The 211073-nt window shown below is 63.5% G+C and carries 193 protein-coding genes, 1 tRNA gene, 2 pseudogenes and 1 riboswitch; of the genes and pseudogenes, 116 read left to right on the top strand and 80 right to left on the bottom strand.

Features of this window, described 5'->3' with window-relative positions:
• Window positions 1-879 precede the first annotated feature (879 nt).
• The 8 genes from xylB to ACX80O_RS04630 form a co-directional block, all read right to left on the bottom strand.
• Window positions 880-2280, bottom strand: coding sequence for a xylulokinase (gene xylB, locus ACX80O_RS04665; protein WP_459332693.1), 1401 nt, complete (start codon window positions 2278-2280; stop codon window positions 880-882).
• A gap of 46 nt (window positions 2281-2326) precedes the next feature.
• On the bottom strand, window positions 2327-3823 hold the full coding sequence (locus ACX80O_RS04660; protein WP_459332692.1) for a mannitol dehydrogenase family protein: 1497 nt from the start codon (window positions 3821-3823) through the stop codon (window positions 2327-2329).
• Window positions 3824-3863: 40 nt separating this feature from the next.
• Window positions 3864-4553 carry a nucleoside/nucleotide kinase family protein gene (locus tag ACX80O_RS04655; protein ID WP_459307433.1) on the bottom strand — a complete coding sequence of 230 codons (690 nt, stop codon included), beginning with the start codon at window positions 4551-4553 and terminating at the stop codon, window positions 3864-3866.
• A complete protein-coding gene (locus ACX80O_RS04650; RefSeq protein WP_459332691.1) occupies window positions 4550-5500 on the bottom strand; it encodes a carbohydrate kinase family protein in 951 nt (316 codons plus the stop codon). The genes ACX80O_RS04655 and ACX80O_RS04650 overlap by 4 nt, the downstream gene beginning before the upstream one ends.
• 11 nt (window positions 5501-5511) lie before the next feature.
• On the bottom strand, window positions 5512-6516 hold the full coding sequence (locus tag ACX80O_RS04645; protein WP_459307442.1) for an NAD(P)-dependent alcohol dehydrogenase: 1005 nt from the start codon (window positions 6514-6516) through the stop codon (window positions 5512-5514).
• Window positions 6517-6588: 72 nt separating this feature from the next.
• Window positions 6589-7488 carry a carbohydrate ABC transporter permease gene (locus ACX80O_RS04640; protein ID WP_459307431.1) on the bottom strand — a complete coding sequence of 300 codons (900 nt, stop codon included), beginning with the start codon at window positions 7486-7488 and terminating at the stop codon, window positions 6589-6591.
• On the bottom strand, window positions 7485-8459 hold the full coding sequence (locus tag ACX80O_RS04635; protein ID WP_459307430.1) for a carbohydrate ABC transporter permease: 975 nt from the start codon (window positions 8457-8459) through the stop codon (window positions 7485-7487). Before ACX80O_RS04635 ends, ACX80O_RS04640 begins: the two co-directional genes overlap by 4 nt.
• Window positions 8460-8525: 66 nt before the next feature.
• The gene (locus ACX80O_RS04630) at window positions 8526-9890 is read right to left on the bottom strand and encodes an ABC transporter substrate-binding protein (RefSeq protein ID WP_459332690.1); all 1365 of its coding nucleotides are present in this window, start codon (window positions 9888-9890) and stop codon (window positions 8526-8528) included.
• Window positions 9891-10158: 268 nt separating this feature from the next.
• Here ACX80O_RS04630 and ACX80O_RS04625 point away from each other — a divergent pair, with 268 nt between their 5' ends.
• The gene (locus tag ACX80O_RS04625) at window positions 10159-11073 is read left to right on the top strand and encodes a helix-turn-helix domain-containing protein (RefSeq protein WP_459307428.1); all 915 of its coding nucleotides are present in this window, start codon (window positions 10159-10161) and stop codon (window positions 11071-11073) included.
• A gap of 637 nt (window positions 11074-11710) precedes the next feature.
• Here ACX80O_RS04625 and ACX80O_RS04620 read toward each other — a convergent pair.
• From ACX80O_RS04620 to ACX80O_RS04610, 3 genes are all read right to left on the bottom strand, one after another.
• Window positions 11711-12991: an RNA polymerase sigma factor gene (locus tag ACX80O_RS04620; RefSeq protein WP_459332689.1), complete on the bottom strand. Its 1281-nt coding sequence runs from the start codon at window positions 12989-12991 to the stop codon at window positions 11711-11713.
• A gap of 32 nt (window positions 12992-13023) precedes the next feature.
• On the bottom strand, window positions 13024-13380 hold the full coding sequence (locus tag ACX80O_RS04615) for a YciI family protein (RefSeq protein WP_459307426.1): 357 nt from the start codon (window positions 13378-13380) through the stop codon (window positions 13024-13026).
• Window positions 13381-14347: 967 nt separating this feature from the next.
• Window positions 14348-14740, bottom strand: a complete 393-nt coding sequence (locus ACX80O_RS04610) for an MFS transporter (RefSeq protein WP_459332703.1) — start codon at window positions 14738-14740, stop codon at window positions 14348-14350.
• On the opposite strand from ACX80O_RS04610, the pseudogene ACX80O_RS04605 reads away from it, so the two are divergent.
• Together ACX80O_RS04605 and ACX80O_RS04600 are read left to right on the top strand one after the other, a co-directional pair.
• Window positions 14704-14787: pseudogene (locus ACX80O_RS04605) on the top strand (hypothetical protein); the annotation flags it as partial. The gene ACX80O_RS04610 and the pseudogene ACX80O_RS04605 sit on opposite strands and share 37 nt — an antisense overlap.
• Window positions 14788-14808: 21 nt before the next feature.
• Window positions 14809-15198: a hypothetical protein gene (locus ACX80O_RS04600; RefSeq protein ID WP_459332702.1), complete on the top strand. Its 390-nt coding sequence runs from the start codon at window positions 14809-14811 to the stop codon at window positions 15196-15198.
• A gap of 73 nt (window positions 15199-15271) precedes the next feature.
• Here the strand turns inward: ACX80O_RS04600 and ACX80O_RS04595 are convergent, their stop codons facing one another.
• On the bottom strand, window positions 15272-16288 hold the full coding sequence (locus tag ACX80O_RS04595) for a DMT family transporter (RefSeq protein WP_459332688.1): 1017 nt from the start codon (window positions 16286-16288) through the stop codon (window positions 15272-15274).
• Window positions 16289-16360: 72 nt separating this feature from the next.
• Here ACX80O_RS04595 and ACX80O_RS04590 point away from each other — a divergent pair, with 72 nt between their 5' ends.
• On the top strand, window positions 16361-17260 hold the full coding sequence (locus tag ACX80O_RS04590; protein WP_459332687.1) for a LysR family transcriptional regulator: 900 nt from the start codon (window positions 16361-16363) through the stop codon (window positions 17258-17260).
• Between the two features lie 442 nt (window positions 17261-17702).
• Here the strand turns inward: ACX80O_RS04590 and ACX80O_RS04585 are convergent, their stop codons facing one another.
• Window positions 17703-19211, bottom strand: coding sequence for an amidase (locus ACX80O_RS04585; protein WP_459332686.1), 1509 nt, complete (start codon window positions 19209-19211; stop codon window positions 17703-17705).
• 194 nt (window positions 19212-19405) lie between these two features.
• Between ACX80O_RS04585 and ACX80O_RS04580 the strand changes: the two genes are divergently transcribed.
• From ACX80O_RS04580 to ACX80O_RS04540, 9 genes are all read left to right on the top strand, one after another.
• A complete protein-coding gene (locus tag ACX80O_RS04580; protein WP_459332685.1) occupies window positions 19406-19777 on the top strand; it encodes a hypothetical protein in 372 nt (123 codons plus the stop codon).
• A 1083-nt stretch (window positions 19778-20860) separates the two neighbouring features.
• Window positions 20861-21211 (top strand): heavy-metal-associated domain-containing protein, encoded by a 351-nt coding sequence (locus ACX80O_RS04575; protein WP_459332684.1) that lies wholly within the window; start codon window positions 20861-20863, stop codon window positions 21209-21211.
• Between the two features lie 51 nt (window positions 21212-21262).
• The gene (locus ACX80O_RS04570; protein WP_459332683.1) at window positions 21263-23419 is read left to right on the top strand and encodes a copper-translocating P-type ATPase; all 2157 of its coding nucleotides are present in this window, start codon (window positions 21263-21265) and stop codon (window positions 23417-23419) included.
• A gap of 90 nt (window positions 23420-23509) precedes the next feature.
• The gene (locus tag ACX80O_RS04565; protein WP_459332682.1) at window positions 23510-24019 is read left to right on the top strand and encodes a hypothetical protein; all 510 of its coding nucleotides are present in this window, start codon (window positions 23510-23512) and stop codon (window positions 24017-24019) included.
• Window positions 24020-24142: 123 nt separating this feature from the next.
• Window positions 24143-24781 (top strand): DUF305 domain-containing protein, encoded by a 639-nt coding sequence (locus ACX80O_RS04560; RefSeq protein WP_459332681.1) that lies wholly within the window; start codon window positions 24143-24145, stop codon window positions 24779-24781.
• 89 nt (window positions 24782-24870) lie between these two features.
• Window positions 24871-25791 (top strand): F510_1955 family glycosylhydrolase, encoded by a 921-nt coding sequence (locus tag ACX80O_RS04555; protein WP_459332680.1) that lies wholly within the window; start codon window positions 24871-24873, stop codon window positions 25789-25791.
• 142 nt (window positions 25792-25933) lie between these two features.
• Window positions 25934-26146: riboswitch (cyclic di-AMP (ydaO/yuaA leader) on the top strand.
• Between the two features lie 3 nt (window positions 26147-26149).
• The gene (locus ACX80O_RS04550; RefSeq protein WP_459307416.1) at window positions 26150-27025 is read left to right on the top strand and encodes a LysM peptidoglycan-binding domain-containing protein; all 876 of its coding nucleotides are present in this window, start codon (window positions 26150-26152) and stop codon (window positions 27023-27025) included.
• Between the two features lie 403 nt (window positions 27026-27428).
• Complete coding sequence (locus ACX80O_RS04545) at window positions 27429-28205, top strand: tetratricopeptide repeat protein (protein WP_459332679.1); 777 nt, start codon at window positions 27429-27431, stop codon at window positions 28203-28205.
• Window positions 28206-28475: 270 nt separating this feature from the next.
• Window positions 28476-29501, top strand: a complete 1026-nt coding sequence (locus tag ACX80O_RS04540) for an isopenicillin N synthase family dioxygenase (protein WP_459332678.1) — start codon at window positions 28476-28478, stop codon at window positions 29499-29501.
• Between the two features lie 51 nt (window positions 29502-29552).
• Here ACX80O_RS04540 and ACX80O_RS04535 read toward each other — a convergent pair whose 3' ends face one another.
• The 5 genes from ACX80O_RS04535 to ACX80O_RS04515 form a co-directional block, all read right to left on the bottom strand.
• Window positions 29553-30878, bottom strand: a complete 1326-nt coding sequence (locus ACX80O_RS04535) for an MFS transporter (protein ID WP_459332677.1) — start codon at window positions 30876-30878, stop codon at window positions 29553-29555.
• Between the two features lie 3 nt (window positions 30879-30881).
• Window positions 30882-31361, bottom strand: a complete 480-nt coding sequence (locus tag ACX80O_RS04530) for a zinc-binding dehydrogenase (protein ID WP_459332701.1) — start codon at window positions 31359-31361, stop codon at window positions 30882-30884.
• Between the two features lie 66 nt (window positions 31362-31427).
• Window positions 31428-31919, bottom strand: coding sequence for an alcohol dehydrogenase catalytic domain-containing protein (locus tag ACX80O_RS04525; RefSeq protein WP_459332676.1), 492 nt, complete (start codon window positions 31917-31919; stop codon window positions 31428-31430).
• 116 nt (window positions 31920-32035) lie between these two features.
• The gene (locus ACX80O_RS04520) at window positions 32036-32437 is read right to left on the bottom strand and encodes a VOC family protein (RefSeq protein ID WP_459332675.1); all 402 of its coding nucleotides are present in this window, start codon (window positions 32435-32437) and stop codon (window positions 32036-32038) included.
• A 63-nt stretch (window positions 32438-32500) separates the two neighbouring features.
• Window positions 32501-32989 carry an Lrp/AsnC family transcriptional regulator gene (locus ACX80O_RS04515; protein WP_459307409.1) on the bottom strand — a complete coding sequence of 163 codons (489 nt, stop codon included), beginning with the start codon at window positions 32987-32989 and terminating at the stop codon, window positions 32501-32503.
• Window positions 32990-33376: 387 nt separating this feature from the next.
• On the opposite strand from ACX80O_RS04515, the gene ACX80O_RS04510 reads away from it, so the two are divergent.
• From ACX80O_RS04510 to ACX80O_RS04495, 4 genes are all read left to right on the top strand, one after another.
• Window positions 33377-34114 (top strand): flavodoxin family protein, encoded by a 738-nt coding sequence (locus ACX80O_RS04510; RefSeq protein WP_459332674.1) that lies wholly within the window; start codon window positions 33377-33379, stop codon window positions 34112-34114.
• Window positions 34115-34195: 81 nt separating this feature from the next.
• On the top strand, window positions 34196-35059 hold the full coding sequence (locus ACX80O_RS04505) for a 3' terminal RNA ribose 2'-O-methyltransferase Hen1 (protein WP_459332673.1): 864 nt from the start codon (window positions 34196-34198) through the stop codon (window positions 35057-35059).
• Entirely contained in the window at window positions 35053-35514 is a 462-nt protein-coding gene (locus ACX80O_RS04500; protein WP_459332672.1) for a class I SAM-dependent methyltransferase, read from the top strand. Before ACX80O_RS04505 ends, ACX80O_RS04500 begins: the two co-directional genes overlap by 7 nt.
• Window positions 35515-35516: 2 nt before the next feature.
• Entirely contained in the window at window positions 35517-35747 is a 231-nt protein-coding gene (locus tag ACX80O_RS04495; RefSeq protein WP_459332671.1) for a hypothetical protein, read from the top strand.
• A 68-nt stretch (window positions 35748-35815) separates the two neighbouring features.
• On the opposite strand, the gene ACX80O_RS04490 is transcribed toward ACX80O_RS04495, so the two are convergent.
• A complete protein-coding gene (locus tag ACX80O_RS04490) occupies window positions 35816-36889 on the bottom strand; it encodes a DNA polymerase IV (protein ID WP_459332670.1) in 1074 nt (357 codons plus the stop codon).
• Window positions 36890-36941: 52 nt separating this feature from the next.
• A complete protein-coding gene (locus tag ACX80O_RS04485) occupies window positions 36942-37697 on the bottom strand; it encodes a ZIP family metal transporter (protein ID WP_459332669.1) in 756 nt (251 codons plus the stop codon).
• A 570-nt stretch (window positions 37698-38267) separates the two neighbouring features.
• On the opposite strand from ACX80O_RS04485, the gene ACX80O_RS04480 reads away from it, so the two are divergent.
• Window positions 38268-38453, top strand: a complete 186-nt coding sequence (locus ACX80O_RS04480) for a hypothetical protein (RefSeq protein ID WP_459307403.1) — start codon at window positions 38268-38270, stop codon at window positions 38451-38453.
• Window positions 38450-38989, top strand: coding sequence for a GNAT family N-acetyltransferase (locus ACX80O_RS04475; RefSeq protein ID WP_459332668.1), 540 nt, complete (start codon window positions 38450-38452; stop codon window positions 38987-38989). The genes ACX80O_RS04480 and ACX80O_RS04475 overlap by 4 nt, the downstream gene beginning before the upstream one ends.
• Window positions 38990-39579: 590 nt before the next feature.
• On the opposite strand, the gene nhaA is transcribed toward ACX80O_RS04475, so the two are convergent.
• The 5 genes from nhaA to ACX80O_RS04450 all read right to left on the bottom strand — a co-directional run bounded on the left by nhaA (window position 39580) and on the right by ACX80O_RS04450 (window position 43615).
• On the bottom strand, window positions 39580-41004 hold the full coding sequence (gene nhaA / locus ACX80O_RS04470; protein ID WP_459307401.1) for a Na+/H+ antiporter NhaA: 1425 nt from the start codon (window positions 41002-41004) through the stop codon (window positions 39580-39582).
• Between the two features lie 132 nt (window positions 41005-41136).
• A complete protein-coding gene (locus ACX80O_RS04465; protein WP_459332667.1) occupies window positions 41137-41478 on the bottom strand; it encodes a hypothetical protein in 342 nt (113 codons plus the stop codon).
• A 76-nt stretch (window positions 41479-41554) separates the two neighbouring features.
• Window positions 41555-42547: a DUF4153 domain-containing protein gene (locus ACX80O_RS04460; RefSeq protein ID WP_459332666.1), complete on the bottom strand. Its 993-nt coding sequence runs from the start codon at window positions 42545-42547 to the stop codon at window positions 41555-41557.
• Window positions 42462-43085 (bottom strand): hypothetical protein, encoded by a 624-nt coding sequence (locus ACX80O_RS04455; RefSeq protein ID WP_459332665.1) that lies wholly within the window; start codon window positions 43083-43085, stop codon window positions 42462-42464. Before ACX80O_RS04455 ends, ACX80O_RS04460 begins: the two co-directional genes overlap by 86 nt.
• Window positions 43082-43615, bottom strand: coding sequence for a sensor histidine kinase (locus tag ACX80O_RS04450; protein ID WP_459332664.1), 534 nt, complete (start codon window positions 43613-43615; stop codon window positions 43082-43084). Before ACX80O_RS04450 ends, ACX80O_RS04455 begins: the two co-directional genes overlap by 4 nt.
• Window positions 43616-43701: 86 nt before the next feature.
• Here ACX80O_RS04450 and ACX80O_RS04445 point away from each other — a divergent pair, with 86 nt between their 5' ends.
• Window positions 43702-43863, top strand: coding sequence for a hypothetical protein (locus ACX80O_RS04445; protein WP_459332700.1), 162 nt, complete (start codon window positions 43702-43704; stop codon window positions 43861-43863).
• 32 nt (window positions 43864-43895) lie between these two features.
• Window positions 43896-45306 (top strand): annotated as a pseudogene (locus ACX80O_RS04440) (amino acid permease).
• Window positions 45307-45759: 453 nt separating this feature from the next.
• Here the strand turns inward: ACX80O_RS04440 and ACX80O_RS04435 are convergent.
• The 5 genes from ACX80O_RS04435 to ACX80O_RS04415 all read right to left on the bottom strand — a co-directional run bounded on the left by ACX80O_RS04435 (window position 45760) and on the right by ACX80O_RS04415 (window position 50887).
• Window positions 45760-47289: a CYTH and CHAD domain-containing protein gene (locus tag ACX80O_RS04435; RefSeq protein WP_459332663.1), complete on the bottom strand. Its 1530-nt coding sequence runs from the start codon at window positions 47287-47289 to the stop codon at window positions 45760-45762.
• A 31-nt stretch (window positions 47290-47320) separates the two neighbouring features.
• A complete protein-coding gene (locus ACX80O_RS04430; RefSeq protein WP_459332662.1) occupies window positions 47321-47536 on the bottom strand; it encodes a hypothetical protein in 216 nt (71 codons plus the stop codon).
• A 318-nt stretch (window positions 47537-47854) separates the two neighbouring features.
• A complete protein-coding gene (locus ACX80O_RS04425; protein ID WP_459307395.1) occupies window positions 47855-48475 on the bottom strand; it encodes an L-threonylcarbamoyladenylate synthase in 621 nt (206 codons plus the stop codon).
• Window positions 48476-48503: 28 nt separating this feature from the next.
• Window positions 48504-50411 (bottom strand): M64 family metallopeptidase, encoded by a 1908-nt coding sequence (locus ACX80O_RS04420; protein ID WP_459332661.1) that lies wholly within the window; start codon window positions 50409-50411, stop codon window positions 48504-48506.
• The gene (locus ACX80O_RS04415; RefSeq protein WP_459332660.1) at window positions 50408-50887 is read right to left on the bottom strand and encodes a hypothetical protein; all 480 of its coding nucleotides are present in this window, start codon (window positions 50885-50887) and stop codon (window positions 50408-50410) included. The genes ACX80O_RS04420 and ACX80O_RS04415 overlap by 4 nt, the downstream gene beginning before the upstream one ends.
• 161 nt (window positions 50888-51048) lie before the next feature.
• On the opposite strand from ACX80O_RS04415, the gene ACX80O_RS04410 reads away from it, so the two are divergent.
• Together ACX80O_RS04410 and ACX80O_RS04405 are read left to right on the top strand one after the other, a co-directional pair.
• The gene (locus ACX80O_RS04410) at window positions 51049-52263 is read left to right on the top strand and encodes a S8 family serine peptidase (RefSeq protein WP_459307393.1); all 1215 of its coding nucleotides are present in this window, start codon (window positions 51049-51051) and stop codon (window positions 52261-52263) included.
• Between the two features lie 6 nt (window positions 52264-52269).
• Window positions 52270-52500 (top strand): hypothetical protein, encoded by a 231-nt coding sequence (locus ACX80O_RS04405; RefSeq protein WP_459332659.1) that lies wholly within the window; start codon window positions 52270-52272, stop codon window positions 52498-52500.
• Window positions 52501-52526: 26 nt separating this feature from the next.
• Here the strand turns inward: ACX80O_RS04405 and ACX80O_RS04400 are convergent, their stop codons facing one another.
• From ACX80O_RS04400 to ACX80O_RS04390, 3 genes are all read right to left on the bottom strand, one after another.
• A complete protein-coding gene (locus tag ACX80O_RS04400) occupies window positions 52527-53579 on the bottom strand; it encodes a hypothetical protein (protein ID WP_459307391.1) in 1053 nt (350 codons plus the stop codon).
• 8 nt (window positions 53580-53587) lie between these two features.
• The gene (locus ACX80O_RS04395; protein ID WP_459332658.1) at window positions 53588-54361 is read right to left on the bottom strand and encodes an AfsR/SARP family transcriptional regulator; all 774 of its coding nucleotides are present in this window, start codon (window positions 54359-54361) and stop codon (window positions 53588-53590) included.
• Between the two features lie 193 nt (window positions 54362-54554).
• The gene (locus ACX80O_RS04390) at window positions 54555-55043 is read right to left on the bottom strand and encodes a PaaI family thioesterase (protein WP_459307389.1); all 489 of its coding nucleotides are present in this window, start codon (window positions 55041-55043) and stop codon (window positions 54555-54557) included.
• Here ACX80O_RS04390 and polA point away from each other — a divergent pair.
• The 3 genes from polA to rpsA all read left to right on the top strand — a co-directional run bounded on the left by polA (window position 55042) and on the right by rpsA (window position 61037).
• A complete protein-coding gene (gene polA / locus ACX80O_RS04385) occupies window positions 55042-57819 on the top strand; it encodes a DNA polymerase I (protein ID WP_459332657.1) in 2778 nt (925 codons plus the stop codon). The two genes, ACX80O_RS04390 and polA, sit on opposite strands and share 2 nt — an antisense overlap.
• 44 nt (window positions 57820-57863) lie before the next feature.
• On the top strand, window positions 57864-59189 hold the full coding sequence (locus tag ACX80O_RS04380; RefSeq protein WP_459332656.1) for a GNAT family N-acetyltransferase: 1326 nt from the start codon (window positions 57864-57866) through the stop codon (window positions 59187-59189).
• A gap of 339 nt (window positions 59190-59528) precedes the next feature.
• On the top strand, window positions 59529-61037 hold the full coding sequence (gene rpsA, locus ACX80O_RS04375; RefSeq protein ID WP_459307386.1) for a 30S ribosomal protein S1: 1509 nt from the start codon (window positions 59529-59531) through the stop codon (window positions 61035-61037).
• Between the two features lie 203 nt (window positions 61038-61240).
• Here the strand turns inward: rpsA and ACX80O_RS04370 are convergent, their stop codons facing one another.
• The 4 genes from ACX80O_RS04370 to ACX80O_RS04355 form a co-directional block, all read right to left on the bottom strand.
• Window positions 61241-61984, bottom strand: a complete 744-nt coding sequence (locus tag ACX80O_RS04370) for a hypothetical protein (protein WP_459307385.1) — start codon at window positions 61982-61984, stop codon at window positions 61241-61243.
• Window positions 61985-61987: 3 nt separating this feature from the next.
• Window positions 61988-63325, bottom strand: coding sequence for an APC family permease (locus tag ACX80O_RS04365; protein WP_459332655.1), 1338 nt, complete (start codon window positions 63323-63325; stop codon window positions 61988-61990).
• 72 nt (window positions 63326-63397) lie between these two features.
• The gene (locus ACX80O_RS04360; protein WP_459332654.1) at window positions 63398-64525 is read right to left on the bottom strand and encodes a class I SAM-dependent methyltransferase; all 1128 of its coding nucleotides are present in this window, start codon (window positions 64523-64525) and stop codon (window positions 63398-63400) included.
• Complete coding sequence (locus ACX80O_RS04355) at window positions 64522-65196, bottom strand: IMPACT family protein (RefSeq protein ID WP_459332653.1); 675 nt, start codon at window positions 65194-65196, stop codon at window positions 64522-64524. The genes ACX80O_RS04360 and ACX80O_RS04355 overlap by 4 nt, the downstream gene beginning before the upstream one ends.
• 62 nt (window positions 65197-65258) lie before the next feature.
• Here ACX80O_RS04355 and coaE point away from each other — a divergent pair, with 62 nt between their 5' ends.
• The 3 genes from coaE (at window position 65259) to ACX80O_RS04340 (ending at window position 69903) form a co-directional block, all read left to right on the top strand.
• Window positions 65259-66485, top strand: coding sequence for a dephospho-CoA kinase (gene coaE / locus ACX80O_RS04350; RefSeq protein ID WP_459332652.1), 1227 nt, complete (start codon window positions 65259-65261; stop codon window positions 66483-66485).
• Between the two features lie 51 nt (window positions 66486-66536).
• Complete coding sequence (uvrB, locus tag ACX80O_RS04345; protein WP_459332651.1) at window positions 66537-68615, top strand: excinuclease ABC subunit UvrB; 2079 nt, start codon at window positions 66537-66539, stop codon at window positions 68613-68615.
• Between the two features lie 238 nt (window positions 68616-68853).
• Window positions 68854-69903: a TerC family protein gene (locus ACX80O_RS04340; protein ID WP_459307379.1), complete on the top strand. Its 1050-nt coding sequence runs from the start codon at window positions 68854-68856 to the stop codon at window positions 69901-69903.
• 97 nt (window positions 69904-70000) lie between these two features.
• Here the strand turns inward: ACX80O_RS04340 and ACX80O_RS04335 are convergent, their stop codons facing one another.
• From ACX80O_RS04335 to ACX80O_RS04325, 3 genes are all read right to left on the bottom strand, one after another.
• Window positions 70001-71272 (bottom strand): alpha/beta fold hydrolase, encoded by a 1272-nt coding sequence (locus ACX80O_RS04335; RefSeq protein WP_459332699.1) that lies wholly within the window; start codon window positions 71270-71272, stop codon window positions 70001-70003.
• 53 nt (window positions 71273-71325) lie between these two features.
• Complete coding sequence (locus ACX80O_RS04330) at window positions 71326-71808, bottom strand: GNAT family N-acetyltransferase (protein ID WP_459307378.1); 483 nt, start codon at window positions 71806-71808, stop codon at window positions 71326-71328.
• Between the two features lie 122 nt (window positions 71809-71930).
• Entirely contained in the window at window positions 71931-74453 is a 2523-nt protein-coding gene (locus ACX80O_RS04325; protein ID WP_459332650.1) for a DEAD/DEAH box helicase, read from the bottom strand.
• A 49-nt stretch (window positions 74454-74502) separates the two neighbouring features.
• On the opposite strand from ACX80O_RS04325, the gene ACX80O_RS04320 reads away from it, so the two are divergent.
• Entirely contained in the window at window positions 74503-75288 is a 786-nt protein-coding gene (locus ACX80O_RS04320) for a trans-aconitate 2-methyltransferase (RefSeq protein ID WP_459332649.1), read from the top strand.
• A gap of 219 nt (window positions 75289-75507) precedes the next feature.
• On the opposite strand, the gene ACX80O_RS04315 is transcribed toward ACX80O_RS04320, so the two are convergent.
• A complete protein-coding gene (locus tag ACX80O_RS04315) occupies window positions 75508-76152 on the bottom strand; it encodes an MBL fold metallo-hydrolase (protein WP_459332648.1) in 645 nt (214 codons plus the stop codon).
• A gap of 439 nt (window positions 76153-76591) precedes the next feature.
• On the opposite strand from ACX80O_RS04315, the gene ACX80O_RS04310 reads away from it, so the two are divergent.
• Window positions 76592-77800 carry a hypothetical protein gene (locus ACX80O_RS04310; protein WP_459332647.1) on the top strand — a complete coding sequence of 403 codons (1209 nt, stop codon included), beginning with the start codon at window positions 76592-76594 and terminating at the stop codon, window positions 77798-77800.
• Window positions 77801-77809: 9 nt separating this feature from the next.
• Window positions 77810-78982, top strand: a complete 1173-nt coding sequence (locus ACX80O_RS04305) for a hypothetical protein (RefSeq protein ID WP_459332646.1) — start codon at window positions 77810-77812, stop codon at window positions 78980-78982.
• Window positions 78983-79101: 119 nt separating this feature from the next.
• Here the strand turns inward: ACX80O_RS04305 and ACX80O_RS04300 are convergent, their stop codons facing one another.
• Both ACX80O_RS04300 and ACX80O_RS04295 read right to left on the bottom strand, forming a co-directional pair.
• Window positions 79102-79674 (bottom strand): phage major capsid family protein, encoded by a 573-nt coding sequence (locus ACX80O_RS04300; protein ID WP_459332645.1) that lies wholly within the window; start codon window positions 79672-79674, stop codon window positions 79102-79104.
• Between the two features lie 586 nt (window positions 79675-80260).
• The gene (locus tag ACX80O_RS04295) at window positions 80261-80878 is read right to left on the bottom strand and encodes a helicase associated domain-containing protein (RefSeq protein ID WP_459332698.1); all 618 of its coding nucleotides are present in this window, start codon (window positions 80876-80878) and stop codon (window positions 80261-80263) included.
• A 347-nt stretch (window positions 80879-81225) separates the two neighbouring features.
• On the opposite strand from ACX80O_RS04295, the gene ACX80O_RS04290 reads away from it, so the two are divergent.
• The 6 genes from ACX80O_RS04290 (at window position 81226) to ACX80O_RS04265 (ending at window position 90081) form a co-directional block, all read left to right on the top strand.
• The gene (locus tag ACX80O_RS04290) at window positions 81226-84732 is read left to right on the top strand and encodes an HsdM family class I SAM-dependent methyltransferase (protein ID WP_459332644.1); all 3507 of its coding nucleotides are present in this window, start codon (window positions 81226-81228) and stop codon (window positions 84730-84732) included.
• Window positions 84733-84906: 174 nt separating this feature from the next.
• Window positions 84907-85863, top strand: a complete 957-nt coding sequence (locus tag ACX80O_RS04285; protein WP_459332643.1) for an HIRAN domain-containing protein — start codon at window positions 84907-84909, stop codon at window positions 85861-85863.
• 225 nt (window positions 85864-86088) lie between these two features.
• Window positions 86089-86847: a hypothetical protein gene (locus tag ACX80O_RS04280; protein ID WP_459332642.1), complete on the top strand. Its 759-nt coding sequence runs from the start codon at window positions 86089-86091 to the stop codon at window positions 86845-86847.
• Window positions 86848-86962: 115 nt separating this feature from the next.
• A complete protein-coding gene (locus ACX80O_RS04275) occupies window positions 86963-87901 on the top strand; it encodes a reverse transcriptase family protein (RefSeq protein WP_459332641.1) in 939 nt (312 codons plus the stop codon).
• 405 nt (window positions 87902-88306) lie between these two features.
• Window positions 88307-89308 carry an RES domain-containing protein gene (locus tag ACX80O_RS04270; protein WP_459332640.1) on the top strand — a complete coding sequence of 334 codons (1002 nt, stop codon included), beginning with the start codon at window positions 88307-88309 and terminating at the stop codon, window positions 89306-89308.
• A gap of 215 nt (window positions 89309-89523) precedes the next feature.
• The gene (locus ACX80O_RS04265) at window positions 89524-90081 is read left to right on the top strand and encodes a recombinase family protein (RefSeq protein ID WP_459332697.1); all 558 of its coding nucleotides are present in this window, start codon (window positions 89524-89526) and stop codon (window positions 90079-90081) included.
• Between the two features lie 887 nt (window positions 90082-90968).
• Here ACX80O_RS04265 and ACX80O_RS04260 read toward each other — a convergent pair.
• The 4 genes from ACX80O_RS04260 to ACX80O_RS04245 form a co-directional block, all read right to left on the bottom strand.
• Window positions 90969-91136: a hypothetical protein gene (locus ACX80O_RS04260; RefSeq protein ID WP_459332639.1), complete on the bottom strand. Its 168-nt coding sequence runs from the start codon at window positions 91134-91136 to the stop codon at window positions 90969-90971.
• Window positions 91137-91400: 264 nt separating this feature from the next.
• Window positions 91401-93119, bottom strand: coding sequence for a DUF5906 domain-containing protein (locus ACX80O_RS04255; protein WP_459332638.1), 1719 nt, complete (start codon window positions 93117-93119; stop codon window positions 91401-91403).
• A 640-nt stretch (window positions 93120-93759) separates the two neighbouring features.
• Window positions 93760-95244: a recombinase family protein gene (locus ACX80O_RS04250; RefSeq protein ID WP_459332637.1), complete on the bottom strand. Its 1485-nt coding sequence runs from the start codon at window positions 95242-95244 to the stop codon at window positions 93760-93762.
• A gap of 825 nt (window positions 95245-96069) precedes the next feature.
• Complete coding sequence (locus ACX80O_RS04245) at window positions 96070-96915, bottom strand: helix-turn-helix domain-containing protein (protein WP_459332636.1); 846 nt, start codon at window positions 96913-96915, stop codon at window positions 96070-96072.
• Window positions 96916-96952: 37 nt separating this feature from the next.
• Between ACX80O_RS04245 and ACX80O_RS04240 the strand changes: the two genes are divergently transcribed.
• The 15 genes from ACX80O_RS04240 to ACX80O_RS04170 all read left to right on the top strand — a co-directional run bounded on the left by ACX80O_RS04240 (window position 96953) and on the right by ACX80O_RS04170 (window position 112591).
• Window positions 96953-97501, top strand: coding sequence for a maleylpyruvate isomerase family mycothiol-dependent enzyme (locus tag ACX80O_RS04240; protein ID WP_459332635.1), 549 nt, complete (start codon window positions 96953-96955; stop codon window positions 97499-97501).
• A 526-nt stretch (window positions 97502-98027) separates the two neighbouring features.
• Entirely contained in the window at window positions 98028-98423 is a 396-nt protein-coding gene (locus tag ACX80O_RS04235) for a GntR family transcriptional regulator (protein ID WP_459307372.1), read from the top strand.
• Window positions 98424-98508: 85 nt separating this feature from the next.
• Window positions 98509-101409 carry an excinuclease ABC subunit UvrA gene (uvrA, locus tag ACX80O_RS04230; protein WP_459307371.1) on the top strand — a complete coding sequence of 967 codons (2901 nt, stop codon included), beginning with the start codon at window positions 98509-98511 and terminating at the stop codon, window positions 101407-101409.
• Between the two features lie 72 nt (window positions 101410-101481).
• Entirely contained in the window at window positions 101482-102174 is a 693-nt protein-coding gene (locus tag ACX80O_RS04225) for an HAD hydrolase-like protein (RefSeq protein WP_459332696.1), read from the top strand.
• Window positions 102161-102829, top strand: coding sequence for a lysophospholipid acyltransferase family protein (locus tag ACX80O_RS04220; RefSeq protein WP_459332634.1), 669 nt, complete (start codon window positions 102161-102163; stop codon window positions 102827-102829). The genes ACX80O_RS04225 and ACX80O_RS04220 overlap by 14 nt, the downstream gene beginning before the upstream one ends.
• On the top strand, window positions 102829-104844 hold the full coding sequence (gene uvrC / locus ACX80O_RS04215; RefSeq protein WP_459332633.1) for an excinuclease ABC subunit UvrC: 2016 nt from the start codon (window positions 102829-102831) through the stop codon (window positions 104842-104844). The genes ACX80O_RS04220 and uvrC overlap by 1 nt, the downstream gene beginning before the upstream one ends.
• A gap of 63 nt (window positions 104845-104907) precedes the next feature.
• Window positions 104908-105810 carry an RNase adapter RapZ gene (gene rapZ / locus ACX80O_RS04210; RefSeq protein WP_459307367.1) on the top strand — a complete coding sequence of 301 codons (903 nt, stop codon included), beginning with the start codon at window positions 104908-104910 and terminating at the stop codon, window positions 105808-105810.
• The gene (locus ACX80O_RS04205; RefSeq protein ID WP_459332632.1) at window positions 105810-106841 is read left to right on the top strand and encodes a gluconeogenesis factor YvcK family protein; all 1032 of its coding nucleotides are present in this window, start codon (window positions 105810-105812) and stop codon (window positions 106839-106841) included. Before rapZ ends, ACX80O_RS04205 begins: the two co-directional genes overlap by 1 nt.
• A 19-nt stretch (window positions 106842-106860) precedes the next feature.
• A complete protein-coding gene (gene whiA / locus ACX80O_RS04200; RefSeq protein ID WP_459307365.1) occupies window positions 106861-107841 on the top strand; it encodes a DNA-binding protein WhiA in 981 nt (326 codons plus the stop codon).
• 136 nt (window positions 107842-107977) lie between these two features.
• Window positions 107978-108604: a superoxide dismutase gene (locus ACX80O_RS04195; protein WP_459332631.1), complete on the top strand. Its 627-nt coding sequence runs from the start codon at window positions 107978-107980 to the stop codon at window positions 108602-108604.
• Between the two features lie 97 nt (window positions 108605-108701).
• Complete coding sequence (gap, locus tag ACX80O_RS04190; protein ID WP_459332630.1) at window positions 108702-109712, top strand: type I glyceraldehyde-3-phosphate dehydrogenase; 1011 nt, start codon at window positions 108702-108704, stop codon at window positions 109710-109712.
• A gap of 13 nt (window positions 109713-109725) precedes the next feature.
• Complete coding sequence (locus tag ACX80O_RS04185) at window positions 109726-110973, top strand: phosphoglycerate kinase (RefSeq protein WP_459332695.1); 1248 nt, start codon at window positions 109726-109728, stop codon at window positions 110971-110973.
• Window positions 110974-110982: 9 nt separating this feature from the next.
• Complete coding sequence (gene tpiA, locus ACX80O_RS04180) at window positions 110983-111798, top strand: triose-phosphate isomerase (protein WP_459307362.1); 816 nt, start codon at window positions 110983-110985, stop codon at window positions 111796-111798.
• 54 nt (window positions 111799-111852) lie between these two features.
• On the top strand, window positions 111853-112098 hold the full coding sequence (secG, locus tag ACX80O_RS04175) for a preprotein translocase subunit SecG (RefSeq protein WP_459307361.1): 246 nt from the start codon (window positions 111853-111855) through the stop codon (window positions 112096-112098).
• 97 nt (window positions 112099-112195) lie between these two features.
• Window positions 112196-112591, top strand: coding sequence for an RNA polymerase-binding protein RbpA (locus ACX80O_RS04170; RefSeq protein WP_459307360.1), 396 nt, complete (start codon window positions 112196-112198; stop codon window positions 112589-112591).
• Between the two features lie 20 nt (window positions 112592-112611).
• Here ACX80O_RS04170 and pgl read toward each other — a convergent pair whose 3' ends face one another.
• The 6 genes from pgl to tkt are packed head-to-tail and all read right to left on the bottom strand — an operon-like array spanning window position 112612 to window position 120937.
• The gene (gene pgl, locus ACX80O_RS04165) at window positions 112612-113487 is read right to left on the bottom strand and encodes a 6-phosphogluconolactonase (RefSeq protein ID WP_459332629.1); all 876 of its coding nucleotides are present in this window, start codon (window positions 113485-113487) and stop codon (window positions 112612-112614) included.
• On the bottom strand, window positions 113477-114418 hold the full coding sequence (locus ACX80O_RS04160) for a glucose-6-phosphate dehydrogenase assembly protein OpcA (protein ID WP_459332628.1): 942 nt from the start codon (window positions 114416-114418) through the stop codon (window positions 113477-113479). Before ACX80O_RS04160 ends, pgl begins: the two co-directional genes overlap by 11 nt.
• Window positions 114415-115959, bottom strand: coding sequence for a glucose-6-phosphate dehydrogenase (zwf, locus tag ACX80O_RS04155; protein ID WP_459307357.1), 1545 nt, complete (start codon window positions 115957-115959; stop codon window positions 114415-114417). Before zwf ends, ACX80O_RS04160 begins: the two co-directional genes overlap by 4 nt.
• The gene (locus ACX80O_RS04150; protein ID WP_459332627.1) at window positions 115959-117614 is read right to left on the bottom strand and encodes a glucose-6-phosphate isomerase; all 1656 of its coding nucleotides are present in this window, start codon (window positions 117612-117614) and stop codon (window positions 115959-115961) included. Before ACX80O_RS04150 ends, zwf begins: the two co-directional genes overlap by 1 nt.
• 3 nt (window positions 117615-117617) lie before the next feature.
• Window positions 117618-118730 (bottom strand): transaldolase, encoded by a 1113-nt coding sequence (tal, locus tag ACX80O_RS04145; RefSeq protein ID WP_459332626.1) that lies wholly within the window; start codon window positions 118728-118730, stop codon window positions 117618-117620.
• A gap of 26 nt (window positions 118731-118756) precedes the next feature.
• Window positions 118757-120937: a transketolase gene (gene tkt / locus ACX80O_RS04140; RefSeq protein ID WP_459307354.1), complete on the bottom strand. Its 2181-nt coding sequence runs from the start codon at window positions 120935-120937 to the stop codon at window positions 118757-118759.
• Window positions 120938-121283: 346 nt separating this feature from the next.
• Here tkt and ACX80O_RS04135 point away from each other — a divergent pair, with 346 nt between their 5' ends.
• Both ACX80O_RS04135 and ACX80O_RS04130 read left to right on the top strand, forming a co-directional pair.
• Window positions 121284-122228, top strand: a complete 945-nt coding sequence (locus ACX80O_RS04135; RefSeq protein WP_459307353.1) for a heme o synthase — start codon at window positions 121284-121286, stop codon at window positions 122226-122228.
• Between the two features lie 244 nt (window positions 122229-122472).
• Window positions 122473-123378 (top strand): dihydrodipicolinate synthase family protein, encoded by a 906-nt coding sequence (locus ACX80O_RS04130; protein ID WP_459307352.1) that lies wholly within the window; start codon window positions 122473-122475, stop codon window positions 123376-123378.
• Here ACX80O_RS04130 and ACX80O_RS04125 read toward each other — a convergent pair.
• From ACX80O_RS04125 to ACX80O_RS04115, 3 genes are read right to left on the bottom strand one after another with little or no spacing between them, the layout of a single operon-like run.
• The gene (locus tag ACX80O_RS04125; protein WP_459307351.1) at window positions 123362-124363 is read right to left on the bottom strand and encodes a COX15/CtaA family protein; all 1002 of its coding nucleotides are present in this window, start codon (window positions 124361-124363) and stop codon (window positions 123362-123364) included. The genes ACX80O_RS04130 and ACX80O_RS04125 overlap by 17 nt on opposite strands.
• A 5-nt stretch (window positions 124364-124368) precedes the next feature.
• Window positions 124369-125112: an ABC transporter permease gene (locus tag ACX80O_RS04120; RefSeq protein WP_459332625.1), complete on the bottom strand. Its 744-nt coding sequence runs from the start codon at window positions 125110-125112 to the stop codon at window positions 124369-124371.
• Window positions 125109-126059, bottom strand: coding sequence for an ABC transporter ATP-binding protein (locus ACX80O_RS04115; protein ID WP_459332624.1), 951 nt, complete (start codon window positions 126057-126059; stop codon window positions 125109-125111). Before ACX80O_RS04115 ends, ACX80O_RS04120 begins: the two co-directional genes overlap by 4 nt.
• A gap of 183 nt (window positions 126060-126242) precedes the next feature.
• On the opposite strand from ACX80O_RS04115, the gene ACX80O_RS04110 reads away from it, so the two are divergent.
• From ACX80O_RS04110 to ACX80O_RS04085, 6 genes are all read left to right on the top strand, one after another.
• A complete protein-coding gene (locus tag ACX80O_RS04110; protein WP_459307348.1) occupies window positions 126243-127061 on the top strand; it encodes a helix-turn-helix transcriptional regulator in 819 nt (272 codons plus the stop codon).
• Window positions 127061-128536 (top strand): Fe-S cluster assembly protein SufB, encoded by a 1476-nt coding sequence (gene sufB / locus ACX80O_RS04105; protein ID WP_459307347.1) that lies wholly within the window; start codon window positions 127061-127063, stop codon window positions 128534-128536. Before ACX80O_RS04110 ends, sufB begins: the two co-directional genes overlap by 1 nt.
• A 2-nt stretch (window positions 128537-128538) precedes the next feature.
• The gene (gene sufD / locus ACX80O_RS04100; protein WP_459307346.1) at window positions 128539-129804 is read left to right on the top strand and encodes a Fe-S cluster assembly protein SufD; all 1266 of its coding nucleotides are present in this window, start codon (window positions 128539-128541) and stop codon (window positions 129802-129804) included.
• Window positions 129804-130163: a non-heme iron oxygenase ferredoxin subunit gene (locus ACX80O_RS04095; RefSeq protein WP_459307345.1), complete on the top strand. Its 360-nt coding sequence runs from the start codon at window positions 129804-129806 to the stop codon at window positions 130161-130163. Before sufD ends, ACX80O_RS04095 begins: the two co-directional genes overlap by 1 nt.
• A 79-nt stretch (window positions 130164-130242) precedes the next feature.
• On the top strand, window positions 130243-131031 hold the full coding sequence (gene sufC / locus ACX80O_RS04090) for a Fe-S cluster assembly ATPase SufC (protein WP_459307344.1): 789 nt from the start codon (window positions 130243-130245) through the stop codon (window positions 131029-131031).
• Between the two features lie 47 nt (window positions 131032-131078).
• Window positions 131079-131408: a metal-sulfur cluster assembly factor gene (locus ACX80O_RS04085; RefSeq protein ID WP_196841456.1), complete on the top strand. Its 330-nt coding sequence runs from the start codon at window positions 131079-131081 to the stop codon at window positions 131406-131408.
• Between the two features lie 143 nt (window positions 131409-131551).
• On the opposite strand, the gene ACX80O_RS04080 is transcribed toward ACX80O_RS04085, so the two are convergent.
• The 3 genes from ACX80O_RS04080 to ACX80O_RS04070 are packed head-to-tail and all read right to left on the bottom strand — an operon-like array spanning window position 131552 to window position 133561.
• Window positions 131552-132169, bottom strand: a complete 618-nt coding sequence (locus tag ACX80O_RS04080) for an energy-coupling factor transporter transmembrane component T family protein (protein ID WP_459307343.1) — start codon at window positions 132167-132169, stop codon at window positions 131552-131554.
• Complete coding sequence (locus ACX80O_RS04075) at window positions 132166-132879, bottom strand: energy-coupling factor ABC transporter ATP-binding protein (protein WP_459332623.1); 714 nt, start codon at window positions 132877-132879, stop codon at window positions 132166-132168. The genes ACX80O_RS04080 and ACX80O_RS04075 overlap by 4 nt, the downstream gene beginning before the upstream one ends.
• Window positions 132880-132901: 22 nt before the next feature.
• Window positions 132902-133561, bottom strand: coding sequence for a biotin transporter BioY (locus ACX80O_RS04070; RefSeq protein WP_459332622.1), 660 nt, complete (start codon window positions 133559-133561; stop codon window positions 132902-132904).
• A gap of 152 nt (window positions 133562-133713) precedes the next feature.
• Here ACX80O_RS04070 and ACX80O_RS04065 point away from each other — a divergent pair, with 152 nt between their 5' ends.
• The gene (locus tag ACX80O_RS04065) at window positions 133714-135312 is read left to right on the top strand and encodes an ABC-F family ATP-binding cassette domain-containing protein (RefSeq protein ID WP_116777768.1); all 1599 of its coding nucleotides are present in this window, start codon (window positions 133714-133716) and stop codon (window positions 135310-135312) included.
• On the opposite strand, the gene ACX80O_RS04060 is transcribed toward ACX80O_RS04065, so the two are convergent.
• The 3 genes from ACX80O_RS04060 to ACX80O_RS04050 are packed head-to-tail and all read right to left on the bottom strand — an operon-like array spanning window position 135309 to window position 136888.
• Entirely contained in the window at window positions 135309-136145 is an 837-nt protein-coding gene (locus tag ACX80O_RS04060) for an SURF1 family cytochrome oxidase biogenesis protein (RefSeq protein WP_459332621.1), read from the bottom strand. The two genes, ACX80O_RS04065 and ACX80O_RS04060, sit on opposite strands and share 4 nt — an antisense overlap.
• Complete coding sequence (locus ACX80O_RS04055; protein ID WP_459307339.1) at window positions 136146-136418, bottom strand: hypothetical protein; 273 nt, start codon at window positions 136416-136418, stop codon at window positions 136146-136148.
• The gene (locus ACX80O_RS04050; RefSeq protein ID WP_459332620.1) at window positions 136415-136888 is read right to left on the bottom strand and encodes a DUF3099 domain-containing protein; all 474 of its coding nucleotides are present in this window, start codon (window positions 136886-136888) and stop codon (window positions 136415-136417) included. The genes ACX80O_RS04055 and ACX80O_RS04050 overlap by 4 nt, the downstream gene beginning before the upstream one ends.
• Before the next feature lie 134 nt (window positions 136889-137022).
• Between ACX80O_RS04050 and ACX80O_RS04045 the strand changes: the two genes are divergently transcribed.
• On the top strand, window positions 137023-137760 hold the full coding sequence (locus ACX80O_RS04045; RefSeq protein WP_459307337.1) for a beta-ketoacyl-ACP reductase: 738 nt from the start codon (window positions 137023-137025) through the stop codon (window positions 137758-137760).
• A gap of 65 nt (window positions 137761-137825) precedes the next feature.
• Window positions 137826-138569: an SDR family oxidoreductase gene (locus ACX80O_RS04040; protein ID WP_459332619.1), complete on the top strand. Its 744-nt coding sequence runs from the start codon at window positions 137826-137828 to the stop codon at window positions 138567-138569.
• Between the two features lie 40 nt (window positions 138570-138609).
• On the opposite strand, the gene serB is transcribed toward ACX80O_RS04040, so the two are convergent.
• Window positions 138610-139491, bottom strand: a complete 882-nt coding sequence (gene serB, locus ACX80O_RS04035; protein WP_459307335.1) for a phosphoserine phosphatase SerB — start codon at window positions 139489-139491, stop codon at window positions 138610-138612.
• A 206-nt stretch (window positions 139492-139697) separates the two neighbouring features.
• On the opposite strand from serB, the gene ACX80O_RS04030 reads away from it, so the two are divergent.
• The 5 genes from ACX80O_RS04030 to lplAB all read left to right on the top strand — a co-directional run bounded on the left by ACX80O_RS04030 (window position 139698) and on the right by lplAB (window position 143661).
• Window positions 139698-140489, top strand: coding sequence for an ABC transporter ATP-binding protein (locus tag ACX80O_RS04030; RefSeq protein ID WP_459332618.1), 792 nt, complete (start codon window positions 139698-139700; stop codon window positions 140487-140489).
• An 18-nt stretch (window positions 140490-140507) separates the two neighbouring features.
• Window positions 140508-141287: a sulfite exporter TauE/SafE family protein gene (locus ACX80O_RS04025; protein WP_459307333.1), complete on the top strand. Its 780-nt coding sequence runs from the start codon at window positions 140508-140510 to the stop codon at window positions 141285-141287.
• Window positions 141284-142090, top strand: coding sequence for a TrmH family RNA methyltransferase (locus ACX80O_RS04020; protein ID WP_459307332.1), 807 nt, complete (start codon window positions 141284-141286; stop codon window positions 142088-142090). The genes ACX80O_RS04025 and ACX80O_RS04020 overlap by 4 nt, the downstream gene beginning before the upstream one ends.
• 137 nt (window positions 142091-142227) lie before the next feature.
• Window positions 142228-142482 (top strand): type B 50S ribosomal protein L31, encoded by a 255-nt coding sequence (locus ACX80O_RS04015; protein ID WP_459307331.1) that lies wholly within the window; start codon window positions 142228-142230, stop codon window positions 142480-142482.
• Window positions 142483-142584: 102 nt separating this feature from the next.
• Window positions 142585-143661, top strand: a complete 1077-nt coding sequence (lplAB, locus tag ACX80O_RS04010) for a lipoate-protein ligase LplAB (protein ID WP_459332617.1) — start codon at window positions 142585-142587, stop codon at window positions 143659-143661.
• A gap of 18 nt (window positions 143662-143679) precedes the next feature.
• On the opposite strand, the gene pepN is transcribed toward lplAB, so the two are convergent.
• A complete protein-coding gene (gene pepN, locus ACX80O_RS04005) occupies window positions 143680-146283 on the bottom strand; it encodes an aminopeptidase N (protein ID WP_459332616.1) in 2604 nt (867 codons plus the stop codon).
• 227 nt (window positions 146284-146510) lie between these two features.
• On the opposite strand from pepN, the gene ACX80O_RS04000 reads away from it, so the two are divergent.
• From ACX80O_RS04000 to ACX80O_RS03975, 6 genes are all read left to right on the top strand, one after another.
• A complete protein-coding gene (locus ACX80O_RS04000) occupies window positions 146511-148136 on the top strand; it encodes a circularly permuted type 2 ATP-grasp protein (RefSeq protein ID WP_459332615.1) in 1626 nt (541 codons plus the stop codon).
• Complete coding sequence (locus tag ACX80O_RS03995; RefSeq protein WP_459307327.1) at window positions 148129-149055, top strand: alpha-E domain-containing protein; 927 nt, start codon at window positions 148129-148131, stop codon at window positions 149053-149055. Before ACX80O_RS04000 ends, ACX80O_RS03995 begins: the two co-directional genes overlap by 8 nt.
• Window positions 149052-149903, top strand: a complete 852-nt coding sequence (locus ACX80O_RS03990) for a transglutaminase family protein (RefSeq protein ID WP_459307326.1) — start codon at window positions 149052-149054, stop codon at window positions 149901-149903. Before ACX80O_RS03995 ends, ACX80O_RS03990 begins: the two co-directional genes overlap by 4 nt.
• A 74-nt stretch (window positions 149904-149977) precedes the next feature.
• A complete protein-coding gene (locus ACX80O_RS03985) occupies window positions 149978-151549 on the top strand; it encodes an IS1182 family transposase (RefSeq protein WP_459332614.1) in 1572 nt (523 codons plus the stop codon).
• Between the two features lie 108 nt (window positions 151550-151657).
• A complete protein-coding gene (locus tag ACX80O_RS03980) occupies window positions 151658-151843 on the top strand; it encodes a hypothetical protein (protein WP_459332613.1) in 186 nt (61 codons plus the stop codon).
• 45 nt (window positions 151844-151888) lie between these two features.
• On the top strand, window positions 151889-153091 hold the full coding sequence (locus ACX80O_RS03975; RefSeq protein WP_459332612.1) for an HNH endonuclease: 1203 nt from the start codon (window positions 151889-151891) through the stop codon (window positions 153089-153091).
• 151 nt (window positions 153092-153242) lie between these two features.
• On the opposite strand, the gene glgC is transcribed toward ACX80O_RS03975, so the two are convergent.
• A complete protein-coding gene (glgC, locus tag ACX80O_RS03970) occupies window positions 153243-154481 on the bottom strand; it encodes a glucose-1-phosphate adenylyltransferase (RefSeq protein ID WP_459332611.1) in 1239 nt (412 codons plus the stop codon).
• Window positions 154482-154578: 97 nt separating this feature from the next.
• On the opposite strand from glgC, the gene glgA reads away from it, so the two are divergent.
• Entirely contained in the window at window positions 154579-155781 is a 1203-nt protein-coding gene (glgA, locus tag ACX80O_RS03965) for a glycogen synthase (protein ID WP_459332610.1), read from the top strand.
• Between the two features lie 52 nt (window positions 155782-155833).
• Window positions 155834-156064, top strand: a complete 231-nt coding sequence (locus tag ACX80O_RS03960) for a hypothetical protein (RefSeq protein ID WP_459332609.1) — start codon at window positions 155834-155836, stop codon at window positions 156062-156064.
• On the opposite strand, the gene ACX80O_RS03955 is transcribed toward ACX80O_RS03960, so the two are convergent.
• Window positions 156061-158163 (bottom strand): acyl-CoA dehydrogenase family protein, encoded by a 2103-nt coding sequence (locus ACX80O_RS03955; RefSeq protein ID WP_459332608.1) that lies wholly within the window; start codon window positions 158161-158163, stop codon window positions 156061-156063. The two genes, ACX80O_RS03960 and ACX80O_RS03955, sit on opposite strands and share 4 nt — an antisense overlap.
• The gene (locus tag ACX80O_RS03950; RefSeq protein ID WP_459307320.1) at window positions 158160-158900 is read right to left on the bottom strand and encodes a TetR/AcrR family transcriptional regulator; all 741 of its coding nucleotides are present in this window, start codon (window positions 158898-158900) and stop codon (window positions 158160-158162) included. The genes ACX80O_RS03955 and ACX80O_RS03950 overlap by 4 nt, the downstream gene beginning before the upstream one ends.
• Window positions 158901-158965: 65 nt before the next feature.
• Between ACX80O_RS03950 and ACX80O_RS03945 the strand changes: the two genes are divergently transcribed.
• From ACX80O_RS03945 to ACX80O_RS03930, 4 genes are all read left to right on the top strand, one after another.
• Complete coding sequence (locus ACX80O_RS03945; protein WP_459307319.1) at window positions 158966-160297, top strand: acetyl-CoA C-acetyltransferase; 1332 nt, start codon at window positions 158966-158968, stop codon at window positions 160295-160297.
• Window positions 160294-161625, top strand: coding sequence for a 3-oxoacyl-ACP reductase (locus ACX80O_RS03940; protein WP_459332607.1), 1332 nt, complete (start codon window positions 160294-160296; stop codon window positions 161623-161625). The genes ACX80O_RS03945 and ACX80O_RS03940 overlap by 4 nt, the downstream gene beginning before the upstream one ends.
• On the top strand, window positions 161622-162557 hold the full coding sequence (locus ACX80O_RS03935) for a MaoC family dehydratase (RefSeq protein WP_459332606.1): 936 nt from the start codon (window positions 161622-161624) through the stop codon (window positions 162555-162557). The genes ACX80O_RS03940 and ACX80O_RS03935 overlap by 4 nt, the downstream gene beginning before the upstream one ends.
• 87 nt (window positions 162558-162644) lie before the next feature.
• Complete coding sequence (locus ACX80O_RS03930; RefSeq protein ID WP_459307316.1) at window positions 162645-163877, top strand: kynureninase; 1233 nt, start codon at window positions 162645-162647, stop codon at window positions 163875-163877.
• 251 nt (window positions 163878-164128) lie between these two features.
• On the opposite strand, the gene ACX80O_RS03925 is transcribed toward ACX80O_RS03930, so the two are convergent.
• A complete protein-coding gene (locus tag ACX80O_RS03925; RefSeq protein ID WP_196841484.1) occupies window positions 164129-164431 on the bottom strand; it encodes a DUF4193 domain-containing protein in 303 nt (100 codons plus the stop codon).
• A 475-nt stretch (window positions 164432-164906) separates the two neighbouring features.
• Here ACX80O_RS03925 and ACX80O_RS03920 point away from each other — a divergent pair, with 475 nt between their 5' ends.
• From ACX80O_RS03920 to ACX80O_RS03900, 5 genes are all read left to right on the top strand, one after another.
• Window positions 164907-165611, top strand: a complete 705-nt coding sequence (locus ACX80O_RS03920; protein ID WP_459307315.1) for an Rv2135c family putative phosphatase — start codon at window positions 164907-164909, stop codon at window positions 165609-165611.
• Window positions 165612-165629: 18 nt separating this feature from the next.
• Window positions 165630-166193 (top strand): Rv2134c family protein, encoded by a 564-nt coding sequence (locus tag ACX80O_RS03915; protein ID WP_459307314.1) that lies wholly within the window; start codon window positions 165630-165632, stop codon window positions 166191-166193.
• Window positions 166193-166960, top strand: a complete 768-nt coding sequence (locus tag ACX80O_RS03910; protein ID WP_459307313.1) for an Rv2133c family protein — start codon at window positions 166193-166195, stop codon at window positions 166958-166960. The genes ACX80O_RS03915 and ACX80O_RS03910 overlap by 1 nt, the downstream gene beginning before the upstream one ends.
• A gap of 58 nt (window positions 166961-167018) precedes the next feature.
• Window positions 167019-167441 carry an alternative ribosome rescue aminoacyl-tRNA hydrolase ArfB gene (gene arfB, locus ACX80O_RS03905; protein WP_459332605.1) on the top strand — a complete coding sequence of 141 codons (423 nt, stop codon included), beginning with the start codon at window positions 167019-167021 and terminating at the stop codon, window positions 167439-167441.
• Window positions 167442-167894: 453 nt separating this feature from the next.
• The gene (locus ACX80O_RS03900) at window positions 167895-168551 is read left to right on the top strand and encodes an HNH endonuclease family protein (RefSeq protein ID WP_459307311.1); all 657 of its coding nucleotides are present in this window, start codon (window positions 167895-167897) and stop codon (window positions 168549-168551) included.
• A 320-nt stretch (window positions 168552-168871) separates the two neighbouring features.
• Here the strand turns inward: ACX80O_RS03900 and ACX80O_RS03895 are convergent, their stop codons facing one another.
• The gene (locus ACX80O_RS03895) at window positions 168872-169318 is read right to left on the bottom strand and encodes a DUF5956 family protein (protein WP_459332604.1); all 447 of its coding nucleotides are present in this window, start codon (window positions 169316-169318) and stop codon (window positions 168872-168874) included.
• Window positions 169319-169382: 64 nt separating this feature from the next.
• Window positions 169383-170012 carry a hypothetical protein gene (locus ACX80O_RS03890; RefSeq protein WP_459332603.1) on the bottom strand — a complete coding sequence of 210 codons (630 nt, stop codon included), beginning with the start codon at window positions 170010-170012 and terminating at the stop codon, window positions 169383-169385.
• Between the two features lie 280 nt (window positions 170013-170292).
• Here ACX80O_RS03890 and ACX80O_RS03885 point away from each other — a divergent pair, with 280 nt between their 5' ends.
• Together ACX80O_RS03885 and ACX80O_RS03880 are read left to right on the top strand one after the other, a co-directional pair.
• Entirely contained in the window at window positions 170293-170514 is a 222-nt protein-coding gene (locus tag ACX80O_RS03885; protein WP_459332602.1) for a hypothetical protein, read from the top strand.
• Window positions 170493-170744: a hypothetical protein gene (locus tag ACX80O_RS03880; protein WP_459332601.1), complete on the top strand. Its 252-nt coding sequence runs from the start codon at window positions 170493-170495 to the stop codon at window positions 170742-170744. The genes ACX80O_RS03885 and ACX80O_RS03880 overlap by 22 nt, the downstream gene beginning before the upstream one ends.
• 326 nt (window positions 170745-171070) lie before the next feature.
• Here ACX80O_RS03880 and ACX80O_RS03875 read toward each other — a convergent pair whose 3' ends face one another.
• Both ACX80O_RS03875 and ACX80O_RS03870 read right to left on the bottom strand, forming a co-directional pair.
• The gene (locus tag ACX80O_RS03875; RefSeq protein ID WP_459307308.1) at window positions 171071-171361 is read right to left on the bottom strand and encodes a hypothetical protein; all 291 of its coding nucleotides are present in this window, start codon (window positions 171359-171361) and stop codon (window positions 171071-171073) included.
• 87 nt (window positions 171362-171448) lie between these two features.
• A tRNA-Leu gene (locus ACX80O_RS03870) sits at window positions 171449-171531 on the bottom strand.
• Between the two features lie 151 nt (window positions 171532-171682).
• Between ACX80O_RS03870 and ACX80O_RS03865 the strand changes: the two genes are divergently transcribed.
• Window positions 171683-172984 (top strand): M20/M25/M40 family metallo-hydrolase, encoded by a 1302-nt coding sequence (locus ACX80O_RS03865; protein WP_459332600.1) that lies wholly within the window; start codon window positions 171683-171685, stop codon window positions 172982-172984.
• A gap of 11 nt (window positions 172985-172995) precedes the next feature.
• A complete protein-coding gene (locus tag ACX80O_RS03860; protein ID WP_459307306.1) occupies window positions 172996-174156 on the top strand; it encodes an acyl-CoA dehydrogenase family protein in 1161 nt (386 codons plus the stop codon).
• A gap of 13 nt (window positions 174157-174169) precedes the next feature.
• Here ACX80O_RS03860 and ACX80O_RS03855 read toward each other — a convergent pair whose 3' ends face one another.
• Window positions 174170-174403 carry a DUF5703 family protein gene (locus ACX80O_RS03855; protein WP_459307305.1) on the bottom strand — a complete coding sequence of 78 codons (234 nt, stop codon included), beginning with the start codon at window positions 174401-174403 and terminating at the stop codon, window positions 174170-174172.
• 40 nt (window positions 174404-174443) lie between these two features.
• On the opposite strand from ACX80O_RS03855, the gene ACX80O_RS03850 reads away from it, so the two are divergent.
• Window positions 174444-174668, top strand: coding sequence for a hypothetical protein (locus tag ACX80O_RS03850; RefSeq protein ID WP_459332599.1), 225 nt, complete (start codon window positions 174444-174446; stop codon window positions 174666-174668).
• Here ACX80O_RS03850 and ACX80O_RS03845 read toward each other — a convergent pair.
• Window positions 174665-175603 carry an aldo/keto reductase gene (locus ACX80O_RS03845; RefSeq protein WP_459332598.1) on the bottom strand — a complete coding sequence of 313 codons (939 nt, stop codon included), beginning with the start codon at window positions 175601-175603 and terminating at the stop codon, window positions 174665-174667. The two genes, ACX80O_RS03850 and ACX80O_RS03845, sit on opposite strands and share 4 nt — an antisense overlap.
• Window positions 175604-175677: 74 nt before the next feature.
• Between ACX80O_RS03845 and ACX80O_RS03840 the strand changes: the two genes are divergently transcribed.
• A complete protein-coding gene (locus ACX80O_RS03840; protein ID WP_459307302.1) occupies window positions 175678-176502 on the top strand; it encodes an undecaprenyl-diphosphate phosphatase in 825 nt (274 codons plus the stop codon).
• Window positions 176503-176574: 72 nt separating this feature from the next.
• Window positions 176575-177852: a cysteine--1-D-myo-inosityl 2-amino-2-deoxy-alpha-D-glucopyranoside ligase gene (gene mshC / locus ACX80O_RS03835; protein WP_459332597.1), complete on the top strand. Its 1278-nt coding sequence runs from the start codon at window positions 176575-176577 to the stop codon at window positions 177850-177852.
• 17 nt (window positions 177853-177869) lie between these two features.
• Here the strand turns inward: mshC and ACX80O_RS03830 are convergent, their stop codons facing one another.
• Entirely contained in the window at window positions 177870-178757 is an 888-nt protein-coding gene (locus tag ACX80O_RS03830) for a PAC2 family protein (RefSeq protein ID WP_459307300.1), read from the bottom strand.
• Between the two features lie 106 nt (window positions 178758-178863).
• On the opposite strand from ACX80O_RS03830, the gene ACX80O_RS03825 reads away from it, so the two are divergent.
• The 18 genes from ACX80O_RS03825 (at window position 178864) to ACX80O_RS03740 (ending at window position 199663) form a co-directional block, all read left to right on the top strand.
• Window positions 178864-179622, top strand: coding sequence for an HAD family hydrolase (locus ACX80O_RS03825; RefSeq protein ID WP_459332596.1), 759 nt, complete (start codon window positions 178864-178866; stop codon window positions 179620-179622).
• On the top strand, window positions 179619-180776 hold the full coding sequence (locus ACX80O_RS03820) for a site-2 protease family protein (RefSeq protein ID WP_459307298.1): 1158 nt from the start codon (window positions 179619-179621) through the stop codon (window positions 180774-180776). Before ACX80O_RS03825 ends, ACX80O_RS03820 begins: the two co-directional genes overlap by 4 nt.
• A gap of 71 nt (window positions 180777-180847) precedes the next feature.
• Window positions 180848-181939 (top strand): tRNA (adenine-N1)-methyltransferase, encoded by a 1092-nt coding sequence (locus ACX80O_RS03815; protein ID WP_459332595.1) that lies wholly within the window; start codon window positions 180848-180850, stop codon window positions 181937-181939.
• A gap of 121 nt (window positions 181940-182060) precedes the next feature.
• Window positions 182061-183830 carry a proteasome ATPase gene (arc, locus tag ACX80O_RS03810; RefSeq protein WP_459332594.1) on the top strand — a complete coding sequence of 590 codons (1770 nt, stop codon included), beginning with the start codon at window positions 182061-182063 and terminating at the stop codon, window positions 183828-183830.
• 65 nt (window positions 183831-183895) lie between these two features.
• Entirely contained in the window at window positions 183896-185482 is a 1587-nt protein-coding gene (gene dop, locus ACX80O_RS03805; RefSeq protein WP_459332694.1) for a depupylase/deamidase Dop, read from the top strand.
• 50 nt (window positions 185483-185532) lie between these two features.
• Complete coding sequence (locus tag ACX80O_RS03800) at window positions 185533-185748, top strand: ubiquitin-like protein Pup (protein WP_459307295.1); 216 nt, start codon at window positions 185533-185535, stop codon at window positions 185746-185748.
• A gap of 5 nt (window positions 185749-185753) precedes the next feature.
• Complete coding sequence (gene prcB, locus ACX80O_RS03795; protein WP_459332593.1) at window positions 185754-186578, top strand: proteasome subunit beta; 825 nt, start codon at window positions 185754-185756, stop codon at window positions 186576-186578.
• Window positions 186579-186580: 2 nt separating this feature from the next.
• Entirely contained in the window at window positions 186581-187312 is a 732-nt protein-coding gene (gene prcA / locus ACX80O_RS03790; RefSeq protein ID WP_459307293.1) for a proteasome subunit alpha, read from the top strand.
• Window positions 187312-188673, top strand: a complete 1362-nt coding sequence (pafA, locus tag ACX80O_RS03785) for a Pup--protein ligase (RefSeq protein ID WP_459307292.1) — start codon at window positions 187312-187314, stop codon at window positions 188671-188673. The genes prcA and pafA overlap by 1 nt, the downstream gene beginning before the upstream one ends.
• 183 nt (window positions 188674-188856) lie before the next feature.
• Window positions 188857-189792: an FKBP-type peptidyl-prolyl cis-trans isomerase gene (locus ACX80O_RS03780; protein WP_459307291.1), complete on the top strand. Its 936-nt coding sequence runs from the start codon at window positions 188857-188859 to the stop codon at window positions 189790-189792.
• A 42-nt stretch (window positions 189793-189834) separates the two neighbouring features.
• Window positions 189835-190230: an FKBP-type peptidyl-prolyl cis-trans isomerase gene (locus ACX80O_RS03775; protein WP_459332592.1), complete on the top strand. Its 396-nt coding sequence runs from the start codon at window positions 189835-189837 to the stop codon at window positions 190228-190230.
• An 89-nt stretch (window positions 190231-190319) separates the two neighbouring features.
• A complete protein-coding gene (locus ACX80O_RS03770) occupies window positions 190320-192284 on the top strand; it encodes a helix-turn-helix transcriptional regulator (protein ID WP_459332591.1) in 1965 nt (654 codons plus the stop codon).
• Between the two features lie 54 nt (window positions 192285-192338).
• On the top strand, window positions 192339-192677 hold the full coding sequence (locus tag ACX80O_RS03765) for a hypothetical protein (RefSeq protein WP_459332590.1): 339 nt from the start codon (window positions 192339-192341) through the stop codon (window positions 192675-192677).
• A gap of 60 nt (window positions 192678-192737) precedes the next feature.
• Complete coding sequence (tatA, locus tag ACX80O_RS03760; protein WP_459307287.1) at window positions 192738-193037, top strand: Sec-independent protein translocase subunit TatA; 300 nt, start codon at window positions 192738-192740, stop codon at window positions 193035-193037.
• Between the two features lie 60 nt (window positions 193038-193097).
• On the top strand, window positions 193098-193883 hold the full coding sequence (gene tatC, locus ACX80O_RS03755; RefSeq protein WP_459307436.1) for a twin-arginine translocase subunit TatC: 786 nt from the start codon (window positions 193098-193100) through the stop codon (window positions 193881-193883).
• A gap of 51 nt (window positions 193884-193934) precedes the next feature.
• The gene (locus ACX80O_RS03750; RefSeq protein ID WP_459332589.1) at window positions 193935-196757 is read left to right on the top strand and encodes a DEAD/DEAH box helicase; all 2823 of its coding nucleotides are present in this window, start codon (window positions 193935-193937) and stop codon (window positions 196755-196757) included.
• A gap of 54 nt (window positions 196758-196811) precedes the next feature.
• On the top strand, window positions 196812-198473 hold the full coding sequence (locus ACX80O_RS03745; RefSeq protein WP_459332588.1) for an amidohydrolase: 1662 nt from the start codon (window positions 196812-196814) through the stop codon (window positions 198471-198473).
• Window positions 198474-198904: 431 nt separating this feature from the next.
• Window positions 198905-199663: a polyprenol monophosphomannose synthase gene (locus tag ACX80O_RS03740; protein WP_459332587.1), complete on the top strand. Its 759-nt coding sequence runs from the start codon at window positions 198905-198907 to the stop codon at window positions 199661-199663.
• A 103-nt stretch (window positions 199664-199766) separates the two neighbouring features.
• On the opposite strand, the gene ACX80O_RS03735 is transcribed toward ACX80O_RS03740, so the two are convergent.
• From ACX80O_RS03735 to ACX80O_RS03720, 4 genes are all read right to left on the bottom strand, one after another.
• A complete protein-coding gene (locus ACX80O_RS03735; RefSeq protein ID WP_196840475.1) occupies window positions 199767-200114 on the bottom strand; it encodes an RNA polymerase-binding protein RbpA in 348 nt (115 codons plus the stop codon).
• Between the two features lie 177 nt (window positions 200115-200291).
• The gene (locus tag ACX80O_RS03730) at window positions 200292-201212 is read right to left on the bottom strand and encodes an SPFH domain-containing protein (protein ID WP_459307283.1); all 921 of its coding nucleotides are present in this window, start codon (window positions 201210-201212) and stop codon (window positions 200292-200294) included.
• Window positions 201213-201238: 26 nt separating this feature from the next.
• Complete coding sequence (locus tag ACX80O_RS03725; protein WP_459332586.1) at window positions 201239-201715, bottom strand: NfeD family protein; 477 nt, start codon at window positions 201713-201715, stop codon at window positions 201239-201241.
• Window positions 201716-201821: 106 nt separating this feature from the next.
• Window positions 201822-202691, bottom strand: coding sequence for a putative RNA methyltransferase (locus tag ACX80O_RS03720; RefSeq protein ID WP_459332585.1), 870 nt, complete (start codon window positions 202689-202691; stop codon window positions 201822-201824).
• Window positions 202692-202748: 57 nt separating this feature from the next.
• Here ACX80O_RS03720 and ACX80O_RS03715 point away from each other — a divergent pair, with 57 nt between their 5' ends.
• A complete protein-coding gene (locus tag ACX80O_RS03715; RefSeq protein WP_459332584.1) occupies window positions 202749-204803 on the top strand; it encodes a S9 family peptidase in 2055 nt (684 codons plus the stop codon).
• Between the two features lie 4 nt (window positions 204804-204807).
• Here the strand turns inward: ACX80O_RS03715 and ACX80O_RS03710 are convergent, their stop codons facing one another.
• Window positions 204808-206250: a sensor histidine kinase gene (locus ACX80O_RS03710; protein ID WP_459332583.1), complete on the bottom strand. Its 1443-nt coding sequence runs from the start codon at window positions 206248-206250 to the stop codon at window positions 204808-204810.
• A 304-nt stretch (window positions 206251-206554) separates the two neighbouring features.
• On the opposite strand from ACX80O_RS03710, the gene ACX80O_RS03705 reads away from it, so the two are divergent.
• The 4 genes from ACX80O_RS03705 to ACX80O_RS03690 form a co-directional block, all read left to right on the top strand.
• Window positions 206555-208948, top strand: a complete 2394-nt coding sequence (locus tag ACX80O_RS03705; RefSeq protein ID WP_459332582.1) for an ATP-binding cassette domain-containing protein — start codon at window positions 206555-206557, stop codon at window positions 208946-208948.
• A 421-nt stretch (window positions 208949-209369) separates the two neighbouring features.
• Window positions 209370-209846, top strand: coding sequence for a DUF421 domain-containing protein (locus tag ACX80O_RS03700; protein WP_459307277.1), 477 nt, complete (start codon window positions 209370-209372; stop codon window positions 209844-209846).
• Window positions 209847-209917: 71 nt separating this feature from the next.
• Window positions 209918-210595: a hypothetical protein gene (locus ACX80O_RS03695; protein ID WP_459332581.1), complete on the top strand. Its 678-nt coding sequence runs from the start codon at window positions 209918-209920 to the stop codon at window positions 210593-210595.
• Between the two features lie 262 nt (window positions 210596-210857).
• On the top strand, window positions 210858-211073 hold a 216-nt coding region (locus tag ACX80O_RS03690; protein ID WP_459332580.1), incomplete at its 3' end, for a hypothetical protein.

Genomic DNA, 211073 nt, shown 5'->3' with positions numbered 1-211073 from the left:
CTTGAACTCCTGGGTAAATCGTCTGCGTGATGCGGTCATGCTGATCTCTACTTTCGGTAGACCCTCATTTTAAGAGGGCCCACTGTCCGAGATCTCCACAGCAGCTCAGCTTTTTTGCTCTCTGATTGTGCACAAACCGGCGCAATGTGTGCGCAGGGTGTGCCTGGTTCGGTTGGTGGGTTGCGGTTTTCCTGTGGTGGGTTGTCTCCTTTCTCTTCCTGAAGCCCTTGGTGGCCTTCTTACTACTTCATGGGGAGTGGTGGTAAAGGTACATGACTTCGGCTTGATCTTTCCCGAAAGCCAATTCGTCGGGGGAGCCACTCAGGCGAAGCGGCAATTTAAGGGTTCAGGTCCCACCGTCCATCGTGCGTGGAGACGGCGAAGAGCACACCTTCAGCGCTGGTCGTGGCCGGGGTAGCGTGCCACCATTTTTGCGTAGGTGATCTCGGTGCGTGGCCTATTTGGGTGCGTGGCTTCGGCAGTTCGACATGGAGGGTTGGCTCTACGTGGTTGTCGACGACGATGATGCAGACCAGGCTTTCTGGGGCCAAACCCTGAGGTGTGGCCATTGAAACTGAGGACGTCGGCGGGGTTTTAATGGTTAGTGGTTCCATTCTCCTTCAGCGACTGGCTGGCACCGGGCGTGTTGTCCGCCGACGTTATATCGTTCGTCGCCGACTCGGCCACTAGGCTACGCATCCAAGACAGGGGCGTAGCCCCGAACCCTAGGCGATGAGGGGAACTTTTCGGTAGTTCCGATGGAAATCGTGCCCTGTCTGTAGTCCCTGGTTCGCCAATAGTGATTAACGTTGGGTAGGTAGAATTTTGAAGTCGTATAGGCCCATTGGTGTTGAGGGTGCCTGCTTGTCGGCCATTGGTTCAGATTCCATAAGCGTTCTCGCGGGCATCGATGTAACGTGCTCGTATCTCTGCGGCCCAGTCTCCTTCGGGCTCGTAGGCGGCCTCGATACTTCGCTTCCAGTCGGGACAACCCCCGGAGGCTGCCCACGCGGCTTGCTTCGCAGCTCCTAGGGCCACATATTCTTTCGTTGTCGGGACTTCGACGGGCACTCCGAAGATGCTGGCTGCGGCTTGGCGTAGTGCTTTTGATTTCGAGCCTCCCCCGATTAGCAGTACTTTATTTGGCGTTACCCCGGATTTTTTCAGAAGGTCGATGGCATCAGCTAGTGAATTAAGTACACCTAGCACTGAGGCGCGCGCGAGGTTTTGCGGGGTCATGTTGCTTCTGCTGAGTCCGGTCAGGGATCCGGTTGCGTGGGGAAGGTTGGGGCTTCGTTCCCCGTCCAGGTAGGGAATAAAGGTAAGCCCTCCTGCATCCCGGCTGGCTTCAAGGGCGAGCGAGTCCAGTGTTGAGAGATCGGTGCCGAGCATGGAGGCCGTGGCTGTCAGGACCCTGGCGGAGTTGAGCATGGCCAGCAAGGGGAGATGGTTGCCTGTGGCGTCCGCGAACCCGGCAATCGCGCCCTCAGGGTCACGGATAGCGGAAGGTGAGGTGGTGAACACGGTACCGGAGGTGCCGATCGATACGACGATTTCGCCGGGCTGAAGGCCTAGTCCAAGGGCGGCCGCAGCGTTGTCACCTGCACCGGCGCCGAGCACGGTTCCGTCGATGCCCCATCCTTTTCTCACACGCCCGGCCGGCTCATGGGAGGGCACAACGCGGGGAAGCTTAGGGACGCGCCCAAAGAAACGTTCCAAGATGTCCATACGGTATCTGTCGGTTACGGCGGAAAAATACCCGGTGCCCGATGCGTCACTTCGGTCAGTGGTGAATTCGCCGCTCATGGCGCCGTTGAGCCAGTCATGAGGGAGCACTACCTGGTCGACCCGATTCGCTGCGTCCGGTTCATTGCGCTCCAGCCATGCCAGTTTTGTGATGGTGAACGAAGCAACCGGAACAAGGCCGACGGCGTCAATCCACGCCACGGTTCCCATTTCATCCCAAAGGCGTGCGGCGTCATCCGCGCTGCGGGTGTCGTTCCACAGCAGTGCGTCGTACACGGGTGTTCCGGAACTGTCCAGTGCGACCAGTCCGTGCTGTTGAGCGGCAATGCTTACACCGGTAACAGATCCCCCCATACTGTCTGCGCCTGCTGCGTGCAATGCCTCGTGGAGAGCTGATATCCAGACCTTGGGGTTCACCGACGTGTGGTCGGGGTGAGCTACGGCAGCCGAGGAAATGACCGCACCGCTTTGCGCGTCGACAGCCAGAACCTTGCAGGACTGGGTGGAGGAGTCCACCCCGATGACTACGCTCATTGATTCTTTTCCTCATTGTCTAAGTCACAGCTTTTCAACCGTGAAACTACTTTGCCGGTTCAGTTCTTCTACCGTGCCCAAGTTCAGCGACGAGTGCGGCCGCACCCGGCCCATGGAGCGTACCGAGTGCCTCGAGGTACGCGTCAACGAAGGCCGGGTGGTCTGCGAGGTCGAGGAACAACTCCCGTTGGCGCAGGAACGCTAGCGAGTCGGAACCGGTCTGTGCTGCGGCAGCCATAACGGGCTCCTTGAGTCGGTCGACGACCTCGATGGGGGCCCCGGCCTCGTCGGTCCCCTCGGCGTAGCGCGCCCAGGTAGCGATGATCGCCGCTCCGTAGCGCACGCTACGGCCCGCGCTAAGGTTCTCACGGATGACGGGGACGAGCCACTTCGGAATGCGGTCCGAACTCTCGGCGCATAGGCGGGCCACCGTGTCGCGGACGGCTGCGTTGGAGAACCGGGAGATGAGTTTGTGCCGGTAGGCTTCGAGGTCCACCCCAGGTACGGGCTGTAGGGTGGGTGTGGCCTCCTGTTCCATGTAGGTGAGGAGGTACCGTGCGAAGGCGGGGTCTTGAAAGACGTCGTGGACGAGCCGGTAGCCAGCGAGGTAGCCGGGGTAACAAAGAGCTTGATGGCTTGCATTGAGCAACCGCAGCTTCATGAGCTCGTAGGGTTCCACGACGCCGACGAGTTGCACGCCCGCGTCTTCCCAGGCGGGGCGACCGTGTGCGAAGTGGTCCTCAAGGACCCACTGTTCGAAGTCTTCGCATACCACCGGCCACGCGTCCTCGACGCCAAAGTCTTTCGCCACTTGCTCCCGGTCCTGGTCCGTCGTCGCCGGCGTGATCCGGTCCACCATGGAATTGGGGAACGTGACGTTGTCCGCGATCCACGTTGCAAGGTTCGTGTCGCGGCGTTCTGCGAAGGCGGTGAAGACGGCACGCGCCGTGTCGCCGTTGCCTTGGATGTTGTCGCAGGACATGACGGTCAGACCAGGAATTCCTCGTTCCCGCCGTCGGGCTAGGGCCTCGGTGACGAGACCGAAGACCGATGCGGGCACCGCACCCGGTGCAAGATCGGCGCGCAGGGCGGGATGGTCGGTGTCGACGTCTCCAGTCACCGGATTGATGCAGTACCCGCCCTCGGTAATGGTCATCGATACGATGCGGACATCAGGAGCGGCGATGGTTTCGATGACGGCCTCGGGGTCATCGGGCGCGAAGAGGTAGTCGACGATCGATCCGACGATGCGGGCGTTCTGCGTCCCGTCAGGAGCCTTTTCAACGAGCGTGTACAGACCGTTCTGGTCGTCCATGACCTGCTTCATAGCCAGGTCGTGGGGTAGGACGCCGACACCGCAGATCGCCCAGTCGAAGTCCTGTCCTCGGGACATCAACCGGTCTAAATACATCGCCTGGTGGGCGCGGTGGAACCCGCCTACGCCGAAATGCACGATGCCCACGCTGAGCACCGAGCGGTCATACGTCGGCACAGGAAGGTTGGATGGGAGGGAAGACAGGGTCGTGGCTGAGAGCTGGGTCATTGCGCGCCTTTGCGTAGTAGTCAGGGATGAAGGGTGCGGATCAAGTGAGGTTCCACTGGGACATGTCAAGGATGCGGTCCGCCCGGTTCCGGGTAGCGGAAACGAGCTCGGCATTCGGCTCGTCCACGCGCCGAACCCATTCCTCGGCAGCCGCGGGCTGCTTGCCGAACAAGATGTGCCGGGCGATAAGCCGACTTCGGCGAACGTCCGGGTCGACGTCAATGAACCAGACCTCGTCGAGCTGCTGCCGCGCTTCTCGCCAACCTGGTTTGTCGAGAAGGAGGTAATTGCCCTCGGTTATCAGGAGTGAGGCTGCTGGCGGAACGGGCAGCGCGTTGGCCAGTGGTTGCTCGAGATCCCGTTCGAAGGCCGGTGCATAGACAACATGGTCGGTCCTGTCCCTGAGGCGGGACAACAGGGCCGCGTAGCCGTGGGGATCGAAGGTCTCGGGGGCTCCCTTGCGGTTCAGCAACCCGAGTCGAATTAGCACCTGGTCCGCGAGATGGAAGCCATCCATGGGCACCTGCGCGGAGACCGTGGGATTCAGCGCCTTGAGGGCGGCTGCGATGGTTGACTTGCCCGCGCCGGGGGCCCCGACAATCCCCAGCATGGTTCGACCGCCGGCACTGGATTGGGGGAGTATCCGTTGGAGCTCCCCGGCGTGCCTGTACCGGTTGACGACGGGCGTGCTGCCTCCGCCTCCATCAGAATTACTTGTTGCCCAGATCATGCCAGCAGTTCCCAGGGAACGCCTTCGACGAGCGCTATCTCAGACAGTGACGGCGGGTCAGCGCCCGCTCGTGAGCAGGTGATTGAGGCCGCTGTAGCCGCGAACGCCAGAAGCTGCTGCAACGTCAAATGGTCAAGTGCCGCGAACCTCGATCGGTCGTCCGTCCCCAGGACGCCACACCACCGCAATCCGGCTAGGAGCGCTGCCGTGAACGAATCTCCCGCGCCGACGGTGTCAATGACATCAACAGGAGTGGCTTCTTCGCTCACCTTCGCTGATGCGGTTGCGGCGAGGGACCCCTGCCCACCACGAGTGACGACGACGAGGCTGGTCCCAAGGGTCAACCACCTATCCATCACGTCGTTCAGTCCGGTTCCCGGGTACAGCCAGGAGAGGTCCTCGTCACGCTCCTTCACGATGTCGCTGAGGGCTACGAAACGTTCGACCTCGTCGCGTGCCTCAACATGATTTGGCGTGACGGTGGGCGTGCAGTTGGGGTCGAAACTGATGGTGCTCGTGTTTCGGACCCGTTCGAGGAGGCTTAATACGTCATGGCGGCCCGGTGTAAGCGCGGTTGCCAATGATCCCGTATGGAAGTGCGTTGGTGTCGTGTAGCGTGCAACGTCAACCGGCCCAGAGATGTCCCAAGAGATGTCGAAGGAGTAGGAGGCGGCCCCGTTGGTGCCTATGCAGGCACTAGCAGTGCTGGTGCGTGCGGCTCCGGCGTTGACTGTTTTGACCCCATTGGCCACGAGATGCCGCGAGATGGCCTGACCTTGGCGGTCATCGCCGAACGAAGTCACAAGAGTCGTGGGCATGCCGAGCCGGGCCGTCCCAACTGCCACGTTCATCGGGCTTCCTCCGGGATGTTCAACCATTGCCTGCCGGGTGTCATGAACGACGTCGATCAACGATTCGCCGATGATCTCGATGTCGGGGAGTTCCACGTTTCGCTCCATCAGCGGCCCGGGTAGACGATGGCCTTGAGCTGGCCCGCTTGGTTGCCTGCCTGAAGGGCAGCTTCCGCCTCAGATAGGCCAAACCGTCCGGTGACCAGGACATCGAGGTCCACTTTTCCATCCGCGACGAGCTGGATGCCCAACGGCCAGGTGTTGGCGTACCGGAAGACGCCGGAGAGCCAGATTTCTCGATTCTGGATGAAGGAAACAGGCAGTTCGACGTCATCCGCGCCGAGGCCGACAAGGATCACTCGGCCGGCAGGACGTACCGCAAGAATGCCCGACTTAACCGCCTGCGGCGCCCCGGAGGCGTCGATGAAGGCATCAACGTCCAGGCCGTCTACTGAATCGGTGCGTGCATTGAGGGCATGGGTGGCCCCATGATTGAGAGCGAAGGCGAGGCGATCGGGGGATATGTCGCTGATGTAGACCTCGGTAGCACCGAAGGCACGCGCCGTCTGGGCCGCGATGATCCCGATCGGGCCTGCCCCGGCGATCAGGACGCGGCTGCCGGGGACGATCGCCGCCCGTTGGCACGCCCAGATGCCCACCGAGAGCGGTTCGATGAGGGCTGCGGCCTCATCGCTCACACTGTCCGGGATGGGAAACGCGAAGTCCGCCTGAATTGCGACGTATTCGGTGAAAGCGCCGTCGATGGGTGGCGTCGCGTAGAACTCGATTGTCGGGCACAGGTTGTAGCGGCCGTGCTTGCATTGGTCACAAACACGGCATGGACGCTGGGGTTCAACAGCGACCCGCTCGCCCATCCGGGAGGAGTCGACCTTCGCGCCCACGGCAGCAATCCGTCCGGAAAGTTCGTGTCCGAGGATCAGGGGATGATCGACCACGTAGGGGCCGATCCGACCGTGTTCGTAGTAGTGGACGTCGCTGCCGCACACGCCGACCGCTGCGACCTGCACGAGGACCTGATCGTCGTCGAGTCTGGGAACCTCAATGGTTTCAAGGGCGACACTGCGCTGGCGGCGCAGCACGGAAGCGCGCATGGTGGTGGGGACGTCGATGGCTGTTGCTTCGGATGTCACTGTCACGGAATGGACCTTTCGGAAGATGAGTCGCTACTTCACGGCGCCAAGGGACAAGCCCTGGACAAGTTTGTCTTGGGCTGCGAAGCCGGCAAGAAGGACGGGGAGGGAAATGACCACGGCCGCGGTGCAGACCTTTGCGAGGAAGAGTCCCTGGCTGGAGACGAAGCTGGTGAGGAAGACCGGAGCGGTACCGGCGACGACGCCGGTCAGGACGCGGGCCAAGAGGAGCTCGTTCCAGCTGAAGATGAAGCAAATCAACGCTGTTGCTGCAATGCCGGGCATCGCTACGGGCGCGACAACTTTGCGCAGCGTCAGGAGGAGTCCGGCTCCGTCGATCTGGGCGGCTTCGAGCATTTCCACGGGCACTTCGGCGAGGAAGGAGCGCATCATCCACACCGCGATCGGCAGGTTCATCGAGGTATAGAGGAGAACCAGGAACCAGATGTTGTCGAGGACTCCGAAGTTCCGGGCGAACAGGAACAGCGGCAGCAGGGCCGCGACGATGGGGAGCATCTTGGTGGATAGGAAGAAGAACATCACGTCGGTCCATTTGCGGATCGGCCGGATCGACAGGGCGTAGGCGGCGGGGATGGCCAGGACCAGAACCAGGATGGTCGAGGTGATGGACGCGGTCGCGGAGTTGATTAGGGGTGGCCATGGGCTTAGCCCGGACGCGCCGGAGAAGAAGTTCTGGTACGACTCGAGTGTAAGGTCTGCGGCGATCGAGGGAGGGTTCGTGGCGGCGTCGACCTCGGAATGGAAGGAGGTGAGGACCATCCAGAAAATGGGGATCGCGAAGATCAGAGCGGCGACCCAAGCGACCAGACCGGCGACGGTGTTGTTGCGAGTCGGGTCCAGGCGAGACTTCTGTTTGCGGCCCAAAAAGGCGGGGCCTGCCGTTCTTTTCCGGACGGGGGTAAGGGTGGTCATCGGGATTCCTCCTTCTGGAAGAGCGTGAGGACAGAGCGCAGGGCGAAGGTCGCGACGATAATCGTGCCGATGACGGCGATAACACCGGTGGCCGAGGCAAGCCCGTATTCGTTCGCGAAATAAAAGGTCTGGTAAATGGAGAAAGGGAGATTTGCTGTGCCCAGCCCACCGGAGGTGAGGGTGAATACGGCGTCGAAGTTTTGGACGATGTAGATGGTGCCCAATAGTCCGCCCAGTTCCAGGTACTGGCGCAGGTGCGGCAGGGTCAGGTAGCGGAAGATCTGGAAACCTGAGGCACCGTCGATCTGAGCGGCCTCTACGACGTCCATGGGCCGTGACTGCAGCCCGGCCAGGAGGATCAGCATCATGAACGGGGTCCACTGCCAGATCAGCGAAGCTTCAACAGCCAACAGTGGGGCCTGTGAAAGGAGCTCGGGCTGGGGTGGGTTGTCACTGCCGAAACGGGACCAAATCCAGGTCAGGGTGCCGTTAATCAGGCCGTAGGACGGATTAAGCAGGGCGTGCTTCCAGACCAGAGCAGCAGCCACCGGCACTACCAGGAACGGGGCGATCAACATGGTCCGGACGATTCCCCGGCCGACGAACTTCTTGTCCAGCAGGATTGCGAGTCCGAGGCCGAGGGCGAGGCTGACCAGCACCACGGTAGCGGTCATGATAATTGTCGTGAGAATCGCTTGGCGCAGGTCCGCGTCGGTGAGGACACTGACGTAGTTGTCGAAACCAGCGAAGCTCGTCTCGTTCGGCCGCAGGCTGTTCCAGTTCATGAAGGAGATCACCAGCGTTGCCAGGAATGGCAGCTGGGTCACCACGATCATGAAGATCAGCGCCGGGAGAAGGGGCCCGCGACGGGACCATCCGTCCCTCCGTTGGCGGCGTTTCTCTTGGGGGCTTTGCGGCACTCGGGTGCGTTTTCCCGCAGGGCTGGGTGTGGTTGCTGTAGTGGTAGCCATGGACGTCTCCTGCCGTCCGTTGCCACTCTCCTCCAGAGGAGAGTGGCAACGGACGGATGCTAGGTATTACTTGGATTTGTAGTTTTCGCTGACCGTTTCGGCGGCTTCCTGCCCTTTGGTAAGCGCTTCCTCGACCGTCTGCTGCCCGGCGATGACGGCGCTGACGTCTTGAGACACGGTGGTCCCCAGATCGGCGAACTCAGGGATACCCACGAACTGGATCCCGATGTAGGGCCGTTCCTGCACTCCTGGGTCCCGCGGGTCGGCGCTTTCGATGGCTGCGCGCTCGGCTTCGAACTGCGGTGCCGACGCTTGGTACTCGGGGTTCTCGTAGGTGGAGATACGCTTGCCTGAGGGCACCTTCGCCCAGCCGAGTTCCTCAGCTACGAGTTCCTCGTATTCCTGTGAACTGGCCCAGGAGATGAACTCCCAGGCGGCGTCCTGCTTCTGGGATGCGGCCTGAATGCCCCACGACCAGGTCCAGAGCCATCCAGAGGAGTCGGTTTCCTTCACCGGAGCAGGGGCGTATCCGATCTTGCCGGCCACGGGGGATCCTTCGGCTTCCAGGCTTCCGGCCGCCGAGGTGGCGTCGTACCACATCGCGGTGTTGCTCTGCGTCATGTTGGTCAGGCACTCGGTGAAGCCGGCCTGGGCAGCTCCGGCTTCGCCATGCTCCTTCACCAGGTCCGTATAGAACTGCACTGCTTCGGTGAACTCGGGGGAATCCACCTGGGCATTCCACTCGCTGTCGAACCACGTTCCGCCGAACGTGTTGACTACGGTCGTCAGTGGCGCGAAAACCTGTCCCCAACCGGGCTGACCACGCAGGCAGATGCCCTTCATATCTTCCCGGGCCTCATCGACCTGGGCAGCCAGGTCGGCCACCTCATCCCAGGTCGGTTCCTCAGGCATGGTTAGGCCCAGTTCGTCGAACACATCGGTGCGGTACATGAGGAAGGAGGATTCCCCGTAGAACGGCTCGCCGTACAACTTGCCGTCCTCCCCGGTCAGTGACTCCGTATAGGCAGGGAGAATATCGTCCTGGTTGAAGTCTTCGTCCGCCGCCACGAACTCATCCAGTGGTGCAAGCCACCCGTTCGCTGAATAAAACGGGATCTCATAGTTGGACAGGGATGCGACGTCGTACTGCCCGGCTTGTGCCGAGAACTCCTGGCTGATGTTCGCCCGAACGTCATTCTCGGGAAGTGAAGTGTAGTTGACTGTAATCCCGGTCTCGGCCGTAAAATTATCGGCCGTCAACCGCTGCAGATCCTCCATCTGCGGGTTGTTGACCATCAGCACGTTGATGCTCTGGGCTCCGCCTGAGGCATCAGAGCTGGCGCCCCCACCGGCACCGGAACACGCGGACAAGGTCAGGGCGAGACATGCAACCCCGACGGTAAAAGTGGCTCGCGTCTTATTGCTGCGCATAAAAACTCCTTTGTTCCTAACGGTTTTCCGCACGCCGAAATAGCACGGTGCACGCGGGTGGTGGTTTGGGGGTAGCGGTTTCTGTGGTTTCCGCTTGTCCCAGTGCATCAAGGGTAATGGTGTGACAAAGTGCACAACTAGCACGTCAGTTGCCTTAAACTGATACTTATTTTCCAAAGCTCTGCAGATCAGGTGCATGAATTCCGCTGCGCAGGGTCGAGGGAGCAGAGCTGGCGGATAATTCTTATGAACTGGGAGGAGGCGCGTGATGGCCCAAGAACTATCGGAAGTGGCGGTCCGTCTTGCTGAACGCCTGACCGGCCTTCATGCGAATCGTGAGGTAATTCCCCACGATCCCAAGCACTCCGTGCGCTGGCATGAACATGACTATCCCAGCCCTCTTGCGAGATGGAACTACCATCCCGAGTACGAAATCCACCTGATTCGCAAAGGCACGGGTCGCTTCATCGTGGGTGACTACCTCGGCACCTTCGAGGCCGGGCAGGTAACTCTTATTGGCTCAGACCTCCCACATGACTGGGTCAGCGACCTCGAGCCGGGGGAGGTGATCGAGAAGCGTGATGCAGTGCTGCAGTTCGACGGCGGGTGGTTGCTTCAATGTGCCGAACTGATGCCGGAGCTTCTGGAGACAGGAGAAGTGCTCCAGCAATCGGCACGAGGTATTCATTTCACCGGTGAAACTGCGATCGAGGCCGCCAACGCCATCGAGGCGGTAGGAAAGACTACCGGAATGAAGCGCCTGCACTATGTGCTGAAAGTTCTCACAATCTTCGCGAGATCACCAGAAGCCGATCGACGCTTCCTCGCCCGTGACTGGTTCGAACCCCAACTCGACGGTGAAGCAGCTGCGGTGGTAGATATCGCCCTCGAATACATCTTCGCGAACCATGCAGCCACGGTGCGGATGGCCGACGTAGCGGGATTGGTGGGCATGACCGAGCCCACCTTCTCCAAGTACTTCCGGAAGGCCACGGGACAGAATTTCAGTGACATGGTGCGTAAGCTGCGTCTCGCACACGCTTGCCGCCTGCTTGAGCAGACGGACACCCCAGTGTCAGCGATCTGCTACGAGGTGGGATTCTCCAACCTATCCAACTTCAACCGACACTTTCTTGCCGAGACAGGACTGAGTCCGAGGGCATACCGTTCACGGGATAAATAGAGTGCTTTTGATGTTTCCTAGGCGAGGGGCGAACATTCGCACGTAGGCGATGCATCGGCGGATGGGACTGTTCCCGGTTTTGTTGACTCCGTGACCTAGCGAGCTGAGGCACTTGGAAGGATGTCGACCATGCCGACGGCTTACCGGGGTGTCGGGTTGGGTCGTATTGGTGCCGGACTGGGCCGATGTGGGGAGGTTTTCGGGGGAGGCCAATGGTTGCAAGGGGTGAAAGCCGGTTCAAGTCCCACTTTGGGCACAGAGTTTCCCTTCGTCAGAGGCTGTTTTGGTCTCTGACTGTGCACGAACCGGCGCAAAGTGTGCGCAGGGTGTGCCTGGTTCGGTTGGTGGGTTGCGGTTTTCCTGTGGTGGGCTGCCTCCTTTCTCTTCCTAAAGCGCTTGCTGGGCTTGCTTACTCCTTCATGGGGGAGTGGTGGTGAAGGTACATGACTTTGGTGAAAGTTTTCACCGAGTTCCTCACTCGGTGCGGAGGGACGCTCGGGATGTAGCTAGGGCACGCACCCCAGGAGGCGCAGATGAGCACGGACGACGAGCGGCTGGACGCCGTCGAGGATCGCATCGACGAGGCCAAGGGGCCCCGGGCGAGGCCTCGGAGCGGTGGCCGCCGAGCCCGCCGTCCTCAGCCGGGCGCGGGCTCGGCGCCGGCGGCGCGGCTGACCTCGGCCAGGCGCTGCTCCAGGAAGGCGCGCTCCGCGGCGTTCGCCGTGAGCTCCATCGCGCGCCGGTACGACTGAGCCGCGCCAGCGGCGTCGCCGAGGCGGCGCAGCAGGTCGGCGCGCGTGGCGGGAAGGTAGGGGTAGTCGGCGAGCCGGGGATCGGTCGCCAGCTCGTCGAGGAGCGGCAGGGCGTCGGCCGGACCGTCGGCGAACGCCACGGCGGCGGCCCGGTTGAGCGCGACCACCGGGGTGTTCCACACCGCCAGCAGCCGGTCGTAGAGGTGCACGACGCGCGGCCAGTCGGTCTGCTCCAGGGACGGCGCCATCGCGTGCACGCCGGCGATCGCCGCCTGTAGGGTGAACCGCCCCGGTGGGCCAGACGCCAGCGCCCCGGCCGTCACCGTGAGCCCCTCCAGAATCGCGCGCTGGTCCCAGCGCGTCCGGTCCTGGTCGGCGAGCAGGAGCAGCCGGCCCTGCTCGTCGGTCCGGGTGGCCCGGCGCGCGTCGGTGAGCAGCAGCAGGCCGAGCAGGCCGCGGGTCTCGGCCTGCTCGGGGAGCAACGCGGCGAGGGTGCGCGCGAGGTGCAGGGCCCGGTCGCAGAGCTCCTCACGGACGAGCGCATCCCCCTCGCCGGCCGTGTGGCCGGTGCTGAAGAGCAGGTGGACGGTGGTGAGCACGCTGTCCAGGCGCTCGGGCAGCTCCGCCCGGCCCGGAACCCGGTAGGGGATCCGCGCTGCGGAGATCTTCTTCTTGGCCCGGGTGATCCGTGCCGCCATCGTCGGCTCGGACACCAGGAAGGCCCGGGCGACGTCGGGCGTGGGAACGCCGCAGACCACGCGCAGGGTGAGGGCGATGCGGGCCTCGGGGGCGAGGGTGGGGTGGCAGCAGGTGAACACCAGCCGGAGCCGGTCGTCCGGCACCGCGGCGTCGGGCCAGTCCAGGTCGGCCGGGTCGTGCGGATCGACGGTCGCCGGCTCTACGAGCAGCGGGAGCTTGCGCCGGAGGGTGACCTCGCGACGCAACCGGTCCAGCGCCTGGTTCCGCGCCGCCGTGGTCAGCCACGCGCCGGGCCGATCCGGGACGCCGTCCCGGATCCAGGCCTGCAGCGCGCTGACGTACGCCTCCTGCACGCACTCCTCCGCGACGTCCAGGTCGCCCGCGACGCGCACCGTGGCGGACAGCACGAAGGCCCACTCGGAGCGGTGGGCCTGCGCCAGCGCGGCAGCGACCGCGTCCGCCTGCATGGCGGACACGGTCGGCTCGTCGCTGGGAGCGATCAGAACGGGTTCGTCGTCGGGTCCACGACCGGGCGAACCTCGACGCCGCCGCCGGGCGCCGGGCACAGCTTGGCGATCTCGACGGCGTGGTCGAGGTCGCGCGCCTCGACGACGTAGAAGCCGTTGAAGGCCTCTTTGGTCTCGACGAACGGGCCGTCCGTCACCGTGCCGGCACCCTTGATCGTGGTGGCCGTCGTCGTGGGTGCGAGCGCCTCCCCGCCCGCGAGGGACCCACCCAGCTCGAAGACCTGCTTGGTGAACGTGTTGTGCGCGTCGATCACTGCGCCCCACGCCTCGGGCGACGCGTTCGCGTAGAACGCCGGGTCTTCGTAGATGAGGATTGCGTACTTGGCCATGGAACTGCCTCCTGCACTGGGTCGCGGGCCGGCCTGTCCGGCTCCGTCATTAACGACGACGAACATCCTGCCGCAGAATCGACAGCTAAGCCAGGATTTTCTTCAAGATTTCTCCGGCGGCGCCGCCGCCGCCGTGCGTGCCGGAGTCCGCATTGCGTGCTGAAGTGCACTCCAGCGGCCCCACTTGACGCGTATCCATGGCCATGGAGTTCTTGGGATTGGTGAAGATATGGCCGGCGAACTCTACATTCTTGCTAACAGGGCTGGCGGGACAGACGCTGGCGAAGGCGTAGTGATGAAGCCGGTACGTGAATGCACCGGAGACGCTGGCTGCCGCAAGTAGATTATCGAACGGACTGTGGCGATGTTGTTGACAGTTTGCTTGTCACATCGCTTGTGAGGAGTTGATCCTTTAGCGCCCAGTAGCCAATCCCTTATAGAACGACGCAAGGAGGTGGATTGCTGCTGGCAGACTGACTTAATGAACGCCTCCTCAAACTACGTCTCCTATGCCACCACGATGCGCGGCTTGGTCTCCGCAGGCATGGACCTCAAAGCGGATGCCCCGCCTCATCGACATGCTCGTGCGGCCAAAAGCGCGAATTCTCCATTTTGGGTGCCGCATTGCTCACGCCATATGCTTCGCATCATGAATGCCGATGAGAATCCCCGGCCCAGGGCGCCTTGGGCCCTGCTCTGCGGGCTGATTATTATGCTGAACGTCTTGAACTACGCGATTCGGTCGGGGCGCTGCAACGACTACATACCCGAGTCCGGGGCAACGTCCACCTGCTCGTTGGAACCAGCGCTTGGTTGGCCAGGGAGTGTTCTCTTGGCGATCGTCAGTCTAGTCGTGCTCGGGTACTGCATCAATCGCTTGCTTCGACCGTCCTGCTGACCGAGCCCTAACCGCACCATGATTCTTCCGACGTGTCTTGTTCAAGCGGAGCACACAGGTTGACTCGACCTATTCGTGGTCCACTTCGGCGGCGGTGATTGCTTTGTCTGTGAGGATGGGCATCAGGACTAGAAGCCCGAAGGTGAGCACTCCCATGAGGCCGAACATTGTTTGGAGGCCAAGCCATTGGGCCAGGAGTCCGCCGGCTGCTGCACCGAGGGGCATGGTTCCCCAGGCGAGAAGACGGTAGGCGCTATTGACTCTGCCTAGTAGCCGGTTTGGAGCTATACGTTGACGCAGCGACACGGTGATGACATTCCAGAGCACAATCAGCATGCTGCCCACGAAGAAAATGGGCCCTAATACGTAGAGGCTGTTGGTTAGTGCTGGTGCTCCCACAAATAGGGCGCAACCAAAGATCGTGAGTGCCAGGGATTTGGATCGGCCCAGTTTCGCTTCCACTGACCAATAAACAACTCGCCGACCGTTTAGGACACGACCAAGGGACCGTCCTTTACCACGTTCGGCAGTTGCTCGCCTCTGGATTCCTTGAACCCGCCGACGTCCGCACGGGCGTAAGCGGTGCGCTGGAGAAGCCATATCGCTCGACCGGGCGATCATGGCACTTGGACACGGCGCTGCGCGACGCGGGCCCGGACGGCCCACTCGCACCGCTCGACGCACTACGGGAAGAACTGACCGAAGCAGGTCCGGACGCACTCGCCAACCTCTCTCGGTTCGTCCTGCACCTCTCACCACAAGACCTCAAGGACGTCATCAACCGGGTCTATACCGTGCTTAGCGAATATACAGACACCGATGAACAGCGTGCCGATCAGCCCTCATACGGTGGCCTCTTCATCCTTCACAAAACAGCAGATCAGGCTGACAGCCAAGGCAAAGCAGGTAACGAAGCATAAATGTATCCACACGAAAGTCGTCTCCTAAGCCGATCGGCATACGCAGTGACGTGGAATGCTGCGCTGTTGATAGCTACTTGTCTGGTCGCTGAGTCCTGTCGGTTGGGGTTGTCGGGTGAACTAGCGGTGGTGTTGGCGTGGTTCGGTGGCGGGTTTCGGCTCGGAGTCCGAGGTGGAGGCCAGCGATGATGAGGGTGGCGCCGGTGATTCCGGGGAGGGTGAGTGTGTCGTGGCCGATGGTGGTGCCGATGAGGACGGCCCAGATGGGTTCGGTGCCCATGAGCAGGCTCGCTCGTGAGGCTGAGGTTTGTTGGATTGCCCAAGTCTGGACGACGAAGGCGAAGACGCTGCAGGCCAGGCCGAGGTAGAGCACACCGAGCCATTCTTGTCCCGTGAAGGATTGCATGGCGTCGAGCACTGCGTTGTGGTCGGCGATCGTGTAGAAGAGTGCGCAAACAGCGCTTTGGATCAGTGTGAGATTCAGAGGACTGTGGTCGCGTCCTTTGGTGAGGGCAGACACCGCTGTCACGTGTACTGATCGCACGATCGCTGCCGCGAGCATCAGCAGGTCCCCGAGCGTGGGTGTGGCGAACCCGTCGCCTGAGACGAGGAGGCATACCCCGACGACGGCGATCACCCCGGCGATGAATATCTGTCGAGGTACTTTGGTGCGGAACGCGATGCTTTCCGTGATGGGGGTGAAGACGATGACCAGGCTGATGATCAGCCCGGCGTTGGTGGCGCTGGTGCCCGCGATTCCATAGGTTTCCAGGATGAGCACTGCTGCTTGGGTGAGTCCGAGTACTGCGCCGACGAGGGCTTCGCGTCGGCTGATTCGCCAGCGTTTCCAGATCAGCCAGATCCCGGCAAGGGCGATGGTGGTGATGATGAATCGAAACGCGAGGATGACGGTGACGTCGACGGTATCGGTGAGCGATTTCGCGGCGAGGTAGCTACTGCCCCACACGATCGCGACGAGCAGTAGGAGCAGGTCCACTTTGTGCGTGAGAAGAAAGGGAACGCTTGGCCGCCGCCCCTCGGGACGAGGCGTGGGCGGCGCATCAGAATCGGGGGTTCGAGGTGAGGACACCTATTCAGTGTGGCGGGCTCCGACTAGTAAGACTAGATGGCAACTTGTGAAGTGTGGGTTTAGTCTGTCCTTATGGATATAAGTCAGCTGAAGCTGTTGCGCGAGTTGGGGGAGCGGGGCAGTCTTGCCGCGGTGGCGCGGGCGTCTCATGTTTCAGCGTCCGCCGTGTCGCAGCAGTTGAGTGCTTTGCAGCGTGGTGTGGGTGTCGCTTTGACGGAGCGCCGCGGCCGGAATCTTGTTCTCACTGGTGCGGGGCAGGCGCTTGCGAGGGCAGTGCTCGATGTTGGTGTGGCGATGAGTTCTGCGGAGCAGGCGGTCAGTGAGTACATGCAAGATCCCGGTGGAGTGGTGAGCATCTGTGCTTTCAACAGTGCGGGATTGACCTATTTTGGACCGCTCCTCATGTCGATGCTGGGGGAGAATCGACCGAGCGTGGCCTGTCATGATCGGGATGTGGGTCAGGATGGTTTTCCTGCGCTGACGGCCGACTTCGATCTGGTGATCGCTCATCGTCTTGAGCACACCGCACCCTGGCCTGCAGCGGTCACAGAGCTGCCCCTGGTGCGTGAACCCTTGGATGTCGCCATGTCCGTTCGGCATCGTCTTGCCGATCAATCCATGGTCAGTGTTATGGATCTGGCGGATGAGGAATGGATTTCGGTTCCGGATGGATTCCCCTTGGTCCCAGCGTTGGAAAGCATCGCTGTGCACGCGCGCAAACCCTTACGGATCACGCACCGCATCAACGAATTCTTTATCGCCGCCGCAATCGTCGCAGCCGGCCCTGCCGTGGCGTTGATGCCTCGTTACACCGCCGCGCCGCGCCCTGAGAGCGGAATAGTTCTCAAACCGCTCAGCGATCTACATCTCGCCAGGCGCGTGGACATCCTTTGCCGACCCGAAGCCCTGCACCGGACCGCTGTCCAAAAGGTCGTTACCGTCCTGCAAGAAAACGCAGCCACCCCACGCTAAAGCGAACGAGGACGAACAATGTCGCGGTGAGCAATCCATTCTTGCTTCACTGTTGTCAGTCGTATATGACACACGCCCTGACTGATCCGCCACGGAAATCCCCGTCAGGATATACCCCAGAGATTCAAGGATCGTCCGCTACCCCTTTCTTTGATGGGATGGCGGGACAAGATGTCCCGGGGAAAGCACAGCGCCATCGGAAATATTTCGTTCGAGTCCGGCCATCACGGGCTGCAACCAAAGTGGAGGCCCCATTGAGAGCAAGTGGCACCGTGTTCGGGCGGTAGCAACGACTGGTCATTCCCGAACAAGTAAATGTCCGATGCAGCGTGACAGCTGGTGTGACCCGAAGCGTTTACCGTGTGACCGAGGGAAAATCGTCGCGGGACCGGAAATTTTCCCGGTCCTGCGATATGGGTTCCGCCTTTGTGCGGTTTTCCGGCTAGATCGTCACGGATTCTGGGAGATGGCGGTGGCTGGCGACCTGCTCGAAACCGTATCCGACTTGGAACAGCGTGCGCTCATCGTAGGGGCGTGCCAGGATTTCCATACCCACGGGTAGCCCGGTCTCGGTGAGTCCGGCGGGGATGGTCATCGATGGCATCCACGTCTGAGACCCGATTAGAGTGTTGGTCGGGAAGTTCAATGTTGTCCACTGCGAGGAGTCACATTCTTCTCGCGTAGGTGGTACCACCTGAACGGTTGGGTATACCAGCGCGAGAAGATTGTTCGCTCCCATCAGGTTCACGACTGCCTTCATGTATGCCTCGCGGGCTAAATACGCCGCGTAGAACGAGAGGTCGGAGAAGGGGTCGTCCGGGCCTTCGCTGAGAGCCTCGAGGAGATCAAGCTTAGGGTGGTAGCGCTTAGACTCGATGATTTCCGCCACGGAGTGCATTGGGGCATCTGGAATCCCTGCGAGGAACTTGTCGATGTCGAATTTGGATTTGATCGTGTACATCGATGTTCGTGCGTTCCAGTCCTGCAGGTCGGGAATTTCAATGTCCACGAGAATCGCACCCGCTGCAGCTAGCTGCGTCAACGCGGTTTGCATAACCTCGTTCACCGGGGCAGCATACTTGTCGTCGTCTGACCCGAAGGCGTTTCGAACGACGCCGATGTGTGCACCGACGATCGCGTCCGGAACCAGCGCTGAAAGGTATGATTCCTCGGCCGGAGCAATCTCGGCGGCGTAGGTCAGTTCGTCTTCAGGGTCGAATCCGGTGATGACGTCGAAGACGCGGGCAACGTCGGCGACACTCCGCCCCATCGGCCCGATTGTGTCCTGCACGCTGACGAGCGGGTTGCACCCTTTGCGACTGATGAGTCCTGGAGTTGAACGAATGCCGACGAGGTTGCAGAAGGACGCAGGTACGCGGACCGATCCGCCACAGTCGGTGCCCAGCCCGATTGTCGCGAGGGCCGCTGCGATTGATGCTCCGGTGCCGGCGGAGGAGCCACCTGGGTCGCGGCTGAGATCGTAGGGGTTCTTCGTGAGGCCGCTTCGCGAGGAATAGGTGAACCATGATGTTGCCCAGTCAGGAAGCGTGGTCTTGCCCAGGATGATCGCGCCGGCTTCGCGCAATTTGCGGATGACGGTGGCATCTTCGTTGGGCCGGTAGTCAGCGAAGATCTCGGATCCGAATGAGGTTGGCATATCTGCCGTTTCGAGGCAGTCCTTCACGAGGATGGGGATTCCGTGCAGCGGGCCGAGACTGTCTGGGTTGGTTGCTCGCTGCTCATCGCGTTCGGCGGCCTGATCGCGGGCATCCGCGGCGAGCGTCACGATCGAGTTCAACTTCGGACCGGCCATATCGAATCGTCGGATCCGATCCAGGTAGAAGTCGATGAGTTGCACTGCGGTAAGCCGTCCGGCACGCATGGCGGCCTGTAGCTCGGCGATGCTGGCAGTTTCAATCCTGAGGTCGAGCTTGCTGGCGGCAATCTCCATGAGTGTCTCCCTTGACGATCCGAATGACTGGAACCCAATGTCGAACATTGGAAGTATCGCATAACGGTGTGCTCACGAAAAGACATTCGATGGAGAATATTTTGAATGCCTTTGTGCCGATCCCGCATGAACGTCGAGACGCATTTGTGTCACTTCCGGATGTGGAGAGGCCGCGCATCCCGTATCGTTGACTGGTGGTTACACGACGTGAAGCAGCTCAAATCCTTGATATTCCGCTTGAAATGGCACACCGTCATGGGATCCCTGCCAGACTGTCAGACGCCGAGTTGTCTGAGCTTTTGGACAGTCCCCCGGTCTGGCTCGTCCAGTCCAAGGAGAACCGCACAAGCAAGCGGCCTGTCTGGGTCCAGCTGACCTGCGTAGTCTGTCGTTTCTCTGAAGCCGTCCGGCCGAAGAAATGGTGGCCGCCGTTCACATTTGTCTGCTGCGCCCACCATGCCCTTGCTGAGATCCCGCCGGTGATGCCGAGCATGGTTCGGAGCGAGTACGAGGGAATTGGCAGCCGGTTCGTCGGGATCGTTGATGTGGAAGTGCCTGTTTCCTGACTTTCGTCGCCCCGTCCTGATCCGCTGCGCAAGGTCAGAGCCTGCAAGCCGAGCGCCGAGCCGACCACCGCAGAAGGCGGGAAGGTGACCCATGCGCGAACGTACCAACGGGCGCATCCGCTTTCCGAGATAGCCAACTCACTCGCCGCCGCCCGACTACAGATCCTCCGGGTCGATGAGGACAGAAGACTTCCGTAAAAGTTCTCCCCTCGTACGGTAGGGACCAAGACCTGTGTAAGCGACCGCACCGCGTCGGGGATGAAGCGAAGCTCCCCCGCCGCACCCGGGAGGTCGATCGGGAGGTCACGCGGGAGGTCCCTCGTCATCACGTGACGGTCACCGACAACCAGCGTCGCTGAAGGCTTCGGTGAGCCCCGAAACACCACCAACAGCGCTGTCCTGGGCGAAGGAAAACGGGTTGAGGGCGCCAATGCGGGCGGGGCTTTGGTGATGACGACGGACGGGACCAAAGGCACTGTTACTCAACCTGACACCCAACGATGATGGGAGCTGGAGAAGGATCAGATTTCGCTGTGGGATCGATGTCGGAGGGAAATGTCAATGATGTACTGGAACGGGAACATGGGGGAGTGGGGATACGTCCTGATGGGAGTGAGTTTCCTGCTGTTCTGGGGTGCTGTCATTACCGGCCTTGTTCTGCTGTGGCGTTCTACTGGCAATCTTGGACCGCGAAGCGGTCAGCCCAGTTCTTTGCGGATGGCAGAAGATCTATTGGCCGAGCGGTTCGCTCGCGGTGAGATCGACGAAACGGAATATCGCAGTCGGGTGGCAGTGCTAGCAAGTCGCGGTGGGTCTAAACCGCCCGCTACTGGCTAAGGGTCGGCCCTCTGGTTTCTCCCGCCCCCACCCGGTGACCACCGAGGATGAAAGCTTCAGCCGCCTCCTCGAAGACGGCTTCCTCCAAGACCGCCTCCTTGACGTATACCCCTAGGGGGTATACCTTATGAGTACCGGAGCGGGAAGTCCGAGCCCATGAATGGGCCGCTTACTCCTTGAAGGTCCCTTGATGCGGCTGCAGGCAACGTGAGTGACACGCGGATGGCTGCACCCGCTGATTTTCGAATGACCATCCCTCTCGTTTTGGAGACCATCATGTGCGGCACTATTTCCGATCTGACCCTGACTGATACATCATCCGGATGCGCCTGCTGCGCCCCGCAGGACAGCGAACCCACATCGGTTCCCGCAGCGGACAGCATCAGCGCTAGCTACGACGTCGCTGGCTTGACCTGCGGTTCGTGCGCGTCCCGGGTTACCTCCGCTGTCGAGGTAATTGAAGGGGTCACCGACGTCGAGATCGACCTCGTTTCAGGCGGAACCTCCACGGTCACCGTCCTCAGTAACGAGCCGGTTCCCGCCGCATTCGTACGCGCCGCGGTCGAACAGGCCGGGTATCGCCTCTCTAACGCCTGATTTTTTCTCAGGCCCGGGACACGATCCCGTTTGACTGAAGGAGAAAACACCATGAAAGACCAGACCCACACAAATGACGGTGCGCACGGCCACGAGACGCCGACGCGAGAGCCCGCCCCTGTGCTGGATGCCGATCGCCGCGAAGACCATGGTCACCAAACCCAACCGGGGGATGCGGACCACGAGGTGAATTCTCACGGCGAGCATGCGGGGCACTCCACCGCAATGTTCAAGAATAGATTTTGGTTGAGCCTGCTCCTGGCCGCCCCAGTGGTGCTGTTCAGTCACATGTTCGCCATGATCGTCGGCTACACGCCACCGGATTTCCCTGGTGCGATGTGGATTCCACCGATCCTGGGCACCATTATCTTCGTCTACGGGGGTGCACCATTCCTCAAAGGTGGGGTGGCTGAACTGAAGTCCCGGCAGCCCGGAATGATGTTGCTGATCGCGATGGCCATTAGCGTCGCGTTTATCGCGTCCTGGGTGACCACCCTGGGGATCGGGAATTTCAACCTGGACTTCTGGTGGGAACTGGCGCTGCTGGTTGTCATCATGCTGCTGGGGCATTGGATGGAAATGCGCGCCCTCGGCTCCGCAGCCGGTGCCCTCGACGCGTTGGCCGCGCTCCTGCCGGATGAGGCAGACAAAGTCACCGATGCGGGAACCGAAACCGTCGCCGTGAGCTCCCTGGCCATTGACGACGTCGTCCTGGTCCGGTCGGGCGCCCGGGTGCCAGCAGATGGAGAGATCGTCGACGGGGTAGCAGAGTTCGATGAGGCGATGATCACCGGCGAATCCCGCACCGTCCAACGCACCGTCGGAGACGCCGTGGTAGCGGGAACGGTAGCAACCGATAACGCGGTGCGGGTGCGGGTGACCGCCGTCGGGGCCGACACCACTCTTGCCGGAATTCAGCGCCTGGTCGCCGAGGCGCAGGCCTCGTCGTCGAAAGCCCAGGCCCTCGCCGACCGGGCGGCAGCACTGCTATTTTACTTCGCCCTCATCTCCGGCATCATCACCTTCATCGCATGGATCCTGCTGGGCAGCCCCGATGATGCGGTCATTCGCACCGTCACCGTCCTTGTCATCGCCTGCCCGCACGCCCTTGGGCTCGCCATCCCACTCGTGATCGCCATTTCGACGGAGCGCGCGGCAAAGGCTGGTGTGCTGATCAAAGACAGGATGGCGCTCGAGCGCATGCGTACCATCGACATGGTGTTGTTCGACAAGACCGGAACTCTCACCGAAGGTCGACACGCCGTCACCGCCACCGTCACCTCTGGAGGAATGACTGACGGTGAAATGTTGGCTTTGGCCGCTGCGGCCGAGTCCGACAGCGAGCATCCGGTGGCACGGGCGATCGTCCAGGCGGCCGGACACAATCACAAATCGACGGCGTTCGGTTATCGTGGCAGCGGCTTTTCCTCAATGACAGGGCGCGGTGTCCGGGCGTCGGTCAACGGGTCCGAGATCACCGTTGGTGGGCCGAATATGCTCAAGGAACTGCAGCTGGAAACGCCGTCAGACATGATTGCTGCCGTCCAGGAATGGGTCGGCCGCGGCGCATCTGTGCTGCATGTGGTCCGCGACGACGCCGTCATCGGTGCCGTTCGGCTTGAGGACAGAGTGAGGGATGAGTCCCGTGCCGCTGTCAAAGCGCTGCAGGCCCGGGGTGTCAAGGTCGCCATGATCACCGGTGACGCACGCCAGGTCGCGGACGCCGTCGGGATGGAACTCGGCATTGACGAAGTCTTCGCCGATGTACTGCCCCAGGACAAGGATTCCAAGGTCGCCGAACTACAGTCCCGTGGCTTGAAGGTAGCGATGGTCGGCGACGGCGTGAATGACGCCCCCGCGTTGGCGCGAGCCGAAGTGGGGATCGCGATTGGGGCCGGTACCGACGTCGCAATGGAATCGGCCGGCGTCGTGCTGGCGGGCAATGATCCACGATCGGTGTTGGCGATGATCGACTTGTCCAGGGCCAGTTACCGCAAGATGATCCAGAACCTGGTGTGGGCCACGGGATACAACCTGCTTGCCGTCCCGCTGGCCGCCGGCGTGTTGGCCTTCGCCGGTTTCGTGCTCTCGCCCGCGGCGGGAGCAGTATTGATGAGTGTCTCGACCATCGTCGTCGCCTTGAACGCGCAACTGCTGCGCAGGATCGACCTGAGCCCCGAACGCTTCACCACCGACCCGGCTGTGTGAGATGACCCGTGGCAGCTTCGTCCTGATTGGAGGAAGAGGCAAGTCATTCACTAGGCTGGAAACAATCAACGGAATTGAAAGGAAACGGCGGTGACAGGCACATTTGGGCTGAGGACAGTGTTCGCACTGTCGAGAACAGCCGTAACCTTTCTGGGTTTTGTCGCCATCATCGTCGGAATCCTCGCAATGCACGTGTGGATGGGCGGTCACGGCGCGTCAACGCACGGCGCTCCGGCGCAGGGCGCCTCAGCACATGGTGCTGCGCTCCCGGCCAGTTCCACGACATCGAATCCCGGATTCCCGACGTCGGTCAGCGGTGAGAACCGGGTCCCGGCGAACAACGCTCACGCCGCTTACCCGGATGGACCTGCCGGCACCGGCGAAATGGGCGAGGGCTGCGGGGGGTCGTGCGGGAACGACGGCGGTGTGCTGGGGATGTGCCTCCTGGCGGTCATCGTCGTCGCAGTGCTGGCGTTCCTGTTACGTTCCGGCCGGCTCGTGCCCGGGTCGGTGCTGCTCCGTGGGCCGCCGCTCATCCGGTTGCGGACCCTATCAATCCCTGCTCCTTCACTGATTCAACTCTGTATCAGCCGGACGTAAGACACCGGCGCCTGCTTTTTGGGTATGCCGAGCGCAATGGCTCTCTCACCAAGGCAGCATCCTGCCCACCAAGGGTACTACTACAGACTATTCATCAGATGAATTCAGAAGGATCAGATCACCATGAAGCGTTACCTCTCCCTCTCAGCATTGAGCGTCGCGGCCGTCATCACCCTGGCGGGCTGCGGAAGCAACAACGACCCGGCCAGCCCGGCGGCCGAGCCAACGACCTCCACTCAGCAATCAGCACCCTCAACCGAATCAGGCGCTGAGGTATCGGCCGAGCACAACGACGTGGATGCGATGTTCGCCCAGCTGATGATTCCCCACCACAAGCAGGCGGTGGAAATGAGCGACATGATGCTGACCAAGGACAACATCAGCCCCAGTGTCATCGACCTCGCCACCAGGATCAAGGCTGCGCAAGACCCCGAGATCGAAACCATGTCGAGCTGGCTCGAAGCCTGGGATCGCCCGGTCATGCCCGAAGGAGGCATGGAGGGCCACGACATGGGGTCTACGGGTGGCATGGACGGAATGATGGACGAGGATCAGATGGCTGACCTAGAAGCGGCCGAAGGCGGCGAAGCGGCCCGGATGTTCCTGGAATCCATGACCGCACACCACAACGGGGCGGTGGACATGGCGCAGGAAGAAATCGACAACGGCGAGAACCCTGAAGCGATCGCCCTCGCTGAGACGATCGTGGAAACCCAGCAAGCCGAAATTCAGGAAATGGAAGAACTGCTCGCGGAACTCTAACCGAAGATTAGTTCGCGAAGGGAAGGGCCAGGCATCTGGCCCTTCCCACCCTCTCCCCACTTTTTCTGTCACAACAAAGGATTGCCACTGTGCCTCGCCCCCAACCCCCCGTCCCACGCCTGCAACGAGGTGCCAAAACGGCCGTTCTCACCGTTGGCCTTCTGGTGCTCACTGCATGCTCTACGCAAGTCTCACCGAGCTCGAACAGTAGTAAGTCCTCTGAGTCCGTCGACGCTGACTCCGCCGACGCCGACGCGCAGGGTTATCCCGCCGGTCACATCCATGGGATGAGCGTGGACCCGGACACGAACCGGGTTCTGTTGGCCACCCACGACGGACTGTTTGACGTCTCAGAGTCGCCAGCAATCCAGATCGGGCCGACCATCGACCTGATGGGTTTCACCCCAGCAGGGAACGGCGAATTGTACGCATCGGGTCATCCCGGCCCGGGAACCGACCTACCGAACCCGGTGGGCCTGATCCGATCCACAGACCAGGGCCAGACCTGGCAGCCGCTATCCAGGCAGGGCGAGTCTGACTTCCACGCCCTCGCCGCCACCGACGGTGGAATAGTCGGATTCGATGGGCAGCTCCGGATCAGCGCCGACGGTACCTCCTGGGAAGCCGCGGATGAACAGATACCCGCCTTCAACCTCGCCGCGACGTCCCGGGACAGCGTTGTGTTGGCAACCACCGAGGAAGGCCTGCAACGCTCGACCGACGACGGCGAAACCTGGGCCGCCGTTCCGAGCGCACCCTTGCTGATGCTCACCGCACTCTCCGGAGGAAAGGCTGCCGGAGTCACAGTCGAAGGCCAGATCCACACCAGTAGTGACGCTGGTCTGACCTGGGTCCCACAGGGGGCAGTTCGCGGCGAGGCGTCCGCGATCGCAACCCACGTACTTGACGACTCCACGTTGCGAATCTGGGTCGCGACCGAAGACGGTGTCCAGGTCTCCAATGACAACGGTCAGACCTTCGGGGACATCAGATCAAACCACCAGCAATAATCTGGTCTAGGGTTCGCCAATGCCCACAGGCCGTTACCCTAATGTGACTTAAATACTAGCGTGGGGTATTCTCTTACGAGTGATCCCGGCACCCCGCCGAGATCACATTCCCGCGCAGAATGCCGAGCCCTGCCGCTGCTCCGGGAGCCGTTCGCACAATCCAGATGGCAGGGACGGGGGAACCACGTTTCCACCGGGCCACCGCACGCGGTGACCCTCGGGGTTAAGCCGATCCGACTGTCCAGTGCAGAACCTGCATCGTACGCGAATGCGGGACAGCACACGGGTGGCGGACGGCCGGGTGACTCCCATCCGAACCCGACAGCTCACCCCGCAGGCATGGGAGAGGCAAAACACCATGTCACGTACATCCATTCCGGCACGCCACCGCGCCATCACCACCCACTCCATTGCCCTCGAGGGCCTGACTCAGGCCGCGAAGACCAACGCCGTCGCACTGGGCAAGCCAGCCATCATCGCAGCCGCGACCGGCAGCCTCGTCTTCTCCGTCGGAGCCACCGCCCACGCCGGAACCTATACTCAGGACGCCGCAACTACCGCGCAGGCAGCAACCGTTTCGGCACCAGCAGCTGGCGCGGATGCTTATACGGTCGTCGCCGGCGACACACTAGGGGCGATCGCAGCACGGCACGGGATCAACCTTGAGAACCTCCTGGCGCAGAACGGGCTGTCGTACGCCTCGGTCATCTTCCCAGGGCAGCAGATCCAGCTCACTGGCGGCGGAAGCGCTGCCGCCGTCGTTCCAGACGCCGTTCCTGCTGCGGCCGCCGCCCAGGCATTCACGCCAGCACCGGTTGCTCCAGCGCCATTGGCTCCGGCACCGGCCGCACCAGCAATGATGAGCCTGGCTTCCGGTTCCATTACCCCAATCGCACCTGAAAGCTCTTCGGTTTCCGCCAGCGGCGTCGGCGGAGCGCTGGTCGCTTCGGCTTACGGGCAGCTCGGTTCCATCCAGGACTGCACGATTCTCGTCGAGCGTGCACTGCGCTCCATCGGCTTGAACGTCGGCGACCTCGGACCCCTGCAGTTCGATCAGTACGGAACCCGGGTCTCAACTCCAGCGCCCGGTGACCTCGTTGTCCGTCCCGGTCACATCGGTATCTACGTCGGGAACGGCAACGTCATCAGCAGCGGCATGAACGGCTCGAACCTCACCATCGAGCACCCGCTGTCCGACCTCGCCGGCTCATACTTTGTGCGAGTCAACGGCTAGCTCCGAAGCCTCTACGGAACATTGCCGTAAAACTTGATGGGAAGTGGCGGGTGTCCTGAACGGAGGACGCCTGCCACTTTTGCGTTCCTCCAGCAACCAGGAGCCCGCATGCAGGACCGTGCTTGCCCAGAACCGGGACCGGGTCGTCCTCGCTTGCCCATGGCTGGCTGATAGTTACCGGTGAGTCGGACAGGACAGTCACGTTCCAAGCCTCATCATCGCCTATTGCTCTGGGCTGGCACGAATAGCGGTCTAGCTGCCACACCAACATCTCGGCTGTGCATGGCTTTTTCCCACCTAAGTCAAACTCGGATCATTCCGGTCTGCGTCGCCAGGCCCGAGTTGTCACGACATTTTTCGATCGAAGGCTCCGTAGATATGCGAGAGTGAACCGGTGGAAGGAATGCGACAGGAAGACGACCGCCAGTGCAGTTTCCGGGCGTCGATTAAACATGCCCGGTTCACTGACCCTGATGGGCTATTCAACGCAGCAAACGACCTGCAAAAGATCTCGAAGGCAGAAGCGGTCGAGGTGCTGTACCTGCTCGCCATCGACGCCGGCGTGACTGACGCCCTGCTAAATTACGGCACGTTCCTTTGGGACGAAGGCAAACTCGGGCCGGCCATCGCGCCGCTCAAAAAAGCCTACGAAGCAAACGATCCCCACGTTGCGCCGACGCTGGGCCAGATCTACCTGGAACTAGACGACGCCGAGAATGCAATTCTTTGGTTCCAGCGAGCCGGCGACCATCCGACGGTTCCGGTACGCCTGGCCCGCGCCTATCGGGCCCAAGGGAACCAGCGAAGTGCCCTGAAGGTTCTAATCGAAGCCAAAGACAACAATGCCGAAGCCGCGGTTGAACTAGTGCTCGACGGCGAACTCAGCGGGCACGCAGCAGTCGCCCTCCTGCAACACCATGCAGCTAGGGGCAGCGTCGACGTCCTCATTCCCCTGGCGAATCTATACGGTGAGATGGGCCGCACCTCCGAGGAAATTGCGGTGCTCCGCCAGGCCGTCGGTGCAGGGGAACCGAATGCAGCCCACAACCTCGGACTGGCGCTATGGCATTCCGGATACCGGCAGGAAGGGAGAGCGCTCCTGAAGACCGCTGCGCACAACGGTGACCGACTGGCCCGTCGAGCGCTGGAACGATTACGACGAAAGCACCCCAGAAAGTAGGCTCCGCCCATGTAGGGGGTTCATGGGTACAAGCTTTGGCCTGACCCTCAACCTGGGGAGATCGGCGGACGGATACCCAACGGGTGGAACCTGTCAGCGACATTGCTCGAGGCCGACTATGAACCCGAATCAGACCGCCGCGATCCGCAGTGACCCCACCAGCAATGACATATTTCGCAACGCGAACGTTCGGCCCATCGGTTCGCGGCGTAACGTTGAAGCGGATACGGACTTCGGTTTCCAAAATTCGCACCAAAGGACTATAAGAACTTGTCACTCGAATCATTGCCCGTCCTGGACTACTCGCGGCTGAGCGCAGGCCAGGAGGACGCGTCGCAATTCCGGGACGACCTGCGCAACGCAATGCATGACGTCGGATTCCTCTACTTGGCTGGCCACGGAATCCCGCAGGACCTGGTTGACGCCATGCTTACCACTTCCCGCCGCTTCTTCGAACTCCCGGAGGAAGAAAAACTGCAGCTCGAAAACGTCCACAGTCCCCAGTTCCGGGGCTACACCCGAATGGGCGGTGAACTGACCGATCGGGCGGTCGACTGGCGTGAGCAAATCGATATCGGCGTCGAGCGCGATGCCGTGAAGCCGGGTGCAGGTGTTGCTGACTACTGGCGGTTGGAAGGGCCCAATTTGTGGCCTGCGGAACTGCCCGGGATGCGAGAGGTTGTCGCTGAATGGACACAGCACCTGAGTACCATCTCTCTCGACCTTTTGCGGGCCCTTGCCGTGTCCCTTGGCGCCCCCGAGGATAGCTTCGATGAAGCCTTTGGTTCCAGGGCGTTCCCGATGCTCAAAATTGTGCGCTACCCGGGGGAATCCGGCAGCGAGCCCAAACAAGGCGTGGGGTCCCATCGCGACGGCGGCGTGCTGACGCTGCTGCTGGTGGAACCGGGGAAGGGTGGCCTTCAGGTGGACTACCAGGGGAAGTGGATCGACGTCCCTGACGTTCCGGGAACATTCGTTGTGAACATCGGGGAGATGCTCGAGCTGGCCACCAACGGCTACCTCAAGGCAACACTGCACCGTGTTATTTCACCGGGCGCCCGCACCGACAGGATCTCTCTGCCCTTCTTCTATAATCCAGCGCTTGACGCCACCATGCCCGCGCTGCAAATGAGCGCGGAGTTTCACGCTGAAGCCCAGGGACTATCGGTCGACCCGACCAATAGCCCAATCCTTGAGACCTACGGGGACAACGCCCTCCGCTACCGGTTGCGGGCCCACCCCAACGTTGCCGCACTTCACCATGCAGACCTCATTTCGCGCAACGAGCAGCAGTAGGCCTGTCCGTTCGCGTTCCCCAGTGCAACGGTCCGGAGCGAGCGACGGCGTTCAACGGATGAGTGCCTCTTCCTCGGTTAGCTGATCGTCTTCCACGTTGGCGTCTCTGAACCTTGAGAAGAGCAGCACAAGGGCCGAAAGCACCATGATTCCGGCGGCGACCCAAAGGGCGCTGGAGGTGTTTGTGTAAGTGGCAATTGCACCACCGAGGGGAGCACCAAGGACGATCATCCCTCGGTTGATCGAGCGTCGGGTAGCGCTCATTCGTGCCATGAGCCCGTCCGGCGTCACTGCCTGCCAGTACCCCATTTCCAAAGGGCCCTCGACGCCCATGGACAGCCAGAAAAGGAATTGTCCTCCAGCGGCGATGGCAAATGCCGCCCAGAGGGCCGCAGGCCACTCGGTAGGCGAGCCGTACACTCGATCATCCAACGCGCCGTTAGCCATCACGGCAGCGACCACGGGGGCAAGGGCAATCAAAGCGAGCGCTACCGGCTGAACCAGCCGCGCGGCAATTATCGTTTTGCCGGTACCCCACCGCTCTCCGGTGCGGATCGAGATAAGAGTCCCCACCACGGAGCCGATTCCGGCGCCGCTAAGCACCAGACCTAGTCCAAGCGCACCGAGCCTCAGATCGTTCAGGACCAGTGCCGGAAGAACCGCGCCCATCATGGCGGAACCGATAAACCATGCGTGGCTGGACCACGCCAACGGTCTCAGTCGTGGGTGGCGGTAGATCCACCGCAAACCCTCGCCCATCTTGCGCCGCAGGGAACCGTCCGTGCGCACGGGTGGCATGGTGGTAGCCGCATGTTTGAGGGAAAGCAGGACGACGCCGGAAAGAAAGTGGGTTACCGCGCCCACCAGCAAAGCGAGGGGTGCCGTCATCACGGCGACGAGACCACCGGCTACCGCACTACCCGTGGTCTGAGCTATGGTGTCGCTTTGCTGGAGACGGGCATTGGCCCATGTGAGCTGCGGTCGCGGAACGAGTTGTGGCAGGAAGGATTGATGGGCGGCGTCGCTTATTAGCGCCAATGTTCCAAAAGCGAACATCAGGATCATCACCACGGGGACATTCAGGAAACCCAGGACTCCGAGGACACAGAAGGTCGCCAGGACCAGGCCGCGCCCGAAGTCACCGGTGATGAGGACTGCGCGACGCCGGAACCGATCCACCCAGATTCCGGCGAGCAATCCAAAAAGTAGGTAGGGTGCCCAGCGGGCAGCATTGACCAATCCGTGGTCAAAGGCTGAGCCATTCAGGGACACGAGGACGAGGACGGATAGAGCCACCGTGGTGATGTACGCCCCGAAATCTGACACCGTCGATGCGGCCCAGAATCGGACAAAAGCTGGGTTGTGGCGGAGTTTCATGGATCAGGACAGGGGAGCGGGCGGAATCAGCACGAAGTTGCCCACGTGCGCCTTTTCGAGGAACTCCCGTTGGGCGTCCGCGAGCTGGTCGAGCGGGAAGACCTTCGCGAGGAGAGGCCGAATCTCGCCGCGCTCAATGTAGGAGATCACATCAGGGAACACCGCGTCGTCCCAGGCCGTGCACCCGATGAGGGTGAGGTCCTTAGGATAGATGGTGCGCATATCCAGCTCGACGACGGGCCCGCCGATGGCGCCCGACGACACGTACGTCCCTCCCCTCCGAAGGAGGCTGAGCATCGCTGGAAAGCCGGGGCCCGCAACGTTGTCGATCACGACGTCGACACTTTCCGCGCCCAACACGCCGAGCGGATGGTCCCGCCCGACGACTTTGTCGGCGCCAAGGACCCGGACCCGGGTCTGTTTCGTGTCGCTCGCGATGCCGATCACGTAGGCTCCGCGTCTCTTGGCAAGTTCACGGCCGATCCGACACCGCCCGAGGCGCCCTCGTGCGCCGGGACAGTGACGAATTGTGCGAACGCTCCGTCTCGGTCAGATCCCAACCAGATTGTCTTCTTCGAGGAGCGACCCTGCGCGCGCATGCAGGCGCGAACCAGGACCCGAGCCCCGAGGACCGAGCCCCGAGCCCCGAGCCCCGAGGACAGACTCGTCGCCACCTCGGCCGACCGCTACGATTCGGCCGCAGCAGTCGGCGCCCTGGATCAGGGGGAACGGGGTGACGGCATTCCAGCCCCCGTCCGGCCGCGTCGATGTCTGCCCCGACACGTTTTCGGCCGCGTCGTTGGTACCTGTCACGATTGAGGACGAGTACCAGCCGAGCCTGGTATTAATTTCGGTGTTGTTCATGCCAGCCGCCAAGACCTGAACCAGGACTTCACCTTCGCCTGGCACAGGAACTGGAACCTGCGCGACGACCAGCCGATCGTAGCCACCAACACCGGTGGTGACAACCGCCATCATGGCACGGCGCGGCGCGGCACGGCAGGGCGCGGTGGGGAGGGGGAAGAGGACATCACCATGCACCCATCTTGCGTCACATAGAGCGCAGTCGCCAACGAGTCACCCAGGTAGCCCTACCAGGGTGTCCCTGGATGATGTTCAGGTTGAATTCGCCAATTGATCGAATAGTCGCAGGTTGATCACGGCTCAGGTTCGTAGCCGATGAGCCAGTGGAGGCCATACTGGTCGATGACCTGACCATCGGAGGCGCCCCACGGTTTCGGGGTCAGCGGATCAATCACCCGGCCGCCGTCGGCGAGTTTGTCGAACCACTCGTGCAGAACTGCCGGCTGAGCCGTACCCAGCAAGGAGAGCATGAGCCCTTCGAACCGGACACTCTTTTCGCCCTTTCCCGCGTCTGATCCAGCGAGGACGACGCCACCGTTCAGTGTTCCATGAGCTATCGCACCGGGCGGGCCGTCGTGCCGACCGAAATCCTCAAGGGTATGCAAGGACAGCTCGCCTCCGAAAATGCCCTCGTAAAAGGTAAGGGCCTCACGGGCGGTACCGGGGAAACTGAGGTAGATCTGGGGGCCGGCCATGAAGACATCCTAGGACAACAATGGTGGAGAGGGGCAGCCGCGCCGTGCCGCCCAATCTGAGGTCTAGCTGTTCAGGGTAGCGAGCAGTGGACCCATCCGGTAGGGGATGGGCTGACGAAGGAACATGCTGGTTCTGGTTCGCAGGATGCCCGGGCAGAGGCGGATCTCCTCCGATACCCGGTACAGGTCGTCTGGATCCCGAGCGACGACGCGACAAAGGAGGTCCGTCTCTCCTGCGGGGGCGAGACACTCGACAATTTCCGGGATAGCACGGAGGCCCTCCACGGCTATATCGATCCTGTGCTGGTCGAGTTCCGCTGCCACATGTGCCGAGATAAACAGACCAAGGGCCTCGGGGGCGATACGGACGCTGTGATTTCTCAAGGCACCCTCACGCTCGTACCGCTCCAGGCGCGCCTGGACTGTGCCGCGAGCCAGCCCTGTGCGGTGCGCGATAGCAAGCACGGTCATTCTGGAATCAATGTCGAGCGCCTCCAAAACAGCTCGATCGATCGCGTCCCGGATGGGGCGCGGGTCTTTGTTGCTGACCATGGGTTCTCCTCCTTGAGTGCGGTCAGGATGACCACGGTTGTGGGTCTCGGGGATCCTAGCCTAGTCAGATTGACTATCTAACGCATTGAGCATTGCACAAAGGGGTGGCCATGTTGCTCAATAGAACACAGAACAGTCGGGAAGATATCACCTTCCCAGGCTTCGGGAGCAACCAGCGAGTACACCCCTCAAGGTTGCAGGAAACGCCCTCCCACAAAGAGCGCATCCAGTCTGCCGCGCCACCCCTGCTGCGGACTCCATCGATTCACTCCCATGCTGGAGCGCCTCATCCACCGGTGCTGCGTCCGGCTGCAGACTTTTCGACGCGGTCCTCCTCGTCCACTAGGCTGAGGAAAACTTTCGTCAGCCCGACAGGAGCCCTTCGAAATGCCAAACAGCGTGGAGTCCATCAGCGGTGACGATAAGTTCGCCGGACTGAGGGCAATATTTCTCAATTGCACCTTGAAGCGCAGCCCCGAGCTGAGCCACACTTCTGGCCTGATCCGCGTCAGCGCGGATCTGATGCGAAAGAACGGCGTCCACGTCGACATTGTGCGACCGGTTGATCACCCTGTAGCGACGGGTGTGTACCCAGACATGCGGGAGCACGGCTGGGAGGAGGACGCGTGGCCCACCATTTTCGACCAAATTATGCAGGCCGACATCCTGGTCCTCGCGGGACCCATCTGGCTCGGAGACAACAGTTCAGTGATGAAACAAATCATCGAACGCCTCTACGCGATGTCGGGCGTGACCAACTCGCGCGGTCAGTACGTCTACTACGGAAAGGTCGGGGGCGCCCTGGTGACTGGAAATGAGGACGGAGTCAAGCACTGTTCAATGAACATTCTCTACAGTCTTCAGCACATTGGTGTGACCATTCCACCGGCCGCAGACGCCGGCTGGATCGGAGAAGTTGGGCCGGGTCCAAGCTATCTCGACGACGGATCGGGTGGTCCCGAAAATGACTTCACCAACCGCAACACCGCTTTCATGACCTGGAATCTGCTTCATATGGCGCGCATGTTGAAGGCAGCAGGAGGTATTCCGGCGCAGGGTAACCTTCCCGACGCGTGGAAGAAGGGTGACAGGTTTGGATTGGAAGTCAATCCGGAATATCGGTAGGGCCCGGGATGCGCCCAGGATTCGTCATTGGCGGGCATCACATAGACTTCGGCTACTGTCCGTCCAGATTGAAGGAGCCGTGTGCTTGTCACCGTCACTTCGACCGCTCCCAGCGCAATCAATCTGAGCCATCTGCTTCACAAGCACCCTGACCGCGCGCAGGAGTTTGCGCTCAGCGTTGGCAGGGCGCACGTGTTCTACCCGGAGGCGTCTGACGAGCGTTGCACAGTAGCGATGCTCCTCGAGGTCGATCCAATCGGACTGGTTCGCAACAAGCGTTTCCGCGGACGCGACTCTGCCACGCTCGAGCGGTACGTGAACGATCGACCCTACGCTTCGTCGTCGATGGTTGCCGTCGCCCTCGGACAGGTGTTCCGCACCGCGATGAACGGCATGAGCGAGTCGTTCCCGGAGCTTGCCCTATCGAGAATGCCCTTGGAAATTACGGTCGCCGCGCTGCCCGCGCGTGGTCGCGACACTGAAGGCCTCGTCGCGCAGCTGTTCGGGCCCCTCGGCTGGCAGGTGGAGGAAACGGTGGTACCGCTCGATCCCGCGTTCCCCCAGTGGGGTGCCTCACCCTACGTCGACCTCGTCCTGCGCGGCGATGTTCGACTGAGCGAAGCTCTCCGCCATCTTTATGTGCTACTCCCCGTTTTCGATGATGCCAAGCACTATTGGGTGTCTGAGGACGAGATAGGGAAGCTGCTCCGGGCCGGCGACGGGTGGCTGCCCAACCACCCGCTACGGGAGCTCATCACGAACCGTTATCTGGCGCATCAACGCTCGATGGTTGACGAGGCGGGGGGGGGGGGGGGGGGGGGGGGGGGTTTTCCCCCCCCCCCCCCCCCCCCCCCCCCCCCCCCCCCCCCCCCCCCCCCCCCCCCCCCCCCCCCCCCCCCCCCCCCCCCCCCCCCCCCCCCCCCCCCCCCCCCCCCCCCTTGCTGACCGCGCAGTCCAGGCTCAGCGCTTTCGATGACATCCCGGTCACTGATGTGACGGCTGCTACACACCAGGCGCGTTCGGCTCCGCTGTCGTTCAGACGTGCTGACGCAGTGATTGATGCGCTTCACGACGTCGGCGCCCGGCTGGTGGGGGACGTCGGGTGCGGGGAGGGAGCACTGCTCAAACGGTTGGTTGCGGACCCCGGTTTTACGGCGCTCGTTGGCGCTGATGTTTCTGTGACCGCACTCGCCCGGGCCAAACGGACACTCAACCTCCGGGAGGCGAGCGATCGCCAACGAGCCAGGGTGCGCTTGATCCAGTCCTCGGTGACCTACCAAGATGATCGCATCGCTGGCCTGGACGCCCTGGTCCTGATGGAGGTCATCGAGCACCTCGACCCAGAACGCCTGCCCGCGCTGGAGTCCTCAGTGTTCGGCGCGGCCGCCCCCACTCAGTGATTGTGACTACGCCGAACAGCGAGTACAACACGCTGTTCGATGAACTCCCCGCCGGCATGTTCCGGCACGCCGACCACCGATTCGAGTGGACGCGGGCCGAGCTCACAACGTGGGCTGAGGGGGTTGCAGCCAGGAATAGTTACACGGTCGAGTACCGCACAGTTGGCGATGTCCACCCCACTCTTGGCTCGGCCACCCAGCTCGCGCTCTTTCGAAAGGCGACAGACCGATGACAGACCTCCCCATTCCATCGATGTCGCTCATCGCCGAGTAGGTTCAGCTGACGTATCAGCTGCCTCTGTCACCACCCGCCGCGCGTCGGCGTATGTCCCTGTCGGGCGTCGTCGGGCATTGCCATGTCGGCTCGCAGGCCGAGGAGTCGGATGGGACGGCCTGCCTCGATCGCGCCCGCGAGGTCCAGGGCACGGGCAAGAATTGCAGTGCGGTCGGATGTTTTGGGAATCTTCTTCGCGTGGGTTTTCGTGAAAAAGGGCGCGTACCGGACCTTGAGGGTCAGTCCGACGACCGGCCGTCCCTCGGATTCGACATCCGTAAGGACACGCGCTGTCAGCTCCCTGATGGCGTCGTCCACCTGGGTCTGTTGTGTCAGGTCCTGCTGGAAAGTTGTCTCCCGGCTATGACCCCGGGCGACCCAGGGGGTGTCGTCAACGACGTCGTCCCCGTCGCCGCGTCCGAGCTCCGCGTACCAGGGACCCATCTTGGGGCCGAACTCCGGGACCAGGGTTGTCGGGTCACATACGGCGAGCTCGGCGACGGTGGTGATGCCGAGCTTGGCCAGCCGGCCCGCTACTTTGGATCCCACGCCCCATAAGTCTTTGGTGGGCCGCCCGCCCATGACATCGAGCCAGTTCCCGGCCGTGAGACGGAAGACGCCGGCCGGCTTTCCGAAACCGGTGGCAACCTTGGCTCGGACGAGTGTGTCACCGATACCGACGCTGCAATGCAGCAGTGTTTGCTCGAGAACCGCGGATTGGATCTGTCGGGCGTAGGTCTCAGGGTTATCGATCTTGACGCCGACAAAGGCTTCATCCCACCCGAGCACCTGCACGGTGGCGCCGGGCTGGGCGCGCAGGGTTGCCATCACGGTTCCAGACGCCACAAGATATGCTTCATGATCAACGGGCAGGATCACCGCATCAAGTACTTTCCGGGCCGCAACGCGCAACGGCATTCCGGATCCGACGCCGAAAGCCCGGGCTTCGTAGGAAGCGGTCGACACCACAGCTCGTTCCGTGGGGTCGCCACGCCCGCCCACGATGATTGGCTTGCCTGCCAGCTCTGGCCGACGGAGCACTTCGACCGCCGCGATGAACTGGTCGAGATCGACGTGCAGGACCCAGGGGATTCGGCTCATCTCACCAGTGTGTCCTGAACCTCGCTCGAAAGCATCAGTTTCCCGGCTGGGCCTACCCTCCGAGGTTGCTGATCGTGAATGCCGTGAGAAACCCGACGGCGGTGATGAGGCCAGTAAGGATGTGATGTTCCTCGAAGGCTTCGGGAATCATGGTGTCCGCGATCATCGCAAGAATGGCTCCGGCGGCTACGGCGGTGATTCCCGCCACCAGTTCATCTGGAGCATTCTGCAGTGCTGCAAAGCCAACCAGGGCCGAGATACCGGAAAGTGCTGCAATCCCTCCCCAGACACCGAAGACGTATGTTGCGCTTCGGCCAGCCTTTTTCATGCCGGCAGCGCTGGAAAGCCCTTCGGGGAAGTTTGAAATGAACACTGCGGCGAGCATGGCGGGATTGACGGCGCCCAGGGTGGCAACTCCAACCCCGAGGACCACCGATTCGGGAACCCCATCGAGGAGCGCTCCGATGGCGATGGCAGTCCCGCTCCCGGTCTGGTCACTCTCGGAAGGCTGATGACCGCCAGAGCGTTTGCGATGTTTGGCGCCCGCCCGCGCGAGGAGGGCGTTCGCCCCCACATATGCCAGGGCGCCAGCCAGGAATCCCGTGAGGGTGGGAAGCAACCCGCCGAGCCTGACGGCTTCGTCCATGAGGTCAAACGCCAGGGCCGAGATCAGCACCCCGGCACCGAAGGCCATGATCGACGAGGTGACTTTCGCCGGGATGGTCCATTTCCAGGCAACGGCGCAACCCAACACCAAAGCTGCGCCTCCCGCGGTGCCCCAGATCAGGGCCATGAACCACAGTGGCATTATTTATTCCTTCTCCAGACGACAGCGACGTGCATAGCGTCCACATTATGCGCATTGCCTACAGGCGTAGGCAGCGGGACGCCTCATCCGTGACGGGGGATGTGCCCGGGGAGAATCTTTCTTAGGCGGTGGTGGGTCCGAGCGGATCCGCCGACCGCTAGGCGGCGCAGGCTCTTTCAACTCGACAAAAATGAATGGGTGTCGGTGTGTGCCCAATATTCGATCCGGTATGGTCTTGTGCAGGCAACCAACGGACGGCTCCGGCGGGAGGTCAATGTCGATTGACCTCCCTCTGGCGGAGATACGGCGCCGGAAGTCACTCGCCGTGATCACCACACTATCGGGGTGCCTGTGCTCGGTGGTAGTGCTCCCGGGAGAGTCCGTGTATTCAAGGACACGGACCCGCTCATTCTCGAATGCAACGCGGTAATTCTCTGGATTTGTCTCGACGGAATCCTTGGCCATGGACGGCAACATACGCTCGTCAGAGATTAGTGCCAAGACGGTTGAGCGACAAGTTGGCAGTGCCATAGCCGGAAATAGGACGCTGCTCAGAAATAGGATGGCCGAATGCCCGATGCGATCTTTTCCAGCGCCCGACTCGCCCGCGCCAATGATCCACTGGATCTGGTGTGGAGTGACCTCGATACCGACACCGATCCTGCTGACGAGGACGGTGCGAGGAGCAGCGAGGAGCAGGTTCCGTTAACTGTTTGGAGCCCGAGGAGAGAATTCTGCTCTAGCGTGGAGGCGTGAGTCTACTTGGGGGAGAAGGAGTTCTACTTCGGCCATGGCGGGCGCAGGATGTGGACTTCGCATATGACTTGTACTCGAACGAGGACGTGCAGCGGTTCCTTGGTCGGATTCCGAAGGTGGTGCGGAGCCGCGCCAGCGCTGAGACGTTGATTCACCGGCTCAGTGCCGTCAAGGACCCGGTGACGGGCTATTGGGTAGTCGGAGATGCTTCCTCGGCTGAGCTTCCCGGGACTGTGATGTTGCAGAGCATTCGGCTGTCAGGTACGGACGGCCCATCAGATGAAGTAGAGATTGGCTGGCATTTCATCCACGGTCGTGGGCCCGCGGCTACGCGACCAGAGCGGCGAAGACGCTTTGCAACCCTGGGGACCCGACCGACCCGGCGATGCGACGGTATGTTGGGGGCCAGAAACTCTACTTGGCGGCGTGTAGCCCTGCGGTCCGTGCCACTCTGGTTGTCGACAACACACGGCCTGAAGCCCCCGCCGTCGTGGTGCCGGAGGCGGCTTCCTGCGCTCACCGGACGAAGCCTGTGAGATAAGTGATGCGATTGACCGTCCACTGTCAGCTGTTCGTTATAGGACGAACCTTTGCAGCGTTGGCGGATCCCGCCCGAGGCTGACCCTTTGAGGTTCTTGCCCACGGCGAACGCCCCGCTGGCGCTCTCGTTTCGGTCGCCGCAGCGCGGGCTAACCGAAAGTGTCGGAGGGGAATAGCATAATTTCTGTACTGCGGCGGTACCCTCCGCCGAGTCTAGCCATGGGGGAAACATGGACAACAGTCTCGCTTCAGCTACGCCCGGGGACGCCAACGAGCGGGCGTCGCCCCAGGATGAACCGCCAACTGCCCCGGAAGATCAACATGACCGAGCTCCAGACATGCCGCCGTATGCTCTGGACTTCCATCCCGTTCACTGGCCGTGAGTCGGTCGGCCGGCGAGTGGACGCTGTCCCAGTCGGCGCAATGTGAAAACGTTCGACCAACGATCCAGACCTGGGGCGATGGTCGAGAAGGAATAGGGTTTGAAAAGCAGCAACCGCCGCTTTTTGTAGCTCGATAGGGCCGACGGGGTGCGCCCAGCCCGTCTCAGTCTGCGACCGCCAGCCTGCTTTCACTACCGGCCAGGCTATGGACTGGACGGGGGCTCACGGCGATCGACGCCCCTCCGGGAGTCGTCAAGTCCCGGCGCCGTAGCTGACCCGGCCGCCGGGTTGCTCGGTTTTTGGTAGACATCGGGAATCCCGTCGCCGTCGTCGTCGACCCTCTCCGCCGCCTCGATGGTGCGGTAGTGCTTGTTGCGGGCCCGCAGGATTACGGACGCGATCAGGGCGGCCAGGATGGAAGCCGACAGGATTCCGACCTTGGCGTGATCATTGGTGGGGCTGTCGGGGGTGAAACTTAGATCGGCGATCAGCAGCGAGACGGTGAAACCGATACCGGCCAGCAACGCCATGCCCAGCAGGTCCACCCAGCGCAGGGCCGGGTCAAGGTTCACCTTCGTGAGTTTGGTGAGGAGCCAGGTGGTCCCCACAATGCCGATCGGCTTGCCCAGGACCAGGCCCACCATGACGCCGAGCGCGACCGGATCGGTCACCGCCGAGATGAACCCGCTCCAGCCGCCCACAGTGACGCCGGCGGAGAAGAAAGCGAACACGGGTACCGCGAATCCTGCCGACAGAGGACGGATCCGGTGTTCGAAGAGCTCGGCCAGACCGGGCCCGGCATCTGGCCCAGCGCTGGACTTCCGGTGCAGGACGGGCACTGCGAATCCGAGCAAAACTCCGGCGACTGTGGCGTGAATACCGCCTGCATGCACAAGAGCCCACACAACAAAGCCGATGGGCAGCAGGATGAGCCAGGCGGCAGCTGGCTTCAAGTGAAAAAATTCGCGATACTTCTGTGCCAGCACCGTATACAGTGCGAGCGGGATGAGGGCCAGGAGTAGGGGCGCGGCCTGGATGTCATCGGAGTAGAAGAGGGCGATGATGGAGATGGCAATCAGGTCATCGACGACGGCGAGCGTTAGTAAAAATATCCGGAGTGCGCTGGGCAGGTGTGAGCCGACGATCGCGAGGACCGCGACGGCGAAAGCGATATCGGTGGCAGTGGGAATTGCCCAGCCACGCAGCGTCTCAGGGCTGAATATGTTGATGCCCACGTAGACCAGGGCGGGAACGGCTACGCCGCCGACCGCGGCGGCAACCGGAACTATCGCTTTGGCGGGACTGCGCAGATCACCGGCAACGAATTCACGTTTGAGTTCGAGTCCGACGAGGAAGAAAAACACGGCCAGCAGGCCGTCAGCAGCCCAGGCTCCCAGGCTCAGCTCAAGATGCCAAGGTTCGTACCCGAACGTGAAGTCTCGAAATGCGAAGTAGCTATCGGAAGCTGGGGAGTTGGCCCAGATGATCGCGGCGGTGGCGGTGATAACCAACAAGATGCCGCCGACGGTTTCCTTCCGGAGGATTTCGCCAATTCTCAGCGACTCGGAGTAGGTACCGCGGCCGATCAGCCCTGAGACGGGTTTGGGCTTGGAGGTTGGGTCTGCCATGAGTGAGGCTCCTGGATTGGGGTCGACAATAGAAACTGCCGACCAGACTTCCCGGCTCACCTTCAGTCCAGTTTACCAGTCAGACCGGGAAACCGCTCTCCGGCGGTTCACGCGGATCACCGTGCCCGCCGGTTAGCGTCGCTGGTTGTTCCTACGGACGGCAATCCGGCGGGTCAGATCCGAGGCCGCAAGGACGGCGACGGCGATGGAGATGGCGACGAACGCGAGCATGAAGTACAGACCAATGAGGGTGGCCATCGGCGATCGGGCTTCGCGCAGCATCGCCAATCCACCTACCAGACCAACCGACCAGAACGCCGCAACAGCGGCCAGAACCAGGGCGGCCGGCAGCCAGTCCCGATTGGCTCGCAGCCACTGCAGCGTGCGCCTGACGATCCGGGTGATTTTGTCCATGCCCCATAGTGCGCTCTGGGCTGGCGGGAGCACGGGCGGGACACGTGTCGACTCGGTCACGTTTCGGTGTCCTGGTCGAGACAGAACACTGGGTACTCGTCGCGCAGGAGCGCGCCGTGGGCACGGACCGCAGGGGTCATTGGCCGAGCTGACCAGGGCAGACGGTGGGGCGGGAGTCCTCATCCAGGCCAGCCACCGAGTCGACGGCGAGCGCACGGCCCAGATTCCAGCCCAGCCAATCGTCGGTGGTCGCGGGGGCTGGCTGCAAGGCGATCACGCACGGGGTCACCTCGACGGGCAGGCCCGCCACGATCGCGGGTGCGGCGTCGGCTTCGAGACTGGCCAGGTAGGCAACGTCCAGTTTGCCGCTCGTCTCGAAGCGGTTGATGTTCTGCTGGGCCACCCAGGCCTCAGGGTTCGCCACGCCAATGACCAGCAGGAGGACTGCACCGGACATCAGCGCAGCCCTGGGCAGCCACCACCCGGACATCCGCACCCCGGCCCCCATCACGAAGACCACCAACAGGCCGAGCCACACTTCGAACGCGTCCACCAGGACACGCAGCACAGTGAAACCGTAGGCCTGCTGGTAGATGGACATCCTGAAGAGCGCCGAGACCCCGACCACCAGGGTAAGTACCGCCAGGGCGCCGAGCGCGATGCGCAGCAGCAGACGGTCCTGGGCGGTGGCTCGAGGCGCTTTGCGAACAGCCAGCGCGATGGTGGCGAGGGTCAGAGCCGTCGCAACGGTCAGCTGGGCGAATTCTTGATGGACGTAGTCCGCGTAGCTGAGCCCGGTGGTGTCCCGCACAAACTCGTGTCCGCCCCACATCGCCGACGCCTGCGCGGTCACGAAGACCGCAAACACTGCGACCACAACGCCCGCCGGGAACAGCCATTCCCACGCCCGGCTGACCGGGCGGCCCGCCCCGACGGCGGCCTTCTCGACCAGGGGTGGATTGATGGCCAGATAACAGCCCGCAAGTACTACGCCGCGGACGACGAACCAGACGAAGGCGCGCAGCACCAGACTATCGGCCAGCTCAACGTCGGGAAGGACAGTGGACACCCAGGAACCGAACACCGCGTCTCCGGAAGCGAACAGTCCGCCGAAGACAACGAGCGCCACGAGTGAGATGGCGGTGGTCCGCAGCACCGGCCACAGCGACCGGTGATTTGGTGGCAGCCGACATCGTGCGACCCAGCAAGGGGAGGCCGTGGATGCCGCTAAGCACCCACGCGAGTCCACCGGCACAGATGGGCAGGACGCGTTTAGCGTCGGTGAGGGAGGTGGTGACGAGTACCCCCGCGGCGAGGACCGCCAGTCTGGCCAGCCATTCGGCGTCGCGCAGGACTACCAGTGAACCCAGTCCCAGGCACAGCACCGTGGCGGCGACGGTCCACGGGCGACGATGACGCACCGACAGGGTTAGCATCAGGGCGCCGGAGACCAGCAGGATCAGCAGGGTGCCCAGCCCGAGGTTGCGGTCCGGCAGGACGACAGCAGCCAGTGCGCCGACCGCGAGCGCCAGGAACACGGGCCGGGGTGCCGTCCGCAGTCCGCGCTCGGGCCAAAATCGTTCGGTGCCGGACATCACCGGGGGATGGTCCGGCACATCAACTGGTGAAGATCCTTGGGCAGGGTAGGGGTAGCCAGCGGCGGTCACGGCGGTCTCCTCGGGGTGGGTGGGGTGGCGGCGGGCGCCGGCGCGGGGGGAGCCGTCGCGGAGACGGGTGGTGGGGTTGCTGCCCGGGATGCCCGGGGGAGCACTACGAGGATCCGAGCGCCAGCGGACCCCGGAGCGGGTGGCAGCGCGGTGATAGACCCGCCATGCAATTGGGCAATCCAGCTGGCGATGGCCAGGCCCAGGCCGGTGCCGCCGCTACTGTCATCGCCTACCCCGAACCGGGTGAACACCCGTTGGGCCTGCTCAACCGGGATGCCGGGTCCTTCGTCGGTGACTTCGAGGCTCCAGAGGTGCCCGGCCCGGGTGGCGGCAGCCAGGTGAACCGTGCCGTTGGACGGGCTGTGCCGGACCGCGTTGTCGATCTGGTTAGCGACAACCTGGGCCAGGCGTGCGGAGTCGGCTGTCACCACCAGGTCGGGTGGGTCGACCGACGTCGTCAGCCGGATTGGCCTGCCCCCGACTGAGGCTTCGTCGACGGCGTGATGTCGCGCCGGGCCCGTCGAAAGCACTGACCACGACGAAGCCTTCGGCGGCCAACCGGTCCGCGAGCGCCTGGTAGCAATAGCGGGCCACCAACGCACCCGCGGCAGCGGAAATCGCCGTCCAGCTGTTCATTTCGGTCCAGACGGTGCAAGATCATCTCAAGTCGATGTTCGCGAAGGTGGGGGCCCGCAGCCATGGCGACTTCGTCGCACAGTTGCTCCCCAACAGGCCAGAACGCTACGCCACCACCGCCCAGCGGTTCGCCCGGTACTAACCGGCACCGGGGTACCAGCGTGGACGTGAAGCATGAGCACCACTTCAGGCAACGAGTCGGCGGTGTCACTGGATGAGGAACACACAGGATTGAAACGGGTCCTCGGGCCGAAGCTCCTGCTGCTGTTTATTGTCGGCGACATCCTCGGCGCGGGGGTATACGCCGTTACTGGCACTATGGCGGGCACGGTCGGCGCGATTGTCTGGCTGCCCTTCCTACTGGCCTTCGTCGTCGCCACGATGACCGCCTTCTCCTACCTGGAGTTGGTGACTCAATACCTTCAGGCCGCCGGGGCTGCCCTCTATACCCATAAGGCATTCGGAATCCACTTCGTCACCTTTATGATGGCGTTCGTCGTCGTCTGCTCCGGGATCACGAGCGCTTCGACATCAGCCAATGTCCTGGCGCAAAACTTTTTTGGCGGGCTCGAAGTGAATAGGTGGATGGACATGCCGGGCCAGGGACTGCTGACCGCCGTCGCCATGGGGTTCATGGTCTTGCTGGCGGCGATCAATCTTCGCGGCGTGGGCGAAAGCGTGAAGTTCAACGTGGTGCTCACACTGGTGGAAATGATCGCCCTCTGCATGGTGATCGGCGTCGGCTTCTACGTCATGACGCAGGGCACCGGGAACTTCGAGCAGGTGGTGGTCTTCACCGACTTCCAGGACAAGGACCTGTTCCTCGCCGTCACCGCCGCCACCTCGATAGCCTTCTTCGCGATGGTCGGATTCGAGGACTCCGTCAACATGGTCGAAGAGACCAGGAACCCTGAACGAATCTTTCCCGCGCGATGCTCACCGGTCTGGGAATCGCGGTGATCCTTTACATGTTGGTGGCCATCACCGTGGTGAGCGTGCTTTCCCCCACTGAAATCGAAGGAATCCGGGAGGCCGAGGGCGCTGCTCTTCTTGAGGTGGTGCAGAAGGGGTCCCCGGACTTCCCGATCGACCGGATCTTCCCATTCCTCGCGGTCTTCGCCGTGGCCAACACCGCGCTGATTAACATGCTGATGGCGAGCCGACTGATCTATGGTCTGGCCCGGCAGCCGGTCCTCCCACGGCCGCTGGGTGCAGTGCTCCCCGGGCAGCGGACCCCCTGGGCTGGCATTGCCTTCTCGACCGTCCTCGCCCTGGGGCTGATCTGGTACGTCACCAGCGATCCGGAGAGCAACATTGTTGCCAACCTTTCGGGGACGACAGCGTTCCTGCTGCTCTGCGTTTTCACCGTCGTGAATGTGGCCTGCGTGGTGCTTCGCGGCAAACGGGACCGGTCGCGGAAGGTGTTTTTCACCTCCCCGGGTCCGTTGCCTCTTGTTGCGGCGGTCCTGTGTGCCTTCCTCGCTGCCCCTGGGTGGACCGGGATCCGGTGCAGTACCAGATCGCTGCCGGACTGATGCTGATCGGCGTCGTGCTGTGGTTCATCACCTGGCTCATCAACGCATGACCAACGTCAACGAGCCCTGACCAGGCCGGCTTTCAGCAGGGCGGGCACATCCACTGGACTACACGGCGGTTTTTGGACAACGAATGCACGGCACCCGGACGACCTTTTCAGGAACTAGCCTCCTGGCGTGGGCAAAGAGGCGATGACGATTCGCGAAGCAACCGGGGAAGGACAACATCTGGGTGCTGACCAACACCGGATCCGCCAAAGCGACAGCAGTTGACGTTCAGTTTGAGCAGTTCGCCGTGGAGTCGTCGAACCTGCGGAGCACCATGGCGACGTCGGGCGAGGCCTCCTTCAGCGGCTACCCAGGGGCCAAAAACCAGCAATGCTCATCACCTGGACCACGGAAGACAACGAACAGCGCGGCCCGGCCCGGCGCGCGGTCCCGCTGCAGGGCAACCGCCGCTGGCAAGACTGGTGAGCCGACCCGGCACCCAGGTGCCGGCCGACTCATAGTTTGGCAAGCGTCTTCCGGAAATCCGCTTCAGCCGTGCGTTGAATTGATTGTTCGGCTTCATGAAGTACCCCGTAGGCGAAGGTGTTGTCACCGGCGCGGCGGGCGGCCCGGGATGCTTTGAGAAGGTACCGCTGGAACAGTACGCTATCGCGATGCGTCCCCAGGATGTCCTGGATCTTTTCGGAAGCCTTCCCCGACTTACCCATCTGTGCGCTGAAGCTGAACCCTGAGGTTCCATCGACGGACCTGATGGCGTAGCGCAGCCGCTTGGATCTCTTCCGCACCTCATGCAGCAGCTCAAGCTGTGTGTCGAGATCGGTTTCCCGATTCGCTCGATGAGCTGTCTTCAGCACCGCGGTCTGTTGCCGTTTGACGGCCTGGGGAAGCTCCGACGCGGCTTTGCCGCCCTTCTTCTTGCCGCCCCTCAGCGGGAGACTCGAGGTGAAGTCGTCAAGCGCATCGAGGGTGGCGAAGTAGCCGGTGGAGTTTAGCTCCCGCAGGACGTGGGACCGTGCTTTCAGGCGCTGTGCGGCCGACATTTTCTCCAGCCGTCTCATGACATGCCGGGGAATTGATCCCTGAGGCTGGCGTGCGATGCCCTTCCCGATCAGATCCTGCATCACCTCCGCGTCCCGGGCCGCACTCAGGGTTCCGCCCACCAGTTTGAGCCGTTCCTCAAGGTGATCGGCCTGCTCCGCGTCCAGGAGCGGACGGTAGGTCTTGAGCATGCTGCGCAGGGTGCGGGACCTGACGCGCAGTTGGTGCAGGGACCCCTCCTCGTTGCGGCGGACCCGCGGGTCCCAGACCATCAGATCCTCAGCCGCCCGGCGGAACGAGGCGGTGAGGACATTCCTGACCGTGCCCGGTTTGCCCTCGGTGAGCGGATCCTTGGGTTTGCCGCCCAGGGCTAAGGCGAGTTTCGGCCCGCCGAGACCCGGCGATGCCCCGGCATTCAGCAGGCAATATTCGACGGCGTCCACCACCCGGGCCTGCTCGTCGACGGGGTAATCACCGGCGCCGACTACCTCGGCCTCCCACTCCCGCCAGGACCGTTCGACGCCGGTGGTCAGATCCTCAGAGTCAACCAGGTCATCACAGATCTCGATCAGCGGGCTACCGACAGTCCCGACCAGGGTGGTGATGGTCCGGGTGGTGGTGAGGCGCGCCACCGGGATCAGGGACTGGCCCCGGACATGGACCCGCACCAGGTCAAGCACCTCAACTGGCACGGCGTCTGGCACTGCGTCTTCGGCGGCCGACAGCGGAACGTGGACCTCGAGACGGTGCGGGGCAGCAGGGAACTTGATGTGCCACCCCTCGTCCTTGCCGCCGCGACGGCGCCGCAGGGTGATGCCGTGGCGCAACAGTGCGCGGGTCGCCAGGTCGTAGTAGACCGCCCCAAGCACCACGGTCCCGCCGTCATCCACCCGGTCCACGCCGGCGATGCCGGTAAAGTCGGGGATCGACTCTACCGGCCCAACGTCGTACTTGCGTTCAATCTCCAACGCTTCGGTGCGTGTCATCCCCCTATTATTGCGCCTGGCCTGCTGCGCGTCACGAGCTCGTGGCATGGGTGCTGCCGGAGCGGTGGTGGGACGTGGACAGCAGGCCGTTGAAGCGGCGCTGCGTTTCCCTGACATCCTGCGATGTTCCGCCAGACCGAAGGATCCTGTCGATTTCCGCGTCGGCTTCCCGGAGTTGGCTGAGGAGGCTCTCGTCTGCCCCGTCCTCACTCATCTGGGAGATCGTTAGTTCGTTTGAAAAGCTCATGCTGGTCTCCTGCCGGTCACGAAGGTTCATCCCGCGCAATTTATGCTGCGGGGCGACGGATGCTGTGCCCGGAAGGGGATCCCCTGATGATGCGGCGCGACAGAATGGCGCGGAGTTCGTAGCGGGTGGCCGATTCATCGGGGGCAGACTGGGGCGGCGCCGGGAGGAGTGAGGGTGTCTGTTGCCGATCGGATCTGACCACGGGATACCTTAGCGTGCGGGCTCGCCGTGCGGTCAGACGGTGACGAATATGCTCACAGCAGACGGTAACCGAGGCCGTCTAGGGCTGAGGATACCCCACGAAGCTGGCTGCGCGGCTCATTCGAACCTGGAAGGATCGCCCATGCCGTACCGCACCACCTCGGCGGAGCCGCTGGAAAAGTCGATGACGGTGGTGGGTTCGGCCCCGCACTCCCCGGATTCGATGACCGCGTCCACCTGATGATCGAGCTCTTCCTTGATTTCCCAGCCCTGGGTCAGGGGTGCCTCCTGGTCGGGAAGCAGAAGGGTGCTGGACAGCAACGGTTCGTCGAGCTCCTCGAGAAGGGCCTGGACCATCCGGTGGTCCGGGATGCGGACGCCGACGGTCTTCTTCTTCGGGTGCAGGAGCCGGCGGGGGACCTCCTTGGTGGCGGGCAGGATGAACGTGTAGCTGCCCGGCGTCACCGCCTTGATGCTGCGGAACACGTCGTTGTCGATGTGCACAAACTGTCCCAGCTGCGAAAAATCCTTGCAGACCAGGGTGAAGTGATGCTTGCTGTCCAGCTTCCTGATCGACCGGATCCGGTCCAGCGCGTCCTTGTTGCCCAGCTGTGCGCCCAGGGCGTAGCAGGAGTCGGTGGGGTAGGCGATCAGCCCGCCGGACCTCACGACGTCGACAATCTGCCCTATTGCGCGCGGCTGCGGATCCTCCGGGTGTACATCGAAAAATTTGGCCATGCGAAGAGCATACGTCGGCGCGGCCCGGTCAGGTGATCCCCAACTGGAACCAGCCGGCCCAGCCCGTTGATGCGTTCCACCAGGTGCTGTAGACGACGCTGTCCGATCCGACGACAAACACGTCCAGGTGCTCGGTCACCCGGGACACGGCTGCCACCTGGCTGCCGGGCTTGGCGACGCCGCCCGAAATGTTGAACCAGCCAGCCCACCCCGACGTGTCATGCCACCAGGTGCTGTAGATCCTGTTGTCGGTGCCGACGGTGAAGAGGTCGAGGTGGTTGGAATACCGGGCCACCGCGGTGACCGGTGACCCAGCCGACGCGACACCACCTGACACCTGGAACCAGGAGCCCCAGCCGGTCCTGGCGCTCCACCAGGTGGACATGATCTTCCCGTCCGGGGCGGTGGTGAACAGGTCCAGATGATCGGGGTGGCGCGCCACGACGTTGACCGTGGCGTCGGGCCGGGCCAGCTGCCCGCCGACCTGGAACCAGCGGGACCAGCCGCTGCGTTCGTCCCACCAGCAGCTCCAGACCCGGTTGTCGGTGCCGACGGTGAACAGGTCGAGGTGGAAGGGGTACCGGGCGATCGCCGTGACGGTTGCCCCGTTGGCGGCCACACCGCCGGAGATCTGGAACCAGGTGGACCAACCGGTCCGCACATCCCACCAGGTGGACATGATCCTGCCGTCCGCGGCGGTGGTGAACACGTCCAGGTGATCGGCGTACCGGGCCAGGACGTTGACCGTCGACCCGGCGCGGGCCACCAGTGTGCCCAGCTGGAACCAGTTGGACCAGCCGCCGGAGGAACTCCACCACGCGCTGTACACGCGGTTGTCGGTGCCCACGGTAAACAGGTCAAGATGGCCCGCATACCGGGCGACTGCGGTTACCGGCGACCCGACGCCGCCAGGGGACGCGATCCCGCCCATCAGGTGGAACCACCCGGCCCACCCACTGCTCTGGTCCCACCAGTTGGACATGGTGCGTCCGCCGGAGCCCACGGCGAACACGTCAAGGTGCTCCGGGTACCGGTCGATCACCGTGATCGGAGTCTTCGCCCGCGAGGTCAACGCCGCCAGCGGCCCGATCCGGTTCCAGATCACCTGCCGGCAGATGCGGCAGAACGGCACCCCGAGGTCCCGCATCTTGCACGCAAATTCCGGCCGAAACGCGCCGCAGTGATAGTAATGTGCGCCCTCGAACGTTCCGACAGTCCCGGCGGACACCGGGCTGGGCCGTGAATCCACTGTGCTGCAGTCGGGGTTGGTCATGGTGGGGATCGCGGTGGCCGCGTTGACCGCCCATCGCCACTTGAGGGTCACCCGGTTCCGGTTGATCGTGACGTTGGGTTCCCCGGGCTCCGGGCCGGGATGATGGTCACGGCCGGTCTCGTCGCCGCCGGCGTAATACGGATACTCGTCTGCCAGACCGAACGCCGTGTGGCCCATCTCGTGGATACCGATCTCGGTGGCGCTGCTGGCGAGGGAGTAGGTGCCGATGGAACCGCCGCTTCCCCCGTAGACGGTCGAATTGACGATCACGAGCACCGTGGTGAACTCCGGAATCTGTGCCGCCGCGACGCTGAGCGCCGTCCCGGCGTTGCAGAGCAGCAGCCGCCTGATGCCGTTGCCGCCGAAGGTCGCGTCGAAGTAAGTCCGCGCGGTGGCACCCGTCCCACCAGGCCCCACCGGATCGTCAGCGCCGGAGTCGGTCGAGGACACGTTGACCCGGAAGATATTGATGGCCGGAGCCAGTTCGTTGAACGGTGGAGTGCCCAGGAACGCAGTGGCGAGGGCGGTGCAGGCTGCGTCGAAGGCGGCCTGTTCGGCGGCTCGAAACCCGTCGCCCAACAGGACGACGTTGAAGGCACGGTTGCGGGGCGCTGAACCCCGGATCTGGGTGGTCCCGATGATTGCTCCGTCGGCGGTAGTCATTCCGTCTCACCCCGACCCTCGATGGCAAAGCTGGTGATTTCGGTGATGCGGGAACCGCCGAGTCTTCGACCGTCCCCGCCGTCGCCGGGTGGTTCGGCATCCCGCGAAACGACGTCGTCCGGTTCTGGTGCCGCGATGTCGATCAAGGCGATGCTACGGGCCGCAGCCGGCGCCGGGACGACGACGGTAAAGGCCCCGCTGGGCTGGTCCACCCGCACCCGGGTGATGGGGTCACCCGGAGTCTCCGGGAACACTTCAGCGCTATGGATGTCACCGGCCCGGATCGGCACCCGGGTTAGGGGTGTTTCCTGGGCGTCCCGCACCTCGGCGTACCGGCCGGCGCGAATGTCGGGGTGCGCGTCGAAGCCGGTCACGGCGACGTCGACGGGCTGCTGGAGGATCAGCCGGACCTCGTCGCCGTCGTACTCGAAGATCAACCGGATGGCGCCGGGGACGGAATCTGGGATGTCAGTCATGGGAGCTCTTCTTTCGCGGGAGGCCGTCGCCCTATCCTCCCGCCGACGACGTTACTGGCGTGTTACCGGCACCGGGGTGCGTCCAGCTGTAACGCCCCAGTAACGCGAGCGGCGGTACGTTGTGTCTTTATCCCCGAGAGCCCCAGAGGTAGAGTGCCACCATGATTGAATCTGAATCCTCAGGCAGCCGGACCCGCGGGCAGGAAGCGGAGACCACAGGCCGTTTCATCGTCGTTTTCGCCGACGCAGAGCAGGACGCGCCGGGTCTGCTGCGGGCGGCCGGCGGCATGTCCAATGTTGCCGATTCCCGCGATTTCGGTACCCGGGCTGCCACGCCCGCCGAGACGGAGGGCACCGACGCCACAGTCTATTCCCGACTGGGGATTGCGGTGGTGTCCGCTGATCCGCAGCAGGCCAGATCGTTGCGTACCTCCTCGGACGAGGGCGCCATCATCTCAGTGTCACCCGAATTGATTCACCACGTCCTCAGCGAGGAGCCGGGGGGAGCCTCGGCGTCGTTTCAGGACACCCCGCAGCTCACCTGGGGCTTGCAGGCGGTGGGTGCTGACACGTCCCCCTACAGCGGTGAGGGCATCCGCGTCGCGGTCCTGGACACCGGATTTGAATCCAGTCACCCCGACTTTTCCGGCCGGCAGATCACGGTCGAGTCGTTCATTCCGGGCGAAACCGCCCAGGACGGCCACGGTCACGGGACCCACTGCATCGGTACCTCGTGCGGGCCGCGGGCCCCGTCCGACGGCCCGGCGTATGGCGTCGCCTACGAGGCGGAGATCTATGCCGGGAAGGTTCTGAGCGACTCCGGGTCGGGCAGCGATGGCGGCATCATTGCCGGAATCGACTGGGCGATGGCCAACGGCTGCGCGGTAATTTCGATGTCGCTCGGCGCCGATATTGCGCAGGTGCATCCGCCCTACACGGCTGTGGGACGCCGGGCGCTCGACCAGGGTCACCTGATTGTCGCAGCTGCGGGGAACAACGCTGACCGACGGCAAGGCGACTTCGGTTTCGTGGGTGCGCCCGCCAATAGCCCGTTCATCATGGCAGTCGGCGCACTGGATCAGCAGCTGGAGATGGCGTTCTTCTCCGCCCGGACCCTTCCGCTCCGCGGCGGGCAGGTTGACGTGGCCGGTCCGGGGTTCCAGGTGTACTCCTCCTGGCTGATGCCCGACCGCTACAACACCATCAGTGGAACGTCGATGGCCACTCCGCACGCTGCAGGAATCGCGGCGCTATGGGCGCAGGCCTCAGGGTTCCGGGGCCGGGAGCTGTGGTCGCTGATGGTTCAGGAGAGTCAGCGCCTGCTGGAGGCGTCGGTCGATGTCGGCTCCGGCCTGGTGCTGGCGCCGCAGGAATAGGGTCAGATGAACTTCACTGTCACCGTCGATGACGTGCACCGTCCCGCGATTCAGGAGGTCGCGGAACGGTTGCGGTCCTGCGGTCTGGAGATCGACCGGGTGCTCGGCAATGTCGGCATGATTACCGGGTCAGCGCCCGAGGACTGCCGGCCGGATCTGGAGGCCGTGGAGGGAGTGTCCTCGGTCGACGGCGAAGCCCGCTACCTGCTGCCGCCGCCCGACAGCGATATCCAGTAGCCTGGCCGACTGCTGGCCGCCGGACACTACTGACCGCCCGGGTCGGGGGTGCCGCGGGTCTTGCCGCCGACGTCGTCGAGCACGTCCTGCGCCTGCCGGTCCACTAGCCCGGTGAAGAGTTGCTGCGCGGCGCCGAAGGTGATCGCCCAGGCCACGATCTGGGCCGGGTTGTCGAGGTCGCTCAATCCGGGGACGAAGCCTCCCCGCATCAGCTGGAGCCCGAGCACGGCGGTCAGGGCACCGGCAGGTAGCTTGAGAATGGCTAGGGCAAGCGGGAGTCCGTACGGGGTCGAGGTGCCGCGGACGTGTCGGAGGGACGCGGCGCCGGACACCGCCGCGGCGATCAGCCCGAAGGATTCGATGAAGAAGACGTCCCAGGGTCGGGGGCGGTCGCCGGTGGGGCAGGCGGTGCCCTCCGACGGTTCGAAGCACAGGCGCAACTCGTCCGGCCGAATCCACCCGGCGATTGCGAGCCCCGTCGCCAGCACGGTCAGCACCAATGCGCCCATGATCAGCACGTTGCGGAAGCTTCGCACCCGGGAGAACTCATCCCTGGACTCAAGGCAGGAGGCCCTGAACGCCGCCACCAGCGTCATCCGACCCGATTCCTCCAGCGGCGCTGCGGCCGCGGCGGCGATCACTTGCTCCACCGCGGTCCGATGTGGGTCATCCCGTGACAGGTGGTGCCGGGCATGCGCCTGGATGCCCGGCAGTTGTGACTCGACGTAGCCCAGGGGAGCCCTCAGCAGGAGTGCCACCTGCGCTGCATCCAGCTGACTGAGAACCCGTTCCACCACGGCGCCATTGAACGACGTCTGGATGGCCGGTGACTTCTCTTCCGCCACAATGATGGCTTCGTTGAGGTGTCGGATGATCGCGTGATCCAGCGCTGCCATGGCGCTGCCCTGCCCTGTCGGGGCGTTTGCCGGGGGATCGGAGAGGCTGATCCATTCGGCGAGGGTCCGCAACTGGGCGGCGAGGGTGATGGCCTGTTCGCGCCAAGCGCGGTTGGTGGGCGGCGGGAGCGTCGGCGGTAGCGGTGGTGGAGGCGGCTGAGGTGAAGCGGAGGGTACTGACATGGCTCAACTTACTCGAACGACGGGTGCAGGCTAACGCCAAAACCGACAGTAGGCTCCGGCAGGAGGGGAGGCTCCTGGGTCTGCAGGAGGGGGCGGATCAGCTCGGTGATCCGTGCGGATGGCCTCACGCCGCAATCGCGCTTGAGAGTGGACAGATAGGCGCGATAACTCCTGACGGCCAGTCCGTGGTTGCCCGCCGCCAAATGGATGCGCAGCAGGGTCCGCTGCACGCTCTCGAGCAGAGGATCAAGTGCGACGGCGGCGGTCGCGGCATCGAGGGCGGCGGGCAGTTGGCCGTGGGCGAGATACGTATCGGCGAGGGTTTCCAGAGTGACGAGCCGCTGCCGGAAGAGCCGGTCCTGGTCAGCGCGCAGCCAGTCTTCGTCCCAGCCGGGCAGCAGCTCAGCGGACCGCAGTTCGGCTGCCAGCCCTGGCGGGACCGCGGCCCCGCTGTCGGCAAGATTGACGCGGCCGAGCAGTTGGTTGACGTCGATGGCGATCCCCGGGCCAAGCGCCAACGGATCGCTGACCGGGTGGAGCAGCCCGGGCAGTTGGTGCGCGATGTTCCACAGGCACGCCCGCAGGCTGCCCGAAGCCTGCACGTCGGTGCGATCCGGCCAGAGCAGCCCGGCGATGTAGCATCGTCGTCGTCCGCCGCGTAGCGCAAGCGCGGCGATCAGGCGTTGCTGACGGAACGCAACGGTGACTGGCTGGTGATCCCGTTCAAGACACCAGCACCCCAACAACTTCAAATTCCATTGGACCGGAATGCTCGACGACATGCCCCGTCCCCACTTCCTGCTTGAAAGGGGAGAGGCGCCCCCTATCCGCTGAAACGGTTGACCGCTGTCAAGTGCTAGCATCCTCAGACTTCAGCGGGTTGTCAATGCTCCTGGCCACAGCTCGCCCCGAGACGATCGCCTCTCCGATCGGGTGCCGCGCCCGGCGCGCCGGCGGGGCGGGCGCGGGCGGGTTTTAGCGGACGTCGCGGATGATGTTGGTGATCCGGGCGGTGGAGAGGCGGCGGCCGACGTCGTCGGTCATCACCACTTCGTGGGTGGCCAGGGTACGCCCCAGGTGGACGGCCGTGGCAGTTCCGGTGACCAGGCCCGACGACGCCGACCGGTGGTGGGTGGCGCTGATCTCGATGCCCAGGGCCTGCCGGTCCCGGCCGGCGTGCAGGCCAGCAGCGAAGGATCCCAGCGTCTCGGCGAGGACGAGGTGCGCGCCACCGTGCAGTATCCCCGCAACCTGCTCGTTTCCCTCGACCGGCATGGTAGCCACGAGGCGGTCGGGGGTCATCTCGGTGAAGACGATGCCCATCTTCGCTGCGAGGCGCCCGATGCCGTGGCCGCTGAGCCAGTCGTGCATCTTTTCGGGCACGCCGGCTGCTGTCAGCTCGGCGGCGAACGGGTTGGCGGTCGGTTCGGGTCCGGACGGCTCCGGAGTGTAATTGTGGGTCATGGGAACTAGGCTGGCACCTGTGAGTCAAACAACCAAACCTGACGTTCCCGCAGCCGCCGCGACTCTGACGGACGCCTCGCCGACGGCCCAGGCCCCGGCCGACGGTTCCCGTCAACGCCTCCTCGTGATCGACGGCCACTCGATGGCCTACCGCGCGTTCTATGCCCTGCCCGCCGAGAATTTTTCCACCGACACGGGCCAGCACACCAACGCCGTCTACGGGTTCACCGCGATGCTGATCAACCTGATCCGGGACCAGAAGCCCACCCATGTGGCGGTGGCACTGGATCTGAACACACCGACGTTCAGGACCGAGGAATACACCGAGTACAAGGCCGGGCGCGCAAAGACTCCCACGGAATTCCACGGCCAGGTGGACCTGATCATCAAGGTGATGCAGGCCATGCACATTCCCACCCTCTCCATGGAGGGGTACGAGGCGGACGACATTATCGCCACTCTGTCGGTCCGCGCGGCCGCCGCGGGCTGGGATGTCCAGGTGGTCAGTGGCGACCGCGACGCGTTCCAGCTGGTCAATGACCGGGTGACGGTGCTGTACCCCAAGCAGGGTGTCACCAACATTCCGCAGCTGGATGCTCAGGCTGTGGAGGAGAAGTACCTCGTGCCGCCGGACCAGTACTCCGATCTGGCCGCGCTGGTCGGGGAGACCGCCGACAACCTGCCGGGCGTACCCGGAGTCGGCCCGAAAACGGCAGCCAAGTGGATCAAGCTCTATGGCGGGCTGGACGGCATCCTCGAGAACCTTGACGCAATCAAGGGGAAGGTGGGCGACGCGCTCCGGGAGAACATCGAGTTGGTCAAACGGAACCGGCGGCTGAACCATCTGCTCCGTGACCTTGACCTGCCGGTTGAACTGGACACGATGGTGTCCAGGACCCCCGACCGCCCGGCCGTCGAGGAGCTGTTCGACTCCCTTCAGTTCAACGTCCTCCGGAAGCGTCTGTTCGACCTGTTCGGCGAGGAAGACGCCGCCGAGGCCCACGATGAGATGACCCCGCCGGAGCACGTGGTGCTCGGCGACGCCGCGGCCCTCACGGGGTGGTTCAACGCCACCAATCAAGCCATCGCTGCCGTCCAACTGGTGACCCAGTCAACGACCGGGAACGACGACGTCGTCGGACTGGCGGTCGTGACCTCGACCGGTGCCGCCTACCTGGAGCTGGAGACACTGGACGCTGAGGCTGAGCGGGTGCTCGCCGACTGGCTGGCCGACCTCGGTGCGCCCAAGGTGGTCCACGACTTCAAGGCCGCCTACAAACTGCTGGCCGCGCGCGGACTGAAACTCGCCGGAGTGGTCGACGATACGGCCATCTCCGGTTATCTGATCCAGCCCGACCGCAGGGCCTACGACCTCGGCGATCTTAGCCAGTCGCACCTGAGGATGTCCATCGCGCCCCCCGCGGAGTCCACCGGGGGACAGCTCGCGCTGCAGCTGGAGGAAGAGGACATGGCGTCACCCGCCGTCGCCCGCGCCTTCGCCGCCCTGCAGCTTAGCGAATACTTCGCCGGCCAGCTGGTGGAGCGCGGAGCGAACCAGCTGCTCGGGGGGCTTGAACTGCCCCTGGCCCAGGTACTCGCGGAGATGGAACTGACTGGTGTGCCGGTGGCGATGGACCGCCTCGACCGGCTGTTCGACGATTTCTCGGCGACCATGAGCACCACCAGCGCCGAGGCGTTCAGGATCATCGGCAAAGAGATCAACCTGGGCTCGCCCAAGCAGCTCCAGGCGGTCCTGTTCGACGAACTGGAACTACCGAAGACCAAGAAGATCAAGACCGGCTACTCCACCGACGCCGATGCGCTGACCGACCTGATCGTGAAGACCGGGCACCCGTTCCTGGAACAGCTGCTGGCGCACCGCGACGCGTCGAAACTCCGGCAGACAGTCGAGGGGTTGCGCAAGTCGGTGGCCGACGACGGCAGAATCCACACCACCTATGTGCAGACCATCGCCGCCACGGGACGGCTGTCCTCGACGAACCCGAATCTGCAGAACATCCCGGTGCGCTCTGACGAGGGGCGGCGGATCCGCGAGGTCTTCGTCGTCGGCGATGGGTTCGACTGCCTGATGACCGCCGACTACTCCCAGATCGAGATGCGCATCATGGCGCACCTGTCCGGCGATGAGGGTCTGATCCAGGCGTTCCGCGACGGCGAGGACCTGCACCGGTTTGTCGGCGCGCACATCTTCAACGTTGAACCCGCCGACGTCACCAGCGCGATGCGGTCCAAGGTCAAGGCCATGTCCTACGGCCTGGTCTACGGTCTGAGCTCGTTCGGGCTGTCCAAGCAGCTGGCCATCTCGGTCGATGAGGCCCGCACGCTGATGGGCGACTATTTCGACCGGTTCGGTGCCGTCCGCGACTACCTGCGCGGCGTGGTGGAACAGGCCCGGATCGACGGCTTCACGTCGACCATCGAAGGGCGCCGCCGGTACCTGCCCGACCTTTCCAGCGACAACCGGCAGCTCCGGGAAATGGCTGAACGGGCCGCGTTGAACGCCCCCATCCAGGGGTCGGCCGCTGACATCATCAAGAAGGCCATGCTCGGCGTCGACGCTGAACTGCGCCGGCAGGGCCTCTCCTCGCGGATGCTGCTCCAGGTGCACGATGAGCTGGTCCTGGAAATCGCGGCCGGTGAGCGGGACACTGTGGAACTGCTGGTGCGCGAACAGATGGGATCCGCGGCGGACCTGACGGTGCCGCTGGATGTGTCGGTCGGCGTCGGGGCGAGCTGGCACGAGGCAGCCCACTAAGCCGTGCTGGTGCCTGGCGCCCCGTCGCACTAGGCTGGTGGATCGTGACTGAAACCCAGGACTCCGCCGCCCCGTCCCCACTGCGCATCGACACCTTCACGGTAACCGCCGACACTGATTCCTCCGCCGACAGTGCGCTGGCCCATTGGTTCGAGGCGGTCCGCTTCGGGTTCCACGAAACGCGGACCGAGCCGGAGGATCTGGCCACCTACGCCGAGGCGTTTACGTCTGACAGCCGCACCCTGTGGGGCGCCTACGACGATGCAGCCAGCGCACACGCGTGGGACGCCAGCATTCCGGTGGCCACCTACGCCACCATGGTCAACTCCCTCAACGTCGGCAACGGCCAGCTGATTGACGCGCACCAGATCACCGCGGTCACCGTGCGTCCGACCCACCGCCGTCGCGGTCTGCTGCGCACCATGATGACCACCGACCTGCAGGCCGCCGCCTCCAAGGGGCTCGCCATCGCGGCGCTGACCGCTTCGGAGGCGACCATTTACGGCAGGTTCGGGTTCGGCGCGGCGACGTTCACCCGCAATGTCGAGGTGGATGTCAAGGAACGGTTTGCCCTGCGCACCCCTGCCTATGGCGTGACCGAGATGGTGGCGCCAGCCTCCGCGGCAGCCCTGTCAGAGCAGATTTTCGCGCGATTCCACCATGTGACCACCGGGTCGGTGGGCCGCCAGTTCGCCTATCCGCAACGCGCATCCGGGCGGTGGGGCGAGGAACGGCCCTCCGAAGACAAGGGCGTCCGCGCCGCCGTCCATTACGACGACGACGGCCGACCCGACGGCTTCGTCTCCTACAAGTTCGCTGGCTGGGGGACCACCCCGTACACGATGAAGATTGTCGACCTGGTTGCCGCTTCCGACGCCGCCTGCCTTGAGCTGTGGCGCTACCTCGGCTCGATTGACCTGGTGCAGCGGATCACCTTCGACCATGCGCCGGTTAACGACCCCCTGCCCTGGGCCCTGCAGGATCGCCGGTGCTACAGGCTCATCGGCGACGAGGACGTCCTCTGGCTGCGCATCCTCGACCCGGTAGCCGCACTCGAGGCACGCGGCTACGAGGGTGCAGGGACTGTCACCCTGGAAATCGTTGACCCGCTGGGGCACGCAGCGGGCCGTTTCAGGCTGACGGCCGAAAACGGTGTGGGGACGGTCTCACGCCTCGACGACGACGCCGACACCCAGTTGCGCATGGACGTCGCGGCGCTCGGCTCGCTCTTATTGGGGGGCGTACCGGCGGTCACGCTGGCCGCCGCCGGGCAGATCGCGGAACTGGGGGCCGGCGGCCAGAGCGGGCTCGCCGTCGTCGACCGGATGTTTCAGACCCTGACGAGCCCGTACTGCATCACCCACTTCTGAGTTTCCCCACCAAACCCCACACTTGCCTTCCCGTACCCCGGCAACCCGCGCCCCTCGCCGAAGTGTGAGATCTGGCGGGCCGAAGGACCGATGAGGGCGAGCCTCACCTCACGGCTCGGTGGGACGGGGAGTGCCGCTTTGACCTGTGTTGGCGCAGACGGCTAGACTGGACGGGCGTGTAATGCGCACTGTGAAACGGGTTATTCAGCAGCATTAGGTAACGCGTTCTCTCTCCAAAAGCCCACTTCCGGGCGGGTACCACGTGGGCCAGCAGAGTTTCCTGTTGTCTTCGCGTCGCCTCCCGGATCAACTAATCATCCACAACGGAGTCCCAACTACATGACCATCACCACCACCGAGAAGCCAGGTGCACCGCAGGTCGCGATCAACGACATCGGCACCGCTGAGGACTTCCTCGCAGCGATTGACGCCACCATCAAGTACTTCAACGACGGAGACCTCGTTGAAGGAACGGTAGTCAAGGTTGACCGCGACGAAGTTCTGCTCGACATCGGTTACAAGACCGAGGGTGTTATCCCTTCCCGTGAGCTGTCCATCAAGCATGACGTTGATCCCGGAGACGTTGTCTCCGTCGGCGATCTTGTCGAAGCCTTGGTGCTCACCAAAGAGGACAAAGAAGGCCGACTGATTCTGTCCAAGAAGCGCGCTCAGTACGAGCGTGCCTGGGGCGATATCGAGAAGGTCAAGGAAGAAGACGGCGTCGTCACCGGTACGGTCATCGAAGTTGTCAAGGGTGGACTCATCCTGGACATCGGCCTCCGCGGCTTCCTGCCTGCGTCCCTGGTTGAGATGCGTCGTGTACGCGATCTTGCTCCATACATCGGTCAGAAGATCGAAGCGAAAATCATCGAGCTGGACAAGAACCGCAACAACGTGGTTCTGTCCCGCCGTGCATGGCTTGAGCAGACCCAGTCCGAGGTGCGTTCCACGTTCCTGAACAAGCTGGAAAAGGGCCAGGTTCGTCCCGGCGTCGTCTCCTCGATCGTCAACTTCGGTGCCTTCGTGGACCTGGGCGGCGTCGATGGACTCGTTCACGTCTCCGAGCTGTCCTGGAAGCACATCGACCACCCATCCGAGGTTGTCGAAGTTGGCCAGGAAGTCACCGTTGAGGTTCTTGAGGTTGACCTGGACCGCGAGCGGGTTTCACTGTCACTGAAGGCCACCCAGGAAGATCCATGGCAGACCTTCGCCCGCACCCACGCCCTCGGGCAGGTTGTTCCGGGTAAGGTTACCAAGCTGGTTCCGTTCGGCGCGTTCGTTCGCGTCGAAGACGGCATCGAAGGCCTGGTTCACATCTCCGAGCTGGCAGTCCGTCACGTTGAGCTTGCAGAGCAGGTTGTCTCGGTTGGAGACGAGCTGTTCGTCAAGGTCATCGACATTGACCTCGAGCGTCGCCGGATCTCACTCTCCCTCAAGCAGGCTAACGAGGGCGTCGATGCCGACAGCACCGAATTCGACCCAGCCCTGTACGGGATGGCTGCCGAGTACGATGAGGAAGGCAACTACAAGTACCCTGAGGGCTTCGATCCTGAGTCGAACGAATGGCTTGAGGGTTACGACTCGCAGCGCGCCACCTGGGAAGCTCAGTACGCTGAGGCCCAGTCACGTTGGGAAGCTCACAAGAAGCAGGTTGTGCAGCACGCATCTGACGATGCAGCCGCAGCCAACGAGCCGGTCGAGTCCAGCTCCACCAGCTACTCCTCGGAGCCGGCAGCTAGCGAAAGCAGCAACGGCGGCAGCAGCAGCAGTAGCAGCAACGTCGGCACGGGTACTCTCGCGTCGGACGAGGCTCTTGCCGCGCTGCGCGAAAAGCTGACCGGCAACTAGGTCACGTACTAGCCAGCCAAAAAGGCCCCCACCACGTTGGTGGGGGCCTTTTCTGTGCCCTGACGTGGTGTGGGGCACCCGGCGTGGCCTTCTTTCCCACCGATCGCGGGCCACGGCTGGGAATGTCTAGACCATCCCAGCGATCGGCCGTACCCAGCGGGGTGGCGTACGTCAGACGGGGATGCGCTCAGCGACAGCGGCGCTCAGGGTGAGGGCAGCCCGGGGACGGCTTTACCCGGGGTGAGCCTGGCCTCGAGGTAGGACGGTTCCCGGAGAGCGCGGGTCCAGGCATAGGTTTCGGAACCCGGGAGCGGGCGGCGGACCGGGTCGAAGCGCAGACCCGGCGGGTCGTCGGTCTGGGCCGCTTCGGCCGGGTCACGCTGTTCCAGCTCCACGAATCTCAACACCAGCGTGCCAAACCGGGTCCACTCGCCTAGTGGACGGCTGAAGCACAGGGCCAGCTCTAGTGGCCGCTTCGCCAGGCCCACCCTGAGCCGGGCAGGTGCCGCTGGTAGCTGACCGCTCGGGTCAAGAGGGAAAGCCGCCAGGAGGACGGCTGACTTTACTCCCTTGTACGGCATCATGGACGTGAATTTTGCTGCCATCACATTCCGTTGGGGGAGCAGCACGAATCGGCCGGGCACCGACGTACCGGTTGAGGCCAGCAACACATCAAAGTGGTCAGCACCGTCAGGAACACGAACGGCCAGCCCCAGGATGTCTGGACTCCACCGCGGGAGGCCGACCGAGCGGGAGAGTCGCGCGCGGACACCGACCTGGCCTGTGCCGTCGATCCAGGAGATGCCGCTCGGCACAGGCGGCCCGGTTCGGGTCAGAGTCCCGGTGAGCCAGATCCCGTCAGGATGGATGGGGCGTCGCGGTCTGACGGTTTTGACTGCAGCGAACAGGCCGGCGAATCCTTTACCGAGTGCAGTGGTGGCGCGCATGGGTTAGCTCTTTACTGTGCGGGGTGAGGTGGAGGTGCGGGGTGAGGTGGAGTGCTGGATCGCGTAGAGCGCCAGACCGATGACGACCAGGACTCCCGCCCGCAGCCAGATGTCAGCGCTCTGTTGCGTCATGAGGAGGATGCAGGAAGCGATGGCTAGATAAGGGAACATCGCCGGGATCCTAAAGTGCTGGTGCTTAACGCGGTCCTTGCGGAGCACCAGGACGGCGATATTGGTGCTGAGGAAGACGAACAGCAGGAGCACAACGACGGTTTCGGCCAGCGCAGCTAAATCTCCGGTGCTGCTGAGGATCATTGCGGCGGCGGTAGTGGCGACAATTGCGACCCACGGCGTCCGCCGGTTGGGTAGCACCCGTCCCAGAGCCGACGGCAGCAGGCCCTGTTGAGCCATCCCGTAGGTCAGGCGGCTGGCCATGATCATGGTGAGCAGCGAGCCGTTGGCGACGGCGATGAGTGCCACGAAGCCGAAAATCCACTCGGGAATGCCGAAGCCGGTGGCATTCACGACGTCGAGCAGGGGCGACGTGGAGCCTGCCAGGTCAGTTGCCGGTACAGCCGCCGACGCCGCGAGCCCTATCAGGACGTACACCACCCCCGCTGTGAGCAGCGCGCCGAAGAGTGCGCGGGGGAACACGCGGCTGACATCCTTGACCTCTTCGGCGACATTCGCTGACACCTCGAACCCGACGAATGAGTAGTAGGCGATCAGGGTCGCGGCGAGTACCGCCGAGGCGGGACCAACGCCGTCGGGAAATTGGGTGACCCTGCTGAGGTCCCCGTTGCCCTGCGCAAGAAACAGTCCGACGACGACAATCACGAGCACCAGGCCTGAGACTTCGACGATCGTCATGACCACGTTTGTGCGCACTGACTCGCGGATGCCGCGGGCGTTCAGGGCGGCGACCACCAGGAGGAAGACGAGCGACGCCGGGACCGCCGGGACGTCAATGAAGGCGGACAGGTAGGCCCCGGAGAAGGCCTGGGCCAGACCGGCTGCGCTGGTGACGCCGGCCGCGAGCATGCAGAAGCCCACCAGGAACGAGATCAGTGGCTTGTTGTAGGCGCGTTCGGCGAAGACCGCAGCGCCGCCTGCCTTCGGATACTTGGTGACCAGCTCCGCGTAGGATCCTGCCGTCAGTAGCGCCAGTCCCAGGGCGACGAGCAACGGCACCCAGATGGCGCCGCCCGCTGCACCGGCCACCACTCCAACCAGCACGTAGATGCCGGCGCCCAACACATCACCAAGGATGAACAGGAAAAGTAACGGGCCGGTAATGCCCTGTTTTAGCCGGGGCGGTGCTGACTGCAGTTCGGTGGACATTCCCGCAGTATATTCCAGAAAGTAAGGTGACTGATCATCGGTGACCGTGATGTGAATCTTTGGTTACGCGGCTCAACGTCCGGTCGACACCGTGACAGTGAATTTCGGGTTCCGGGCGGTTTGCCGGGTGGGCCCAACCAGGGTGGTCAGCGGTGTCCTGTACTGCAGGTGGCTGTTCCAGACGGTCCAGAGCTCACCGCCGGACCTGAGGACCCGCCCGGCGTCGGCGAACAGTTTCAGGGCGATGCCCGAGTGGACAGTGCCCTCCAGGTGGAAGGGCGGGTTGAGGATGATCAGCTCGGCCGACGAGTCAGGCATCGACGACAGGGCGTCGTCGCGCATCACCGAGATGCGGTCGCCGACGCCATTGGCATCTGCTGTGGCCCGCGAGGATACCACAGCTGATGCCGACTGGTCGGTCGCGAGTACCTCCAATGCGGGACGGGAAAGCGCGAGGAAGGCGGCAATGGTTCCGTTGCCTGACCCCAGGTCGATTGCCTGCCGTGCCTCCCGGGCCGCGGAGAGCGCTGGCAGCAGATATCGGGTCCCGGCGTCGAGCTTGGCTCCGCCAAACGTGCTGCCGAAGGCTTTCAGGATGAGTGGAGCAGGGAGCCCGACGTCGTGCGTTTCGTCGACCGGGAAGCCGCTGGTCGTTGTAGGTTGGGGTGCGGCTGCCGTCAGGATGCGTGACTTCTGCCGGGTCAAACCGGCCGTAACGCTGCCGAAGTGCCGGGCTAGGACGCCGTTCATCGCCGTGGTCATGTGCTTGACCCGGCCGCCGGCGAACACAGTGACGTCCGGGCTGGCGTGGCGGGCGATCGTCCACGCCAGCTCATCCAGCGCGGCCAGCGACCGGGGCAGCTGCAGCAGGACGATGCGCGCACCGGCCAGCAGGTCCCCGCCCAGCTGGTAGTGGGTGAAACTGTGGGTTAAACCGGCGGATCCGGCGTTGCTGGCGAGGGCCAGCTCGCCGGAGAGGGGGTCCTGGTAGGTGCGGATCGCCCGCGCACCGTGCAGCGCAGCAGCTCCGAGGGTGAGTGCCCCGTAGTGGTCGCCGACGACGACGACGCCCTCCGGGTCCGCGCTGATCGCACCGGCCGCGGTGTCCAGCAGGAGGCGATCGGTGGCGTCGAACGCGAAGAGGTTCGCGGCCTCGACGTCGGGAGCCCGCCGAAGGTTGTCGAAGGAAAAGTCGGTCACAAATCCACCCATTTCAGGTCGTCTAGTTGAGCGCCGGATTTCCCGGCGGTAAGTGATGCAAGCCGGGCGGCGAAGTCCTCGACCGATGCCGTCCCGGCGTCGATCGCCACCCGGATCAGGGCCCGGTCGGGGAGATAGTCGGTTCCGAGGACTTCGATGCCGGCGTTTCTGAGGTCATTCTCGACGCAGCCGGCTTCGGCATGGCCCACCGGGACGGTCAACCGCTGCATCAGGCGGCACTGCACGGTCGGCGCCGAGTCCAGCATCCGGGACACGGCATCCGAGTAGGCGCGCACCAGCCCTCCAGCACCGAGGAGTACCCCGCCGAAGTAGCGGACCACCACCACTGCCACGTCGCTCAGGTCGGTCTCCCCGTCGACGGTCTCGCGTTTAAGGATGGCGTCGAGCATCGGAGCACCGGCGGTGCCGGTGGGTTCGCCGTCGTCGTTGGCCCGCTGGATCAGCCGGTCCGGACCGAGTACCACCGCGCTGCAGTGGTGTCGGGCGCCGTGAAACTCACGGCGGAGGTCGGAGAGGAGGGTGCGTGCTTCCTCTTCGCTGGTGATCCGCCGGGCGACGGCGATGAAACGGGACCGGCGAACCTCGGTGTCATAACGATGCTCGCCCCTGACGGTCGTGTACCCGGTTACGGTTACTCCACTGTCGCTCACCGGCTAAAGTCTAATGGGCGGGGGCTCCCGCGGGCCGAAGGTCAGCGGGTTAGGCTGGGGGCATGCTCAGAATTGGCCTGACCGGCGGGATTGCCGCCGGGAAATCGCTCGTCGCCGCCCGGTTGAGTGAGCTCGGGGCGGTCCTGGTCGACGCCGATGTGCTGGCCCGCGAGGCGGTCGGGCCGGGGTCCGCTGGGCTAGCGGCCGTGGTGGCCGAGTTCGGCGATGCGGTGGTCCTTCCGGACGGCAGCCTGGACCGCCCCGTATTGGCTGCGGCGATCTTCGGGAACCCGTCCCGGCGGATGACCCTGAATTCGATTGTCCATCCCTTGGTCCGGGACCGCGCCCGTCAGCTGACTGCTGACGCGCCGCGGGCCGCCGTCGTCGTGCAGGATATCCCGCTGCTGGTGGAGACCGGCCAGCAGGACCAGTTCCATCTGGTGGTGGTGGTTGATGCGCCGGATGCCGTGCGGATTGGGCGGCTGACCTCCCTCCGGGGTATGAGTGACGACGACGCCCGGTCCCGGATCGCCGCGCAGGCGACGCGGGCGGAGCGGGCGGCTGCCGCCGACGTCGTCCTCGTCAACACGGGTACGCCCGAGGAGTTGGTCGCTGCGGTGGACCGGCTGTGGAATGAGCGGCTGGTTCCCTATAACGACAACCTGCTACGCGGCGTCCGGGCCGAGCGGGCCGAGCGGGCCGGTGGGCCGCGGCTCCTGCCGCCTCAGGCCGGCTGGCAGGTGCAGGCCGAGCGGATCATCGGCAAACTGCTGCGGGCCGATCGGCGGGTGCTGGCGGTGGATCATATCGGGTCGACAGCGGTGTCGGGGCTGCCCGCGAAGGACGTCATCGACCTGCAGGTGACCGTCGCGGATATTGACGACGCCGATGTCATCGCGGGCCCGCTGCTCGCCGCCGGCTTCCCCTTGGTCGAAGGCATCGAGAGGGATGAGCCGAAGCCGGACGTCCCTGATCGGGCCCAGCGGGTGAAGCGGCTGCATGCCAACGCCGATCCGGGACGGGCTGTGAACCTTCATGTGAGAGTCGATGGTTCGCCGGGGTGGCGGTACGCGCTGTCTTTCAGGGATTGGCTTCGGGCCGACCCCGCCGCCGCGGCGCTGTATCTGGCCGAGAAGGAGCGCTGCGCGACGCTGCATGCCGCAGATCAGACGTCCTCCGGGTACGCCGCCTGCAAGGAGGACTGGTTCACGGCCGTGGCGGACCCACTGCTGCAACGGTGGGTTGCCGACACCGGGTGGGAGCCGCGGCCCGCTTCTGCCGTCGGCTAAGTCGCTCCATTCAGGACGCTAATTGTCCGGGGGAGGGTCTAACGTACTTGTATGAGCCTTGCGCAGCAGATTAACCGGGTCGTGGCACCCTTCGAAGTGATCAGCGAGTTCAACCCTGCCGGGGACCAGCCGGCGGCCATCGCGGAACTCAGTGAGCGCATCAAGGGTGGCGAGAAGGACGTGGTGCTCCTCGGCGCCACCGGTACCGGCAAGAGTGCGACGACGGCGTGGCTGATCGAACAGGTGCAACGGCCCACCCTCGTGATGGTGCAGAACAAGACCCTCGCCGCTCAGCTCGCTAACGAGTTCCGGGAGCTGATGCCCAACAACGCCGTCGAGTACTTCGTCTCCTACTACGACTACTATCAGCCGGAGGCCTACGTACCGCAGACCGATACCTTCATCGAGAAGGACTCCTCGGTCAACGAGGAGGTCGAACGGCTCCGGCACTCGGCGACCAATGCGTTGCTCACCCGACGTGACGTCATTGTGGTCGCCACCGTGTCCTGCATCTACGGTCTGGGCACCCCCGAAGAGTACGTTGCGGGGATGGTCACATTGGAGACCGGCCAGCAGATGAACCGGGATGACCTGCTCCGGAAGTTCGTGTCCATGCAGTACACGCGCAACGACATCGACTTCCATCGCGGCACCTTCAGGGTGCGCGGCGACACGGTGGAAATCATCCCGATGTATGAGGAACTGGCGCTCCGGATCGAGTTCTTCGGCGACGAGGTCGAGAAGATCTACACACTCCATCCTCTCACCGGTGAGATTGTGCGTGAAGAAACCGAGATGTACGTGTTCCCGGCGTCGCACTATGTCGCCGGCCCGGAACGCATGGATCGGGCGGTGAAGCAGATCGAGGACGAACTGCAGGTGCGGTTGGCGGAGCTGGAGTCGCAGAACAAGCTCGTCGAAGCCCAGCGCCTGCGGATGCGCACCACCTATGACCTGGAAATGATGCAGCAGATGGGGTTCTGCAACGGCATCGAGAACTATTCGCGGCACATTGACGGCCGAGGGGCCGGCTCCGCGTCGCACTGCCTGCTCGACTACTTCCCCGACGATTTCCTGCTGGTGGTCGACGAGTCACACGTGACCATTCCGCAGATCGGCGCCATGTATGAAGGCGACATGTCACGGAAACGTACCCTGGTGGACCACGGCTTCCGGCTGCCGTCCGCCATGGACAACCGACCGCTCAAATGGGACGAGTTCCTGCAGCGGATTGGGCAGACCGTGTACCTGTCGGCCACACCGGGCAAGTATGAGCTGGGCAAGTCGGACGGTTTCGTCCAGCAGATCATCCGCCCCACCGGCCTGATTGACCCCGAGGTCGTCATCAAACCGAGCAAGGGCCAGATTGATGACCTGCTGGGGGAGATCCGCACCCGGGTGGAGCGTAACGAACGCGTCCTGGTCACCACGCTGACCAAGAGGATGGCCGAGGACCTGACCGGGTACCTCCTCGAACATGGGGTCAAGGTCGAGTACCTGCACTCCGACGTCGATACCCTGCGCCGGGTGGAGCTGCTCCGCGAATTGCGGCTCGGTACCTTCGACGTCCTGGTCGGCATCAACCTGCTCCGCGAGGGCCTCGACCTGCCGGAGGTTTCCCTGGTCAGCATTCTCGACGCCGACAAGGAGGGTTTCCTACGGAGCGCCACCTCGCTGATCCAGACCATCGGCCGCGCCGCCCGGAACGTTTCCGGTGAGGTCCACATGTACGCGGACCGGATCACCGATTCGATGGCGAAGGCCATCGACGAAACCAACCGGCGTCGTGAAATTCAGGTGGCCTACAACCTCAAACACGGTGTTGACCCCCAGCCGCTACGCAAACGGATCGCCGACATCACCGATTCGATCGCCCAGGAGGACGCTGACACCCGGGCGCTGCTTGAGGAGTCGGGCAAGAAGCGCAAGGGCAAGGGGAGTGCAATGATCCGCCACGATGGTCTCGCGGCGGTACCTGCTGAAGACCTGACCGATCTGATCACCCAGTTGACCGACCAGATGCACTCCGCCGCCGGCGACCTGCACTTCGAACTCGCTGCACGGCTGCGCGACGAGGTGGGGGACCTGAAGAAGGAGCTCCGGCAGATGCAGACCGCCGGGCACGCCTAGGTCGACGTCACTCATTGTGGACCCTTACGTCCCCATCGGGTTTGGCCACGCCGGGCGCGGATCATTTCCCGATCGGGCGGATCCGCCGGTAGGATAGGGCAAACGTAGGGGAGTATCCCGAAGCGCTACGTACGTCAACACGCAGAACACAGCTGTTCTGCCGGGCGTAGCGACCGGTTGGCCAGTGGTCCCGGTGGAGAGACTTGCGGAATCCGCTGCACCCTCCGAAAGGTTCCTCATGCCTGAACCCACCCTCGAATTGCCACTGGCATTCGAAGTCGGCACATTCATTGTGCTCGGCCTGATCCTGCTCTTCGACCTGCTCCTGGTGGTCAAACGCCCGCATGAGCCCTCGATGAAGGAAGCCGGGTTGTGGGTTTCCTTCTACGTCTCCCTCGCGCTGATCTTCGCTGTCCTCATGTTCATCTTCACCGGACCCGACTACGGCGGACAGTTCGTGGCCGGCTGGGTCACTGAGTACAGCCTGAGCATTGACAACCTCTTCGTGTTCATCATCATCATGGCCCGGTTCTCCGTGCCGCGGAAGTACCAGCAGGAAGTCCTGATGGTGGGCATCATCATCGCGCTCATCCTGCGCGGAATCTTCATCCTGCTGGGCGCGGCACTGATCAGCAACTTCAGCTGGATCTTCTACATCTTCGGAGTCTTCCTGCTTTACACGGCCTACCAGCAGGCCAAGGACAGCGGCGAAGACGAGGAACACGGTAGCGAAAACAAGCTCATCGGCAGGCTTCGCACGGTCCTCCCCATGACCGACAAGTACGACGGCGGCAAGATCCGCACCATGGTCGACGGTAAAAAGGTTTTCACCCCGATGCTGATCGTGTTCGTCACGATCGGCCTTACCGACCTGCTCTTTGCCGTCGACTCGATCCCCGCAATCTTCGGCCTGACCGAGAGCGCGTTCATCGTCTTCACCGCCAACATTTTTGCCTTGATGGGCCTGCGCCAGCTGTACTTCCTGCTCGGTGGACTGATGACCCGACTGATCTACCTGAAGCATGCTTTGTCGGTCATCCTGGCGTTCATCGGCATCAAGCTGATCCTTCACGCGATGCATGAGAACGAGCTGCCGTTCATCAACAGTGGACAGCACATCGAGTGGGCGCCCGTGATCCCCACCTTCGTTTCGCTCGGCGTCATTGTCGCCACCATCGTCATTGCTGTCATCGCCAGCCTGCTCAGCCCGAAGGCCAAGCAGGCAGCCGTCGATGCGCAACTGGAGGAGGACTCCCGGAAGGCGCGCGCGGCCGACGTCGAGAGCTAGCCCTTCCTGCTCGTCCGCGCGCCACACCCGGCCCGCCAGTACCGGATTCTCCGGTTACTGGCGGGCCGGTCGCGGGTCTGAGGCCAAACGAGCCAGGCTAACCGGGCCAGCCAGTCAGGCCAAGCAGCCGGTTGAAGATCGCCTCGCCGTCGTCGGAGATCCCGTCGTGGTGGAAATCGGCTGTCTCCCACGCCTGCAAGCCCTTGACAGCGCGGGCTGTCTCCATTGACAGGTCGTGGTCCACGTAGATGTCGTCTTGGTAGACGGCGGCTGCGGCCGGGACATTATTGCGGGCGAGTTGGGCGGTGTCGTAGAGCCTGCCCCAGTCGGCCTTCGTGGCCAGGAGGTCCGCGACGTCACGCAGCGGAACCAGCGCCGGATCCTGGTCGAAATACCACGGGTACACCATTTCGCCGGTCAGCAGCGGCTCGTCAGCGGTCCGGTGGAACTGCGGGTAGTCGGCTAGGACCCGGTCGGCCGACCAAGCGGATGCCCCCGCCTGGCAGTAGATGGACTCGTGCAACAGGGCGTAGAGCGGGTTCGATGACCGGCTGACCTGAGCCCAGACGGCGTCGAGAAACACGTCGGAAAGCCTTGGGCCGTCGACGGTGCTGACAAACGCGTCCGCCAGGAGGAAGTGCAGCGCGTCGATGCGGGTGTTGCCGCCGAGGAACGAGCCGATCATCTGCAGGCGCTCCACGGTGAGGCGTTCACCGGTGGGGAGCCGCTCGTGAACGGTTTCGAGGTGCCGGGCAATCCGGGTCAGCAGGGCCCGGTCGTCGGGATACTTGGTGAAGTACTTCCGGTTCCTTGCCTCCACCAGGCGGTAGGTGGCGGTGTACACGCGGTCGGGGGAGCCACCGAGCGGGGCCAGACCGCCGGTGATCAGCGCGCGCTCTATCCCTTCCGGTGCGAAAGAAAGGTAGGTCAGTGCGCAGAACCCGCCGAAGCTTTGCCCGAACACCGTCCACGGGGCTCCCACAAGTTGGCGGCGGATCAGTTCGGCGTCGGCCACAATCGAATCGGCGCGGAAATGGGTGAGATAGTCGGCCTGCGCGTCGGCGCCGCCGCGCAGGGGGAGAGTACTGGCATCCGCCGGAGTGGAGAGCCCGGTGCCGCGCTGATCGAGCATCAGGATCCTGAAGTGCCTGGCCGCAGCCTTCATCCAGCCGCCGAGTTGAGTCACCCGGCTGCCGCGACCGCCGGGGCCGCCCTGCAGGAACAGGAGCCACGGCAGCGCGGCGGTGGCGTCGTCGTCGTGATCCAGGGAACTGTACTCGCGGGCGAAAACGGTGATGGTCTCGCCGTCGTGCTCGGCGTGGCTAAGCGGCACCGTGAAATGGTGGCCGGTGGTGCGCGCCCCATGCATCAGGTGCGTTGACTCGCGGCGGTGGGGGATAACGCCGGCGGTTGGCTGACCGGTCACGCCGCTGGTCCCGCGGCGACCGTCGCGAGGGCGGGGCCGCTGAGACGGTAGGTGGTCCACTCGTCCTGCGGCAGCGCCCCGAGACCGTCGTAGAAGCTGATCGAGGGGGCGTTCCAGTTCAGGACCGACCATTCGACCCGAGCGTAGCCGCGCTCCGTGGCGATGCGCGCGAGGTTCTGGAGGAGCGCCTTGCCGTGGCCTTCGCCCCGGGCTTCGGGCCTGACGTACAGGTCCTCCAGATAGATTCCGTTGACACCCTCCCACGTCGAATAATTGAGGAACCAGAGGGCGAAGCCCTGAATGCTGTCGTCGGACTCGGCGACGTGGGCGAAAACGCTCGGCGAGTCGCCGAAGAGAGCCTGGCGGAGTTGTTCCGGAGTGTTCCTGACGGCGTCAGGTTCCTTCTCGTAAGTGGCGAGGTCGTGGATGAGCTGGAGGATGGTGGCTACATCGTCCGGGCGTGCGTCGCGGATAGTCATGGAACCAACCCTATCTACTCCACCCCCGCCGAGGCGTGAGGTCTGGCGGGTCGACGGCGTTTGGGCCCAGCCGATCTGACGGTTCGGCGGGAGTGGAAGGTGAGGTGGGGCCCAACCGGCGGCTAAGGCGCCCCGACCCCTGTCACGGTGACCACTGCTGTGCCGGCCTCATCGGAGGCGGCTAGATCGATGACCGCGTTGATGCCCCAGTCGTGGTTGCCGAACGGATCCTTGAAGATCTGCCGGACCTTCCAGCTGCCGGGCACCTTCTCGATGATCAGCAGCGCCGGCCCACGGGCCTCGGGGCCGTCGTCAATGTCCTCGTAGTCGCCGAAGTAGCCGTCGAGGGCTTCAGCCCAACGGTCAGCATCCCAACCGGACACGCCGTCCAGAGCGCCGAGCGCCACGTCATCCTCGTCAGCGAAGAGCTTGACCCGCTGGAACATCTCGTTGCGGACCATCACGCGGAACGCCCGCTCGTTGGAGGTCACCGAGTCGGGCTCCGGCGGCAGCTCGAGGGCGGCCCCGCTCTCAGCACGGCCACCGGCGGCCAGCAGCTCCCATTCCTCGAGGAGGCTCGAGTCGACCTGGCGGATCAGTTCGCCGAGCCATTCGATGATGTCGGTGAGGTCCTCGCGCAGCGCCTCGGTGGGGACCGTCTGGCGCAGCGCCTTGTAGCAGTCGGCTAGATAGCGGAGAAGGATGCCCTCGGACCGGGTGAGGGAGTAGTAGGCAACATACTCGCCGAAGTTCATGGCCCGCTCGTACATGTCCCGGACCACCGACTTGGGGGTCAGCTCGAAGTCGCCCAGCCAGGGCGCACCGCTGCGGTAGACGTCGAACGCCTGGAACAGCAGTTCCGCCATCGGCTGCGGGTAGGTGACTTCTTCGAGGAGGGCCATCCGCTGGTCGTAGTCGACGCCGTCGGCCTTCATGGCTCCGATCGCCTCGCCGCGCGCCTTCTTCTCCTGGGCGTTGAGGACCTGGCGGGGCTTCTCGAGGGTCGCTTCGATCACCGAGACGACGTCGAGCGCGTAGGTGGGGCTCTCCGGGTCGAGCAATTCGAGGCTGGCCAGCGCGAACGGGGAGAGCGGCTGGTTGAGGGCGAAGTTGGCTTGCAGGTGGACCTTCAGCCGGATGCTCCGGCCGTCGGCGTCCGGCTCGGGAAGCTGTTCAACAATCCCCGCGGTGACCAGCGACCGGTAGATGCCGATGGCCTTGCGGGTCAGCTGCAGCTGGGAGGCCCTGGTCTCGTGGTTTTCGTTCAGCAGCCGCTGCGCCGCGGAAAACGGGTTGCCCGGCCGTTCCAGCAGGTTGAGCAGCATCGAGTGGCTGACGGCGAAACTCGAGGTCAGCGGCTCAGGTGTCCCGGCGGCCAGTCGCTCGTACGTGGGCTTACCCCACGACACGAACCCGGTGGGCGGCTTTTTCCTGACCACCTGGCGGAGCTTCTTCTGATCGTCGCCGAACTTCCCCACAGCCTTCGCCAAGGCCCGGGTGTTCTCGACCACATGGTCGGGCGCCTGTACGACGACGGTTCCCGCCGTGTCATACCCCGCCCGGCCGGCCCGGCCAGCGATCTGGTGAAACTCGCGGGCGTTGAGCAGCCGGGTGCGGACGCCGTCGTACTTGCTCAGGGCGGTGAGCAGTACCGTGCGGATGGGAACATTGATGCCGACGCCGAGTGTATCGGTGCCGCAGATGACCTTGAGTAGTCCCGCCTGGGCGAGCTGTTCAACCAGCCGGCGGTACTTGGGGAGCATCCCCGCGTGGTGAACGCCGATCCCGTGACGCACCAGCCGGTTCAGCGTCTTACCGAACCCCGAGGAGAATCGGAAGGTTGCGATGAGGTCAGCGATCCTGTCCTTCTCCTCACGGGAGCAGACGTTCACGCTCATCAGGTTCTGCGCGCGCTCGATCGCTTCGGCCTGGCTGAAGTGCACCACGTAGACGGGTGCCTGCCGGGTGCTAAGTAGTTCCTCAAGCGATTCCTGGACCGTGGTTTCCACATAGTAGAAATGCAACGGGATGGGCCGTTCGGCGCTGCTGATGGTGGTGCTGTGCCGGCCGGTGCGCTCGGTCAGCTCCTCCTCGAAGCGGGCCATGTCGCCGAGGGTTGCCGACATCAGGAGGAACTGGGCCTGGGGGAGTTCGAGCAGGGGTACCTGCCAGGCCCAGCCGCGCTGCGGGTCGGAGTAGAAGTGGAACTCGTCCATGATGACGGTGCCGACGTCGGCCTGTTCGCCCTCACGGAGGGCGATGTTCGCCAGGATTTCGGCAGTACAACAGATGATGGGGGCATCCTGGTTGACGCTCGAGTCGCCGGTGATCATGCCGACGTTCGCGGCGCCGAAGGTCTCGCAGAGGCCGAAGAACTTTTCGGAGACGAGGGCCTTGATGGGTGCCGTGTAGTAGCTGCGCTTGCCGCGGGCGATCGCGTCGAAGTGGGCTGCCACGGCTACCAGCGACTTTCCCGATCCGGTGGGCGTCGCGAGGATCACGTTGTTGCCCGAGACCAGTTCCAGTACCGCTTCGTCCTGCGCCGGATACAGGTTCATCCCCTCGCTCGTCGTCCACTCGAGGAACGCACTGTAAACGTCGTCGGGCTGGGCGGTGCCTGCGGTGAGGTGTTCCTGAATTCTCATAGGGCTCCAGCCTATCCGTAGCAGCCCCGGCGCCCGATACGCTGGGGTGATGCGATGGGATCCCACACAGTATTCTCTTCACTCTGAACACCGGGGCAGGCCGTTCCTCGATCTGGTGGTCAGGATCAGCCACCCGGCGCCACACGTCATCGTCGATCTCGGCTGCGGACCGGGGGATCAGACCCGGCTGCTGGCTGACCGCTGGCCAGAGGCCCAGGTGCTCGGCCTTGATTCCTCACCGGACATGGTGGAACGGGCGAGGGACTCGCCGGACCTGCCGCCGAACCTCCGGTTCGAGGTGGGCGACGTCCGTGACTGGCTGCCGGGGTCCGACGTCGACGTCGTCACCACCAACGCCGTCCTCCAGTGGGTGCCGGGTCAGGCTGAGCTGGTCGAGTCGTGGGCGCGAGCGCTCCGGCCGGGTGCGTGGCTTGCGCTGCAGGTGCCGGGAAACTTCGGCTCGCCGGCGCATACGCTGATGCGGGAACTCGCCGGATCGGGGGCGTGGCGGGACAAGCTCCGGGGTGTCCTGCGACACACCGACGTCGTCTCCGAACCGACCGACTACCTTCGATCGCTCAGCGGCGTGGGCATGAACGCCGACGTGTGGGAGACCACCTACCAACACGTGCTCACCGGGCCGGATCCGGTGCTGCAATGGCTTATGGGCACCGGTCTGCGCCCGGTACTGCACGCCCTTGGCGACGACGACGGCGCCGCCTTCGTCGAGCAGTACGCGGCCCTTCTCCGCGGAGCTTACCCGGACGAGCCGTGGGGGACGGTCTTCGGCTTCCGGCGGATCTTCGCCGTCGGCGTCAAGAATCGCGCGGAGTGAGCGCAAGAACCCTTCTCTCGCCCAGGGTTGTGCACAGCCGGTCAGAAGCGGGCCCCATATCTTGACGGCAGGATTGGCGCAGCTATGGCGGGTCGCAGGAATCATTTGTGCAGTTGTGGCGGGTGACAGTGCCTCTAACCGGCCACACGTGCACATAAGTTTCCAGAGCGTACATCCCTACGACGGTGTGCCCGCCGGGATGACGTCCGCGCGGCAGGGTTACCAGCCGCGGGCGCGCCACTCGTCGAGATGCGGGCGCTCGGCACCGATCGTGGTTCCCTTGCCGTGGCCGGGATGCACCAGGGTGTCGTCCGGCAGGTAGTCGAAGATCCGTTCCGAAACGTCGTTCAGCAGCGACTCGAACCGGGCCGCGTCGCCCTGCGTGTTGCCCACGCCGCCAGGGAACAGCGAGTCCCCGGTGAACAGGTGAGCCGGGCCATGCGGATCCCGGTAGAGCAACGCCACGCTGCCGGGCGTGTGCCCGCGCAGCTTGATGGCTTCAAGGTCGAAACCCTCAAAAGTGCTGATGTCCCCGTGATTGAGCGGCACATCGGTGGGCACCACAATGTCTTGAACATCTTCGGCGCCGGCGGCGGTGCGCGCCTTGGTTTGCCCGACGACGTCGGCCAGCGCCCGCACATGGTCCCAGTGCGAGTGGGTGGTGACAATCATTGCCAGCGTCGGCTCGGCAGGGGTGTCGGCCGCGCCCTCCCTAAGTAGCTGCATGATGGCGTCTGCGTCGTCGGCGGCGTCAATCAGCACCTGGGTGCCTGTGGCCTTCGACGTGAGCAGGTAGACGTTGTTGTCCATCTCACCCGTCGGAATGTAGCGGATGGTCAGGTCCGGGAGATCGGCTATAAGCATGCGGAAAGCCTACACACAGAACATTCGCCAAAGTTGGGGGTAACCGAACTTTCGGGACCTAACTCCGATTGACTTGGCCAGAACTCGATCGGATGTTCTTCGTCTCATAAGCATGGATGGTGGTACTGCCGTTCCAAAGCGTCTCTGCGCAGAGCCAGCCGGGCCCTATCGAAGGCTGCGTCCCTCGGGTTCACTTTCCCAACCGACCTCACACCCATGGTTCGTTTTCACGACGAGATCATGCCTACTGAACACGTGGGACCCAACTCCCAAAAGGTGCTCCGGGCACAGGCACAGGATGTCCGCGACGTAGCCAAACGCGAACTGATGGAGTCCGCCGGGAAGAAGGAAATCGCCATGATAATCCCAGCCACAATCGGCCAGACATCTTCTGGCGACGTTCCACCTTCGCGTTCCGTAAGTCCAGATAGGATGAGCAGTGCGCTCAACCTTTTGCCCTTCCCAACTCGATGAAAGCGGAAACTTGAAGATCACCTCGAAGCTTCGCGATAACCGAATCGATGCTGTTAACGTCCTGGCTGAGATGACGTTGTCCGAGTATGCCACCCTAATCTCAGGCAACCTGGACAAAAACGAGTTCCAACGGCGAAGGGTTAGTTCTTCCAAGACGGTCTATTCATTGTTGAAGCAAGACATGCGTAGAGGCTGCGTTATCCCGCCCCTAGTGCTTGCGCTCACGGAGAAAAACGCTGATGTAGACCAGCTCGATGACCACCAAGTCAGCGATTTTATTATCGAGAATTCGTCGAGCTTAGTCATCCTTGATGGTTTGCAGAGAACTCACACCATTATCGACTTGCTCAACGAGGTCGGCAGGGGTCAGGGAGCCGCGGATGCCGAAGCGGTGCGAAATATGCCCGTCCGCGTCGAAATCTATATCGGTCTCAATCGCCTCGGCGTTCTGTACCGGATGCTCACGTTGAACACAGGACAAACGCCCATGTCGCTGCGCCAACAGATTGAGATGTTGTACCTCGACTACCACGACCCAGAATCTCACATTGAACTCCTGAAGGAGGCTGACGGTCGCTACGCATCAAAGTCCAATCAGTACAATTTCAAAGACGTCGTGGAGGGCTTCAACGCTTATCTCAACAGAGATGAGTTACCCATTGATCGCGCCAGCCTTCTCGAGAACATCCGAAGCTTGGAAAAGTTGTCCAGAGAAAACCAGGAAACGGACGTCTTCCAGCAGTATGTCCACGTCGTGAACGCTTTCATCACCCACGTGGTCTCAATTTGCGAGAATGCAGAGCTACCAGCTGACGAGCTGGACGATCCGAGTCCATTTGGGAAGAACGTTACTCAGGTTTTCAAAAAACCTCAGGCGATGTCTGGCCTGGGATCCGCCTTAGGGAAACTAATCGACAGAGAAGTTCTCAAAGACCTTGACCGCGCGATGGTGCTAATTCCGAAGGTAACAGTTGACAACCCAGAAGAGTTTTTGCTTGAGATAAACTCTTCTCTCTCGTGGCTGAAAAACAACACAAGCAAGATCGGCAACGCTCAGAGAACATTCTTCACCTTCTATTTTCGAGAGCTTTTTAATTCAGAAACTGACAGCTTCTTAGACCTTCAAGCGGCTGCTTCTAGTGCCCTTAGGAAGTACCAGGACCAGAACGTCTAGGGAATTAAAATGGGGACGGTTTCGACTCAAGAGGGATGGGGTGTCAGCTTCGATGGCGGCTCCTTCGTCGTTAGCCATGCAGGCGGAGATCTGGAGGTGCTAATTGCAACGCCGATAGAAGTGACTCCAGATTTCGAAAGCATGAAGTTCGAAATTCATGTCTATGCCAAGAAAGAGTTAAAAGAGAGCGCTATCTTTCCAGTGCACTTAAAGGGCGCGGCGCCGGGAGGGGGCCCCCGCATCGGATTTATGATTCCGGTGAACGCTCTGGGTTCCGTCGACCATGGCCGTGCCGAGGAGAAGTACTTCCGAAACTATTCGTATATGGCCATAAAACTCGCCCTCGAGTACCTGGCTGAAAAATCACCGGAAGTGTTCGAGTCGTTCGCGGGAGAAACTCAGCCAATTCTCTTCTCCGATCTATTCGACGATAACGTTAGTTTCCTGGTCTTGAGTCGTTCGAAGATCCCAGACGAAATCGACTTCAGTATGGACCGCATACTGCCGAGCCTTATTAGTTATGGTTATGTCCCAGCTGCGTCTTGCAGCCCTGCTGGACTGGACTGGGCCGGATCGGATCCGACTTCTAAGGTGAACGTTTCACTAATTTCGGAGCATCTTGATAATCCACAGATGCTCTCGAAGCTGCTTGTATTGTCTGCTGTTTCAAGTCCTTCACTAGTTACTCAGTATTTCTATTTCTATCAGGTATTCGAATACCTGATGGAGAATGTCATGCGGCACCGGCTCCCATTGGTTTTACAGGAAATGGTGACGAACCTTCAGGGTGGAACGTCATCTGCAAGGGATCAGTTCGATCGATTGGGTTCCGAAATAAGGGAGCGAGGAAGGCTAAAGCTCCTTGTCAGCCGATATTCAAACTGTGCGTCAGATCTTAGTGACTTCGCGCTCGTATCGCAGGACTTTTTAGAGTCTTTGCAGGTTGAATCGAAGCCGGGTATTGACTCAATCTATAAAGTGAGAAATTTCCTGTTCCACCAGGCCAGGGATCTCCCTTCCCACGACGACCCCTTGCTGGCGAAGGTTGTCGATGCGTTTTCGCAGTATCTACCTTCACTTCTTCGTACATACGCCAACCCGGAGTCGTTGGGCGAAGCACCTGCAGCCGATGAAGAGGGTATAGGCGCGGAAGACCCGAATGACGGGCCGTCCGTGCTCTAATCGGGTTTCGTCTGAATCAGCTACGAGTACGATCGTCTCTAACCCGAACTCTCCGAGGCTCCGACAAGCTCGAATGCAGCGGGTCTCGTGATGATTGGACTGAACCGTCCTTCGACGCGCTAGATCGTCTCATTGGTTGTGTCCTTACTAAAAGGATTCCATTGGGGATGGATCGTCCCGCGAGAAGCGATGCCTATAGACCCTGTAGTAAAGTCACCGACCACGGCTGTCCCGGGAGCGAGGCCGGCTACTAGTAGGACAGGGGCGGTCCAGATTCGACGCGCCCCTGAATCACCCGGACGATCAGGAAGCAAGTAGGAGCCGTCCGACAGCTGCATGGTCTCAAGTGGTTCCAAGTCGGTGGGATTCATTGTGACGTGCGTCGGCTCGATGCCTTGGCCTTCTTGAGATCCCAGGGCGCGCCGGACTGTGCGCACCGTGTCACCGAAGAAGGCCGTCCCTCCGACCCGTGTTGCTGTCAATAGACCGTTGAGGATCTCCCCGTTCTCGTCGATAGTGTCGTTGAGCACCATCTCGTCAAGAGCGCGCAGGAAACCGTAAACCATCTCATCGTGGATTTGCTGTCCGAGCATGCATTGTTTTGAAGCGATTAACTCGGTATGCAGATAATGTGGGCTAGCGTCGCGAACGCCCTTCAGCAGGACGAAGCTGAGGGGCTCTGTCTGGATCAACTCGGTTAATTCTCGGCCTTCCGCACCTTCAGTCTGTTGCGCAACATCTATGCAGAGCGCACAAGCTTCAGGTCCTGCTTACAAAATACTTTAGCCATTCCTGGCCAGTGCAGGTATCGATTCGGGGCAGTACCCTTTTCCCATGACGAGACTCACGAGTAGGTCAGCGGGGCTGAAGCTACGCCTTTGTCCACGGTGTGGGACTGAAGCCTGGAAGATCGCGTATGGCGAATACTTCCCTGACGGGCATGAAACGATGCCGAACACGGTCTTCGCAGGCTGCTGTATGGACATGCTGGAGCAGATCAATCCGAGGACTGGTCTGCTTGAACGGAATACTGCTAAGTGGGAGTGTCAGAACAGGCAGTGCGGATATCGCTGGTGGTGAACGACTGCACTATTTTCGGGCCATAACACGGCGCGAATTCGCGCGTCCCTCTTGTATCGATCCACTGCCTGAAAGTCCGTCGTTCCTCTAGTGCCCAGTGCCTGACGTACCCCAATTAGCCGAAGTCGATTTGTTCCCTAGTGACTCGCCCGGTGAGGCACTTTGAGCGTCCCGTATCAGGAACTGCGAGAGTCCACTTCACCGCCAGCCGTTGTCCCATCCCGGGAGCCGCTCATCCAGTTGTGATCGCCGCGCGGGGTCTAATGTGCCGCGACGGTGAATTCCGCGCTGGGTCACTAGCCAGGTCGCCAGAGTGTTCTCAGAACGGTCGCCGGTTTGCCGAAGATGGGGAGGGCGTCCTTCCCTATTGATGACATGGGCCACTTCATTTAGGCGTTGATCCCACATGTTGGTTTCGATCACCGGACGCGGGAGGCCAACCCAATCTCCAAACGCTGCAAACAGCAGTTCCCGTCGATCATTGCTGATGGAACCATTGCGGATCTGCTTGCGCTGGCCCGCGACCCACACGGCAAGACGCTGTTCGATTGGGTCTTTGGAGAGGATGCGCGGCAGCCGGTGATGCCGTTGATGAAACTCTTTTGCTTCCCTGAGACTGACGTCCCAGGAGGGCCGGGGAGGTTTTCGTCGCAATTGAGTAGGTGTCGGGGCAGCGGGGCGATCAATGCGTATGAGTCGTCTACCAGCCAGTTCCGGATAGGTTTCCTCAAACGTCCGGAGGACTCGACGGACCCGTTTCGCCGGTACACGACAGAATCGGGCTATCTGCTCGGGTGTAAGCCCTCGCAGCCACATCAGCTTCCACTCCGCCGTGGAAACGCACGGACCCCAGTCATCGGGGTCCACCACCTCTGTGCCGGCTGGAAGGACCACGCTCAAAGGATATGGCTATCAAGGTCGCTTACGGAAGGACTGCGTGAATAGGAGTGTCCGGAGGTATTTCGGTTGAGCTCCTGCCACGCTGTGCCTGGGCCCGGTTGCGCGCGGGCCTAATTGATCCGGAAGTGTTTAGAGGTGGGGTAGTAGTCGGAGATCCGCAAGGACACGTGGTGCTGAGCCTCTATCGAGCGCTTTACCAACGATTCTGAACACGACTCCTCGGCTGGAATGTCCATGTGCTCGCATCGGCTAGCATTCATACGATGAATGAATGGGGATTTGCCGGAGAGATCAAGTCGTGGTGGGACGGCCTAATATTCGATGACTATGACCTAGGTCTGGGTCGAGTAACAATCGAGGAATCTCCTGAAGGCGAGTCAGGGCGTGCGGATCTCACTCTGTACGACTCACGTGGTTCCCATTTGATGGTTCTCGAACTGAGACTTCCGGACCACGCCGACGCGAGCCCGGCTTCAATGGCGAATATTCATAACGCAATGACCAAAGCAGGAGCTGTTGGCGCGAGATGGTCCGCAACTTCGGACGGCAAAGACTTTAGATTATTGGACCACAGCCGACACGATGTTCCATTGCGTGAGCGTGCCGTTCCGGTAAGTTCGCTCCAAATGGCGGCCACGCGGACCTCGCTTGACGTTCCCGCTTTTTACGGACAGATCAGAGCCGCTTGGGAGGAGCTTCTTCGAAGAATCGCGCCCATGCTGACCGGCCGGGAATCAGTGCCGACGGTTCCGCCGGATGAATTTTTCGTGGACTCTCTGCAAGCTTCCCTTGCGCGACCGTTCGCGGAAACTAGAGATGCAATACATGAGCGGCAACTAATCGACCCGCAGTTTAGCGACGAGCTGATTCGATGGATGGTCGATAAGCAAGGGTGGCTGCACGATTCACAAGAGTTTCAGTCTGAGATCACACGTGTGTCTCAGGTCGTGACGTATGTTTTCGCCACGCGCCTGCTGTTCTATGGCGCACTGAGGCGCGCGCAGCCAGACCTGCCCCTTCTTGAGTTGCCCCAGACCGGAAACCCAGGCCTCACACGGAGTTCCGTGGAGAACCTGTTTTCTCAAGCAAGAGAAATTACTGGGGACTATGAGACAGTTTTTGTGTTCGACGAGGTCTGCCTATGGGCGCTTATTTCAAGAGAATCATGCCTGGGATGGGTGCATGTCTTAGAACTCCTAGAGCATTTTCAACTTGAAACCATCAGCTTCGACGTTCTTGGCCGGTTATTTGAGCGTCTTATTGATCCTCATGAGCGTTATGAGTGGGGCCAGCACTACACATCGCCGGATGTGGTCGATCTCATGCTTTCCGCAGCCCTACCAGACGGAGTCGGCACAGTGTACGATCCGGCAAGCGGGGGAGGCACCTTTTTAGTCCGTGCATATGCCCGGAAGAAGGCATTTGTGCCGCTGGCTGACCACAATGCCCGCCTTAAGGAAATCGCGGGTGGCGATATATCTGCCTTCGCCGCGTCTGTATCCACCATCAGCTTGGCCTCTCAGAATCTTGCGTCAGGGAGCAATTACCCGCAAATCAGGGTTGGCTCGTTCTTCGGGGTCAGGCCCGGGGAAAGCTTCGTGAGCCTTCCCGACGGAGAAGGCGGATATGGCGAGCGCACTTTATCTGCCATTTCGGCTGTAGTGTGCAACCCTCCCTACATTGGTTATTCCAACATTGGTGGGCGGGCTGATGACGCGTTAGCGAGATACGCCGAGGGCTATCCCATGCGCGGACCGTTGAAACATAGGTTCAACTACCATCTCTTCTTCTGGTTCCATGCAGCGAGATTCTTGGGTGAATCCGGCAGAATGGCCTTCATTACATCGGGAGAATGGCTCGATTCCGATTACGGAGTGCAACTCCAAGAATGGCTGACGTCCACCTTTCATATAGAACTCGTCATGGAATCGATGGCCGAGCAGTGGTTTGGTGAGGCTCGCGTCGGAACTGTTGTCTTGATCGCACGAAAGCTGCGCCCAGAAGAATCTCTAGCGGAGGCCAAAGTTCGGTTCGTTACTCTACGACGACCGCTAGCTAAGCTTTACGGCTATGACTCGGCCGATGACACCTTGCGGCTGTTGAGCGTCGACAGTTTTCGTGATCGTCTTCTGTCACTAGTTGGACATGGAGAGGGAGACGATTTCGACCATCACAGCGTGAACCAAGTTGCTCTGCGGACTCTGGGCCAGGACGACGGCGGGCGCTATGTTGGTGCGCCTTGGCGGTCTCGGTATCTTCGCAGTCCTTATATGGGTCATGTACTCGATGCCCGCGATGATTTTGTCGAGCTTGAGGATCTGGGTACGGTGCATCTAGGAGCAAAGACGGGTGCAGATAAGTTCTTCTTCGTGAAGTTGTCCAGTTCTGAACGGAGCGCTAAATCCACGGTACAGGGGTTGAACGGTGCGTGGCAGGGCACAATCGCCAATTCTCACCTTCAGCCAGCCCTGCAAAATCCAAAGGATTTGGACAACGCTGGTAGCAGGAGATTCGTTGTTCGTGCCAGAAATCTTCCGGGCAGATACTTCTCGCCCTCAACAAGCGCGCGCGACAGTGGTGCCCGAGCTTACATCCAGGCTGGAGAAGACTTCGGTATTCATCAGCAGAGGCTTGTGAAGTCGAACGCAGATGGTGTCTGGTATCGCCAGAACCGAACGGTGGTCCGGTCCCCTTGGGCTTTACCATACAACTCTGCACTAGATTATTTCGCGGTGGATAACACTGAAGCCAGGGCAATTCTGAACGGTCGATTTATTGGAGTTAATCCGAAGGGGGAAGTGGCGATTGACCTTCTAGGCGCCGTTCTGAACTCTACATTTACTATGACAGCAAGATTGCTCGTAGGTGTAGCCACGGGCAATGAGGGAGCCTACGATGTGGGCCCTCCCGCAGCACGGTCGATGAGGATTCCTGACCCACGTAGGTTCTCGGGTACTGGCACGGCGAGAGTGCTCAATGCGCTCGATAGCATTCGCGAATCGGACCGCATTCCCAGCGCACCCGACAAGAATGGTTCGGTGGATCCACTTCGGCGCGAGCTGGACAGTGCAATCCTCATAGCGCTTGGGGAGTCACCCGGCAGCGCTGCGGTGCTTCTCGATCGCTTGTATATGTCGTACGCAAGATGGCGGCGTGCTGTGGAGGCAGTTGAAGACCTAGTGCGACTGAATAGGCGCGCACTTGGAGCGCGGGGCGGTGGCAGGACGCAAGACCCCGTAAAGCGGGCAATCCAGACTGTGTACGACGAGATAAGGGATAGCCATGGTATTGGGTTGGCACGATTGACCGAGCTGGACGGTGTCGAATACGTCGATGCAGTCCCGCCTATTCAGATGGCCCAGGACGCGCTTATCGAGATGACTACCGTCAAAGTGAACGGTGAGGAGCCCATGGACCTAAGGGCACCAGCCAGAGTCGAGTTTGTTAGAGAGATTCGTGAACTCGGGTGGGTGGGCGTTATTCCGATTCCGGAAGCACGCGAAGCGAGTGAGCTGCTGAGGAAGCTGAACATTGAGCGCGAACTCCTCAAGTCGGCAGCTAGACAACGCGCCGTCCCGTATGTAGCGACTGAGCGGCTAGACGAAGTGGTTGCTGGAGTTTTGAAGCGGTGGGCCACAGGTGAAATCACCTTGTTGAGAACAGCCGTTAGCACACTAGCAAAGTCGCACGAAATGTCCGTGTTTGATCCAGCCACTGAACCGTCGTTATTCGAAACAGAGGGACTTGTCCCTCCGGTGCCAAACACTTAGCTCTTGTCTAATTGGGAGGGAGAATTAGATTTCTACGGTTGATAATCAAATACAGAGCATCGGTGCTTATGCTGGGAAACAAGGGGACCGAGTAGCGGGGCTTGGCGGAGGGAATTGTTCAAAGCGACCGCACAGCCTCATAGAAATAGGATGGAATCTGAATGAGCAGTTTCAGTGAACGTTAGAACCGTTCGGAATCGACTAACCGCCACAGGTACTCCGGTGCATCTCGCGGGGTACTCGGAGGTGACTTGCGCGGGGTTTTGGTACCACGAAGAATTCTTAGCCGAATTCCTTCCCGAGACTGTAATGTCCGGTGACGTAACGGTCAACCTACATTTTGCACTTCTCCCCGAACCTACCAATCCGTTTGACCCCAATGCCGTGGCCGTGTCGCTTGAAAATCATCATGTCGGTTACCTCCCAGCGGAAATCGCGACAGCTTATTTGCCGTTCCTAACGAAGTGGATAGGAGACGGCCACGTGCCGTTCATCACTGGCAAGATATTCGCGCGCTTGCTGCCAGCGAACGACGAATACTCAGAGTCGAAGACTAGGATTAAACTCTATCTTCACGTCGAGAACGTGAACCCGCCTCAGCCCATTTCTACTTGGGAGCTACCAGGAGCGAGTGCATTCGCCTCTGAGGGTATGGGCCTGCTTGACCATGAGAGCGGAGCACGATGGGCGCCGTCTGAAGACCTGTATGTGGATGATCTAAGGAACCATCTTTCAGTCTCAGCCGCCGAATACGCTTTTGCCCACCTTGTATTGCTAGAAGCTGCGAAGCCCACGCATGCCAAAAGATTAGGGGTAGAGATAGGAGGGCGAGTTATAGCCCGGCTTTCAGCGGTGGTAAGCGGACGTTACAGAGAAGAGCTTCTGGCTGCTGAACTTCAGGGTCTAAGGTTGTTGGTAGTTGTACGTCCGTCGGGCGATCATCGGAGAATGGGCTGTGACGTGCTCATCCCTCCGCATCCAAAATTTGATGGCGTCGGACGACTACAAGCCAATTACGACTTCGCTAAGCCGCTCCCCGTTGTGGAATTTTCGCCAGCCGGTGTCCAGATGAGGGATGGAGCTGCTATTTCGGTAGCATTCGAAACTGTGCACACACTATGGAGTTGCTAATGTACGCACCAAGTGGGGTTGCGAGGTCACAAACCATTGCCCCTAGACTTGCAGTGCTTGAGGCGCCTACGCATTGATGGGACGATCTTAATGAAACCTTGGCAGGCTATCTCTAGGATTTCCTCTCAGATATGTCTGATACTCCGGCCTTCTAGGGTAGAGGCAGACATCGGCGCAAACTCACCCGAACTGAATATTAGCCGAGCGAAGGAACGAACAATCACAGTGTTCCTCGACGAAGGGGCCTTGGACGGGGATGCAAGATTTCCTTCTGCGTGTGCCGTTATTGTTGGAAACGTGCAATCAATTGAGGCTGCGATTGAGCAGGCAATAAGAAGTCTCCTACTGCGTCCCGATTTTCGGCTAGAACCATCCGCGCAGAAGTTTGAAAAAACCGGCTTTCACCACGTCGAAGATAACTTTATTGCCAAACAAGCCTTCCTCAATCTTCTGCCAAAATTGGACTTTGATTGGTGGTGCTCAAGCAACTTAGAACCATCTGAAGACTCGTATGCTACTCTCTCGGATCAGTTTGGGTGGCTAGTTATGGGAATTCTACGGAAACTGAAGGATAAGCAGGTGCACTTCGTTTTCGAGCAGAACGACCGCCTCAAGGGACAGTTTTCTGAAATCGTCCAAACGGCAATTGAGAGAACAAACTATGACCCTGCGTTGGTTTCCCATTCGATCGGAACTAAGCAGGATCGATCCCTCGCAATTGCGGACTATTGCATCGCAATCGCCACACAAGCTATAGCAGTGTGGATGAAGGCTTGTTGCGATGTTGCTAAAGCACGCAAAGAACATCCTTATCGAACACTCGCGAGTATTGAACCATCATGCTCTGTGCTCTATTCATGGGACATTGGAAAGAGCATCTCAAGTAGATCATCCGGTCGCCTAGGAGATCGGTCGTACTTCCAGCTTGCCGGACGTCACCATTCGTCGTGTAGCCACGGGCGGAGTACTCAGGTACTCTCCTAAGATGCGGGGTACGGAGTTTCAACGGTGCGCGATTCGCGTGCATAAGCAAATGAGTTGGCATTGCCTTCATGCGTGAGTCCGTGCCCCGCATCTACGAGCAGATGAGTGGCCGTCGATGACAATCTTGTCTGGGATTCAGAGCTTGGAGGATCTCCTGGTCGCCGCTTCGCTTCCGGATGAGGCACTAGTCTGGCTCTCTAAGCCGCTTGCTCTGTATGACTTGAAGCTATTGACGATACGCAAACCATCCGGAGGGTATCGAACAATCGCCGAGCCAGTCGACGCTTCGCTGGCCAGACTGCAAAAGAAGCTCAAGGAATTCCTGGACAGGCAGGTGCTCGATCCTCATCCGGATGTACATGGGTTCACGCGTGACCGTGGATCATATTCCAACGCTATGGCACATCTAGATGCTCCAGCATTGCTGACTGTTGATATTTCTGAATTTTTCTCATCCATTTCGAATGAGGAAATAATGTCCACGTTAGTTGGGCTTGGGGCGACACCTCAGGTTGCAATCGGTATCACCTACATAAGCACCTTCAGAAACGTATTGGCCACGGGTTTCTCAACTAGTCCTGTTCTTTCCAACATGTACTTTCGCGAAGCTGACGTCCAATTATCCAGACTCGCCGCGGATCTGAATCTTACCTACACTAGGTACGCCGACGATCTCACTTTTTCGGGTGATGCTGTCAACGACGATCATTTGGAAGCCGTTACCGAGATACTCGCTCTCCATAACCTTGAGGTGAATAGAAAGAAGGTTCGATTCCAACGGAGGGGTCACCCGCAGAATGTTACCGGTTTCGTGATAGCTCATCCGGACCACCCGCGAGTGCCTCGATATTATAAAAAACGGATTCGCCAAGATCTGTATTTCATGAAAAAGTTCGGGGTCGAGCAACAAGCCCTTGCCCGAGGTGTGACTGAAAATAAGTTCAAGCAACGACTTCTAGGGCAAATAAACTACCTCATGTGTTCCGAGAAGGATTTGGCACTCGGTATGCGGCAAGAGTTCGAAGACCTGGTTCGCGAAGAAGGCGAGGATTAGCATGTATCCGTAGCCATCTGAGGGAGTCGCCATAGTACATTCCCAGCAGTGGATTGGTTTGCAAACTACTCAATAATTCACTGACCTCCGCGTATAGGCGGGGTCTGACAGGGTCCTGATTATGGTCTAGCACGAATGACGTCTCGTCACCGCGTTCCTCCGGCACCAGACCATAGCCTCCAAAGGTGACATTCACGGAGGTTGGCTTGCGCAGGCGGCATTAGACGCAGCGTCGGATAATAATAGACCATGGCATCTATCGATGATTTCGACCCCTACATCCTCAGGAAACTAGCTCGTCACGCGGAGTTTACGCAGCTGAGCAAGAGATCAGCCCCTTTCGGAATGCCTGCAAGTTACAGCACCGGCGCAGTTCGGTCGAAGACTGCATTGGACAGTCGACCCGTGGAGCATCCCCCTAATGATCTTGGCCCCCTTCTCGGCAAGGTTACTTGGCGCGCCGACGAGTATCTAAGTAACTTGGACATCAGCGCGCTTTGTCAAAGAATTCGAAACTACAAAAAGATTTCCGACACGCTAGTAGATAGGCCAGGAATCAGACAAGCCTTATTCGACACTCTGACCGCACCTGGGTTCGCCAATCTGATGATTCCATACGCTCATGTTGGGGTGCCTGCGGGAATTCCATTATTCAGAGCACGCAAAATCAGCTTGTTGGGTGATGTCCAGACCGTGGCAGATATTTGGACTGCCCCAGCCCAACATATAGGCGCTGGCCGGGTCAACGACGCAGGCGAGCCTCTGCTGTATACGGCCTTGGATCCACTGACCGCTGGACTAGAAATTCATGCTAAGCCGGGCGATTTGATCGCAATGTCGCTCTTCCGATCCAGTCATAGAATCCTAGCCATCGACATGACTACCGAGGCTAGAATCCCTGGACTTCGAAAGGGGAACCGGAGAAAACTCCAAGTGATCATGCAATTTTTGGGAGAGCTCTTCAGTCAAAAGGTTCCAACGAGCGACCCCGCGAGATACATTACGCCCGATTTGGTAGCAAAAGAGTTTTTCAATCCTGACCCCACCCTGTTTCACGGCTGGTGGTACACCTCAGTTGCGGATTCAAGAAATATCGTCACATCCAAGAATCTGAGTATTCGTGGAGACGTCGCCGAAACGCTTGTGGACTACAAACATACGCAAGTCGTCCGCGTGGATGAGGTAACTGGAGTATCTGGCGAGAATAAGACAGTTGCAGTGTTGAAAAAAGATTTGACAAGCGACAGACTGATTTCCGTATTGCTGTTGGGTAGTCAGTATTGTGTCCAACTTAGCCTGATCGGCTCCGGGGCCGGTGACGGATCGATGCTCACCGGCAGAGCGAATGCATCCCGCCTCAAAACCATGCTTATCGTTTTATGGCTCCTAGCGCCTGAGCGCCATTGACCGCAGAAATACGAGGACGACTCGCAGGCTCAAACATGTGTCTCACAAACGATCGTATGTTGAGTGTGAGAATGGTTGATGGGCTTAAGGCGGTCGACCCGCGAGAACTGGGTGAACTTGTATTCTCATAACGCATCGCATAAAGTACTTCTCATAATGGTACTATTCGTTGGGTAAGTGAGAACTAGGAGTCAAGGTTGGCACTGGTCGGGTATATGCGAGTCAGCACGGCAGAGCAGAACACGGACGGCCAGCATGATGCGCTGATCGCAGCCGGAGTGAAAGATGATGCCCGTCACATGTTCCAGGATCATGGAGTGAGTGGAGCCAAAGCAGAGCGACCCGGTCTGACCAAGTGTCTAGACTCCCTCAGGGAGGGGGACACGCTAGTTGTTGCCAAGTTGGACCGCCTGGGGAGGTCCCTCGGGAATCTGGTTCATTTGTTTCAGGAACTCGGAGAGCAAGGCATCGGTGTACGCGTACTGGATAACCCCATGCTCAGCACGGATGGAAACAAGGCCCAAGCAAAGCTTATGCTGGGCATTTTTGGATCACTAGCTGAGTATGAGCGTGACCTTATCCGGGAACGCACCAATGTCGGGCTTGCATCAGCACGTGCACGTGGGCGCAATGGTGGCAGACCGAAGCTGTTAGATAGTGCGAAGGTCAGTAGGGCTAAGCAGCTCCACGCGGCGGGGACTATGACCCCTAAAGAAGTCGCCCAGGCGGTTGGGGTCTCAGTAGCAACGCTCTACCGTTATCTTGCTAAGTAGCTGCAACAGCCGGAGCTATCGCTATGGAACGCAGTAACGGCCCGGAACTAGATCGGTGCTTACTAAGGCATTATCAGGCTCGCACGGCGTATAACCTGGGCAGCGCTGGCGACTGTTCCCGATCCATAAGAGGCGATTCCTCGCCTGGTCCCCGATTTACAAAAACTTTTAGCGTTTTTCGCGCGCTCCGGGAGATTTGCAAGAAAGTCTAGTCTGTCCGTCCTTCTTGGACAGTGAATTCCTTAACAGGGATGCGGCGGTAGTTTACAAAAACTTTTAGGGCCGTTTTCGGGACCTATGGCCCTGCCTCCTTGATGAAATAGCTGTGAAATGTTCACAACATACCCCCGCGTCAACTTCGAGCCTTGGAAGTAGGCCCCTAGGAACTAGCACCTGGAACCTCCACGTAAGGAACCGTCTCAAAAACTAACGCTCCCGAAGCTAGGCCATTGCATATAGTTGCGCCGGCCGTCGTCAAGTCCGTTGTGTCCAAAGGGTCCGTGTAGCAGTGCAACAGCTCATTCCCCTGAACCCTATTTAGGCAGTTCCGCCTCTCCTTGGAAGGGCGGCACAAGCGTTCTGAGGGCTTAGATTGTGTACGGGGCATGGCGGGTTCCTCTTAAAGCAGTAACGCCCTGAGAATGTCCTCAGAGCGTCTTAGGTGCCGTCTTTCCGGCTGTCACCGCGATATGATCCGTTGGTTCGGAGGAATACGCAGGTCTTTCCCTGCTGTCAACATAACAACCCACCGATTTCTTAATAACCTGAAATGGGTGTTGTGGCCATTCTATCAATGCTCCCGTGTAATCACCATGAGTAACTCGGAACTCGCATGTACTCCACATGCACCGCGGGGAGTCATCCGGCGGCAATCGCTGGCGCGACGGTTATCCGTGAATTCTCTCTTCAAATTCTTCAATGATCTTGCGTAGCTCTTCAGCTTCCTTCTCAGGATCAACTGGCTTTTCGTGCCTCTTCAGATATGCCTCGTATTCTTCGTCCCAGCCGAGAATTTCGTTGTTCATACCATTTGAGCCATCTGTGTACTTGGTCATGCTGTCCGCCTTTCAGGCGATTGGGGTGTTAAGAAAGGCGTCGTTGCGTCGTGTTGTTGGTGCTTGTGCAATTGTGCATTTTCTTATTTTCTACTAGCTCTGTATAGGGATATATAGAGAGAAGAGACTGTTTCTAGTACTACTACAAATAATAAATAAATAATGCACAATAGCACTAAGTAGTAGTAGATCGTTGGATTCTAGGGGTTTTGGGTGGTGCATGGCTTGCACAAACCATGCACCAACCCTGCACATTTGTGCATTTTACAGGCTACCGATTCCTTCCATGATGGCCAGGATTCCGGCCTGATTCTGATTGTGCACTTTTTTTGTGCAATTCATGAGTCCCGGAAGCACACCGTAGACTCGTGCGGAACCTCCCGGCCTCGTGTTTCGGAAGCCCGATGGTGCCTTCAGATGACGGTCAAGTTCCTCCAGCCATACGGCCTTACTGGGTGCCTTCTCGTTAGCGTTCACACACCACATCTTGAACCGTGGGAACACATCTACTGGTTCCGCCCATGCGGATGCCTTCGCAGTGACATCTATGACGTACTGGGGATAGTCGCCAGCCGTCACTTCCGCAAGCCACTTCAACGGAACGGAACCCTGCACTGCGTTCGTCTTACCGCGTGCAGTGATTGCTTCGGACTTCGGAATGCTGCCCAGAGTGTTGTACTGGTCGGCTCCGTCCATGATCCAGTGCAGGATTGCTACACCGGCTTGATCCAGCAGAGTTTCCTCCAGAGGCACAGTGCTTCGACTGCTCGGCTTAAACACGTTGTCGAAGCTGACGATGTTCAGGCGCTCCACAATCGCATTGTCAGCGGTATCGATCTTCGGAATGTGATTCGCCCCGATGTGCAGGACGCACTGAGGTTTCCACTCGACAGAGTTCTTGCCCTTCTCCTGCGTGGGTACTGTGCCGCCACCGCCAGTGAGAGCCTTCAGGAACGAATCATCGGTCTTGGTGTTCTTCGGCTCTTCCAGATACAGGAACCTCTTCCCGCGAGCCTTGTACTGATCGAAGTTCGTTGAACCGTTGTACTTCTGAACAATCGCATCGACCGGCAGAGTTCCGGCATAGTTTCCGAACACGCCAGCGAGTGTGCGGACATAGGTGCTCTTGCCGGTGTTGGTGAGTCCTACTAGGGTGACAATGTTCTTGGCATCCCCTCTACCCAGTAGCGCTGCACCGGCGGCTACCTGTAGGTACTTCTGGTCGGCCTTATCTGGTACCCACTGGTCGAGGGAGTCCCGCCAGAGGCGCACACCGCGCATGCAATGTGCCTCACCGCGCTCGTCGCCTACACTGCGCGCGTCATCGTTTAGGTCGTCTACGTAGACACCAAGCTTCTTGGTGACGGGACGCTTTGGGTCTGGCTCTAGGAATGCGCCGTGAAGGTCATTGAGATCGATCACGCGCCCGTCAGACATGACAGCCCAGTTGTGGTCTCGGTCGAAATAGTCTTCATCTTCAAAGAACGATTTCTGAATGCGCTTGCGGAGCTTTGAGTGTCCGGTCTCACCACGAAGCTGTGTCTTGTAGCTCGCTGCTGGCTCAAGAGCCTTCATGATCTTCTTGCGGCCCTCTTCATCGATCCACGATGCAGTTCTTATGTATAGCGACATGCGAATCAGCATTTCTTTCACAAGGTCGGCCATTGCCGTTGCAAGGTAGTCGTCTATGAGTCCCTTGCTGTCCTTCTCGTGAACTTTCCCGTTCCAGAAGTACCAGTCGCCACTACCTTTGGATGTGGGGATGTAGGTGTACTGGTCTCCAACGTAGTAATGAATCCAATCTGCTGCGTCGAGGTCATTCGATGGGATCGTTGCTGCTGTGATGAGGAAACCGTCCAAGCTGGTGCGGTTATCATTCTCGGAATGCTTTACCCATTCTTCGCCTAGCTCTTTGATTACTTGCTTCTGTGGTTTTGGTGCATATTCGTAGACTTGCTTCTGTGCTTGTGTTTCGGTTTCCATGTTCAATCTTTCTAATAGTGTGTGGTGGGGCCATATGTACTCCCGTCGCTATTCGCCGGGATGCATTTCCTGCATCGACGGTGATTATCGTTCAAAGTTGAATGGTCGATTGTCTATTTGTTCTTGACTCGAAGACTCCATGGGGTTTTCAGTTCAGGGTGCTTTTGAGCTTTCCAACTGGGCAACTTCCTGAGCGATCTCGTACTTTTCTCTCAGTGTTTGATTTAGTTTTTCTTGCATCCTGATAAGCCTGCTCTCAGCACGTGAGAGTCTGTAGCGCGCAAGCGTTAGAGGGGTCCTACTGTGTGTTCCACGTTTCATATTGACGACCTTTTTTGATGTATTAATTGCATACATCTATTATATCATGAATTCGACCCCCTTTTATCTCTTTTGAGTTTGCTGGGCCACAAATAGATACAATGTACCCGGCAATATATATTGCACCAAAGTGTCATAGTCTATGGTTTTGATTGACTACTGATCTTTGATCTCCGGTACAGAGTATCTGGTCGGTTCAGAAACTGCACGTTACAAAAAAATTTAGTGAGAAGTTTAGATACACTATCGTCGCAGTCCCTTACGCAGAAAGCGCCCCGATCATCGGAGCGCTTAGTGCAACAGGCACCTGATCATGGATTCACTGCGGAACGAAAACTATCTCGGGCCGCATGTCCCGGTTAGGGCTGCGGTTGCCATCCACCGGAGGAAGTATGCGTACCTCTTTTAGAAGCTTTGAGACGGCTTCCCTGAATGCTGGAAGGGCTTGTTCGGAAAGCTCTTCATCCTCAGGCTTCATTCCCATCAGCTCAAACCCCTTATCAAGCTGTTCGCTGATGGTCGTCGCCGGGATGAATCCACCAAGGGCTAGCTGTGCCTGTCTGAGGCCTTCTGATGCGTCAGCGAGTTCACTCTTGCGGATTGCGATAGCGTCAGCGGCCATTTCCTCACTCAGACCATGAGTAGTCATGGTGAGTAGAAGTTCAGTCAATGCCTTCCTGGAGGCACCGACTTGCTCCTGTGCTTCGTCAACCGCCTTCTCAGCGCCTAGGCGTGCTTCATCATCTGTAGGCATCACAGCGGCCAGTGCTGCACGCTGACGGAAGAGCCACATCATTGTGTGATAGTCCACCGTCGCACGCTTCCTGAACACTCCAGCGCACGCGGCCTTACCTTTGTTGTTGTAGACAGAGCAGTTCACGGATTGCTTGCCCTTGATCGTGGTACTGACAAGGTTCGCCCCACATCTGCCGCATTTGCCGATACCGGCTAGCCACCACTTCGGATTGCGTGGTGCTTGGTGCACCTTGCGTTTCGCTCTAGCGTCCTTGTAGTGCGTCCACTCTGTCGCGGTCAGTATCGGCTTGTGCTTGCCTTCCCATTCATGCCCATCCCAGATAAAGTACCCGGCTGCAAACGGCTTATCCAGAAGGTCCAAAAGCTGCGAACTTGAGAAGTCCCCACCGCGCACGGTCTTGACTCCACGTTTGGTTAGGTCTTGCACCAGGGATATTGAACCTTCACCCCCGATGTACCTCTTATATAGGTCGTAGAGGATTGCGGCTTCGTCTTCGTTGATCCGGTATTCCTGCACGCTGCCCTTGGTGGTAGGAAGTACCGGTTTTCCGTCCTTATCGAACCGGTCATACCCAAACTGCCTGACTCCGTTGGGCGGTAGCTTTGCCGCTAGCCGGTAGGCGTGCGCTGCCCTCCAGCGCTTGCCCATTTCTTTGCTGTATTTGTGAGCGAGCAGCATGTACAGCAGTGGTGCAAAGTCGTCGTCCGGATCAGGGACACCCTCAGCGTAGGTAGCGACAGACATTGAACCAATGAGGTCTGCACCGTCTGACATATCCCTTGAGAAGCGGCTGTAGTCATCAGCTACCGCTATGTCGAACTTCTTTTTGTTGTAGTCGGCAACGAGAGCGAGCAGTCCCGGCCTGTTGGAGGTCTTGCGTCCGGATATGTCGATATCGGAGTAGACCTCTGTGATGGTCCAGCCGTCCTGCCGAGCGATGAACTCCCGAACGTGCTGTTCCTGCAAAGCAGGGGAGATGGTGCCGTCTGAAGTTTGAGACTGACGGATGTAGATAGCAGCACGTTTCGGAGCCGATGTCGTGATCATAGGCCGACACTACATTTAGGAGGGGTTGTTATCCATCTCGCTGACGGATAGTGAACGGATGGTCAGGTCGGGGAGGTCAGCTATCAGCATGGTGGAAGCCTACTGCTTGGACCGATGGTCCAGCGGCACGCAAGTCCCTCCGCATCGTGTGTCACGATACGCTGCGATGCAAGACGCGGTGTTGATCGATCACCGAACAGCGCCGCGAAGCCGAAACCCCGCGGTCGCAGTCTTTCCTGACCGTGCCGTCTCCGCAGCAGCCTCCGCGGAGACCCAAGTACGACGCCGGACGAGTGCTCTGGTCCCGGCTCGACGAACTCCCTGAGGACCGCTACGTCTACGCAGCATTTGATGCGTTCGTTGAAGCCGCGGCCGGTCCCGCTGAAAGGGCCCGGGCCTGGGTGGTCGTGCGATCGATGTCCTGCTTACTGTGGGTGGGTGCAGCGGGGCCTGACACTGGATCCGCCCAGGTGTCATCGAATACTGAGCCTGTTCACATAAGGTGTGCCGCTGAGGGATCGGTTTGGGATGCAGGTGGCGCGCGGCATCGATGATGGCCCGTTATCAATGGGCAGTGGCGGACTTCCATCCGGCCGACCAAACGTGCATTGGGGATACTCCATGAAGGAGCAGAGGCGCGTACTCGATCGCTGATCGACGTCGAACTACTCATCGAAGAGGTCAGCGAAAGGTCGAGGTCCGCGAGGGCGAGCACTGGCTCGAAGAAATGATCCGTCAGCCTGCGTCAGATTCCCAAGCCCTCGCAGCATTTGGGCCCAGAGACGGACGAGTGTCCCAGTACGCCATTGGCTATCGGGACCTTGTTCAGGTGCTCCTCGCCCGGTACTCGGTGGCGAACTTGCTCGGTGTGGATCCGGTGACGCGGGAGAAATCGCGGGTGAAATGGGCTTGATCGGCGTAGCCCAGCATCGCGGCGGTCCCTGCCAGGGTTCCCGCCGTGGTGCGCAATTGCTCCGCGGCTTCTTGGAGACGGCGTCGCTGGATGAGCCACTTTGGGGTTAACCCGAGCCGGCGGTGAATCAGGCGTTGCAGGGTACGTTCGGAAAGCTCTGTCTGGACGCAGAGCTGGGCGACTGTCAGGAGGTCGGAGCGTTCCTCTACGAGAGCCACGACGCGGTCGACGAGTTCACCTTCCGGGTCGACCGGGAGTAGTGGGAGGAGGGCCTCGCTGAACGCGGTCATCACTGCCCGGTGCGCTCCCGGGGAATGCGGGTCATTGAACATTGCTGCGCGGACACGGTCGGTCAGCTCCTTTCCGGACCGGCCGAGGACGTCGGACACGTCGACGTGCCGGTCGGTGAATCGGGCCATCGAGCCCCGGCCGATGAGTGAGCCGGCGGCCGGAGTGCACATGACACCTCCGGCCCACCCGTTCCCGGTCAGTACTGTCTGCGACAGGCCGGTCGTGACGCCGTAGAAGCGGGCGTAGTCCGAAGCGATTACGAGCAACGACACCGGGTACTGCAGAACCCGCTGCACTGACTGCTCACCCGCAGGGACGGACCAGACCGGTATCCAAAACCGCTGCACGAGGCTCGCCAGCTCGGACGGAGCCGGATACCGGTACATCACGTGCGAAGCGTCGTCGGGTGCCTTCAGGTGAGCTCGCTCGATCTCGTCCAGAGTACGCGGTGCTGTGTCGGGTTCCATCAATACTTAGGATGCCTCATCTGGCACCGTTGAGCATATGAACTCCACAGCCATCGCCTACGAGGCCGCCCTCCGCCCCCTCTCCCTCATTCTCGACTCGGTTCCGGCCGAGGCATGGACCGACCCTTCGCCATGCACTGGATGGACCGCACGGCATGTTGTTGCGCACATGATTGACACGCAGCGGAACCTGCTCTCCGAACATGGCCACGACCTCGGGCCGACCCCCGACCTGACCGACCCTGCTGCCGGGTTCCGAGATCACACCGAACGAGTATCGATCGTGATCAGCTGCGATGACGTCACCGACGTCGCGTATGACGGCTTCTTCGGCCCCACCACCGTGGGCGCGACCCTGGAGCAGTTCTATGTCTGGGATATGCTCGTCCACCGCTGGGACATCGCCCGAGCCACGGGTGGGAACGAGGTCATCTTTCCCGAAGAGATGGACCGCATCGAAGCTGGCGCTGACAGCTTCGGCAGCGCGTTGCACATGGACGGAATCTGCGGACCGGCCGTACCTGTCCCCGCGGATGCTGACCGGCAGACCCGGCTTTTAGGTCGGCTCGGGCGCACCACCTCGTGATCTAACGAGCACCGCTGGACTACCCGATTCGGCTCACATAGGGATGGGCTTACGGGCCGGCTCGGAACCGGAGATCGGCGCGAGCCTGCGGAGAGGGGCGCGCTCCAAGTGATGTTCCGGTGACTCGTTTTCCCTTGCGCAATGGCGGCATAAGCAGAACAGCTTGCAGCCGATCAACCTTCGAGTTCAGAGCCTCTTGTGCCCGATCGTTATGTAGTGCCATCTTTGCTCGCGTACGCCTAGCCTTGCGTGTCAGGCCGGAACAAGAGCTCATAGCAAGTCAGCTCAATCGCTTCGGGCGAGTACCAGGAAATAGATCATCGTGTCTACTCCAGTTTTAGCCGAAGAGAGCCGAGACGGATCCACGAATAGTTCCGGACCGCCCCCGACGTATCCCACGTCTAGGCACGCCGGGAAGTGACGGTCACGGCCGGGGCCCGGGGACGCGTGGAACAATGTGGATCAATGGTCCGGCCGCGAGATGGCAGGACGAAAACGATGAACAGACAGCGACCGAAAGGCCACCGTGAATCCTGGCGCAACAGGTAGCACCGACGTCACCAGTTGGCTCCGCATTGACCAGGCAAGTTCCGTCCCTCCCTACGAACAGCTCCGGGTCCAGATTCTCGACGCCGCCAACCAGGGTTCCCTGCCCGTAGGCACCCGGTTGCCGCCGGTGCGCACTTTGGCCGCCCATCTGGGCGTCGCAGTCAACACCGTCGCCCGGGCCTACCGGGAACTCGAGCAGGCAAACATTGTGGTCACCCGGTCACGGGCCGGAACGGTCGTCGCCGCCGCTGGAGATGAGGCACGGCAACGCGCCGCGGCGGCCGCCGACGGTTACGCCGAGGTGATCAAAGCCAACGGGCTCACCGAGGACGAAGCGGTAGCTTATCTGAGGGCCGCTCTGCGCCGACGGTGAACATCGGGACACAACGCGCCGACGACACGCTGAAAAGACACCTATCGAATATGTATTCGAACAATGTTTCAATTAGAGTGAATGGGTGTCTATTGCAACTTCGCTCGAATCCGAGTTTTCCGACCCTCACCTGCCGCAGGATCTTTCGCGCCTGATCGTCAAGGGGGCGCGCGAGCACAACCTGCGCAACGTCGACCTCGACCTGCCGCGGGACGCGATGATCGTCTTCACCGGGCTCTCCGGGTCGGGTAAGTCCTCCCTCGCGTTCGACACCATTTTTGCCGAAGGCCAGCGACGCTACGTCGAGTCCCTGTCCGCCTACGCCAGGCAATTCCTCGGCCAGGTGGACAAGCCGGATGTTGACTTCATCGAGGGCCTGTCACCGGCGGTGTCCATCGACCAGAAGTCAACCAACAAGAACCCCCGGTCAACGGTCGGCACCATCACCGAGATCTACGACTACATGCGCCTTCTCTGGGCGCGCGTCGGTCGCCCGCACTGCCCCACCTGCGGCGAGCCGGTGGCCAAGCAGACCCCCCAGCAGATCGTCGACCAGCTGCTGGAACTGGAGGAGGGCACCCGCTTCCAGATCCTCGCCCCGGTGGTCCGTGGCCGCAAAGGTGAGTTCGTCGACCTGTTCCAGGAGCTGACCGCCAAGGGGTACGCGCGCGCCCGGGTCGACGGCGACGTCGTCCAGCTCTCCGATCCGCCCAAGCTCGGCAAACAGTACAAACACACCATCGAAGTGATCGTTGACCGCCTGGTGGTCAAGGACGGCATCAGCCAACGGCTCACCGACTCGGTGGAGACGGCCCTAAAGCTGGCCGACGGTCGGGTGCTCGCCGATTTCGTCGACCTTCCCGAAAAGGACAGCAAGCGCGTCCGGGCGTTCTCCGAACATTTGGCCTGCCCCAACGAGCACCCGCTCGCCATCGACGAGATTGAGCCCCGCTCGTTCTCCTTCAACAACCCCTTCGGCGCGTGCCCGGCGTGTACCGGCATCGGTACCAAACTTGAGGTCGATGAGGAACTGGTGGTCCCCAACCCGGACCTCACTCTCGCTGAGGGGGCCATTGCCCCCTGGTCGCTGGGCACCGCAACCCTCGAATACTGGAACCGACTCCTCGAAGGGCTCTCCAAGGAGCTCAACTTCACGATGGACGTGCCGTGGCGCAAGCTACCGGACCGTGCCCGCGAGGCCGCCCTGTACGGCAAGGACCACAAGGTGGTGGTGCAGTACAAGAACAGGTTCGGGCGCGAGCGTAAGTACAGCACCGGCTTCGAGGGTGCCGTGCAGTACATCCACCGCAAGCACCTCGAAACCGAATCAGATCACGCGCGTGACCGCTACGAGGAGTACATGCGGCAGATCCCCTGCCCTGCATGCGGGGGAGCCCGGCTGAATCCCGCCTCACTGTCGGTCCTGATCAACGGCAAATCCATCTCCTCGGTCGCCGCCATGCCGATGCGCGACTGCAGCGACTTCCTCAACAACCTGGTCCTGACCGGCCGTGAAGCCCAGATCGCCGCCCAGGTGCTCAAGGAGATCCAGGCCCGCCTCCAGTTCCTGCTCGACGTCGGGCTGGAATACCTCAACCTCGAACGCGCCTCCGGGACCCTTTCCGGCGGTGAGGCGCAGCGCATCCGTCTGGCCACCCAGATCGGTTCGGGCCTGGTGGGTGTCCTCTACGTCCTGGACGAGCCGTCGATTGGTTTGCACCAACGCGACAACCGCCGGCTGATTGAAACCCTGGCCCGGCTCCGCAACCTCGGGAACACGCTCATTGTGGTGGAGCATGACGAGGACACCATCCAGGAAGCCGACTGGATCGTCGACATCGGTCCCGGCGCCGGCGAGCACGGCGGCGAGGTGGTGCACTCCGGCCTCCTCGAAGACTTGCTCACCAACGAGCGCTCCATCACCGGCGATTACCTGTCGGGTCGCCGGAAGATCGAGATCCCGAAGAAGCGTCGGAAGATCGACAAGTCAAGGCAACTGAAGGTGATCGGCGCCCGCGAGCACAACCTGACCTCCTTCGATATTGCCTTCCCGCTGGGCGTCCTGACCGCCGTCACCGGGGTCAGCGGATCGGGAAAGTCGACCCTGGTCAACGAGATCCTGTACAAGGTCCTGGCCAACAAGCTCAACGGCGCCAAGCAGGTGGCCGGGCGGCACAAGCGAATCGACGGCCTCGAGCACCTCGATAAGGTGGTCCACGTCGATCAGAGCCCGATCGGCAGGACACCACGGTCCAATCCCGCGACCTACACCGGTGTGTTCGACAACATCAGGAAGCTTTTCGCCGAGACCACCGAGGCGAAGGTCCGCGGGTACCTCCCGGGCCGGTTCTCCTTCAACGTGAAGGGCGGGCGCTGCGAAGCGTGCTCCGGTGATGGCACCCTGAAGATCGAAATGAACTTCCTGCCGGACGTGTATGTACCGTGCGAGGTCTGCCACGGGCAGCGCTACAACCGCGAGACGCTCGAAGTTCACTACAAGGGCAAAACCATCGCCGATGTGCTGAACATGCCGATCGAGGAAGGCGCCGAGTTCTTTGCCGCGTTCAGCCCCATCGCCCGGCACCTCACCACCCTGGTGGATGTTGGTCTCGGGTATGTCCGGCTGGGACAGCCGGCCACCACCCTCTCCGGCGGCGAAGCGCAGCGCGTGAAGCTGGCCAGCGAGCTGCAGAAGCGGTCCAACGGTCGTAGCATCTACGTGCTCGACGAACCGACTACCGGCCTGCATTTCGAGGACATCCGCAAACTCCTGCTTGTCCTGCAAGGGCTGGTGGACAAAGGCAACACGGTGATCACCATCGAGCACAACCTCGACGTGATCAAAAGCGCGGACTGGGTTATCGACCTCGGGCCCGACGGCGGATCCGGCGGCGGGCAGATTATCGCCACCGGCACTCCGGAGCAGGTCGCTAAGTCGACCACCAGCTACACGGGGACCTTCCTCGCCGAGACTCTCGGACGATAGGCAGTCCCGATATATTCAGCAGAGGGAATGCAGTTATCGGGTGGGCACCGGCTGTGGGAAACTTGGCCGGTGATGGATTACCGCCTGCTCGTGCTCTTTGACCTTGATGGAACCCTCGTCGACCCCGCAGGCGCCATCACCGGGGGAATCGTCTCATCGTTGGAGGCCCACGGGCTGCCACGCCCCTCCGACACTGCCTTGCGGGCCATGGTCGGACCACCCCTGGTGACGTCGCTGCGCAGCATCGGGGGCGTTCCCCAGCATCAACTGGAGTCGGTCATCGCGCACTACCGTGAGGGCTACCGCAGCCACGGGATGGCCGGCAGCAAACCGTACCCGGGCGTCATCGGCGTCGTCGAGGCACTGCGGTCCGGCGGCCACCTGGTCGCCGTAGCCACGCAGAAGCCGCAGGGACTCGCCCGGGAGCTACTCCGGGTGCAGCGGATGGACACCCTGTTCGGCTCCATTCACGGGTCGCCCGACGAGGAGCATGCGCCCGGGATGGAAGGGAAAACACCCATCATCGCCGCCGCCTTGGCCGAGTATCGGGGTGGGTACGACGGCGCCATCATGGTTGGCGACCGGTCGCACGACATTACCGGGGCGGCAGCGAACGGGCTGGACTGCATCCCGGTGACCTGGGGGTTCGGGTCAGCCGAAGAATTCAGCGCCGCGGGCGCCACCCAGCCGGCGGACTCGGCCGAGCGGCTGTTGGAACTGATCCTCACCAGGGTGCAGCGTGGGGTGGACCATGGGAATCTATGACCTGACCCGGAGCGGCACCCGGGGCCTGATCGCCGGACTGTGCCGGCCGACCGTTGAAGGCCTCGCCAACGTTCCTGCCGACGGGCCGCTGATCGTTGCAGCGAACCATCTGTCGTTCCTGGACAGTGTGCTGATCCAGGCGCTCATGCCACGGCCCGTCGCCTTCTTCGCCAAAGCCGAGTACTTCACCGGCCGCGGTATCAAGGGCAAGGCCATGCGCTCGTTCTTCGAGGGCGTTGGCTCGATCCCGGTCGAACGGGGGCAGCAGGCGGCGAGTGTCCAGGCGCTGAAAACACTTCACGAACTCCTGGAAGGCGGCAACGGGATCGGGATCTACCCCGAGGGTACCCGGTCCCGGGACGGGCTGCTTTACCGGGGGCGGACCGGCGTCGGCTGGCTCGCCCTGACCACCGGTGCGCCGGTCCTCCCCGTAGGGCTGGTCGGCACCGAGGGCCTGCAGCCGGCCGGCCAGAAACGCATCAAACCCCAGCACTTCACCATGAGGATCGGCGTGCCCCTGTACTTCGAGAAGACCGGGCCGGGTCACTCCCTTCCGGCACGCCGGCACGCCACCGACACCATCATGGATTCCATCGCAGCGCTGAGCGGCCAACAACGTTCCACCAGCTACAACCAGAGTCCGGTGCTCGAGTAATGGCCGATCCCCGCAGCTACCGGCCCAAGACCGGCGAGATTCCGGTCGACCCTGGCGTTTACCGTTTCAGGGACGAACATTCCCGCGTGGTTTATGTGGGGAAGGCTAAGAATCTTCGGTCCCGGCTGAACTCCTACTTCGCGAACCCGCAGGGCCTGCTGCCCCGCACCCGGGCGATGGTGTTCACCGCAGCGAGTGTTGAGTGGACAGTGGTGGGCAGCGAGCTCGAAGCCTTGCAGCTCGAATACACCTGGATCAAAGAGTTCAACCCCCGGTTCAACGTCATGTTCCGCGACGACAAGTCCTACCCTTACCTTGCGGTCACGATGGGGGAGAAGTACCCCAGGGTTCAGGTGATGCGCGGGGACCGCCGGAAGGACACCCGCTATTTCGGGCCGTTCTACCCGGCCAAGGCGATCCGCGAGACCGTCGATACCCTGCTCCGGGTCTTCCCCGTACGGACGTGCAGCAGCGGAGTTTTCAAACGTGCCGAGCGCACTGGCCGTCCCTGCCTCCTGGGCTACATCGACAAGTGCTCGGCACCGTGCGTCGGACGGATCACCCCCGAGGACCATCGGGACCTCGCGGCCCAGTTCTGCGACTTCATGGGGGGCCAGGCGACCCGGTTCATCGTCGACCTGGAAAAAAGGATGACCGCCGCCGTCGCCGAGCTGGACTACGAGTCGGCGGCGAGGATCCGCGACGATATCGCCGCCTTGAAACGCGTGTTCGAACGCAACACCGTGGTGCTCTCCGAGGACACCGACGCCGACATCTTTGCCCTGAAGGAAGACGAGCTTGAGGCCGCGGTCCAGGTGTTCCACGTCCGCGGTGGCCGGATCCGCGGTCAGCGCGGTTGGATGGTGGAGAAGGTCGAGGACATGAGCACCGCCGACCTGGTGGAGCACCTCCTGCAGCAGGTGTACGGCGACGGCAGCAGCAGCAACAACCAGATCCCCCGCGAAGTGCTTGTACCGGAGCTGCCCAGTAACGCCGAGGAGATGTCAGTCTGGCTCGCCGGGCTCCGCGGCGCCCGGGTGGACCTGCGGGTTCCCCGCCGCGGCGACAAGGCGACCCTGCTGGGAACTGTCGAGCAGAACGCCGCCGACGCGCTAAGGCTCCACAAAAGCCGCCGCGCCGGCGACCTCACCACGCGGTCCGCAGCCCTCCAGGAGCTACAGGAGGCCCTCGACCTGCCGCAGCCCCTGATGCGCATCGAGTGCTTCGACATCTCGCATGTGCAGGGCACCAACGTGGTGGCCTCCATGGTGGTGGTCGAGGACGGGCTGCCCCGCAAGGCCGACTACCGCAGGTTCTCGATCACCGGTGACGCCGCCCGCGACGACACTGCATCGATGTACGACGTGATTCAGCGCCGGTTCCGCAACTACCTGGCCGAGAAGACCGGTCCGGTGCCCCGTGAATCCGGCGAGGTTAGTGTTGACGACGGCGTCGGCACGGCAGTCCCGCTAGCCGACACCACCACCACCGCGACCCGGCACAAGTTCGCCTACCCACCCAACCTGGTCGTGGTCGACGGCGGTCAGCCCCAGGTGCACGCCGCCGCCCGGGCGCTGAAGGACCTCGGCATCGACGACGTCTTCGTCATCGGCCTCGCCAAGCGGCTCGAGGAAGTGTGGCTGCCCGACAGTGATTTCCCGGTCATCCTGCCCCGCGCCTCGGAAGGACTCTTCCTCCTGCAGCGGATCCGGGACGAGGCGCACCGGTTCGCCATCGCCTTCCACCGGCAGAAACGCGGCAAATCGATGACGGCGTCAGCGCTCGACTCGGTTCCCGGCCTCGGTCCGGCCAAAAAGAAGGCGATCCTCAGCCACTTCGGGTCGGTCAAAAAAATCCGCGCCGCAACGATCGAGGAACTGCAGGACGTGCCCGGCGTCGGTCCCTCCCTCGCGGACACACTGCAGCGCACCCTCGCGACGGAGGGACCCGATGGGGCGTCGGACGCACCAGCACCAGCAGTGAATATGGCCACCGGCGAAATCCTCGAGACTTAGTTAGGGTAGAGAGTGGGGAAGACCAGTTCGAGCCACCACAAATCGCCGGGATGGAACACGCACATGACTGAGGGCGACGACAGCCTTACTCCGATCAAGCCTGCCGAATCGGAACTACTGGTGGTGACCGGCATGTCCGGCGCCGGCAGAAGTACGGCCGCCAACGCCCTGGAAGACCACGGCTGGTACGTGGTCGAAAACCTGCCACCCCAGATGCTGGGCACCCTCACCGAGTTGGTGGCCCGGATGCCGCAGTCCATCCCGAAGCTCGCTGTCGTCGTCGACGTCCGCAGCCAGGAACTGTTCCACGATATCCGGGGGTCCCTGCAGGCGCTCCGCACGTCGGGCGTCAATTACCGGGTCCTCTTCCTCGATGCCGCCGATGATACGCTCGTGCGGCGGTTCGAGCAGGGTCGCCGGCCCCACCCGCTCCAGGACGAGGGACGGATCCTCGACGGGATCGCCGCCGAACGGGAAGTGCTGAAGGAACTCAAAGAGGCGTCCGATCTGGTGGTTGACACGTCCCTGCTGAACGTCCATGCCCTCGCCACGACCATCACCGAACTGTTCTCCGAGTCCGGCCCGATCGTCCTGCGGATCAACGTCATGAGCTTCGGCTTCAAGTACGGGCTGCCAGTCGATTCCAACTACGTTGCCGACGTCCGCTTCATTCCCAACCCGCACTGGGTACCACTGCTGCGGCCCCAGACCGGACTCGACCAGCCGGTCCGCGACTATGTGCTGGGAGCCACCGGCGCAGCGGACTTCGTGAACCGGTACGTCCACGCCCTGGAACCCGTGCTGGAGGGGTACCGGCGTGAGAACAAGCATTACGCGACCATCGCGATCGGGTGCACCGGTGGCAAACACCGGTCAGTGGCAGTCACCGAGGAGATCGCCAAGCGGCTTGCACAGCAGCCGCGTCTGCAGGTCACCGCGCATCACCGTGATCTGGGCAGGGAATAGTGGCTATTCTCACGGGGTCCCTGCCGATGCTGCCGGCGGCGGCTGCGAATCGGCGCGGGTCCGGCCCGCAGGAAAACGCACCCTCGGTGGTCGCTCTGGGCGGCGGCCACGGATTGTCGTCGTCACTCTCCGCCCTGCGGCTGCTCACCTCCGAGCTGACTGCCGTGGTGACGGTGGCCGACGACGGCGGATCGTCCGGCAAGCTCCGTAAGGAACTCGGTGTGCTTCCCCCGGGCGACCTGCGGATGGCCCTCGCCGCCCTGTGTGATGACACGGACTGGGGACGTACCTGGCGTGACGTGATGCAGCACCGGTTTACCTCCCGGCACGGTGAGGAAGGGGCGCTGGACAACCACGCGCTGGGCAACCTGCTGATTGTCACCCTCTGGGAACTGCTCGGCGATCCCGTGGCCGGGCTGCAATGGGCCGGCGCGCTCCTGGGCGCGCGGGGCCGGGTCCTCCCGATGGCCAGCGTGCCGCTGACCATCGAGGGTGACGTGCTCGCGGAGGTCGATGGCGCGCTGCGCATGCGGACCGTCAGCGGACAATCGCAGCTTGCTGTCGCCGGAAGTGCCGGGAACGTCAACAACGTCCGGCTCCTCCCCGCCGGCGCCCCGGCCTGCGTGGACGCGCTCACCGCTGTTGAACTGGCTGATTGGGTGATCCTCGGGCCGGGTTCCTGGTACACGTCGGTGCTCCCGCATCTGCTCCTCCCGGAGCTTCGGGATGCACTCTGCAGCACCACTGCAAAGCGGTGCCTGACCATGAATCTTAGCAATGAAACCAAGGAAACCGTTGGCATGTCAGCGGTCGACCACCTTGCGGTGATCAGACGGTACGCCCCGGAATTCACAGTGGATGTGGTGATCGCCGATCCAGCGGTGATCGGCGACCGCGCCGAGTTCGTTGCCGCCGTCGCCGAGATGGGGGGCCGTGCCATGTTGGGTAAAGTAGGCTCTTCAACGGGCAAACCTGTTCATGATCCGCTGCGGCTCGCAACCGCGTTTCATGACATGTTTGGCGAAAACTAATCGATCTGAGGGTGTATTTGTGGCGCTGACTGCGGACGTAAAAGAGGAGCTGTCGCACCTCCCTGTCAAGAAGTCATCGGTTCGCAAAGCCGAGGTTTCCGCCCTGCTGCGATTCGCGGGCGGGCTGCACATCATCTCCGGCAGGATCGTCATCGAAGCCGAGGTTGACCTCGCCTCGACGGCCCGCCGGCTGCGCACCACCATCGCCGAGGTTTACGGGCACAACAGCGAGATTATCGTCGTCTCCGGCGGCGGTCTGCGCCGTGGTAACCGGTATGTGGTGCGGGTGGTGCGCGACGGCGAATCCCTCGCCCGCCAGACGGGTCTGCTCGACAACCGGGGCCGGCCGGTGCGCGGCCTGCCATCCGCCGTCGTCAACGGATCGACTGCCGACGCGGAGGCAGTGTGGCGCGGCGCCTTTCTGGCGCACGGCTCCCTGACCGAACCGGGCCGATCCTCCTCGCTGGAGGTCACCTGCCCCGGACCGGAGTCGGCGCTGGCCCTGGTCGGCGCGGCGCGGCGTCTGGGCATTGCCGCCAAGGCCCGCGAGGTCAGGGGAGTGGACCGGGTGGTGATCCGCGACGGTGACACCATCGCGGCCCTGCTCACCCGGATGGGCGCCCATGATGCGCTCATGGTGTGGGAGGAACGCCGGATGCGCAAAGAGGTGCGGGCCACGGCCAACCGGCTGGCCAACTTCGATGACGCTAACCTGCGGCGGTCGGCCCAGGCCGCGGTAGCCGCCGGTGCCCGGGTGGAACGCGCCCTGGAAATCCTGGGTGAGGGGGTTCCCGACCACCTCAAGTACGCCGGCGAGTTGCGGGTTGCGCACAAGCAGGCGAGCCTCGACGAGCTGGGTGGGCTGGCCGACCCCCCCATGACCAAAGACGCCATTGCCGGGCGCATTCGACGCCTGCTCGCCATGGCCGACAAGCGGGCCATCGAGATTGGCATCCCCGGAACTGAAGCCAATGTGACTGCCGACATGTTGGACGAGTGAATCTCTGCATAGGATGGAAGCGGCATGGCAACACCACCGACACCGGTGGTGTGCCATACGGTATTGAACCAACTACGGTGTCTGACCCGGTGCGGTGCCACATCACCCACGGCGGCAGACCAACCTGGAGGAATTCGTGAGCGAATACGTACTGCCCGAACTGAACTACGATTACGCTGCGCTGGAGCCGCACATCTCCGCACGCATCATGGAGCTCCACCACAGCAAACACCACGCTGCCTACGTCAAGGGCGCCAACGACGCGATGGCTCAGCTGGCAGAGGCGCGGGAAAAGGGCGACTTCGGTAACATTTCGAAGCTTTCCAAGGACCTCGCCTTCCACACCGGCGGCCACATCAACCACTCGGTCTTCTGGAACAACCTGTCACCGGACGGCGGCGACTCCCCTGACGGAGAGCTTGCGGCAGCCATCGACGACGCCTTCGGCTCGTTTGACAAGTTCCGTGCCCAGTTCAGCGCAGCTGCCCTCGCCCTGCAGGGATCCGGCTGGGCCTTCCTCGCCTACGAGCCCATCGGCGGGAACCTCGTCATTGAACAGCTCTACGATCAGCAGGGCAACGTCGCGGTGGGTACCACCCCGCTGCTCATGCTGGACATGTGGGAGCACGCCTTCTACCTGGACTATGTCAACGTCAAAGCCGACTACGTCAAGGCGTTCTGGAACATCGTGAACTGGGCCGACGTCGCCAAGCGTTTCACCGCGGCCCGCACCTCGGCGACGTCCCTGATCGTCGTCGGCTAGCACAGCAGGCCCAGCGCCCTCACGGGCGCATCCGGGACGCCGTCCCACGGCGGCGTCCCGGCCCACAACCTCAATACAGTTCAAGGAGATAGAACAAGTGACTACTCGTGTAGGTATCAACGGCTTCGGTCGAATCGGGCGTAACTTTTTTCGCGCCGCACTGGAACAGGGCGCTGACCTGGAAATCGTTGCGGTCAACGACCTCACCAGCCCTGAGGCGCTGGCCCACCTCCTGAAGTACGATTCCGTCACCGGACGGCTCGCCGCGACGGTAGAGGTCAAGGACGGAAACATCGTCGTGGACGGCAAGTCCATCCGGGTGCTCGCCGAGCGCGACCCCGCGAACCTGCCGTGGCAGGAACTGGAGGTGGACATCGTTGTTGAGTCCACGGGTTTCTTCACCAAGGCAGCCGACGCGCGCAAACACATCGACGCCGGTGCGAAGAAAGTTATCATTTCCGCGCCAGCCTCCGATGAGGACATCACCGTGGTGCTCGGCGTCAACGACGACCTGTACGACCCCGAGAACCACCACATCATCTCGAACGCGTCCTGCACCACCAACTGCCTCGGGCCGTTGGCGAAAGTGCTCAACGACAACTTCGGCATCGAGCGTGGCCTGATGACCACCATCCACGCCTACACCGCCGACCAGAACCTGCAGGACGGCCCGCACAACGACCTCCGCCGCGCGCGCGCCGCCGCCATCAACATGGTTCCCACCTCAACTGGGGCCGCGAAGGCCATCGGCTTGGTCCTCCCCGAGCTGAAGGGGAAGCTGGACGGCTACGCCATCCGCGTGCCGGTCCCGACCGGCTCGGCCACCGACCTGACCGTGACCGTGTCACGCGAAGTGACCGTCGAGGAAGTCAACGCCGCCTACCAGGCCGCCGCTGCCGAGGGCAAGCTGAAGGGCTACCTCTCCTACACCGACGCGCCGATCGTGTCCTCGGACATCGTGGGCGACCCCGCCTCATCGATCTTCGACTCGGGTCTGACCAAGGTCATCGGCAACCAGGTCAAGGTTGTCGGCTGGTACGACAACGAGTGGGGCTATTCGAGCCGCCTCGTCGACCTGACCAAAATCGTCGCCTCCAAGCTCTCCTAGTACCCAAGGATCGATAGTGGCCTCCTCCCTTGATGACCTGCTCAGCACCGGCGTCCGTGGACGCACAGTACTGGTGCGGTCAGACCTGAACGTCCCGCTCGACGCCTCGGGCACAGCCCCGCGGGTGACCGACGACGGCCGGCTTCGGGCCTCCCTGCCAGTCCTGCGCAAGCTGACGGGGGAGGGGGCTTCAGTGATTGTGATGGCTCACCTCGGACGCCCGAACGGCAGCCCTGACGGGCGGTATTCGCTGAAACCCGCCGTGGACCGGCTCGCGGAGCTGGCTGATTTCCCCGTCACGCTGGCGGCTGACACCACGGGGGAGGACGCCCGGGGGCATGCCGCCGCCCTGACCGGTGGCAGTGTGCTCGTACTTGAGAATGTGCGCTTCGATGCCCGGGAGACCAGCAAGGACGACGGCGAACGTCGGGCCTTCGCCACCGAGTTGGCCGCGCTGACCGGCGACAACGGCGCCTATGTGGACGATGCCTTCGGCGCCGTCCACCGGAAACATGCGAGCGTCTACGACATCGCGTCGCTTCTGCCGTCCTACCAGGGCGACCTGGTGCAGGCCGAGGTCGAGGTACTGCGCCGCCTCACCGGGGAACCAGTTGCCCCGTTCGTGGTGGTCCTCGGCGGTTCCAAGGTCTCCGACAAACTCGCTGTGATCGAGAACCTGATGGGGACGGCAGACCGGATCCTGGTCGGCGGCGGCATGGTCTTTACCTTCCTCGCGGCCCAAGGCCATGCGGTCGGTGCAAGTCTGCTGGAGGATGACCAGCTCGACGCCGTCAAGGGGTACCTGGCGCGTGCAAAGCAGGCCGGTACGGAGTTTGTCCTGCCGACCGACATCGTGGTGGCTGAACGGTTCGCCGCCGACGCCGCCCACGAGACTGTCGCGGCCGACGCTATCGAGGCAAGTTCCTTTGGCTCCGGGGGACTGGGCCTCGACATTGGGCCGGTCTCGGGTGCTGCCTTCGCAGAGTCGATCGCCACGGCCGGAACGGTCTTCTGGAACGGCCCGATGGGCGTGTTCGAGTTCGACGCGTTCTCCGGCGGCACCAAAGCCGTGGCGCAGGCGCTGACCGACGCCACAGCACGCGGAGCGCTGACCGTCGTGGGAGGCGGCGACTCCGCAGCAGCCGTGCGGTCGCTTGGCTTCACCGATGACCAGTTTGGCCACATCTCTACCGGCGGAGGTGCCAGCCTCGAGTACCTCGAAGGCAAGGAACTCCCCGGACTGACAGCCCTCGGGCAGTAGGAGCAGCACATGACTTCCTCAACCAACGGCACGTACGACCGCCGACCACTGATTGCTGGCAACTGGAAGATGAACCTGGACCACGTCCAGGGCATCACCTTGCTACAAAAGCTTGCCTGGACCCTCGACGACGCCGGTCACGATTACCAGCGCGTCGAGGTGGCGGTGTTCCCTCCGTTCACTGACCTGCGCGGAGTACAGACCCTGGTCCGTGGCGACGACCTGCAGACCGTGTACGGGGGCCAGGATCTTTCACCCCACGATTCCGGCGCCTACACCGGCGACATTTCGGGTCAGTTCCTCAAGAAGCTTGATTGCAGCTACGTCCTGGTCGGCCACTCCGAACGCCGGGCCATCCATCAGGAGAGCGACGAGCTCCTGAACAGTAAGGTGCAGGCCGCGTTCAGGCACGCCCTGACCCCCATCATCTGCGTCGGGGAAGGGCTCGACGTCCGTCAGGCCAACAACCATGTGCAGCACACCCTGAGCCAGCTGCGCGGCGGTATCGCCGGGTTGAGCGCCGAACAGGTCGCAGACCTGGTGGTCGCCTACGAACCGGTCTGGGCTATCGGCACCGGCGAAGTCGCCGGGCCGGAAGACGCGCAGGAGATGTGCGCAGCCCTGCGCGCCGAGCTCACCTCGCTGTACGACGCGGAGACGGCCGGAAAGGTCAGGATGCTCTACGGCGGATCAGTCAAGGCTGCCAATGCCGGCTCAATTCTGAAGGGCCGCGACGTCGACGGCCTGCTGGTCGGCGGGGCCAGCCTGGACGCCGCCGAGTTTGCTAGTATTGTCAGGTTCGAACATCTCCTGGTCACTGACTAAGCTCTGATCCGACTCCGGTCGATCACGCACGTCGGTTACCCCTGAAAGGCCACTGTGGACATTCTCCGAATCATCTTGCTGGTGCTCCTTGGCGTCACCAGCTTGCTGCTCACCCTTCTCATCCTGCTGCATAAGGGCCGCGGCGGTGGCATGTCTGACATGTTCGGTGGCGGCATGACCAGCAGTATGGGTTCGTCGGGCGTTGCCGAACGGAACCTGAACAGGTTCACCGTTGCCCTGGGCCTGTCCTGGGGTGTCGTGATCGTGTCGCTGGGCTTGATCCAGCGTTTCGCCGAGTGACCCTTCCCGCTTAATTTCCCGCGTTAGCCACCATGTGCTGGGTTCTGCATTGGGCGTAGACTGACCTTGTTGTCAGAGCCTAGTCCAGGAGCAATCCATGGTTAACGCGGGAAACGCATTTAAGGGCACACGGGTCGGAACTGATTCCTACGGGGGGATGGCCGGTTGGCAGGCCGAGTCCGGGCGAAGACCCGCTGTGGTGGACCGAACCGTCGTGAGCTACTGGTGTATCGAGAACCACGAAACCAAACCGACGTTCGCCAAACTTCACGACGACGAGATTCCCGAGGTGTGGGAGTGCGGTCGGTGCGGCCGTGCGGCGGGCAGGCTACCAGGGGTGGAACCCCTGGTGGACGGCGTCGAACCGTACAAAAGCCACCTCCAATACGTCAAGGAACGGCGTACCGAGGAAGAAGCAGCCAGCGTGCTGGAGCAGGCGCTCCGGAATCTGCGGGAGCGACGGTCCGGTCTCAGTGGCGGCCTAGCCTCCTAGACCGTTCCGATGTCACTGCTTTAACTGTCACTGCTGTCATTGTCACTGCTGAAGGTATCACTGCTGAAGTTATCACTGTCATCGCCGGCGATGAGGCGGCCAGGCAGTTGGGCCGCTGCCTCCTGATCGATCAGCCAGAGTGTCTTGCGGCGGCCGCGGGCTCCCGCCGCTGGCACCTGAATGGGCCCGGCGCCCGCCAGGGCCAGCCCCACGGCACCGGCTTTGTCCTGGCCACCGGCTGCAATCCAGATTTCCTCTGCCGAGTTCAGTGCTTCAAGGGTGAGGGAGATGCGAAGCGCTGGCGGTTTCGGGGCGTCTGATACGCCCACCACCGTCTGTTCCCTGGTCCGGATTCCTTGCATCTCGGGAAACAGGGAGGCGATGTGGGCATCGGGTCCAACGCCCAGCAGCAGCACGTCGAACCGGGGGAGACGGGAGTCCTGGCCGTCGTCGTCGCCCGGCTCCGCCCGGTCCCCTGAGTGTGCCCGGTCCGCGTCGGCAGCGTCCTGGAGCCGAGCTGCGTAGTCGGCGGCAGCCGCGTCCTGGTCCGGGAAATCGTCGCTGGAACCAAACTCGTGGACCTGGGATCCGGCCAGACCGAGCTTACCGAGGAGGGCTTCCTTCGCCTGGACGGCATTCCGTTCGGGGTCAGTTGAGCTGAGGAAGCGTTCGTCGCCCCACCAGAAATCAACCCTGCTCCAGTCCACCGCCGAGCAGGCCGGGGAATCGGCGACGGCGGCAAGGGCAGCAGTGCCGAGCGAGCCGCCGGTGAGCACCACGGTGGCTGACCCGCGTTCGTTCTGGATATCGACCAGCCGGGTGATCAACCGTGCAGCGACTGACGCTGCGAGCAGGGCAGAATCGGGGTGGATGCTTACTTTGGGGTCAGCGTTCACTGGGACGCACGCTCCTTAGATTGGTCCGGGCGAGCCCCTCCATGATGACTTCACCAAATACCTCATCCGGGTCAAGACGGCGGAGCTCTTCTGCGAGACAGTCTTGCAGGCTGCGCCGCGGCAGTGAAATCCGCTGCACCGGTTGCCCAGGCTGGTACAGTTCGGCGACGGCCAGGTGGGGCCGGTTCAGTTCAACGTCGCCGGCGGGACGGGACAGCCGCACCCGCCGTAGGCCGGTTCCGGCGGGTCCCGCGGCGATGGTGACCGGGGCGTCGAGAGCCAGGGTGAGCCAGGCGGCGAGCAATACGGTGCTGGGCGAATCGTCGGCACCCTCGACGGTGACCGACCTGATCGGGGAGTCATCGATCTGATCGAGGACCGCAGCCAACTGGATCCGCCAGTTCGTCAGGCGTGTCCAGGCCAAATCAGTGTCACCGGCGGCGTACGTATCCCTGATGGTGAAAAGCGCGGCCACCGGGTCGGGTTCGTTGGCCGTATCGGTGATCCGGCGGTGCGCGATGCTCCCGATCGAGGTCATGGCCGCGTTCGCCGGTGCACCGTGGGGCCACCAGGCCACGATGGGCGCGTCGGGGAGCAGCAGCGCCGACACAAGGGACTCATTCTCCTCGGAGAGCTGACCGTACCCCTTGAGGACAATCACTTCCGAGGCGCCTGCGTCCCCGCCGACGCGGATCTGCGCGTCCAACCGGGTATCCTCGTCCCCTGCGCCGAGGGCGAGGACGATGATGCGGCAGGGGTGTTCCCTGCTCGCCAGGTTCGCCGCGAGGATCGCTTCCTCCTCATTGCCTGAGCTGGTAACAACCACGAGGGTGAGGACCCGGCCGAGCGCGACGACGCCGCCCTTGTCCCGCAGGGTCATGATTTCCTTGGACACCTTCGACGTGGTGGTGTCGGGCAGTTCAACGATCATGGCCTGCGCCACGTCCTTCCATCACGGGCGAGGAGCTCATCCGCCGAGGCGGGCCCCCAGCTCCCCGGCACATACTTCTCGGGCTGGTCTCCGAGGCTGGCCCAGTACTCCTCGAACGGGTCGAGGATCTTCCAGGACAGCTCGACCTCCTCATGCCGGGGGAACAGGGGCGGCTCCCCGAGCAGTACATCGAGGATCAACCGCTCATAGGCCTCCGGGCTGGATTCGGTGAACGAATGTCCGTAGCCGAAGTCCATGGTCACGTCCCTGACCTCCATCTGCGTGCCGGGAACCTTGGACCCGAACCGGATGGTGGCACCCTCGTCGGGTTGCACCCTGATGACCACGGCGTTCTGGCCGAAGTCGTCCTCGCCGTGGTCCCGGAACAGCAGGTTGGGTGCGCGTTTGAAGACGACGGCGATCTCGGTCACCCGCCGTCCCAGCCGCTTGCCCGCCCTCAGATAGAACGGCACTCCGCTCCAGCGACGGGTATGGATGTCCAGGCGGAGGGCGGCGAAACTCTCCGAAGTGGAATGAGCGGGGATGCCCTCTTCCTCAAGGAAACCCTTCACCAGTTCGCCGCCCTGCCAGCCGGCGTCGTACTGACCCCGGGCAGACGAACCCGACAGATCCTCGGGCAGCTTGACAGCGGCAAGGACCTTCTCCTTTTCCGCCCGCAGGTCATTGGCGTTGAAGGAGATCGGCTCCTCCATGGCTGTCAGGGCCAGGAGTTGCAGGAGGTGGTTCTGGATCACGTCGCGGGCGGCGCCGACGCCGTCGTAATATCCTGCCCGGCTCCCGATGCCGATGTCCTCGGCCATGGTGATTTGGACGTGGTCAACGTAATTGGCGTTCCACAGCGGTTCGAACAGCTGGTTGGCGAAACGGAGGGCCAGGATGTTCTGGACCGTCTCCTTACCGAGGTAATGGTCAATCCTGAAGACTGCATCCGGCGGGAAGACCTGTTCAACGATGGCGTTCAGCTCACGGGCCGACTGCAGGTTGTGGCCGAACGGCTTTTCGATGACCACCCGGCGCCACTGGCCCTCGCCGGGCTGGGCCAGACCGTGCTCGGAGAGCTTCTGGCAGACCAGCTCGAAGTCCTTCGGCGGGATGGACAGGTAGAACGCGTGGTTCCCGCGGGTCCCGCGACATGAATCGAGTTCCTCAAGGGTGACTCCGAGCCGGGCGAAGGCGTCGTCGTCGTCGAAATTACCTTGGACAAAACGGATCCCGGCCGAGAACTGTTCCCACACCGTCTCGTCGAACGGGGTACGCGAGTACTGGGTGACGGCGTCGCGCACCTCTGTGACGAACCGTTCGTCATCCCATTCCCGGCGGCCGAACCCGATCAGCGCGAAGCTCGGAGGGAGCAGTCCCCGGTTGGCGAGGTCGTAGATTGCCGGCATAAGTTTCTTGCGGGCTAGGTCCCCGGTTACACCGAAGAGCACCAGCGAGGACGGCCCGGCTATCCGGCTGAGTCGCCGGTCGCGGGGGTCCCGTAGCGGGTTGGTGGACCGTCCCTCTGCAGAATCCTGCACTACGCTGTACCGCTTTCATTGGATGCCCGCTGGCCGGCGGCCCCGCCCAGCAGATGGGTGATCACCTGGGTGAGCTGGTCGATCCCGGCGGCGCGGTCGGCGAGGTGTAGGCGCAGGACTGGACGCCCCTTGCCGGCCAGTACTTGGGCGTCGCCCGCCGCCTGGGCGGTGATCAGCTCGCCGAAGGTGAACGGCCGGTCGGGGATGGCCAGATCGTCGGCTGCCGCGCCGGTGATCGACAGGTACACGCCCTGCGCGGGTCCACCCTTGTGGAACTGGCCGGTGGAGTGGAGGAAGCGCGGTCCCCAGCCAAAGGTGACGGGACGGCCGGTGAGTGAGGCGAGTGGCGACCTGATCTCCTCGAGCGACGCCTGCACTGAGCGGTCCAGATAGGCCTGGACCGAAAGGTAGCCGTTCGGGCTGAGTGTTGCGAAGAGGTTCCGGAGTGCATCCCCGAGCGTGCTGGCGTCGCCGAGGAGCTCGCTGTCGCCGCGGATCTCCACCGCGCCGTCCACGAAGTCCGCCGGGGCCGTCTCGGGCTGCGCGTCGAGTAGTCCGCGCGCCGCGATCTTGGCCGCCTCGACGTCGGGCTGGTCGAACGGGTTGATGCCCAGGAGACGCCCGGCTACTGTGGTGGCGAATTCCCACACCAGCAGCTGGCTGCCCAGGCTACCGCTGACCGTGACCTGGTGTCCGACGGGTTCGATGTCGGTGTCCGCTGCGGTGAGGCGGACGGCGAGGACGTCGTCGTCGGCGGTGAGGATCTCCGGCGCACCCTCTTCGGCGACCACGGGGAGGACCCCGGTGCCCAGCTTGCCGGTGGACTCGGCGATGAGCTGCTCGGCCCAGTCGGCGAGGCCGGGAATTCCCGACGCCTCGTCGGCGAACACGATCTTGTCCCGCAGGGGGGCGGTGGCGCCCAGCACAGCACCGAGCCGCAGCCCGATATTGGTGGGATCGTCCTCGCCCAGGAACTCTACCGTTTCCTCGGCGTCGTCGAGCAGGGCATCGAGGTCGACGCCCGCGAGACCCGAGGGGACCAGGCCGAAGGCGGTGAGCGCCGAGTACCGGCCGCCGACGTTGGGGTCAGCGTTGAACACCGCACGGTAGCCCGCTTCGCGCGCGGAGGCGTCCAGCGGCGACCCGGGATCGGTGACGATGACCACGCGGGTAAGCGGGTCGATGCCGGCAGCGGCGAAAGCTGCCTCGAATATCCGTCGCTGCGAGTCGGTCTCCACCGTCGACCCCGACTTCGAGGACACCACCACGGCCGTCTCTGCCAGCCGGTCCTCAACCGTCCGGCGCACCTGGTCGGGATCCGTTGAATCGAGCACTGTCAGTTCGACGCCGGCCGTCTGGGTGATCACTTCGGGTGCCAGCGAGGAGCCGCCCATCCCGCACAGGACGATCCGGCTGACGCCGTCGGCCTGCAGGGTGGCCCGCAACTCCATGATCCCCGGGACGAGGCTGCGGGAGGCACCGATGAGGTCTACCCAGCCCAGGCGGACCGCCGCTTCCGACTCAGCGTCGCCACCCCACAGGGTGGGATCCTTGGCCATCAGACGCGACGCCACCCGATCCTCGACGAGGGTGCCGGTCACGCGGTCGATGGCTTCCTGGGCGGCACCGGCCGCCGCGAGCGTCATGGAGCTCATAGACTAGCCCTTCGCCGTATCCAGTGCGGTTCGAACAGTCTCGAGGAGTTCTTCCCAGCTGGCCACGAATTTGTCCAGGCCTTCGACCTCCAACTGCTGCACGACCTCGACGTAGGAGACGCCGAGGTTCTCGAGGTTGTTGAGCACCGCGTTGGCGTCGTCGTAGGTCCCGGTGATTGTGTCACCGGTGATGACTCCGTGGTCGGCGGTGGCTTCGAGGGTCTTCTCCGGCATGGTGTTCACCACGCCGGGCGCGACCAGTTCCGTGACGTACAGGGTGTCCGGAAGGGCCGGATCCTTGACGCCGGTGGAGGCCCAGAGCGGGCGTTGACGCCGGGCACCGGCGGCGTCGAGGACTTCCCACCGTTCGGTGTCGAAGAGCTCCTCATACACCTGGTAGGCGAGCCGGGCATTCGCGAGCCCGGCCTTGCCCTTCAGCGCTGCCGCCTCGTCGGTGCCGATCGCGTCAAGGCGCTTGTCGATCTCGCTGTCCACGCGGGACACGAAGAAGGAAGCCACCGAGTGGATGGTGGAGAGGTCGTACCCGTTTTCTTTAGCCTGCTCAATGCCCAGCATGAAAGCGTTGATCACGGCGCGGTAGCGTTCCAGCGAGAAGATCAGGGTGACGTTGACGCTGATGCCCTCGGCAATGGTCGCGGCGATCGCCTCGAGGCCTTCAACGGTGGCGGGAATCTTGATCAGGACGTTGGACCGCTGCACCTTGGCGTGGAGGCGCTTCGCTTCAGCGATGGTCCCCTCGGTGTCCTTCGACAGACGCGGGTCAACCTCGATGGACACCCGGCCGTCGACGCCACCCGTGCTCTTCGCGGCGGCAGCGAAAATGTCGCAAGCCTGTGCCACATCGTGGGTGGTGATATCAAAGACTGCGTCGTTGACCGGGACATTGGCAGCCGCCAGTGCCTCGACCTGGGTGGCGTAGGACTCGCCCTGCTGCAGGGCGGCGGCGAAGATGCTCGGGTTGGTGGTGACACCCACCACGTTGCGCTCTTCAATCAGGTGCTTGAACGCCCCCGAGTTGATGCGCTCCCGTGAGAGGTCGTCGAGCCAGATGGATACGCCTGCGGCCGAGAGGTCTGCCGTGGGGGTGGAAGTCATAGGGGGTCTCCTTGAATTGTCGACGATTACTGCTGGTCGCCGGTTTCTGATGATGAGGGACCGGACCAGGCCGGTGTGCCATTCGGTGCGCGGTGCTTCCCGGCAACGGCGATCGAATCGCGGGCTGCCTGGACCACCGCGTCGGTGGTGATGCCGAACTCGGTGAACAGCCGCTTGTAGTCGGCTGAGGCCCCGAAGTGTTCCAGCGAGACTGACCTGCCGGCGTCGCCAATGAGCTCGCGCCAGCCCAACGCCACGCCGGCCTCCACGGAGACCCGCGCCTTGACGTCCCCGGGAAGGACCGATTCGCGGTACGACTCGTCCTGCCGGTTGAACCATTCGAGGCTGGGCATGGAGACAACGCGGGCGTTGATACCTTCGGCCTGCAGGGTGGCGCGCGCTTCAACGGCCAGCTGTACCTCGGACCCGGTGCCGATCAGGATGACGTCGGGTGTTCCGTTGGCGGCCTCGGCCAGCACATAGGCGCCCCTGGCGGTGCCCTCGGCCGAGCCGAAGGTGTCGCCGTCGGCGGCACCCGTTCCGCGCTGATAGGTAGGAATATTCTGCCGGGTGAGCACAATTCCGGCCGGGTTCCCGGTGTTCTCCAGGATGGTGCGCCACGCGACCGCAACCTCGTTCGCGTCACCGGGGCGAACGACGTCGAGCCCCGGGATAGCGCGCAGTGCAGCCAACTGCTCCACCGGCTGATGGGTGGGTCCGTCCTCGCCGAGACCAATTGAGTCGTGGGTCCAGACGTAGATGGAGGGAACGCCCATCAGGGCACCCAGCCGGATGGCTGGCCGCTGGTAGTCGCTGAAGATCAGGAAGGTACCGGAAAATGCCCGGGTGCTGCTATGCATGACAATGCCGTTGACGATCGCTGCCGCCGCGTGCTCGCGGATGCCGAAGTGCAGGACCCGGCCGTAGGGGTTGCCCTGCCAGGCGTCGGTCTGCTTGCCGGCCGGGATGAATGACGGCGAACCTTCGATCGTGGTGTTGTTGGATTCCGCCAGATCAGCGGAGCCGCCCCATAGTTCGGGAAGGACCGGACCGATGGCGGACAGCACCTTGCCCGACGCCGCCCGCGTGGAGACGTCCTTGCCTGCTTCGAACGTGGGCAGGGCGTCGTCCCAGTTGTCGGGGAGGGTCCGCGACGCGATCCGGTCCAGGAGGGTCGCGTTATCGGGGTTGGCCTGCTGCCAAGCACCGAAAGACTCCTCCCACTCGGCGCGGAGGGCCTGCCCGCGGTCGGTGACCTGGCGGGCGTGCTCAAGCACCTCGGGTGCGACGTCGAAATGCCTGGCCGGATCGAGCCCGAGGGCCTCCTTCAGGGCGGCCACCTCGTCGGCGCCCAGCGCTGAGCCGTGAATCTTTCCGGTGTTCTGCTTGGTCGGCGCTGGCCAACCAATGATGGTCCGCAGGGACACAATGGAGGGCTTGCTGGTTTCATCCCGCGCGGCGGTCAGTGCCCGGTGGAGTTCCTCAATGTCTTCGACGTAGTCGCCGGTTTTGGTCCAGTCGACCCGCTGGACGTGCCAGCCGTAGGCCTCGTAGCGGCCCAGCACGTTCTCGGTGAACGCGATATCGGTGTCGTCTTCGATGGAAATGTGGTTCTCGTCGTAGAGCACCACCAGGCTGCCGAGTTCCTGATGCCCAGCTAGGGACGAAGCCTCGGCTGTAACGCCCTCCTGGAGATCGCCGTCGGACGCAATGGCCCAAATGGTGTGATCAAACGGGCTTTCGCCGGCCGCCGTGTCGGGGTCCATCATGCCGCGCAAGCGGCGCTGGGCGAAGGCGAAGCCGACCGCCGCGGCAAGGCCCTGGCCGAGGGGACCGGTGGTGATTTCGACGCCGGGGGTATGGCGGTATTCGGGGTGTCCGGGGGTTTTTGAGCCCCAGGTGCGCAGGGACTTCAGGTCCTCGAGTTCGAGCCCATACCCGGAGAGGAAAAGCTGGATGTAGAGGGTCAGCGAGGTGTGGCCCGGCGACAAGACGAAACGGTCGCGTCCCGTCCATTCGGGCTGGGAGGGGTCGTGCCTGATCAGTTTCTGGAACAGGAGGTAGGCTGCGGGGGCCAGGCTCATCGCCGTGCCGGGGTGACCGTTGCCCACCTTCTCCACAGCGTCTGCGGCCAGCACGCGGACTGTGTCCACCGCGCGGTCATCCAGGTCAGTCCAGGTCAGTTCTTGTGTGTTAAGCTGCGGCACGAAACCTTAGCCCCTCTCTGTGCTCCTCGGCCAGCGCCGCGGCGCCCTGTGGGACCGGCAATTGCCGTCTTTGCGCACCGAACCAACTGGCCGTTCACCGTTGTCAAATCTGCATTCTGGCTACCCTCGCCCCGAGACCGCTGGTGTGGACCGGCGGATACGGACTGGGCATAACTATCACCCTATCGCTTTGGGCTGTTTTTCAAATTCCAAAGCCACATCGTGACGCGTGGAGTCACCCGGCACACACGGTCACCGGAAGTTCTACACGACGTAAAATCTGAAGGGGAGGGGACGGTATGATGAGAGAGGACTTTCCCCCCAGCAGAAACGGCAGTGTTACCTCGTGAAGACCGAGCAGGATCCGCGCCTTGCCAGCACAACGGGCACCCGTACGGGTTTCAAACGGAAGGCAAAAGCCTACCTCGCTCTGACTAAGCCTCGAGTCATCGAGCTGCTGCTGGTGACCACCCTGCCCACCATGATCTTCGCCGAGGGCGGTTTGCCCGAGGTGTGGCTGATGATTTCGACAATGGTCGGCGGCGCCCTGGCCGCAGGAAGTGCCGGTTCGTTCAACTGCTACATCGACCGGGACATTGACAAGGTCATGCACCGGACCGAGAAGCGGCCACTGGTGACCGGAGAGGTCACACCGCGTGAAGCGTTGATCTTCTCCTGGGTCCTCGGCATCGCGGCCATCACCGTCCTCTGGTTTGGTGCAAATCCGTTGGCTGCAGGTCTTGGCGTTGCCGCGATTTTCTTCTACGTGGTGGTGTACACGCTGATCCTCAAGCGTCGCACCCCGCAGAACATCGTCTGGGGCGGCCTTGCAGGGTGCATGCCCGTGCTGATTGCCTGGGCAGCGGTGACCAACACCGTCGAGTGGCCCGCCGTCGTCCTCTTCCTGATCATCTTCCTGTGGACGCCCCCGCACTACTGGCCGCTGTCCATGAAATACAGCGATGACTACAACGCGGCGAAGGTCCCCATGCTGGGAGCGATCGCGGGGGCCCGCGTCGTCTCCGTCCAGGTGGTCCTCTACGCCTACGCTACGGTCGCCTGCTCGCTGCTCCTGATCCCCGTGGGTGGAGCCGGTTGGGTGTTCACTGTGGCAGCCGTCGCGGCCGGGATCTGGTTCCTGTCCGAAACGCACAAGCTCCACAACTCGGCGGTCCGTGGCACCGTCACTGACAAAGGTTCGATGAAGGTCTTCCACGGGTCGATCAGCTACCTCACCGTGATCTTCCTGGCGCTGGCCATCGACCCGTTCATCGGCGGCCCGGTCGTCTGACCGGCCGGTGCGGCACCTGTCATCGGTGGCGGCTCGACTTCCACTCCGGGTGCCCAAGTGTGGTGCTGCATCCCCTTTGAGACCGCGTAACGCGCAGGTTTGCTCAGGTTCTCGACCCCAACCCGGGTGTCGAACACCTACACGCCGCGCCCGGACGCCGTCGGGCAGCACAACCTGAGCAAACCTGCACAGCCCCACCGGGCGGCCCGGTCGTCTGACCGGCCGGTGCGGCTAGCATGATCACATGGTATTCAACGGTCTTATCGCGTACCCGGTCACTCCCTTCCACGAGAACGGTGACATCAACTTTCCCGAGCTGACCTCCCTGGTGTCCTCCCTGGCGTCGTCGGGGGTCGACACCATCGCTGTCCTGGGTTCGTCGGGGAGTTTCGCCTACCTGAGCGCCGCTGAACGCTCGAAGGTGGCTGCAACAGCCGTCGACGCCGCACGGCAGGCCGGCACCGGCGTCCCCGTGGTGGTGGGGATCAGCTCGGTCGGCACCCGGGAAGTGCTCGACGCCGCCCGCGACGCTGAGCGCGCCGGCGCTGCTGGCGTGGTGCTCTCCCCAGTCTCGTACGTGCCGTTGAACAACGATGAGGTCGCCGCGCAGACGGCTGCCGTGTGCGACGTGACGTCCCTGCCCATCTGCCTCTACAACAACCCCGGCACCACCCAGTTCCATTACGACCTCGAACTGGTCGCCGAGCTCCTCACCCTGCCCAACGTGCAGGCGTTCAAGGACACCACCGCGGACGTCACCGGTTTCCGGCAACGCTACGACCGGCTGCGGTCGCTGACCGACCAGCCCTTCAGCCACGGGCTGAGCGGTGACCTGCTGATCGCTTCGGGAGAACTGGCGGCCGACGCCTGGCACACCGGCCCCGCCGCGCTGCTCCCACTGGCGTACACCGAGTTTCGGGCGGCGGTGCTTGAAGGGGATGCGGCCCGGATCGACGAGTCACGGCGCCTCCTGCTGCCGGTGGTGCAGGCGGTCCTGCGGTTGCGGAAACTCAGCGGGCTCCACTCCCTGGCGAAGGCCTGCGGTGTGGATGCCGGCGAGCCACGGCTGCCGGTGCTGCCCGTTCCCGGCAGCGAACAACGTGATCTGGCCCGGCTGGTTGATGCGCTGGAGGTTACCGGCCGTCTCTGAGGGCCGCACGATCAGCGGTTGCCCCACCGTTGGCCTGCTCCGCTGACACCTGATCCTGACAGTTGACTGCCAGGTACAGGGCATTTGCCATCGCCGCAGTGAGAACCGACGCCCCGAGCATGTGCAGAGCCACCAACGCGACAGGCAGGTGCAGAAAGTGCTGGAGGTAGCCGATGGCGCCCTGCGTCAGGACCACCGCAGCGAGAACAAGAACCGACGTTTTCAGCCGGGGTGCGACCGGCCTGCGGTACACCAGCACCAGCGCGACGACGACGGTGAGGACCAGCAGGTAGACGGGCGCCGCATGGATCCGCGTCATCAAATCCGGGTCAAGGTTGTTTCGGGCGGCGCCGGCGTCCCCGGCATGCGGGCCCGACCCCGTCACGATGACGCCCAGCATAACGGCGATGGCCGTCAACACCGCAGCAGCGGTCAGGATCTGGCGCACCAGCCGTGACCCTGACGGCGCAGCGGTACCCGCCGCTTGCACGGTGGTGAGCCTGACCCGGTTGACGAGTACGGTCGCCAGCACAATCAGAACCATCGACACGATGAAGTGCCAGCCCACCACCCACGGGTTGAGCTGCGTCAGGACCGTAATTCCCCCGAGGATGGCCTGGGCCGGAATACCAGCGGCGAGGGCGAGGGCGAGCCGGAACAGATCCTTGCGTTCCTTCCGCGAATTCCAGAGGGACACCACCATGGCGATGGCAATGGCGGTCAGCACGAAGGTCAACAACCGGTTCCCGAACTCGATGACCCCGTGGATGCCCATCTCCGGCGTATTGACGATCGACGTGGATGTGCACCGCGGCCATTCCGGGCAGCCCAACCCTGAAGCGGTCAGCCGGACGGCTCCGCCGGTTACCACAATCATGATCTGGGAAACCAGGGATGCGACCGCCAACCCGCGGACCAGCCGGGAGGTGGTGTGCGGTAGTTTCGCCGTGATGCGGCCCCTGCCGTCAGGTGCAGTTTGTGTCATGTGTGCTAACTCCATTTGAACCAGCGAATAGCGGCCAGGCTGGACAGGGTAGCCCATCCCACCAGAATGAGGAATGCCGGAAGATTGAAGACCCCATCGATCAGCGCCGACCGCAATCCGTCACCCAAGGCCGACGACGGCAGGACGTCGACGACCGGCTGAATCGACTCGGGCAGCAGGCTCCCCGGAAGGACAATCCCGCCGGCAACCGCCAGCAGAATCCATACCAGGTTGGTCACCGCGAGAGTGGCCTCGGGTCGCAGCGTCCCAGCCACGAAAAGGCCCAGAGCAGTGAACGCGGCCGCACCGATGATGAGCTGGGCAAGCCCGAACAGCATTCCGGTGGGATCGGGACGCCACCCCAACAGGGCGGCCGTGGAACCGATCACCGCCAACTGCACCGCCAGGACGACAACGACGCCGAGCGCCTTGCCGAAGATCAGGCCGGGTTTGCCTAGGGGAGTGGTGGACAGGAAGCGCAAAACCCCGTAGCGGCGGTCGAATCCGGTGGCGATGCCCTGGCCGGTAAACGCAGTGGACATGGCGCAGAGCGCGATGATCCCTGGGGTGGCCGCGTCGATGCGGCTTCCAGCCATCCCGTCGAGGAACGGCGTGAGGGTCAGCACCACCAGGCCCAGCAGCGGCAGGGCGATGGCGAGGACCAGCTGCTCCCCATTGCGCAACATGGACAGCGCCTCGTAGCGGCCCTGCAGCAGGATCCGCCGGGTCAATGGAGCGGCAGCACTCATCGGATCTCCCGACCGGAAATGTCGAGGAACACGTCTTCCAGTGACCGCGGCTCCATGGTGATTGAGGCAGGGATGATTCCTGCTTCTTCCCACCATCGTGCCAGTCCTGTCAGGTCCGCTGGGGTGAAGCAGCCGGCCACCGAGTAGCGGCCCGGCTCGGTCTCGCGGAAGGTCAGGCCGGGAAACGCGTCGGCCAGCAGGGTGAGGCCGGGGATGGCCTGGAAACGCAGGTCGCGGTAAGTATCGCCGGCGTCGTCGGCTGTCAGGTCGGCAACGGTGCCGTGCGTCACCGTGCGTCCGGCATCGAGAATGTAGACGTAGTCGGCAAGTTTTTGGGCGTCGTCGAGCAGGTGGGTGGTCAGAATAATCGCCAGGCCCTCGGCGCGCAGCTCACGGATCAGCTCGAAGACGATGGTGCGTGACTGGGGATCCAGGCCGGCGCTGGGTTCGTCGAGGAAGAGCACTTCGGGGTTGCCGATGAGCGCGCAGGCCAACGCGAGCCGCTGCTTCTGACCACCGGATAGCCGCCGGATGCCGGTCGTGGCGTAAGAGTTGATGCCCAGCCGGTCGGCAAGTTCGGCAACCGGACGCGGTGAACCGTACATTGCTGCAACGTGGTTGAGCAGGGCCAACGGCCGGGCCGACGGCGGCAGCCCACCTTCCTGCAACATCACGCCCACCCTGCTCCGCAGCGCAGCGCCAGCGTTGAACGGGTTCTCCCCGAGGAGTCTGACCGTCCCGCTGTTTGGACGCTGCAGACCCTGGGCGCACTCAAGGGTGGTGGTCTTGCCGGCACCGTTGGCTCCGAGGAGTGCCGTGACCTGCCCGGGGTAGGCTTGGAGGTGGACGCCGTCGAGCACCCTGACCATTTTGCCGTCAAGCGAAGAAACGGGTCCAAAGTCCTTGATGAGCGCGTTGACTTCCAGCGCGGGAGAGGGATTTGGCACCCCATGATTCTACGGCATGTAGTAGCTTCGTCATTCCCTCTGCCACGCCTCTGGGTAGCCTCACCTTACTGGAACTGGGGAACAGATTAGGACATGATTATGTTGTCTATTGTGTGAGGACAGGATTGCTGTGGACTCACCACGACCACGAATAGCTGCAGCGCAGAATCCGGAGGAGGCGACATGACCCAGGCATACCCATCCAGCGCGGTTCCGGCTGCTGTGCTTTCGGTTGATGCGTACCCGGCCGACGCCGTCCGCCCCCATGAGGTTGAAGACCGGACCCGCAGCAAGGTGCTTGCGGCGGTCCTTGAGCACGGTCCCGTCAGCGCAGCCGAACTCGGCGAGCGGCTGGGATTCACCCCCGCAGCAGTGCGGCGCCATCTCGACGCCCTCTCCCGCAAACAGCTGATTGAAGTCAAGCTCGTCGGCAACCCGTCATCGGGTGCCGGCCGGCCCGCACGCCGTTATGTTCTCAGCCAGCGCGGGCAGGCTGAGCTGGGGACCGACTACCTGTCAATCGCCAAAGCCGCTTTGACCCAACTCCAAGACGTGGCGGGGCCCGACGCTGTCGAACAGTTTGCCCGTACCAGGTTCGCTGAGATGGAATCCCGGTACCGCCCTCTGGTGGAGGCCGCTGGCCCGGATCTTGAAGACCGCGCCAAGGCGTTGGCCGCTGCATTGACTACCGACGGATTCGTCGGGTCCACCACAGTGCTGGGCCGGAACGCGCCCAACGCTGCGATGCTGGCCGTCCAACTCTGCCAGGGCCATTGCCCCGTTCAGGAGCTGGCGGCCGAATTCCCTTCGTTCTGCGACCAGGAGACCGAAGTGTTTTCCCGACTGCTCGGCGTCGATGTGCGGCGGCTGTCCACGCTCGCCCGCGGTGGCCACGTCTGCACCACCCATATTCCTGTGGGCCGGGTTACGCCGGCCCACGCCGGGGCAGACACCCCCGGAACCGAACCGATCGTATCCATCCATCAGCAAGAAAGGCCGTGATGACGGATCAAGTAGACCAAAAGAGAATGGCTGAGCCAGCCGTTCCCGAGGCAGTTATCAGCGACATCCTGGAGCGAAACCCCGAGCTCGAAGGCATCGGCAACTATGCGTTCGGTTGGTCCGACAAGAACGACGCCGGCGCCAACGCCAAGCGGGGTCTCAGCGAAGAGGTGGTTCGTGACATCTCGTCGAAGAAAGACGAGCCCGAATGGATGCTTGATCTGCGCCTGAAAGGTCTCAAATACTTCGACCGGAAGCCCATGCCCGCGTGGGGTGCCGACCTTTCCGGCATCGACTTCGACAACATCAAATACTTCGTCCGGTCCACCGAGAAGCAGGCCGGCAGCTGGGAAGAACTCCCCGAGGACATCAAGAACACGTACGAGAAGCTGGGGATCCCCGAGGCCGAGCGTAACCGCCTGGTTTCCGGCGTCGCAGCCCAGTACGAGTCCGAGGTGGTCTACCACCAGATCAACGAGGAGCTCGAACGCCAGGGTGTGATCTTCATGGACACCGACACCGCGCTGAAGGAACACCCCGAGTTCTTCGAGGAATACTTCGGCTCCATCATCCCGGTGGGCGACAACAAGTTCGCCTCACTGAACACGGCCGTCTGGTCCGGTGGTTCGTTTGTGTACGTGCCGCCCGGCGTCCACGTCGAGATCCCGCTGCAGGCCTACTTCCGCATCAACACGGAGAACATGGGCCAGTTCGAGCGGACCCTCATCATCGCCGATGAGGGCTCCTACGTGCACTACATCGAGGGCTGCACCGCCCCGATCTACACGTCCGACTCGCTGCACTCAGCCGTCGTCGAGATTGTGGTGAAGAAGGACGCCCGGGTCCGGTACACCACCATCCAGAACTGGTCGAACAACGTGTACAACCTGGTCACCAAGCGGGCCATCGCCCACGAGGGCGCCACCATGGAATGGGTTGATGGCAACATCGGCTCGAAGGTCACCATGAAGTACCCGGCCGTCTACCTGGTGGGGGAGCACGCCAAGGGCGAGACCCTGTCCATCGCCTTCGCCGGCGAGGGGCAGCACCAGGACACCGGCTCGAAAATGGTGCACATCGCGCCGAACACGAAGTCGTCGATCATCTCGAAGTCGGTGGCCCGTGGCGGTGGACGTGCCGCCTACCGCGGCCTGGTCCAGGTCCGTGAGGGCGCCACCCACTCGGCTAACACGGTGCGGTGCGACGCGCTGCTGGTCGATACAATCTCCCGGTCCGACACATACCCGTACGTCGACATCCGTGAGGACGACGTCACCATGGGCCACGAGGCAACTGTCTCGCGGGTCAGCGAAGAGCAGCTGTTCTACCTGATGTCCCGCGGCATGCCCGAGGACGAGGCCATGGCGATGATCGTGCGTGGGTTTATCGAGCCCATCGCGCGGGAGCTCCCCATGGAGTACGCGCTGGAACTGAACCGCCTGATCGAACTCCAGATGGAAGGGGCAGTAGGCTGACAATGGCTGAAGCTACCCAATTGGACGCGCCAGCGTCCGAAGAGAAGATTGCCATCGACGGTTTCACCGAGGAGGGGGAGAACCTTTCCCCGTTCAACGAGGGCACCAGCCAGCACGGCGCGAAGAAGCACAGCCACGGCGACGCCCCGGTCATCCCCGAAGCGTCCCGCGGTGAGCGGCTCAAGTCCTACAGGCTGGCCGACTTCGCGCCGCTGAACGGCCGCGAAGAGGACTGGCGGTTCACGCCGCTCAAGCGCCTCCGCGGGCTGCATGATCAGCCGCTGACCGGGCAGGGCCCCGCAGTCGAGGTCACCGGCGCCAGTAATGTCACTGTCGAGACGGTAGGCCGAGACGATGCGCGCATCGGGTCCGCCTCGATTCCCGATGACCGGGTGTCGGCAGCCGCCTGGGAAGCGTTCACCGAGGCGACAGTGGTGACCATCCCGGCGGAGATCGTTGCCGACGGCGACATCCAGATCACCGTCACCGGTGTTGACGAGGCCCCCGCCGCGCAGCACCTGATCATCACCGCCGAACGGTTCTCGAAGGCTGTTGTGGTGCTCGATCACCGCGGGAAGACCACCCTTGCGCAGAATGTCGAGATCGTCGTCGGCGACGGTGCTGAATTGACCGTCGTCAGTGTTCAGGAATGGGACGACGACGCCGTCCACACCTCAACGCAGCAGGCGAAGATTGGCCGGAACGCGAGATTCAAGCACGTTGTGGTGAGCCTTGGTGGCGACCTGGTGCGGATGACGCCGTCGTCGCTGTTCACCGGACCCGGGTCCGAGGTGGAGATGTACGGACTGTACTTCGCTGACGCCGGCCAGCACCTTGAGCAGCGGCTCCTGGTGGATCACGCGGTCCCCAACTGCAAGTCCCGCGTCACGTACAAGGGCGCGCTGCAGGGCCAGGACGCGCACACCGTGTGGGTGGGTGACGTGCTGATCCGCAAGGAAGCCGAGGGGACCGACACGTACGAGACCAACCGGAACCTGCTCCTCACCGACGGCACCCGCTCCGATTCGGTGCCGAATCTCGAAATCGAGACCGGTCTGATCGAAGGCGCCGGCCACGCCAGTGCGACCGGCCGGTTCGACGACGAGCACCTGTTCTACCTGATGGCCCGCGGCATCGACGAAAAGACTGCCCGCCGGTTGGTGGTCCGCGGTTTCCTCAACGAGGTCATCCAGCAAATCAAGGTGCCGGCGCTCGAGGAGCGGCTGACCGCCGCCGTCGAGCGCGAACTCGCGGCAGGAAACATCTGATGACCGACGCACCGAAGGGCGAGTTGGTCTGCAATGTCAACGACATCGAGGTCCGGCAGGCCCTGCGCATCCTGATCGACGACTACCCGGTAGCCGTGGTGAAGGACTCCGAAGGTGCCATCCACGCACTGGGGGACACCTGCTCCCACGCTGACATCTCCCTCTCCGAGGGTGACGTCGAGGGCTGCGTCATCGAGTGCTGGGGCCACGGCTCACAATTCGACCTGCGTAGCGGCGCCCCGCTGCAGCTGCCAGCCTACGAACCGGTCCCGGTGTTCGCCCTGGAAATTCACGGCGACGAGGTTTACGTGGACATCTCCACTGTCACCAACGGCGCGGCCGTCCCGGACCTTGGCTAGCCCTACACAACTTTCGACAACCCGGCTCGACCACAGACTGCACACCCTGCCTCGGGCAGGGCGCGAAGGAGAACCACAGATGTCCACCCTCATAATCACTGACCTCCACGTCAGCATTGAAACGGAGCAGGGGGTCAGGAAGCAGATCCTCAAAGGGGTCAGCCTGACCATCAACACCGGCGAGTCACACGCCATCATGGGACCCAACGGTTCCGGCAAGTCGACCCTCGCCTCCACGATCGCCGGTCACCCCCGGTACCTCGTGGACAGCGGAACCATCACCCTCGACGGCGAGAACGTCCTGGACATGAGCGTCGACGAGCGCGCCCGCGCTGGCTTGTTTCTAGCCATGCAGTACCCGGTCGAAATACCCGGTGTCACTATGACGAACTTCCTCCGCACCGCCAAGACAGCTCTCGACGGCAAGGCTCCGAGCCTGCGTCACTGGACCAAGGACGTCAAGGAAGCCATGACGCAGCTGCGTATTGACGCCGACTTCGCCCAGCGTAACGTCAACGAAGGCTTCTCCGGCGGCGAGAAGAAGCGCGTCGAAATTCTCCAGCTCGAGCTCTTCAAGCCCCGCTTCGCCATTCTGGATGAGACCGACTCGGGCCTCGACGTCGATGCGCTGAAGGTGGTGTCGGAGGGCGTCAACCGCGAGCACTCAAAGGGCGGCATGGGCACCCTGTTGATCACCCACTACACCCGGATCCTGCGCTACATCAAGCCGGACTTCGTGCACGTGTTCGTCGACGGCAGGATCGCCGAGCAGGGGGGCCCGGAGTTGGCAGACCGTCTCGAGGCCGAGGGTTACGATCGCTTCGGGGCTTCCGCTCCGGCTCCAGTCGACGCTCCCGCCGGCGCCTAGGAGCGTTGGCATTCGAGCTCGGTACCACTTCGAGAAGGTAGAGAACAATGAGTGAAGTGAACGCGGGACAGACCGCAATCGACGACGTCGAGGAAGCCCTCAAGGACGTAATTGACCCCGAGCTGGGGGTCAATATCGTCGACCTGGGCCTGCTGTACGGCCTGAAGTACGCCGACGACGGCGCTCTGCTGATCGACATGACGCTGACCACTGCGGCGTGCCCGCTGACCGACGTCATTGAGGAGCAGGTCGGTCAGTCGCTGGACGGCGTCGTCGACGACTGGCGCCTGAACTGGGTGTGGATGCCACCATGGGGTCCCGAGAAGATCACCGAAGATGGTCGCGACCAGATGCGGGCCCTCGGGTTCAACATCTAGGCCGGTGCACTAGCCAGGACGCCGCACTAGAGAGCGGCATCCGCAGCAGAAAACAGCAGCCGCCCCAGATATATCTGGGGCGGCTGCCGGTTTCTGCAGCGCTAGCCGATTCGCGGTGCGCCGGGTGCTTCTCCGGAGCCGGACTAATCACCCAGACCGCGGGCCGCCAAGGCTTCGCCGGTCTGGTGGGCGTAGGCGACGGCCCCTATCACCACGGGAATGACGAGAGCACGCGGGTTGCGTTCGAGCCCCCGCGCCTTCGCTGCGTCCCGCACGTCGGCCACCGAACCGACCAGGTAGGGCAGGCTCCTGACCATCAGGGCCAGTGTCAGGCCGAACCGTTCGGGGTCGGCCCCCAATCGCCGAAACGGAACAGCCAGGGCGACCAGGCCGTCCAGCAGTCGCTGGCCCTCAGTGGTCAGGGTGAGCAGGCGTGCCGCCAGTAGACAGGTGGTGATGTTCCCGATCAGTTGCAGTGCTGGCTGCGGCCCGTTCACGATCACCTGGTAGCCGCCGAGGATGACCAGCATGGGCCAGACCGGGGCCAGCGGCCGCCACAGGTGGATCGGCGGCAGCCGGGCGCCGAGGAGATAGCCGGCCACCACCACGAGCAGCGCTGCACCGGTGAGCGCTGGGGTGTTCACGAGCAGCACGCTGGTCGACAGGAGCAGGACGGCGAGGCCCTTCGTCCATAGGGGGAGCCGGTGGAGCACGGAGTCGCCGTCAACATAGGTGCCCAACAGGCTGGCATGCCCCCTCATGGACTGGTGTTCGGCAGTGGTGCGTCACGGTGGAGGCTACGGTACCTGTCGATGGCGTCCCGGGGGTCGCCGTCGAACACCAGCCGCCCGGCGTCGATCACCAGCACCCTGTCGCTGTCGCCGGCGAAGTCGAGGTCGTGGGTGGTGAAGACGACCTGCTGGTCCAGCGAGCGGAACAGGCTGCGGACCCGCCGCTCGTTCCGCAGGTCGAGGAGGGTGGTCGGCTCATCGGCCACGAGGATGTCAGGGTCGACGGCGAGCACGGTGGCCAGCGCCATCAGCTGACGTTCCCCGCCCGAGAGGTCATAGATGCTTTGATCGGCCAGCGGGACAAGCCCGAAGCGATCGAGCACCGCCAGGGCAGCCGTCCGCCGTTCGGCCGGGTGGCGGATTTTCGCGCGGAGGGACAGCTCAACATCTTCGCGACCCGTGGGCATCACCAGTTGCGACAGGGGATCGGTGAAGACAAACCCGACGCGCTGCCTGACCGCCCGGCCGGCCTTCACCGTGTCGAGCCCTCCGACAAGGACCCGTCCGGCGGACGGCGTGATCAGCCCGTTGAGGAGCTTGAGTAGCGTCGACTTCCCTGACCCGTTGGCACCGATCACCGCAATCCTGCGCTCGGAAAGGGTGAGGGTGAGCGGCTCAAGGATCTGGCGGGGGTCTACCGGGCCCTCGACGCTGACGGCTGCACCCTCGAAAGCGATCATGGTTGGGGCCCCGTTCCCGGGCTCAGCGAGTGGATTCGGGTGCCGGTGTGGCTGGCCGCCAGCGGCCGCCGAGCAGCCGCGGGAACGCACGATGCACGCTGAGCCCGATCGCTGCCGCCGCAAGATTCTTCAGGGCGTCGCCCGGCAGGTAGATCGCGTCGGCCAGCACGGCCGTCACGAAATCCAGCTTGCCGTTGATGATCAGGCCGGCGATACCCAGGGGATGGATCACCAGCAGGCTGGTGACCATGCAGGCCGCAAACAGGGCGGCGTACCGGAACCGTCGTACCCGGGTCAGGGCCAGCCGGGCCAGGAACCCGGCGACGACGGCAGCGAGGGGGAAGGCGAGCAGGTACCCGGCGGACGGCCCAGCGAGAACCCCAACCCCGCCGGTGAACCCGCTGAAGATCGGTAGACCGGCCAAACCGACCAGAACATACAGCGCGACGGCGGCACCGCCTCGGGCGGGACCGAGCACAATGCCGGTCACCATCACGGCAAGGGTCTGGAGGGTGATGGGTACGCCGAGCGGCCCGGCGGGGATAGCAGGTAGGATTGCTAGAGCGGCCACCATGGCCGCGAAGACCGCGATCAGCGAAAGATCCGTGGCATTCCAGCGGTGCCTGGCGTGGGTGGCATCATCCCCGGCGGCCGTCGCGGGAACCTGATTCTTCAGACGCATGGTGACTCTTCCTGTTGGTTATCGACAATAGTGTGCCGTCACTTACTGAGATTAGTGCCCCCGGTATCTATTTCTCTTGTAGGTTTCCTACAAATTTAGGTACCCAGCGACCACCCGATGATGCGGATCCGTTCCATTGAAAGGCCACGTAATTGATTACCGTTTCGAACTTAGAGCTGCGCGCGGGAGCGCGCCTGCTTATGGATGCGGTGTCATTCCGTGTTGACCGCGGGGACAAGATTGGGCTGGTGGGACGCAACGGCGCCGGTAAGACCACGCTGACCCGTGTCCTGGCTGGCGAGGGGCTCCCCGCCGGCGGCTCCGTCACCCGGAAGGGCGAGATCGGGTACCTTCCGCAGGACCCGCGGACGCCGAACATGGAGCAGCTTGCCCGGGACCGGATCCTGTCCGCCCGGAACCTCGACGTCGTCGTCACCAAGCTCCGCGCCGCCCAGGAGGACATGGCGAGCGAGAACAACTCGGTGCGGGATAAGGCCATGGCGCGCTACGACCGGATCGAGGCCGAGTTCCTCGCCCACGGCGGGTATGCTGCGGAAGCCGAGGCAGCCGCCATTTCCTCGAACCTGGCCCTGCCAGACCGCATCCTCAACCAGCCGCTGTCCACCCTCTCCGGTGGCCAGCGGCGACGCGTCGAGCTCGCACGCATCCTGTACTCCGGCGCTGAGACGATGCTCCTCGACGAGCCGACCAACCACCTCGACGCCGACTCCATCACCTGGTTGCGCGAATTCCTGAAGAATCACCAGGGCGGTCTGATCGTGATCAGTCACGATGTGGACCTGCTCGAGGCTACGGTGAACAAGGTGTTCCACCTGGACGCCAACCGCGCCACCATCGACATTTACAACATCGGCTGGAAACGGTACCTGCAGCAGCGGGAAACCGATGAGCGTGCGCGGAAGCGGGAGCGCGCGAACACCGAGAAGAAGGCCCAGGTCCTGATGGACCAGGCCAACAAGATGCGCGCCAAGGCCACCAAGGCAGTGGCCGCGCAGAACATGGCGAAGCGCGCTGAGCGGCTGCTCGGTGGTCTCGAGGCGGTCCGTGCGCAGGACCGCGTCGCCGCCCTGCGGTTCCCCGAGCCCTCACCGTGCGGCAAGACTCCGATGACCGCCGAGGGGCTCAGCAAGTCCTACGGGTCACTGGAAATCTTCACCGACGTTGACCTTGCCATCGACCGTGGATCGAAGGTAGTGATCCTTGGACTGAACGGTGCGGGGAAGACCACCCTGCTGCGGATGCTCGCCGGCGTCGACAAGCCTGACACGGGCGAAGTCATCCCCGGGCATGGCCTGAAGGTGGGCTACTACGCCCAGGAGCACGAAACCCTCGACACCGAGCGGACCGTCCTTGAGAACATGCGCTCCTCCGCGCCGGACATGAAGGACGCCGAAGTGCGCGGCGTCCTCGGGTCCTTCCTGTTCACCGGCGACGACGTCGACAAGCCCGCCGGGGTGCTCTCCGGTGGCGAGAAGACCCGTCTGGCCCTAGCAACGATCGTCGCGTCCTCAGCCAATGTGCTGCTGCTCGACGAACCAACCAACAACCTCGACCCTGCCAGCCGGGCCGAGATCCTCGGGGCGCTGCGCAACTACAGTGGCGCCGTCGTCCTCGTGAGCCACGATGAGGGGGCCGTCGAGGCGCTTAACCCTGAACGGGTGGTGCTCCTGCCGGACGGCGTCGAGGACCTGTGGAGCGACGACTACCTCGACCTAGTCACGATGGCCTAGAAGCCCCGCGCGTCGAGGTAGGCGTCTTCCTCTTCCTCGGCGGTGGGCCGCCGCCGCCTGCGGGCGGGCGCCGTCGGGACGATTCCATTGGCTTCTGCGGCTTCTTCCTCGTCGGCGCGCTGCTGCTGCCGGGCGGCGTAGCCGAAGCCGACGAACAGCAAACCGCCGAAAGCGAACCATTGCATCGAGTAGGACAGGTGCGGTCCGGCGTCCAGCGACGGCCGGGGGAAGATCCGCGGCGAGGTGGCGGGTGCTGGGCTTTCGGCTGACATCAGGCCGTAGGCGCCGGTCTGCACCTCATAGTCGACAACTTCCGCGTACCGGTCGAGATTGATGGATGCGATCTGCCCCTCCGGTGCGCCGCGGTCCAGTTGCGGCTCGCCGGGCTTGATCCGGGCGGTCACCGTAACTTCGCCGGTCGGCGGCTGGGGGAACGCGTCAGGGCGCCCCGCCTCGTTGTTGCCGATGGGAAGCCACCCGCGGTTGATGATCACCGCGGACCCGTCCGCCAGCTGGAGCGGCACCAGCACCTCATAGCCGGGCCGTCCGCTGAAGGGGCGGTTGCGGACCACCAGTTGATTGGCCGTGTCATACGTGCCGGTCAGCTCGACGGGCTGCCATTCCTTGGCGGGGTCAAACGATCTGAAGTCTGCTGAGCCGGGGTCGTACGGTGGTGCTGGCTGGTCGTAGTTGGCTTCGATCCGTTCGATCGTTTCGGCGAGCTGGTCGCGGCGGTCCAGCTGCCACAGGCCCAAGGCGCTGCACGCCGCTGCCAGAAGGACGACCAGCGCCAGCCAACCCAACCAGCGGGGCGAGAAGAGAAAGCGGTACATCTAGACGGTATTCCCTGCTGCCTCAGCCGGGAGGGGAAGGGTTTCCTTCCACAGGCCTCGGGTCTGGAGATAGTCTTCCAGCCAGTCGCGGTGCTCCCCGCAGGCGACCCACACCTTCCGGCGGTCGGGGGTGTGGATTTTGGGGTTGTTCCAGAGCAGCTGCCAGCTGGCGGGCACCCTGCAGGCCTTGCGGGAGCAGACGGCGTCGGCCGGTCGGCCGGTCGGCTCAGGAGAGGCAGGGTTGAGCTGCTGCAACTGGTCGAGGAGGTTCATGCGGTGGGTAGCCCTCTGTCTTGGTTGACGCTGTCGTGATTGACGCTGTCGTGGTTGACGCTCAGATGAATGTCGTGATCTATGTCGCTACCGTGGACGACGACGTCGTCGTCGTCGTTAATAATTTCGCCCTGCAGCACATCGTCGACGGGCTCCGGTGATTCCGCCGGTTTCGGCGACTCCAGCGCGGGGACCGGCACGTTATCGATCAGGGATTGGCTGTGCGGCAGATCGCTGGTGTCGGACCCGCCATTGGCGAAGATGACCGCGAAATAGGGGAGCACCACGGCGCCGGCAATCATGACCCACTGCAGCCAGCCCTCGACGAAAAACACCAGGATGATGCACACCAGCCTGATGCCCATCGAAATCGAATACTTGATCATCCGCCCGCGGATTTCATCGCTGTGCGGATTTCGTGCATCGGTAATGCTGTGTACGTCTGCGTTGTGCCGGATCTGCTTGCTCATCACACTCCAAGGGACCTCTCCATTGTGTCACTCAGTGACCTAGTTGTTAAAAGCCTGGGAGACCCCGAAGGTTCCCTGCGGCATTGGTGCAGTTCAGCGGGTGCCAGCTAGGATCGGCAGGGATAGTTGAAGCAATGATTCTGGAGGAATCCGTGGCAGAGGCCCAGCAGGGACGCAGTGTTTTGGTAACCGGAGGCAACCGCGGCATCGGCCTTGCCATTGCGCGTGCGTTTGTGGACAACGGTGATCGGGTGGCCATCACCTACCGCGGCGGAGAGGTCCCCGAGGGCCTCCTTGGGGTGAAAGCCGACGTGACGAGCGAAGAGCAGGTCGACGCCGCGTTCACTGCCGTGGAGGAAGCCCACGGTCCGGTCGAGGTACTGGTCGCCAATGCCGGCATGACCCGCGACACCCTTCTGCTCAGGATGAGCGAATCCGACTTCACCGACGTCATCGACACGAACCTTACCGGCGCGTTCCGCGTGATCAAGCGGGCATCGAAGGGAATGATCCGGCTCCGCAAGGGCCGCGTCGTGCTGATTTCATCGGTCACCGGGCTGTACGGGGCGCCAGGCCAGATCAACTACTCGGCGTCCAAGGCGGGCCTGATCGGCATCGCCAGGTCGCTCACCCGCGAGCTCGGCTCCCGGGGAATCACCGCCAACGTGGTGGCGCCGGGCTTCATCAACACGGACATGACTGCCGAACTGCCCGAGGACACCCGCAAAAACTACCTTGCCACCATCCCCGCCCGCCGGTTCGCCGAACCCACCGAGGTGGCCAACGTGGTGCGGTGGATTGCGAGCGACGACGCCGCCTACATCTCCGGGGCGATCATCCCCATCGATGGCGGCCTCGGAATGGGCCACTAAGCGCACACCGACCGGTATCACTAGCTTTCACCACCAAGAGTTCACCGACTTAGAGGAGTACCCCCATGGCTGCGCTGGATGGCACAACCGCAATCGTCACCGGATCATCACGCGGAATCGGGGCCGACGTCGCGAAACTGCTCGCCGACCAGGGTGCCGCCGTCGTGGTCAACTACCGTCAGAAGGCTCCCCGCGCCGCGAAGGTGGTGGCGGGGATTGAGGCTGCAGGAGGGAAGGCCGTCGCCGTCGGCGCCGACCTGACCACCGCGGAAGGGGCAGCCGCACTGATCCAGGCCGCGGTGGATACGTTCGGTGGTCTGGGCCTGTTGGTCCTGAACGCGTCGGGAGGCATGGAGTCGGGCGTCGAGGAGGATTACGCGCTGAAGCTGAACCGCGATGCGCAGGTCACCATGCTGAATGCGGCGGTGGAGGTGATGCCTGCGGGGTCCCGCGTGGTCTTCATCACCAGCCACCAGGCACACTTCATCAACACCGTTCCCACCATGGAAGCCTACGAGGCGGTGGCCCGCAGCAAGCGGGCCGGCGAGGACGCCCTCCGCGAGCTCCTCCCGGAACTGGAGGCCAAGGGCATCACGCTCGTCGTGGTGTCGGGTGACATGATCGAGGGAACCGTGACCGCGACGCTGCTGGACCGGGCTACCCCCGGCGCCATCGAAGCGCGTCGCGAGCAGGCGGGGCGCCTGTACTCGGTCGCCGAGTTCGCCGCCGAGATCGCGAAGATGGCCACTGCGGACGTTCCGAGCGGGCACACCGAGTATGTCGGCGGTTACGAGTACTTCACGAAGTAGCCTGCCCGGGCACCCCCGGATCTCATGATCGGTTTTGGGGCTAGTGGCGGATGAAGTGCTTCACGACGTCCAGGAAGGGTAGGTCGACGGCGACGTCGGCTGCCTCACGCACCGCCGGCTTCGCGTTGAACGCCACCCCGAGCCCAGCTGCCCCGAGCATGTCGAGGTCATTGGCGCCGTCGCCGACGGCGATCGTCCGCTCCATCGGGACTCCCGCCGCCGCGGCCCAGCGGCGGAGCGAGCGTTCCTTCGCCGCGCGGTCCACGACCGGACCGACCACCTCCCCGGTAAGGTGCCCGCTGCTGACTCCCAGCAGGTTCGCCTCGGCATAGGTTAGGCCGAGTTGTGCGGCGAGCGGATCCAGCAGTTGGGCGAAGCCGCCCGAAACCGCTGCGACCGCGTGACCGGCAGCCAGGTAGGCACTCACCAGGTCCTCGGCGCCGTCGCTGAGCTCAATCGTTGCCCCCACCTCGGCCAGGACGCCAACAGGCAGCCCTTTGAGTACTGCCACCCGGGACCTGAGGCTCTGCGCGAAGTCAATTTCACCCCGCATCGCCGCGCCGGTGACCGCCGCCACCTCAGCCTCCTTGCCGGCGTGGGCGGCCAGCAACTCGATGACTTCCTGGCGGATCAGCGTGGAATCCACGTCCATGATCAGCAACTTCCGTCCCCTGCCCACCAGCGGGGGAGGGACGACGGCGCAGCTCAGGTCCCGCGTCAGGTGGGGCTGCACCGCGTTCCGCAGGTCGTCGGCACTGCCGTCGAAGGAGACGAACACTGTGGACGCCTGAAACCGCGGGGCGCCAGAGTTTTCCAGTTCGATGATCTCGGCACCGGTGTTCTGGACGGCGCCCTGGACAGCGATCAGGAAATCATCGGGGAGCTGCACACCGTAACTGACGACACCGAATTCCCTGGGCATATTCCTCCACTTTCACCATTCGTCGCAGACCGCAGCGGTCAGCGCCTCTCAGCCATTATTGCCGGGCAACGGCCGGGCCCCGAAATTGTTCCCCGGGTAGCGCAGGACGCCGGCCCGCCTGCTGTCCCGGCCCGCCGCCGCCCGCCCGCGCGCCGGACCACCACCGTTTCGCGTTTGCCACCGCAATTGGCCTAATGTCTAGTGCTATGAGTGATGTTCTTGAGTTAGCTGGGGTAAGCCTCGTCCGGGGCGGCAAGACGCTGCTGGACAGTGTGGACTGGCAGGTCAAGGACGGCGAACGCTGGGTGATCATGGGCCCCAACGGTGCAGGAAAAACCACTCTGCTGCAGGTCGCCGGAGCCCGCATTCACCCCACCCAAGGTGTCGCCGGGATCCTTGACGAAGTGCTCGGCGCTGTTGACGTCTTCGAGCTGCGGCCCCGCATCGGGCTCGCCTCAGCCGCCCTCGCCGCCCAGATCCCCGAGCAGGAAACTGTGCTGAACGTGGTCATTACCGCTTCCTATGGTGTGACCGGCCGGTGGCGTGAACAGTATGAGAAGCAGGACGCCCGGCGGGCGCTGGCTTTGCTTGACGCCTGGGGCATGTCGACTTTCATGAACCGTCCGTTCTCCTCTCTGAGTGAGGGCGAACGCAAGCGGGTCCAGATCGCCCGCGCCCTGATGACCGATCCCGAGCTGCTGCTTCTCGACGAGCCCGGCGCCGGGCTCGACCTGGCCGGCCGGGAAGACCTGATTACCCGGCTCGCTGCCCTGGCCCAGGACGAGGAATCACCGGTCATGATTCTGGTGACCCACCACCTCGAAGAAGTGCCGCCGGGATTCACCCACGCCATGCTGCTGCGCGACGGCGGGGTGGTAGCGTCCGGCCCGATCGAGACGGTCTTCACGGAGGAACACCTCAGCGCAGCCTTTGACGTCCCCCTCGACGTTCGCCAGCAGGGCGGCCGCTACACCGCGGTCGCCCGCTCCCGCGCGTAACGGCCGGGGAACCTGCCCGTGGATCTGCTCCAGGGCGCCCTGATTTTCGTGGCCGGCCTGTGGGCCGGTGCCATCAACACGATTGTCGGCTCGGGGACCCTCGTCACCTTTCCGGTCCTCCTGGCGCTGGGGTTCGCCCCGGTCACCGCGACGATCAGCAACGCGATGGGCCTGATCGCTGGCGGCGTCTCGGGAACCTGGGGGTACCGGCGCGAACTCACTGGTCTCCGCTCAACCATCCTCAAGTTGCTGCCCGCATCGGTTCTGGGCGGCATCACTGGAGCCGCCCTGCTGCTGAATTTACCCGAGCAGGTCTTCGAACTTGCGGCGCCAATCCTGATCATCATTGCCTTGGGCTTTGTGATCTTCCAGCCGACACTGCAACGCAGGGTCCTCCTGCGCGCGAAGCTGAGAGGATCCAGCGGATCCCACCCGGTGGGGCTCACCATCCTGGTGTATCTGGCAGGCGTGTACGGCGGCTACTTCGTGGCGGCGCAGGGCATCCTGCTGGTAGGTATCCTCGGCATCTTCCTGCACGGCACCATCCAGAACGCCACCGCCGTCAAGAATCTGTTGGTACTCGCGGTGAACGTGGTGGCCGGCATCTCCTACATGCTTTTCGCCTTTGACCGGATCAACTGGTGGGTGGTCTTGCTCATCGCCGTCAGCTCGCTCATCGGAGGCTTCCTGGGCGCCCTGATCGGGCGCCGGCTACGACCAGTGATTCTGCGCTCCATCATCGTTGCGCTGGGCCTGGTGGCCCTCTACATTATGGTTGCACGGCTGGTCACCGGATGAGCATCAACCGCCTGACCGACCCGGCCGATCCACGGGTGTCGGATTACACGTCCCTCACCGACACTCAGTTGCGACGGCGGAAAGAGCCCGCGGAGGGGCTCTACATCGCCGAAAGCACCAAAGTGCTCCGCCGGGCGATCGACGCCGGTCACACACCTCGGTCCTTCTTCCTGACCGACAAGTGGCTACCGGACCTGCAGGACCTCGTGGACCGGTTCCCCGACGTTCCGGCGTTCATCGGAACGGAGCAGATCCTCGAGCACATCACCGGTTTCCATCTGCACCGCGGAGCATTGGCCGCGATGGACCGTCCACAGCCCCTGGCCCTCGACGACGTACTGTCCGGCGCCCACCGTATCGCCGTCCTCGAGGACATCGTCGACCACACCAACCTGGGCGCCATCTTCCGGTCCGCCGCGGCACTGGGAGTCGACGCCGTAGTGATCAGCCCCCGCTGCGCCGACCCGCTCTATCGCCGGGCCATCCGCGTGAGCATGGGAGCCGTCTTTCAGGTGCCCTGGGTCAGGTTGACCGAATGGCCTGCCCCGTTGGGCGACCTGCAGCGGGCCGGGTTTGTGGTGGCGGGCCTGGCACTCGGGGAGCAGACCATCAACCTTGACAAGCTCAGCGCGGCACGCCACGACCGGCTCGCGCTGGTCCTCGGGACCGAGGGGGACGGCCTCTCCCAGGCGAGCCTCGACGTCGCCGACCACAGCGTGCAGATCCCCATGCGGGCGGGCGTCGACTCGCTCAATGTGGCGGCCGCCAGCGCCGTCGCGTTCTGGGAATGCCGCCCGCGCTAGGCGAGCCACGCACGCCTGTAGTGCTTTGGCCCCGGCGGCCTCACGTGCGGTAGAGTAGGTAGCTGGTCCCAGGGCCAGCCAACGTATTCAACCCCCTTGTGCCTGGCCAAATCCAGGCAACTAACGAAGGTAACACTGTGAAGTCTGATACCCACCCCAAGTACTCAGCGGTCGTTTTCCGTGACCTCGCGTCCGAGAAGTCATTCCTGACCAGGTCCACCGTGACCTCCAAGAAGACCATTGAATGGGAAGACGGCAACACCTACCCACTGGTCGAGGTCGAAATCTCCTCCGAGTCGCACCCTTTCTACACCGGCAAGCAGCGGATCATGGACTCCGCTGGCCGCGTGGAGCGCTTCAACGCCCGCTTCAAGGGCTTCGGCAAGAAGTAACTGCCGACAGCAGACTGGTCTGCCGGATGGGTCCGGACCGCTTCGGTGGTCCGGGCCATTTTTCGTTCACCCCACTTTCCAGCCGTTCAAGGAGTGCTCCCCATGACCAGCCAGCCACCTGTCGGACCCCTACACGGTGAGTACAAGGTGCCCGGCGGCAAGCTGGTCGCGGCGGACTTCGAGGTCATTGACGGCGCACTGACCGGCGTGTCCATCAACGGCGATTTTTTCCTTGAACCCGACGAGGCGCTCGATGACATTGACGCGGCTTTGGAGGGGCTCCCCGCTGGTGCCTCGCACGGCGAGCTGACTGCCGCCGTCGCGCAGGGCCTGGATCCGGCAGCACAGCTGTTTGGTTTCTCGCCGGAGGCGGTGGCTACGGCCCTCCGCCGGGCCCTCGGGCTGGCCACCGGGTGGGCCGACCACGAATGGGACATCATTGGGCCTACCCCGCTGTCCACCGAGATGCATGTGGCGATGGATGAGGTGCTGACCCGGGATGTGGGTGATGGGCGCCGCAATCCCACGCTGCGGTTCTGGGAGTGGGAATCGCCGTCGGTGGTGATTGGGAGTTTCCAGTCGATGCGTAACGAGGTCGACCCCGGCGGCGTGGCACGGCATGGGGTGACAGTGGTCCGGCGGATCAGCGGCGGCGGAGCCATGTTCATGGAGCACGGCAACGCCATCACCTACTCCCTATACCTGCCGCAGACGCTGGTGGACTCCTTGAGCTTCGCCGAGTCATATCCATTCCTTGACGCCTGGGTGATGGACGCGTTGCGAACCCTTGGGATCGAGGCCTGGTATCAGCCGCTCAACGACATCGCGACCGACGTCGGCAAGATTGGCGGTGCCGCCCAGAAGCGGCTGAGCAACGGCGGCATGTTGCACCACGTCACCATGTCCTACGACATCGACGCCGACAAGATGCTCCAGGTGCTGCGCATCGGCAAGGAAAAACTATCCGACAAGGGCACCCGGAGCGCGAAAAAACGGGTTGACCCGCTCCGCCGCCAGACCGGCCGGTCCCGGGAGGACATCATCAAGGTCATGATTGACACCTTCCGGGCGAAGTACGGAGCACGCGATTCGACGTTCACCGACGACGAGCTGGCACGTGCCGAGCGGCTGGTCGAGGAGAAGTTCGGCACCTCTGAGTGGCTGTACCGGGTGACCTAGAAACCGTCTGCCGGGTTTTCAGGAGTGCTTTTCCTGGGCATTCAAGGACCGCAGCAGGTGGTCGCGTTCCTCGACGACAATCCGGCGCAGGGCCGACGGAGAAGAACTGTGGGTTGCGAGCCAGGCGTCGGCGGCCAACACCACCCGGTGCTTACGGGCCGGTAGGCCGGGCGTCAGATCCTGCGAGCCGGGAAACAGGCCACGCACAATCCGGCTGGCCATTTCGATGCCCAGCGTGTCCCAGACCCGTCCGATTTCAGCGAAGTAGGGGTCCACATAGGGGTCCCGCAGGTCGCTGGGGCCCTCCACGAAACCGGCGATCGTCGCTGAGAGCAGCTCGTTGGACAACCGGGTGTCGAACACTGCCTCCCGCCACGCTTTCTCCTTGATGGCCGGGTCCGGCACCGAGGTGGACGCCCTGGTGAAACCCGTTTTGCCTGCGGCGGTGCGGTCGCGGCCCAGTTCCGCTTCAAGTTCGGGCCCCGCCGCCTTGCCCTGCGCGGCCAGGGCCTGCCACAGGAGCCAGCGCAGCTCGGCATCCACGGCAAGCCCGGGGACCGTCGCCTCCTGACCGTCGAGCAGGTCTCGGAACAGCCCGACATAGGTGTCGCTGTGCAGGCCCAGGGCCGCTGCCGCCCGAGCCCAGACCAGCTGCAGGTCGGAGGCGGGTTCGGCGGCGTGCAGTCCGTCCACCACGAAACCGAACAGGTGCTCCCGCAGCCCGGCACGCGCTCCCGCAGCCGCGTAGTGTTCGACCGCATAGTGGGCGTTCCGGAGCATCACCTGCAGGGCTCCGACACCGGCTTCCAGTGGCGCTGCGAGTTGCACCGCACCCATATAGTCCACAGCGGATAAGGCCGCGTCGCGGGTATTCGACCACAGTGCGGCCTGGCAGACAGCGCGCGCCAGCGGCTCGTCGAGGCGGCCCACGCTGGCCAGCAGGGTGGTCAGGGACCGGTCGTCGAAGCTGATCTTCGCGTAGGTCAGGTCGTCGTCGTTGATGAGGAGCAGATCGGGCTGGGCGGTGCCGACCAGCTCCGGGACGGCCGTCAGGTCTCCGTCCACCCGGACCTCGACCATCCCGGTGCGCACCAGTGCGCCGTCGCTGAGGCTAAATAGTCCCAGCCGCAGCTGGTGTGGGCGGAGTGCCGACTCGCCGGTGACTGGGTCGATGGCGTTCTGGCGGATGAGCACCGAGCGGTAGGCGCCGTCGCCGTCGACCTCCACCTCGGCGCCCAACAAGGGCACGCCCGAGGTCTGTAGCCATTGCCGGGCCCAGCCGGCCATGTCCTGGCCGGTCGCAGCGGTGAGCGCCGAGAGGAGGTCGGACAGCCGGGTATTGCCGAAGGCATGGGTGGCGAAGTAGGCCCGGGCCGCGGCGAAGAACGCCTCGCTGCCGGCGTAAGCCACCAGCTGCTTCAGGACCGAGGCACCCTTGGCGTAGGTGATGCCGTCGAAGTTCTGTTTGGCGGCCTCAAGGTCGACGATGTCAGCGGTGATTGGGTGGGTGGACGGCAGTTGGTCCTGCAGATAAGCCCAGGCCTTCCGCCGGTTGGCGAAGCTCACCCAGGAGATGGCCGAACCGGTGGCCTCGGCGACGGCCAGCGCGCCCATGTAGTCGGCGAAGGATTCCTTGAGCCACAGGTCGTCCCACCAGAACATCGTGACCAGATCGCCGAACCACATGTGGGCCATCTCGTGGAGGATGGTGTTGGCGCGGGCCTCGTACTGGTCGTGGGTGGCCTTGGACCGGAAAATGTAGGCTTCGGTGAAGGTCACCAGGCCCGGGTTTTCCATCGCGCCGAGGTTGTATTCGGGGACGAACGCCTGCTCATATTTGCCGAACGGGTACGGGTAGTCGAACCGAGAGTGAAAGTAGTCGAGGCCTTGTTTCGTGACGTCGAAGATGGTGTCCGTGTCGAACGAGCCGGCCAGGGACGCCCTGCAATACAGTCCGAGTGGCACCTCAAGGGTTGAGCCGTCCGACATGGTCCCAGTCCAGTGGTCGGCTGCAGTGAAGTACGGGCCGGCGAGGATCGTGGTGATGTAGGTGGAGATCCGCTCGGTCGGGGCGAAGTGCCACACCGCGATGCCGTCCCCGGCGGTGTCCCGTGCGGTTTCGGCGCCGTTAGAGGCGACTGTCCATTCGCCGGGCGCGCTGACGGAGAAGGTGAAGGCCGCCTTGAGATCGGGCTGCTCAAAGTTGGCGAATACCCGGCGGGCGTCGGCCGGTTCGTACTGCGTGTAGAGATAGGTCTCGCCGTCGGCGGGATCTGTGAAGCGGTGCATGCCCTCGCCGCTCCGGCTATAAAGTGCCGTACCCGTGACGGTGACGGTGTTGTCCGCGGCCAGCCCCGGGAGGGTGATCCGTGCGCCGTCGACGACGACGGCCGGGTCCAGGTCGCTGCCGTTGAGGTTAACCGCGTGGACTGTCCCGGCGATGAAGTCCATGAAGGTTTCGCTACCCGGCTCGGCGCAGGCGAACCTGACCGTCGATCGGGACCGGAACCCGGCGGTGTCGGGGTCAGCGGCGGTGCTCAGGTCCAGGTGGACCTCGTAGCTGTCGACGCTCAGGAGAGTGGACCGGTGGGCCGCTTCATCGCGGCGGAGATTTTCGTTCATCACCCGGTCATTCAATCACGGCTGACCGACGGTGCCCCTGCTGGGGTCGATCGACTCCTACCCCTGATCGCAAGCGATGGTCCGGGCAGTCCGCCGCGACACAAGCTCGCCCAGCGACTCTCTCCGCGCTGCCGGATCGCAATGCCTTGCCGGGTCGCAGAATCGGGCCCGTCATGTGACCTACTGCACAATATGTAATAGAGGAAATCCGTGGCAATGTTGAGGCCATGTCCGACCTCTTCGAAGATTATGCAGCAGCAGCCAGCCGAACCCCCGCGTTCGACGAAATGTTCGCTCCCGGCCAACTGGCCCGCAGCGAGTATAGCCAGGTGGCCGCCGCCCTCGACGAACTGAACCTCGCCGATGTCACTGCCCGCGCCGATTCAATGGCCCGCACCTTCCTCGATCGCGGAGTCACGTTCGACTATGCGGGGGAGGAGCGGCCGTTCCCGTTGGACATTGTGCCGCGCGTCATCTCCGGCACCGACTGGCAGGTTCTCGAGCAGGGGGTCACGCAGCGGGTTCGCGCGCTTGAAGCCTTCCTCAACGACGTCTACGACAAGATGTCAGTGGTGGCCGACGGAGTCATTCCCCGCCGCCTCATCACCTCCAGTGCCCACTTCCACCGGCAGGTGTCGGGCTTCGACCCCGCAGGCGGGGTACGGGTCCACATCTCAGGGATCGACGTCGTCCGAGACCAGGAGGGCACGTTCCGGGTCCTCGAAGACAACGTCCGCGTCCCGAGCGGGGTGAGCTACGTGCTGGAGAACCGGCGAGCCATGGCCAAGGGGCTGCCCGAGGCCTTCGGGCAGCAGCACATCCGGCCGGTCGAGGAGTACCCGCGGCGGCTCCTTGCAGCGCTCCGCAAGACGGCGCCGTCGTCGGCTGAAGACCCAACCGTGGTGGTCCTTACCCCCGGCGTGTTCAACTCCGCCTACTTCGAACACACGCTGCTTGCGGGCTTGATGGGCGTTGAGTTGGTGGAGGGCCGCGACCTGATTTGCCGCGGCAACCGCGTCTACATGCGCACCACCGCTGGCGAACAGCGCGTCGACGTCATCTACAAGCGGATCGACGACGAATTCCTCGATCCCCTGCACTTCCGCGCTGATTCAATGCTCGGCTGTCCCGGGCTGGTCAACGCGGCCCGCGCCGGCACAGTCACCATCGCCAATGCGCTGGGCAACGGGGTGGCCGACGACAAACTGGTCTACACCTACGTCCCCGACCTGATTCGGTACTACCTCGCCGAAGAACCCATCATCGCCAATGTTGACACCTACCGGCTGGAGGATCCGGCTGCCCGCGAAGAGGTACTGGACCGGCTGGATGAGCTGGTAGTCAAACCGGTGGACGGCTCCGGCGGCAAGGGTCTGGTCATCGGCCCCGACGCGTCGAAGGACGAGTTGGACGCGCTGCGGGAGCGGATTATCACTGATCCCCGCGGCTGGATTGCCCAGCCCGTCCTGCAGTTGTCAACGGTTCCCACCATGTCCGTCGGGCAGTTCAGCCCTCGCCATGTGGACCTGCGCCCGTTCGCCGTGAACGACGGCGACGATGTCTGGGTGCTCCCCGGCGGTCTGACCCGGGTGGCCATGAAGGAGGGGTCGCTGATTGTCAATTCGAGCCAAGGCGGCGGATCCAAGGACACCTGGGTGGTCGACGAACAGAACCAGGCGCCGGTGCGTCCGGTGATCGACACCGTTCGACGGCCGGTTCAGGAGCGGGTCTGGCCGATTGAGTCCGGGTGGCAGGACCGGCAACCTGAACAGCAACAGCAACAACTGGGGTCTGCCGATTGTCTAGCCGGGGCTGGCCGCCCGAATCATGGAGAGGAGACAGTCGATGCTTAGCCGGATCGCCGAATCGCTGTTCTGGATTGGTCGCTACGTGGAGCGGGCTGATGGGACCGCCCGTATTCTCGACGTCCACCTGGAGCGTCTGAACCAGATGCCGCGGGCCGAACAGCGGGACGTGTCCCGTCAGTTGCTGGGCGTCATGGGCAGCCGGGCAGACGGCGAAGAGCTTGAATTGTCTGACCTGTTGCAGTCGCTGGCCTACGACAGGACCAGTACCACCTCGATCGCCGGCGCTTTGGGCGCGGCACGGGAGAACGCCCGACGGGCACGGGAGACTGTGTCCGGCAGCGTCTGGGAGAGCCTCAATACGACGTGGTACGGCCTGACCCAGCACCGGAAGGATGTGGTGGGCACCTACCGGTTCTGCCACTGGGTGGTTGAACGCACGGCAATGATCCGTGGGTTGTCGGACACCACGATGAGCCATGACGAGAGCTGGCAGTTCCTGGTGCTGGGCCGCAGCCTCGAGCGGGCCGACATGACTGCGCGCATGCTCTCCACCCACGACGTGCACGCTGCTGGCATGTCCTGGGTCAACATGCTGCGTTGCGCCGGCGCGTACGAGTCCTTTTTGCGCACCCGCAGGGCATCGTTCGGGGACCAGCAGGCGGCAGAGTTCCTGCTGCTGGACCGGTTGTTCCCCCGCTCGATTGTGTACGCTCTCAGCGACGCCGAGAAGTGCCTGATTAACCTCAACCCTGCGTATCGCAGGGTCGGGTTCATCAACGATGCGAGCCGCATTGTGGGGCAGGCCAGGACGTTCCTTGAGTTCCACCAGACCGACGATCTGATGGCCGAGTTGCCCGAGCACATGGAACGCGTCCAGAAGGCCTGTGCGCAGGCTTCCGACGCGATCTCACGCACCTACTTTTCCCAGGCTGACGAACTGGCCTGGGTGGGAGAACTTTCATGACCCGCCTGCTCATAACCCATCGCACTGGCTACAACTACGTGCGCAAGGTCGCCCTGTCCTACAACGAAGCACGTATGACCCCACTGACCGATCCTCAGCAGGTGGTGTTGGAATCGACGCTGAAGGTGTCGCCGTCGAGCGCTGCCGTCTCGACGTACCGCGACTATTGGGGGACCCGGGTCACGGCTTTCGATATGCAAAGCGCCCACGAGGCACTCGAGGTCACTGCGGTCACCACGGTTGAGGTGAGCCGGATCGAGCGCATCACGGCAGAGGAAGAAGTGGTGACCTGGGAACGGCTGGGGTCCGACGACGTCATCAACGAGTTTGGGGACTGGCTCCCACAGACCAGCTTGACCGACCCCGACCCGGAGGTCAGCGCCAGAGCGCTGCAGCTGGCGACCGACTGCAATCCTCATCAGGCAGTGCACGCGATCTTCGACTGGATTAAGGAAGAGATGTCCTATGTGCAGGGTGTCACCGGGGTGCAAACCAATGCGCGGGAGGCCTGGGACACGCGTAAGGGGGTCTGCCAGGACCTCGCACATCTCGCTATCGGCGCGTTCCGTAGCATCGGCATCCCGGCCCGCTACATCTCCGGGTACCTGCATCCACGCAGCAGCGCTGGCATCGGGGAGACCGTCGCCGGACAGTCGCACGCCTGGGTGGAGTGGTGGGACGGCGAGTGGCGCGGCTGGGACCCGACCAACAGCGGACCGGTCAGCGATTTCCACGTGTCGGTGGCCCGCGGACGAGATTACAAGGACGTTTCGCCGCTGAAGGGCATTTTGTCCGGCGGCGGCGGGTCGACGCTCAACGTCAAGGTCGAGATCACCCGCGTCGCCTAGGACGCTGCTGATCTATTCGGGTGGTTTAAGGCGCGCCTCCGCGGATATCCGCGGATGTCGTTAAGGCTTGGGTCATGCAGGGTCGTGATGATGGTCAGCGTCAGCTTCTGGATGTCGATGGGCTGGCGGGGCATATGCTCCCGGCGGGGTCGGTGTTCGCGTTCCTCGCCGGGCACCGGCACACGTTGTTCCCGGATGACGCGTTCGAGGACCTGTTTCCCTCGGGGCGCGGCAGGCCGTCAATCCCGGCGGATGTGATCGCCTCGATCATGGTGTTGCAGACCCTGCACAACCTCTCGGACCGGGAAGCCGCTGACGCGGTCACCTTTGATCTGCGCTGGAAAGCTGCGTGCGGGTTCGCGCTGACGGAGACCTCGTTCCGCCCGACGGTGTTGACATATTGGCGGCGCCAACTCGCGGCTAGTAAGAGCCCGCACCGGATTTTCGTGGCAGTGACCGAGGTCATCGCGCAATCCGGGGCGTTGTCGGGGCGCAAGCGCCGGGCACTGGACTCGACGATCCTTGAGGACGCTGTCGCCCGTCAGGACACTGTCACCCAGCTCATCGCGCAGATCCGCCGGGTTGCCCGGGAAGTCCCGGACGCCGACGTGGTCGTGGCGGGTTTGACCGGACATGACGACTCGAAGCCGGGGAAACCTGACATCGCCGGGGATGACCGGGTTGCCCGGGACGACCTCGTCTCCAGGCTCGTCACGGACGCCCTGGCCCTGCTGGCGGCCATCGAGGTGGAGACGCTCACGGATGCGCAGCAGGAGATTGTGGCCTTGTTGGCGCTGGTCGCCGGGCAGGACGTGGAACCGGCGGAGGGCTCCGATGGCACCGACGGGCGGTGGAAAATCGCCCGCCGGGTCGCCCCGGACCGGGTCATCTCCACCGTCGATCCCGATGCCCGCCATGTGCATAAGAGCCGGCAGAAAAAGATCGACGGATTCAAGAGCCACATCGTGATCGAGCCCGACACGGGCCTGGTCACCGCGGCCGCCCTGACAAAGGCGGCCGGGCCGGAGAACAGCGACGCGGCCCGCGGCGCGGAACTCGTCGCCGCGGACACGAGCATCGGCAGCCAAAAGATCGATGTGCTCGGTGATTCCGCCTACGGCAGCGGGGAGCTCCTCGCCGACATCACGAAAGCCGGTCACACCCCGATCATCAAGCCCATGCCGCTGGGCCGGGCCATCCCGGGCGGGTTCAACGTCGATGACTTCACCATCGACGAGGATGCGAAGACCGCGACCTGCCCCGCGAAGATCACCCGCCCCATCAGCGCGAAAGGGCGGGTGAGTTTTGGCAGTTCCTGCAAGTCCTGCTCGCTCATGCAGCAGTGCACGACTGCACGCAACGGCAAAAAAATGACGATTCACCCGCACGACCGGCTCCGCCGCGAACACCGGGCCAGGGCTTCCGATCCGGAATTCCAAACCGTTTACCAGGCCGCCGCTGGCCACTGGCGGCCCCACGCGGACCTACGCGACCCCCACGCAGCCCAGCTCGACGGCACCACAACCGAATTTCGGCCACGCATCGGCGCGCGCTACGCCCAAAAACGGTGCAAAAAATGCCCCTCCGTGACTCGCAAAACCTCTCAAACCCACCTAAATCAGCACGCTCCTAGTACCGGGTCCTGACCACAGCCTGAGCGCAGTATCCCGTGCTCGCTGTGGGCGTAATTTGGCCTGGGTTGCAGCCTGTCTTTCCGGCCTTGAAATGTCGGAGGCGGGAGATGTGGTAGAGGTATGAAGCAGAAGGTCCGCACCGGAACTCATCGGTTTGCAGGCAACAGCCCAGCCACGTTGGTGGAGGTGGCTGGCCCAGAATCATTGGTGGGCATGTTGACGCCGCAAGGCTCCCGGGCACACGAGGCCGGGGGAGGACCTGATACTGCTGCGTTGTTGGTGGCGGTGGAGCGGTTGGCGTCGTGAGTCGCTGCCCGGCAGACGGAACTGGTTGCTGCCCTCCATGTTGAGGTGCAGGCCCAGGCCGCCGCCCTGGCTGCCTCGCGTAGCGGATCGGGTTCGCAGATTGGTAACGGGCTCGGCTTCACCCTTTCTGCCGAGGAATTGGCGCCGTTGCTGAATATTTCCGGCCGGGCAGCGCACCGGTTGCTGGGTCAGAGCCTGAACCTGGTCCTGGACCTCCCGAAAACCCTGCACTGCCTGGGCCGGGGAATGATTTCGGTCCGGCAAGCCCAGCTGATCGCCGACGAAGCGTTGTTCTTACCGGCCGAGGTGTTGCCTGGGTTCGAGGATCAGGTCCTGGCCCGCGGCGCGCATCTGACCCCGCCACGGTTGAGAGCGACCTGTCACCGGGTCCGGGAAAGACTGCATCCCGAATCGAGCACCACCCGCAAGGCCGCCGCAGCCTTGGACCGGCACGTGGAAGTGACCCCAGCCCACGACGGGATGGCCTGGCTCTCCGCGTATCTGCCCGCCGAGCAGGCCTGCGTCATCGAACACCGCCTGACCTTCACCGCACGGGCCCTGCAAAACCCGTCCGAATCCCGGACCCTCACCCAACTCAAGGCCGACGTCTTCAGCGACCTCCTCACCCACCACTGCCCACCCACCGAGAGCACTCACCACGACGACGCCGACGCTGATGGTGCTGGCGGTGCCGCTGACGGCCGCGCCGGCACTGGTGATACCGGTGGGGCTGGTGGTGGTGGTGGGTTGGTTGATCTGGCGTCGGTGAAGGGTGTGCAGCCGGTGGTGTTCGTGACCGTTCCGGTGCTGACCCTGCTCGGCGGCGATGGGCCGGCCGACCTCGAAGGGTACGGTCCGATCGACCCGGACACGGCACGCCAACTCGCCGCCCACGCCCCCGGATTCATCAGGATCCTCACCCACCCCGAAACCGGGACCGTGCTCAGCGTCGGCCGGGACCGCTACAAAGTCCCCCAAGGCCTGCGCACCACAATCCTGGTCAGGGATAAAACCTGCCTCCACCCGGGCTGCAACCGGCCCGCGCCGGCCTGCGATATCGACCACACGATCCCCTGGCACCAGGGCGGGACCACCAGCTACGACAACCTGGCAGCGCTCTGCCGACGCCACCATATGCTCAAAACCGAGGGCTACTGGCACTACGAACAACCCGAACCAGGGACCATCGCCGCCACCTCACTAACCGGCAAAAACTACACCACCCTGCCCCAACCACCACCCTTCTAACCTGGGGCAACGTGGGGCACCACCCGGTCAGATTCCGGCACAGAGTGCGCACGGGAAGCAGTAGCGCGGACGAAGCAAAAACTGGGAGGACTTTGAGCGGTGCGGACGCGGGTGCCAGGAGAGTAAAGCCGGTGAGGCCTACACGAACTCTCTAGCCCGGGAGGACTAGCTGTCCCTTGCTGAGGATGGTGAGGCCCGACTCGGTCACCGTGTATCCACGGCTGAGGTCCTGTTCCCGGTCAACACCGATCCGCGCACCGGCTGGCACCCTAACGTTCTTGTCGATAATCGCCCGCCGCACAATAGCTCCCGAACCGATTGAAACCTTGTCCATCAGGACCGACCCGGACACCGATGCGCCCTCGTCCACAAACACATCGGTGGCAACGATAGATCCCTGTACCTCGCCGCCGGAGACCACCGCGCCGTTCGAGACGATCGAGTCGTGGGCTACACCTGAGCCACCCGATGCACTACGGACGAATTTGGCCGGGGGAGAGACACTCTGCCGCGTATAGATAGGCCACTCCAGGTTGTACAGATTGAACAGCGGCAGGGGCGAGATCAGGTCCATGTTCGCGTCGTAGTACGAGTCAAGGGTTCCGACGTCGCGCCAATACTGCCGATCCCGGTCCGTCGACCCGGCGATGTCATTGGAAGTGAAGTCGTAAACCGCCGCATCCCCCCGCTCAACGAAAGAGGGGATGATGTCACCGCCCATGTCATGTTTGGTGTTCAGCCGGGCCGCATCTTCTTCGAGGGCGGCGACCAGCGCGTCGGCAGTGAATACATAATTGCCCATCGAGGCCAGGAAGCTGTTCGGGTCATCGGGAAGCCCCGGGGTGCTTTCAGGCTTCTCAACAAATCCGGAAATCCTGCCTTCACCGTCGGTCTGAATGACACCGAACTGGTCCACCAGGTTCATCGGCTGCCGCACCGCGGCAACACTTGCCGACGCACCGCTGGCAATGTGGGCAGTAACCATCTGCTCAAAGTCCATCCGGTAGACGTGGTCGGCGCCAATCACCACCACAATGTCGGGATTAGCGTCGTGGATCAGGTTCAACGACTGGTAGATGGCGTTGGCGCTGCCCAGGAACCAGCTCTTCCCGCGCCGCTGCTGCGCCGGGACCGACGCCACATACTGCTGCAGCTGGGTCGACATACGCCAGGTCTCGGAAATATGGCGGTCCAGGCTGTGGGACTTGTACTGCGTGAGCACCACAATTTCCAGATACCCGGAGTTGACGAGGTTCGACAAGGCAAAATCGATCAGCCGGTAGATGCCGCCGAACGGCACCGCAGGCTTCGCACGATCGGCCGTGAGCGGCATGAGTCGCTTTCCCTCGCCCCCAGCTAGGACAATCGCCAGTACCTTCTTCAATGCCACGAGTGGCCCCCTGCCATGGTGTTGCTCTTCATTGAGTTATTACCTCTTGATTGACTCACACTAGATGAGATGGCCGCGCTGCACTACGTTTGGAAACGTGCGTATAGACATTGTGACAAAAGAGTTCCCACCCGAGATCTACGGCGGCGCCGGCGTGCACGTCGCCGAGCTAAGCCGAGTGCTGGCCGGCCAGGTCGATTTGCGGGTTCACTGCTTCGGCGCGGAACGGGATCCTGATTATCACGGGGCAACCGTGAGCACCTACCGGCCACCCGTGGAATTGGAACGCTCCAACGCCGCTGTGCAGACCTTCGGCACTGATCTGGCGATCCTCGACGGGCTCGCTGGGTCGGATGTGGTCCACTCCCACACCTGGTATGCGAACATGGCCGGACATCTCGCGTCGCTTCTGCACGGGATGCCGCACGTGCTCAGCGCCCACAGCCTCGAACCGCTACGCCCGTGGAAGGCCGAGCAGCTCGGCGGCGGATACGCGCTGTCCTCGTGGGCCGAGCGGACCTCCTACGAGGCGGCCGCAGCGGTTATCGCCGTCTCGCATGGGATGCGCGCGGATATTCTGCGCAGCTACCCACAGGTTGACCCCGACAGGGTGCAGGTGGTGCACAACGGCATTGACGTGAGCCTCTGGGAGCGGGACGCCGACGACGACGCCGTCAGGAAGCTCGGCATCGACCCGGACCGCCCCAGCGTGGTGTTTGTGGGACGGAACACGCGCCAAAAAGGCGTTCCCTATTTACTGCGTGCCGCAGCGCTGCTGGAGCCTGGAGTGCAGCTGGTGCTGTGCCTTGGGGCGGCTGACACTCCCGAGTTGGCAGCCGAAACCGCCGGGCTGATCGCAGAACTGGAGGCCAGACGCGGGTCGGTGGTGCTGATCGAACGGATGCTGCCCCGCAACGAACTCATCCAGGTCCTCAGCACCGCAACGGTCTTCGCCTGCCCCTCCATCTACGAGCCGCTGGGCATTGTGAACCTGGAGGCAATGGCCTGCGGGGCGGCAGTAGTAGCCAGCGCCACCGGCGGCATCCCCGAGGTAGTGGACGACGGCGTGACCGGCACCCTCGTCCCGCTGGAACAGGTCACCGACGGGACCGGCATCCCGCTGGACCCTGAACGGTTCGTCAAGGACTTCGCCGCCGCCGTCAACGTCCTCGTCGCCGACCCGGCCCGGGCGCGCACCATGGGTGAGGCGGGACGCCGGCGGGCTGAAGAGCACTTCTCATGGGACTCAATCGCCGAGTCCACCCTTGAGGTCTACCGCTCGGTGATCCAGAAGGCCTGAGTTCACCGGCGCAGCAGTTCAGCTATAGACAACGACCACGGAGGACCGATCAGTGACCGAACACCCCAGCCCAGCTTCAGCCGACTCACCCAGCTCCCCGGACTCTCCCGATTCGGCGGCTAGCTCAGATTCTCCTGACGAGCCCGGCGTTCCCGAGTTGAACGAAACAGAGGTTGACGAGGCAGTGATGGACGAGTCAGCCGAGAACCCGGCGCTCGACGTCGGGCGGGTCATCACCCCCGTCGATGAGGAGAACGAGGAGGACGACCCGCGCCAGGGCTAGCTGCGCCCCTGGCCGCCGGCCTTGGCTTTACGGGCCAGTACTGTCTTCTCGTCGATCGGGAAGGTACCGCTGGCTCGCTGCTGCCGCGCGTACGCCATGGCCTCGTCCTGGCGTTCCTTTTCCGCTCCTGTAGCGATTGCCGCTTGCAAATGTTCAGGTCCGTAGCCGAACGAATCGACCAGGTCCACGGCGTGCGGCCGGATCTTCACGAGGAGACGGTTGATGTAGGGAGAGAGGGTTCTCGCACGCTGAGTGGAGAGCCGCCCATGCATGAGGTACCAGGCGAGGTTGCGTTCGATCAGGCACAGCCCAAACAGGTCCCGCACCCACGTGAGTACCTGCCTGGTCCCGGCGTCATCCACCCGGTGCAGCGCTGCGGTGAAGGCTTCCCACTGCAGCAGCTCCGCATGGGCCTTGGCCGTCTCAATCAGCTCGTGCTGATGTTCGTTGAACTTCCGGGCTGCCGCCTCCTGCGACAGTTTCCTGACCCCGCGGAGCTCGCCGGCCAGGTCAGCGACCATCGCTTCGACCCGGTCGGACAGCAGCTCGTGCTGGGTGTGTTCATCCCGCAGCGCGATAGCCGACTTACGTTCGGAGCCGCCGTCGACGACGGTCTGCACCGCCCGGCGCAGGCCCGACCGGTGCAGCGTCTTTTCGGCCCGCTGGGTGACCACGTAGCGGGCCAGCACTCCGAAGTCGACCCCACTGAATTCCTTGGCATAGTCGGCGAGAAGGCGTTTCGCCACCAGCTGCAGCAGAACGTTGTTGTCCCCTTCGAAGGTCGCGTAGACGTCCATGTCCGCGCGGAGGGACGTAAACCGGTTCTCGGTCAGGAACCCTGCACCGCCACACGCTTCCCTGCACTCCTGCAACGTGTCGAGCGCATGCCAGGTGGACAATGGCTTGAACGCGGCGGCGAGCGTTTCGAGATCCTGGCGGTCCTCGTCGGTATCGTGTGCACCGGAGAACACGTCGTCGAACTTCGCCAACAACTCTTCGTGGGCGAAGGACGCAGCGTAGGTGGCGGCAATGCGGGGGAGGAGCCTGCGCTGATGCTGCTGGTAGTCGAGCAGCACCTCCTCCTTGAGATCGGACCCGGCGTTAAACTGCCGGCGTTCCACCGAGTACTGCACAGCAGTTTTCAGGGCCAGCTTGGTGACAGCAACCGCGGCACCGTCAAGGGACACGCGGCCCTGCACCAGGGTGCCGAGCATGGTGAAAAAGCGGCGGCCGGGGGAAGCGATCGGCGAGGTGTAGACACCGTCGCTGTCGACGTCGCCGTATCGGTTGAGCAGGTTGGTGCGGGGGATCCGCACGTTGCTGAAGTGGAGCCGTCCATTGTCGATACCGTTGAGTCCACCCTTCAACCCGTCGTCCTCACCGCCGATGCCCGGCAGGAAGACACCATCAGCGTCACGCAGGTCAATGTAGAAGGCGTGCACCCCGTGGTTGACGCCGCCGGTGATGAGCTGGGCAAACAACACCGCCGCGCGGCCGTCGATGGCGGCGTTGCCGATGTAGTCCTTCCAGGCAGCACGGAAGGGGGTGTGGATCTCGAACTCATCGGTGTCCGGCTGGTAGACAGCAGTGGTGGCGATGCTCGCGACGTCGGAGCCGTGGCCCGTCTCGGTCATCGCGAAGCAGCCCGGGATCTCCATGTTCATGATGCCGGGAATCCAGGCCCGGTGATGTTCGGCGGTGCCCAGGTGAAGCACTGCGCTGCCGAAGAGACCCCACTGCACGCCGGCCTTGATCTGCAGCGACGGATCGGCGACGACCAGTTCCTCGAAGCCGGCGATGTTGGCTCCATGATCGTCGTTCCCGCCGAACTCCGCCGGAAAGGCGCGGTGTACCGCCTTGTTGTCGACCAGGTAGTGCAGCTGATCGAAGCACCGGTTCCGGTGCTCGGCGTTGGACTGGCCTTCGATCCGGTGTACTTCGGGGCGCCCTGCCAGCTCGCGGGCAACTCTCCGGGTGGCGGCCCACCGGCCGAGGAGGAGCTCGCCCAGCGCTTCGACGTCGACGACGGCGCGATCGTCATCCTTGATGGCGGCGGTCGCCGGTACCTTAAGTTCGGATCGCGTGGCGGTCTGTGTCATGGGGTGTCCTCCAGAGCGGATGTGGTGCTGTCGGGTGATGGAACGTGGTTGGCGATGCCCTCGAAAAGCCAGGTGGTGAGTTGTTCGCTGAGTTGGGCTTCAGTCGGTTTAGTGGGGCCGTCCGGTGTGGCGAGCCATAGCTCGCCGGCGGCCCGGATCATGCCGATCGCTGCCCGCGGCCACAGAAAGAGCGCCGGACCGCCGAACTGCCTGGCCTGCGGGTCGGAGGCAAGGAAGGACTTCATGGGGCTGGCGAGCATGGCGGTGACCGCCTCGATGAAGTGGCTGAGAAGCTCCGACGACTGGGGATCGGCAGGATTAGTGAGCGCGTCGGCAGCACCCAGCCGGGTGACAAAGGCGTAGACGTTGGGGGAGGTCTGGGCCATCTGCAGGTAAGCCGAAACCATGGCGTGAAGCCCCTCGCGGGGCGAGGCCGCCTGCCGTGCGGCGTCGAGCACCTTGTCTTGCATCTGGGCGATAACCACCTCGCCCATCGCCTGCTGCAACCCGGCCTTGTCACCAAAGTAGCGGTAGTACACCGATTTGGAGGTTCCGGCGGCTGTGGCAATCTCTTCCATCGATGCGCCGTAACCCAGCGAATGCACAGCGCGGCGGGCGGTTTTCACCAGCGCACGACGCCGTTTGTCGCGGTGCGCCTGCCAGCGACTGGAGCGCCCATCGCCTGCTGCCGCGCCGGGTAAGGCTGCGGGTCTGGGCACGGTGGCCTGCTTGTTCACGATACTCAGCGTATCAGGTACGCTGAGTATCGGTAACTCACCGTTTCGTGAAGGAGAATCACAGCATGGTCGACCAGGCAGCAGGCCAGCGCAGCGCGCAGCCTTCCACATCAGTCCGCAACGCGGTGGTCATTGGCGGGAACCGGATACCGTTCGCCCGATCCGGCGGTGCCTACGCGTACTCCTCCAACAAGGACATGCTGACGGCAGCCCTGGACGGCCTCGTGGCACGGTTTGGTCTTCAGGGTGAGCGGATCGGCGAGGTTGCTGCGGGCGCAGTGCTGAAGCACTCCCGCGATTTCAACCTGACCCGGGAAGCAGTGCTTGGTTCGGCGCTGGCGGCCGATACTCCCGCCTACGATGTGCAGCAGGCCTGTGCCACTGGCCTGGAGACCGTGATCGGCTTGGCCAACAAGATCAAGCTGGGCCAGATCGAATCGGGCATTGCTGGCGGCGTCGACTCCGCCTCGGACGCGCCCATCGCCGTGAGCGAGGGATTGCGCCGCGTCCTCCTTGACCTCTCGCGGGCGAAAACCGTCCCGCAAAAGCTCTCGATCCTTAGTCGCCTCCGCCCCAACGATTTGGCCCCCAATGCCCCGACTACCGGAGAGCCCCGCACCGGGCTGTCCATGGGCGAGCACCAGGCCATCACCACCGCCCACTGGGAAATCACCCGCGAAGCGCAGGATCAGCTCGCACTGAACAGCCACCACAAACTCGCCGCAGCGTACGAGCGGGGATTCTTCTCCGACCTGGTCACGCCGTACCGCGGAGTCACCCGGGACGCCAACGTCCGGGCTGATACCTCCCTGGAGAAACTGGCCAAGCTGAAACCCGTCTTCGGGAAGGGTCTCGCTGCCACAGCGACCATGACCGCCGGCAATTCGACGCCGCTGACCGACGGCGCCGCCACCGTGCTGCTTGGCTCGGAAGACTACGCACGACGGAACAACCTGCCCATGCTCGCTAACGTGGTGGACGCCGAGGCAGCTGCCGTGGATTTCGTCCACGGAGCCGAGGGCCTTTTGATGGCACCGGTCTACGCCATGCCCAGGATGCTGCAGCGCAACGGGCTGACCTTCGACGACTTCGACTTCGTTGAAATCCACGAAGCCTTCGCCGGCACCGTACTCAGTTCGCTGGCGGCCTGGGAGAACGAGGACTTCTGCCGGAACACCCTGGGACTCGACGGCGCCCTCGGAACCGTCGACCGCAGCAAGCTCAACGTCAATGGGTCCTCCCTTGCGGCGGGGCACCCGTTCGCGGCTACCGGCGGCCGGATCGTCGCGTCGCTGGCGAAGGCTCTCGCGGAGAAAGGCTCCGGCAGGGGACTCATCTCCGTTTGCGCCGCCGGCGGCATGGGCGTTGTCGCCATCCTGGAGGCACGCGAACAGTGACCGACACGTATCTCACCCTCGTAAACTCTGGTCCGGTCGGCCAGTTCGCCAAGAAGCTGGGCCTCCCACGTCCGGCGGTACTCCGTCGATACAGGCCCGGTGCGCCACTCGTTCCCGGTCCACTGTTGGTCCTCGGAACCGGCCCTGGAGCTGACAAGCTGGCCAGCCTGCTGCTGGACTGGAACCAGGACGTCCGCCGCCACGCCCGGCCAGGTGAGAAGCTCGGCGCCGTCGTGGTTGTGCTGGACACGGTCTCCCATCCGGGCGACCTCGCCGCTCCGGTCCTGGAACTCGGTCAGGCGCTCCGGCAACTGGCCCGCGGCGGACGGATCGTCACAGTTTCCCGCCCGGCCCGGGGATCCACCGCCCCCGCCGAAGCGGCGGCACGGCAGGCGATCGACGGAATCGTCAGATCAATTGGCCGTGAACTGCGAGCCGGGGCCACTGTCAACGGGATTTTGCTCCGCGACGATGGACCGGTTCAGTCCGTTGGCGGCGCCCTGCGGTTCCTGCTCTCAGGCAAAAGCGCCTTCGTCAACGGGCAGTTCATCACCGTCGGCGACAGCGCACAGGCCACCCCTCAGGACGAGGACCACCCGCTGGCCGGTCGGACCGCCGTCGTCACCGGCGCCGCCCGCGGGATTGGCGCTGAGATCGCCGCGGTCCTGAGCCGCGACGGTGCCCGGGTGGTGGTAGTCGACGTGCCGGCGGCCGGGGAACAGCTCGCCGCGGTGGCGAACCGGGTGGGAGCCACCGCCCTGCAACTGGATATCACCGCCGATGATGCTGCCGCGAGGATTCTCGAGCACGTGCAGCAGTATGGATCGCTTGACCTGCTGATCCACAATGCCGGGATCACCCGCGACAAGTTACTGGCCAACATGGACACCGCCCGGTGGGAATCGGTGCTGGCAGTCAATCTTGCCTCGCAGCTGCGGGTCAACGAGTCGGTGCTCGCTTCCGACGTCTTTTCGGCGTCGGGCCGGATCGTCTGTCTCGCCTCGACCAGCGGCATTGCCGGGAACCGGGGCCAATCCAACTATGCAGCTTCCAAGGCCGGAGTCATCGGCATGGTACGCAGCACCGGCGCAGCAGTCGAAGGCTCCGGGCGGACCATCAACGCGGTCGCTCCCGGGTTCATCGAAACGGAGATGACCGCGAGGATGCCATTCGCCACCCGGGAGGTGGCCCGGCGGCTGAGCAGCCTGCAGCAGGGCGGGAAGCCGATCGACGTCGCCGAGACCATAGCGTTCCTCTCGTCGCCCGCAGCGGCTGGCATCAACGGCGAGGTGCTCCGCGTCTGCGGGCAGTCTCTGGTGGGCGCGTGAGCGAGGTTGTCCTGGACACCGTTCCGGGACTGCCCGCACTGTACCGCAGCGCCCTGGTCGGCAGCGTCCCGCTGCCGTGGGCCAGCAGTCAGTCGCGCAAAAGCTCTGACACCCCTGGGCTGCCGTCCGTGCGCCACCGTGTTGCGGGAGTCCAACCGTCGGTGCCTGATTTGGCCCGCTTCCAGCGGCTCATCGGCGCTCCGGCGCATGATCTGCTCCCGTCAGGCTTCGTCCACTCCGTTGCCTTTCCGGTGGCGATGAGCATCATGGCGCGCCGCGACTTCCCGTTGCCGTTGCTCGGGATGATTCACTTGCGCAACTCTGTGGAACACCGGCGGGCGATTCATTTCAGCGAGACCCTCGACGTCTCCGCCTGGGCCGACCATCTTCGTCCACACCAGGCCGGGACACAGGTCGATCTCGTCACGGAGGTGACTGTCGACGGTGAGGCTGTGTGGACGGGACGCTCTACCTACCTGGCCAAAGGATCGTCTCTCGCTGGGGGAGCCAGTGTTCCAACGACGGACAGGGCTCACAAGGGGGAACGCGGCGTGTTCGTGGCGCCCTGCCTCACTGCCCGGTGGGACCTTCCCGCCAGTACTGGACGCAGCTACGCGGCGGTGTCGGGTGACTACAACCCGATTCATCTCACTGCCCTGACGGCCAAGGCCCTCGGTATGAAACGGGCCATCGCCCACGGCATGTACCTTGCCTCGCGCATGGTGCAGGAGAGCAAACCGGTGGGGGTAGAGTCCTTCGCGTGGAGCATCGACTTCCGGTCGCCGGTGCTGCTGCCCGCCCGGGTAACCCTCGCCGTCGAGCCTCAGCACCAGGCCGGGTCATGGCAGGGGGCGCAGATCACCGCCTGGAATGCCCGCCGCGGTCGCGAGCACTTCAGCGGCCGGCTCACCCGGCTGCCCAGCCAGAACTGACCATCGCACCACAGACTGCTCTCCTCACTCGACCGTGGGGAGGGCAGCAGGCGTCCTGAGCCGATGGTCCGGGCCTAAACTGTCATCATGAGCGAGAACGTACCCCTGCTGAACCGCGCCCGCACCCTTGACGCCGAGGATCCCCTGGCCGGGTACCGGTCACGGTTCGAGGGCCACGACGACCCCGACATCGTCGCCTACCTGGACGGCAACTCTCTGGGCCGACCCCTCACCGACACTCTCGGCCGGCTTGAGTCGTTTGTGCGGGAGCAGTGGGCCGGCCGGCTGATCCGTGGGTGGGACGAGGGCTGGCTTGAACTTCCGGAGCAGGTGGGTGACCTGATCGGGCGGGTGGCGCTCGGCGCCGCGTCAGGCCAATGCACGGTGGCTGACTCGACGAGCGTGCTGCTATACAAGCTGGCCCGGGCAGCGGTGGCTAGCCAGCCGGGCCGCACCGAAATAGTGGTCGACCGGGACAATTTCCCCACCGACCGGTTCATCATGGAGGGCATCGCCGCGGAGCGGGGTCTTCGGCTGCGCTGGGTTGAATTGCAGTACGACGGCGGTGCCACAGTTGCCGACGTCGCGGCAGCCGTTGGGCCGCAGACCGCCCTGGTGGTGCTCAGCCATGTGGCGTACCGGTCCGGGCATCTTGCCGATGTCCCGGCCATTACCGAGGTGGTGCACGACGCCGGTGCCCTGGTGCTGTGGGATCTGAGCCACTCGGTCGGATCGGTACCCGCCGAACTCGACGCGTGGAACGTTGACTACGCCACCGGCTGCAGCTACAAATATCTCAATGGCGGCCCGGGGGCGCCCGCCTGGGCCTACGTGGCGCAGCGCCATCTGAAGGATTTCCAGCAGCCCATCCAGGGGTGGCTTGGTAGTGCCGATCCGTTTGGAATGGGCTCGGACTTCGAGCCGGCTACCGGCATCCGTCGGATCGTTTCCGGTACCCCACCCATCATCGGAATGGTGGCGATGCAGGACATGCTGGGCCTGATCGGCGAGGTAGGCATGCCCGCCATCCGGAAGAAGTCCATCGCGCTGACCTCATTCGCGATCGAAGCGGTGGAGGAGCTGATGGCCGGGTGCGGCGTCGTCGTCGCCTCCCCCCGGGACCTCCGGCAGCGCGGCAGTCACCTGACGATTGACCATCCGGCGTTCCGTGATCTGGTTCCAGAGCTGTGGGCGAAGGGCGTCATCCCCGACTACCGCAACCCGGGGGGCATCCGGCTGGGGCTCTCCCCGCTGTCGACGTCGTTCGAGGAAACCTACCTCGGCATCGAGCGGATCGCCGAGCGTCTGCCCCGTCCCTGATCGCATCCGGTCATTCCCCCGAGTCGGAGTCTGCTATTCATCCCCAGAATCCGGGAACTCGGGCGCGCCTAATCGGCTTACGAGCACTCCCAGACAGAGGACCCCGATAAGAGAGTGGCGGTGCGGAGTACGACATTCCCCCGTGGATGCAATACCCGCCCCGGTTGGCCGGTGGAGGCAGGCTACCACCGAACATTCTCTCCTGCTACAGGACCTGCATTTCTGCTACCGGAACTGCAATAAGCCCTGGACTAGCCTTCGCATTCTGCGCAGTACTTAGCGCCATTTTTCTCGCGGGCGAGCTGGGTGCGATGCTTCACCAGGAAACAGGACATGCAGGTAAATTCGTCCTCCCGCTCCGGAATGACGGAGATCAGGAGTTCTTCCTCAAGAACCGCGCCGGGGAGATCGAAGCCCTCAGCGGTGTCACTTTCATCGGTATCGATGGTGGAGGACTGGGTGGTGGCGCTGCGCTGAGCCTGGATCGCCTCAAGCGATTCATTGACAGGCTGGTCTTCAGGCCTGACGCGGGGTTCGTCGTAGTCAGTTGCCATGCGGGGGTAGCTTCTCCTTCAGTTGTGTGATCAACCAGAGTACAGGGAGCGCCGGCTGTTATTAGCCGGCTTACGCTAATAGCGTCTAGCCGAGGCATTAAGTTCCGTCACTGGCTGCCGGATTTGCCCGGCTGGCTTGTTTCGCAAGGGTGGGTGCCGGGTACCGCGCCGGACGCTGCCAGCCGTCGAAGGCCGCCGTTTGACGCGAGGTGCTGGCCAGGACCCGGGCGTCAGGCCAAGGGAGGATCGTTCATCTGAATGTTCGTGGACTGCGGCTTCCCAGCTGAACTGACACGCCAGGTGATGCCTGCCCTCGGTGGTGGGATGGACGTCTGCGCTGCGCCGGGAAACAGGGAGGGCGCGACGACGGCGACCGGTGGCTCGTCCCGGTGCGGCCACCCCCGCCGTGGTCCTGCAGCCCGCCGACTGCACCGACCAGTTTCGCCGCCGTCGGGCAGATGATTAGGCTGGGCGGATGGCTACAGTTATTCTCGTGCGGCACGGCCGCACCACAGCGAATGCCTCCGGACTGTTGGCGGGACGGGCCGCAGGCGTCGGCCTGGACCAGGTCGGGCGGGACCAGGCGACCATCACCGGTGACCGGCTCGCGGCCGTCCCGGTAGTCGGAGTGGTGTCGAGTCCCCTGGAGCGCTGCCAGCAGACCGCCCAACTCATCCTCGACCGCCGATCCGGGGGGCCGCTCGCACCGGTGGATCTCGACCTTAATCTCACCGAGTGTGACTACGGCCAGTGGCAGGGCCGCACGCTCAGTGACCTCGCAACCGAGGATCTGTGGTCGGTGGTGCAATCACAGCCGTCTGCGGTCACCTTTCCGGGCGGCGAGTCCATGGCCGCGATGCAGGCGCGGTCGGTCGCAGCCATTCGACGTCACGATGCTGCCTTTGAGGCCGAACATGGGCCAGGGTCCGTGTGGGTGGCCGTAAGTCACGGCGACATCATCAAGTCGATCCTCGCCGACGCGCTCGGCATGCACCTTGACCTGTTCCAACGCATCAATGTGGGCCCCGCCTCGGTATCGATTGTGAGGTACGGCGCGAATCGACCGAGCGTCTACGCCACCAACACCGACGCCGGGGATCTGTCGTGGTTGGCCAGCAGTTCTCTCACGGGCGACGCGCCGGTGGGTGGCGGTGCAGGGCAACAGGCGCCACGAACCTGATACGCCTAAAATAGTTGTATGCCTACTAAAGTTCACGAATTTACCTGGCCCGATCGGGTCGTCGTCGGCACCATTGGCCTTCCAGGGGCACGCACGTTCTACCTGCAGGTGCGTGCGGGGACCCAGATCGTCAGTATCGCCCTGGAGAAGCAGCAGTCGGCCCAGCTCGCGGAGAAGATCGACGAGATCCTCGACCAGCTCATCACCCTCGAAGGCAACCCCTTCAGCATTCCCACCAGCACTCCCATTGAACTTGTCGACAATGAACAGCTCGAACCCGTCGAGGAGCAGTTTCGAACCGGCGCCATGAGCCTGGGGTGGGACCCGGCAACGGTGCAGCTTGTCATCGAGGCGTACCCGATCGCCGAGGTCGAGGCCAATGAGGACGGCAGCCTCGACGACGAGTCACTTCTTCAAATCGAGGAAGCCCCCGAAATGCTGCTGGTGCGCATGCCGGTCGGAACGGCACGCGCATTCGCCAAACGGACTCGCGAGATTGTTGGCGCGGGCCGGCCGACGTGCCCGCTCTGCGGCGAGCCAGTCGACCCCGGCGGGCACATGTGCGTGCCGCCCGAGGCCTGATGTCGGCGCTTGACCTTATGACCGCCGAGCTGACGCTCACCGGTCGCATCACGACCGCGTCAAACGCCACCTTCCTGGGCAGCATCGACGGCGCACTGGTCGTCTATAAGCCGATAGCGGGGGAGCACCCGTTGTGGGACTTCCCCGACGGCACCCTGGCCCACCGCGAGGTGGCCGCCTACCTGGTGTCGCAGGCTCTTGGCTGGGACGTTGTGCCGCAGACCTGGCTGCGTGACGGTCCGATGGGTGAGGGAATGGTGCAGCTGTGGCAGGAGCAGGACCCTGACCAGAACCCCGTGGACCTGATCGCGTCCGACGATGTGCCCGAGAAAGGCTGGAAGCACGTCCTTGAGGGGCGGGATGAGAACGAACGGCCGGTCACCCTCATTCACGAGGACTCACTGGCCCTTCGACGCATGGCCGTGTTCGACGTCGTCGTCAACAACGCCGACCGTAAGGGTGACCACATTCTCGCGATGGGTAACGGACGACGGCACGGCGTCGACCACGGTCTCACCTTTCACAGTGAGCCCAAGCTGCGCACGATCCTGTGGGGGTGGCTGGGTGACGAGCTGACCGCCGACGAGCTCGACGGCGTCGACCGGGTCAGCGCGGGCCTGCAAGGCGAGCTGGGCCGCGGCCTGGCGGACCTGCTGACCGCCGAGGAAATCACGTCGCTCGCCGCACGGTGCGCCCGGCTGCGCAGCGCCGGGCGGTTTCCGGGCCCAAGCGGTGGGATGCCTGCAGTGCCCTGGCCACTGTTCTAGGGGCCTGGTTTAGCCTAATCGTCGCCCCAGGCGCCACAGGATGTGTCAGGCTGGTCGCATGGATCTTGAGGTGTCGCCGGCGCTCATCATTCCCGAGCGCGAACTGGGCTGGCGATTTTCCAGGTCATCCGGCCCTGGCGGGCAACATGTGAACACCTCAGACAGCCGGGTCGAGTTGTCCTGGAGCGTCGTCGACTCGGCGGTGCTCACCGACGATCAACGGACGTTACTGCTCGCGCGCCTGGGTCAGCGTTTCGTGGCCGGAACGGTCACCGTCGCGGCCTCCGAACAACGGTCCCAGCTGCGCAATCGGGAAACGGCGTTACGCAAGCTAGCCGAGCTGGTGACCGTGGGGCTGGCTCCCGATGCCCCTCAACGTCGTGCGACCAGACCCACCCGCGGCTCCGTGCGGCGTCATGTCGCCGCCAAGCAGAGTCGCTCCGCCACAAAGCGTGACCGGCGGCGTCCACCGGCCGAGTAGGACGATCGGGGAAACAAGGTATCCAGGTGGCTTCCGGGTAGGTTGCCCAGCGCGGTGCCTCCGGCTCAGTTAGCTTCAGGACTGTGCGCCCGACCTCACGATAGCTCCGAGCAGGGCACGGCGCTCCTGCAGCAGCCTGCCGGCCCGGGTGTTGACCGTCGGACGTTCGTCCAGTTGGACGGCCGGTGCTCCGTCCCATCGAACACCCGGTATTCCTCAGGCTCACCGCTCCAACGAATTGGTACCCGTCCGTCTGCCCTGTCCTGGGGTTAGCGGGTGGGCGTCGCCTGGCATCTGGGCGGCCGAGACCCAGGGGTTGAGCCTACTGAGGGCTGAACGCAGGTCCAGGCGAAGTATTTGCGAAGCCTTTCCGCAGGTCCCCCCGGAATATTGCGATTGAGTGGGACGCTTATCGCGGCGTCCGCTGGGGGCGCTTCGACTTGGGGGACCACCATGAGCAAGAAATCGGCGCTTGTTAGCGCGCTTACTATCGCCCTGCTCTTCACAGGCATCCCGGCGCCGGCCAGCGCAGCCACCACCTACACCACCGATCTGCGCAGCGCGGCACGCGCGCTGCCGGTGGCTGCGGAGAGCAACGCCGGGTATGACCGAGACCGCTACTTCGGTCAATGGATGGATCAGAACAAGGACTGCCAGAACACCCGCGCTGAGGTTCTCATTTCCGAAAGTAAAGTGGCACCGAAGTACACCACCACCAAGTACTGCGCGGTAGCAACCGGTAAATGGGTGACCACATTCGACAACAAGGCGCACACTTCGGCCAGCACAGTCCAGATCGATCACATGGTGCCCGTGCATGAAGCGTGGGGGTCGGGTGCCCGGAATTGGACGCAGGCCCGCCGCGTCGCGTTCTATAACGACCTGGGGTACGCCGGATCGCTTAACGCCCAAACGAGCCGCCTGAACTCTTCCAAGCAGGCGTCCGGACCTGAACAGTGGATGCCGCCGGCGAACCATTGCAGCTACATCATCCAATGGACGGTTGTGAAGGCGCGCTGGGGCATGACAGTCGACAAGGCCGAGAAAGCCGCGCTCATCCAGTGGGCCGACAAATGTGCTGGCGTGAAGCTCACTATCACGAAGGTCTGATCATAGAGGCAGGCCAGGCGTTCGCCGATGCCAGCGGTCTTTCCCTGACATCCGACGCGATGAACTTTTGATCACGTTTCGAAGAGTCCTCCCTGCGGGATGCCCGGCTTTCTGTGAGCCCACCAAATGCCCGCAGGTTCCAGGTCGCTATCAACAGGTTCGAAGCAGCCTCGCCTGGAATGTTCGCCTCCAGTGCAACCATGTTTGCCATAAGGGTCGAAGTGCTCCGCGGGTGGGCGCCCGAAGAAGTGCGTCGGGCAGTTGAACGGCTGTGGGCACCTTAAGTTCGTGAGGACACGTCACCTCGGAGTGGGTAGCACCTAGCTATACAGAGATGCCAACGCATCGGCTAGCTGTGGAAGGAATTGAGACGGACGACGAGCTTCGGGAGCCCTATCCGCGATTGCCTGGTTGAGGATCGACCAAAATTCTCGTTCGCTATTCACCCCGGGAGGTAGATGGATGTACCAAATGAATCCGCGGGGCCGCGGAGGTATGCCTGCCTCCGAGAGGTAGGTATCTACGTCCTCATCTGACTCTTGAAAATCCTTCACCGTCAGAGGTATTTCATGCGTTGTTGTAACGCCATTCGCGGTTACTGTTTGAACCACCTGCCCCTGATCCGATTGGCCCGGTTGTCTGATGAGGTTGCGGGGTTCGGAAACCCAGAGAACAAGCGCTCCCCAGCCGTTATTTGTGGCTTCTATCCAAGCTTCACGATTCGCGGTAGCAGCTAGCGGGACTGCAGCCCATGTCTTGAGAGTCATCTAGTCCTTCAAGAGGCGCAGCCCTTGCCGAAAGTAAGGGCTGCACCTGTATGTAAAGGTCGGTTTAGGGGAAGTAGCAGTTATCGGCCCCGTAGCAGTTGAACTGAAGGGTGTTGAGTGCCCTGATGCTCTGCCGAGGGTAGCCTGTTGGCGTGAAGTAGGACGTGAACTGGTTGTAATACTCGTTGCTGTTATTCAGACGATTTCCATAAATCAGCCCGCTCGTGTGGCGTTTGCTACTCGAGGACACTGTGACGTTGCCAGCATCGTGTGAACCACAGGTCGACGGCCGAAATGTGGCCGTTTCCCAGCACCGAATGCGTGAACTGGTGAACGCCAGGGCCGGTCCTGAATCCCAGATTCGAGTCACTCGGCTGTTCGCTTGACGTCCGTTGAGGTTGGTTCGGATGACGATGTCAAAGCTGCCAGTTACTCCGCTGGTATTTCCGTAGGCAGCGTTTCCTTTAGTCTCTGCGATGTAAGAGGTGATCTTGCGACGGCAGACATCTCCACACTCGCACCAGGTGTCGTAGTCGTCTGCAAGGATGGAAAACGACGGAGGCGATTCTCCCTCCAACTGCGCTTCAGCTTGCAACGCCGTGAACTGCTGTACTGGTTTACCCTTTGCGTCCGTACTTACGCTTAGCCCCTCTCCTGTGCAGACCCATTCTTGGGCCTTTTGCTTGAGTGCCATGTCAACGCACGGCACCAGCGACCTCCGGTGTGGGCAGGTCGGCTTGCCATTCGGGCAACTTGTCGGCCCGGGTGTGCTGCAGCGCGAAGGTGCCGTTGATGTCGACGGTGTGAGCAGGAGCCGGGGGAGAGGTAGCGAGGGTGATGCCTGGTTCGGAATGACGGAGGAGCTACACGCTTCGCAGCATATTGCCAATCCAGTATCCCAATATCGACCCGAACGCCACGCCATTGCCCGGTCTCGAACCTAACAACGACTAAATCTGAAACAGAGGAAACAAATGAATAAGACTCTCGCGCCGTTAGCTATGGCTGCCCTCCTCCCCACAGGATGTGCCGCACCCGCAGCTGACAGTTCGCCGCTGCCCGAACCTACAGAAGAGATCGACGAGGCTTACCAGCTCGTCGAGGCAGGCGAAGCGCCTACCGAGACTGCAGCGCCGGCGCCGGTTACGACGGCAGCGCCCTGGACTTCGAATACATGGGCGCAACCGGCACAGTGACCTTCCCCGCTGAACCGGCAGAAGATGTGGAGGCCCTCCGCACCACCATCGGCGAGGGACCCACCACCTATGCCAGCGTCTCGGTCGACAACCGGGCCGGCGAAAGCCCGATCAACTCGTACCAGATTTTCGCCTACACCCAAACGGGGGAGGAGATTCCATGCCCGGATGACGTGGACGATGGCAGCGGTCGCCGTCTTTGCGGAGGTCCCGGCGGCGCAGCGCAGTGACCTCGCTGAAGCGGAGTCCCGATCCAGCGAAGAACCTGATCATCGTTTCGAATCGCGGGTCGATCGTCTTCGCGATGAGGTCGAGTTCGTGCTTGCTCAGGAACAAGCCTCCCGGGTCCTCAGCCCGGTCTTGGGTGCCCCCGGATGCCTTTGGCCACGTTCTCGGGCACGAGGCGGCTCACGGCCGTCTCCAGCGAGGCCGAGAGTAGGGCATGGACGTTCTTGCGGGTCTTGTCCGCTACGGCGACCACGTCGAACCAGTTGAGGACCTGAGAGCGGGTGAGGCGGTCGACGGGGATGCCGCCGAGCGATTCGTCGATGTGATTCTAGAGGATCCGCCGGTATCGGTAGCGCGAACCGGATTCGATGCCCGTGAGGCTGTCGATATGTTCGCTGACTACTACGGACAGCCTGGGGGAGGCGGACCGCATCACGGAGGCGGCTTTGGCGGCGAGCCTGAAGGACTGTCCGTTGTCGTTGAGGAATCGCAGGAGCCTGTCGGCTGACTGTGCGTCGTCGAAGGATCGAGATGTCTGCTTGCCGGTGTCCTGATCGCGCCAGACGATTTGGTGTCGGGTGATGCCGTCGGAGCGGATCTGAGTCCGTATGGATGCCATAACCCGGAAGCCTGGGTAGCGATCAACAGAAATGTAGGTTTCATCAACAAAGCCCTAGCCAGATTGCTCTGGCTAGGGCTCTCATAGTGCGCGGAGGGGGACTTGAACCCCCACCCTCGTTAAAGGACTAGCACCTCAAGCTAGCGCGTCTGCCATTCCGCCACCCGCGCAGGTGATGTTTTCCGTAGCTCTAAACCTCGGAAGCAGCGAAAAAAACTCTAACACGAGGGGGGCCCAAGAGTTTAATCCGCCCCCTGACGGGGGCTCAGACAAAGTGGTTAGGCTGGTGGAACAGACCATTTGGCTCAGGAGGCCCACACGATGACCATCAAGCCCGAAGACGAAGTTGTCCGCATCTGCCAGGAACTGATCCGCATTGACACGTCCAACTATGGAGACAATGTGGGCCCGGGCGAACGAGCGGCGGCCGAGTACACGGCCGGCCTGATGGACGAAGTGGGTCTGGGGTCGCAGATCTTCGAGTCGGAGCCGGGACGCGCCTCGGTGATCGCCAGGATGCCGGGCTCGGATCCATCGCTACCGGCCTTGGTGGTTCACGGCCATCTGGATGTCGTCCCCGCCCAGAAGGAGGACTGGACGGTCGACCCGTTCAGCGGCGAGGAAAAGGACGGCCTGATCTGGGGTCGCGGCGCAGTCGACATGAAGGACATGGACGCCATGATCCTCTCGGTCCTCCGCAGCATGCAACGCGAGAAGATCCAGCCCAAACGGGACCTGATCTTCGGTTTCTTCGCCGATGAGGAGGCCGGCGGCACGTACGGTGCGTCTTGGCTGGTCGATACCCAGCCCGGACTGTTCGAGGGGGCAACCGAGGCGATCTCCGAGGTCGGCGGCTTCTCCGCCACCATCGGGGGCCAGCGCACCTACCTATTGCAGACCGCCGAGAAGGGCATCTCCTGGCTGCGCCTAGTAGCCCGCGGCCGTGCCGGGCACGGGTCGCAGATCAACACCGACAACGCCGTCACCCGCCTCGCACGCGCCGTCACCAGGGTGGGGGAGTACCGGTGGCCGATCGAGCTCACCCCCACCACCCGTCAGTTCCTCGACGGCGTGACCGAACTCACCGGCGTCGAGTTCGACGCCGACAACCCCGACACCCTCCTCGCAGAACTCGGCACGGTAGCCCGTTTTGTGGGTGCCACCCTGCAGAACACGTCCAATCCAACAGTGCTCAAGAGCGGCTACAAGCACAACGTCATCCCCGGCACCGCCGAAGCCCTGATCGATGTGCGGACTCTCCCCGGCCAGGAGGAGCAGGTCCTCGCCACCATCAGGGAGCTCGCGGGCGACGGCGTCGACGTCACCTACGACCACAAGGACGTCTCCCTTGAGGTGCCCTTCGCCGGCAATCTGGTGGATTCCATGATCGACGCCCTCCACAGCCAGGACCCCGGCGCGAAGGTGCTGCCGTACACGCTCTCGGGGGGCACCGACAACAAGTCGCTGAGCCGCCTCGGCATCACCGGGTACGGCTTCGCCCCGCTCCAGCTGCCCGACGAACTGGACTTCACCGGCATGTTCCACGGCGTCGACGAGCGGGTCCCCACCGAATCGCTCAAGTTCGGCTCACGCGTTCTCCACCGCCTGCTCACCACCTACTAGGCGACCTCACCATGGAGACCCCCGAGGGCATCCTTCCCGACAGTCTGCTCGATACGCTCCGCGAACGCGCCGCCGGGTACGACGCCAGGAACGAGTTCTTCCACGCGGATCTGGCTGATCTCCGGGCCAGGGGTTATCTGGCGCTGATGACTCCGGTGCCCGACGGCGGTCGGGGGCTGGGCATCGAGGCAACGGCAGCGTGCCAGCGGCGCCTGGCCTCGGCCGCACCCGCCACCGCGCTGGCTATCAACATGCACCTGGTGTGGACCGGTGTCGCCCTGTTGCTGCAGCGCCAGGGGGACCACTCGCTGGCGCGGGTGCTGCGGGAGGCCGCCGAGGGGGAGCTCTACGCGTTTGGGCTGTCCGAACCGGGCAACGATGCGGTCCTCTTCGATTCCCTCACCACCGCTGCGCCACAACCCGATGGCGGGTATGCCTTTACCGGCACCAAGATTTTTACCAGCCTGGCACCCGCCTGGACCCGCCTCGGCGTGTTCGGCAAAGCCACTGCAGCAGACGGCTCAAAGGAACTGGTGCATGGCTTCGTCACCCGGGGGACGGCCGGGGTGCACACAGTCGAGGACTGGGACACCCTTGGTATGCGGGCCAGCCAGTCGCACACCACCCGGCTCGACGACGTCGTGGTGCCGCCGGAGCGGATTTTCAGGCACCTGCCGGTGGGTCCACATGTCGACCCGCTGGTCTTCGCGATCTTCGGGGTGTTCGAGACGCTGCTGTCGGCTGTGTACGCGGGGATCGGGGACAGGTCGCTGCAGCTCGCCGTCGGATCGGCGGGGGAGCGAACCACCGGTCTTGACCCGGTGAGGCTCTCACAGACACCTGAAGCCCGCTGGCAGGTCGCAGACGCCGCGATGGCCATGGACACCCTCGACGCGCAGTTGCGGTCGGTAGCCCGCGACCTCGACGATGGCGTCGACCACGGGAGCCGGTGGTTTGCCAAACTGGTCGGTCTGAAACTACGGGCCACGACGGTGGCCCGAGAAGTCAACGACGCCGCCCTGCACCTGGCGGGAGGGCGTGGCTACCATGCCGCCAGCGAGATTGGCCGGCTGCACCGGGACGTCCTGGCCGGGCAGTACCATCCGTCATCGAGCGAATCGGCGCACCGGACCGTGGCGGCGGCGTGGTTGGGTCCGCTGACTGAGGATTAGGGGGCCAGCCGGTTCAGGCAGTCCGCTCCACCCGGAGCACCTTGCGGCGCATCCAGTACCGCCGGCCGCCGCCCAGGTAGATACAGCTGCGCTCCAGTTCCCACTTGCCGTATTCGGCGTGCTCAGTCAGCGCCTGGCGCGCTGCACTGACCGGTTCCCCGGCGTTGACGGTCAGCACCAGGTACTCGTACCGGCGTTCGACGTCGCGCTTCGGCGCGGTCGTCGCGTTCAGAAATTGTTCTCGCATTTCCCTCCAATTTTGATCACTTTACCGATAACGTCTACCCATGAGTATTGATCCGCGTGTCGCGCTCCAAACCCTGGTTTCGGCGCTTGAGGAGCATCTGAACGTGGCCGCCTCCCGGCGTGGCGACGAGGACCCAGCGGTCGAGGCCGCCTACCTGGCCATCGCAGATGCCTTCGATACCTATGAGGAAGTCCTCTACGACGCCCACGGCGAAGTGACACCGCTGGTCATCTATGAAGACGGCGACGACGAGGACGAGTCCTAGGGCTGAGCTGACACCTCGTCAAGCACTTCGGAAATTTGGGCGGGCAACGGATCCTGTGCAGCAGACAGCACATCCTTGAGCTGGTGACTCGTCCTGGCACCGGTCATCGCCGACGCGACCGTCGGACGATGCAGGACCCAGCGCAGGGCTACCTCCAGCGGGGCGAGATCCAGGCCTTTGGCCGCGGTGATCAGGGCCTCGGTAATCCGGTGCGGGCGGCCGCTCAGGTACGGCTCGACGTATGGCGCCCACACATCGGAGGCGGCCCGGGAATCCGACGGGGTCTGCCCCCGGTACTTGCCGGTCAGGACGCCGCGGCCGAGCGGGGCCCAGGCCACCAATCCCACACCGAGGGCCACGGCAGCGGGGGTCGCCTCACGCTCAACAGTGCGGTTCAGCAACGAGTATTCGGCCTCGTGAGCAATGATGGGAAAGCCTGCCGTGGCACACGCAAGTGCCAGTTCCCAGCCCGCATGGTTCGACACGCCCACATAGCGGGCCCGGCCGGTCCGATAGGCGATTTCCAGCGCCCCGAGGGTCTCGTCCAGGGGCACAGCGGCGTGTCGGGCCGGTGCCAGCCACAGGTCAACGTGGTCGGTGCCGAGGCGGGCGAGCGACGCATCGAGCGAGTCGAGTAAGCCCTTCCGGGACCCGTCACCACGGCGCACACCGGCGTGCTGCCGGGCTGACCCACCCTGAACGGCGAGAACCAGCTCGGAACGGGCAACGGTGTCGCCGATGAGGTCGCCCAGCATCGCCTCCGCCCGTCCGTCCGAGTAGCGCGCGGCAGTACCCACCAGGGTGCCTCCCGCCTCGGTGAACAGGCGAAGCTGTTCCCGCGCGGTTTCCTCATCCACGTCCTGACCCCAGGTCATAGTGCCCAATCCCACACGGGATACTGTCAGACCGCTGCTGCCCACGTTGTGCCACTGCATACGGTAAGCCTAAAGCCTGCGGCAGGGCCGCTGCGTCCCGGTCCCCGGCAGGTATGTGCTCTAAGGTCTTAGATGTGAATTGGATCGAAGCTGCCATCCTGGGCCTGGTGCAGGGCCTGACGGAATTCCTGCCCATCTCCTCCAGCGCGCACCTGAGGATTGTTGGCGAGTTCCTGCCCGACGCCCAGGACCCGGGCGCCGCGTTTACTGCCATCACCCAGCTCGGCACTGAAACCGCGGTGGTGGTTTATTTCTGGCGGGACATCGTCCGGATTATCCGGGCTTGGGTCAAGTCGCTGGGCGGAAAGGTACCGACCAGCGACCCGGACGTGAAGATGGGCTGGCTCGTCATCCTTGGCAGCCTCCCCATCGGTATCCTCGGCCTGCTCTTCCAGGACCAGATCGAGAGCACGTTGCGGAGCATGTGGCTGACAGCAACGATGCTGGTGGTCTTCGGCCTGATCCTCGCGGTGGCCGACGCCGTCGGCAAGCAGGACCGATCACTGGACCAGTTGACGTACCGCCACGGCATCCTTTACGGCTTCGCCCAGGCCCTGGCACTCATTCCCGGCGTCTCCCGGTCGGGCGGCACCATCACCGCCGGCCTGTTCATGGGCTACAACCGGGAGGCCGCGGCACGCTATTCCTTCCTGCTCGCCATCCCGGCGGTCTTTGCCAGTGGCTTCTTCCAACTGGTCAAAAGCTTCGACGAGCCTGGCCCCTATGGTCTGGCCGAAACGGCGCTGGCAACCGGGATTGCCTTCGTGGTGGGCTTCGTCATCATCGGCTGGTTCCTGAAGTTCGTCTCGACCCGCAGTTACGGCCTGTTCGTCTGGTACCGGATCCTGCTCGGGCTCGCCCTGTTCCTGCTGCTCGGATTCGGCGTGATCAACCCCTGATCGTCGCTGCCACCAGTGGGGCGGGACCCCCGCTGGTCTGGGCTGCCCAGTGAAGAACGTATTGTAGAAGACGTGATTGCGTGGAACTCTCGTCCTATTCCTGTCCTGCCTGGCGAAAGCGCCGACATTGGGCTGTACGACACCAAACAGCAGCAGCAGGTTGCCCTGCCAACCGACCCCCGGCACGGCCTCTACGTGTGCGGCATCACACCCTACGACGCCACCCATATGGGCCACGCCGCCACCTATGTTGCGTTCGATCTCCTGAACCGGCTCTGGCGCGACTCTGGCGCCGTCGTGAACTATGTCCAGAATGTCACCGACATCGACGACCCCCTCCTTGAACGGGCGGCCGCGACCGGGGTGGAGTGGACCGACCTCGCCACCCAGCAGACGGATTTATTCCGCGAAGACATGTACGAACTGAACGTCATCCCGCCTGACCACTACGTTGGCGCCGTCGAATCGATTGAGTGGATCGTCCCGGTGATCGAATCCCTGCTGGAGCGGGGCATCGCGTACCCGGTGCCGGTTGACGGATCGGAGCCCGACGGCGACATCTACTTCTCGGTGGACGCCGCGTCAGCGTCCCTGTCCGGGCCCGATGCCTGGTTCCTCGGCGCCGTGTCCCACCTCGGCCAGGACGAGATGACCGGATTGTTCGCCGAACGCGGCGGCGACCCCACCCGACCCGGGAAAAAGCATCCCATGGACCCGCTGCTGTGGCGCGTGGCCCGGGCCGGTGAGCCGGACTGGGACGGGAACACTCTGGGACGGGGTCGTCCCGGCTGGCACATCGAGTGCGCCGTCATCGCCCAACGTTTCCTCGACCTGCCGTTCACCGTGCAGGCGGGCGGTTCGGATCTGGTGTTCCCGCACCACGAAATGAGTGCAGCCCACGCCGAAGCGGCCACCGGGACTCCGCTGGCACGGCATTATTCCCACGCCGGCATGGTCGGTCTGGACGGGGAAAAGATGAGCAAATCCCGCGGCAACCTGATCCTGGTGTCCACCTTGCGCCGGGACGGCGTCGATCCGGCAGCGATCCGGTTGGCCATCCTGAACCACCACTATCGCTCCGACTGGTCCTGGACCGACAAGGTGATCCCCCGGGCCCAGGACCAGCTCTCCAGCTGGCGGCTTGCCCTGGGCTCCGCCACCAAGGAGTCAGCTGCCGCGCTCACCGCTGAACTGCGGGCAGCCCTCGTCAACGATCTCGACGCTCCGGCCGCCGTGGCCGCCGTCGACCGTTGGGCGGCCGCTGCACCCACCTCCGGGGGCAGCAACGACGGCGCCGCCGACATAGTGGACGCCCTGGACGCCCTCCTCGGCATCAGGCTAACCCGGTAGTCAGTCCTGGCGGCGCGTCAGTCCTTGCGGCGCTTCTTCAGGTACCGCTCGAACTCCCTGGCAATCGATTCGCCGCTCGCTTCGGGCAGCTCGGCGGTGTCCTTGGCCTCCTCCAATTGCCGCACGTAGGCGGCCACCTCAGGATCCTCGATAGCCAGTTCGTCGACGCCGCGCTCCCACGCCTCGGACTCTTCGACCAGGATGTGGGTGTCCACCGAGAGGTGGAGCATTTCCTCAAGCCGGTTCAGCAGGGCAAGCTGCGCCTTCGGCGACGGGGACTGGCCCACATAGTGCGGTACGGCCGCCCACAGGGACAACGTCGGAATGTCGGCCAGCAGACCCACCTCGCTGAGCACCCCGACAATGCCGATCGGACCCTCGTAGGTGGACGGCTCGATGTCGAGCTTTTCCCGCACCAGCTCATCGTCGGAGGTGACGGTAACCGGGATGGGCCGGGTATGCGGCACGTCGGCAAGCAGCGCCCCGACCAGGATGATGCAGTCGACGTTGAGCTCTTTGGCCGAGGCGATCAGCTCGGCAGTGTAGGCCCGCCACTTATAGGACGGTTCAACGCCGTGCACCAGAATGATGTCCACGTTGGTGTCCGGCACCGACGCCTTGCTGATCCGCGTGGTGGGCCATTTGATCTTGCGCTGGCCCGTGGCGTCCCGCGTGACCACGGGACGGGTGAACTGGAAGTCGTAGAACTCGTCGGCGTCGATCGTCGCCACCTTTTCGGTGCCCCAGTACCTCCCCATAAACTTCAGGGCATCACTAGCCGCCTCGCCGGCGTCGTTCCAGCCTTCGAAGGCGGCCAGCATGATCGTCACCCTGCGCCCGGGCGCATCACTGTGTTCAAAAAGGCCACGGATTCCGGGCGGGACGCTCTCATCAAAGGTACTCACCACTTCACCCTAAACCTCCCCGGCAGCCGTTGGCGGCTATTGGTCACCGCTTCGCGTAGAGCCTAAGCAGCCTCGGGCGCAGCTGCCCTCCCCGTAGACTGGGCCCATGGCTATTTCCGATCCCAATACAGCTGCGCTCCGTTCCGGACAGGCACCCAATGTCGACGTCGGGGGACTGCAGGCGGTTCTCTGGGACATGGACGGCACGATTGTTGATACTGAGCCGTACTGGATCCAAGCCGAGAAAGATCTGGTGGCGCAGCACGGCGGCAGCTGGTCAACCGCCGACGCCGAAGCCCTGGTGGGCCAGGCCCTCTCCTTCTCGGCCGGTGTTCTCCAACGGGCCGGCGTCGACCTGCCCATCCGCGACATCATCGATCACCTGACCACCGAGGTACAGTCCCGGGTCGCCGAAACCGCCCCCTGGCGGCCCGGTGCCCGCGAACTGCTGGCCGACCTGAATGCACAAGGCATCCCCTGCGCGATGGTCACCATGTCCGAGCAGTCCCTCGCCGCCGAAGTGGTCAGCCAATTGCCCCAAGGCACCTTTGAGCTTGTGGTGACGGGGGACATGGTCCAGCGGGGGAAGCCCGACCCGGAGGCCTACCAGCTGGCGTTCGACGGGCTGGTAGGGGGATCCGGGAGCCTGACCAAAGACCGGGTCGTGGCGATCGAAGATTCGCTTCCCGGTGCGACGTCGGCCGAATCCGCCGGACTGGTCACCCTGGCGGTGCCCCACATGACGGCCTTGCCCACCGATCGTGGCTGGTACGAATGGTCCACCCTCGAACACCGGTCGGTGGCGGACCTGAACCGGCTCGTCCTCGACCACTGCCCGGTCCCGGCGGAGCAGGCAACCCGGTGACCACCCCCGAAACCCAGGGCCTGCGTCGGCGGGAGGGGATCTCGCTGGGACGACTCGCGGGAATCCCGATAGTCCTGGCCTGGTCCTGGTTTCTCATTGCCGCGTTCGTTGTTGTGGTGTTCGGTCCGCAGGTGGCCCGCGCTTTTCCTGGGATCGGGGCCGGCGCCTATGGGGTCGCCCTCGGCTATGCCCTTCTGCTCGCGGCATCGGTGCTGATCCACGAACTGGCTCACGCCCTGTCGGCCCGCCGGTTTGGGTGGCCGACGGCCCGCATCGTCCTGAACCTCTGGGGCGGGCACACCCAGTTCGAAAACTTCAGCGCCACCCCGGGCCGCTCCCTGGTTGTGGCGCTGGCCGGCCCCGCAGCGAACTTCCTGCTGGCCCTGGGCGGCTGGCTGGCCATCCCCCTCTTCGAACCCCAGTCGGTGGGACGTCTCCTCGCCGACATATTCGTGTGGGCAAACCTCCTGGTCGCCGTATTCAACGTGCTGCCGGGCCTACCGCTCGACGGCGGGCGGATCGTCGAATCCGCTGTGTGGAAAGCCACCGGCAACCAGGACAAAGGCACCGTCGCTGCGGGCTGGGCCGGGCGCATCATCGTGATCCTGCTCGTCGTCGCTGTGGTCGGGCTGCCCCTGCTGCTCGGCGGAAGCCCGGACCTGACCGTGGTCATTCTCGCCGCGGTGATGGGCGCGTTCCTGTGGACGGGAGCGACAGCGGCCATCCAGAGCGCCCAAATGCGCTTGAGGCTTCCGGCAGTGAGCGCCGGGCGGCTGCAACAGCCGGCGCTGAGCATCGCGGCAGGGACCACAGTGCAGGCAGTCAGAAGGCTCGCCCGGGACCACCCGGGGGCGGCAATCGTCCTGACCGGTCCGGGGGGGCTGCCCGAAGCTGTCGTGGACACCGGAGCCCTGCTCAGCGTTCCCGACGACGCCGCCGAGCAGACCCTGATCAACGCAGTCGCCCGCGCACTCTCGCCCGGCGCCTACGTCCTGGAATCCGCCGAAGGCCAGGAACTGGTCCAGTTCCTGGCGAAACTGCCCGGCAGCGAATACGCGGTGATCGACCGGCTCGGCCGCGTTACCGGGCTGCTGCACCAGTCGACAGTCATCTCAGCCATCACCGGAAAACCCACCCCCGGCACCACCCCGTAGACCCCACCAACCCATCCTGTAGACCCCGCCTCCTCACCCGCTGCGCCCCCCACTAGCTAAGGACTTCCCTGATGAACACCCCCGGAACCACCCCCGCGGCACACCCTCCCCACGGTGCCGCCGTCCGCCGGGGTCCGTTCCGTGCCGGTGAACGCGTGCAACTGACCGACGAGAAGGGGCGCATGAACACCATCACGCTCACCCCCGGCGGGGCCTTCCATACGCACAAAGGATTCCTGTTGCACGACGGGTTGATCGGGTCCCTGGAAGGCTCTGTCCTCACCAATACCAGTGGCCAGCTGTATCAGGCGCTGCGCCCGCTGCTGTCCGATTTCGTGCTGTCCATGCCCCGCGGCGCGGCAGTGGTCTATCCCAAAGACGCCGGGCAGATCATCACCATGGCCGACATCTACCCCGGCGCCCGGGTCGTGGAAGCGGGCGTGGGCTCCGGCGCCCTGTCGATCTCCCTGCTGCGGGCCGTGGGGGATGCAGGCTACCTGCACTCGTTCGAGCGCCGCGCCGAATTCGCCGACATTGCCCAGGGAAACGTCGAAACCATTTTTGGTGGAGCCCATCCGGCATGGAAGATCACCCTGGGAGACTTCCAGGAACAGGTAGTCCAGCAGGAAGAGCCGGGCAGCGTTGACCGGGTGGTCCTGGACATGTTGGCGCCCTGGGAATGCCTCGATGCCGTCGCGACGGTGCTCGCACCGGGCGGCGTCTGGATCAACTATGTGGCCACGGTCACCCAACTGTCCCGGACCGCTGAAGCCATCCGCGCTGATGGCCGGTTCACCGAACCGGATGCCTGGGAGTCGATGGTGCGCGGCTGGCATCTCGAAGGCCTCGCCGTGCGCCCGGATCACCGCATGGTGGCCCACACCGGCTTCCTCCTCATCACTCGACGGTTGGCGCATGGCGTCACGGGACTGTCGCCGAAGCGGCGCCCGTCCAAGACCGATTTCAGCGAAGAGGACCTCAACGCGTGGACCCCCCAGGCGGTGGGCGAGCGTGAAGTATCGGATAAGCGACTGCGCCGGGTGGCACGCGATGCCAGCTCCACCATCCAGCGGGGTGCCCTCCCCGCCGAGGAGGCGCAGGCCCGCCGCGCCCAGATCGCTGACGCCGCCCAGGACGCTACCCGGCACGACGACGAGCGCTGAGCCGGGGCGGGTCCGGGGCGGGTTCACCTCCGGTGGCTGGGGTGACTTTCAGGAATTACGCGGCCTACTGCGCTATGGTCGAATGAGAGCAACAATCGAGCACTGAAGGTGGGCGATACGCATGGCTGACTTCGAGAACGTAGACCCTCCAGAATTGTCCGCGGCCGTCCCGCACGAGGCCGCACCTGGCGCGGGCCAGCTGGCCGCAACGCAACGCCAGCTGAATATCCTGCGGGACCGAATGCGCGCCATTGACCGGCAGCTGTCCTCGGCCGCGCAGAACAACACCAAACTGGTCGCCGCGCTCGAAACCGCGCGAACCGAGATCGTCCGTCTCAAGGGCGCCCTGGAAAACGAGGGCGCCACCCCCTTCAGCTTCGGCACCATCATCGCCATCAACGTGCAGGGCCCCGCGGGCCGGGGCCCGACAGCGTCGGGCGCTGGCCAGGACAGCGCCGACATCCTGCAATCCGGCAGGAAACTGCGGGTGGCGATCAGCCCCCTGGTCAACGTTGAAGAGTTGATGCCCGGGCAGGAGGTCCTCCTTAACGAGTCGCTGACCATTGTGGCGGGGCTGGCCTTCGAGCGTGCCGGGGAACTGGTGACCGTCAAGGAGCTGCTCGGCACCGACCGTGCCCTGGTGATCGGGCGGGCCGACGAGGAGCGCGTGGTCCGGCTCAACGGACCCCTCCAGTCGGAGCGGATCAGGGTCGGCGATGCGCTGTCGGTTGACAACCGGTCCGGCTACGCACTGGAAAAGATCCCCCGCAGCGAAGTGGAGAATCTGGTGCTTGAAGAAGTACCGGACATCGCCTATGAGGACATCGGCGGCCTCGGTCCGCAGATCGAGCAGATCCGCGACGCCGTCGAGCTGCCCTTCCTCCACCCCGACCTATACCGGGAGCACGGGCTCAAAGCACCCAAAGGCATTCTCCTGTACGGTCCACCGGGCTGCGGCAAGACCCTGATCGCCAAGGCAGTAGCCAACTCGCTTGCCGCCCGCGCCATCGAACGCACCGGGTCCACCGGAACCCGCAGCTACTTCCTGAACATCAAGGGACCCGAACTGCTGGATAAATACGTCGGCGAGACCGAACGCCACATCCGGCTGATTTTCGCCCGGGCCCGCGAAAAAGCCTCGGACGGCAGCCCCGTGGTGGTCTTCTTCGACGAGATGGATTCTTTGTTCAGGACCCGCGGTACCGGGGTTTCCTCCGACGTCGAGACCACGATTGTGCCGCAGCTCCTCAGCGAGATCGATGGCGTCGAGAAGCTTGAAAACGTGATTGTGATCGGCGCCTCCAACCGGGAAGACATGATTGATCCCGCCATCCTCCGGCCGGGCCGCCTGGACGTCAAGATCAAGATCAACCGGCCCGACGCTGAGGGCGCCGCCGAGATCTTCGCCAAGTACATCACCGAGAACCTGCCCCTTCATGACGACGATCTGGGGGAGCACAACGGCAACCGGTCGGCCACCGTGCAGGGGATCATCCGGCGCACCGTGGAGAAAATGTATTCAACCGAAAAGTCCAACGAGTATCTCGAGGTAACCTACGCCAACGGCGACACGGAGATGCTTTACTTCAAGGATTTCAACTCCGGCGCCGTGATCCAGAACGTGGTGGACCGGGCCAAAAAGTACGCGATCAAGGACCTGCTGCTGGATGGGCAGAAGGGCCTGAGGATAGAGCATTTCCTCCGCGCCGTCGTCGACGAGTTCCGCGAGCACGAGGACCTGCCCAACACCACCAACCCCGATGATTGGGCCCGCATCTCCGGCAAGAAGGGTGAGCGGATTACCTACATCCGGACCATCGTGCAAGGCAAGGCCGGCCAGGAACCCGGGAAGACCATCGAAACCACAGCGAATACCGGACAGTATCTGTGACACCAGTTGGACCATTCACCGATCCATCAGTCCTCGACCCTGAACGGTTTTCCGCCCACCGCGTGATGGGCACGGAAACCGAGTACGGCATCATCGCACCGTCGATCCCCGACGCCAACGCCACAGTCCTGTCCTCCCAGGTCGTCAACGCCTACGCCGCGACGCTGCGGGAGGGGCTGGGGAATCTCGCTGGCACCCGCTGGGACTACACGGATGAGGCACCGCTGGCCGATGCACGCGGCTGGCACCAGGCCCGGTACGCCGCCGATCCGTCCCAGCTGACCGACGCCCCGCCGGTGCTCTCCGCCGAGCAGATCGCCCTGGTCGATGCCTCCCTGGACGACGCCGGCCCCCTGGATCAGGCGGTGCTGATGAACCTGGTCCTGAATAACGGGGCCCGGCTGTACGTCGACCATGCCCACCCCGAATACTCGTCCCCCGAAGTGACCAACCCGCTCGACGCCGTGCTGTGGGACCGTGCCGGGGACGCCGTCGCGCTGGCGGCCATGCGCAGGATCTCGGCAACCCCCGGCTTCGCCCCGGTCCACCTCTACAAAAACAACACCGACAACAAGAGCGTCTCGTACGGTTCGCACGAGAACTATCTGGTGCCACGGAGTGTTCCCTTCAACCAGCTGGCGTCGGTGCTGATCCCGTTCTTCGTGTCCCGTCAGACGATCTGCGGGTCGGGCCGGGTGGGCATCGGCGCCGTCAACCAGGCGCCGGGTTTTCAGCTCAGCCAGCGCGCCGACTTCTTCGAGAACGAGATCGGCCTCGAAACGACCGTCCGCCGACCGATCATCAACACCCGTGACGAGCCGCACGCCGTCGCCGAAAAGTACCGGCGGCTCCACGTCATCATCGGTGACGCCAACCTGAGCGAAATTTCCAACTACCTGAAATTGGGCACCACGTCGCTGGTGCTCTCCCTGATCGATCGGGGCAGCGCACCGGTCCCGGCGATCCAGGATCCGGTCGGTGAACTGCAGGCCGTCAGCCATGATCCGAGCCTGAAGCACCGCATCAGGCTGGTGGACGGGCGGCTGCTGACGGCGCTCGACCTGCAGGAACTTTACCTTGAGGCGTGCCTGGGCGAAGCCGACCGCCAGGGTGGGGTCGACGGGCAGAGCGCCGACTTGTTGCACCGGTGGGGGACACTGATCGACACCCTACGCCGGGACCCGTTCGACGCCGCACACCAGCTTGACTGGGTGGCCAAGCTGAAGGTACTCGAGGCCTATCGGAGCCGTGATGGACTATCCTGGGAGGACCCTCGCCTGGCCCTGGTGGACCTGCAGTACTCCGACCTGCGCCCCGAGAAAAGCATCTACTACCGGCTGTCGGCCCGCGGCCAGATGGACCGGCTCGTCACCGACGAGCAGGTGAAGGCTGCCGTATCCCGCCCGCCCGAGGACACCCGCGCCTACTTCCGCGGCCGCTGCATCAGCAGTTTCCCGCGAGAGGTGGTCGGCGCCAGCTGGGACTCGATCATCTTCGAACTGCCCTCCCAGCGGCGGCTGCAGCGGATCCAGACCCGCGAACCGCTCCGCGGAACCGCCGCCCTCACCAGGGAATTGTTCGCAGCGTCGGGCGACGCCGAAGAATTTGTTGCCCGGCTTTTGAGCAGGCCACAATCCAACATGGCACCATAGAGATCACTAGGTTTAGCGCATCACATCCTCAGCAATGAAAGGTGTCCGTCATGGCAACACAGGACCGCAAAAACACCGGGTCTCGCCCCGAGGAACAGGACGAGCAGCAGGACACGCCGGTCCCGGATACCGGGGGGACCCCCGACGGCGGAGCGCCCACCGCGCAGACCCAGGGGGTCGACGACCTGCTCGACGAAATCGATGGGGTCCTTGAGTCCAACGCCGAAGAGTTCGTCAGAGGGTTTGTCCAGAAGGGCGGCCAGTAACCTCGATGAAGGTGGAAGACGCTACCGCGTCGATCGGCCGCGCCGCCTCAACGTCGTTCAGCGGGTACCTCGGGGCAAACCACCCCGATCTGCTCCCCTCCAGCCGCTCGGCTGGCGGGTTGACGCCGGCCAGCGCCGCCACTGTGGTGCCCCACGCCACCACCATCGTGTCGATGACCTACGCCGGCGGTGTGTTGATGGCCGGCGACCGGCGGGCCACGATGGGCAACATCATCGCCAGCCGCCACATCGAGAAGGTGTTCCCCGCCGACATGTTCTCGGTCCTCGGCATAGCCGGCAGTGCCGGGATAGCGCTCGACATCATGCGGCTGTTCCAGGTGGAGCTTGAGCATTACGAAAAAATCGAAGGCACCCTGATGAGCCTCGACGGCAAAGCCAACCGGCTGGCAGCGATGATCCGCTCCAACCTGCCGCTGGCCCTCCAGGGGCTGGCCGTCGTCCCCCTGTTCGCCGGGTTCGACACCGTCCGGCGGGTCGGCCGGCTGTTCTCCTACGACGTGACCGGCGGACGCTACGAGGAGCAGGAACACCACAGTGTCGGCTCCGGTGCCGCCTTCGCCCGGGGTGCCCTGAAGAAGCTGTGGAAACCGAACCTCGACGAGGACCGGGCGGTGCGGGTCGCCGTCGAATCCCTGTACGACGCCGCCGATGACGATTCAGCGACGGGTGGCCCCGACGTCGTCCGACAGCTCTGGCCGGTGGTCTACACCGCCAATAGCGCCGGAGCCCGCCGCATCCCCGAGCGGGAGCTGGCGCTGGCGGCCGCGCAGATCATCGATTCGCGCTCGGTGGCAGGCCGGGAGGCATGACCATGACCCAACAGTTTTACGTCTCACCGGAACAGCTCACCAAGGACCGCGCCGATTTTGCCCGAAAGGGGATCGCCCGCGGACGCTCAGTAGTGGTGCTCAGTTGCCGGGACGGGATTGCACTGGTCGCCGAGAATCCCTCGCCGTCCCTGCACAAGGTCGGTGAGATCTACGACCGGATCGCTTTCGCCGCGGTGGGGAAATACAACGAGTTTGAAAGCCTGCGCCAGGCCGGAGTCCGTTACGCCGACGTGCGCGGGTACTCCTATGACCGCGAGGACGTCACGGCGCGCGGGCTGGCCAGCGTCTACGCCCAAAGCCTCGGCGCGGTGTTCACCGCCGACAGCAAGCCCTTCGAAGTGGAACTCGCCGTCGCCGAGGTCGGCGCCCGAGTGGACGCCGACCACCTGTACCGGCTCACCTTCGACGGTTCGATCGCCGACGAGCGCCGGTTCATCGTGATGGGCGGGCAGGCGGACGCCGTCGGTGATGCCCTGACCGGGCGGTGGGACGAAGAGCACAGCTTCGCCGACGCGGTGCGGACCGCCGTCGACGCGCTCCGGCACGACGGCGGTCCGACTGGCGCACCCCGTCCCCGGCTCGAGTCGAGCGCACTGGAGGTCGCCGTCCTGGATAGGGACCCGCTCACCACCCGGGGGGCGCGCCGGGCCTTCCGCAGGTTGCAGCCCACCGAGGTGGAGGAGATCCTCAACGTCGGGAAGATCGGCACCTAATGGACCGCAGAATTTTTGGCATCGAAACAGAATTCGGCATCGCCTACTCCGGGCCCAACTCGCGCCCCCTCTCACCCGAGGAGGTGGCCCGCTACCTGTTCCGCAAGGTGGTGAGCTGGGGGAGATCCTCCAACGTGTTCCTCACCAACGGTTCCCGGCTGTACCTCGACGTAGGCTCCCACCCCGAATACGCCACGGCAGAGTGCGACGACGTCGCCCAGCTCATCGCCCACGACCGTGCGGGTGAGCTGATCCTTGAGGATCTGGTCGCTGAAGCGCAGCGGCGCCTGGCCCACGAGGGGTACGACGGGCGGGTGTACCTGTTCAAGAACAACACCGACTCGGCGGGCAACTCCTACGGCAGTCACGAGAATTACCTCATTCCGCGGAAGCTCGAATTCAGTCGGCTGGCCGACATCCTGATCCCATTCCTGGTCACCCGGCAGCTCCTGGTCGGCGCAGGTAAGGTCCTCAAGACGCAGACCGGTGCCGTATATGCCTTCTCACAGCGCGCCGACCACATCTGGGAAGGGGTATCCTCGGCCACCACGCGGTCCCGGCCCATCATCAACACCCGGGACGAGCCGCACGCCGACGCCGAGTATTACCGCAGGCTCCATGTCATCGCCGGGGATTCGACCATGGCGGAGACCACGACCCTGCTCAAGGTGGGATCCGTTGACCTGATCCTGCGGATGATCGAGGCCGGGGCCATCATGAAGGACTTCCGGCTGGAGAACCCGATCCGCGCGATCCGGGAGATCTCCCACGACCTCACCGGCCGGCAGCCTTTGAAACTGGCGAGCGGACGCACCATGTCGGCACTCGACCTGCAGCAGGAATACCTGTCACGGGTGAGCCAGTTCGTTGAAACGAACGGCGCCCACACCCCTCACGTGGAACGAATCCTTGAACTGTGGGGGAGGACCCTGCAGGCGGTCGGCAGCGGGGACCACGGGCTCATCGACCGCGAAATTGACTGGGCGATCAAGAAGAAACTGATCGACCGGTACCGGGACCGCCACGAGTTGGGCCTGGAATCGGCGAGGGTCGCGCAGCTCGACCTCACCTATCACGACATTTCCCGCGAACGGGGCCTGTACTTCCTGCTCCAGCAGCGCGGCGAGACCGAGCGGGTGGTGGACGACGTCGACATCAAGAATGCGGTGGACATTCCGCCGCAAACCACCCGTGCGCGTCTGCGGGGCGAGTTTGTCCGCCGCGCCAAGGACGCCAACCGCGACTTCACCGTCGACTGGGTGCACCTCAAACTCAACGACCGTGCCCAACAGACCATCCTGTGCAAAGACCCGTTCCAGTCGGTCGACGAACGGGTCGAGGCGTTGCTGGCCCAGCTGTGAATCCCCGGGGAAACCGAGCATCAGGAGAAACTTCGGCCCGCAAACCGTTAGGCTGGACAGGTTCAATCACCGGTCACAGGACGCTCGCCGCGGGCCGGGCGGGACGCACCACCGATCAACTGCATTACCGATGAACTGCTCAACCGATCTACTGCTTAGCCGATCAACTGCGAAAGAAGCACCGTGCGAAAAGCCCTCACCCTTGCTCTGCCCCTCCTGCTAGTGCTGACAGCCTGCGGCGGTGACACCGACCAAACCGAACGGAAGACGGCCGGAGACGCCGCAATCCTCGAATCGGTTCGCGTCGAGGGCGGATCCGACGAGGAGGCTCCCGAAGTGACGTTCGAGTCACCGCTGGAGGTCACCGGCCCCGCTGCTGCCACCGTCAGCACCGGTGACGGCGAGCCGATCGCCGACGGCGACCGCGTGACCTTCCACCTGGTGGGTCTCAACGCCGAAGACGGTGCCGTCCTCGGCGACACCTACTCCGCGGAACCGCAGACCCTCGATCTGGTCGAGAAACTGCAAGCAGACGACCCTGAGCTGTACGAGGTGCTGGTGGGGACCCCCATCGGGTCCCAGATCGCCTACACCAATGTCATTGAGGGCCAGGATCCCCAGCAGCTCATCGTGATGCGCGTAGTCGGCGCCGAAGAAGCACCTCCAGCGCCTCCGGTGCCCGAGGTTCTGACCCCTGAGGAGGTTGAGAAGCTGGACGCCGACGGCCAGCTTCCCACGTTCACGTTCGACGATGACGACGCTCCGGTCATCGACATCCCCGACAACGAGCCCTCAGACGACCTGGTCATCAAGGTCCTTGAGGCCGGCGACGGCGAGGTTCTCACCGAGGCAGACACGATCAGCGCCAACTACGCTGGCTGGCGCTGGGACGACGGCGAGCAGTTCGACTCCAGCTACCCCGGCGGTGAGCCGGTCGAGTTCCCGCTGACCGGCGTGATCGAAGGCTGGACCAAGGGCCTGGCCGGCCAGACCGTCGGCAGCAAGGTACTGCTCGTGATCCCCGCCCCCATGGGCTACGGCGATCCAGCTCCTGAAGGGCGCCCCTCCGGCACCCTGGCTTTCTATATAGAGATCGTCGAAAAAGTCGCCGCCGAATAATCACCGGCAGCACCACCCGAAGCACCAACCCAGAGGAGAGCTATGTCACTCGGATCACACGAAACCGACCGCACCAAACCGGAGATCGAATTCCCCGGCACCAATGTCCCCACCGAACTGGTCATCTCCGACCTGATCGAAGGGTCGGGTGACGAGGCGAAAGCCGGCGACACCGTCTCCGCGCACTACGTGGGCGTGGCCTTCTCCACGGGCGAAGAGTTCGACTCGTCCTGGAACCGCGGCGCACCGCTCGACTTCAAGGTGGGCATCGGCCAGGTCATTCAGGGCTGGGACCAGGGCCTGCTGGGAATGAAGGTCGGCGGACGTCGCCGGCTGGAAATCCCCGCCAGCCTCGCCTACGGTGACCTCGGCGCCGGCGGCGCCATCGCCCCCGGGGAATCGCTCATCTTCGTGGTGGACCTGATGGGCCTGCGCTAACCACAACGCCCGGGTGACAACGCGCGGGTGAAGATGATGGCCGGGGCGTAGTGTGCCCCGGCCATCATCTTGCGGGTACTCTTTCCAACGTGTCAGCTAAACGAACCGAACGCCTTCTCACCCTGGTCATGCTGCTGCTGTCCACCCGGCGCGGATACTCCAAGGAAGAACTGTTCGACGAGATCGAGCTCTATGGTGCGGCCCCATCGCCCGCCGCCCGGGAGAAACTGTTTGACCGCGACAAGGCAGCGCTCCGCGAGCAGGGCATACCAGTCCAGTCCTTCAGCGACGACCCGGCCTTCGACCACGACAACTCGATCCGGCGGTACCGGATCGCCGCCACCGAGTACCGCCTGCCGGCCGTCACCTTCACCGCCCAGGAGTCGGCGGCGCTGACCCTCGCCGCGGGGATGTGGGATGTTGCCACCCTCGACTCGGCAGCCGCCCGGGCGCTGCGGAAGTTGCAGAACCGCGGCGCCGCCCGTGACGACGCGGCAGCCGTCCCCGTTGAACCGCGCATCCACACCAACGAACCCCACTGGGATGAGGTGTGGCGTGCCACCACCTCACGCCGGCCCATCTCCTTCGGCTACCGGGCCGCCAGCACTGGCCGGGAGGAGGAACGGAGGCTCCAGCCGTGGGGGATGGGAAGCCGCTATGGGCACTGGTACGTGGTGGGCCGCGACCTGGACCGCGGCGAGGAGCGCTACTTCAGGCTTTCCCGGATCACCACAGCCCCCGTGCAACACGAGGGGACCTTCGACGTCCCGGACGACTTCACCATGCGTGACTCCCTGGCCTCGCTAGGACGCGCCAGCGAACCATTCAGCGCCGTCGTCGCAGTCCGCCCCGACACCTGCCACCTACTACGCACCCGCCGTGGCGCACTCAGCAGCGGCGACGACGGCGGCTGGGACACCATCACCTTCCCCTACGGTGACCCGGGAGAAGCGGCCGCCGACATCGCAGCGTTCGGTCCGCGCGCCCGGGCGGTGGCCCCACCGGAGCTCGTGGCACGAGTGGCGGAGCAGCTCGTTGCTGCAACAGCCGCCCAGGACGGGCCGTTCACCGCCCTCACGTTCACCGGTCGCGCGGCACGACCGGCCCGGCGGAAAACCTCATCCGACGCCCACCTTCGCAGGCTCCTCGACCTGGTGCCCTATCTCCTCGACCATCCGGGGGCGGACATGGACGAGACGGCCGACCGCTTCGGCGTCACCCGCGCGCAACTGGCCTCCGACCTGGAACTGTTGTTTGTCAGCGGCCCCCGTTTCTACCCGGAAGGCCTGATCGAGGTCAGCCTGGACGGTGACCTCATCTTCCTGAGCAACGCGGACCACCTTGCCGAACCGGTTCGACTGAACCTCGATGAGGCGTGCACGCTCATTGTGGGCCTTGACACGCTGCGGCGGTTGCCGGGGTTGAACCCCGGCTCTGCCGCTGCCACAGCCCACGCCAAACTCACCGAGGCGGCCGGTGACGCCGGGCGGGCCGGACGGGCCATCGCCACCACCCTCACCGAGGAGGCAGTGAGCCACACGCTCGAAACCATTCAGGCTGCCCTGGCCTCCCGGGTGCGCCTCGAGCTCACCTACCTCGTCCCCACCCGCGACGAGGTCACCCAGCGCACGGTCGAACCCATCAGGGCCTTCTCACGGGACAACACCTGGTACCTCGAGGCCTGGTGCACCAGCGCCCGCTCGGTCCGCAACTTCCGCCTCGACCGGATCCAGGCGGCCCACCTCACGGCAGACCCCGCAACGAGACGGCCATCCATCGCCGACGGCGATCTCCTGTTCCGCCCCACCGCAGGGGATACCCTGGTGACCTTCATCCTTCGGCCACCGGCGCGCTGGGTCGCCGAGCAGTACGACGCCGAGCGCACCCAGGAGTTAGCCGATGGGCAGCTCGCGGCGGAGATCAGGGTTGCGACCACCGAGTGGATTCCCGGCCTGATCGGCAGGCTCGGAGGGGACGCTGCCGTCGCAACGCCCGACGCTCTTCGGCGCGACTGCGTGGCGTGGCTGACCGCCGCACGCCTGAACTACTCCTGACAGCGATCGACCCGCCTGTCCCCATGACGGTCCTCGCTCCCTTAGACTTGAGCCATGCCTTGGTGGACGTGGATTGTGATCTGGGTGGCACTGCTTGCGCTAACCCTCCTGGTACTTGCCGTGCTGGGCTACCATCTCTTCCGCAAGGTCAAGGCCCTCCTCGCTGAGGTTGAGCATGCCACCGGCATGATCGACCAGTCCACCAGCCAGATGGCCGGCCCCGAACAGGTGGCATGCGACTCACCCGTGGCAGTGTTCAGGGATCCGGGCACTGTCAGGGACGAACTTCGCGACGCCAAGGCACTGCGGGTTGCCTCTCGCCGTGAGCGCCGCATCCACCGCCGGGTGGAGCACGGCCAGCCGGTGCGCCTGAAAGACCTTCCCCATGTTTGATCCTCGGCCCACGCTGCGCCAGCGCACCGATCCGACCGAGAACTATGAAAGGATTTCGTCATGAGACCTGAAGGTTGGGCACTTGTTGCCATCATCGTTGTCGCCCTGCTCCTCTTCGGAGCCCCCAAACTGCCCGGACTGGCCCGCAGCGTCGGCCAGTCCCTGCGGATCTTCAAGTCCGAGGTGAAGCAGATGAAAGACGACGATCCCGCAGACACGCCCGACCAGGGTTCCCCGGTTGAAGGGCGCGTCGTACCGCCGTCACACGGCAGTAGCGGCTACCGTGACCAGTCAGGACCGGCCACCCCCGGGCAGCACAACCCGCCGGGGTCAGCCGATCCGACGTCCCGCACACCCTAGGGTGAGCGGGCGGTGCTGAAGGTGCGGGGCAGGGGTCGCAAATCCAACCCTGAGGGGCGGATGGCTCTCAGGGAGCACCTGATAGAGGCCCGGAACCGGGTGGTCAAAGCGGCGCTGGCCCTCGTCGTCGGGACGGTTGCCGGCTTTTTTATCTACAATCCTGTCCTGACGGCGTTGTCCCGCCCCATTCTTGAGCTGAACGCCCGGGAGGGCAGGGAAGCGGTCCTGAACTTCGACGGCGTAGGGTCGCCGTTCGACCTGCTGGTTCAGGTATCGGTCTTCATCGGTATCATCCTCGCCAGCCCGGTCTGGCTGTATCAGCTGTGGGCGTTTATCACGCCTGGACTGAGAACCAAGGAACGCCGGGTGGCATTGTCCTTCATCGCCGTCGCCGTTCCGCTGTTCCTGGCGGGGATCTATCTCGCGTGGCTGGTGTTGCCGAACGCGGTGCGGGTGTTGACCGACTTCACCCCCAGCGGATTCTCGAACATCATCCTGGTGACCGCCTATATTACTTTTGTGCTGCGCCTGATGCTGGCCTTCGGCATCGCCTTCCTGCTTCCGGTGGTGCTCTTCGGATTGAACGTGGTGGGAATCCTCACCGGCAAGCAGATCCTCAAAGCGTGGCGGATCACGGTGTTCCTGATCTGCGTGTTCGCCGCCATGGCAGCACCGGGCGGCGACGCCCTTGGCATGCTCTACCTGGCCGCCCCGATGGTGGTGCTCTTCTTCATTGCCATCATGTTGTGCCTGCTCAACGACAAACGCCGCGAGCGGCGACGCGCCGCCCGGGACGCCGAGGTTGAGGCGGGGGCCGATACGGCGTCCACCATTGACGGACTCTAACCCGCCTCACCCGGTGCAACCCGCCAGCCGGGACAGTTTAGGCTTGATCGTATGACCTCCCCCGCCGAGCGGTACCAGCTAGCACGGGCGCGCACCGCACACACAGCGACGTCACTGCACCACTTTGAGCAGACTCTGGGTTTCGACCTGGATCAGTTCCAGCGGGACGCCTGTGTCTGCCTCGAAGCCGGGCGTGGGGTACTTGTCGCCGCACCCACCGGGGCGGGAAAAACGGTGGTCGGGAAGTTCGCCGTCTATCTTGCCCTTGAAAAGCGGCTGAAGGCGTTCTACACGACGCCCATCAAGGCGCTCAGCAACCAGAAATACTCGGAACTATGCGCTGTGTACGGGGCGGACCGGGTGGGCCTGCTCACCGGTGACACCTCAATCAACCCGGACGCCGCCGTCGTCGTCATGACCACCGAAGTGTTGCGGAACATGCTGTACGCCAACTCGGACACCCTGGTTGACCTGGGGTACGTGGTGATGGATGAGGTGCACTACCTTGCGGACCGGTTCCGGGGCGCCGTGTGGGAGGAAGTGATCATTCATCTGCCGTCCGAGGTGCGGCTGGTATCCCTCAGCGCGACGGTCTCCAATGCCGAAGAATTCGGCGCCTGGCTCGACACCGTGCGGGGGCATACCGATGTGGTGGTCTCCGAGCATCGGCCGGTGCCTCTCTGGCAGCACGTCATGGTGGGCCAGAACCTCCTCGATCTCTTCGCCGGGGATGTGGCCTTTGACGAGGCGGCGCCCGCCGGAGCTGACGCCGGAGCCGAGGACCGCTACGCGGTTAATCCTGAGCTCCTCGATCTGGCAAACTCGGAAACCCGCCTGAACCAGCGTTCAGGGTGGGGCGGAGGCGGTCCCCGGCGGGGGAGGGGTCCGGCGAAGAGGCCCCCGCAGGCGGCGTCCCGGGTCAGGCGTGCCAGCCGACCCCAGGTCATCAGCGCCCTCGACCGGGACGGCCTGCTTCCGGCCATCACCTTCATCTTCTCCCGTAACGGCTGCGAAGCGGCAGTCAGCCAGTGCCTCGACGCTGGCCTGTGGCTGACCACCGAGCCGGAACGCGAGATCATCGGCCGTCGCGTCGATGAGGCGGCCGCCGACCTGCCACCCGAGGACCTGGCGGTCCTCGGGTTCTGGGAGTGGCGGGAAGGTTTGATCAGGGGTTTCTCGGCGCACCATGCGGGGATGCTCCCCACCTTCAAGGAGGTGGTGGAGAAGCTCTTCGCGATGGGGCTGGTGAAGGCAGTGTTTGCCACCGAGACGTTGGCCCTCGGCGTGAACATGCCGGCCCGCTCGGTGGTCCTGGAGAAGCTCGACAAGTTCAACGGTGAGGCCCACGTCAATGTCACGGCGGGGGAGTACACCCAGCTGACGGGACGTGCCGGCCGCCGGGGGATCGATGTGGAAGGCCACGCCGTCGTCCTGTGGCAGCCCGGCACCGATCCGGGCGCCGTGGCCGGTCTCGCGTCCCGCCGCACCTACCCGCTGAATTCCAGCTTCCGCCCCACCTACAACATGAGCATCAACCTGGTCGCCCAGTTCGGTCAGGACCGGTCACGGGAAATCCTTGAAACGTCGTTCGCCCAGTTCCAGGCGGACCGTTCGGTGGTGGGTCTCGCGAAGCAGGTGCGGACCCGCGAGGAGTCCCTGAAGGGCTACGAACAGTCCATGACGTGCCACCTCGGTGACTTCACCGAGTACTCGAAACTCCGGCGGGAACTATCAGACCTCGAGGACGCCGCCGCGAAAACCAACTCCCGCAGCAGACGGTCGGCAGCCGCCTCGTCCCTGGAGATGCTGCGGCCCGGCGATGTCATTGACGTCCCTGCCGGACGCAGCCAGGGGTACGCGGTGGTCCTCAGCGCCGACACCTCCCGAGAGCCACGGCCCACCGTCCTCACCGAGGACAAACAGATCCGACGGGTCGGAGTGCAGGACCTCAGCGGGCCACTGGAGATACTGTCCCACATCAGGATTCCCAAGAACTTCAACGCCCGCAGCCCCAAGGACCGGAAGGATCTGGGTTCGTCGCTGCGCAACGCGCTTCACGATAGACGCCCGCCGCGCAGGGGGTCGGCCACCCAGGACGGCTTCCACACAGCGGTCGCCGAGCGTCAGGAGGCGGCCATCGCCGAGCTTCGGCGAAAGCTGCGAGCCCACCCCTGCCACGGCTGTAGTGACCGGGAACAGCACGCCCGGTGGGCCGAACGCTGGTGGAAGCTGCGCCGGGAAACCGACCGCCTCACCGGTCAGATCCGTGGCCGGACCAACACCATCGCGAAAACCTTCGACCGCGTGTCGGACGTCCTCCTTCACTACGGGTACCTGCAGGACACCCCAGCAGGCGCCACTGTCACCGCTGCTGGCCGAAAACTGCGGCGGGTTTATGGCGAGAAGGACCTGCTGATCGCCCTATCGCTGGAGCGTGGTGCCTTTGACGGCCTCGACGCCGCGGAGACCGCCGCGCTCGCGTCGGTACTGGTCTACCAGGCCAAACGGGAGGAACGCGGCCTGCGGCCGAAACTGCCCAGCGCCGCACTCGACTCCTCGGTCGACGTCGTCGTCCGCCAATGGTCGGCCCTGACGGACCTGGAGGAGCAGTTCAAACTCCCGGTCACCGGTGAACCCGAACTGGGCCTGGTCTGGCCCATGCACAAGTGGGCCAGGGGCACGGCGCTGCAGGCCGCGCTGAGCGGCACCGAACTGGCGGCCGGCGACTTTGTGCGGTGGACCAAACAGGTCATTGACCTGCTCGATCAGCTCGCCAAGATCGACGACCTGGCGCCGGGGCAACGCCGGTTGTGCATTGATGCGATTAGTCTCATTCGCCGCGGCGTGGTCGCCTACTCGGCCATCGGCGACTAGTTCCCGGCGTTCTCCCTGTTTGCACCACCGCTTGCACCACCGTCTGGAGCCCGAATGACCCCGACCCGCCCCGTGCTTTACCGCAACGGCTCCGTCTATAGCGCCGCGGACCCGTTCGCTACGGCGATGCTGGTTGACGGCGACACCGTCGCGTGGATCGGCTCCGAGCATGCCGCCGAATCCCTGGCCGACTCCACCATGACCGTCGTAGACCTGGCGGGTGCGCTCATCACCCCGGGGTTCGTGGACTCCCATGTCCACACCACCGAGACTGGACTGGCGTTGGAGTCCATCGACCTGGCCGGTTGCACCAACGTCACGGACCTTCTGGACCGGGTGGCCACCGCAGCGCGCACCGGCGGCCACACGGTGTTGGGGCATGGCTGGGACGAGTCCCGCTGGCCGGAGCCGACCATCCCCACGGCTCAGCAACTCGACGCGGCAGGGGGAGGGAAGCCCGTTTATCTGGCCCGCGTAGATGTCCACTCGGCTGTCGTATCAGGGTCGCTCGCCGCCAGCCTGGGATTAGCGGCGCTCCACGGCTGGGACAACGGCTTCGTGACGCACGACGCCCACGTCACGGCACGCCTCGCCTCCCGGAACCTCGGTGACTCCCTGCGGTCGTCGTACCAACGCGCAGCACTCCGCCGGGCGGCAGCCAACGGCATCGTCGCCGTCGCCGAGATGGGGGCACCGCATATTTCACCCACCGACGACCTGCTGTCGCTGCTCCGCCTGGAAGAGCAGACGCCGGTCGAGCCTCTCCCCGAGATCCTGGCGTACTGGGGGCAGGCGGTCACCACTCCGGCCGAACTCAGAGAGATAGTGGACCTCTTCGGTGGACGCCTGGCCGGGCTGGGCGGGGACCTCAACGTTGATGGGTCGATCGGGTCCCGCACCGCAGCCCTCCGGCAGCCCTACGCCGACGATCATACCCACCAGGGTTCAGTGTTCCTCACTGCCGACGCCGTCGCGGCCCACCTTGGTGCTGCGACCAGCGTGGGGATGCAGGCCGGATTCCATGTGATAGGTGACGCCGGCCTGGACGCGGTACTCGGGGGCCTGGCCCTGGTCGCCGGCGCGCACGGGATCGAGGCAGTCCGGAAGGCACGCCACCGCCTCGAACACGTCGAGTTCGCAGACGCTGAGGCCATCGCCCAGCTGGTGCACTTCGGTATTACCGTGAGCGCCCAACCAGCCTTTGACGCCCGCTGGGGTGGCGCCGATGGCCTGTACAGCCAGCGGGTGGGTGCTGACCGACTGGCCAGCATGAATCCTTTCGCGGGCTTCCTGGCCGCGGGCGTCCCACTGTGCTTCGGCTCGGACAGCCCGGTGACATCCCTCGACCCGTGGGCCACTCTCCGGGCCGGCGTGATGCACCACAACCCTGCCCACCGGATCTCCGCCCGGGCGGCATTTATTGCCCACACCAGGGCCGGCTGGCGGGCGGTCGGCACGGCGCACCCCCTGCTCGGGCAACTGGTCCCCGGCGCCCCGGCGTCCTACGCGGTCTGGGAGGTCGAGGAATTGATGGTCCAGACCGCCGACAGTCGCGTGCAGTCCTGGAGTACCGATCCCCGGGCGGGGACTCCGCTCCTGCCAGCGCTTGACACCGGGGCGGATCCGCTCTGCCTGGAGACGGTCCACCGGGGCCGCCAGCTGTACCAGGCCGAAGGATTCCGAGAAATTTCCTCGGCACTGCGTTCCGCGTCCTGACCTGCATAAACAAGCGTTTGTGCAGGTCAGGGAGCTGTTGACACGTGCCGCACAGCACGTAGGCTTGCAACTCAACGGGTCGATAATCCAGCACCACCGATGACCCGACCGTGCCGATTCAACGCACTTTTGGGGCAGCCACCGATTGTTTGGGATGGTTCGCCCCTGCGTTGCGGTATCGGTAACCAAAAAAACGGGTAGGTTCGCGCGCCAGTAGAAAACAGCTGTGATCCATCAGGATCCGTGCTGGCCCGAAGGCGCGTGAACCTACCCGGTTTCTTGGCACAGTTTTCCTGGCAATGGTGCGTTTGACCACGGCTGGGCGGCTCTTTTCGGTCCTGTCCGGGCATCCAATATACTGATCGTTTGGTTCCGGCCCACGGGACGCGTGCGCCCGAGGCGCACCCGCTACTTGATCAAAGGTTGCCTGAGTGCGAGTCGTCACCATCATTCCCACCTACAACGAGATCGAGTCGCTACCCCTGACCATCGCACGGCTGCGGCGCGCGGTACCGCTCTCGGACGTTCTCGTGGTGGATGACAATAGCCCTGACGGAACCGGGGATCTCGCCGACACTCTCGCCAGCGCCGACCCGCAGATCCACGTGCTGCACCGCACGGGCAAGGCGGGACTCGGTGCCGCCTACCTTGCCGGATTCGTGTGGGGTCTCGGCGCCGGGTATGACGTGCTGGTCGAAATGGACGCCGACGGCTCCCACCGTCCGGAGCAGCTACAGTCCCTGCTCGACCGGGTCCCCGACGCGGACCTGGTCATCGGGTCCCGCTGGATCCCCGGTGGCAGCGTGGTGAACTGGCCGCGCCGTCGGAAGCTGCTGTCCCGGGCCGGAAGCACGTACTCGCGGCTCATGCTGGGCATCGGTGTCAGGGATATCACTGCCGGCTATCGTGCCTTCCGTAGGGAAACCCTTGAGAAGGTCGACCTGACTACAGTCGACTCGGTGGGGTACGGGTTTCAGGTCGATATGACCTTCCGGGTGGCTACGCTGGGCCTGACGATCATCGAGGTCCCCATCACGTTCGTGGAGCGGGAATTCGGTGCGTCAAAGATGAGCGGCGGAATTGTGCTGGAGGCGATCGCCAACGTCACCCGCTGGGGGTTGGCCGCCCGGTGGCGGGCACTCACCGGGCGTTCATCGCCGAAGCGCGCTCTGCCCGCGCGGGACGCCTGACGAAGGCTGCCCACGCAAACACCGAACGAGGCTCTGGCGGCACGAAAAAGCCGGGCCGCTGGCCTTTCGGCGAACGACCCGGCCTGATGCGCTGGTGTTCCGGCTAGGCGGAACGACGCTCTCCGCGGCGTTCCCGCAGGATGGTCAACCGGTCCTGCAGGATCTGCTCCAACTCGTCCATGCTGCGGCGCTCCAACAGCATGTCCCAGTGGGTTCGCACAGGCTTGTCGCCTGACGTATCGGGGCGTTCCCCATCCACCAGCAGCGCTTCCTTGCCGGTTTTGGACACCCAGATCGGTGGAACATCGGCTTCCGCAGCGAAAGTGACGAACACCCGCTCGCCATCCCCACAACGGTATTCAACCCGCTGACGCGGAGCCGGCTCAACCCCGGACTCAGTCTCCATGCTTTGCGCTCCGAGGCGCATTCCGCGCAAGCTACGATCGCTCATGTATTCTCCTACTCAACAATTTGGCATCCGTAACGGCGGACGGTGGCGCGGCATTGGCTACCGCAACCTGCCATCTACATAACGCTGTGGAATTAGAGTCTGTTCCCGAGCAGACCAGCGAAACTACGGCAAACACCCAATTATACGCGGGGATGGTTGCAAACAGAAACCGGTCGGTTAGGCTTTCAGCTCGCTGTCGGGGGCGTCCGCTGTTGCGTCGCCCAGCACCTTGCCGATTCCCTTGAGCGCCTCGCCCACTTCACTGGGAATGATCCACAGCTTGTTGGATGACCCTTCGGCGAGTTTAGGGAGCGTCTGCAGGTACTGATAGGCGAGGAGCTTCTGCGTCGGGTTGCCCTTATGGATGGCATCGAAGACCTTCTGGATGGCCTGGGATTCGCCGTCGGCACGGAGGATGGCGGCTTTGGCGTCGCCCTCAGCGGCGAGAATAGCTGCCTGCCGCTGACCCTCAGCGGTAAGGATCTGCGACTGTTTGGTGCCCTCGGCGGTTAGGATGGCCGCACGCCGATCCCGTTCGGCGCGCATCTGCTTTTCCATTGAATCCTGGATCGACAGGGGCGGGTCGATGGCTTTGAGTTCCACCCGGGACACCCGGATCCCCCAGCGGCCGGTCGCCTCATCGAGCACGCCGCGCAGTTGGCCGTTGATCTGGTCGCGGGACGTCAGTGCTTCTTCAAGGTTCAGTCCACCCACCACGTTGCGCAGGGTAGTGGTGGTGAGTTGTTCAACTGCCTGGATGTAGTTGGCGATCTCGTAGGTCGCCGCCCGCGGGTCGGTCACCTGGAAGTAGACCACCGTGTCGATCGACACCACCAGGTTGTCTTCCGTAATGACCGGCTGTGGCGGGAAGGACACCACCTGCTCCCGCAGGTCGAGGAGGGGGAGCAGCCGGTCAACAAAGGGGATCAGGATGGTCAGCCCTGGTTGCAAAGTCCGCTGGTACTTACCGAGTCGCTCCACGACGCCGGCGCGCGCCTGCGGAATGATCCGCACGGATTTCACCAGGACGATCAGGACGAAAATGATCAGGGCAATCAGGACCACCGTTAGTCCGATTGCCCCTGCGTCGCTAGGCATAGGTTCCCCTTTGGTTTGGTAGCACGTTAGTTGGAAGAGTCGGCGGCCTGCGGGCGGGCTGGTGCACTGATCAGCGCCGTCGCACCGTCAATCCTGGAGACAGCGACGCGTTCGCCGGCAGGAATCAATGAGCCATCCAGCGTGCGGGCCGACCAGGTGTCCCCGCCAATTTTCACGGTGCCTGATTCACCGGTCACTACGTCGAGGGTAAGCGCCGACTCGCCAATCAGCCGGTCGATGTTGCTGAGTTGCTCGGGGGAACCGCGTTTGAGGTGCTTCAACGCCACCGGACGTACCACCAGCACCATGAGCAGCGATACCGCGCAGAAGAGGATCACCTGCAGGAAGAAGGCCGCGCCGAGGAAGGTGCTGATCATGGCCGCCAGGGCGCCCATGGCCATCATGACGAAGAACAGGTCGAGCGTGAGCGTCTCCACAGCGGCTAGACCAAGGAACAGGATCAGCCAGAGAACCCAGCCGTTCTCCATCAGCCACTCGAACATGTCTTCCCCTTGGGCTAGGGCGCCGGTGGGCGCGCGGACTGCGTTACTCCATCATGCCAAAGGGACTGGGGGAAACCTAGGGATCCGGGGCTCTGAAGGGCGGTTGTTATACATCCGCAAGCCGCACCGGTCCGGGGGGTCGCCGGAACACCTGGACGGTGAACCTGGCGCTCGTGGCCGTCCGCTCGGGAAACCCGGCCAACCCCGCCACCAGGTCGGGCGCGGCCAGATGGTGGCCAGCCGGGCCCATCAGGGCGACGTTGTAGATGTCGGTGGGGGACAGCTGCACGGTGGTGTCGACGGTGGCCATCTCGACTTCCTCGAACAGTCCCGCGAGTGTCATGGCCACGCCTTCGGCCTTGTCGGGTCGCACAGCGAGCAGCCCGGCGTCGTCGGCAATTTCGGCGAGATGGCCCGGCAACGGCGTCACGACCAGGAGCACACCCCCGGGAGTCAGCACCCGGTGGAACTCCTCCGGGTTGCGGGGGGCGAAGATGTTGATCATCATGTCCACCGCGGCGTCCCGCACCGGCAGGGTCCGCCAGACATCCCAGACCAGGCACACGCCAGCGTCAAGGGTCCCTGCAGCCCGGCGCAGGGCGAACTTCGAAATGTCGAGGGCAACAACCGCCGCACCCGGGTGTCTGCGGTGCAGCTCGGCCAGGTAGTAGCCAGTGCCGGCGCCGGCGTCGAGGATGACCCGCGGGTGGGGTGCGTGCCGCTGCGCGAGGTCGGCGACGGCCGTTTGCAGGGGGCGGTAATGGCCTGCGCCAAGGAAATCGGAGCGTGCCTGCACCATCACCGCTGTATCCGGTTGAAACGCCGTGCCCCGCCCGGTCAACAGATTGAAGTAGCCCTGCTTGGCTGCGTCGAAGCGGTGACCGGCCGCGCAGGCAAGCGTTCGTCCGGCCTCCGAAAGCTCCAGTTGCCCGGCGCACACCGGGCAGCGCAGCAGGTCTTCCGGGAGGCGGGGCATGGTTTCATCCTAGGGCCGGAATTGGGAACGGTCAGCGACTGATCTAGTCTCGGACGTGTGAAACCACATGAGCTGAATCACCTCCAGTCCGTAAGTTCACCGTCGCTCTCACCCGATGCGCAGCGCTGCGTCGTCTCGGTGACCCGACCCGATTTCGACGCCGACACGTACGTCGGGCAGTTGTGGGACCTGGCGGTACCCGATGGCACAGCGCGGCGGCTGACCCGGGGTTTCCGCGACACTGCGCCACAATATTCGCCCGACGGGACGGCCATTGCTTTTCTGCGGTCGGCACCGGGTGGCAAGCCACAGCTGATGATCGTGGACAGCCGCGGCGGCGAACCGCAGCAGCTGACCGACCAGAAGCTGGGGGTCGGGGCGTTCACCTGGTCACCTGACGCGTCCAGGCTCGCTTTCACCGCCCGGGTCCCCGAGCACGGGCGCTACGGGACGGTCGACGGTGTCGGCCCTGGGCTCGAAGATCCCCGCCTGATCACCACGTTCAAGTACCGGATGAACGGCCTGGGCTATTCGCTGGACAAGCGTTCCCACATCTTCGTCCTGGACGTGCCCCGCCTCGACGCCGAACCATTTGTGGAGCCGGTGGGTCGGGCCAAGGAAGCCGCAGCGGACAAGGTGGCCAAGGCTGCCGAACCCTCGTCGTCCGTAGCTGGGGCCAAGGGACTTCCCGACGCCGTCCAGCTGACCACGGCGGACGCCGATCACAACGAACCGGTGTTCACCCGGGATGGGCAGCGCATCCTGTTCACCGCCGCATTGCATCACGACGCCGACACCACCCTGTACACCGACATCCATTCGATGGCCGTCGACGGGTCCGACGTCGTCCGGCTCACCAACCGCGGTTCCGGCACCCGGGTGGGCTGCAACCGACCGGTCGAGAGCATCGACGGCAAGTGGCTGTTTTTCCTCGGAAGCGATCTGTCCGAGGACGGGCTGGACTTCCTGGCCCGCAACACCGCTCTCTACGTGGCTCCCGCCGGCGCGCCCGAGGAGGCGCGCGCCATCACCGACGCCGAAAGGCTCGATCTCGGCGAGGTCGGCGACATTGTGCCACGTGGTGCCGACTCGGTGCTGGTGTTCAACCGCACCCGGGGCAGGGGCACGCTGCTCGAGGTGTCAGCCGACGGTGCGCTGACCACCCTCGTCGACGGTGAGTTGATCGTGACGGGTGCCGCAGCGGCGGGGGACGTCGTCGTGGCGGCGTACACCGATCCGGGCACCATGGGGGAGCTGGCAGTGGTGTCCGGCGGGTTCCTCGCCCCGCTGACCGATCTGTCCCACACCCTGAGGGCTCACACCACCGTGGGCGCCCCGGTGGAGGAGACGTTCACCGCCAGCGACGGGCACGGCGTCCACGGCTGGGTCCTTGAACCCGAGGGGGAGGGACCCCACCCGGTACTGCTCAACATTCACGGTGGACCGTTCGCCCAGTACGGCTGGGGCTACTTTGATGAGGCCCAGGTGTACGCCGATGCCGGCTACGCCGTCGTCATGTGCAACCCGCGCGGTGCGGCCGGGTACGGGCAGGAGCACGGCAGGGTGATCAAGGGGGCCATGGGAACCGTCGACCTGCTGGACGTCATCGGCTTCCTTGAGGGCGCGCTGGACAAGTACCCGGCCCTTGACCGGGAACGGCTGGGAGTGATGGGCGGATCGTATGGCGGGTACCTGACCGCGTGGACCATCTCCCAGGACCACCGGTTCACCGCGGCAGTGGTGGAGCGAGGGTACCTTGACCCGCCGTCGTTCGTAGGTTCCTCGGACATCGGCTGGTTCTTTTCCGACGCGTACACCGGGTCGGACCCGGAGCAGGTGAGGGCCCAGAATCCGTTCGCCCACGTGGATCAGGTGCAGACCCCCACCTTCGTGGTGCACTCGGAAGATGATCTGCGCTGCCCGTTGGAGCAGGCCCAGCGCTACTACACGGCGCTGAAGCTGCGCGGTGTTCCCACCGAACTCCTGGTGTTCCCGGGGGAGACCCACGAACTGTCCCGGGCCGGATCCCCGTGGCACCGCCGGCAGCGGTTCGAGCACATCCTCCGGTGGTGGGCCACCTACCTGCCCACCGCCCAGAACCAGCCGTCGTGACCGGCTAGCCGGGAGGTGCCGGCGGCAGCGCAGCGTGCCGGGGCAGCAATATCTCGAAGCACGCACCCCACCCTGGCCTGGGGACCAGGGCCGCGCTGCCGCCGTGGGCTTCGGCGATCGCCGCGACAATGGATAGGCCCAGGCCTGCCCCACCCGCTTTCTCCGCCTCCCGGCCCGAGCCACGGTGGAACCGGGTAAAGATTTTTTGGGCATCCTGCGGCTGGATTCCGGGCCCGGAATCCAGCACCCACAACCGCACCCCGTCGGTTTCGACAACGGCTCCGAGCCTGATGATGGCGCCGACGGCGGTGAATTTCACTGCGTTGTCCGCCAGCTGCAGCAACGCCTGCGTCACCCGGTGCCGGTCTGCCAGGATGATGGCCGGTTCGGGGGCGGCGACCTGCCAGTCCCGGTCGGCGAGCGCCGTTATCTTCCGGTAGACGCCCAGCACCAGCTCCCTCACCTCGACCCGGTCCAGCTGCAAAAAGTCAGGCCGTCCAGCGCGGGCCAGCACAAACAGATCCGAGACGATCTGGTTCATCCGATCCACCTCATCGGTCACCAGCGCAACAGTCGCCGCACGTTCTGCCCGGGTTTCATCGAGGTCGAGGAGCTCCATGTGCCCCCTGATCACTGTGAGCGGAGTCCTCAATTCATGGCTGGTGTCGTCGAGGAACTGGCGTTGGGTCGTGAAGGACTGCTCGAGGCGGCCCAGCATGTCGTTGAACGCATCAGCAATCTGGGAGGCTTCATCGTTTCCGGTCGTGCCGATGCGCCGGGACAGGTCGGTGTCCGAAATGATTCTCGCCGTCTCGGCCAGGGACCTAAGCGGGCGGAGCACCCTCCCGGCCAGCGCGAGGCTGAGCAGGGACGCCAGGATGGTGGTGCCCAGCTGGACGATCAGCTGCGTCTGCACTGCACTATCGATCTCGTTCTGCTCGTTGGCGGGGAAGTTGGCCACCACGAACAGGCCATCAGTGGGGTCGCCCGGCACGGGCACGGCCACGTAGCTGGTGTTGCCCGCTGGTGTGTCGATGGTTCCCTTCTCCATCTCCTCAAGCCCCAGCCAGTACTCCACTGTGCTCCGGTACTCCCCGGGATCGGGTACCTGCTGGGCCCGCCGGGATTCGTACAGTTCACCGTCGATGAAGGCGAGCAGGGTTTCACCCTCGTCAGCGATCTCGCGGGAAAAATACACGTCGAAGATCGCCGCCAGGTCCTCGCCAAACGGATCCCCGGTCCGCGGGTCGACACCTCCGGCGAGGAGCCTGAACTCGTCGGCCTCACGATCCAGGCTGGTGCTGATCTCTTCATTGAGGCGTTCAAAAAGGACCAGTCGCAGCAGCAGCACTGACCCCACCGAGGACAGCACCAGCAGGACCACCACGACGGCGACAATGCGAACGCGGATGCTCGACGTCCAGCGCCACGAAGGAGTCCCTCTCATATCGCAACAGTATGCCCCGGATGCTGCACTGCCGGACGAGCCGATGCCCGAGGGTGCATGATTCCCCTGCGACCAGCCGATGGACGTCGAGGCGCTAGCCCGGCGGGTTGAACTGATTGCGCGGGCGTCGTTGCCACGCAGCCCGTGTCTGCACCAGAATCGGCAGTACTGTTGGTTTTGCTGGTGGGCATGAGGCCAACGACGCCGTCCAAAACTGCCTGATCCGCCGTAGCGGCCGTCGGTGGCCGTCGGTAGCCGTCGGTAGCCGTCGGTGGCCGTCGGGACTAGGGACTAGGGAGACACAATGAACACGTCAACGACGACCGCGGCGCATCAGTCAGGACTGCACGCCGCCGACCACCACGATCTGATCCGTGTTGAAGGCGCCCGGGAGAACAACCTTAAGGACATCACCGTTGAGATTCCGAAGCGGCGCCTGACGGTGTTCACCGGGGTGTCCGGTTCGGGGAAGAGTTCCCTGGTCTTCGCAACCATCGCCGCCGAGTCCCAGCGGATGATCAACGAGACCTACAGCGCGTTCGTGCAGGGGTTCATGCCCAATCTGGCCCGGCCCGACGTCGACCATCTTGAGGGCCTGACGACGGCGATCATCGTCGACCAGGAACGGATGGGCGCGAACCCCCGGTCCACTGTCGGCACCGCCACGGACGCCAACGCAATGCTGAGGATTCTGTTCAGCAGGCTCGGATCACCCTCTGTGGGACCGCCGACCGCCTTCTCCTTCAACGTTCCCACCCGTAGGGCAAGCGGGGTGATGAGCACCGAGAAGGCCGGCGGCAGGGTGGAGAAGAGCGTGGTGAAGGACGCAGTCTATCTGGGTGGCATGTGCCCGCGCTGCGAAGGGATGGGATCGGTCTCCGACTTCGATCTGACAGCACTGTTCGACGAGACCAAGTCGTTGGGGGAGGGAGCCCTGACCGTGCCCGGTTACAGCATGGACGGCTGGTACGGCAGGATCTTCAGCGGCGCCGGTTTCGATCTTGACAAACCGCTCGAAAAATTCAGCAAGAAAGAACTCTACAACCTGCTCTACCAGGAGCCCACCAAGATCAAGGTGGAGGGCATCAACCTCACCTTCGAGGGTGTCATCCCGAAAATCCAGAAGTCGATGCTGTCCAAAGATGTCGAAGCGATGCAACCCCATATCAGGGCTTTCGTGGAACGAGCCATCACCTTTCAGGCATGTCCCGAGTGCGAGGGGACCCGGCTCAGCCCGGAAGCCAGGTCGTCGAGGATCCAGGGCAGGAACATTGCCGATCTATGCAGTATGCAGATCGATGAGCTGGCCACCTGGGTTCGTGGCCTTCGCGAACCTTCGGTGGCGCCGCTCCTGAAGGGGTTGCAGCACCTGCTCGACTCGTTTGCCGGGATCGGGTTGGGCTACCTGTCGCTCGACCGGCCAGCCGGAACGTTGTCCGGGGGAGAGGCCCAGCGGACCAAGATGATCCGGCACCTCGGGTCGTCCCTGACCGATGTCACCTATGTTTTCGACGAGCCGACCATCGGGCTCCATCCCCACGACATCCAGCGGATGAACGGGCTGCTCCTTCAACTGCGCGACAAAGGGAACACCGTGCTCGTCGTCGAGCATAAGCCGGAAACCATCGCCATCGCTGACCATGTGATTGATCTGGGCCCGGGCGGTGGCACCCAGGGCGGCATCGTCTGCTTTGAGGGGAGTGTCGACGGACTACGCTCCAGCGACACTGTCACCGGACGCCACCTCGATGATCGGGCCGCCGTCAGGGACAAGGTGCGGTCGCCGTCGGGCAGCTTGAAGGTGCGCAACGCCTCGATGCACAATCTGCAAAATGTTGACGTGGATATCCCGCTGGGTGTCCTGTGTGTGATCACCGGGGTGGCCGGGTCGGGGAAGAGCTCGCTGATCCACGGGTCGGTAGCTGGCGGTGAGGGAGTGGTGGTGATCGACCAGGCCGCGATCAAGGGATCCCGGCGGAGTAATCCTGCTACCTGTACGGGCCTGCTGGAGCCAATCCGGAAGGCTTTTGCGAAGGCGAACGGTGTGAAACCTGCTCTGTTCAGCTCCAATTCTGAGGGGGCGTGCCCCACCTGCAATGGTGCCGGCATAATTTTCACCGAGCTGGGAGTCATGGCCACCGTCGAGTCCACCTGTGAAGACTGCGAGGGCAGGAGGTTCCAGGCGTCGGTGCTCGAATACACGCTGGGCGGGCGCAACATTTCGGAGGTCCTGTCCATGTCGATGACCGAGGCCGAAGCATTCTTTGGTGCGGATGAGGCCCGCACGCCGGCGGCGCACAAGATCCTGGACCGGCTGGTCGACGTCGGGCTCGGCTATCTTACGCTCGGTCAGCCGCTCACCACGTTATCCGGTGGTGAACGGCAGCGCGTTAAACTTGCCACGCAGATGGCTGACAAGGGCGACGTGTACGTGCTGGACGAGCCGACCACCGGCCTGCATCTGGCCGACGTCCAGAACCTGCTGGGCCTGTTGGACCGGCTGGTCGACTCCGGTAAATCGGTGCTCGTGATCGAACACCATCAGGCGGTAATGGCTCACGCCGACTGGCTGATCGACCTTGGCCCGGGTGCAGGCAACGACGGCGGCCGGGTAATCTTCGAGGGAACCCCGGCCGATCTCGTCGCCGCCAGGTCAACACTGACCGGCGAGCACCTGGCGGCCTACGTCGGCGCCTGAAACCAGCTCTTGATCGTTCTCGTCGAAACGCCGATAATCTACATTATGTCAAGTGGTAGTAAAGCGGCCCCATTTGATCCGCATGGCTATGACCGGGTTTTTCTCAGAGACTGTTCGACCGTCAGGTATCTGGCTTAGGTGATCGGATGTGCGTTTTGCTGCCGGAGCCGAACGTCCGCGAGCCCAATACATCGCGGCACCAATCTGGCACGGGATAGCTAAGGGAGCGAGGACGCGGGTTATGGCCCTCGAAATCCCGACCGTCTGGGCCACTGCAGCGGGTGACCTACCGACCTACGCCGTTCGGATGCGGTAACTATCTTCAACCCGGCACTCCCCCGGCGAGGTCAGCAGGGCGGGGAGATTCTGTCCGCACGCGGTGCAAGCAATACAGACACCGGCCGTATGAAACCATTACTCCATGTGGTTTGAGTCGTGGGAACAAGTTTTGAGGGTGCTGATCACCGGGTCGGTGTCGTGTGCCGCGTTGGTGGTGGTGCTACGTGCATCGGGCAAACGAACACTGGGCCAGCTCAATGCCTTTGACTTCATTGTCACAGTTGCCTTCGGATCGACGCTCGCCACGATCCTGCTCAGCGCAGACGTGTCCGTTGCGCAGGGGGCCGCTGCGCTGGTGTTGCTGGCTTCGCTTCAATTCGTTGTCGCCTGGCTGTCGGCACGCGATGGGCCGTTGCAACTGGACCAGGTGCGCAGGAACAGCCTAACGAAATCTGAAGTGCTCCAGGCGGTCCGCAGTAGTCGCTCAGGAGATCTATCGGACATCGCTGTCGTGGTGCTTGAGACCAACGGTACCTTCAGCGTCATTCCCGACATCAAACTCGGTAGCGGATCGGCACTCGACGGCGTGTCCAACTGGCGCAACCCGGGCACATCATGACGAGTCCGGAGAGGGTCCCCCGCGCTGATCCCCCACCCGCGGATCGGCTACGGTCGGCGGAGGAATTCGCCTTGCGCCTTGACAAGCCCATGGGAATCCTGGGCATCATCTTCCTTTTCATTGTGCTCGGTCAGCTTTTGGCCAAAGACCCAACTGTTGTTTTCGTGTTCAGCATTGTCGGCTGGGCTTTCTGGGCAGTTTTTGTCGCGGAGTTCCTGCTCCGTGCCTATATCGGCAGTTTCAGCGGTGCGTTCTGGCGCCGGAACTGGTGGCAATTGGTCTTCCTTCTGGTGCCGTTCCTCAGGTTCTTCAGGGCATTACAGGCCTTCCGCCTGATCCGGCTGACCCGGTTTGCACGGTTTGGAGGGATCCTCTCGGCTGGCATTCGAGGATCTCGTTCCGCTGGCAGATTACTCTCCAGCAGGATCGGCTGGCTCGCCGCAGTGACGGCCGTGGTGATCCTTGCCGCCAGCCAGCTGCTCTACGCCACAGGCTCTCACGAGTCCTATATCGACGCATTGTTCGAAGCTGCAATGGCGACAATTACCGGGGCAGGTATCACTCCAACCGACCCTTTCGCCCGGGTGCTGCAGGTGTTGCTGGCCATCTACTCGGTGGCAGTTTTTGCGACCCTCGCCGGATCTTTGGGAGCCTTCTTCCTCAGGGACCAGGTGCCGACGGCCCAGGTGGCGACGGCCGGCGATAACCCCGCGGAGAAAGCACAAGTTGGGGCGATCGTGGACAGCTGAGCAGCCTTCGCCAGACGGCATACCGGTGCGATGGACGCCCAGACCAACCGACAGAAGCTGGAGGCGGGCCTGCCCGACTGGCGGCACCTGGCACAGGCATCCGGAGCTGGCTGAGGCGTTGGAAATCTATCTGAATCCTGGGAAGGAAGCGTATTTGGAGCGGGGCTAGGCTTTTCGGGGTGTGGATAACTCTTGTCCACTGCTCCTGCACATTGGCCTTTTTTACTGGTTTGTTCGAAGGTGTGTTCGATAGAATTGGTGTATGGCAATCACCCAGTTCGAGCGGCCGACTGATACTCCTCGGTATTTGGCGTGGTTGAACATGGAGCTGTCGGGGATTGCTGGTTCGTTTCGGGTCGAGAGTTTTTTGATGCCGACCCGTGAGCTCGCTGAGATTGCGGTTGCTATCGAGCAGGTCGCGAGGACCGCTGAGCAGCTACAGTTGATCGCCGCGCATGCGGTGGAGTATCAGAATGTG

This window comes from Arthrobacter glycogeni (genome assembly GCF_054511155.1).
The sequence above is the reverse complement of the archived record's forward strand: the minus strand, read 5'-3'. Positions and strand labels throughout refer to the sequence as shown.

Coding starts and splice junctions, on each gene's coding strand:
- rpsA (WP_459307386.1), top strand. CDS start 59,529: ATGACCATCACCACCACCGAGAAGCCAGGTGCACCGCAGGTCGCGATC.
- ACX80O_RS04405 (WP_459332659.1), top strand. CDS start 52,270: ATGAACTTCACTGTCACCGTCGATGACGTGCACCGTCCCGCGATTCAG.
- tatA (WP_459307287.1), top strand. CDS start 192,738: ATGAGACCTGAAGGTTGGGCACTTGTTGCCATCATCGTTGTCGCCCTG.
- ACX80O_RS04370 (WP_459307385.1), bottom strand. CDS start 61,984: ATGCGCGCCACCACTGCACTCGGTAAAGGATTCGCCGGCCTGTTCGCT.
- ACX80O_RS04590 (WP_459332687.1), top strand. CDS start 16,361: ATGGATATAAGTCAGCTGAAGCTGTTGCGCGAGTTGGGGGAGCGGGGC.
- ACX80O_RS04170 (WP_459307360.1), top strand. CDS start 112,196: ATGGTTAACGCGGGAAACGCATTTAAGGGCACACGGGTCGGAACTGAT.
- ACX80O_RS03865 (WP_459332600.1), top strand. CDS start 171,683: ATGACCATCAAGCCCGAAGACGAAGTTGTCCGCATCTGCCAGGAACTG.
- ACX80O_RS03895 (WP_459332604.1), bottom strand. CDS start 169,318: ATGACTCTCAAGACATGGGCTGCAGTCCCGCTAGCTGCTACCGCGAAT.
- ACX80O_RS04110 (WP_459307348.1), top strand. CDS start 126,243: ATGACCCAGGCATACCCATCCAGCGCGGTTCCGGCTGCTGTGCTTTCG.
- prcB (WP_459332593.1), top strand. CDS start 185,754: ATGAAGGTGGAAGACGCTACCGCGTCGATCGGCCGCGCCGCCTCAACG.
- ACX80O_RS04040 (WP_459332619.1), top strand. CDS start 137,826: ATGGCTGCGCTGGATGGCACAACCGCAATCGTCACCGGATCATCACGC.
- ACX80O_RS04325 (WP_459332650.1), bottom strand. CDS start 74,453: ATGAGAATTCAGGAACACCTCACCGCAGGCACCGCCCAGCCCGACGAC.
- ACX80O_RS04095 (WP_459307345.1), top strand. CDS start 129,804: ATGACCGACGCACCGAAGGGCGAGTTGGTCTGCAATGTCAACGACATC.
- ACX80O_RS04245 (WP_459332636.1), bottom strand. CDS start 96,915: ATGGAACCCGACACAGCACCGCGTACTCTGGACGAGATCGAGCGAGCT.
- ACX80O_RS04660 (WP_459332692.1), bottom strand. CDS start 3,823: ATGACCCAGCTCTCAGCCACGACCCTGTCTTCCCTCCCATCCAACCTT.
- ACX80O_RS04635 (WP_459307430.1), bottom strand. CDS start 8,459: ATGGCTACCACTACAGCAACCACACCCAGCCCTGCGGGAAAACGCACC.
- ACX80O_RS04255 (WP_459332638.1), bottom strand. CDS start 93,119: ATGGAAACCGAAACACAAGCACAGAAGCAAGTCTACGAATATGCACCA.
- ACX80O_RS04535 (WP_459332677.1), bottom strand. CDS start 30,878: ATGAAACTCCGCCACAACCCAGCTTTTGTCCGATTCTGGGCCGCATCG.
- ACX80O_RS04045 (WP_459307337.1), top strand. CDS start 137,023: ATGATTCTGGAGGAATCCGTGGCAGAGGCCCAGCAGGGACGCAGTGTT.
- ACX80O_RS04545 (WP_459332679.1), top strand. CDS start 27,429: ATGCGACAGGAAGACGACCGCCAGTGCAGTTTCCGGGCGTCGATTAAA.
- ACX80O_RS04120 (WP_459332625.1), bottom strand. CDS start 125,112: ATGAGTGCTGCCGCTCCATTGACCCGGCGGATCCTGCTGCAGGGCCGC.
- ACX80O_RS03775 (WP_459332592.1), top strand. CDS start 189,835: ATGTCACTCGGATCACACGAAACCGACCGCACCAAACCGGAGATCGAA.
- ACX80O_RS04575 (WP_459332684.1), top strand. CDS start 20,861: ATGACCATCCCTCTCGTTTTGGAGACCATCATGTGCGGCACTATTTCC.
- ACX80O_RS04240 (WP_459332635.1), top strand. CDS start 96,953: ATGAACTCCACAGCCATCGCCTACGAGGCCGCCCTCCGCCCCCTCTCC.
- ACX80O_RS04585 (WP_459332686.1), bottom strand. CDS start 19,211: ATGGAGATTGCCGCCAGCAAGCTCGACCTCAGGATTGAAACTGCCAGC.
- uvrC (WP_459332633.1), top strand. CDS start 102,829: ATGGCCGATCCCCGCAGCTACCGGCCCAAGACCGGCGAGATTCCGGTC.
- ACX80O_RS04080 (WP_459307343.1), bottom strand. CDS start 132,169: ATGAGGGGGCATGCCAGCCTGTTGGGCACCTATGTTGACGGCGACTCC.
- ACX80O_RS03825 (WP_459332596.1), top strand. CDS start 178,864: ATGGCTATTTCCGATCCCAATACAGCTGCGCTCCGTTCCGGACAGGCA.
- pafA (WP_459307292.1), top strand. CDS start 187,312: ATGGACCGCAGAATTTTTGGCATCGAAACAGAATTCGGCATCGCCTAC.
- ACX80O_RS04290 (WP_459332644.1), top strand. CDS start 81,226: ATGAATGAATGGGGATTTGCCGGAGAGATCAAGTCGTGGTGGGACGGC.
- ACX80O_RS04425 (WP_459307395.1), bottom strand. CDS start 48,475: ATGGCCAAATTTTTCGATGTACACCCGGAGGATCCGCAGCCGCGCGCA.
- ACX80O_RS04550 (WP_459307416.1), top strand. CDS start 26,150: ATGTCACGTACATCCATTCCGGCACGCCACCGCGCCATCACCACCCAC.
- ACX80O_RS04335 (WP_459332699.1), bottom strand. CDS start 71,272: ATGCATGGGGCGCGCACCACCGGCCACCATTTCACGGTGCCGCTTAGC.
- ACX80O_RS04265 (WP_459332697.1), top strand. CDS start 89,524: ATGCGAGTCAGCACGGCAGAGCAGAACACGGACGGCCAGCATGATGCG.
- ACX80O_RS03720 (WP_459332585.1), bottom strand. CDS start 202,691: ATGCCCCGCCTCCCGGAAGACCTGCTGCGCTGCCCGGTGTGCGCCGGG.
- ACX80O_RS03710 (WP_459332583.1), bottom strand. CDS start 206,250: ATGAGAGGGACTCCTTCGTGGCGCTGGACGTCGAGCATCCGCGTTCGC.
- ACX80O_RS03855 (WP_459307305.1), bottom strand. CDS start 174,403: ATGCGAGAACAATTTCTGAACGCGACGACCGCGCCGAAGCGCGACGTC.
- ACX80O_RS04295 (WP_459332698.1), bottom strand. CDS start 80,878: ATGTGGCTGCGAGGGCTTACACCCGAGCAGATAGCCCGATTCTGTCGT.
- lplAB (WP_459332617.1), top strand. CDS start 142,585: ATGACCAGCCAGCCACCTGTCGGACCCCTACACGGTGAGTACAAGGTG.
- serB (WP_459307335.1), bottom strand. CDS start 139,491: ATGCCCAGGGAATTCGGTGTCGTCAGTTACGGTGTGCAGCTCCCCGAT.
- ACX80O_RS03930 (WP_459307316.1), top strand. CDS start 162,645: ATGAGCGAGAACGTACCCCTGCTGAACCGCGCCCGCACCCTTGACGCC.
- ACX80O_RS04420 (WP_459332661.1), bottom strand. CDS start 50,411: ATGACTACCGCCGACGGAGCAATCATCGGGACCACCCAGATCCGGGGT.
- nhaA (WP_459307401.1), bottom strand. CDS start 41,004: ATGGCAGACCCAACCTCCAAGCCCAAACCCGTCTCAGGGCTGATCGGC.
- ACX80O_RS04615 (WP_459307426.1), bottom strand. CDS start 13,380: ATGGCCAAGTACGCAATCCTCATCTACGAAGACCCGGCGTTCTACGCG.
- ACX80O_RS03945 (WP_459307319.1), top strand. CDS start 158,966: ATGGTCGACCAGGCAGCAGGCCAGCGCAGCGCGCAGCCTTCCACATCA.
- ACX80O_RS03800 (WP_459307295.1), top strand. CDS start 185,533: ATGGCAACACAGGACCGCAAAAACACCGGGTCTCGCCCCGAGGAACAG.
- ACX80O_RS03845 (WP_459332598.1), bottom strand. CDS start 175,603: ATGCAGTGGCACAACGTGGGCAGCAGCGGTCTGACAGTATCCCGTGTG.
- ACX80O_RS04225 (WP_459332696.1), top strand. CDS start 101,482: ATGGATTACCGCCTGCTCGTGCTCTTTGACCTTGATGGAACCCTCGTC.
- ACX80O_RS04620 (WP_459332689.1), bottom strand. CDS start 12,991: ATGCAGGCGGACGCGGTCGCTGCCGCGCTGGCGCAGGCCCACCGCTCC.
- ACX80O_RS04330 (WP_459307378.1), bottom strand. CDS start 71,808: ATGACTATCCGCGACGCACGCCCGGACGATGTAGCCACCATCCTCCAG.
- ACX80O_RS03850 (WP_459332599.1), top strand. CDS start 174,444: ATGAGTATTGATCCGCGTGTCGCGCTCCAAACCCTGGTTTCGGCGCTT.
- ACX80O_RS03860 (WP_459307306.1), top strand. CDS start 172,996: ATGGAGACCCCCGAGGGCATCCTTCCCGACAGTCTGCTCGATACGCTC.
- ACX80O_RS03745 (WP_459332588.1), top strand. CDS start 196,812: ATGACCCCGACCCGCCCCGTGCTTTACCGCAACGGCTCCGTCTATAGC.
- ACX80O_RS04570 (WP_459332683.1), top strand. CDS start 21,263: ATGAAAGACCAGACCCACACAAATGACGGTGCGCACGGCCACGAGACG.
- ACX80O_RS04055 (WP_459307339.1), bottom strand. CDS start 136,418: ATGAACCTCCTCGACCAGTTGCAGCAGCTCAACCCTGCCTCTCCTGAG.
- ACX80O_RS04490 (WP_459332670.1), bottom strand. CDS start 36,889: ATGAGCCGAATCCCCTGGGTCCTGCACGTCGATCTCGACCAGTTCATC.
- ACX80O_RS03880 (WP_459332601.1), top strand. CDS start 170,493: ATGGGCGCAACCGGCACAGTGACCTTCCCCGCTGAACCGGCAGAAGAT.
- coaE (WP_459332652.1), top strand. CDS start 65,259: ATGCTCAGAATTGGCCTGACCGGCGGGATTGCCGCCGGGAAATCGCTC.
- ACX80O_RS04410 (WP_459307393.1), top strand. CDS start 51,049: ATGATTGAATCTGAATCCTCAGGCAGCCGGACCCGCGGGCAGGAAGCG.
- tal (WP_459332626.1), bottom strand. CDS start 118,730: ATGACTTCCACCCCCACGGCAGACCTCTCGGCCGCAGGCGTATCCATC.
- ACX80O_RS04560 (WP_459332681.1), top strand. CDS start 24,143: ATGAAGCGTTACCTCTCCCTCTCAGCATTGAGCGTCGCGGCCGTCATC.
- arc (WP_459332594.1), top strand. CDS start 182,061: ATGGCTGACTTCGAGAACGTAGACCCTCCAGAATTGTCCGCGGCCGTC.
- ACX80O_RS04435 (WP_459332663.1), bottom strand. CDS start 47,289: ATGACACGCACCGAAGCGTTGGAGATTGAACGCAAGTACGACGTTGGG.
- ACX80O_RS04305 (WP_459332646.1), top strand. CDS start 77,810: ATGGGGACGGTTTCGACTCAAGAGGGATGGGGTGTCAGCTTCGATGGC.
- ACX80O_RS03990 (WP_459307326.1), top strand. CDS start 149,052: ATGACCCGCCTGCTCATAACCCATCGCACTGGCTACAACTACGTGCGC.
- ACX80O_RS03875 (WP_459307308.1), bottom strand. CDS start 171,361: ATGGCATCCATACGGACTCAGATCCGCTCCGACGGCATCACCCGACAC.
- ACX80O_RS04510 (WP_459332674.1), top strand. CDS start 33,377: ATGCCAAACAGCGTGGAGTCCATCAGCGGTGACGATAAGTTCGCCGGA.
- ACX80O_RS04260 (WP_459332639.1), bottom strand. CDS start 91,136: ATGACCAAGTACACAGATGGCTCAAATGGTATGAACAACGAAATTCTC.
- ACX80O_RS04000 (WP_459332615.1), top strand. CDS start 146,511: ATGTCCGACCTCTTCGAAGATTATGCAGCAGCAGCCAGCCGAACCCCC.
- sufB (WP_459307347.1), top strand. CDS start 127,061: ATGACGGATCAAGTAGACCAAAAGAGAATGGCTGAGCCAGCCGTTCCC.
- ACX80O_RS04390 (WP_459307389.1), bottom strand. CDS start 55,043: ATGACCCACAATTACACTCCGGAGCCGTCCGGACCCGAACCGACCGCC.
- ACX80O_RS04320 (WP_459332649.1), top strand. CDS start 74,503: ATGCGATGGGATCCCACACAGTATTCTCTTCACTCTGAACACCGGGGC.
- prcA (WP_459307293.1), top strand. CDS start 186,581: ATGACCCAACAGTTTTACGTCTCACCGGAACAGCTCACCAAGGACCGC.
- ACX80O_RS04340 (WP_459307379.1), top strand. CDS start 68,854: ATGCCTGAACCCACCCTCGAATTGCCACTGGCATTCGAAGTCGGCACA.
- tatC (WP_459307436.1), top strand. CDS start 193,098: ATGGCTCTCAGGGAGCACCTGATAGAGGCCCGGAACCGGGTGGTCAAA.
- pepN (WP_459332616.1), bottom strand. CDS start 146,283: ATGAACGAAAATCTCCGCCGCGATGAAGCGGCCCACCGGTCCACTCTC.
- xylB (WP_459332693.1), bottom strand. CDS start 2,280: ATGAGCGTAGTCATCGGGGTGGACTCCTCCACCCAGTCCTGCAAGGTT.
- ACX80O_RS04315 (WP_459332648.1), bottom strand. CDS start 76,152: ATGCTTATAGCCGATCTCCCGGACCTGACCATCCGCTACATTCCGACG.
- ACX80O_RS04430 (WP_459332662.1), bottom strand. CDS start 47,536: ATGAGCTTTTCAAACGAACTAACGATCTCCCAGATGAGTGAGGACGGG.
- ACX80O_RS04520 (WP_459332675.1), bottom strand. CDS start 32,437: ATGGCCGGCCCCCAGATCTACCTCAGTTTCCCCGGTACCGCCCGTGAG.
- ACX80O_RS03995 (WP_459307327.1), top strand. CDS start 148,129: ATGCTTAGCCGGATCGCCGAATCGCTGTTCTGGATTGGTCGCTACGTG.
- ACX80O_RS04085 (WP_196841456.1), top strand. CDS start 131,079: ATGAGTGAAGTGAACGCGGGACAGACCGCAATCGACGACGTCGAGGAA.
- ACX80O_RS03955 (WP_459332608.1), bottom strand. CDS start 158,163: ATGACACAGACCGCCACGCGATCCGAACTTAAGGTACCGGCGACCGCC.
- ACX80O_RS03730 (WP_459307283.1), bottom strand. CDS start 201,212: ATGCCTAGCGACGCAGGGGCAATCGGACTAACGGTGGTCCTGATTGCC.
- ACX80O_RS04655 (WP_459307433.1), bottom strand. CDS start 4,553: ATGATCTGGGCAACAAGTAATTCTGATGGAGGCGGAGGCAGCACGCCC.
- ACX80O_RS03900 (WP_459307311.1), top strand. CDS start 167,895: ATGAGCAAGAAATCGGCGCTTGTTAGCGCGCTTACTATCGCCCTGCTC.
- ACX80O_RS03705 (WP_459332582.1), top strand. CDS start 206,555: ATGAACACGTCAACGACGACCGCGGCGCATCAGTCAGGACTGCACGCC.
- ACX80O_RS03915 (WP_459307314.1), top strand. CDS start 165,630: ATGCCTACTAAAGTTCACGAATTTACCTGGCCCGATCGGGTCGTCGTC.
- ACX80O_RS04130 (WP_459307352.1), top strand. CDS start 122,473: ATGGTATTCAACGGTCTTATCGCGTACCCGGTCACTCCCTTCCACGAG.
- ACX80O_RS03910 (WP_459307313.1), top strand. CDS start 166,193: ATGTCGGCGCTTGACCTTATGACCGCCGAGCTGACGCTCACCGGTCGC.
- ACX80O_RS03925 (WP_196841484.1), bottom strand. CDS start 164,431: ATGGCAACTGACTACGACGAACCCCGCGTCAGGCCTGAAGACCAGCCT.
- ACX80O_RS04075 (WP_459332623.1), bottom strand. CDS start 132,879: ATGATCGCTTTCGAGGGTGCAGCCGTCAGCGTCGAGGGCCCGGTAGAC.
- tpiA (WP_459307362.1), top strand. CDS start 110,983: ATGACTTCCTCAACCAACGGCACGTACGACCGCCGACCACTGATTGCT.
- ACX80O_RS04515 (WP_459307409.1), bottom strand. CDS start 32,989: ATGGTCAGCAACAAAGACCCGCGCCCCATCCGGGACGCGATCGATCGA.
- ACX80O_RS03735 (WP_196840475.1), bottom strand. CDS start 200,114: ATGAGCGATCGTAGCTTGCGCGGAATGCGCCTCGGAGCGCAAAGCATG.
- ACX80O_RS04630 (WP_459332690.1), bottom strand. CDS start 9,890: ATGCGCAGCAATAAGACGCGAGCCACTTTTACCGTCGGGGTTGCATGT.
- ACX80O_RS03985 (WP_459332614.1), top strand. CDS start 149,978: ATGCAGGGTCGTGATGATGGTCAGCGTCAGCTTCTGGATGTCGATGGG.
- ACX80O_RS03885 (WP_459332602.1), top strand. CDS start 170,293: ATGAATAAGACTCTCGCGCCGTTAGCTATGGCTGCCCTCCTCCCCACA.
- ACX80O_RS04400 (WP_459307391.1), bottom strand. CDS start 53,579: ATGTCAGTACCCTCCGCTTCACCTCAGCCGCCTCCACCACCGCTACCG.
- ACX80O_RS04125 (WP_459307351.1), bottom strand. CDS start 124,363: ATGACACAAACTGCACCTGACGGCAGGGGCCGCATCACGGCGAAACTA.
- ACX80O_RS04030 (WP_459332618.1), top strand. CDS start 139,698: ATGAGTGATGTTCTTGAGTTAGCTGGGGTAAGCCTCGTCCGGGGCGGC.
- ACX80O_RS03725 (WP_459332586.1), bottom strand. CDS start 201,715: ATGTTCGAGTGGCTGATGGAGAACGGCTGGGTTCTCTGGCTGATCCTG.
- ACX80O_RS04365 (WP_459332655.1), bottom strand. CDS start 63,325: ATGTCCACCGAACTGCAGTCAGCACCGCCCCGGCTAAAACAGGGCATT.
- ACX80O_RS04020 (WP_459307332.1), top strand. CDS start 141,284: ATGAGCATCAACCGCCTGACCGACCCGGCCGATCCACGGGTGTCGGAT.
- ACX80O_RS03920 (WP_459307315.1), top strand. CDS start 164,907: ATGGCTACAGTTATTCTCGTGCGGCACGGCCGCACCACAGCGAATGCC.
- ACX80O_RS03815 (WP_459332595.1), top strand. CDS start 180,848: ATGAACACCCCCGGAACCACCCCCGCGGCACACCCTCCCCACGGTGCC.
- ACX80O_RS04150 (WP_459332627.1), bottom strand. CDS start 117,614: ATGAGCTCCATGACGCTCGCGGCGGCCGGTGCCGCCCAGGAAGCCATC.
- ACX80O_RS04395 (WP_459332658.1), bottom strand. CDS start 54,361: ATGTCGTCGAGCATTCCGGTCCAATGGAATTTGAAGTTGTTGGGGTGC.
- sufC (WP_459307344.1), top strand. CDS start 130,243: ATGTCCACCCTCATAATCACTGACCTCCACGTCAGCATTGAAACGGAG.
- ACX80O_RS03700 (WP_459307277.1), top strand. CDS start 209,370: ATGTGGTTTGAGTCGTGGGAACAAGTTTTGAGGGTGCTGATCACCGGG.
- ACX80O_RS03980 (WP_459332613.1), top strand. CDS start 151,658: ATGAAGCAGAAGGTCCGCACCGGAACTCATCGGTTTGCAGGCAACAGC.
- ACX80O_RS04050 (WP_459332620.1), bottom strand. CDS start 136,888: ATGAGCAAGCAGATCCGGCACAACGCAGACGTACACAGCATTACCGAT.
- polA (WP_459332657.1), top strand. CDS start 55,042: ATGGGAACTAGGCTGGCACCTGTGAGTCAAACAACCAAACCTGACGTT.
- sufD (WP_459307346.1), top strand. CDS start 128,539: ATGGCTGAAGCTACCCAATTGGACGCGCCAGCGTCCGAAGAGAAGATT.
- ACX80O_RS04250 (WP_459332637.1), bottom strand. CDS start 95,244: ATGATCACGACATCGGCTCCGAAACGTGCTGCTATCTACATCCGTCAG.
- ACX80O_RS04275 (WP_459332641.1), top strand. CDS start 86,963: ATGACAATCTTGTCTGGGATTCAGAGCTTGGAGGATCTCCTGGTCGCC.
- ACX80O_RS04625 (WP_459307428.1), top strand. CDS start 10,159: ATGGCCCAAGAACTATCGGAAGTGGCGGTCCGTCTTGCTGAACGCCTG.
- ACX80O_RS03890 (WP_459332603.1), bottom strand. CDS start 170,012: ATGGCACTCAAGCAAAAGGCCCAAGAATGGGTCTGCACAGGAGAGGGG.
- uvrB (WP_459332651.1), top strand. CDS start 66,537: ATGAGCCTTGCGCAGCAGATTAACCGGGTCGTGGCACCCTTCGAAGTG.
- ACX80O_RS03765 (WP_459332590.1), top strand. CDS start 192,339: ATGCCTTGGTGGACGTGGATTGTGATCTGGGTGGCACTGCTTGCGCTA.
- ACX80O_RS04160 (WP_459332628.1), bottom strand. CDS start 114,418: ATGATCGTTGAACTGCCCGACACCACCACGTCGAAGGTGTCCAAGGAA.
- ACX80O_RS04640 (WP_459307431.1), bottom strand. CDS start 7,488: ATGACCACCCTTACCCCCGTCCGGAAAAGAACGGCAGGCCCCGCCTTT.
- ACX80O_RS04415 (WP_459332660.1), bottom strand. CDS start 50,887: ATGACTGACATCCCAGATTCCGTCCCCGGCGCCATCCGGTTGATCTTC.
- ACX80O_RS03750 (WP_459332589.1), top strand. CDS start 193,935: ATGACCTCCCCCGCCGAGCGGTACCAGCTAGCACGGGCGCGCACCGCA.
- rapZ (WP_459307367.1), top strand. CDS start 104,908: ATGACTGAGGGCGACGACAGCCTTACTCCGATCAAGCCTGCCGAATCG.
- ACX80O_RS04645 (WP_459307442.1), bottom strand. CDS start 6,516: ATGCGCGCTTCCGTGCTGCGCCGCCAGCGCAGTGTCGCCCTTGAAACC.
- ACX80O_RS04070 (WP_459332622.1), bottom strand. CDS start 133,561: ATGCGTCTGAAGAATCAGGTTCCCGCGACGGCCGCCGGGGATGATGCC.
- ACX80O_RS04480 (WP_459307403.1), top strand. CDS start 38,268: ATGCCCGATGCGATCTTTTCCAGCGCCCGACTCGCCCGCGCCAATGAT.
- ACX80O_RS04485 (WP_459332669.1), bottom strand. CDS start 37,697: ATGCCACTGTGGTTCATGGCCCTGATCTGGGGCACCGCGGGAGGCGCA.
- arfB (WP_459332605.1), top strand. CDS start 167,019: ATGGATCTTGAGGTGTCGCCGGCGCTCATCATTCCCGAGCGCGAACTG.
- ACX80O_RS04060 (WP_459332621.1), bottom strand. CDS start 136,145: ATGTACCGCTTTCTCTTCTCGCCCCGCTGGTTGGGTTGGCTGGCGCTG.
- ACX80O_RS04220 (WP_459332634.1), top strand. CDS start 102,161: ATGGGAATCTATGACCTGACCCGGAGCGGCACCCGGGGCCTGATCGCC.
- dop (WP_459332694.1), top strand. CDS start 183,896: ATGGGCACGGAAACCGAGTACGGCATCATCGCACCGTCGATCCCCGAC.